Source organism: Leyella lascolaii (assembly GCF_900079775.1).
Classification (GTDB): Bacteria; Bacteroidota; Bacteroidia; order Bacteroidales; family Bacteroidaceae; genus Prevotella; species Prevotella lascolaii.
The window spans coordinates 288358-519043 of record NZ_LT556038.1; the positions used below are offsets into that span (position 1 = coordinate 288358).

Annotated in this window: 180 protein-coding genes, 1 tRNA gene, 1 other RNA gene and 6 pseudogenes (1 of these 188 cut by a window edge); 106 read left to right on the forward strand and 82 right to left on the reverse strand. The window is 51.1% G+C overall.

The genetic code is table 11. The annotated features are described in order from the left end of the window. From BN4609_RS07030 to BN4609_RS07055, 6 genes are all read right to left on the reverse strand, one after another. Window positions 1-597, reverse strand: partial view of a sigma-54-dependent transcriptional regulator gene (locus tag BN4609_RS07030; protein WP_068855841.1) — the start only. It extends 747 nt beyond the left edge of the window; the window shows 597 of its 1344 coding nt (coding positions 1-597); its start codon is at window positions 595-597; its stop codon lies off the left edge, out of view. A 12-nt stretch (window positions 598-609) separates the two neighbouring features. Next, complete coding sequence (locus BN4609_RS07035) at window positions 610-1404, reverse strand: prephenate dehydrogenase/arogenate dehydrogenase family protein (protein WP_021992571.1); 795 nt, start codon at window positions 1402-1404, stop codon at window positions 610-612. A 100-nt stretch (window positions 1405-1504) separates the two neighbouring features. Continuing rightward, the gene (locus BN4609_RS07040) at window positions 1505-2572 is read right to left on the reverse strand and encodes a bifunctional 3-deoxy-7-phosphoheptulonate synthase/chorismate mutase type II (RefSeq protein ID WP_068855842.1); all 1068 of its coding nucleotides are present in this window, start codon (window positions 2570-2572) and stop codon (window positions 1505-1507) included. 104 nt (window positions 2573-2676) lie between these two features. Then, on the reverse strand, window positions 2677-3861 hold the full coding sequence (locus BN4609_RS07045) for a pyridoxal phosphate-dependent aminotransferase (RefSeq protein ID WP_068855844.1): 1185 nt from the start codon (window positions 3859-3861) through the stop codon (window positions 2677-2679). 7 nt (window positions 3862-3868) lie between these two features. After that, complete coding sequence (locus tag BN4609_RS07050; RefSeq protein WP_021992574.1) at window positions 3869-4702, reverse strand: prephenate dehydratase; 834 nt, start codon at window positions 4700-4702, stop codon at window positions 3869-3871. A 268-nt stretch (window positions 4703-4970) separates the two neighbouring features. Then, complete coding sequence (locus tag BN4609_RS07055) at window positions 4971-5855, reverse strand: tetratricopeptide repeat protein (protein ID WP_068855846.1); 885 nt, start codon at window positions 5853-5855, stop codon at window positions 4971-4973. 327 nt (window positions 5856-6182) lie between these two features. On the opposite strand from BN4609_RS07055, the gene BN4609_RS07060 reads away from it, so the two are divergent. Continuing rightward, the gene (locus tag BN4609_RS07060) at window positions 6183-6941 is read left to right on the forward strand and encodes a transporter (protein WP_164071607.1); all 759 of its coding nucleotides are present in this window, start codon (window positions 6183-6185) and stop codon (window positions 6939-6941) included. Between the two features lie 734 nt (window positions 6942-7675). Here BN4609_RS07060 and BN4609_RS07070 read toward each other — a convergent pair. From BN4609_RS07070 to BN4609_RS07105, 8 genes and pseudogenes are all read right to left on the reverse strand, one after another. Beyond that, complete coding sequence (locus BN4609_RS07070; protein WP_068855850.1) at window positions 7676-9022, reverse strand: MATE family efflux transporter; 1347 nt, start codon at window positions 9020-9022, stop codon at window positions 7676-7678. Further along, window positions 9022-9735 (reverse strand): SIMPL domain-containing protein, encoded by a 714-nt coding sequence (locus BN4609_RS07075; RefSeq protein ID WP_068855852.1) that lies wholly within the window; start codon window positions 9733-9735, stop codon window positions 9022-9024. Before BN4609_RS07075 ends, BN4609_RS07070 begins: the two co-directional genes overlap by 1 nt. 116 nt (window positions 9736-9851) lie before the next feature. Further along, complete coding sequence (locus tag BN4609_RS07080; RefSeq protein ID WP_068855854.1) at window positions 9852-10619, reverse strand: SDR family NAD(P)-dependent oxidoreductase; 768 nt, start codon at window positions 10617-10619, stop codon at window positions 9852-9854. Then, the gene (locus tag BN4609_RS07085) at window positions 10616-11725 is read right to left on the reverse strand and encodes a UDP-N-acetyl glucosamine 2-epimerase (protein WP_068855856.1); all 1110 of its coding nucleotides are present in this window, start codon (window positions 11723-11725) and stop codon (window positions 10616-10618) included. Before BN4609_RS07085 ends, BN4609_RS07080 begins: the two co-directional genes overlap by 4 nt. A gap of 86 nt (window positions 11726-11811) precedes the next feature. After that, window positions 11812-12435 (reverse strand): annotated as a pseudogene (locus tag BN4609_RS17315) (SPFH domain-containing protein); the annotation flags it as partial. Then, the gene (locus BN4609_RS17320) at window positions 12404-12901 is read right to left on the reverse strand and encodes an SPFH domain-containing protein (RefSeq protein WP_438501683.1); all 498 of its coding nucleotides are present in this window, start codon (window positions 12899-12901) and stop codon (window positions 12404-12406) included. The gene BN4609_RS17320 and the pseudogene BN4609_RS17315, both read right to left, overlap by 32 nt. A gap of 86 nt (window positions 12902-12987) precedes the next feature. Beyond that, entirely contained in the window at window positions 12988-13434 is a 447-nt protein-coding gene (locus tag BN4609_RS07100; protein ID WP_068855858.1) for an NfeD family protein, read from the reverse strand. Window positions 13435-14253: 819 nt separating this feature from the next. Then, entirely contained in the window at window positions 14254-17688 is a 3435-nt protein-coding gene (locus BN4609_RS07105) for a glycosyl hydrolase (protein ID WP_068855860.1), read from the reverse strand. Between the two features lie 572 nt (window positions 17689-18260). Here BN4609_RS07105 and BN4609_RS15705 point away from each other — a divergent pair. Together BN4609_RS15705 and BN4609_RS07120 are read left to right on the forward strand one after the other, a co-directional pair. Beyond that, window positions 18261-22043: a DUF4922 domain-containing protein gene (locus BN4609_RS15705; RefSeq protein WP_084791406.1), complete on the forward strand. Its 3783-nt coding sequence runs from the start codon at window positions 18261-18263 to the stop codon at window positions 22041-22043. Between the two features lie 12 nt (window positions 22044-22055). After that, entirely contained in the window at window positions 22056-23330 is a 1275-nt protein-coding gene (locus tag BN4609_RS07120) for an MFS transporter (protein ID WP_068855864.1), read from the forward strand. 134 nt (window positions 23331-23464) lie between these two features. On the opposite strand, the gene BN4609_RS07125 is transcribed toward BN4609_RS07120, so the two are convergent. From BN4609_RS07125 to BN4609_RS16485, 3 genes are all read right to left on the reverse strand, one after another. Further along, window positions 23465-24340: a carbon-nitrogen hydrolase gene (locus BN4609_RS07125; protein ID WP_068855866.1), complete on the reverse strand. Its 876-nt coding sequence runs from the start codon at window positions 24338-24340 to the stop codon at window positions 23465-23467. 55 nt (window positions 24341-24395) lie between these two features. After that, a complete protein-coding gene (locus tag BN4609_RS07130; protein ID WP_068855868.1) occupies window positions 24396-25460 on the reverse strand; it encodes an agmatine deiminase family protein in 1065 nt (354 codons plus the stop codon). Window positions 25461-25682: 222 nt separating this feature from the next. Continuing rightward, window positions 25683-26132: a hypothetical protein gene (locus tag BN4609_RS16485; protein ID WP_164071608.1), complete on the reverse strand. Its 450-nt coding sequence runs from the start codon at window positions 26130-26132 to the stop codon at window positions 25683-25685. A 56-nt stretch (window positions 26133-26188) separates the two neighbouring features. Here BN4609_RS16485 and BN4609_RS07140 point away from each other — a divergent pair, with 56 nt between their 5' ends. Together BN4609_RS07140 and BN4609_RS07145 are read left to right on the forward strand one after the other, a co-directional pair. Then, window positions 26189-26965, forward strand: a complete 777-nt coding sequence (locus tag BN4609_RS07140) for a dihydroorotate dehydrogenase electron transfer subunit (RefSeq protein WP_021994102.1) — start codon at window positions 26189-26191, stop codon at window positions 26963-26965. Next, window positions 26953-27864 (forward strand): dihydroorotate dehydrogenase, encoded by a 912-nt coding sequence (locus BN4609_RS07145; protein WP_068855872.1) that lies wholly within the window; start codon window positions 26953-26955, stop codon window positions 27862-27864. The genes BN4609_RS07140 and BN4609_RS07145 overlap by 13 nt, the downstream gene beginning before the upstream one ends. Before the next feature lie 11 nt (window positions 27865-27875). Here BN4609_RS07145 and aroC read toward each other — a convergent pair whose 3' ends face one another. Then, the gene (gene aroC / locus BN4609_RS07150) at window positions 27876-28955 is read right to left on the reverse strand and encodes a chorismate synthase (RefSeq protein ID WP_068855873.1); all 1080 of its coding nucleotides are present in this window, start codon (window positions 28953-28955) and stop codon (window positions 27876-27878) included. Window positions 28956-29002: 47 nt separating this feature from the next. Continuing rightward, window positions 29003-29695: an FKBP-type peptidyl-prolyl cis-trans isomerase gene (locus tag BN4609_RS07155; protein ID WP_068855875.1), complete on the reverse strand. Its 693-nt coding sequence runs from the start codon at window positions 29693-29695 to the stop codon at window positions 29003-29005. A 496-nt stretch (window positions 29696-30191) separates the two neighbouring features. Between BN4609_RS07155 and BN4609_RS07160 the strand changes: the two genes are divergently transcribed. The 11 genes from BN4609_RS07160 to BN4609_RS07210 all read left to right on the forward strand — a co-directional run bounded on the left by BN4609_RS07160 (window position 30192) and on the right by BN4609_RS07210 (window position 45074). Continuing rightward, entirely contained in the window at window positions 30192-32396 is a 2205-nt protein-coding gene (locus BN4609_RS07160) for a S8 family serine peptidase (RefSeq protein ID WP_068855877.1), read from the forward strand. A gap of 571 nt (window positions 32397-32967) precedes the next feature. Further along, complete coding sequence (rlmN, locus tag BN4609_RS07165) at window positions 32968-34065, forward strand: dual-specificity RNA methyltransferase RlmN (RefSeq protein WP_084791412.1); 1098 nt, start codon at window positions 32968-32970, stop codon at window positions 34063-34065. 28 nt (window positions 34066-34093) lie between these two features. Then, the gene (locus BN4609_RS07170) at window positions 34094-35179 is read left to right on the forward strand and encodes a PdxA family dehydrogenase (RefSeq protein ID WP_068855879.1); all 1086 of its coding nucleotides are present in this window, start codon (window positions 34094-34096) and stop codon (window positions 35177-35179) included. Window position 35180: 1 nt separating this feature from the next. Next, window positions 35181-36185, forward strand: coding sequence for a lysylphosphatidylglycerol synthase transmembrane domain-containing protein (locus BN4609_RS07175; protein WP_068855880.1), 1005 nt, complete (start codon window positions 35181-35183; stop codon window positions 36183-36185). Window positions 36186-36482: 297 nt separating this feature from the next. Next, window positions 36483-37715 carry a sigma-54 interaction domain-containing protein gene (locus BN4609_RS07180; protein WP_021993961.1) on the forward strand — a complete coding sequence of 411 codons (1233 nt, stop codon included), beginning with the start codon at window positions 36483-36485 and terminating at the stop codon, window positions 37713-37715. Beyond that, entirely contained in the window at window positions 37699-38283 is a 585-nt protein-coding gene (locus tag BN4609_RS07185) for an LptE family protein (RefSeq protein ID WP_021993960.1), read from the forward strand. Before BN4609_RS07180 ends, BN4609_RS07185 begins: the two co-directional genes overlap by 17 nt. Window positions 38284-38346: 63 nt before the next feature. Continuing rightward, on the forward strand, window positions 38347-39111 hold the full coding sequence (locus tag BN4609_RS07190; RefSeq protein ID WP_021993959.1) for a DUF8458 domain-containing protein: 765 nt from the start codon (window positions 38347-38349) through the stop codon (window positions 39109-39111). 1 nt (window position 39112) lies between these two features. Then, window positions 39113-39496: a preprotein translocase subunit SecG gene (gene secG / locus BN4609_RS07195; protein WP_068855881.1), complete on the forward strand. Its 384-nt coding sequence runs from the start codon at window positions 39113-39115 to the stop codon at window positions 39494-39496. Window positions 39497-39596: 100 nt separating this feature from the next. Beyond that, window positions 39597-39670: transfer RNA gene (locus BN4609_RS07200), tRNA-His, on the forward strand. Between the two features lie 561 nt (window positions 39671-40231). Continuing rightward, window positions 40232-43387: a SusC/RagA family TonB-linked outer membrane protein gene (locus BN4609_RS07205; protein WP_068855882.1), complete on the forward strand. Its 3156-nt coding sequence runs from the start codon at window positions 40232-40234 to the stop codon at window positions 43385-43387. 43 nt (window positions 43388-43430) lie between these two features. After that, a complete protein-coding gene (locus BN4609_RS07210; protein ID WP_068855884.1) occupies window positions 43431-45074 on the forward strand; it encodes a RagB/SusD family nutrient uptake outer membrane protein in 1644 nt (547 codons plus the stop codon). Window positions 45075-45624: 550 nt separating this feature from the next. Here BN4609_RS07210 and BN4609_RS07215 read toward each other — a convergent pair. Further along, window positions 45625-46140 carry a GNAT family N-acetyltransferase gene (locus BN4609_RS07215; RefSeq protein WP_068855887.1) on the reverse strand — a complete coding sequence of 172 codons (516 nt, stop codon included), beginning with the start codon at window positions 46138-46140 and terminating at the stop codon, window positions 45625-45627. Between the two features lie 145 nt (window positions 46141-46285). Between BN4609_RS07215 and BN4609_RS16490 the strand changes: the two genes are divergently transcribed. Continuing rightward, complete coding sequence (locus BN4609_RS16490; protein ID WP_068855889.1) at window positions 46286-46699, forward strand: hypothetical protein; 414 nt, start codon at window positions 46286-46288, stop codon at window positions 46697-46699. Between the two features lie 430 nt (window positions 46700-47129). Here the strand turns inward: BN4609_RS16490 and BN4609_RS07225 are convergent, their stop codons facing one another. Continuing rightward, on the reverse strand, window positions 47130-47330 hold the full coding sequence (locus BN4609_RS07225; protein ID WP_068855891.1) for a hypothetical protein: 201 nt from the start codon (window positions 47328-47330) through the stop codon (window positions 47130-47132). A gap of 410 nt (window positions 47331-47740) precedes the next feature. After that, window positions 47741-48141, reverse strand: a transfer-messenger RNA (tmRNA) gene (ssrA, locus tag BN4609_RS07230). 230 nt (window positions 48142-48371) lie between these two features. Here ssrA and BN4609_RS07235 point away from each other — a divergent pair. The 9 genes from BN4609_RS07235 to BN4609_RS07275 are packed head-to-tail and all read left to right on the forward strand — an operon-like array spanning window position 48372 to window position 58176. Then, window positions 48372-48992, forward strand: coding sequence for a sugar transferase (locus BN4609_RS07235; RefSeq protein WP_068855893.1), 621 nt, complete (start codon window positions 48372-48374; stop codon window positions 48990-48992). Between the two features lie 9 nt (window positions 48993-49001). Continuing rightward, a complete protein-coding gene (locus tag BN4609_RS07240) occupies window positions 49002-51539 on the forward strand; it encodes an SLBB domain-containing protein (RefSeq protein WP_068855897.1) in 2538 nt (845 codons plus the stop codon). A 37-nt stretch (window positions 51540-51576) separates the two neighbouring features. Then, window positions 51577-52605, forward strand: a complete 1029-nt coding sequence (locus BN4609_RS07245; protein WP_068855902.1) for a GumC domain-containing protein — start codon at window positions 51577-51579, stop codon at window positions 52603-52605. Beyond that, the gene (locus BN4609_RS07250) at window positions 52602-53648 is read left to right on the forward strand and encodes an EpsG family protein (protein ID WP_021993949.1); all 1047 of its coding nucleotides are present in this window, start codon (window positions 52602-52604) and stop codon (window positions 53646-53648) included. The genes BN4609_RS07245 and BN4609_RS07250 overlap by 4 nt, the downstream gene beginning before the upstream one ends. Window positions 53649-53654: 6 nt before the next feature. Continuing rightward, window positions 53655-54995, forward strand: a complete 1341-nt coding sequence (locus tag BN4609_RS07255) for a lipopolysaccharide biosynthesis protein (RefSeq protein ID WP_068855904.1) — start codon at window positions 53655-53657, stop codon at window positions 54993-54995. Continuing rightward, window positions 54983-55594, forward strand: a complete 612-nt coding sequence (locus BN4609_RS07260; RefSeq protein WP_084791414.1) for an acyltransferase — start codon at window positions 54983-54985, stop codon at window positions 55592-55594. The genes BN4609_RS07255 and BN4609_RS07260 overlap by 13 nt, the downstream gene beginning before the upstream one ends. Next, a complete protein-coding gene (locus BN4609_RS07265; protein ID WP_068855906.1) occupies window positions 55587-56423 on the forward strand; it encodes a glycosyltransferase family protein in 837 nt (278 codons plus the stop codon). Before BN4609_RS07260 ends, BN4609_RS07265 begins: the two co-directional genes overlap by 8 nt. Window position 56424: 1 nt before the next feature. Beyond that, the gene (locus tag BN4609_RS07270) at window positions 56425-57294 is read left to right on the forward strand and encodes a glycosyltransferase family 2 protein (protein WP_068855909.1); all 870 of its coding nucleotides are present in this window, start codon (window positions 56425-56427) and stop codon (window positions 57292-57294) included. Window positions 57295-57327: 33 nt separating this feature from the next. Beyond that, window positions 57328-58176 (forward strand): glycosyltransferase, encoded by an 849-nt coding sequence (locus BN4609_RS07275; protein WP_021993944.1) that lies wholly within the window; start codon window positions 57328-57330, stop codon window positions 58174-58176. 145 nt (window positions 58177-58321) lie between these two features. Here the strand turns inward: BN4609_RS07275 and BN4609_RS07280 are convergent, their stop codons facing one another. Then, a complete protein-coding gene (locus BN4609_RS07280; protein ID WP_068855910.1) occupies window positions 58322-59356 on the reverse strand; it encodes an NAD-dependent epimerase/dehydratase family protein in 1035 nt (344 codons plus the stop codon). Window positions 59357-59677: 321 nt separating this feature from the next. Here BN4609_RS07280 and BN4609_RS07290 point away from each other — a divergent pair, with 321 nt between their 5' ends. Next, window positions 59678-60802, forward strand: a complete 1125-nt coding sequence (locus BN4609_RS07290; protein WP_021993940.1) for an MraY family glycosyltransferase — start codon at window positions 59678-59680, stop codon at window positions 60800-60802. Window positions 60803-61437: 635 nt separating this feature from the next. Here the strand turns inward: BN4609_RS07290 and BN4609_RS07295 are convergent. Beyond that, window positions 61438-61884, reverse strand: coding sequence for a lipocalin-like domain-containing protein (locus BN4609_RS07295; RefSeq protein ID WP_021993939.1), 447 nt, complete (start codon window positions 61882-61884; stop codon window positions 61438-61440). Between the two features lie 57 nt (window positions 61885-61941). Beyond that, complete coding sequence (locus tag BN4609_RS07300; protein ID WP_068855912.1) at window positions 61942-63498, reverse strand: capsule assembly Wzi family protein; 1557 nt, start codon at window positions 63496-63498, stop codon at window positions 61942-61944. Between the two features lie 252 nt (window positions 63499-63750). Here BN4609_RS07300 and BN4609_RS07305 point away from each other — a divergent pair, with 252 nt between their 5' ends. Beyond that, complete coding sequence (locus BN4609_RS07305) at window positions 63751-64809, forward strand: hypothetical protein (RefSeq protein WP_068855913.1); 1059 nt, start codon at window positions 63751-63753, stop codon at window positions 64807-64809. 136 nt (window positions 64810-64945) lie between these two features. On the opposite strand, the gene BN4609_RS07310 is transcribed toward BN4609_RS07305, so the two are convergent. Then, window positions 64946-65452, reverse strand: coding sequence for a histidine phosphatase family protein (locus tag BN4609_RS07310; protein WP_068855914.1), 507 nt, complete (start codon window positions 65450-65452; stop codon window positions 64946-64948). A 765-nt stretch (window positions 65453-66217) separates the two neighbouring features. On the opposite strand from BN4609_RS07310, the gene BN4609_RS07320 reads away from it, so the two are divergent. Beyond that, window positions 66218-66871: a DUF308 domain-containing protein gene (locus tag BN4609_RS07320; RefSeq protein ID WP_068855917.1), complete on the forward strand. Its 654-nt coding sequence runs from the start codon at window positions 66218-66220 to the stop codon at window positions 66869-66871. Window positions 66872-66905: 34 nt separating this feature from the next. Here the strand turns inward: BN4609_RS07320 and udk are convergent, their stop codons facing one another. From udk to BN4609_RS07335, 3 genes are all read right to left on the reverse strand, one after another. Next, window positions 66906-67532, reverse strand: a complete 627-nt coding sequence (gene udk / locus BN4609_RS07325; RefSeq protein WP_021993757.1) for a uridine kinase — start codon at window positions 67530-67532, stop codon at window positions 66906-66908. 75 nt (window positions 67533-67607) lie between these two features. After that, window positions 67608-68234: a uracil-DNA glycosylase family protein gene (locus tag BN4609_RS07330; RefSeq protein ID WP_068855919.1), complete on the reverse strand. Its 627-nt coding sequence runs from the start codon at window positions 68232-68234 to the stop codon at window positions 67608-67610. Further along, window positions 68231-69283, reverse strand: coding sequence for an endonuclease/exonuclease/phosphatase family protein (locus tag BN4609_RS07335; protein ID WP_068855921.1), 1053 nt, complete (start codon window positions 69281-69283; stop codon window positions 68231-68233). Before BN4609_RS07335 ends, BN4609_RS07330 begins: the two co-directional genes overlap by 4 nt. Window positions 69284-70427: 1144 nt before the next feature. Here BN4609_RS07335 and BN4609_RS07340 point away from each other — a divergent pair. The 5 genes from BN4609_RS07340 (at window position 70428) to BN4609_RS07360 (ending at window position 76908) form a co-directional block, all read left to right on the forward strand. Beyond that, window positions 70428-72977, forward strand: coding sequence for a TonB-dependent receptor (locus tag BN4609_RS07340; protein ID WP_068855922.1), 2550 nt, complete (start codon window positions 70428-70430; stop codon window positions 72975-72977). A gap of 12 nt (window positions 72978-72989) precedes the next feature. After that, a complete protein-coding gene (locus BN4609_RS07345) occupies window positions 72990-73835 on the forward strand; it encodes a DUF5689 domain-containing protein (RefSeq protein WP_068855923.1) in 846 nt (281 codons plus the stop codon). A 38-nt stretch (window positions 73836-73873) separates the two neighbouring features. Further along, the gene (locus BN4609_RS07350) at window positions 73874-75505 is read left to right on the forward strand and encodes a hypothetical protein (RefSeq protein ID WP_068855924.1); all 1632 of its coding nucleotides are present in this window, start codon (window positions 73874-73876) and stop codon (window positions 75503-75505) included. Between the two features lie 96 nt (window positions 75506-75601). Continuing rightward, window positions 75602-75853 carry a type B 50S ribosomal protein L31 gene (locus BN4609_RS07355; RefSeq protein WP_021993763.1) on the forward strand — a complete coding sequence of 84 codons (252 nt, stop codon included), beginning with the start codon at window positions 75602-75604 and terminating at the stop codon, window positions 75851-75853. 128 nt (window positions 75854-75981) lie between these two features. After that, window positions 75982-76908 (forward strand): DNA/RNA non-specific endonuclease, encoded by a 927-nt coding sequence (locus BN4609_RS07360; protein ID WP_068855928.1) that lies wholly within the window; start codon window positions 75982-75984, stop codon window positions 76906-76908. 190 nt (window positions 76909-77098) lie between these two features. Here the strand turns inward: BN4609_RS07360 and BN4609_RS07365 are convergent, their stop codons facing one another. Next, on the reverse strand, window positions 77099-77755 hold the full coding sequence (locus BN4609_RS07365; RefSeq protein ID WP_068855930.1) for a hypothetical protein: 657 nt from the start codon (window positions 77753-77755) through the stop codon (window positions 77099-77101). A gap of 211 nt (window positions 77756-77966) precedes the next feature. On the opposite strand from BN4609_RS07365, the gene BN4609_RS07370 reads away from it, so the two are divergent. Together BN4609_RS07370 and trxB are read left to right on the forward strand one after the other, a co-directional pair. Next, entirely contained in the window at window positions 77967-78515 is a 549-nt protein-coding gene (locus BN4609_RS07370) for a glutathione peroxidase (RefSeq protein ID WP_021993766.1), read from the forward strand. 4 nt (window positions 78516-78519) lie between these two features. Next, window positions 78520-79467 (forward strand): thioredoxin-disulfide reductase, encoded by a 948-nt coding sequence (gene trxB, locus BN4609_RS07375; protein ID WP_068855932.1) that lies wholly within the window; start codon window positions 78520-78522, stop codon window positions 79465-79467. A 204-nt stretch (window positions 79468-79671) separates the two neighbouring features. On the opposite strand, the gene BN4609_RS07380 is transcribed toward trxB, so the two are convergent. After that, window positions 79672-81123, reverse strand: a complete 1452-nt coding sequence (locus BN4609_RS07380; RefSeq protein ID WP_068855934.1) for a sodium:solute symporter — start codon at window positions 81121-81123, stop codon at window positions 79672-79674. Between the two features lie 97 nt (window positions 81124-81220). Between BN4609_RS07380 and BN4609_RS07385 the strand changes: the two genes are divergently transcribed. Beyond that, window positions 81221-82585: a TrpB-like pyridoxal phosphate-dependent enzyme gene (locus BN4609_RS07385; protein WP_068855936.1), complete on the forward strand. Its 1365-nt coding sequence runs from the start codon at window positions 81221-81223 to the stop codon at window positions 82583-82585. Window positions 82586-82985: 400 nt separating this feature from the next. Here the strand turns inward: BN4609_RS07385 and BN4609_RS07390 are convergent, their stop codons facing one another. After that, complete coding sequence (locus BN4609_RS07390) at window positions 82986-83921, reverse strand: hypothetical protein (RefSeq protein WP_068855938.1); 936 nt, start codon at window positions 83919-83921, stop codon at window positions 82986-82988. A gap of 1793 nt (window positions 83922-85714) precedes the next feature. Then, window positions 85715-87211: an ATP-dependent DNA helicase gene (locus tag BN4609_RS07400; protein WP_068855941.1), complete on the reverse strand. Its 1497-nt coding sequence runs from the start codon at window positions 87209-87211 to the stop codon at window positions 85715-85717. Window positions 87212-87427: 216 nt separating this feature from the next. Between BN4609_RS07400 and BN4609_RS07405 the strand changes: the two genes are divergently transcribed. Genes BN4609_RS07405 through BN4609_RS07415 form a run of 3 tightly spaced genes read left to right on the forward strand, consistent with a single transcriptional unit; the run spans window position 87428 to window position 89269 of the window. Continuing rightward, window positions 87428-87946 (forward strand): hypothetical protein, encoded by a 519-nt coding sequence (locus BN4609_RS07405; protein ID WP_241033224.1) that lies wholly within the window; start codon window positions 87428-87430, stop codon window positions 87944-87946. Further along, the gene (locus BN4609_RS07410; RefSeq protein ID WP_068855943.1) at window positions 87927-88742 is read left to right on the forward strand and encodes a DUF3822 family protein; all 816 of its coding nucleotides are present in this window, start codon (window positions 87927-87929) and stop codon (window positions 88740-88742) included. Before BN4609_RS07405 ends, BN4609_RS07410 begins: the two co-directional genes overlap by 20 nt. Further along, complete coding sequence (locus tag BN4609_RS07415; protein ID WP_021992362.1) at window positions 88739-89269, forward strand: RsmD family RNA methyltransferase; 531 nt, start codon at window positions 88739-88741, stop codon at window positions 89267-89269. Before BN4609_RS07410 ends, BN4609_RS07415 begins: the two co-directional genes overlap by 4 nt. A 98-nt stretch (window positions 89270-89367) precedes the next feature. Here BN4609_RS07415 and cls read toward each other — a convergent pair whose 3' ends face one another. From cls to alaS, 6 genes are all read right to left on the reverse strand, one after another. Beyond that, complete coding sequence (gene cls / locus BN4609_RS07420; RefSeq protein WP_021992363.1) at window positions 89368-90795, reverse strand: cardiolipin synthase; 1428 nt, start codon at window positions 90793-90795, stop codon at window positions 89368-89370. Beyond that, on the reverse strand, window positions 90792-91352 hold the full coding sequence (locus BN4609_RS07425) for a 7-carboxy-7-deazaguanine synthase QueE (RefSeq protein WP_068855945.1): 561 nt from the start codon (window positions 91350-91352) through the stop codon (window positions 90792-90794). Before BN4609_RS07425 ends, cls begins: the two co-directional genes overlap by 4 nt. Window positions 91353-91355: 3 nt before the next feature. Then, on the reverse strand, window positions 91356-91688 hold the full coding sequence (locus BN4609_RS07430) for a 6-carboxytetrahydropterin synthase (protein WP_021992365.1): 333 nt from the start codon (window positions 91686-91688) through the stop codon (window positions 91356-91358). Window positions 91689-91724: 36 nt separating this feature from the next. Then, window positions 91725-93695: a DNA primase gene (dnaG, locus tag BN4609_RS07435; RefSeq protein WP_068855946.1), complete on the reverse strand. Its 1971-nt coding sequence runs from the start codon at window positions 93693-93695 to the stop codon at window positions 91725-91727. Window positions 93696-93801: 106 nt separating this feature from the next. Further along, window positions 93802-95046 (reverse strand): MFS transporter, encoded by a 1245-nt coding sequence (locus tag BN4609_RS07440; RefSeq protein ID WP_068855948.1) that lies wholly within the window; start codon window positions 95044-95046, stop codon window positions 93802-93804. A gap of 256 nt (window positions 95047-95302) precedes the next feature. Next, window positions 95303-97924 carry an alanine--tRNA ligase gene (alaS, locus tag BN4609_RS07445; protein WP_068855950.1) on the reverse strand — a complete coding sequence of 874 codons (2622 nt, stop codon included), beginning with the start codon at window positions 97922-97924 and terminating at the stop codon, window positions 95303-95305. A 113-nt stretch (window positions 97925-98037) separates the two neighbouring features. Here alaS and BN4609_RS07450 point away from each other — a divergent pair, with 113 nt between their 5' ends. From BN4609_RS07450 to BN4609_RS07485, 7 genes are all read left to right on the forward strand, one after another. After that, window positions 98038-98385, forward strand: coding sequence for a MerR family transcriptional regulator (locus tag BN4609_RS07450; protein WP_021992368.1), 348 nt, complete (start codon window positions 98038-98040; stop codon window positions 98383-98385). A gap of 258 nt (window positions 98386-98643) precedes the next feature. Beyond that, complete coding sequence (locus BN4609_RS07455; protein WP_068855952.1) at window positions 98644-100116, forward strand: energy transducer TonB; 1473 nt, start codon at window positions 98644-98646, stop codon at window positions 100114-100116. A gap of 949 nt (window positions 100117-101065) precedes the next feature. After that, window positions 101066-101614 (forward strand): peroxiredoxin family protein, encoded by a 549-nt coding sequence (locus BN4609_RS07465; RefSeq protein ID WP_068855956.1) that lies wholly within the window; start codon window positions 101066-101068, stop codon window positions 101612-101614. A 12-nt stretch (window positions 101615-101626) separates the two neighbouring features. Beyond that, window positions 101627-102274, forward strand: coding sequence for a SprT-like domain-containing protein (locus BN4609_RS07470; RefSeq protein WP_068855958.1), 648 nt, complete (start codon window positions 101627-101629; stop codon window positions 102272-102274). A gap of 212 nt (window positions 102275-102486) precedes the next feature. Continuing rightward, a complete protein-coding gene (locus BN4609_RS07475; RefSeq protein ID WP_068855960.1) occupies window positions 102487-103356 on the forward strand; it encodes an electron transfer flavoprotein subunit beta/FixA family protein in 870 nt (289 codons plus the stop codon). A gap of 92 nt (window positions 103357-103448) precedes the next feature. Further along, window positions 103449-104489, forward strand: a complete 1041-nt coding sequence (locus BN4609_RS07480; protein WP_068856362.1) for an electron transfer flavoprotein subunit alpha/FixB family protein — start codon at window positions 103449-103451, stop codon at window positions 104487-104489. Between the two features lie 5 nt (window positions 104490-104494). Further along, window positions 104495-106228, forward strand: coding sequence for an acyl-CoA dehydrogenase family protein (locus BN4609_RS07485; protein ID WP_068855962.1), 1734 nt, complete (start codon window positions 104495-104497; stop codon window positions 106226-106228). Window positions 106229-106372: 144 nt separating this feature from the next. Here BN4609_RS07485 and BN4609_RS07490 read toward each other — a convergent pair whose 3' ends face one another. Then, window positions 106373-107767, reverse strand: a complete 1395-nt coding sequence (locus BN4609_RS07490) for an NAD(P)/FAD-dependent oxidoreductase (RefSeq protein ID WP_068855970.1) — start codon at window positions 107765-107767, stop codon at window positions 106373-106375. A 492-nt stretch (window positions 107768-108259) separates the two neighbouring features. On the opposite strand from BN4609_RS07490, the gene BN4609_RS07500 reads away from it, so the two are divergent. Next, window positions 108260-108739, forward strand: coding sequence for an RNA polymerase sigma factor (locus BN4609_RS07500; RefSeq protein WP_021992763.1), 480 nt, complete (start codon window positions 108260-108262; stop codon window positions 108737-108739). Window positions 108740-108751: 12 nt separating this feature from the next. Continuing rightward, window positions 108752-109339 carry a hypothetical protein gene (locus tag BN4609_RS07505; protein ID WP_068855972.1) on the forward strand — a complete coding sequence of 196 codons (588 nt, stop codon included), beginning with the start codon at window positions 108752-108754 and terminating at the stop codon, window positions 109337-109339. A gap of 113 nt (window positions 109340-109452) precedes the next feature. Here BN4609_RS07505 and BN4609_RS07510 read toward each other — a convergent pair whose 3' ends face one another. The 3 genes from BN4609_RS07510 to BN4609_RS07520 form a co-directional block, all read right to left on the reverse strand. After that, window positions 109453-110610 carry a mechanosensitive ion channel family protein gene (locus tag BN4609_RS07510; protein ID WP_068855974.1) on the reverse strand — a complete coding sequence of 386 codons (1158 nt, stop codon included), beginning with the start codon at window positions 110608-110610 and terminating at the stop codon, window positions 109453-109455. A gap of 46 nt (window positions 110611-110656) precedes the next feature. Further along, window positions 110657-111913 carry a D-alanyl-D-alanine carboxypeptidase/D-alanyl-D-alanine endopeptidase gene (gene dacB / locus BN4609_RS07515; RefSeq protein ID WP_021992766.1) on the reverse strand — a complete coding sequence of 419 codons (1257 nt, stop codon included), beginning with the start codon at window positions 111911-111913 and terminating at the stop codon, window positions 110657-110659. A 90-nt stretch (window positions 111914-112003) separates the two neighbouring features. Then, window positions 112004-112432 carry a PH domain-containing protein gene (locus BN4609_RS07520; protein WP_068855976.1) on the reverse strand — a complete coding sequence of 143 codons (429 nt, stop codon included), beginning with the start codon at window positions 112430-112432 and terminating at the stop codon, window positions 112004-112006. 1049 nt (window positions 112433-113481) lie between these two features. On the opposite strand from BN4609_RS07520, the gene nadB reads away from it, so the two are divergent. Next, on the forward strand, window positions 113482-115071 hold the full coding sequence (nadB, locus tag BN4609_RS07525) for an L-aspartate oxidase (protein WP_068855978.1): 1590 nt from the start codon (window positions 113482-113484) through the stop codon (window positions 115069-115071). 129 nt (window positions 115072-115200) lie between these two features. On the opposite strand, the gene sov is transcribed toward nadB, so the two are convergent. From sov to BN4609_RS07540, 3 genes are all read right to left on the reverse strand, one after another. Beyond that, complete coding sequence (sov, locus tag BN4609_RS07530; protein WP_068855980.1) at window positions 115201-122808, reverse strand: T9SS outer membrane translocon Sov/SprA; 7608 nt, start codon at window positions 122806-122808, stop codon at window positions 115201-115203. Next, window positions 122805-123416 carry a Holliday junction branch migration protein RuvA gene (gene ruvA / locus BN4609_RS07535; protein ID WP_068856363.1) on the reverse strand — a complete coding sequence of 204 codons (612 nt, stop codon included), beginning with the start codon at window positions 123414-123416 and terminating at the stop codon, window positions 122805-122807. The genes sov and ruvA overlap by 4 nt, the downstream gene beginning before the upstream one ends. A 358-nt stretch (window positions 123417-123774) precedes the next feature. Next, complete coding sequence (locus BN4609_RS07540; protein WP_068855982.1) at window positions 123775-126207, reverse strand: FAD-dependent oxidoreductase; 2433 nt, start codon at window positions 126205-126207, stop codon at window positions 123775-123777. Between the two features lie 1005 nt (window positions 126208-127212). Between BN4609_RS07540 and BN4609_RS07545 the strand changes: the two genes are divergently transcribed. From BN4609_RS07545 to BN4609_RS07560, 4 genes are all read left to right on the forward strand, one after another. Continuing rightward, window positions 127213-128112 (forward strand): diaminopimelate dehydrogenase, encoded by a 900-nt coding sequence (locus BN4609_RS07545; protein WP_068855984.1) that lies wholly within the window; start codon window positions 127213-127215, stop codon window positions 128110-128112. Between the two features lie 138 nt (window positions 128113-128250). After that, window positions 128251-128652, forward strand: coding sequence for an FMN-binding protein (locus BN4609_RS07550; RefSeq protein ID WP_021993965.1), 402 nt, complete (start codon window positions 128251-128253; stop codon window positions 128650-128652). Window positions 128653-128782: 130 nt separating this feature from the next. After that, entirely contained in the window at window positions 128783-129472 is a 690-nt protein-coding gene (gene phoB / locus BN4609_RS07555; RefSeq protein WP_021993966.1) for a two-component system response regulator PhoB, read from the forward strand. A gap of 16 nt (window positions 129473-129488) precedes the next feature. Beyond that, window positions 129489-130922, forward strand: coding sequence for a sensor histidine kinase (locus BN4609_RS07560; protein WP_068855986.1), 1434 nt, complete (start codon window positions 129489-129491; stop codon window positions 130920-130922). 142 nt (window positions 130923-131064) lie between these two features. Here the strand turns inward: BN4609_RS07560 and BN4609_RS07565 are convergent, their stop codons facing one another. Next, the gene (locus BN4609_RS07565) at window positions 131065-132465 is read right to left on the reverse strand and encodes a TIGR00341 family protein (RefSeq protein ID WP_068855988.1); all 1401 of its coding nucleotides are present in this window, start codon (window positions 132463-132465) and stop codon (window positions 131065-131067) included. 461 nt (window positions 132466-132926) lie between these two features. Here BN4609_RS07565 and BN4609_RS07570 point away from each other — a divergent pair, with 461 nt between their 5' ends. After that, on the forward strand, window positions 132927-133499 hold the full coding sequence (locus tag BN4609_RS07570; protein WP_068855990.1) for a GNAT family N-acetyltransferase: 573 nt from the start codon (window positions 132927-132929) through the stop codon (window positions 133497-133499). On the opposite strand, the gene BN4609_RS07575 is transcribed toward BN4609_RS07570, so the two are convergent. From BN4609_RS07575 to BN4609_RS07585, 3 genes are all read right to left on the reverse strand, one after another. Continuing rightward, the gene (locus tag BN4609_RS07575) at window positions 133484-136045 is read right to left on the reverse strand and encodes an alpha-2-macroglobulin family protein (RefSeq protein WP_068855992.1); all 2562 of its coding nucleotides are present in this window, start codon (window positions 136043-136045) and stop codon (window positions 133484-133486) included. The two genes, BN4609_RS07570 and BN4609_RS07575, sit on opposite strands and share 16 nt — an antisense overlap. A gap of 29 nt (window positions 136046-136074) precedes the next feature. Continuing rightward, window positions 136075-137418, reverse strand: coding sequence for a sodium:proton antiporter NhaD (nhaD, locus tag BN4609_RS07580; protein ID WP_068855993.1), 1344 nt, complete (start codon window positions 137416-137418; stop codon window positions 136075-136077). A 292-nt stretch (window positions 137419-137710) separates the two neighbouring features. Continuing rightward, a complete protein-coding gene (locus tag BN4609_RS07585; protein ID WP_068855994.1) occupies window positions 137711-138190 on the reverse strand; it encodes a hypothetical protein in 480 nt (159 codons plus the stop codon). 908 nt (window positions 138191-139098) lie between these two features. On the opposite strand from BN4609_RS07585, the gene BN4609_RS07595 reads away from it, so the two are divergent. The 5 genes from BN4609_RS07595 (at window position 139099) to BN4609_RS17240 (ending at window position 144769) form a co-directional block, all read left to right on the forward strand. After that, window positions 139099-139281, forward strand: coding sequence for a hypothetical protein (locus BN4609_RS07595; protein WP_068855996.1), 183 nt, complete (start codon window positions 139099-139101; stop codon window positions 139279-139281). A 159-nt stretch (window positions 139282-139440) separates the two neighbouring features. After that, entirely contained in the window at window positions 139441-142245 is a 2805-nt protein-coding gene (locus BN4609_RS07600) for a TonB-dependent receptor (RefSeq protein WP_068855997.1), read from the forward strand. A 68-nt stretch (window positions 142246-142313) separates the two neighbouring features. Further along, entirely contained in the window at window positions 142314-143840 is a 1527-nt protein-coding gene (locus BN4609_RS07605) for a beta-helix domain-containing protein (RefSeq protein WP_206196542.1), read from the forward strand. 315 nt (window positions 143841-144155) lie between these two features. After that, a complete protein-coding gene (locus BN4609_RS17235; protein ID WP_368407917.1) occupies window positions 144156-144365 on the forward strand; it encodes a CD225/dispanin family protein in 210 nt (69 codons plus the stop codon). Window positions 144366-144442: 77 nt separating this feature from the next. Next, window positions 144443-144769 carry a DUF2752 domain-containing protein gene (locus BN4609_RS17240; RefSeq protein WP_368407916.1) on the forward strand — a complete coding sequence of 109 codons (327 nt, stop codon included), beginning with the start codon at window positions 144443-144445 and terminating at the stop codon, window positions 144767-144769. 81 nt (window positions 144770-144850) lie between these two features. Here the strand turns inward: BN4609_RS17240 and recA are convergent, their stop codons facing one another. The 6 genes from recA to BN4609_RS07640 all read right to left on the reverse strand — a co-directional run bounded on the left by recA (window position 144851) and on the right by BN4609_RS07640 (window position 150464). Further along, a complete protein-coding gene (gene recA, locus BN4609_RS07610) occupies window positions 144851-145879 on the reverse strand; it encodes a recombinase RecA (protein WP_021993175.1) in 1029 nt (342 codons plus the stop codon). A gap of 129 nt (window positions 145880-146008) precedes the next feature. Further along, the gene (locus tag BN4609_RS07615; protein ID WP_068855999.1) at window positions 146009-147202 is read right to left on the reverse strand and encodes a saccharopine dehydrogenase family protein; all 1194 of its coding nucleotides are present in this window, start codon (window positions 147200-147202) and stop codon (window positions 146009-146011) included. A 105-nt stretch (window positions 147203-147307) separates the two neighbouring features. Next, window positions 147308-147907, reverse strand: coding sequence for a DUF6621 family protein (locus BN4609_RS07620; RefSeq protein ID WP_068856001.1), 600 nt, complete (start codon window positions 147905-147907; stop codon window positions 147308-147310). Between the two features lie 366 nt (window positions 147908-148273). After that, the gene (locus BN4609_RS07630) at window positions 148274-149215 is read right to left on the reverse strand and encodes a hypothetical protein (RefSeq protein WP_068856005.1); all 942 of its coding nucleotides are present in this window, start codon (window positions 149213-149215) and stop codon (window positions 148274-148276) included. Between the two features lie 53 nt (window positions 149216-149268). Continuing rightward, window positions 149269-149955, reverse strand: coding sequence for a PG0215 family putative anti-sigma factor (locus BN4609_RS07635; protein WP_068856007.1), 687 nt, complete (start codon window positions 149953-149955; stop codon window positions 149269-149271). After that, window positions 149952-150464 carry a GFO_1088 family ECF-type sigma factor gene (locus BN4609_RS07640; RefSeq protein ID WP_068856009.1) on the reverse strand — a complete coding sequence of 171 codons (513 nt, stop codon included), beginning with the start codon at window positions 150462-150464 and terminating at the stop codon, window positions 149952-149954. The genes BN4609_RS07635 and BN4609_RS07640 overlap by 4 nt, the downstream gene beginning before the upstream one ends. An 837-nt stretch (window positions 150465-151301) precedes the next feature. On the opposite strand from BN4609_RS07640, the gene dnaK reads away from it, so the two are divergent. Both dnaK and BN4609_RS07650 read left to right on the forward strand, forming a co-directional pair. Next, window positions 151302-153203 (forward strand): molecular chaperone DnaK, encoded by a 1902-nt coding sequence (gene dnaK / locus BN4609_RS07645; RefSeq protein ID WP_021992785.1) that lies wholly within the window; start codon window positions 151302-151304, stop codon window positions 153201-153203. Between the two features lie 70 nt (window positions 153204-153273). Continuing rightward, complete coding sequence (locus tag BN4609_RS07650; protein ID WP_068856011.1) at window positions 153274-154380, forward strand: HAD family hydrolase; 1107 nt, start codon at window positions 153274-153276, stop codon at window positions 154378-154380. A gap of 358 nt (window positions 154381-154738) precedes the next feature. Here the strand turns inward: BN4609_RS07650 and BN4609_RS07655 are convergent, their stop codons facing one another. Then, window positions 154739-155266: a very short patch repair endonuclease gene (locus tag BN4609_RS07655; protein ID WP_068856012.1), complete on the reverse strand. Its 528-nt coding sequence runs from the start codon at window positions 155264-155266 to the stop codon at window positions 154739-154741. A gap of 615 nt (window positions 155267-155881) precedes the next feature. On the opposite strand from BN4609_RS07655, the gene BN4609_RS07660 reads away from it, so the two are divergent. Further along, complete coding sequence (locus BN4609_RS07660) at window positions 155882-157117, forward strand: site-specific integrase (protein ID WP_004291422.1); 1236 nt, start codon at window positions 155882-155884, stop codon at window positions 157115-157117. Window positions 157118-157128: 11 nt separating this feature from the next. Then, the gene (locus BN4609_RS07665) at window positions 157129-157491 is read left to right on the forward strand and encodes a hypothetical protein (protein WP_004291423.1); all 363 of its coding nucleotides are present in this window, start codon (window positions 157129-157131) and stop codon (window positions 157489-157491) included. Between the two features lie 77 nt (window positions 157492-157568). Here BN4609_RS07665 and BN4609_RS07670 read toward each other — a convergent pair whose 3' ends face one another. Both BN4609_RS07670 and BN4609_RS07675 read right to left on the reverse strand, forming a co-directional pair. Continuing rightward, window positions 157569-157874 carry a helix-turn-helix domain-containing protein gene (locus BN4609_RS07670; RefSeq protein WP_004291424.1) on the reverse strand — a complete coding sequence of 102 codons (306 nt, stop codon included), beginning with the start codon at window positions 157872-157874 and terminating at the stop codon, window positions 157569-157571. A 31-nt stretch (window positions 157875-157905) separates the two neighbouring features. Continuing rightward, window positions 157906-158205 carry a helix-turn-helix domain-containing protein gene (locus BN4609_RS07675; protein WP_004291426.1) on the reverse strand — a complete coding sequence of 100 codons (300 nt, stop codon included), beginning with the start codon at window positions 158203-158205 and terminating at the stop codon, window positions 157906-157908. Between the two features lie 138 nt (window positions 158206-158343). Here BN4609_RS07675 and BN4609_RS07680 point away from each other — a divergent pair, with 138 nt between their 5' ends. From BN4609_RS07680 to BN4609_RS07750, 15 genes and pseudogenes are all read left to right on the forward strand, one after another. Beyond that, complete coding sequence (locus tag BN4609_RS07680; protein ID WP_004291432.1) at window positions 158344-158769, forward strand: helix-turn-helix domain-containing protein; 426 nt, start codon at window positions 158344-158346, stop codon at window positions 158767-158769. A 3-nt stretch (window positions 158770-158772) separates the two neighbouring features. After that, on the forward strand, window positions 158773-159123 hold the full coding sequence (locus tag BN4609_RS07685; protein WP_004291454.1) for a helix-turn-helix domain-containing protein: 351 nt from the start codon (window positions 158773-158775) through the stop codon (window positions 159121-159123). A gap of 20 nt (window positions 159124-159143) precedes the next feature. Next, the gene (locus BN4609_RS07690) at window positions 159144-160715 is read left to right on the forward strand and encodes a DUF3945 domain-containing protein (protein ID WP_004291455.1); all 1572 of its coding nucleotides are present in this window, start codon (window positions 159144-159146) and stop codon (window positions 160713-160715) included. A gap of 60 nt (window positions 160716-160775) precedes the next feature. Next, entirely contained in the window at window positions 160776-162863 is a 2088-nt protein-coding gene (locus BN4609_RS07695; RefSeq protein ID WP_004291456.1) for a type IA DNA topoisomerase, read from the forward strand. A gap of 162 nt (window positions 162864-163025) precedes the next feature. Beyond that, entirely contained in the window at window positions 163026-163478 is a 453-nt protein-coding gene (locus BN4609_RS07700) for a DUF1896 domain-containing protein (RefSeq protein ID WP_004304266.1), read from the forward strand. Then, complete coding sequence (locus tag BN4609_RS07705; protein WP_004291462.1) at window positions 163468-169284, forward strand: helicase-like domain-containing protein; 5817 nt, start codon at window positions 163468-163470, stop codon at window positions 169282-169284. Before BN4609_RS07700 ends, BN4609_RS07705 begins: the two co-directional genes overlap by 11 nt. 657 nt (window positions 169285-169941) lie before the next feature. Continuing rightward, window positions 169942-170259 (forward strand): annotated as a pseudogene (locus BN4609_RS07710) (GTP-binding protein); the annotation flags it as partial. A gap of 90 nt (window positions 170260-170349) precedes the next feature. Beyond that, window positions 170350-171963, forward strand: a pseudogene (gene tet / locus BN4609_RS07715) (tetracycline resistance ribosomal protection protein); the annotation flags it as partial. Next, window positions 171956-172555, forward strand: a pseudogene (locus tag BN4609_RS07720) (tetracycline resistance ribosomal protection protein); the annotation flags it as partial. The pseudogenes tet and BN4609_RS07720, both read left to right, overlap by 8 nt. Continuing rightward, window positions 172555-174873, forward strand: a complete 2319-nt coding sequence (locus BN4609_RS07725) for a hybrid sensor histidine kinase/response regulator (RefSeq protein WP_004291467.1) — start codon at window positions 172555-172557, stop codon at window positions 174871-174873. The pseudogene BN4609_RS07720 and the gene BN4609_RS07725, both read left to right, overlap by 1 nt. Then, the gene (locus BN4609_RS07730; RefSeq protein ID WP_004291471.1) at window positions 174866-176188 is read left to right on the forward strand and encodes a sigma-54-dependent transcriptional regulator; all 1323 of its coding nucleotides are present in this window, start codon (window positions 174866-174868) and stop codon (window positions 176186-176188) included. Before BN4609_RS07725 ends, BN4609_RS07730 begins: the two co-directional genes overlap by 8 nt. Window positions 176189-176467: 279 nt before the next feature. After that, window positions 176468-176890, forward strand: a complete 423-nt coding sequence (locus tag BN4609_RS07735; protein WP_004291474.1) for a dihydrofolate reductase family protein — start codon at window positions 176468-176470, stop codon at window positions 176888-176890. Window positions 176891-177128: 238 nt separating this feature from the next. Further along, window positions 177129-177734 (forward strand): RteC domain-containing protein, encoded by a 606-nt coding sequence (locus BN4609_RS07740; protein ID WP_004304269.1) that lies wholly within the window; start codon window positions 177129-177131, stop codon window positions 177732-177734. Between the two features lie 301 nt (window positions 177735-178035). Beyond that, window positions 178036-179166: an ATP-binding protein gene (locus BN4609_RS07745; RefSeq protein WP_004291480.1), complete on the forward strand. Its 1131-nt coding sequence runs from the start codon at window positions 178036-178038 to the stop codon at window positions 179164-179166. A 16-nt stretch (window positions 179167-179182) separates the two neighbouring features. Continuing rightward, window positions 179183-182437: a P-loop NTPase fold protein gene (locus BN4609_RS07750; RefSeq protein ID WP_004291481.1), complete on the forward strand. Its 3255-nt coding sequence runs from the start codon at window positions 179183-179185 to the stop codon at window positions 182435-182437. Window positions 182438-182568: 131 nt separating this feature from the next. Here the strand turns inward: BN4609_RS07750 and mobC are convergent, their stop codons facing one another. From mobC to mobA, 4 genes and pseudogenes are all read right to left on the reverse strand, one after another. After that, window positions 182569-184587, reverse strand: a complete 2019-nt coding sequence (mobC, locus tag BN4609_RS07755; protein ID WP_068856018.1) for a conjugal transfer protein MobC — start codon at window positions 184585-184587, stop codon at window positions 182569-182571. Window positions 184588-184704: 117 nt separating this feature from the next. Next, a pseudogene (locus BN4609_RS17325) lies at window positions 184705-184770 on the reverse strand (YWFCY domain-containing protein); the annotation flags it as partial. Between the two features lie 30 nt (window positions 184771-184800). Continuing rightward, window positions 184801-186048, reverse strand: a complete 1248-nt coding sequence (gene mobB / locus BN4609_RS07760; protein ID WP_004291483.1) for a conjugal transfer protein MobB — start codon at window positions 186046-186048, stop codon at window positions 184801-184803. Further along, complete coding sequence (mobA, locus tag BN4609_RS07765; protein ID WP_004291488.1) at window positions 186027-186455, reverse strand: conjugal transfer protein MobA; 429 nt, start codon at window positions 186453-186455, stop codon at window positions 186027-186029. Before mobA ends, mobB begins: the two co-directional genes overlap by 22 nt. 421 nt (window positions 186456-186876) lie before the next feature. Here mobA and BN4609_RS07770 point away from each other — a divergent pair, with 421 nt between their 5' ends. From BN4609_RS07770 to BN4609_RS17165, 19 genes are all read left to right on the forward strand, one after another. Then, window positions 186877-187926, forward strand: a complete 1050-nt coding sequence (locus BN4609_RS07770; RefSeq protein WP_004291492.1) for a ParA family protein — start codon at window positions 186877-186879, stop codon at window positions 187924-187926. Window positions 187927-187928: 2 nt separating this feature from the next. Further along, a complete protein-coding gene (locus BN4609_RS07775; RefSeq protein WP_004291503.1) occupies window positions 187929-188369 on the forward strand; it encodes a DUF3408 domain-containing protein in 441 nt (146 codons plus the stop codon). Between the two features lie 2 nt (window positions 188370-188371). Beyond that, window positions 188372-188725 carry a DUF3408 domain-containing protein gene (locus BN4609_RS07780; protein WP_004291505.1) on the forward strand — a complete coding sequence of 118 codons (354 nt, stop codon included), beginning with the start codon at window positions 188372-188374 and terminating at the stop codon, window positions 188723-188725. 16 nt (window positions 188726-188741) lie between these two features. Beyond that, window positions 188742-189470: a hypothetical protein gene (locus BN4609_RS07785; RefSeq protein WP_004304280.1), complete on the forward strand. Its 729-nt coding sequence runs from the start codon at window positions 188742-188744 to the stop codon at window positions 189468-189470. Window positions 189471-189671: 201 nt separating this feature from the next. Further along, the gene (locus tag BN4609_RS07790; RefSeq protein WP_002560983.1) at window positions 189672-189989 is read left to right on the forward strand and encodes a DUF4134 domain-containing protein; all 318 of its coding nucleotides are present in this window, start codon (window positions 189672-189674) and stop codon (window positions 189987-189989) included. A 10-nt stretch (window positions 189990-189999) separates the two neighbouring features. Beyond that, entirely contained in the window at window positions 190000-190332 is a 333-nt protein-coding gene (locus BN4609_RS07795) for a DUF4133 domain-containing protein (RefSeq protein WP_004291514.1), read from the forward strand. Next, window positions 190329-192833, forward strand: a complete 2505-nt coding sequence (locus BN4609_RS07800; protein ID WP_004291515.1) for a TraG family conjugative transposon ATPase — start codon at window positions 190329-190331, stop codon at window positions 192831-192833. The genes BN4609_RS07795 and BN4609_RS07800 overlap by 4 nt, the downstream gene beginning before the upstream one ends. 40 nt (window positions 192834-192873) lie before the next feature. After that, window positions 192874-193254 (forward strand): DUF3876 domain-containing protein, encoded by a 381-nt coding sequence (locus BN4609_RS07805; RefSeq protein ID WP_004291516.1) that lies wholly within the window; start codon window positions 192874-192876, stop codon window positions 193252-193254. Between the two features lie 23 nt (window positions 193255-193277). Further along, window positions 193278-193907 (forward strand): DUF4141 domain-containing protein, encoded by a 630-nt coding sequence (locus tag BN4609_RS07810; RefSeq protein ID WP_004304283.1) that lies wholly within the window; start codon window positions 193278-193280, stop codon window positions 193905-193907. A 3-nt stretch (window positions 193908-193910) separates the two neighbouring features. Next, window positions 193911-194915: a conjugative transposon protein TraJ gene (gene traJ / locus BN4609_RS07815; protein WP_004291518.1), complete on the forward strand. Its 1005-nt coding sequence runs from the start codon at window positions 193911-193913 to the stop codon at window positions 194913-194915. A gap of 31 nt (window positions 194916-194946) precedes the next feature. Further along, entirely contained in the window at window positions 194947-195570 is a 624-nt protein-coding gene (gene traK, locus BN4609_RS07820) for a conjugative transposon protein TraK (RefSeq protein ID WP_004291519.1), read from the forward strand. 27 nt (window positions 195571-195597) lie between these two features. Then, window positions 195598-195885: a TraL conjugative transposon family protein gene (locus BN4609_RS07825; RefSeq protein ID WP_018697145.1), complete on the forward strand. Its 288-nt coding sequence runs from the start codon at window positions 195598-195600 to the stop codon at window positions 195883-195885. Then, a complete protein-coding gene (traM, locus tag BN4609_RS07830) occupies window positions 195866-197218 on the forward strand; it encodes a conjugative transposon protein TraM (RefSeq protein ID WP_004291521.1) in 1353 nt (450 codons plus the stop codon). Before BN4609_RS07825 ends, traM begins: the two co-directional genes overlap by 20 nt. A 34-nt stretch (window positions 197219-197252) precedes the next feature. Beyond that, window positions 197253-198239, forward strand: a complete 987-nt coding sequence (traN, locus tag BN4609_RS07835; RefSeq protein ID WP_004291522.1) for a conjugative transposon protein TraN — start codon at window positions 197253-197255, stop codon at window positions 198237-198239. Between the two features lie 2 nt (window positions 198240-198241). Further along, window positions 198242-198817 carry a conjugal transfer protein TraO gene (locus tag BN4609_RS07840; RefSeq protein WP_004291523.1) on the forward strand — a complete coding sequence of 192 codons (576 nt, stop codon included), beginning with the start codon at window positions 198242-198244 and terminating at the stop codon, window positions 198815-198817. 7 nt (window positions 198818-198824) lie between these two features. After that, a complete protein-coding gene (locus BN4609_RS07845) occupies window positions 198825-199727 on the forward strand; it encodes a DUF8464 domain-containing protein (RefSeq protein WP_004291524.1) in 903 nt (300 codons plus the stop codon). Then, window positions 199724-200227 (forward strand): DUF3872 domain-containing protein, encoded by a 504-nt coding sequence (locus tag BN4609_RS07850; RefSeq protein ID WP_004291525.1) that lies wholly within the window; start codon window positions 199724-199726, stop codon window positions 200225-200227. The genes BN4609_RS07845 and BN4609_RS07850 overlap by 4 nt, the downstream gene beginning before the upstream one ends. Beyond that, complete coding sequence (locus tag BN4609_RS07855; protein ID WP_004291526.1) at window positions 200224-200751, forward strand: glycoside hydrolase family protein; 528 nt, start codon at window positions 200224-200226, stop codon at window positions 200749-200751. Before BN4609_RS07850 ends, BN4609_RS07855 begins: the two co-directional genes overlap by 4 nt. Before the next feature lie 64 nt (window positions 200752-200815). Then, a complete protein-coding gene (locus BN4609_RS17165; RefSeq protein ID WP_004291527.1) occupies window positions 200816-201205 on the forward strand; it encodes a hypothetical protein in 390 nt (129 codons plus the stop codon). Between the two features lie 33 nt (window positions 201206-201238). Here the strand turns inward: BN4609_RS17165 and BN4609_RS07865 are convergent, their stop codons facing one another. From BN4609_RS07865 to BN4609_RS16755, 9 genes are all read right to left on the reverse strand, one after another. Beyond that, a complete protein-coding gene (locus BN4609_RS07865) occupies window positions 201239-201547 on the reverse strand; it encodes a hypothetical protein (protein WP_004304290.1) in 309 nt (102 codons plus the stop codon). A gap of 53 nt (window positions 201548-201600) precedes the next feature. Next, window positions 201601-201846: a DUF6956 domain-containing protein gene (locus BN4609_RS07870; protein ID WP_004291529.1), complete on the reverse strand. Its 246-nt coding sequence runs from the start codon at window positions 201844-201846 to the stop codon at window positions 201601-201603. Beyond that, the gene (locus BN4609_RS07875; RefSeq protein ID WP_004304291.1) at window positions 201843-202076 is read right to left on the reverse strand and encodes a DUF3873 domain-containing protein; all 234 of its coding nucleotides are present in this window, start codon (window positions 202074-202076) and stop codon (window positions 201843-201845) included. Before BN4609_RS07875 ends, BN4609_RS07870 begins: the two co-directional genes overlap by 4 nt. A 19-nt stretch (window positions 202077-202095) precedes the next feature. Beyond that, window positions 202096-202353, reverse strand: coding sequence for a DUF8466 domain-containing protein (locus BN4609_RS07880; RefSeq protein WP_004291531.1), 258 nt, complete (start codon window positions 202351-202353; stop codon window positions 202096-202098). Between the two features lie 24 nt (window positions 202354-202377). Continuing rightward, the gene (locus tag BN4609_RS07885) at window positions 202378-203709 is read right to left on the reverse strand and encodes a PcfJ domain-containing protein (RefSeq protein WP_004291532.1); all 1332 of its coding nucleotides are present in this window, start codon (window positions 203707-203709) and stop codon (window positions 202378-202380) included. Beyond that, the gene (locus BN4609_RS07890) at window positions 203706-204122 is read right to left on the reverse strand and encodes a PcfK-like family protein (RefSeq protein ID WP_004291533.1); all 417 of its coding nucleotides are present in this window, start codon (window positions 204120-204122) and stop codon (window positions 203706-203708) included. Before BN4609_RS07890 ends, BN4609_RS07885 begins: the two co-directional genes overlap by 4 nt. A gap of 13 nt (window positions 204123-204135) precedes the next feature. Continuing rightward, a complete protein-coding gene (locus BN4609_RS07895; protein WP_004291534.1) occupies window positions 204136-204357 on the reverse strand; it encodes a hypothetical protein in 222 nt (73 codons plus the stop codon). 11 nt (window positions 204358-204368) lie between these two features. Beyond that, complete coding sequence (locus BN4609_RS07900; RefSeq protein WP_004291535.1) at window positions 204369-204584, reverse strand: hypothetical protein; 216 nt, start codon at window positions 204582-204584, stop codon at window positions 204369-204371. Window positions 204585-204745: 161 nt separating this feature from the next. Then, entirely contained in the window at window positions 204746-205132 is a 387-nt protein-coding gene (locus tag BN4609_RS16755) for a hypothetical protein (RefSeq protein ID WP_009126113.1), read from the reverse strand. Between the two features lie 501 nt (window positions 205133-205633). Between BN4609_RS16755 and BN4609_RS15750 the strand changes: the two are divergent. From BN4609_RS15750 to BN4609_RS07930, 5 genes and pseudogenes are all read left to right on the forward strand, one after another. Beyond that, window positions 205634-206067, forward strand: a pseudogene (locus BN4609_RS15750) (transposase); the annotation flags it as partial. 380 nt (window positions 206068-206447) lie between these two features. After that, window positions 206448-207605: a DKNYY domain-containing protein gene (locus tag BN4609_RS07915; protein WP_068856022.1), complete on the forward strand. Its 1158-nt coding sequence runs from the start codon at window positions 206448-206450 to the stop codon at window positions 207603-207605. After that, on the forward strand, window positions 207602-207781 hold the full coding sequence (locus BN4609_RS07920) for a hypothetical protein (RefSeq protein ID WP_068856024.1): 180 nt from the start codon (window positions 207602-207604) through the stop codon (window positions 207779-207781). Before BN4609_RS07915 ends, BN4609_RS07920 begins: the two co-directional genes overlap by 4 nt. Further along, entirely contained in the window at window positions 207778-208161 is a 384-nt protein-coding gene (locus tag BN4609_RS07925) for a hypothetical protein (protein WP_068856025.1), read from the forward strand. The genes BN4609_RS07920 and BN4609_RS07925 overlap by 4 nt, the downstream gene beginning before the upstream one ends. Continuing rightward, on the forward strand, window positions 208158-208550 hold the full coding sequence (locus BN4609_RS07930; protein WP_068856027.1) for a hypothetical protein: 393 nt from the start codon (window positions 208158-208160) through the stop codon (window positions 208548-208550). The genes BN4609_RS07925 and BN4609_RS07930 overlap by 4 nt, the downstream gene beginning before the upstream one ends. Before the next feature lie 993 nt (window positions 208551-209543). Here BN4609_RS07930 and BN4609_RS07935 read toward each other — a convergent pair. Genes BN4609_RS07935 through BN4609_RS16975 form a run of 4 tightly spaced genes read right to left on the reverse strand, consistent with a single transcriptional unit; the run spans window position 209544 to window position 214991 of the window. Further along, complete coding sequence (locus BN4609_RS07935; protein ID WP_068856365.1) at window positions 209544-210836, reverse strand: TolC family protein; 1293 nt, start codon at window positions 210834-210836, stop codon at window positions 209544-209546. Between the two features lie 37 nt (window positions 210837-210873). Beyond that, window positions 210874-213966 (reverse strand): efflux RND transporter permease subunit, encoded by a 3093-nt coding sequence (locus BN4609_RS07940; protein ID WP_068856030.1) that lies wholly within the window; start codon window positions 213964-213966, stop codon window positions 210874-210876. Beyond that, on the reverse strand, window positions 213963-214565 hold the full coding sequence (locus tag BN4609_RS16970) for an efflux RND transporter periplasmic adaptor subunit (RefSeq protein ID WP_241033225.1): 603 nt from the start codon (window positions 214563-214565) through the stop codon (window positions 213963-213965). Before BN4609_RS16970 ends, BN4609_RS07940 begins: the two co-directional genes overlap by 4 nt. A gap of 36 nt (window positions 214566-214601) precedes the next feature. After that, window positions 214602-214991: an efflux RND transporter periplasmic adaptor subunit gene (locus tag BN4609_RS16975; protein ID WP_241033226.1), complete on the reverse strand. Its 390-nt coding sequence runs from the start codon at window positions 214989-214991 to the stop codon at window positions 214602-214604. A 644-nt stretch (window positions 214992-215635) separates the two neighbouring features. Here BN4609_RS16975 and BN4609_RS07950 point away from each other — a divergent pair. Further along, the gene (locus BN4609_RS07950) at window positions 215636-216520 is read left to right on the forward strand and encodes an AraC family transcriptional regulator (protein ID WP_068856032.1); all 885 of its coding nucleotides are present in this window, start codon (window positions 215636-215638) and stop codon (window positions 216518-216520) included. Window positions 216521-216729: 209 nt separating this feature from the next. Here the strand turns inward: BN4609_RS07950 and BN4609_RS07955 are convergent, their stop codons facing one another. The 5 genes from BN4609_RS07955 to BN4609_RS07970 all read right to left on the reverse strand — a co-directional run bounded on the left by BN4609_RS07955 (window position 216730) and on the right by BN4609_RS07970 (window position 223709). Beyond that, window positions 216730-217911, reverse strand: coding sequence for an MFS transporter (locus BN4609_RS07955; protein ID WP_068856366.1), 1182 nt, complete (start codon window positions 217909-217911; stop codon window positions 216730-216732). A 71-nt stretch (window positions 217912-217982) separates the two neighbouring features. Further along, entirely contained in the window at window positions 217983-220370 is a 2388-nt protein-coding gene (locus tag BN4609_RS07960; protein WP_084791430.1) for a GH92 family glycosyl hydrolase, read from the reverse strand. A 199-nt stretch (window positions 220371-220569) separates the two neighbouring features. Then, window positions 220570-220815, reverse strand: a complete 246-nt coding sequence (locus BN4609_RS16505) for a carboxypeptidase-like regulatory domain-containing protein (RefSeq protein ID WP_164071609.1) — start codon at window positions 220813-220815, stop codon at window positions 220570-220572. Between the two features lie 43 nt (window positions 220816-220858). Further along, window positions 220859-221953: an ROK family protein gene (locus BN4609_RS07965; protein ID WP_068856034.1), complete on the reverse strand. Its 1095-nt coding sequence runs from the start codon at window positions 221951-221953 to the stop codon at window positions 220859-220861. A 31-nt stretch (window positions 221954-221984) separates the two neighbouring features. Beyond that, window positions 221985-223709 (reverse strand): class I mannose-6-phosphate isomerase, encoded by a 1725-nt coding sequence (locus BN4609_RS07970; RefSeq protein ID WP_068856368.1) that lies wholly within the window; start codon window positions 223707-223709, stop codon window positions 221985-221987. Window positions 223710-223836: 127 nt separating this feature from the next. On the opposite strand from BN4609_RS07970, the gene BN4609_RS07975 reads away from it, so the two are divergent. Continuing rightward, a complete protein-coding gene (locus BN4609_RS07975; protein ID WP_068856369.1) occupies window positions 223837-224565 on the forward strand; it encodes a GntR family transcriptional regulator in 729 nt (242 codons plus the stop codon). Window positions 224566-224613: 48 nt separating this feature from the next. On the opposite strand, the gene BN4609_RS07980 is transcribed toward BN4609_RS07975, so the two are convergent. Then, window positions 224614-229518 carry a RecQ family ATP-dependent DNA helicase gene (locus BN4609_RS07980; protein ID WP_068856035.1) on the reverse strand — a complete coding sequence of 1635 codons (4905 nt, stop codon included), beginning with the start codon at window positions 229516-229518 and terminating at the stop codon, window positions 224614-224616. 876 nt (window positions 229519-230394) lie between these two features. Here BN4609_RS07980 and BN4609_RS07985 point away from each other — a divergent pair. Next, on the forward strand, window positions 230395-230574 hold the full coding sequence (locus tag BN4609_RS07985; protein ID WP_164071610.1) for a hypothetical protein: 180 nt from the start codon (window positions 230395-230397) through the stop codon (window positions 230572-230574). The last annotated feature ends 112 nt before the right edge of the window (window positions 230575-230686 follow it).

Sequence of the window (230686 nt, forward strand, 5' to 3'; positions counted from 1 at the left end):
AAGAAACCTCTTGCCGGCTCTGCGGCTGAGCTCGTGTATGCGTCTGGCGGCATATTCCTTGCCCGTGCCGCTCGCTCCGAGAATGAGTACGGACATGGGAGTGGGCGCGACGAGCGAGATGTATTCGTAAAGCTGTCGCGAAGCGCGGTCGTTTCCTTCTATGTGGCGCGGCACCGTCTGCGACGCCTTACGGGCAGGCGTGTCCTCAGCCACAGGCTTGGCTGCGGGATGACTCATTGAGAGCGCGTCGTTGATTTTCTGAAGAAGGATGTCGGGCTGAGGCGGTTTGGCAATATAGTCGGCAGCCCCCGACTTCATGGCAAGCACGGCATTCTGCACCTCGGCATAGCTCGTCATGACGATGAACGGCGTGTCCATGCCGTTATGGCGCATCCACTCGAGCAGCACAAGACCGTCGTGGTCGGGCAGACGGAGGTCGGACAGGATAAGGTCGAACGTTCCGGCGGAGTCCTGGAGCCTCGACTTTGCCGCCGCCACCGAGCTTACCTTCTCCGCATCAAAACCTTTTCTGCGAAGCCATGAGCCGATCATCGTGGCAAATGTTATGTCGTCTTCCACAATAAGAATGCTTGCCATGCACTGTGTATGTTATTTTATATTGTCGATATCCGGTCTTACATTGTCGCGTATCTTTGTGAGATAGGCTTTCATTCCCTTGCAGTCACGGCGGTCGATGATGTCGAGAAGCTCCTTGAGCTCGTCGCGTATCTCCGACACCTGGTCGTGGGTGTAGGGGTTGAACAGTATCTCTTGCAGCAGATAGTCGTCCTCGCCAAGCACTCCGCGGGCTATCGACATGTGCCGCTTAAACGTTGTGCCGGGCGCGTCCTGATGCTTCATGACGGCAGCAAAGACGAAAGTGCTGACAAAAGGAATGCTGAGCGAATAGGCAACCGTACGGTCGTGCTCGTCGAAAGTGTATTCGTAGATGTTCAGTCCGAGCGAGGCGTAGAGCTTCCGGAAGAAAGACTGCCCCTCGACACTGCCCTCGCTGATGATTATGGCGTTCTCGTGACTGAGCTGGCTGAGGTTTGCGAACGTGGGACCGAACATGGGATGTGTTGACACATAAGGATGTCCGCAATGCTCATAGAAAGACTGCAGTCCGGTCTTCACTGAGGAAATGTCGCTCAGCATGCACTGTGAGGGAAGATAAGGCATCACCTCCTCGAAAGCGGAAAGGGTGTATTTCACTGTCACGGCGTTGATTACCAGCTCGGGAGAAAAGTCGCGTATCTCCTCCGGAGTGGTGAAACGCCGGCAGTTATAAGTGAAACGCATGCGCAGAGGGTCTTTCTCATAGACCGCCGTCTCATGACTGAAGCTGAGCAGGTCGAGGAAAAAGCTTCCCATCTTTCCTGCTCCCATTACCAATATTCTCATCGTTTTTCAAAATTACTACATAAAAACCATACGCAGGCATGATTTCATTTATTTTATGACAAAAATGTTTAAAGGGGTGTTTTTTCATTCTGCAAGACCGTCAACGGTTGATTATCTCCATCTGCTGTCTTACAGATTCCTCATGCACTTCCTCAAAGACAGAACGGATGAAGTCCGCGCTCATGCCGCAGAGAGCACCCTGCGCGCCTCGCTTGTCGAGAATCTCGTTGTAGCGCGAGGTCTGGAGGACGGTCATGTTATGCTCTTTCTTGTACTGCCCTATCTCACGGCAGACTCTCATCCGCTTTGCAAGGAGCTCGATGAGTTGGTTGTCCAGTTCGTCAATCTGTTTGCGGAGCACGTGTATTCCCTCGGTTGTGACCTTCTCGTCGCGTATGACCAGAAGACTGAGGATGTAGTCGAGCACGTCGGGAGTGACCTGTTGCTTGGCGTCGCTCCACGCACTGTCGGGCGAGCAATGGCTCTCTACGATGAGTCCGTCGAAGCCGAGATCCATCGCCTGCTGGCAAAGAGGAGCCACCAGCTCACGGCTTCCTCCTATATGGCTCGGGTCGCACATTATGGGCAATGACGGGAAACGGCGGCGCAGCTCGATAGGTATCTGCCACATGGGGAGGTTGCGGTATATCTTCTTGTCGTAGCTTGAGAATCCCCGGTGGATTGCCGCGAGACGTGTGACACCTGCCTGATTGATGCGCTCGAGCGCTCCTATCCACAGCTCAAGGTCCGGATTGACAGGATTCTTCACAAGAACCGGCACATCCACTCCTTTAAGACTGTCGGCGAGAGCCTGCATGGCGAACGGGTTGGCAGACGTGCGCGCGCCTATCCAAAGGATGTCTATGCCGTATTTCAATGCCAGTTCAACATGCTCGGGAGTGGCTACCTCTGTGGCTACAAGCATTCCGGTGGACTTCTTCACATTCTGAAGCCACGGCAATGCCGTCTCGCCCTGACCCTCGAATCCGCCCGGTTTGGTACGCGGTTTCCACACTCCGGCGCGGAACATGCGGCAGCCTTTGTCTGCAAGCTGGCATGCGGTGGTCATCACTTGTTCTTCTGTCTCTGCCGAGCAGGGACCTGCTATGACCAAGGGACGTTCGTTGTTGTCGCTCGGCAAGCGTAATGGTTCTAAATTCAATGCCATAGTTATTATGTTTTAAGTTACTTGTTTATGATTAATGCCTGCCTACGTCATTCTCCCGCTTAAACCGTAACGGGCATCCTCTGACGCATGCGGCACTTGGATTATTATAAATTTTCCAGATTCATATCCTTTATCCTACGCAACGCCTCGTTCATCTTCGCATCCTTGGCGCACAGACTTATACGCACATAACGTGAGCCGTTGGAACCGAATATGAATCCGGGAGTGATGAATACACGCGCTTCGTGCAGCACACGTTCGGTGAGCTGTTCGGCGTCCTTGTATTGTCCGGGGATGCGCCCCCATAGGAACATGCCAACCTGTGAGGCGTCGAAAGTGCATCCCAACTCATGCATTATCTGTTCGGCTATGACGCGCCGGCGGCGGTAAGTGGCGACATTGGCTTCGCGGTGCCACTCCGGAGTATTGGTGGAATAGGCTTCCGCCGCCGCAAGCTGTATGCCTCGGAATGTTCCGGAATCGATGTTGCTCTTTATCTTCAGTATCCATGAGATGAACTCAGGGTTTGAGGCACACATCCCCACACGCCATCCCGGCATGTTATGGCTCTTCGACATCGAGTTGAGCTCGATGCAACAGTCTTTTGCTCCGGGAATCTGCAACAGGGACATAGGGCTTTCGTTGAGGATGAGAGAATAGGGATTGTCGTTCACAACCACTATATTGTTGGCACGGGCGAACTCCACAAGCCGCACGTATGTCTCGCGTCTGGCGTTTCCTCCGGTAGGCATGTTGGGATAGTTTGTCCACATCAGCTTCACTCCGGAGAGGTCCATGCGCTCCAGTTCATCAAAATCGGGCTGCCAGGCATTGTCCTCACGCAGATTGTAATTCACTATCTCCGCACCGAGAATCTTGCTCAGTGATGTGTATGTAGGATAACCCGGATTGGGCACAAGCACTTTCTCGCCAGGATTGACAAACGCGAGAGTGATGTGAAGGATTCCTTCTTTCGAGCCGATAAGAGGCAGTATCTCGTCTGAAGCCCTTAGTTCAACACCATACCAGCGTTTATAGAACAACGCCATAGCCTCACGCAGCTCAGGCGTTCCCATCGTGGGCTGATAGCCGTGAGCGTCGGCATCGCGCGCGACAGAGCACAGTCTGTCTATCGTCTGGTCTGAAGGAGGCATGTCAGGCGAACCTATCGCAAGCGAAATGATATCCTTTCCCTCGGCGTTGAGCCTCGCTATCTCTTTCAGTTTACGGCTGAAATAATATTCCTGTACTGCCGACAGCCTGTCGGCGGGAGTAACTGTTGTTGCCATATTGATTCTATTTTACTTCTGTATATTCACCCAATATCTTCAGCGAACGGGTAAGAGGCGTTATCGCGTCAATGCTCTGACGGTAGCGGGTGAGATTGTCAAACGATACATCCACATAGAAAAGATATTCCCACTCATGTCCTATGACCGGTAAAGACTGTATCTTCGTGAGGTTGATATTATAGAAAGAAAGAATTGTGAGAACCTTTGACAGACTGCCTTCTTCATGAGGTACAAGGAAAACAAGGCTCGCCTTGTCGGCTTTTTCCAAAGGTCTGAGGAAATCGGCTTTATTAGGATTGGATACCAAAAGGAATCGGGTGAAATTATGCTTGTTGTCTTCTATATGGTCTTCAAGCACCTTCATGCCATACATTTCAGCCGCAGACGAGTTGCAGATGGCTGCCCATCCGCGGCACTGATGCTTCATTATGTATTCCGCCGAACCTGCGGTGTCCTCGGCTTCAACCATCTTCAGCTTAGGATGATTTGCCAACCACTTGTTGCATTGCATCAATGCCACCGGATGGGAATGCACCTCTGTTATAGTGTCCCAGTCGTCCTGCGGCAGGCAACAGATGGAATGCTGTATATGAAGTTTATGCTCTCCCACCACCGTTGCACCCGAGGCGCGCAACAGCTCGTAGTTATGAAGCAGGCTGCCGGCTATCGTGTTTTCTATCGCAAGCATACCTATGACGGTCGGATCATGCTCCATTTCCGCGAACACTTCTTCAAAGGTGGAACAGCATATCAGCTGTATCTGCTCGTCCTTGAAATACTGATGCACCGCAATGTCATGGAACGAGCCGTGCACTCCTTGTATCGCTACTCTTTTCATCTTTCTTTTCTGTATTAATAAAAAAGCCCCGCTTTCACCTGAGTGAAGCGGGGCTGTATTCTCGTTTATACTTTCTCTTGAAATTTATACGCATCTTCCCGCTTCACAATTCCTTGCAAAGTAAAAGTAAAAGCTATAAAAAGATGCGTAAGACATATTCATATCATTCTGTTGTTTTTATTGTTTGCAAATATATAACAAAAAACTTTCAATTCCAAAACTTTTGCAATAAAATGTTCATTGATACCTCAAAATACCGTCATATTATTCAGTTGCCGCTGAAAATACCATACGGATCATTGTTCTTATATATCTGATTTACCTTCTGTTCCATGTCTTCTTTTTTCTCGTCACCGTCCTTATTCAGGTCCGATTCGAACTCCTCAGCCGTCTTCATGTCTTCTTCGGCTCCGCTCGCGTCACCTGCCGCCATTTTAGCCTTGCCTCTTTCCCTGAAAGCCGTCGCACAGAATGGATTCAGATCTATCACCTTATTATATATGTCTATTGCCTGATCGTAGTTTCCTTTTGCCGTTTCTATCTTAGCCTTCAGCAAAAGTATGTCCTCGTTGTCAGCCACATGCTCACAAAGATAAGCCGCATCCTCATCGGCGTTATCCACCTCACCTGTCTCAAGAAGTATCTCTCCTCTCAGCAGATATGCGTCATAATAGTCGTCCTTTAGCGAGATTGCCTTTGTGAGCATAGCCACGGCATTGTTGTCATCGCCCTGTCCGCGGCATGCCCGCGCATAGAAAAAGTAAGTCAGAGGGTTTTCATTATCTATCATCAGAGCCTTTTCGCATGCGTCTGCCATGACGTTATAATCCTCCATCATATAAGCCACCTCTGCCATACGCATAAGAATTCTGGTGTTGTCAGGCTGTGCCTCCGCCAGTTTTTGCAACTGTTCATAAGCCTTCGGCAGCTCGTTGTTCTGGATAAGAGCCTGAGACAGATAGTCCCTACACTCCAAGTCGTCCTTCAGTTCGAGCGCATGCGTGAGACATTGAACGGCATATGCGGGCTGACGCATCTTCAAAGCCTTCACTCCATCATACTTTAGCACATCAAAGTTGCGTGCCTCCTCTTCCTTCCTTCTTTCTTCCCGGGTTTCCTCTTTTCCCCCGAACAAAGCTTTAAATATATTCATTACAATACTGTTTTCTACTGAGACAATCTATCATGTTTGCAAAGATAATGCAAGGTGAGAACAACAGCAAGACGGAGAAACGGAGTTTCTTCAGGCTTGATATTGCCGAACCGAAGCTTATCTTATGCAAAGATAACTTAAAATAAAGAGACAAAAAAATTATCATTAGTTAAAGTTGGATGAAATACTCAATTCTTTCAGGATAATTGACTATGTTTGCAATAAGATAAGCGGCGGCTCGGCAATGTCAAGAAAGGTAAAACTCCGTTTTCCCATTCTGCCGTTGCGCTCACCTTGCATTATCTCTTCAAATACATATCGAAGTTTATGTCAAGATTCATATCAGCCATAATATTGATTTTTGTCTCATCTTTTCTGAATGCGCAGGAGATAAAAACAGAAGTCGGCAACAGCAATGATGTTACAGCATTTTCTGACGCTGACTCCTTAACAACCATGCAGCAGGGAACAGAGAAACCCTATACTTTCGGATATTCCGCCCCTTCCGTAATGTCAGAAGAACCTTCACTGGCGCAGGACAGCCTGCATCTGCCGGTTCTCGACTCACATGGCCGTGTAGCACCATTCAACCTTTACCCGCTTTATTACGGAGGATGGTACTCATGGGAACTGCATCCCGGACTGAACGTCAGTGCCGGAGCGTCAGTCTTCGCCCAGTTCGGCAAGAACGCACGTCACGGTGCCGGATTCAGTCAGAACCTGTCTGCCATGTATGCGATACCGGTGAACAACAAACTGTCAATTGCCTTAGGAGGTTATCTCAACAACATATATTGGGCTCATGACGCCTATCGTGACGCCGGACTTTCAGCCATAATAGGATACAAGTTTGACGAACATTGGGAAGTATATCTATATGGTCACAAGTCTCTTACAGACAACCGCCGCATGCCATACTGCCTTTACGACATGAGTTCTGCGGGAGACCGCATCGGTGCAGCAGTAAAATACAATTTCAACGAAAGCACAAGCATACAGATATCTGTGGAGAACGTGTCCATGCCAAAGCGCAATCCGATTTTTCTCGAGCCTCCCGTGACACCGGGCTCACGCCTTTTCCCCTGAACGTCCATCAAGCCTTTAACCCGAATCGGTCATCAGAACGCCGATTATGCATTTAAGGTTTATTGTCAGCTCTTCATTCTTCTTCCGCACTGCTGCCGTCATCTTGTATCCTGCTTTTTCCCGGTGTAGCCCGCTACATCTTCAATAAAACAGGATACAATCTGGCTGACAGCAGCACGAAATAAGAATGGAAGTCTAATGATCGATTCGGGTTTATCCGCATAACGTAACAAGAGAAAAGCCCCACTGTCACCGTTCGGGCTTAGCCCGACCTGCGTCCGATGAATCAGCATCGCATCATACATTATTATATAATATAACAAAACTGGGTATATATTACGTCTCCGGCAATATATACCCAGTCATGCTCTTCACACACTATTTCAATTGTACCAAATGGATGAGTCCACTGCAACGTAATAATAACGATCGTCAGTTTCGTTATAAACATTGTCTAATTCATAAGACTCTTCGTCATAAGATCTCTTAACCGACTTCATAGTTCCTCCTCTCTAACAGACCGCCTCAGTCCGTCTTTAATTATATTATTATTAAAGGATGCGAGACACCATCCCTTTTGGTTGAATCATGATTGTTACAGAACTCTTATGCTATAATTGAAATTCCTGGTTCCCGCTATAAAATTATAAATTTTATCTGACAACACAAAACAAAACGATTCTTTTTTATCATTATTTAGCAATAAATTATTATTTTGTTTAATGTTTGAATATTCATGCATCGCTGTCCATTTCCCTAAATGCGCCGATCACGATCGGTATGGCTATACAGAAGCTCAGTACGTCGCTGCACGACTGACATATGATTATCCCCTTCAGACCGAAGAAATATGGAAGTATGACAATGAGCGGAATGAAGAACAGTCCCTGCCTTGCCGCAGACAGGATGTTTGCACGCAACGGCTTGCGGGTGGTCTGGAGCATCATGTTGCCTGCCATGGTGAATGCGTTGAAAGGATAGGTGGCAAGCTGCCAGCACAGTGCCGCCGCGCCTATCCTTATCACCTCAGGGTCGTCGCGGAATATACCGATGGCGCCGCTGCTGAAAAAGAATCCCGCGAAAAAGAACACAAGAAGAAACGCTGTGCCCACTTTCACGATGAAACCGAAGCCTTCACGCAGACGTCCGTAAAGCCCGGCACCATAACAGAAGCCGCAGAACGGCTGGAAACCCTGTCCGAGTCCGAGAACCACCGACATAATGAACATCGTTATGCGGCTCACTATCGACATTGCGGCGATTGCCGCATCACCGTACTCACTCGCCGCTACGTTGAGCATCATCACAGCCACGCAGCCCAGCCCCTGCCTCGAAAGGGAGGGCGACCCGCCGTAAACAATCTCCTTGAGATAAGCAAGACGCGGTGAGAAACGCCTTATGTCCAAGCGTATGTTCTCGCCTCTGCGGCTCATTGCAAGCAGCACAAAGAATCCCACTACCTGCCCCGTGACCGTTGCTACGGCTGCTCCCGCCACCCCCATGTCAAACACAAAGATGAACACAGGGTCGAGAACAACGTTCAGAACAGCCCCGCTTATGATGCCATACATGGCATACGACGCGTTTCCCTGAAGCCGCATCTGGTTGTTGATGGTGAGCGAAGCCGTCATGAAAGGCGCGCCCAGCAGTATTATCGACATGTAGCTTTCGGTATAAGGAAGTATCGTTGGCGTACTGCCGAGCCACACCGCGAGCGGCTTTATCATATAAAGTCCGACAACCATCGCCACTGTTCCCGCAACAAGGGAATACACAAATCCCGTTGAAGCCATCGTCTCGGCATTGCCGTGACGTCTGGCTCCGAGCTCGCGGGATATATAGTTGCCGCTCCCGTGTCCGAAAAAGAACCCGAAAGCCTGTATGAAGAACATCACCGGAAACACCACTCCCACCGCCGCCGTGGACTGTGTGTCGAGCTGTCCGACAAAGAACGTGTCGGCGATATTGTACAGACTCGTCACGAGCATTGTTATTATCGTCGGCACAGCCATTGTCAGAATCACTCTGTGGGCAGGTGCCTGGGTGAGAAAAGTGTAGTTGTCGGTGTGTCTTCGACCCATCAGTCTTTAAGTGAATAAGTCACTGTCGTCACCACACGCACCTTCTTCACGTATGGCGTGTTAGAGTCGCGGTCGACTATCGAGAACTGTCCCTGGTCGGCTGTCAGTATCTTGTCAAGACGGCTGTGGCTGTTGTCGGCAAACTGTTTCGCAGTCTTCTCGGCGTTGGCTATCGCCTCCTGCATCATCTCCGGCTTCATTGCCGTGAACGACACATACTCGTATTTGACAGGATTCTCATATCCTCCGTCCACGATAGCCACACCTTCCCTGAGCAGCTCGCCCTGCCGCGCGATGATACTCCTCACGAGTTTCACATTGCGCGAGGTAACGGTGATTATCGACGTCACGTTATATCTGTACTGGCTCCGGTTGTCGGAATATCTCTCCGCATTCAGGTCTATCACCACCGGAGCGTTCACGTCTATCTCGTTTTCCTTTATGCCGTTGTCCGTAAGAAACCTCTTTATCTTGTCTTGCGTCCGTTCTATCCTGTCGTAAAGGTCAGGCAGACTGTTGCCAAGCTCTTTCGAAAGTATGGGCCATGTCACCTTGTCGGCGTCGACTTCCTTTTCCGCGAGACCCTTTACCGTGACTTTTCTGTCCTTGTTGGCAAAATCGTCGATTCCCCATCTGATGCACAAGCCCAGCACCACGATGCTCAGAGCAAGGAGCGCGGCTTCGGCTATGCGTCCGTTAGTGTTCCATTTCATAACAGCAGTCCTTTCTTTTAATGGTTTATAATATATTATTCTTTTCTGATGAAGCCACATACAGCGCGCCTGCATGAGCGTCTGTGATTGCAACCGCCCATACCACACGCACGCATTCAGTCCTCACCGTCTCTCCGGCTTATGGTATATCCGTTTGCCTGATGCGTCGCGAGCACCAGCACCTCGGCTATCTGCACGTGCTGCGGAGCGTTGGCGGCATAGACAGCCACGTCTGCTATGTCGTCACCGGTGAGCGGCTTGATGCCTTTGTACACATTCTCCGCCCTATCCCTGTCACCGTGAAAGCGCGTCACGCTGAAGTTTGTCTCCACCAGTCCCGGCTTTATGTTGGTCACGCGGACACAAGTATCCACAAGGTCAATGCGAAGACCGTCGGTCAGAGTCTTCACCGCAGCCTTCGTCGCACAATACACGTTGCCTCCGGCATAAGCCTGGTCGCCTGCCACGCTGCCGATGTTTATCACGTGTCCCCGGTTGCGCTCCACCATTCCCGGCACCACAAGGCGTGTCATTGTGAGCAGTCCCTTGATGTTGGTGTCTATCATTGTCCACCAGTCTTCGGTGTCGCCCTCATACTCCTTTTCCAGTCCGAGAGCCAGTCCGGCATTGTTCACGAGCACGTCTATCTCTCTCCATCCGCCCTGCAGCGACCCCACAGCGGCTGCGGCAGCCCCTGCGTCGCGCACGTCAAAAGCCAGCGTGAGCACTTCCGTCCCGTCTCCCATGTCTTTTTTAAGGCTCTCCAGTTTCTCCGTGTTGCGTCCTGTGAGAATCAGGTTGTAACCCGAAGCGGCGAAACGGCGCGCACAAGCCTCCCCTATTCCGCTTGTGGCGCCTGTTATCATTACTGTCTTTCTTTTCATATCACGTTTCCCCTTTCCATCAGTATCTGCACTATGCGCTCAGCCGAGCGTCCGTCCCAACGCTCGGGCACACTGCTTTTCTTCCATTCGCCAGCCGTCATCCGTCCGACCTCAGTGCCGAGTTTCTCCGCGTCCTCGCCCACAAGGACGTTCGAGCCCACGGTGACCGTCTCTATATGTTCGGTATAATTGTTGAGCGTTATGCACGGCACACCGTTGAACGTCGCCTCTTCAGCCACGTTGCCCGAGTCGGTCACCACTCCCATGGCGTTTGCCGTGAGATAGCCGAAAGCCGTATACGGCATAGGCGGCGTGATGTGCATGCGGTCCGCCATGTCGGGATGACTCTTCAGTATGTCGCCCACGACACCGGCGGCAGCCTTTCTCAGCGGTGCCACCACAGGCACACCGCCAGCCTTCGCGAGCATAGCGCATATCATCGTCTCCAGATTTCCCCGGTCTGAAATGAGTGCCTTGCGGTTGAGAGTGAACACTATGTAGGCGCGCTCCTTCAGTCCGAGACTGTCGAACACATCCGGACGCGACAGCCGCGGACGGTTATAGCGCAGCGTATCCATCAGTATGTTGCCCACCATATATATCTTCGACTGCTCCGCGCCCTCGCGTGTCGCCGCGCTGCTTCCGCTGTGTCCGGCGGTGAAAAGCAGGTCGGAGAGTCCGTCGATGACAAGCCTGTTTATCTCCTTCGGCATGTTGATGTCGAACGAGCGTGTGCCTGCCACAAGATGGGCGAGTGTCAGTCCCTGCTTCTTCGCTACTATTGCAGCCGCCATGGTAGACGCAAGATCGTCCACAACAATCACCGCGTCGGTCTTGTGACGGCTCAGATAAGCCTCAAAGCCGGACATCACCTGTCCCGTCAGTTCGTTCAGATTGTCACAGTCCACACCCAGATACACCTCAGGCTCCGGCATCTGCAAGTCGTCGAAAAGCGACTTCTCCAGTGCCGGGTCGTCCTTGCGTCCGGTATATACAAGATGATGACTGACGTCCACTCCCCTTCCGTGCGCGCTGTCTATTGCCCTCACGATAGGGGCGAGTTTTATGAAATTGGGTCTTGCACCCGCTACTATACATATTTCCATTATCTTTTTACCTTATTATAATTTAACTTTGCATATGGCGTGACTCCCGTCCGTGCGGTGTGCCACGCCATAAGCCGTCATGTGTCTCAGTCGGCGCTCTTGAACAGTTCCTTTATTCCTCCGATGCTTCCCATGAGGTTTGTCGCCTCGTAGGGCAGGTATACGGTCTTTGTCTTGTCGCCCTGCGCCAGTTCCTCGAGCATCTGTATGTACTTCTGCGCGAGCAGATAGTTTGCCGGGTTTGTGCTCTTGCCCACAGCCTGCGTTATCTTCTCTATGGCTATCGCCTCAGCCTCAGCCTTGCGTATGCGTGCCTGCGCCTCACCCTCTGCACGCAGTATCTCCTGCTGCTTGGCTGCCTCGGCGCGGTTTATCATACTTGTCTTGTCGCCTTCCGACTGTAGTATGGCAGACTGTTTCTCTCCTTCCGACTGCAATATCGCCGCGCGCTTGTTGCGTTCTGCCTGCATCTGCTTCTCCATTGCCTGAAGCACGCTTGCCGGCGGAGTTATGTCCTGCAGCTCCACGCGGTTCACCTTTATTCCCCACTTGTTTGTAGCGTCGTCGAGCACGGCGCGCAGCTTGGTGTTGATGGTGTCGCGCGAGGTGAGCGTCTGGTCGAGTTCCATCTCTCCTATGATGTTACGCAGGGTTGTCTGCGTGAGTTTCTCTATGGCGTTAGGCAGGTTGTTTATCTCGTATGCCGTCTTCTGCTTGAAAAAAAAAATCGCTCGAGGTGAGCGTCTGGTCGAGTTCCATCTCTCCTATGATGTTACGCAGGGTTGTCTGCGTGAGTTTCTCTATGGCGTTAGGCAGGTTGTTTATCTCGTATGCCGCCTTGAACGGATCCATGATCTGGAAATACAGCAGCGCGTTTATCTGCATCTGGATGTTGTCCTTCGTGATGACGTTCTGCTTGTCGAAGTCGTACACCTGTTCGCGCAGGTCTATCGTGTTGGTGTATACATACCGTCCGCGCACCACGGCTATCACGTTCTTCGCCTTGTCTATGAACGGGATGATGATGTTCACTCCCGGTTGCAGCGTGGCATGATAGCGTCCGAGCCTCTCTACTATTTTAGTCTCACTCTGCGGAATTATGACAACCGCCATCTTGACAAACAATATCGCAAGCACTACCACTGCGATAAGAAACCATGTTGTTATTGGAATCATAGTGTGTTTTGGGTTTGGTTAATATTCTTTTTATTCTTATCCGCCCGCAGCCCGTGTGTGCCGGACTGATGCCGTAAGCCCGGGCATTATGCTCTTCTCACCCTGATGATGATGCTCTCGCGTCCGGTCACCATCACTTTCTCGCCCGTGGCGATGTCCTCCTCACCGTCGGTCTCAGCCTTCCAGTCGTCACCGTCTATCTTCACGCGTCCGTATCCGCCTGCCTTTATGGTCTCGCTCACCTCGCCTATGCGCCCCATCAGAGCGTCGGCATTGCTCACACGACTGTCTGCTCCGCGCCTCAGCAGCTTCATGAGCCGGGGGCGGAGAAGCCTCAGCGACAACACTGAAAAGACGGCGAACGCCAGCACCTGCACCCAGAACGGGGCATCCGCGAGCGACACACCCATGCCGCACAGCGCGCCGACAGCAAAGCATGTTATGAAGAAATCGCCGGAACTTATTTCCAGCACAAGGCATACCACTGCCACGACGGTCCAGAACAACCACAGGTTTTCAGCTATAAATGACATATACGTAATACTCTTTTGTTTTGGTTATAATTATTTCTCAAAGTTAGTATTTTATTTTTATGCGCAGAAATATTTAACATACATAAACATAGCAACGGTATATAAACAAACGCGGAAAGCACGACATCCTACCGTCACCGCATGTGAAGACCATCGGACAATGCACTATGAATAACGGAAAAAGAATTTCGGAACGTATATTTATACAATTCCGACAGTAAAATATCTTGTCTGAATAATTCTGCAAAATAGAAAAAAGAAAACATGGAAAATCGGACAGACCACTGCATCAGAGTCTTTTTCACAACGTACGGAAATTACCGGAAACCTGCTTTATACTCATCCGTATTTCAGAAAAGCCCGTTTCGAGCCATGAAAAAGCTTTTTTCACTGCACGAAACGGCCCATAATACACTACGAAAAAGCCTTTTCTGCACTGCAAAACAGACTGTTCCGCAGTGCAAAAAAGATACATACAACATCGCAGGGAAAGACAAACCGTAATCTGTTAACAATATAACAAAACGCTCTAAGAATCGAGTATTTGCGACCGGCAATACTTTTCTGCGCCAATACGCTACTCTCACGAGAGTACGATATATGAAAATTCAGAATATCACAACAGAAAATGCATAATTATACATAACGCATATTATCCCATGATACTATGCCGTACGACACAAGATATGCCGGTATAACCTGTCAAAACACTATGTTTATACAAACTTACAGCAGTATCATGCGCCATACAAAGAATAAAAAAGGTCCGAATACCACCACGGCATCCGAACCTCAAAAAACTACTTTAAAACTATATTCTTACTTCACGATTACCTTTCTACCATTGCTTATGTATATGCCCGAAGTCATATTCGACTTGTCAACACGAATACCACCAAGAGTATAAACATTGTCATTGTCTGACTTGTTGTCGGCAGTCACGTTGCCAATCCCGGTTGTAGGGCTTTCGTCCTGCATGAGTTTGTAAAGACCGGTGGAGTGCATCCACAGTTTGCGGTTGCCATCCACATCCACTGTCTCGCCCTTGCTGAACCATGTCGGACCACCAGGTTCGAAGTCGTCTTCAAGCACAACCTTTGGAGTTCCGTCCTCGGCATACTGCGTCACTACGACATTGTCGAAATAAGCCTCATCCTTCTGCGGACCACTAGCGTCTATTCTGAAACCCATGTCACCCATCACGAGATTGTCGGAGAAATCCACAAACGTGTCCACAAGAACACCGTCGATGTATGTCTTTATGAGCGAGCCCTTCACTTCTATCTTTACCCGGCGCTCCTGTCCCTCAATATCACTTTTCGAGAACGAGTCGAACTCAGTGTCGCTCCATGTCAGATTACCTCCATTATACACATGTCGGCGTATGCGCGGCAGGTTGCCGTCGAATATGTTTACAGCCCACATGTAGTAGTTATTGTCGTCGATGGAAGAGAACACCAGGCATGCGTCGTCGCGAAGAAGTGTGAGGTCGGCCTCAACGGTGTACCAAAGCTTTCTGAATCCGAGCGGCCAAGCATACACGTCGCGCGCCATCGCACCTGTCACACAGAGCCATCCATCCTCCACGCTGCCTTCCGAAAACGTGTTGTCACCGGAGAAATCTTCGGCAAAAAGTACCTTGCCGTCCTGCGAACTAACCTTTATGTCGTCAAAACGTGCTATCTCCTCGCATCCGGCAGCGTCGCTGTGGGTCTGACGGAAACCTATCAAGCCATATGCGAACTGACCATAACGCTCATCGACAAGCACACCGTTGATGTATGTACGGGCGAGTTTCTCGTCAACAATCTCTATCTTCAAATCGAAAGCAGCATCTGTACCGATTGTCACCTTGTCCTTCAGGTCAACCTCTCCGAGCAGTTCCACACGTCCGTCAAACCAGCGGTGAGGACGAAGTTTTGGTTCCGACGGATTCTCAAGATTAATCTGCCACATATAATAGTTGTTGGTATTGCGGCCTGCAAGACACACACCTGCAGAGAGCTGGTCTATCTTCACCTTCATCTCCACGGTGTAACCCTTTTCCTCAACAGCAGGCGGTTCGGTGGTATCGAGTATCTTATTCTCCACAAGGAATACCGACTGTTCGGGCGCAAGTTTCAGAGTGATCACGGTGTTACCGCCTTCATGACTTATCTCTGCCGCTTCGCTCTTGCCCGTACGCGGGTCGAGCAAAGTGCAGGCTGACAGTTCACCCTTAAGTGTTATCTTGTTTTCGGCAGTCGCATTGTCTATGTTACCGAAGTAATATACGTTGCCGCCCGAAATAACTTTATGTATATAGTTGAACGGTTGCTGCGCGTTACTGAATCTTACGTCGAGTTCTGCTCCGGCAAGTGCCTCACGGAGAGTTTCGTCGGTAGGATTTTCCACAAACACGGCACTACCCTTTTCTTTCTCTGTGACAAGCATATGGTTCACAATCGACGCAATATCGTCGTCCGAGCCGTTCATATCGGCAGTCTGCTGCGGCAGCTGTGTGGTGAAGATTATTCTCACTCCGTTCTCCCAAGCCTTCTCTATCTTCTTCATGTTGCTCAGAGTCATGACCTTGCAGCCCGGCACTATGATAACGGAGAACGACTCGCTGTTGGTTTTGTTGCTCATCACGAAGCGTCCGCCCGTTACGTCACAGCGGTCGTCAATCACTTCTGGATGAACGTATGTGAAGTCAACGCCGAGTTGGTCGGTGAGTATTTCCGACACCACGTTGTAGTCTATGCCCGGTATGTCCACTCCTCCCTGATAGTAACCTTTCGGTCCGTCAAGATAATGTCCGGCCTGCATGGTGGTTATAGGATACACCATCGCCACATCAGCCGCATGACGTCCCGGACGTGCAAGCATGTAGTTGAGACGTGCAAGGAATGTATTGAAGTCAGCAAGACCGTAGTTGTAGAGCGGATTACGGTAAGACAGTTCCGGACGGAAAGTCACATTGCCGTTATCATACCACACGGCATGAGGTATAAGCTGGTTGATACCTTTGGTGTATTGTTCCGTAGCAATGCGATACATTGTCTCCATCGTTATGTTGCCCATGTCTCCGTATGTCTCGGACATTACGTATGTCTTGTCCCAGTTGTTGGCCGACGACGACACGACCTTATAGAAATGTTCGGCCGGACGGTTGCCGCCGATCTTGTCGATACCAGGCATTCCCATATACTTTCCGTCGAGCATGAGGTCACCGGAAACACTCACGGTATTTACAATTTCCTCTTGATCCTGATGTCCGGTAGATATTATGCCATGTGCCTCAGCCCAGTCGCTGATGGTCTTCATGAATCCTTCGGCGTAGAGAGCCGCACGCAGACCAAAAAGACAATTGCGTGCCGCTGCGGTCTTTGGCCCTATGTCATACCACAAAGCCGGATAGATTGTTTCAGGCGAAAAACCAAAACGCTCTGTAAATTTCTCGTTGAAGTCATCAGTCCACATGCGTCCGTTGGCACGATACATTGTAGGTTCGTCAAAGAACGTGGTGGTGATGGTTGTTCCGAATGCCTCCGGGAAACGTTTGTAGTAGGCTTCATGGGTATCCTGCACAAACAGGCTGACTGCCTCCGGAGACAGATAGTTCACGTTAGGATCGCCGTCTTCCACGCACACAAAGGACATAACCTTCCATTTTCCTTCTTCCGGTACATCCCATGTAAGTATGTTTCCATTGACATGATCCCTCAGTGATATTATTTCTTTAGTGTCTGTCTCCATAGCGACAACGGCCATTATTGTGCCGCTGGCATTTATTCTGCGGCGCAGCGACTGTCCGGGCGTTGTGATATATTCCGACTTGTCCAGACGTCTTATAGTCATTCCCGGGTGGTTGTTCTTGAATGTTGTTTCGCCCGAACCGTTTATCGCGCCCATACTTCCGCTCGGGAAACCGTACTCATCGTACAGCGACATCTTGGCACCATGGGCTTTGGCTGTCTCGATAGCCTTGCCGTAAAGCAGGAAATATTCCTCGGAAAGATATCCGGGACGGAATGACTGACCGAACGGTAGTATGGCACAACCGCCATAATTGTCTTTTGTCAGAATGTCATTGAGCTGCGACTGCAGGACGTCTTCCTTCACTTCAGTATTGTTCCAGAACCAAAGCGGGACCGGACGCCACGCCATCGACGGAGCAGAAAATCCGGAAAGACTCATCGGTTCTGACTGAGCCAGTGTCTTAATGACGCATGCCATGAACAGCACAACAAAGGTCAAACACTTTTTTTTCATAACAAGTTAGTATAAATAATTAAGTTTTAATGTAAATTTCAAGTATCGCAGGTAAATATCAAACGGCGTAATGATGTTCCGGCTCAAACCTCTTTATACTATTAAAATTCAGAGAAATATAAGCGGGCATCATAATAACGGCCGAAGACAAAGGTATGCAAATAATCCGTATGGACTGCCGTCAGTGTATGTCCTCATACACAATGATATCAAAATATACATCTAAAAGCGCAAATATCACGGTTGACCGATATACGGACGCTCACAATCGGCTTTGCGTAAAGCATATTTCCTTCATACGTAATGAAAACACCAAAGACAGCCATGCAGGCATGATACATATGAAAAAAGGCATCATGACAAACTACATCCGACGCAACAGACAGTTAATACAAAGGATGCGGCATACGGAATATCGCGACGTCGGCACAACTTCACAGTACGGAAACATGACATGTCCGCCCAACAGACCTTACGGGGAATAAAATCATAGACGGTTTTATTATTTAAGTTCGTTTTTTATATTATATTTGCAAGTCATTTGACTGGAATAAAAATAATACCGCAATACAATGAGAGGAAAAATAGACTGTTTCCTGCCATGCCTTGATCTGGAGGAAATGAGCGGTACGCTCGAGACCCTCCGGCAAAACAAGACTATAAGCAACATCTGTCTGATAGTAAACAGAGACTTCATACACAACGAGGAACTGCCTGCCGACTGCAATGTGATTGTGACAGACAATCCGGCTTCCGGACAGACCATAGCCGACATCGAACGGTGCACGGATGCCGAGTATGTGCTGCTGAGCACAAAGGGCACTCCGTTCATACTGGGACAGAACGCGCCTGAGAGATTCCTGCGCGTGGCGTCGGACACGGATGCCGCACTGGTATACAGCGACCGGTACACCATCACCGAAGGACACACCGTGCCACATCCGGCTACAGACTATCAGGAGGGAAGCGTGAGAGACGACTTCGACTTCGGACAGCTCATGCTCATAAAGTCGGCACTGCTACACGAGTATGCGGCTTCGGCACACACCAACTACACCTGGGCTGGACTCTACGACCTGCGGCTCTTCATCAGCCGCAAGGCTGGAATATTCCACATAAACGAGTTTCTCTACACTGAAAAAGAGACAGACAACAGGAAGAGCGGGGTGAGACAGTTCGACTATGTGGACCCGCGCAACCGCGAGGCGCAGAAGGAAATGGAGCACGCCGTGACCCATCACCTCGAGTGTATAGGCGCGCTCGTGGACACATCCTTATACAACAGTCCCGACTTCAACGAACAGGAGTTCGCCGTGGAGGCTTCTGTCATCATTCCGGTGTTCAACCGCGAGAAGACCATAGCCGACGCCGTAGACTCCGCCCTGAGGCAGGACACGGCGTTCGAGTATAACGTCATCGTGGTGGACAACCACTCCACCGACGGCACCACACGCATTCTGGAAGAGCTTGCACGGAAGGACGGCAGGCTCATACACATCATCCCCCAACGCCGCGACCTCGGTATTGGGGGATGCTGGAACACGGCTGTGGCTGACGACAGGTGCGGACGGTTCGCCGTGCAGCTCGACAGCGACGACCTGTATTCGTCACCTCACACGCTGCAACGCATAGTAGACGCCTTCTACTCTCAGAAAGCGGCGATGATAATAGGCAGCTACCGCATGTGCGACTTTGACCTCAACACACTGCCGCCGGGAATAATTGACCATAAGGAATGGACCGACACAAACGGTCCGAACAACGCCCTGCGCATAAACGGACTGGGTGCGCCGAGGGCGTTCTTCACTCCGCTGGTGCGCCAGACCACATTCCCAAACACAAGCTACGGCGAGGACTATGCCATGGGACTCATCTTCAGCCGCAAGTACCGGATAGGGCGCATATATGACGAACTGTATCTCTGCCGCCGCTGGGGAGGCAACAGCGACGCCTCACTGAGCATAGAGAAGCTCAACGCCAACAACCTCTACAAGGACAGACTGCGCACGATGGAGATTTCGGCAAGGAAACTGCTCGGACAGGGACGCGCCGACATAGCCACGGACAACTCGCTCATGAGATTCTTCAACCGCCAGCTTGAGAAGTGGGACGACGCCAGAGCGCGCTATCACGGACTGCAACAGGTGAGGACAAGGGAGCTGGCGTGCGGAGACAACACCATAATGGTGCAGCACAATCCGGCGCGCATCGTGTCGACAGGAGCCGACATCTCCAAGAAGGCGATAGCCGGACGGCAGTGCTTCCTCTGCAGGGAGAACATGCCGGAGGAGCAGTTCGCAAAGTCGATGGACGACAATTTCCGGATTCTTGTCAATCCGTTCCCCATACTGCCGGTACACTTCACCATACCAAAGAAGCGTCACGAGCCGCAGGACATACGCGGCAACTACGGCGAGATATACAGCATCCTCACCGCCTACCCCACAGTGACGGTGTTCTACAACGGACCGCGCTGCGGAGCGTCCGCGCCCGACCACATGCACTTTCAGGCTGGCTCGGGAGGGCGTCTGCCGCTGACAAACGACTGGCAGAGGCTGAGCCGCGCACTACGCCCGCTGCTCACTTACGACGACAACAACATGCTGGCTCTGATGACTGGCTTCATATGTCCGGCATTCGTCATTAAAACAGACGACGCGGCAAAGGGCACGGCACTTTTTGAGACACTCTATGACGCCATGCCCGACGACAAGGACGGCACCGAACCGATGATGAACATTCTGGCATGGAGCGAAAACGGAGGTTTCATATCGGTTATAATTCCACGCTCCAAACACCGCCCCGACTGCTACTATGCCGCTGAAGGCGACACACGCATGCTCATAAGTCCTGGCGCGCTCGACATGGCAGGACTGCTCATCACACCGCGCCAAGAGGACTTCGAGAGCATAACTCCAGGGCAGGCGGCTGACATAATACGCGAATGCGGGGCTACGGAGGAGATGATAGGGCGCACAGTGGACGCGCTCGAGAAGCTTGACATAAAAGAGAACGGCAGCAACCGGCACTTCGACGGAAGGCAACCAATGGTGTCGGTAGGAATAGTAAGCGGGGCGAAAATACGTTTCTCGCTCAACAAGCCCTACTCCGCCAAGGGCAGACTCATTGAGGGCGAGCAGACAGTGGAGTTCTTCGAGGGCGGCATATTGTGGAACGGCAACCAGTACCGCGAGCTCACATTCCACCCGCAGTCGCCCGACACGTCGTTCTCACTGCACGATGTCACAATAGGCGTGAACTTCCATTGGGAACGAAAGGAGACACAGACGTTCCTCGGAACACTGCGTCTCGTTGTGGAGGCAGACAGCATGTACGCCATAAACGAGCTGCCGGTGGAGAGCTATCTCGAAAGCGTCATATCGAGCGAGATGTGCGCCACCTCAGGCATAGAGCTGCTGAAGGCGCACGCAGTGATATCGCGCAGCTGGCTGCTCGCGCAGATAGAGCGCAGGAACAGGCAGCAGGGACGCAGCGACAACTTCTTCTCGTTCATAAAGAAAGACGATGAGCTCATACGCTGGTACGACAGAGGAGACCACGCTATATTCGATGTCTGCGCCGACGACCATTGCCAACGCTACCAGGGCATAACCAAAGCGTCTGACAGACACGTGGCGCAGGCGGTGAGAGAGACGCGGGGCGAGATACTCATGTCGGGCGACGAGATATGCGACGCGCGCTTCAGCAAATGCTGCGGAGGCGTGAGCGAACAGTACGAATACTGCTGGGAAGACAAGAGCATGGACTATCTCACATCAGTGCGCGACGCTGACGGAAGCGCGGCTGAGACCCTGCCCGACCTCACCTGCGAGGAGAACGCGCGGCAGTGGATAACGTCCTCGCCGGAGGCATTCTGCAATACGGCTGACAACAGGATTCTATCGCAGGTGCTAAACGACTACGACCGCGAGACGACCGACTTCTACCGGTGGCACGTCACATACACGCAGCAGGAGCTGGCTGCACTGATACGTGAGAAACTGAAGACCGACTTCGGCGACATAATAGACCTCATTCCGCTTGAGCGCGGCAAAAGCGGACGCATATGCAGGCTGAGGATAGTGGGCTCGAAGCACACCTTCACCATCGGAAAGGAGCTTGAGATAAGACGCGCGCTCAGCAGTACGCATCTTTACAGCAGCGCTTTCGTGGTGGACAGGAAGGACATCAGGGACGGTGTGCCGCAGACATTCGAGCTCACCGGAGCCGGATGGGGACACGGTGTGGGACTGTGCCAGATAGGCGCGGCGGTGATGGGAGAAAAAGGATACGGCTATGACAAGATACTGCTGCACTACTATCACAACGCCGAAATAAAAAGAATTTACGAATAACATTGTCAGACGATGAAGCAGAAAAGCCCTTGGGCATGGGTGCCCACACTATATTTCGCGGAAGGAATACCTTATGTCACGGTGATGACCATATCGCTCGTGCTCTACAAACAGCTGGGACTGAGCAACGCCGAAATCACCTTCTACACATCATGGCTCTACCTGCCGTGGGTGATAAAGCCTCTGTGGAGCCCTTTCGTGGACCTTATAAAGACTAAAAGATGGTGGATCATCGCCATGCAGCAGCTCATAGGAGCGGCTCTCGGAGGCGTGGCTTTCACCATACCCACCGAGTTCTGGTTGCAGGGAACACTCTTCTTCTTCTGGGTGATGGCTTTCGCGAGCGCGACACACGACATCTCCGCCGACGGATTCTACATGCTCGGACTCGACGAGCACCATCAGGCGCTGTTCGTGGGCATACGCTCCACCTTCTACAGACTGGCTACGATATTCGGTCAGGGAGTGCTCGTCATGATAGCGGGCAACCTTCAGGTGATATTCAGAAACAGCATATCGTTCTCCTGGAGCCTCACGTTCTACGGCATGACCGGACTGTTCATCGCCCTGTGTCTGTGGCACGGATACATCCTTCCGCGCCCTAAGGACGACAGCAGACGCCATGGCATAGACGCAGGAAGCATATGGATAAGCCTCATCCACACCATCAGGACTTTCTTCCAGAAGCCGTATGTCATCACCGGACTGCTTTTCATGATTTTCTACCGCATGCCCGAGGGACTGCTGGCAAAGGTCTCTGCACTGTTCCTCATCGACGCTCCGAGCAACGGCGGCATAGGTCTGTCGCCGCAGGAATACGGTCTTGTGCAAGGCACGGTGGGAATAATAGGTCTTACTCTGGGCGGCATTCTCGGAGGAATAGTCGTTGGCAGGGACGGACTGAAACGCTGGCTGTGGCCCATGGTGTGCGCCATCACCCTGCCCGACATCGTATATGTGTATATGAGCTACGCCCTGCCGTCAAGTCTTATAATAATAAACACATGCGTGTTCGTTGAACAGTTCGGCTACGGATTCGGTTTCACAGCCTACATGCTCTACCTTATTTATTACAGCCAGGGTGAATACAAGACAAGCCACTACGCCATATGCACGGCTTTCATGGCATGCTCGATGATGATTCCCGGACTGTTCGCAGGCGCGCTTCAGGAAGCCGTGGGCTACCGCATGTTCTTCAACATTGTGGTGGCAAGCTGCGCCATAACGTTCGTAGTGGCATGGTTCCTGAAGATTGACTCCGATTTCGGTAAGAAACATGAAGAATGACGGACCGCCGGAATATCACTATCCAACAATAAAACCCGCCATGACGCTTCTGGCATTCCATTGTCCTGCGTCATGGCGGGTTTCGTTTTTCCGTACGGCACATTCAGTTTCTGCCGTATAAAAAGCCGAGGCGGTCAGTCGGCAAACCTTTTCAGAATGTCGCCGTACTCCTCTATGCGGCGGTCGCGGAGGAAAGGCCACCAGCGGCGCACCTGTTCGCAGCGCGACATGTCGATGTCTATCACCACGCTCTCTTCCTCATCGCGTCCGGCACGCCACAGCATCTCACCCTGCGGACCCACAGCCATCGAACTGCCCCAGAAGCTTATTCCCTTTGTCTGACCGCTCGGGTCGGGCTCGAATCCCACCCTGTTGGCTGTCACAACAGGCAGTCCGTTGGCAACGGCATGCCCACGCTGGACTGTCGTCCAAGCCTCTCTCTGCCGCTCCTGTTCGTCGGGTGTGTCGCTGTCGGCATAGCCTATGGCGGTGGGATAAACCAATATCTCAGCCCCCTGGAGAGCCATCAGTCTTGCTGCCTCGGGATACCACTGGTCCCAACACACGAGAACGCCGAGCCTGCCCACGCTTGTGTCTATCGGATGAAAGCCTATGTCGCCTGGCGTGAAATAGAATTTCTCATAATAAGCCGGGTCGTCCGGAATGTGCATCTTGCGGTACTTTCCGGCTATGCTTCCGTCTCGCTCCATCACAACTGCCGTGTTGTGATAAAGCCCGGCGGCGCGTTTCTCGAACAGCGACGTCACTATCACCACACCGAAGCGGCGTGCCAGTCCACCGTAAAACTCAGTGGATGGACCCGGGACAGGCTCCGCCAGATTGAAATTGTCAACATCTTCGGTCTGACAGAAATAAAGGGAATTGTGCAGTTCCTGCAAAACGACGAGCTGCGCGCCATCGTCTGCCAGCCGCTCTATGCCTTCGGCTATGTGCCGCATATTGGCTTTCACGTCTTCAGTGACACGTTGCTGGAGTATTCCTACTTTCATAATATGACTTGTTTCGTTATTGTTTACATTTCCAAATAATCACTTCTGACCGCTCTCAACGCATGCATTCCTTGGGAAACTGCATGGTGAGACAGTGCAGCGAACCGTGCTGGCGCACCACGGCAAGCGCGTTCACGCCTATCGTCTCACGCCCCGGGAAAGCCTCGGCGATTACCCTCCGCGCCTCAGCATCTTTCTCCGGCTGACCGTATTCGGGCACTATCACCGCACCGTTTGTCACAAGGAAGTTGGCGTAAGTGGCAGGGAGACGTTCTCCGTCGTAATAAACGGCGTCGGGCATGGGCAGTCTCAGGAGTCTGTAAGGCTGTCCGTCGGCTGTCCGCAAGCCCCGCAGCTGTTCCTCAAGCTTTCTGAAATCCTCATACTGTCCGTCCCCGCTGTCGTCACATCCGGTGTATACAAGTGTGTCGTCAGGTGCCGTACGCACCGTGGTGTCGATGTGTCCGTCGGTGTCATCGCCCGTGAGACTGCCGTGGTCGAGCCACACCACGCGGTCGGCACACAGCTCGCTCATCAGCCGCTGTTCAATTTCCTCACGTGTCATCGGCTGGTTCCGGTTCGGAGCAAGCAGGCACATGCTTGTCGTGAATATAGTTCCTCTGCCGTCACTTTCCACAGATCCGCCCTCAAGCACGAAGTCGTCATTGTCCACCCTCACGCCGTTGAATGCTCCGGCATCATAGAGCGACGCATTGATACGGTTGTCCTTGTCGGCTGGAAACTTCCGTCCCCATCCGTTGAAGCGGAAATCCAGCAGTCTGAAACTGCCTTCTCCGCCATCCCGCTCGGACACAAGCGTTATGAAAGAATGGTCGCGCGCCCATGTGTCATTGTTCTCACACTGATACACTCTTATGTTTCCGCGCACGTCTTCATCCGTCGACGACTCGATAAGACGCCTCACCTTGTCGGCGTCACGCGCCGCAACGAGCACTTTCTCATGACGTGCCACTATTCTGACAAGGTTCAGGCAGACCTCCGTTATTTCGTAAAGATAGGGACGCCAATCCGTGTCTTCGTGCGGCCATGTGAGCTGTACGCCGCTCTGTTCGTACCATTCGGCGGGGAGAAAATATTTCGTTCTGTTTGTCTCTGTCATAAAACAATGTCTTAGATTCGTTATGCAAATATAGAAAGAAAATTCCGAATACACGTCCGCTCTCCCTTTCATATTGACCTGTACATTATTTAATATCATGCCGCACACATTATTATATACACCAACACATATTATTATATAAGCCGACAGACATTATTACATCAATCAGCACTTCCTATCGCATAAGTCCGCACACATTATAATATAAGTCAACACACATTATTACATAAACCAAAACAACTGTCCTGATTTGCGCGCATGACTTTTCATATCGGTCCGGACGATATTTTCCGCCGGTCCGTAAACGCTTTCCCGGCTGGAAAGTAAGAATGTTTTTTTTAATAAAACAGGCTGCGCCCGGCATTTTGAAAGCAAGCTTTCATTGCCCTCACTGGCACTGTTTTTAAATAAAACAGGCTGCGCTCGGCAATTTGAAAGCAAGCTTTCATTGCCCTCACTGGCACTGTTTTTAAATAAAACAGGCTGCGCTCGGCAATTTGAAAGCAAGCTTTCATTGCGCTCACTGGCACTGTTTTTAAATAAAACAGGCTGCGCTCGGCAATTTGAAAGCAAGCTTTCATTGCGCTCACTGGCACTGTTTTTGTACGAAATCACAGTTTTGTTTTGCACAAAATCATTATTTTGACTACCTTTGCCGATGATATCATACACGTGCCACACTGATATATTTCATCAAGCAAAACAATTTATTCACATAGAATGAGAATATGAAGAAGTATGTTCTTGACCTTCAGGTTTCTGCCGTAGAGCATCCTAACAGCAAATACACGCTCATCAAGCTCACCGACAAGGAACCGTTGCCGCAGATGTTGCCCGGTCAGTTCGTCGAAGTGAGGGTGGACGGTTCACCCACAACATTTCTCAGGCGTCCCATTTCCATCAATTATGTGGACAGGGAACGCAATGAGATGTGGCTTCTCGTAGCCGCCATAGGAGACGGGACGCGCGCTCTCGCAAGACTGAAAACAGGCGACACGCTCAACTGCGTGCTTCCTTTGGGCAACAGTTTCACCATGCCCGCATCTCAGACGGACAAAGTGCTGCTTGTGGGAGGAGGCGTAGGAGTGGCTCCGCTGCTCTTTTTCGGACAGCGGCTCAAGGATTCAGGCATAACGCCTACATTCCTTCTCGGTGTGCGTTCGGCAGCCGACCTACTCGAATACGACATGTTCAGCCAGACAGGACGTGTGCTTGTGACAACCGAAGACGGCTCTTTCGGTGAGAAAGGATTTGTGACCAACCACTCCGCTCTTGCCTCTGAGACGTTCGACAGAATAGCCATGTGCGGTCCCAAGCCCATGATGGTGGCAATGGCACGCTATGCCTACAAGAACGGAATAGAGTGTGAGGCGTCTCTCGAGAACAAGATGGCGTGCGGTCTGGGAGCATGTCTTTGCTGCGTGGAAAAGACGAGTGAGGGCAATGTGTGTGTATGTAAGGAAGGTCCGGTTATCAACATCAAGAAATTGTTATGGCAGATTTAAGTGTAAGAATAAACAGGCTCAGGCTGAAGAATCCTGTGATGACAGCCTCCGGCACGTTCGGTTACGGACTGGAATATGCCGACTTCGTGAGCCTCGACCAGATAGGCGGCATCATCGTAAAAGGCACGACTCTGCAGCCGCGCGAGGGAAACGACTATCCCAGAATGGCTGAGACACCGTCGGGAATGCTCAACTGCGTGGGACTGCAGAACAAGGGAGTGGACTACTTCTGCGACCATATCTATCCGCAGATAAAGGATATCGACACCAACATGATAGTAAACGTGAGCGGCTCCTCACCCGATACCTACGCCGAATGTGCGGCACGCATCGACAGGCTTGACAGGATTCCGGCTATCGAACTCAACATTTCCTGCCCCAACGTGAAGCAGGGCGGCATGGCATTCGGAACGACATGCGCAGGCGCGGCAAGCGTGGTAAGGGCTGTGAGACAGCGTTACAACAAGACTCTCATTGTGAAACTGTCGCCCAACGTCACCGACATCGCCGAGATAGCAAAGGCGTGTGAGGCTGAAGGAGCAGACAGTGTGTCGCTCATCAACACCCTCATGGGAATGGCGATAGACATAGAGAAGCGTCAGCCAATGCTCAGCATAGCCACCGGCGGACTAAGCGGACCGGCGGTGAAACCCATAGCCGTGAGAATGGTATGGCAGGTGGCAAAAGCCGTGAAAATACCGGTGATAGGTCTGGGCGGCATATGCAACGCCGCCGACGCGATAGAATTCCTTATGGCAGGAGCCACAGCCATACAGATAGGAACAGCCAACTTCATCGACCCTACAGTGACGTTGAAGGTGAGAGACGGCATAAACGAATGGCTCGACCGTCACGGCTGCACATCGGTAAGCGAGATAATAGGCGCGCTCAACGTGTGAGCCGCCTTACGCTACAGTCTCACCGTCCTGTTCAGCAGGCAGCAGTCGAGTATCACCATAGCCGCCATTGCCTCAACCACAGGCACCGCACGCGGCACGACACAGGCGTCGTGGCGTCCGCGGGCAGTCACTTCCACACGTCTGCCGTTGACGTCCACCGTGCGCTGCGGCTGCAAGATGGTCGCCACAGGCTTGAAGGCGACACGGAAGAAGATGTCGTTGCCGTTGCTGATGCCTCCCTGTATGCCTCCGCTATGGTTGGTGAGGGTCACCACCCTACCGTCCTCACCGATGTCGAACACGTCGTTCTGCTCACTGCCATGACCCGTAACACAGTCGAACCCGTCGCCATACTCAAAGCCCTTCACGGCGTTTATGCCGAGCATGGCACCTCCAAGCATGGCGTGCAGCTTGCCGAACTCCGGTTCGCCGAGCCCCGGCGGACAGCCTTTTATCACACAAGTGATGATGCCACCCACGGTGTCGCCCGCACCCTTCATGCGTCTTATAAGCTCTATCATACGCTCAGCCGCCCCGGCGTCCGGACATCTCACAGCGTTGTTCTCGGCTCCGGCAAGGTCGTACTTGCGATAGTCGCGGTCGATGGCAATATTGCCCACCTGCGAGGTATATGCCGTAACGCTGATGCCCATCTGCCGGAGCACGGTCTTGGCAAGTGCTCCTCCTACGCAGCGCGCTATGGTTATGCGCGCCGACGAGCGTCCTCCGCCCCTGTGGTCGCGCACTCCGTATTTCTCATAATAAGTATAGTCAGCATGCGACGGACGGAACACGTCGCGCAGATTGTCGTAATCGTTGGAGTGCTGGTTGGTGTTGCGCACGATGAAACCGATGGGAGCGCCGGTAGAGCGACCCTCAAACACGCCGCTTAACAGTTCCACCTCGTCAGGCTCTTTGCGCGCTGTGGTTATGAGGCTCTGTCCCGGACGCCTGCGCCGCAGCTCGCTGCGGATGAACTCCACGTCTATTTCCACTCCGGCAGGCATGCCGTCCACCACTCCACCAACCGCCTCACCGTGGCTTTCTCCGAAAGAGGTGAGCCTGAATATGTTGCCGAATGTATTTCCCATTTCCTTGTATTGTATATGCCGGCGGGCACAAACTCCGCCTTTAATTCTCAATGTCTGTGATGGCAGCAACCGCCCTCGCCGTCGTGACCATGACCGTGTCCGCCGTGGCAACCGCCATGTCCGTGGTCATGCTCACCGTGACAGCCGCCGTCTCCATGACCGCAGCACTCATGCCCGCCGTCCTTATCATGGTCGTGACCGCAGCCTCCGCCACAGCCTCCACCGCATCCGCAGCTGCACCCTTCGCCGCTCAGACGGTTCACCATGCCCTCTATCTCACGGTTGGTAGCCTCCCTGCTCTCCACAATCTTGCCCTTGAAGTTGAGCTCCATGCCTGCGAGCGGGTGGTTGAGATCCATTGTCACCTTGTCGTCGGTAACCTCGAGGACATGTCCGAAGAACCGGTTGCCGTCCTCGTTCTGTAATGGTACGATGGCGTCTTTGTATATATTGTCGTGGTCGAAGTGCCCGTTTATGCTGAACATGCTTTTGTCCAGATTCAGCACACGTTCCTGCTCAAAGTCGCCGTAAGCCTGTTCCTTCGTCAGAATGAAGTCGAACGCCTCGCCCTGCTCAAGCCCGTAGACTTGTTTCTCAAACTCGTCGAGCGTTATTCCGAAGCCAGTTATGAACTGGAAAGGCTTTTCCTCGGTAGCTTCCTCCACAAGTTCTGTCTTTCCGTCGGCTGTAGCATAGAGCTTATAAGCGACTGCCACATATTTGTTTATTGTCTTGTCCATTTGTCTGTATTGAATTTTGATTATAGGCGCAAAGATAATAATTTTAATTCATTCCGCATGTCCGGACGTCATACAATTTATCTTTCAGCAAGTTGTATAATATAGGATGCCGTCCGGCAATGCGAAAGATGAAAAACAGAGTTTTCAATATTACACACCGCACTCGCCTTTCACCTATATTTGAATAATATAGGAGGCGGCTCGGCAATGCGTGAGATGAAAAACAGAGTTTTCCATCTTTCGCACTGCACTCGCCTTTCACTATATTTGAAATAATATAGGAGGCGGCTCGGCAATGCGTGAGATGAAAAACAGGGTTTTCAATCTTTCGCACTGCACTCGCCTTTCACTATATTTGAAATAATATAGGAGGCGGCTCGGCAACATCAATCCCGGTAAAACGTTGTTTTCCCGTCTTGCTGCTGCACTCGCCTTTCACTATATTTGTATATATAGAATATTTTCTGTTATTTTGTACTTATAAAATCATCATATCATGTTTAAGACAATCTTCATAATGGCGTTGGCTGTGCTGACATCGATACCGGCGGGAGCCATGGCAGACAATCTTTCGAAAATGTCTCCGCTTGTGAGGCGTCTTGCCTTAGCACACGCGAAAGGCAAGGCGGCACGGGGCGCGTCAGCCGCACACACCGGAGAGGGAGCCAGCGTATGCGCCTTCGTGCGTGCGGCAGGCAACGCTGACAGTCTGCTTACCGCCAACGGATGCCGCCTGCTGGCACAGGAGGGCGACATATGCATAGCCGACATACCGCTCGACAGGCTCAACATGCTTGCCGAAGCAAAAGAGGTGAGACGCATAGAGGCAAACCGGGGCAACACGGTGAGCATGGACTCGATGGCGATACAGCTCAACGCCACGCCCGTGTATGAGGGACGCAACCTGCCGCAGGCTTACACCGGACGCGGTGTGGTGACGGGCATACAGGACGTGGGGTTCGACCTGACACACCCCAACTTCTACGACACCGGCGCGGCAGAATACAGAATAAAACGCTTCTGGGACCAGCTTGCCACAGGAGACGGCGGCAACGGGATGTATGTAGGCAGGGCATACGAGACGCAGGACGACATTCTCGCCCACTCACACTCGCGCGACGGACTGAAGCTGCTGCACGGCACGCTCACTGCAGGCATAGCCGCCGGAAGCGGATATGACACAAAATACAGGGGTATGGCATACGAGAGCGACATCTGTCTGGTGAGCAACGCCGTGACGGACGACCTTGAGTTCATTGCCGAGGATGACCTGTACAAATATACCTACGCCACCGACGCGCTCGGATTCAAATATATCATGGACTACGCGGAGTCAACAGGACAGCCGTGCGTGATATCGTTCAGCGAGGGCTCGGGGCAGGACTTCCACGGCGACGACATACTTTACTACGAGATGCTCGGACGTCTTACGGGTCCGGGACGCATCATCGTGTCGTCGGCAGGCAACACCGGACACGTGCGCAACTACATAAGAAAGCCTGCGGGGAGGGCGTCCGCCGGAGCGTTCCTGCGCATATGGGGACAGTCTGTGCTGCATTTCACGATGAAGTCGGCAGATGATTTCGGCATACGGGTGGTGATATACGGAAACACGAACGACACCCTGAGCGTGAACACCGCCGACATCAAGGCGGCTGCCGACTCCACAATGATAATAGAGACAAGCCCGGGCGGACAGAAATACACGCTCGACCTGCTCGCCTACACGTCGTGCTACGACAACACGGAGACGGCTTACGACATTTATCTGTCGGGACCTGACCACATAGGAATGGCTGTACCCGTATCGGTGGAGATGACCGGCACGGAGGCGGATACCGAATTCTACCGGGGCAACGGAGAGATGTACGACAGCGACAAAAACCCTGCCCTGCGCGACGGGGACAACACACACGGCATAAACTCCCCCTCGAGCGCGCCCGATGTGATTTGCGCCGGAGCGACATCCTACCGCACCCGATACCTCAACACGAAAGGCGAGCTGCAGACATACGACTGCGGCACGGACGGCGAATGGGCGTTCTATTCGTCGGTAGGTCCTACATACGACGGCAGGACAAAGCCCGACGTACTGGCACCGGGCACGAACATACTCACCTCGATGAGCAGTTTCTACATGGAGAACAATCCTGAAGACGACACGGAGATGGTGGCTGAATCGACATTCAAGGGCAGACGCTACGGATGGATGAGCTGCTCGGGCACGTCGATGTCGTCGCCAGCCGTAGCAGGAACAATAGCCCTGTGGCTTCAGGCGCGCCCCGACCTCACGCCGGAGGACGTAATGGGCGTGATAAGACGCACGAGCCGCCGGTACGGTGACATGGAGGGCGAGAAGGACAACAGGTACGGATACGGACAGATAGACGCCTACCGGGGACTGCTCGACATACTCGGCATCGACGCGATAGAGGGCATATCCACACACAGGGCTGAACTGCTGAGAATAAGTCCGGGCGAAGCCATGACGCTCAACATAGAGACCGACACCCCGCTGGAGCGGCGGCTGGAGGTGAGCATATACACCACGGACGGACGGCTGGCGGCAAAGACCGTAATGGAACGGGGCGCTACGCGCATGAGCAAGCGCATGGACCTGCCCGGCAAAGGTGTGTATGTGGTGCAGACAAACGGCGGAGGAAAGGGCACGACAGGCTCGGCACTCGTAAGGATGAGATGACGGGAGAGGCATGGACATGCTTTCCTGTCTTGACTTTATTTTGACAAAAGAAAATCGCAAAATAGAAAGCGCGGCGGCACGGAAACCGTATAATAACCGCATAAGGATGCGGAAAGACAACAGAAGAACACCGCCATGACTACCGGAAACGCCGTTCCGCATCGCCGGAAAGCACGTCTTGCATCATAAAAAGGGCTCAATGACATGGCGAAACGGGCTTTTCCGCATCACAGGAAAGCCCGTATGGCACAGCAGGAAAGCCTTAACGCGACGACAGAAAAGCATAACGCACTGAAAGACAAACGATTAACAAAAAGCCTCAAAAAGCGCGTATTCGCACCGGATGAGCCTGCGGCATGCTAACAAACGGTTCTCGCGGAGTTGACGTTGTGCTCCTAAGGGTGCATAATGGACGAATGTGCGGAAATGAGGGCGCACGCTACGGCAGCGCGTCACAGTCTCCGCAGGGAGCCGCAGACGGCACGGCAAGGGTACGGCATACCGCATTTATATGTTTTTTTTCGTTTGTTACGCTGATTTTCCTTAACTTTGCCATCAAAAAACAAACAAAATGGCAGACATCAGAAAACCCTTGCTGGGCATGTCGCTCTACGAGCTGAAGGAGGTGGCAAAAGCCGCAGGACTGCCGGCATTCGCCGGAGGACAGATGGCAAAATGGATATACACGCAGCACGTCGGCAGCATCGACGACATGACGAACATATCGAAAGTCGGACGCGAGAAGCTGAAGGAGGACTACGTCATAGGCTGCATGCCGCATCTGGAAAGGCTGGAATCGAAGGACGGGACAGTGAAATATCTCTTCCCCACCACCTCCGGAAAGAGCGTGGAGACGGTTTTCATACCCGACAACGACAGGGCGACGCTATGCGTCTCGTCACAGGTGGGATGCAAGATGAACTGTCTTTTCTGCCAGACAGGCAAACAGGGATTTGAGGGAAACCTGCCCGCGAGCGACATACTGAACCAGATATACTCCCTGCCGGAGCGCGGGAAGCTCACCAACATAGTGTTCATGGGACAGGGAGAACCGATGGACAACCTCGACAATGTGCTGCGTTCCACAGAGGCGCTCACGGCTTCCTACGGCTACGCATGGAGCCCCAAGCGCGTCACGGTGAGCAGTGTGGGCGTGAAGACAAAGCTGAGACGCTTTCTCGACGAGAGCGACTGCCACGTGGCTATAAGCATGCACTCGCCCTTCCACGAACAGCGCATGCAGCTCATGCCTGCCGAACGCGCCATGCCGATAGAGAGCATCGTGGAACTGCTGCGCGGATATGACTTCAGCCACCAGCGTCGGCTGTCGTTCGAGTACATCATGTTCGGAGGCGTGAACGACTCAATGGAGCACGCGAAGGAGATAATAAGGCTCACGCGCGGACTGAGTTGCAGGGTGAACCTGATAAGATATCACAAGATACCTGACGTGGAACTGAGAGGATGCGACGAGCGGAAGATGGAGTCGTTCCGCGACTATCTCACCGCGCACGGAGTGTTCACCACAATCAGGGCAAGCCGGGGGCAGGACATATTCGCGGCTTGCGGACTGCTGAACACCGCACACGGAAAAGGCACGGACAGGAAGATGACAGGCGGAAACGACGGCGGTGGAGACGCGGACAACGGACGGAAGCCTACTGAATGACTCACTTTTTACACACAACTATACATATATGGAACACAGAAAAATACGCGTTGCCATAACGCACGGTGACACTAACGGCATAGGGTATGAACTTATTTTCAAGGCATTCGCCGAGCCTCAGATGTTCGACCTGTGCATTCCGATAATCTACGGCTCGCCAAAGATAGCCGCATATCACCGGAAGGCTCTCGACATACAGGCTAACTTCAGCATCATAAACAGTGCGGAGGAGGCTTGCGAGGGACGGATAAACATGCTGGCTTGCTTCGACGAGGAGGTGAAGGTGGACATGGGGACCGGGACGGAAGACTCGCGCAGGGCTGCCGAAAAGGCTACGGAAAGGGCTCTGGAGGACTTCGGCAAAGGACTGTTCGACGTGCTCGTGGCTGGTCCGGAGGGACAGGAGGACGGGTGCTACGCACAACTGAGAGAACGGCTCGCCGCACACTTCGGGCATGAGCACACTCCGTTCTGCGTCCTTACAAACGACTCCATGCGCCTGACCACCACAACATCGGGGCTGCCCATAAAGAATGTGGCTGACGGAATAACGGCAGAGGGACTGGAGAAACTGACGCGCGACTTCTTCACAAGCCTGAAACGCGACTTCAGGATATACAACCCGCGCATAGCCGTACTGGCTCTCAACCCCGGCACAGACGGACACGAGGAAAGCGAGGTGATTGCTCCGGTGACCGGAAAACTGTATGACGAGGGTGTGTATGCGTTCGGTCCTTATCAGGCAAACACGTTTTTCGGCGACGGGATGTACGAGTCGTTCGACGGCGTAGTGGCGATGTATGACGACCAGGGACTCATTCCCTTCAAGACACTTGCCACGGAATGCGGCACATGCTACGTGGCAGGACTGCCTCTTGTGTGCACAACGACGGCGCACGGGGCACGGCACGACATAGCCGGAACATGGCAGGCGGACGTCAGCCCGTTCAGACACGCCATATATGAGGCGGCTGACATACTGCGCAACCGAGCCACTTACGACGAGCCGCCGGCTAATCCTCTGAAGAAGCTTTACCACGAAAAGCGCGACGACAGCGACAAGGTGCGCTTCGCGGTTTCCAAAAACGAGGAAACGGAAAAGGGCGACAAGTAGGATGAGCCGGAAGTGGAACAACATCTTCTTCGGCTTCGGACTGGCGGCACTCATACTCATGGCTGCCGGCATAGACATGGACGAGGCGCGTGACGCACTGAAAAGCGCAAGCTACAGGTTTCCGCTCATCGTCATGCTCTGGGCTCTGCTGTACATCCTCAACACCGCAGCGTGGTATCTGATAATAAACGCCGGAGGACGGAGCGGCATAAAGTTCGGATGGCTGTACAAGGTGACTGTGAGCGGATTCGCCCTCAACTACGCCACTCCGGGCGGACTGATGGGAGGAGAGCCCTACAGGGTGATGGAACTGAAGCCGCACATAGGCGTGGAGAGAGCGTCGTCGTCGGTCATACTGTATGTGATGACGCACATCTTCAGCCACCTGTTGTTCTGGCTCATGTCGGTGTTCATATGCCTCCTGACACAGCCTGCCGACGCGCTCACGGCATCGGTGATGGCTGCCACGACAGTGTTCTGCGCGCTCGGAGTGTGGTTCTTCATATCATGCTACCGCACAGGTCTGGCATCAAGACTGATAAACCTCACACGCCACATGCCGATGCTGAAAAAGAGAATGGAAGCCTTCGCCGCGCGCAACCGTGAGAAAATAGAAAACATAGACCGCCAGACGGCGGCGCTGCACACACAAAGCAAAAGCCGGTTCGCAGCCGCTGTGATGCTGGAACTGGCGTGCCGCTTCTGCTCGGTGGCTGAGATTTACATCATCATCACACTGATGTCGCCCGGCGTGAGCTTTGTGCAGTGCATACTGATACTGGCGTTCACAAGTCTGTTTGCCAACCTGCTGTTCTTCATGCCGCTGCAGATAGGCGGACGCGAAGGCGGGTTCCTCATGTCGGCGGCAAGTCTCGGAGCGGGAGCGGGAGCCGGAATATTCACCGCACTGATAGTAAGGCTGCGCGAGCTTGTGTGGACAGGGATAGGTCTGTTGCTTATGAAGGCAGACCGGAAATGTCATAACAGTAATACGGCACGAGACTGAAAGATATATTAAAAAACAGTGCCAGCGAGCGCAATGAGAGCTTGCTATCAAATTGCCGGGCGCAGCCTGTTTTATTTAAAAACAGTGCCAGCGAGCGCAATGAGAGCTTGCTATCAAATTGCCGGGCGCAGCCTGNCAAATTGCCGGGCGCAGCCTGTTTTATTTAAAAACAGTGCCAGCGAGCGCAATGAGAGCTTGCTATCAAATTGCCGGGCGCAGCCTGCTTTATATAAAAATCAATTAAAAACAAGTAAGTATTGCACTTATTTCGAAGAAATTGCCTAACTTTGTCATCCAATGAACACGTCTGAACTCCAGAAGATAAAGCAACGCTATAACATCGTGGGCAACTGCGACGCGCTGAACCACGCCCTTGATGTCGCCCTGCAGGTGGCACCGACCGACCTGTCGGTGCTCATTATCGGAGAAAGCGGTGTAGGAAAGGAAATCATTCCGCGGCTGATACACGACAACTCACCGCGCAAAAGGGAGAAATATTTCGCAATAAACTGCGGCTCAATACCTGAAGGGACAATTGACAGCGAACTCTTCGGACACGAGAAAGGCTCGTTCACGGGTGCCATAGGCGAAAGCGAGGGTTACTTCGGAACAGCAGACAAGGGAACGATATTCCTTGACGAGGTGGGCGAACTGCCCATGGCGACACAGGCAAGACTGCTGAGAGTGCTGGAGACGGGCGAATACATACGTGTGGGCGGTCAGAAGATAATGAAGACAAACGTGAGAATCGTAGCCGCTACCAACGTGAACATGCGCAAGGCAATAAGCGAGGGACGGTTCCGCGAAGACCTGTACTACAGGCTGAACACTATTCCGGTGCAGATTCCACCGTTGCGGGACAGGGGCGAGGACATACTCCTGCTGTTCAGGCTGTTCACAATGCAGATGGCAGAGAAGTACAGAATACCGAAGATAACTCTCACGGACGAGGCAAAAGCCCTTATGCTGAAATACAAATGGCCGGGCAATGTGAGGCAGCTGAAGAACATAACCGAGCAGATGTCAATACTCTGCAAGACGCGCGAGGTGGACGCCGTGACACTGCAGCAGTTCATACCGCAAGACCCGGAAAGCACACAGCTTGCAAAAATAAACGGACAAGGCTCGCACTCATACGAAAGCGAAAGAGACATACTCTACAAGATACTGTATGAGCTGAGAGGCAACATCAGCGACCTGAGAAGGGAGATGAACAGCCTGCGCAAACAGATAGACGACAACAGGAAGATAGACAGCATGACAACATACGGCAGCAATCTGCCGGCACTTGCGGGAAACGCGCGCTACGACGCGACCGACACGCAGACACAGAGACAGACGCCGATAGAAGAAGTGGAGGCGGAAGAGATAAACGACAACGAAAGCCTCAACCTTAGCGACATAGGAAGGCTGACGGTGGAGAAGGCTCTCGAGCGAAACGGCGGAAACAGAAAGAAAGCCGCACAGGAGCTGGGCATATCAGACAGAACGCTCTACCGAAGAATAAAACAATATGGGCTTGAAAAGTAAAAAAGACAACGGCATAACCGGAAAAAGCCTGCGCAGACGGGCAAGACACGCTTCAAGACAGAGACACACTGTACTTGCGTTCATCCTGTGTATTGTCGCGCTGTGCGTCTCATGCTCTGTATCATACAAATTCAACGGCGCAAGCATAGACTACTCCAAGACAAAGACAATACAGATATCCGACTTCCCCATCCGCTCAAGCTATGTATGGGGACCTATGGGACCGATGTTCAACAACAAGCTTAAAGACGAGTTTGCCAACAACACCCGCCTGATACAGGTGAGACGCAACGGCGACATGAAGATTGAAGGCGAGATAACGCAATACTCGCAGCGCAACAAGTCGGTATCAAGCGACGGACACTCGGCGCAGACAGAGCTGTCGATAACGGTGAACGTGAGATTCACCAACAACGCGAACCACGACGAGGACTTCGAAAGACAGTTCACCTCAACAGCTTCATACGAGACCACACAGAGCCTGACAGCCGTACAGGAGGAACTCGTGACACAAATGATAGAGGACATCGTGGACCAGATATTCAACGCAACAGTGGCAAACTGGTAAGCCACGGGAACAGAAAACAGCACACCGGAACAATTGTAACAACATATAATATAAATAAGGTATATGGATCTGACGCGTCTTATAGGACATCCGGAACAAATGAACAAGGAAACTCTTTACGAGCTACGGAGTCTCACCGCACTGTATCCATACTACCAGACAGCACGGTTGCTGATGCTGCAGAACATGTATCTGCTGCATGACTCTTCCTTCGACGAGGAACTGAGGCGCGCGGCTATATACATAACCGACAGAAAGAAGATATTCGACCTTGTGGAGGCTGCACACTACAGACTGAAAAGCCAGCATAAGAAAGAGCCTGTAGAGCGAGAAGAAAAGAAAGAGGACAAGGGCGAGAACCGCACTATTTCGCTCATCAACTCATTCCTCGACTCAATACCGGACGATAAGGAAGAGAAGAAACAAAAGAGAAAGCCCACACCCGCCGACGCGGCTATAGACTATGTGTCGTATCTTCTCGAAACGGAAGGAGAGGAAGATAAGAACAAGGAAGAGGACAAGCCGCAGCTGCGCGGACAAAATCTTATCGACGACTTCATAAACAACGAAGGCGGCAAAATACAGCTCAAGGACGAACCGGAATATCTCCCCCACCTCGACAGTCTGGACGATGACAAAAAAGAAATGGACGAGGGCTACTTCACGGAGACACTGGCTAAAATATACATCAAACAGGGACGATATTCCAAGGCTCTTGAAATAATTCAACGATTAAATTTGAATTATCCAAAAAAAAATGCTTACTTTGCAGACCAAATACGATTTTTGAAGAAACTGATAATAAATAACAAAAACAATAATAAATAAAATGGTTTACACATTATTCGTAATCTTAATCGTCATAGCATCGCTGCTGATGATCGGCATCGTGCTTATTCAGGAATCCAAAGGCGGCGGTCTGGCATCCAATTTTTCATCGTCAAACGCAATAATGGGTGTACGCAAGACAACCGATGTCGTAGAAAAGGCTACATGGACTCTTGCCGCAGCAATGGTAGTATTCAGTGTTGTATGCTCTCACACAGCTCCTGTTTCAAAGAGCGAACAGAGCGTTCTTGAGCGGACTGCTACAGAGACACAGACAACAAACCCGACAAACACCCAGGGATTCGGAGCAAGCCAGCAGCAGACTCCAGCCGTTAACGGTGCACAGAAAGAAGCTCCCAAAGCACCGGCAACACCAGCAAAATAACATTAAGAGATAAAAAAATACAGCATTTATTTGTTCATATAAAATAAATGCTGTATCTTTGCACTCGCTTTTAAAGGCAAAAGGTCAAATGATAAAAATGGTGGCCGTAGTTCAGTTGGTTAGAGCGTCAGATTGTGGTTCTGAATGTCGTGGGTTCGAATCCCACCGGCCACCCAACAAGGAGGTTTTGTTTTAGACAAAATCTCCATTTTTTATGCAATCAATCCACACGGTGAGAGAAAGCTGGCAAGCCGAATGAATGTAATAAAATACGTATTTATTCACACAAATTACACCCAACTTTTAGTCACGTTAACGTTTTTTATCTAAAAAGATTACACTTATATACATCCTTTTAACTAAATTTGCGAATAGATAAATAAACAATCTCAGACAATGAAAAAACTGTTTAAATTTGACACACACGGCAGCTAAGTGACGCTGCCGTCCTGAAAGACGACAGCACGGGCACGCCATGTACTCTTTAAAACGAAGTTTTTCAAAAAACTTAAACGCTACTACAATAACATAACCATCACCTATTTAAATATATGAAAAGACAATTTTCGTTTAAAAAACAGTGCCAGCGAGCGCAATGAAACCTTGTTTTCAAATTGCCGGGCGCAGCCTGTTTCATACGCAAAAACGTAAATCAAGACTTATAACAGACCAAAACAACAAACAAACAAACAATATTTTAATTAAAACTCAATTATTAACTAACTTTCTAAGACTATGCAGAAATCTGGTAGAGTAAGCATTGTTACCCTCATTGGCTTAATGCTATGCCTTCTTATAGGGGGGGGTGGGCAAGTCAAAGCCCAAAATGCAAAGGAAATCTCCGGAACGGTTACTGATTCCAGAGGAGAGGTTGTAATTAGCGGAACCGTAAAGGTGAAAGACTCAATGACAGCGACAATGACCGATATCAACGGTAAATACAAGATATCGGCACCTGCAAACGGCGTATTGGTATTCTCCTATCTTGGATACACGACACAGGAAATACCGGTATCATCCATTTCAGGCAACACACTTGACGTTGTGCTGCAAGAAGAGAGCAATGTCCTTGACGAGCTCGTGGTGGTAGGTTACGGAACCATGCGCAAGTCAGACCTGACAGGCTCGGTGTCCACCACGAAAGGTAAGGACATCATCAAGCAGCAGTCGTTCAACGCTCTTGAAGGTCTGAAAGGTAAGGCGGCAGGTGTGAACATCTTCACCAACACCGGACAGCCCGGAGGTGAGGTGAGAGTGATCATCCGTGGTATATCCACCATCAACGCATCAGCAAGCCCGCTATACATCGTCGACGGTGTGGCTATGTCTGACTTCAACCTTCTCAACCCGAACGACATCGAGTCGATAGAAGTGCTGAAAGACGCTTCAGCAGCAGCCATTTACGGAGCGCGCGGTGCCAACGGCGTTGTCATGGTAACGACAAAACGCGGTAATGCAGGCGAGGGAGTGCACGTCTCTTATGACGGTTCGCTGTCAATAAGCACGATGGCAAGAAAGATGGACGTAATGGACTCATACGAATGGATGGCAGCATTCAAGCAGGGACTCGAGAACGCCAACGCATGGCAGGGTAAGAACTTCGACACCGACCTGTCGCACATCTTCACCGACCCGCGTTTCTTCAATTCTGACGGCACACCTATCTACAATACCGACTGGCAGGACGAGGCTTCACGCACAGCCATCTCCCACAACCACCAGATCAGTATACAGCGCGGCGGCAAGGACTATTCTGTAGGCGCATTCCTCAACTACACCGACCAGCAGGGTATAATGAAGAACTCCTACTACAAACGTGTGAACGCAAAGCTGTCATATGACGACAAACCTACAAAATGGCTGTCTACAGCTGTTAACCTCCTCGTGAACCACACATGGGGTAACAGAACCTCAGACAACCCGTACGGACAAGGCGCGCTGCGTACCATGATTGAGCAGCTGCCATGGCTTCCTGTCAAGATGGACGGTGTATACACACAGAACAACATGGTGAACACCACTGCCATACTCAACGACAAGAACAACCCCAACAGCGGTTACCAGAGCTTCTCACCCGAGGGCGTGGGCAACCCGGTGGAGCTTCTCGAGAGAATACAGAACATGTCATACAACACGCAGATATTCGGAAATGCGGCTCTGACATTCCACATCATTGACGGACTCGACCTGAAGACACAGTTCGGTGTAGACTACCACAACAACCGCGTTGCAGGATACACTCCGTTCAAACCGCGTCCAATGATCAACCAGAACAGCGAGGGAACGGCTAACGCAAGCAACTCCAACACACTGTACTGGCAGGAAGAGACTTACCTCACCTACATCAAGAACTTCAACAAACATCATCTGAACGCAATGGCTGGTATGTCATGGCAGGCACGCGAGTACACTTACTTCAGCGCATCAGACAGCCATTACATCGACGACTTCTTCGGATACTACAACCTCGGTTCCGGAACAAACCGTCCGTCTGTAGGCAACGACTACGACAAATGGGCGATGAACTCATACTTCCTGCGCGTGGCATACAACTACGACGACACATATCTCGCCACAGTAACGGCACGTTACGACGGTTCTTCCAAGTTCGGAGAGAACAACAAGTACGCCTTCTTCCCGTCTGTGGGTCTCGGATGGCTTGCCTCAAACGAACCGTTCCTCAGAGACAACAAGACGATAAGCAAACTGAAACTGCACACGTCGTTCGGTATGACAGGTAACTCAGAAATCGGTACATACCGTTCGCTTGCCACAGTAAGCCAGAGCACGATAATACTCGGCAACGGACTGCACACCGTGTCTTACCTCGACAACATGCCGAACCCAGACCTTAAATGGGAGAAGACGGCTCAGTGGGACTTCGGTTTCGAACTCGGACTGTTCAACAACCGCCTCAACTTCGACATCTCGTACTATTATAAGTATACATCAGACCTTCTTCTGGACCGTCCGGTGCCCGAGTCTACAGGTTATTCATCAATCATGGACAACATCGGTGCAGTGTCAAACCAGGGTCTCGATTTCCTTATAACAGCCTATCCGATACAGACAAACGACTTCCAGTGGACATCAACACTCAACATGTCGTTCAACAAGAACAAAGTGGAGAAACTTGACGAGGCTGCGTCTGTAGACCCGATATCCGGCAAACGCCAGATTCTTGTAGACGGATTCGTAGGCTACGACATGGTGATACGTGAGGGAGAGCCGCTTTCATCGTTCTACGGATACAAGCGCGCAGGCATATACGACGGTCACCCGGAGAACTGGGATGCGAACACAATGAACATTCCTTCGGTAATCGGAGAGAAAGTTACGTACAAAGACCGTCAGATTATCGGTAACGGTCTGCCTGACTGGACCGGATCGTTCATCAACACATTCAACTACAAAGGCTTCGACCTCACACTCGACTTCCAGTTCTCTTGGGGAGCTGACATCATGCAGGAGTACTACCACTCTACAGTGGCACGTTTCCTTACAAACGGTCTCGACCGTCTCTATCAGGAGGCTTGGCATCCGGATCTCAACCCCAACGGTGTGGAGCAGGCTATCCGTCTGAACAACTTCGGACAGGGAGCGAACAACAATGCTGACGACGACTGGGTGTGCGACGGTTCATATCTCCGCTGCAACCTTATACAGCTGGGCTACACATTCGACAAGAAGCTCATAAAGAAAGCCGGTCTTTCCGCCCTGCGCGTATACGCAAACCTCAGCAACCTGTTCATCATCACCGCAAGCGACTATCTGGGCTACGATCCTGACAACTCCACACGCCTCGGCGACAACAACTGGGGAGCAAACCGTCAGTTCTTCTCATATCCGCGTCCACGTACATTCACTCTCGGTGTGAACCTTACGTTCTGATAAACAAAAATAAAAAGTGAAACAATAAACGAAAACAAAAGATATGAAAACTCATAAATATTTATGCATTATCGGAGTGCTTTTGGGAGCGATGTCTCTGACATCATGCGACGATTTTCTTGAGGAGGACCCGAAAGACATGAAAGGCTCCGGTCAGTTCTGGAAAACTGCTGAGGATGCGGAATCAGCTGTCGACGCCCTTTACTTCGGCGGAGTGCCCTATCTACACAACACCGACCTCGGCGGCGGATGGACACCGAAAGCCACTATGTGGCCCGGTATAATGTCGGGACTTTACGTAGACAAGCGCAAAGACCGCCAGTTCACAACCGCCTCTGAAGGATGTACGTTCACATGCGAGGCATTCGACGATGCAGCCTTCTCCATGTGGCACGAGTTCTACAAAGGCATATCACGCGCCAACTTCGTCATAGCCAACGTGACAAAGATGACCGATGTGCTCGACCAGGCTACAATAGACAACTATCTGGCTGAGGCAAAGTTCTTCCGCGCACTGGGCTATTTCTATCTGGTGAAGGAATTCAACAACGTGCCTTACATCGACAAACCGTACACCTCAACTGAAGGAATGTACGTAAAACCTTCACCGGCAGCGGATGTATACGGACACATCGAGACCGACCTCCTTGAGGCTATCAACAGCAACTCACTGCCTGAAAAGACATTCTACAACAACGGCGGACACATAACAAAAGGCACCGCACAGATGCTCCTCGCGCAGGTTTATCTGCAGTGGGCAGGCGCTCCGGTGAACGGTGGAGCCGAATATTACGACAAGGCAGCCAAGACGGCACTTCAGGTAATCAACTCCGGCGTATACTCGCTCGAGCAGGCTCAGGGCAGCAGCGACGACCTCAACTCGGCATACAACGTGATAAAGACATCAAAGACATCCGGTGAGATACTCATGGCAAAGGAATATGACTACACCAACTTCAACGTGGGCAACTCATACGCATGCCGCTCCATCGGTACTGACGCATTCCAGTGGGCTGACGCCAACGGTGACCAGATATTCCATCCGGGCGGAGACGTGATGTACAACGCATACCTCCCCTGCAAGATGATACTCGACAGCTACGCTCCTGACGACATCCGCGGACATGAGAAGCAGTTCTTCTTCTGGCACTACACAGACGCCACAGGAGTGACACACGACCTGAACGAAGCAGGCAACTGGATGTGGTTTGACGAGAACGCGCTCATGTCCGGACACGACGGCGACTACAACGTGCCGATGATGCGCTATTCGGAAGTGCTGCTCATAGCAGCAGAGGGTCTGGCACGCACCGGACATGAAGGCAACGCAGAGGGACAGGCACACTACTATCTCAACCAAGTGCGCAAACGTGCGGGTCTTGCCGACGAGACAGCCACAGGCGACGCACTCATACAGGCAATACTCACAGAACGTCTGCACGAGCTTCCGCTCGAGTTCCGTGTATGGGACGACATACGCCGCACACGCCTCTATCCTGAGGCAGACGGCACACAGTCAGGCACTCTGAAATGGGTAGCCCTTGCCTCAGCAGACATCCAGAACAAGCCGGACGGACAGATACGCGAGGGTGCAATACCTGAATTCGCACTGCTCTTCCCCATCCCGCTGGACGAGATGCAGAGGAACCCGGCACTGAACGGCCATCAGAATCCGGGCTGGAGATAAGCTCCGCACTACACGTAAAACATCATGCGGGTTCGCCCGCATGATGCCAATACATAGTCTGAATAAAACCGAAACGCCGGCACAGCTCATGCCGGACATCCTGAAAAAGTCCCCGGAACCGCACCAGATGGTTCCGGGGACTTCTGCATTTTTGCGGAGCGCACACTCAGGACAATGTTTGCCAACGAAACAGAAGGCTCATTATCATAAACCGAAGCGTTCATCAGACTTCCATTCTTATTCCGTACTGCTATCAGCCGGATTGCATGCTGCTTTATCGAAGATGTAGCTGGCTACACCTGGAAAAAGCGGAAGGCAAGATGATGACGGCAGTGCGGAAGAAGGAAAAAGAGCTGACAAGAAATCTTAAATGCACAACCGTCGTTCTAATCACCGATTGGTGTTAAACCACAGGCTTGGATGTTGTGTGAGCAATGTCGTTGTTCATCTGATCATGAAACAACGTAGTCTGCATCCGTATATGACATATGCACCGACACTTGACGCACAGGTAATATTTATCCCGAATCATCGCCACTCACCACACCTCTCATCCACGGTCGTGACGCTGGAACGCTATGCGCGGCGTACCGTCGCGACAGTATATTGTGCCACACCTGACGAATCCCGCCTTGCGCAGAAAAGCGAGCATGGGAGCATTGTCGGCATGGGTGTCTGTGCGCAGGTTGGGGCAACGCCGCACACTCCATTCCACCGCCGCACGAGCCACACCGCGGCAGACTCCGTTTGAGGCAAGACGGTGGATTGTGGCGTAGGCATCATCGTCGAGCCATCTGCCGTCCTCTATAACGGCATATGTGGGGTCGTCGCCCTCAACAAGGCAGAACGTGCCCACTATGCCCATGACACCGTGCTCCACCACGTAGCAGTGGCGGGCTGCCACGTCGGCGTTCACCTGCGCGGCATCAGGATAGCCTCCACCCCACTGTGTAGGGTTGCCGTTCGCTGCCATGAAACGCCTGGCACAGGCGAAGATGTCAATCAGCCCGGGCACATCGGCAGCCACTGCCTGCCTGATGCTCAAAAAAGAAAAATCCTCATCCATACAATAATCATAATGAAAACACATCACATCCACCGTAGTCACACCAAAGGGCATCCCGTATGTCCGGTGGTAGCGACAACGGTTCCCCAAGTTCTGTAACGCCTATGCGGCGCAGCGGTACAGCAATCCATTCCCGTGCCTCGCCGTGAAAGACAATATCCCAAAAGCACTGCCGAACCGCAGCTTGCTTTATGCAAAGGCAATGCAAGGTGAGTGCAACAGCAAGACGGGAAAACTTTGTTTTACCGGACTTGATACTGCCGAACCGCAGCTTGCCTTATACAAAGACAATGCAAACGAGCGGAAAGAGAGCTTGCTCTTTATTTCCCGAGTGCAGCTTGCCTTATACAAAGGCAATGCAAACGAGAGGAAAGAGAGCTTGCTCTTTATTTCCCGAGTGCAGCTTGCCTTATGCAAAGGCAATGCAAACGAGAGGAAAGAGAGCTTGCTCTTTATTTCCCGAGTGCAGCTTGCCTTATGCAAAGATAAGAAAAATGGTTTGCAACGTCAATACAATCACATTATTCTTTCGCAATCAAGAATATATAAAAAAGCATAAAATCACAGTCCTAAATGTTAAATTATCACTGTTACAAACCGAAAATTACGCTGTAGAAATAAGAAAGACGGAAAGCGAGTCGAAAAACGGCAGTATCAGGCACATCGCGCAACATCCTGTCACACAACGGATTATACAAAACAATATGCCAACAACGCTTTTCCCTGTTCACGACAAAGGCTTTTCCGCAAAGCCAAAGAGGCTCTTCCGTCATGCAGGAAAGACTCTCCGACACCCCCAAACGCACTTTCCTGCCGCCCCAAAAAGCCCGTTTGACCGGAACAAGGCACGCTGAACACTATCTCACGGAGCGGAACACGCACTTTAAACCGCCAAAAACAAGGAGACGGAAGCCTGAAAGAGGGAAAACAGAATGTTAAATCCGAACCATCAAAAGTAAACCAATGTTAAACCGAATTATATCTTCATATTACATTCTTATCACCACCTTTATGCCGTGCATAACGATTCCCCTGCCCCATTCCCGCATAAACGCGTCGGCTGACCAGTACACCCCGGCATCCGCCACACCTTTAACGTTAAGCCCGAATATGTCATTATACTTCCATTCTCGTTTCGTGCTGTTGTCAGCCGGATTGCATTCTGCTTTATCGAAAATGCAGCGAATCACATCGGGAAACGGCTGAACACAAGATGACGTCAGCAGTGCGGAAGAGGGATGAAGAGCCGACAATAAACCTTAAAGCCAAATAGCATTAAAACGCATATATTCGAACAAATCCTTATTTCACATATTCTCCAGCCTGCTTACGCGCTTCCATAGGCGTCTTGCTTGCCGTTCCGCCCCGGCGTAGCCCGATATGCCTTCGTCGAAACGGCAAGCAAGACACCAGACAATAACGCATAATCAAAACCGGAGACTGATGACCGATTGGGGTTAAATGCACTATCGGCGTTCTAATGACATATATGTATTAAGTTCCAACACTCGATACCCCATCCCCTCTCCGCATCCCCTGAAGCACATATAATAAAAAAGAGCCCGCGAACCTCAACGGTCAGCGGACTCTTCTTGCGAAACTGTGGAGCTGGAGGGAGTTGAACCCTCGTCCAAACAGGGAAACCATACGCTTTCTACACGCTTATTCCGGACTTCGGTTTTCGTGCTGCGGCAAGACCCGGACCACCAACCACAACCTTATCCCCTTAAATTTCACCGCAGCGGCGGGGCACACCACGGCTATTCCCGATTTTACCGCACCGCCTGTTCGGAACGCTTCGGGACAAGAGCTTCCGGGCGATGTCTCGTCCTGTCACCTTGTGACGGGATAAAGCCAGTAACCTACTGTACTTCGATTAGGCAGCGAGAGCGTAATTGTTTTCGCCAGATAAATTTTCGACTGCTGATATTATGGAGCCGGCAGACGAGGCTCCGCGTGCTTACATACCATTTCTGCCCGCTGTCAAATCCGGTCAGCCCCGGCATGCCATGCACGGTCTTGACGGCCGCGCACGTTCACGGCAATGGCTTTAAGCCAATGTCCGACGTGTGCAAAGATAACAAATATTTTGTTCACGGCAATGATTTTCCGTCTTTTTCGCGTCATTATGGCACACAGGATAACATTTCTTAATAAAATTTACTTACCTTTGCAACAAAATCGCGCAAACGGAGTTATATTATCAGAACAGAAAACAAAACAGGAAACCAATGATTGAAGAAACACCGCAGGACGGAATGGGACGCACCCAACGCGCCATAAAGAGAGCGACCGACATAGTGTGCTCTGCCGTAGGTCTGGTGGTGCTGTCACCGGTATTTCTGCTTATCATGATTCTGATGAAATGTCAGAAAAACGGTCCGGTGTTCTTCCGGCAGATAAGGATAGGATACGGAGCGAAGCCGTTCGTGATATTCAAATTCCGTACAATGAGCAGCGTGATAGAGGAGAACGGACCCCAGCTCGTGGCACGGTGCGACAACACCAACTCCACACGCCTCGAGCAGTTTCTCCGCGGGCACCATCTCGACGAGCTGCCGCAGATGTGGAACGTGCTCAGGGGCGACATGTCGCTCGTCGGTCCGCGCCCCGAGCGCAAGTATTTCATCGACCAGATAATGGCGGTAGACAGCAGCTACAGCATAATATACCGCATGCGGCCCGGTCTGACGTCGGAAGCCACCCTGTACAACGGCTACACCGACACGATGGAGAAAATGATACGGCGCCTGCACATGGACATCGACTACTACCGGCGCCGCTCCCTATGGCTCGACTTCAAGATTGCGGCGAAGACCGTGATATGCATCGTCACAGGAAAAAAATTCTGATATAAACATATGAAGAAACTTATCGCATTAGTATTCCTCATCATGCTCATCCCCGTATGTGCGTCGGCACAGTCGTCAATGACCGACGACCAGGTGCTCGAGTTTGTGGTTGAGGAACATGAGAAAGGTACATCCCAACAGCAGATTGTCACAAAACTGATACAGCGAGGCGTGAACATCCAGCAGATAAGGCGCGTCAGAAGCAAATACGAGAAACAGATAAGCAGTCAGGGACTGGGCCACGTTGCCGACAAGGCAATGGACGACGCGGAGAACAGAATGCGCACAAACAACGGAAAGAACAAAAAAGACGACGACGGAAGCCGTACATCACTCACCACCCGCGACAACTACTCCAACTACAGGATATACGACGACATGGCGCCCGTGCAGCAGTATGACAAGAGCGACCCTACGTTCCTGCAGTTCCAGAACGAGCTGGGACTCATCCTGCCCACCGACACGGCGACAATGCTGAAGCAGCTCATCGCCGAACGCGAGAAGATGAAACGCAGGGTGTTCGGACGCGACATATTCAACAACAAGAACCTCACATTCGAACCGAACATGAACATCGCCACACCGCAGAACTACATTCTCGGACCGGGCGACGCCGTCATCATAGACATATACGGGGCATCACAGAAAGTGATAAACTCAACAGTGTCTCCCGACGGCGACGTTACCATCGAGGGGTTCGGACCAATACAGGTGAGCGGGCTCACCGTGCAGCAGGCAAACGCCCGCATAAAATCGCAGCTCGGAGCACGCTACAGCAGCAGCAAGGTGAGACTTACGCTCGGGCAGACACGCACGATAACCGTAAACGTGATGGGTGAGGTGGCTCTCCCCGGCACTTACACGCTGTCGGCTTTCGCCTCCGTGTTCCACGCTCTGTACATGGCAGGAGGGACGAACGACATCGGTACGCTCCGCAACATCAAGGTATACCGCAACAACAAGCTCGTGAGCAAGGTCGACATATACGACTATATACTCAACGGCAAGCTCACCGGCAACATCAGGCTTGCCGACGGCGACGTCATAACCGTGGAGCCATACGACTGTCTTGTGAACATCACCGGAAAGGTGAAACGCCCGATGTACTATGAGATGAAGAAGGACGAGAGCGTCGGCACACTGCTGAAGTATGCCGGAGGATTCGCCGGTGACGCCTACCGCAAGGCTGTGCGGCTGGTGCGCAAGACCGGACGCGACTACTCGGTTTACAACATCACTGAATTCGACATGAACACATTCCATGTAGCCGACGGCGACTCTGTGAGCGTGGACTCCATACTCAACCGCTTCTCAAACATGGTTGAGGTGAAAGGAGCCGTGTTCCGCCCTGGCATGTATCAGGTGGGAGGCGACATAACAAGCGTGAGGTCGCTCGTCGAACACGCCGAAGGAGTGAAAGAGGATGCGTTCACTGCGCGTGCCGTGATGCACCGCATGAAGGAAGACCGCACGCTGGAGGTGCTGAGCATCGACCTGGACGGCATAATGAAAGGCACCGTGCCGGACGTTCCGCTCAAAGAGAACGACGTGCTCTTCATACCTACAAAGTCGGAAAGACAGATGCAGCGCACCATCACCATACACGGTGAGGTGAACTATCCGGGCATATACCAGTATGCCGACAACGAGACGATAGAGGACTTCATCCTGCAGGCAGGAGGACTGAAGGACGCGGCATCCACGGTGAAGGTGGATGTGGCGCGCCGCATAAACAACCCCAAGGCCCTGCGCCCCGACAGCGTCATATCGCAGACATTCACTCTGGCTCTGAAGGAAGGATTCGTCATCGACGGACAGCCGGGCTTCACGCTCATGCCGTTCGACGAGGTTTACGTCCGCAAGAGTCCCGGATATAACGAACAGCAGAACGTGGAGGTGGAAGGCAACGTGATGTTCGCCGGCACCTATACGCTCACATCCAAGAACGAACGGCTGTCTGACATCATCAGAAAAGCGGGCGGACTGAACGACCGCGCATACGCCGAAGGAGCGCGCATAGAGCGCAAACGCACACCGGAGGAGCAGATGAGAGACGAGACTCTGCTCAAACTGGCGAAGGCGCAGAGCGGCGACACCATCGACGTGAAGAAGCTCGACATCGGCACCACATACCCCGTGGGAATAGAACTTGACAAAGCTCTCAAGGAACCGGGAGGCGACGCGGACCTCGTACTGCGCGAGGGCGACCGCATCATCATACCCGAATACAACGGAACGGTGAAGATAAGCGGCGACGTGCTCTTCCCCAACACCGTGTCGTATGAGAAAGGCAAGAAAGTGTCCTACTACATCGACCAGGCTGGAGGATGGGGCAACAGAGCAAAGAAGAGCCAGACATACATTATATATATGAACGGAACGGTGGCAAAGGTGGGCCATGGCACGAAGGTGCGCCCCGGTTGCGAGATTGTGGTTCCGAGCAAGCCCAAGAGCGACGGCAAGTCTCTCGCACAATGGCTCGCCATAGGCACATCCACGGCATCTATAGCAACGATGATTGCCACATTGGTCAATCTGTTGAAATAAAACCAGCAAGCATCCACTCAAAAGACATTGCAACAAGATGGAAGATATTAAACAAATAGATTTTGTCAAGATTGTCAAGACCATACGTAAGCATCCTAAAGCCTACGCCATATCACTGCCGGTAGCCTTCATACTGTCATGCCTGCTGATAATATGCGTTCCCCGCTACTACCGCTGCACGGTAACTCTTGCACCAGAGATGTCAAATCTTAGTTCAAGCTCGCTGAATCAGATAGCCTCATCTTTCGATTTCGATCTCTCGTCAGCCACAGGCGCAAGCAGCGACGCCATTCTGCCAGAACTCTATCCCGACCTTGTAAACTCCGTAGATTTCAGAACAAGCCTGTTCCCCATACAGGTTGTGACGGCAGACGGCACTCTGCGGACCGACTATTATGACTATCTTCTGAAACACCAGTCTGCTCCATGGTGGACCGTAGCAATGAACAGGGTGAAGGACATGTTCAAGGAAAAGACCTCCGCTGCCGGAAACGGGAAGATAAACCCGTTCAGACTGACAAAGCAACAGAACGGCATCATGAAGTCATTGGAAAAGAAAATAGAGTGCAGTGTCGACAAGAAGAACTACGTGATATCAATAACCGTCACCGACCAGGACCCTCTTATATGTGCCACAATGGCTGATTCTGTGAAAAGCCGGCTGCAAGAGTTCATCACAGACTACCGCACAAGGAAAGCCCGCAACGACCTTGAATATACAGAGAAGCTGTATAACGAGGCTAAGAAAAAATACACACAGTCAAGACAGCAGTACGCATCGTTCGCCGATGCAAACAACGAGCTCATGCTCGAAAGCTACAAATCGAAGATGGAGGACCTTGAAAACGAGATGCAACTCAACTTCAATGCCTACAGCATGATGTCCAACCAGCTCAACGCGGCAAGGGCTAAGGTGCAGGAACGCACTCCGGCATTCACCACACTACAGTCGGCATCAGTGCCCCTCAGACCCGCCGGTCCAAAACGGATGATATTTGTCGCCGTCGTAACATTCCTCACATTCATAGGCACATCAATAAAGATTCTATATAAAGAAAGAGCATGATATATATATTGCTTTCGGTCTTTTTCCTGACATTCATCGCTTCTCTTTTTGAGGAAAGGACGAAACGGTATAATAAAGCCATATATATATCAATAGGTGTCATACTGTTCCTGTGCGCAGGATTCAAGGAGATAGGATTCGACAACGACTCCGAGAACTACGAGTTTTTCTACAACCACTATGACGATCCGTATGTTCAGATGGCTGTTGAATACTCGTATCTGTTTCTGTCACAGCTGTTCAACAGCTTCACCGACGACGCTCACATAATGTTCATACTCTATTCAGGAGCTGGAATCTTGCTGAAGATGACAGCCATGAAGAGGCTTTCCGAACTGTGGTTCCTTCCTTTGCTCGTATATATGGGCAACTACTACATACTGCACGACATGACCCAGATAAGGGCATGTGTTGTTTCCGGTATATTCATGATGGCTATAATACCGCTGGCAGAGAACAGAAAAGGACTCACGGCACTGCTTCTTCTCCTTGGCTGCGTGTTCCACTACTCCACCCTGGCGTTGTTTCCTGTGCTGTTTCTCAGCAACAAAGACATGAGCAAGAGAACAAGACTCATGTGGTCATTGCTTGTTCCTCTCGGCTATCTTCTGTGTTTCGCCAACATCAATCTTCTCACCGAGATACCCATACCATATATAGGCGACAAGCTCGCAGCCTATCAGGAACTTAGTGAACGAGGCATAAAAGGCAGTGATATAAATATCTTCAACGCCGTGTTTGTCGTGACATGGTTCACCTATCTTTATATACTCTACTTCTATGATACAGTAATAAAGCACAACAAATATCTGCCTTTGATGCTCCGACTTACCGGACTCTCTGTATTTTCATTCCTCGCACTGTCGTTCCTCCCGGTGCTTTCGTTCAGGATAAGTGAACTTTATGGCATTGCCGAAATATTCATTTTCGCCAATATATATTACACCATAAAGCCCGGATGGCTCGCAAAGTCGGTGGTAGCAATAGTCGGTATCGCTCTCTTCTGCATAAACGCGTTCTACGCGGAATTCCTACATCCATAGACAGACATGAACATAAGAAACATATTCAAAGGCGACAGACGCACCGCACTGGTAAAGAAAAACATTGCCGGTTCGCTGGTCATAAAGGGATGGAGCTGCATCATCCAGTTCCTCATCGTGCCTCTGTCACTTCAATGTCTTTCTGGATATGAGTACGGACTATGGCTCACCATAAACTCCATATTCGTAGGAATAGATGCGATAGATGTCGGTCTGGGCAACGGACTAAGAAACAGACTGGCAGAAGCTATGGCGAAAAACGACAAACAAACAGCCCGTATGCTTGTCAGTAGTACATTTGGCATGCTTATCATAACCATCATACCAATAGTGATAATCCTGTCATTCATTATATCAATGACCGACTGCTACAAGATAATGAATGTAGACCCTCAGCTCGTTCCACACCTTAATACAATCCTCATAGCGTCACTCTCAATAATGGGTACCACATTCATATTCAAGTGTATTGGCAATATATATCTCGGAATGCAGCTTCCCGCTATAAACAACCTGCTTGTTGTGTCCGGACAGACAGTGTCGTTACTTCTGCTGTTTGTAATATCATTGTTCGGGAAAAGCACCTTGCTGAATGTCGTCATTGCATTTACATTATCTCCGCTGATAGTATATATTATATCCTATCCGATAACATTCTGTAAGAAATACAAGTTTCTTGCACCCTCAATAAGGTTCTTCAACACGGCTACATGCAAAGACCTGCTGACGCTGGGGCTGTCCTTTTTCATCATACAACTCTCAGGTCTGCTGCTGTTCATGTCATCCAACTTCATCATATCAAAAGTCCTGACTCCTGCAGAAGTTTCCCCTTACCAGATTTCTTACAGGTATTTCAACATACTCTACCTGTTTTTCACCATCATAGTGTCTCCATTATGGTCTGCAACTACGGACGCATATACAAAAGGAGACTGGACATGGATAAACAAAATTGTAAAAAACATAAACAGACTGCTGCTCGCATGTATCCTGCTCACAGTTATTATGTATTTCGTCTCACCGATATTCTATAAGATATGGATTGGTGACAAGATAAGTATAAGCACGCAACTGTCTGCTTTGATGGCTGTTTACAGTTATGTCATGGTAGTAAGTAACTGTTACTCTTACCTGCTTTTCGGAATAGGGAAAATACGAGTCATGACCATAATGGCAGTATGTGAGACAGTATTGTTCGTTCCGATAGAATTCATTACATGCCGTTATTATGGAACAACAGGATTGGTTGTGACACTCATATCGGCTACATTAATATGTGCGTCAATCAATATTATCCAATTCAAAAGAATATCTCAAGGTAAAGCAAAAGGATTATGGAACAAATGACAAAATACTTTGTAAGTGCAATTCGATTCCTATTGAGAGCGATATGCTACATATATCGCTCTATATACGGATGGTTCATACATTACAGCATACAATCCTGCGGCAAAAACATAACAGTATGGCCAAGAATAAAGATATATGGAGGTAACAATATTAATATAGGAAAGAACGTCATAATAAGAAAAAATACAACCATAGCAGCACAAGTCAGATACCACAATCAGCAATTCAGCCCAACCATAACTATAGAAGACAATGTTGATCTTGGCGAACATTGCTTTATTACCGCCATCAATGAAATAATTATAGGTGAAGGTACAACAACCGGAAGGATGGTAACCATAACCGATAATTCACACGGTGACACAACAATTGAGAATATGAAAAAAAACATTCCAGAAAGAATACTGTTCTCAAAAGGGCGTGTTTGCATTGGAAAGAAAGTATGGATTGGCGACAAAGCCACCATTTTACCTAATGTGACAATAGGTGACGGAGCAATTATAGGTGCGAATGCGGTTGTAAGCAAAGACATTCCTCCATATTGTATAGCGGCAGGTAATCCTGCAAGAATAATAAAGAACTTGAATAATGGATGACGGGACAGCAGTAATAATAATTCTTTACAATCCTTCAGAAGAAGATATAGGCAATGCAGAATCTGTTGCCAAAACATATCGCGGAGTTATTGTTGACAACTCAGACCTGCCATTTACAAAAGATTCAAAAATAGGCAGGATGCATTACGTATGCAACAAGGCAAACAAGGGAATAGCCGAAGCGCAGAACATCGGTATGAGAATTATGTTGAGAGAGTGCGTAAGCCATCTTGTATTTTTCGATCAGGACAGCCGCTTCGGGCATGATTACCCGTCACTGATTGCCAATGAGTTTAAATCAATAAAGAAGGACATACCCAACCTCGCGATGCTCGGCCCCACAGTGAAACGCAAGGACAGCGGTGAGGAATACAGGTCTGCAATACATAAGGACAGATATGCAAGCTCGGATTTAATACTCCGCCGCGACGTCATATCATCCGGGAGCTGCATATCCGCAGATGCCATCAGGACGGTAGGCATGAACGATGAGCGACTGTTTATAGACTATGTGGACTACGACTGGTGCTGGCGTGCGGCGTCAAAGGGTATGGTTTGCGGAATAACTCCAAATGTAAGCATCGCGCACAAAGTAGGACAAAGGGAAATAAGGATAGGCAGACAGGTTGTCATAATATCCAAACCGTTCCGCTATTTTTACCAATACCGCAACTACCTTTGGCTTTTACGCAGGAAATATGTACCTTTGCAATGGAAAATAGCAACAGGTATAAAGTTTTCCATGAGGCTCATTTACTTCCCGTTATTTGTCAAAGGAGGATGCGAATGCTGGAAGAACATGGTTAAAGGCATCATGAAAGGAATATGAAATGAATATCGGAGCTATCATAATATTATATAATCCGGACATTGAGCAGACGCTCCACTCCTTGAACGTCTTATTACCTCAGGTAGATAAAGTTTATCTGATAGACAATTCCCGTAAATCGAATGAAGACCGGATTCCACAGAATGCAAAAATAAAATATATACCATTATATAATAATACAGGTATTGCCGCAGCGCAAAACACCGGCATCCGATGTCTTGTTGGCGACCGTTGCGACTTCGTACTGTTCAGCGACCAAGACAGCATAGCCGAACCAGACACCGTAGGCAAACTTCTTGACACATACACATTCCTGAAATCTGAAGGCATAAAGACAGGAGGCGTAGGCACAAGAGCCGTCAATATAAAGACAGGCATGCCTTATCCCTCAAAATCCAAAGAATATGACAAGGTAACAATAAAAAAGAACGGACGCCAGTACACAACCGCGACAAGATGCAGCTACATACGCTCATCCATATCGTTGATTGAGACCGGGAACTTCCAACATGCAGGAATGTTCGACGAAAAACTTTTCATAGACGGTGTGGATAACGAATGGTGCTGGAGAGCCGCTACAAAAGGTTACCGCTTCTATATAGCGGAGAATGCAAGAATAAGGCACATGTTGGGCAAGGAATCAAGGAAAATAGGTAACAAGGACATTTCAATCTCATCCGAGTTCCGCATTTACTACCAGTTCAGGAACTATATCTGGCTTTTCAGGAGAAACTATGTCCCGTTCTGGTGGAAATTCAGACATTTCTTCAAATACGCAGTCAAAGCCGTTTACTTCCCTTTATTCGTAAAGCCAAGGATCGTATATGCCAAACAGATTGCAAGAGGGATAAAGGACGGTTTAATCAAATAATAAAAAGAATATTCTTATATAGAGATACAGACAATGACCATCTCAGTTATAATGTCGGTTTACAGAAACGAGCGTCCCGAGTATCTGGACGAGTCGATAAGGAGCATTTGGACCGACCAGACAGTAAAGCCTGCGGAGATAATACTGATAAAGGACGGTCCGCTGACGGATGCGCTGGAGCGGACCATAAGCACATGGAAAGAGCGCATCGGCGACAGGCTGATAACACACAGTAACGGGACAAACCTCGGACTGACAAAGTCGCTCAACATAGCCCTGCGTCTGGCGTCTTCCGACCTCATAGCCCGCATGGACAGCGACGACCTGTCCGACCCCAGACGATTCGAACGGCAGACCGCCTTTCTTGAGGCAAACCCGGACGTGGCGATAGTGGGCGGAGCCATGCAGGAGTTCAACAGCAGCAATCCGAAGCTCAACGTGCGCCACTATCCGAGGAACAACGACGAGGTGATGCGCACCATATACAAGGCGAGTCCGCTCGCCCACCCCACGGTGATGATGCGCAGCGCGATATTCAGAAACGGACTGAAGTATGACGAACGCTACCGCACGAGCCAGGACATAGCCCTGTGGTTCGACGCCATATGCGCCGGATACAAGATAGGCAACATCGACGACATAACGCTCTACTTCCGCCGTGACGACGAGATGTTCCGCCGACGCAGCCGCGCAAAGGCATGGAACGAGTTCCGCATCTACATGAACGGCGTAAGGAGAGTATACGGTCTGCTCACTCCAAAATACGTGTTTCCCATAAGCCGTCTTGTTTTCAGACTGATGCCTCTGCGCGTGGTGAAGTTCATCTACGGCAGCAGGATAAGGCATTACGTGGTGGACAAGAACACGAAAGGCGCGCAATAATACATTCCTATTGCGCGCCTTTCGCATGCAGTACGCACCGTCTGTCATGACCTCCCGCCGTGTTCTGACATGTTTCTCACAATCCTCTCACACCGGTTCCTCCACGGCTGTCCGCCCGGACACTCATCCCGATTCATCCGGACACTCATCTCAACGGGTTCTTTTCAGACACAAACCACTCCGCGAACCGGCTTATTCCCTCGTGCAGCGACACGTGCGGCTTGTAGCCAATCTCGTTCTCCAGCCTCGACGTGTCCGCATTGGTGCTGTAGACGTCGCCCGGCTGCATGGGCAGATAAATCTTCTCAGCCTCCCTGCCGAGCGCGGTCTCTATCTCGCTGATAAAGTCCATCAGTCTCACCGGATGCGAGCAGCCTATGTTGTATATGCGGTAAGGCACCCCGTTGTCGCGCCTTATGCTGTCCTCAGGTGTGTCGATGACAGATATTGTGCCGTCCACGATGTCGTCTATATATGTGAAGTCGCGCATCATGTCGCCGTTGTTGAACACCTTTATCGGCTCTCCTCTCAATATGGCTCCGGCAAACAGCGAAGGCGACATGTCCGGGCGTCCCCACGGTCCGTATACAGTGAAATAGCGCAGACCCGTGGTTGTGAATCCGTAAAGCTTGCTGTAGCAGTGCGCCATCAGCTCGTCGGCTTTCTTTGTAGCCGCATACAGGCTCACCGGTGTGTCCACCTTGTCGTCCTCCTTATACGGTGCGTCCGTGTTAAGACCGTATATAGAACTTGACGAAGCGAATATGAGATGCCTCACACCATAGTTGCGGCACGCCTCCAGAATGTTGAGAAAGCCAGCCATGTTACTCTGAAGATAGGAGTAAGGATTGGTTATCGAATAGCGCACACCTGCCTGCGCAGCCAGATTCATCACCTTGTCGAATCGGTATTCCTCGAATATCCGGTCGGTCATCTCCTTGTCATCAATAGACATCCGGATGAAAAGCGCGTTGTCGTACACAGGATTCCTTACCACGCTGCCGCTCTGTATGGCTTCCGGTTGTGAAAAACCGCACTCAGCGAGACGTCCGTACTTCAGTCTCACATCATAATAATCGTTCATGTTGTCTATCCCGACTACGAAATCGCCGCGTCTTGCCAGCTCCTTAAATACCTTAGAGCCGATGAATCCGGCTGCCCCCGTGACCAATATTCTCATATCAAGTGTATGTTGCTTTTTACTGAAATTGTGACAAAGATAATGCAAACGAGAGGAAAGAAAGCTTGCTTTCTATTTCCCGAGTGCAGCTTATCTTCTGCAAAGGTAAGATATTTTTCCGTTACTTGCACCATAAAAACGGTAAAACTGTAACGGCACGTCCGGCGGCTGATACCGTAGGAAAGCCATGCAGGCACACACGCGCGGCATCTCCGCATAGCCATTTGCAGAGATGCCGTCAAGGCTTCATGACAGCTAATATATGCCTCTCCATGCAATAATACCGTAATATATGAGTTATAATATAAACTGAATTCATTAATGGAGAACAGCATCATTCTGATATTGTCTGCTTTTGTCATAAGCACCGCGTGCGGTTTCATCATCATACCGCACATTGTCAACTTCTGCATTAAAAAGAACCTTTACGACATTCCCAACGCGCGCAAAGTGCACAAGAACGCCATTCCCCGCCTTGGAGGAATATGCTTCCTGCCGTGCACGCTCATAGCCTTCATCTTCGGAATAGCCATTCTCAACCAGCTCACCGGACAACGGCAGATAACCATAGGCACATGGTCTGTGATGTTCCTCATAAGCCTTTCGCTCATATACATCATAGGTATAGTGGACGACATTGTGGGAGTGAGACCGAGAACCAAGTTCGCCGTGCAGATAATAGCCGCATCGCTGCTGCCTCTCTCCGGTCTTTACATCAACAACATGTACGGCATGTTCGGCATACACGAGCTCCCGTTCTGGGTGGGTGCGCCGCTCACGGTGTTCGTGCTCGTGTTCATCGACAACGCCATGAACCTCATCGACGGCATCGACGGGCTCTCCGGCGGACTCGCCCTGCTCTCGCTCACAGGCTTCCTGCTGTGCTTCATGCATGAGGGCATCTACACTTACGCCATCCTCATAGCCGGACTCATGGGCGTGCTCACGGCATATCTCTTCTTCAACATATGGGGGAAGCCGGAGAAGGGACACAAGATTTTCATGGGCGACTCGGGAAGTCTCACCCTGGGTTTCATTCTCGGGTTCCTTCTCATCAAGTTCGCCATGCACAATCCGAACGTCATGCCCTACCGCAACAACAGTCTGCTGATAACCTACACACTGCTCATTGTGCCCTGCTTCGATGTGGTGAGGGTCATCATAACGCGGCTGAAGAACCGCCACCCGATATTCAAGGCTGACAAGAACCACATACACCACAAGCTGATGCGTGCCGGAATGTCGCAGCATCAGGCTCTTGTCACCATACTTCTTCTTGCCGCCACGTTCATCGTTCTCAACAAGGCTCTGCGCCCGGTAATGAAGAGCGACCTCATCGTTCTGACCGACATACTCGTCTACACCGGCTTCCAGCTCGTCACAGACATATTCATAAGGAAGAACGAGCGCAGGCTGACGGCAGACAACGGCACCACCGCCGCATAACGTCAGACTTTCCCCCGCCACGCACCCTGCGCGCAATGGCACGCCGCCATGCATCCTGCATATTTATACGGAAACCGCCTTTGTAATATGCATATCCATACACCGTAACCTCAAAATACCGATGTTTTCCGACGCTAATGCTCATCCGCGCGCAAATACGCCACTCTCGCACACTTCACGCAAGCCGCTGTAGTCCAGCGCATTAGCCTATAACATGATTCAAGACACATTTTCCAGCCCTGCCAAAGAGGCTCTTCCGCACCGCCGAAGAGGCTCTTCCGTCTCGCAAGACATGCTTTTCCGCGCCATGGAAAAGCCTCTTCTGCGCATCATCATACCTTAAATTTCCTCTCCAAAAACGATTTTTTGAGCCGTAAAGGGGTAAATATACGTATCAATCTGATGCCATTTCGTATGTAAAAACGGTTTTTCATGATTACGCGCCACTTCCGTGACGGTCCGCGTTTTCTGTTTTGACAATTTCTGATGTCAAAATTCTTTACTTTCAGAAACGCATAATTATTCATTTCCTGAAGTGTCCGCCATGACTCCACACACGCCCATCGGAGGCGCATAAGTCCGCATCAGCCGGTGTCCGGCATACCCCATCCGGCAACACAGGCAGCCTCCGCGCGTCACAGTTTTGTGAAACTCAGTCTCAATTCTTCAGTAGACAGCACCATCTTCGAGCCTGTCAGCCGCTCCACGCCGAACGTCTCGTCGAGCGCGTTCACCCCGAACGGGCGCAGCATTCCGGCGTCGTCCACAGCCGGGTCGCCGTTCATCCTGTCGTTCACGTGCGGGTCGTACAGTCTGAGAGTCTTGCCCTTGTGCTCGAAGCGGAACAGGAAGTCACCCCTGTCTCCGTGCCTGTCGCATGCGTTGAGCAGGTCTTTCTGCACCGCCCAGAACACATACTCGTCCTTCAGGTCGAGCCTGCCGCCTGTCCGGATGGTGTCCACCCGCTCGAGATGCCAGAATCCGTCGAGGTCGCCATTGTCCGATGTCTCTATCTCGCACGACGCTGACAGGACGGCTGTAAGCCATGCCGCGATGATTGTATATATGTCTTTCCTCTTCATATCAGTTGTATGTATTCCTTTATTCCATGTTTTTTCCGCTGCCGCATCATCCGTGTGTCAGAACCATCCGCTCTTCGACACCGTGAGCTGGAACCCCGCGTTGTTGCCCAGAATGCGTCCGAAGTCCATCGCATAGGCGCCCCTCACCTTCCAGTCGTGCGCGAAACTGTATGTAGCCTCAGCCATGAAGCTCACGTTGTGACGCTTTCCGGTGTAAGGCATGGCATATGTTCCCAGTCCCTCCTGCCACGTGCCGAGCAGCCGGTAGGTGAGGTTCTCCGCCGGACGTCCGTCTATTCCCATATGGAAAGCCATGAAGCGGGAGTTCTTCACCGATATTGTCCCGTCATCGTTGTATATCGGCGAGCGGTAGAGAGGATTGCCTATCACCTGCCCCCAGTGCTGCCATCCGGTATAAATGTAATGGTTGTAATAATTGTCTATGCCTCCTATGTGGTCGGCGAACGACGGAGTGTGGTCGTGATACACCGGTCCGCTCTGATACTTTGTGTATATATACTCGAACACTATGTCGCGTATCCACGTGCCATATTTGAGGTTCACCTCCACGCCGAGCATCATGTCCTTCAGGTCGTAGAGCAGAAACTTGCTCTTTTTCTTCTTCTTCCACTCGTCGCCGCTGCCGTAGCCGTCGTAGTCGATGAGGAACATGGCGGAGTGGTCTTCAAAATATTTGTCGGCGTATATGCCCAGACGCCAGCGGTCACCGTCGTAGTTCACGCGCATGAGCCATGACCCCACCTGGTTGCCGGATATGTTCTTGTAGAGCGTCTCGCCCGCATCCGCGCCGCTGGGGACAAGAGCCTGCCACATGCCTTTCAGTCCGCCCTCGCCCTTCAACGCCAGCATCGTGCCGTCAGACTGCGGGCGGTAGGCTGTTCCGCCGAACATAGCCGCCATCTCCAGACCCAGTTCGAGCGACCAGGGAAGAAACCGGTCCTCATTGCCTATCTTTATATAGCCTGCCTTACTGTGGTAGAGCACGTCGTCGGCATACTTCGACTTGCGTCCCGTCACCTCATGCTGCCAGTTGTCGTCGGTCATCTTGCCGTAGGCGATGTGTCCCTTCAGCCTCAGCCATCCGTGCGAGAAAGGCAGCACCCAGTAGTCTGCCAGAGCCAGACGCACCTGCGGCACGGGGCGCGCATTGATGCCCAGCGTCTGCGATCCGCTGCTCAGCGCGTTGTTCTTCAGCTCCATCGGCTGCTGCTTGCTGCCCACGGTGAGCACTCCGTAGAGCCATCTCAGCTCGCCGTATGCCTGCTGCACCACCACGCTGCTCGTATAGTTCACCGGCACCGCCACGTCTGCGCCGTAGCCTATTCCCCACCGTCTCGTGGAGTCGACGCTAAGGTCGCGCGCCACCATGGCTCTCACATATCCGTTGTACTTATCGAGCGAGCTCAGACCATACTTGTTGGCGTTGAGCCACAACGGTGTCCTGCCCTTCGAGAACGAGCCCTGCATCTCCACTCCATACCTCAGCCCTCGTGCCGGACTGAGTTTCCCGGCATCACCGGCTTCCTCCCACGCCTGCGCCCTCACAGCCATACTGACAGCAAGAAGCAGGCACGCGGCATATAAACCCTTCATATTCACATCTGTGTCTTTTACCCTGCAAATTTACATTATTTATCCAATAAACTGTCATTTTCCGCACAATCATTACTTATTCCCCGCTTTTTCATCCGGCATGAAAGCCAATGACTACCTGCGGCATATATTCCGCATTTTAGGGAAATCCCCCGATTTTATAGGAAAATTCCCTCTTTCCGTTACGCAAAACAGTCCTATCTTTGCATCAGAGATAAGAACAACGGATGTGTAACATTAAAATATACGATTATGAAAAAGTTTGTATCAGCCCTTATATTACTGTTCACGGTGACAGTATCGGCAAATGCCATGAGCTATGAGCAGGCACGCGAACAGGCTCTTTTCCTTACAGATAAGATGGCGTATGAACTTAATCTGAGTGAAGCACAGTATGAGGCGGCATACGAGATAAACCTCGACTACCTGATGAGCATACGCACACAGGACGACCTCTTCGGCATATACTGGAGACAACGCAATCTGGATCTGAGCTATGTTCTGTTCGACTGGCAGTACAGCACATTCTGCGACGCACTCTATTTCTACCGCCCGCTCTACTGGAACGCAGGCTACTGGAGGTTCAGAATATACGCCCGCTACCCCCACAGAGACTACTTCTACTTCGGTTGTCCGCACTTTGTCACCGTCTATTGCGGCGGTCACAGCTGGAGACACAACGGCGGACGGTCGTGGTATAGGGCAAACAACTTCAGACCGGAACCCGACAGACGCCACTTCGGAATGCGCGACGGATTCAGGCGCGGAGACTACGGTGAGGGACACAGAGGCGTGTTCGGCAACAGAAACGGCAGCCGCACACCCATCGTGACAAGCAGACCGGGCAACGGCGGAGGCAGCTTCGGCAGACGGCAGGCAACCGTGACAGACAAGAAAGGTATAACAACAGTGAAGGCTTCAAGCTTCGGAGGCATGCGCGGAGGAAGCGTATCGAAGACCCCGCAAAAGCCCCGCGACACCTTCGCACCGAAAAACGGCGGCTCGTCAGACAACAGAACAGTAAGGAGCAATCCGGTGTTCTCGGGCAGCGGACGCTTCGGAGGCTCTGCCACAAACAACCGCGACCTCATAAACAACATGCGCGACAGGTCGTCAGGAAGCGTGAACCGCAGCACAGGCTCGTTCGGAAGCAAACGCTCTACAAGCACTCCGAGCATATCGCGAGGCAGCAGCCGTTCCTCATTCTCGGGCAACAGAGGCTCATTCGGGACAAACCGGAGTTCCTCCGGAGCAAGCCGCAGCTCGTCATCATCAAGCCGTGGCGGAAGCAAGTTCGGCGGACGCCGCTAAGAGAGGCACTCTCTGAGAACATGAAAAAGTGTAAGTCAACATAATTTAAAATCAAAACCAAACGGTATCTGTCTCTTCCATTAAGTAAAGGTACATATTAAATGATTAAAGGATGACAAACCGCAGAGGCGCGACACTATAAGTCAAGGATGCGCACCTCTGCGTTTGTCATCTTTTCTATTTCGTTCATCGGCACGTCACGGTAAACGCTCTGCACCGCCTTGTTTATTATTCCGTGACCCACGGCAAGCACTGTCTTGCCGGCATACGTCCCACGTATGAAGTCGAGAAAGCGTGCGGCGCGCTCCCTCAATGCCTCAAGCGTCTCCACATCATCGGGCCACGCCACGCCCTTAAGGTCGGGAATATACATCCCGGTGAACCCTCCCCAGTCGCGCTCCCGCAGCAACGGAGTCGTCACAACCTTCATACCGTGCGGAGCGGCGATGATGGCGCATGTGTCGTAAGAGCGTTTCAGGTCGCTCGACACAAACGCGTCAATCCTCTCACCAGCCATTCTGTCTCTCACACTTTCAGCCTGTCTTATGCCTTCAGGCGTCAGACAGCCCTGCGTCTGTCCCTGTAATATGCAGTTGACATTGTCCACCGTCTCACCGTGGCGCACCAGATAAAGTCTTGTCATAGTTCTTTTCTTTAAATAGTTCTGTCTGTATAGATAATGCAAACGAGTGGAAAGAAAGCTTGCTTTCTATTTCCCGAGTGCAGATTATCTTATACAAAGATATTGCAAACGAGTGCAATGAGAGCTTGCTCTTGCATTGCCGAGTGCAGCTTATCTTATACAAAGATAATGCAAACGAGCGTAATGAGAGCTTGCTCTTGTATTGCCGAGTGCAGATTATCTTATACAAAGATAATGCAAACGAGCGCAATGAGAGCTTGCTCTTGCATTGCCGAGTGCAGCTTATCTTATACAAAGATATTGCAAACGAGCGCAATGAGAGCTTGCTCTTGTATTGCCGAGTGCAGATTATCTTATACAAAGATAATGCAAACGAGCGCAATGAGAGCTTGCTCTTGCATTGCCGAGTGCAGATTATCTTATACAAAGATAATGCAAACGAGCGCAATGAGAGCTTGCTCTTGCATTGCCGAGTGCAGATTATCTTATACAAAGGTAAGTAAAGAGCACTGTTCCGCAAAATAAAAAACACATTTCTGACTTTGTGATGTGCCATACTTTCATTATCTTTGCATAAGATAAGCGTCGGCTCAGCAGTATCAAGACCGGTAAAACTTAGTTTCCCCGTCTTGCTGTTGCACTCGCCTCGCATTATCTTTGCAAACATATAAACGGATATTGAGACACAGTCGGAAACCGTACTTACCGGATTTCCGTACGTTATAAAAACCGCATCACACAAAGAAACTATAAAAACTTGAATCCATGCAGATAATACAAAGCTCGCTGGCACGCGCCCTCAGCGCAATAATAATGGGCGTACTGCTGATAAAATACAGGGAAGAGACCGTAACGTGGCTTACCATTGTCATCGGCATACTGTTTTTCCTGTCGGGAGTAATCTCGTGCGTGGCATACTTCGTGGCACGCCGCCGCGATAACGACGTGCAGCTGTTCGACGCCGACGGCAGGCAACTGAGCGGCTTCAAGCCCTCGTTTCCGCTTACAGGTCTGGGAAGCATAGTGCTCGGTCTGATACTCGCGCTCATGCCGGGAGCATTCATCTCGTGGCTGATGTTCATCCTCGCCGCCATCCTCATTCTCGGAGCCATTGGTCAGTTTGTGAGCCTCGCCGCCATCTCGCGCACGTTCCGCGTGGGCTTTTACTTCTGGATAATGCCGTCGGTGATACTTCTTGTCGGACTCATCGCGCTCATGAAGCCGTCTGCCATCGCCTCCGCACCGCTGTTTGTCATAGGATGGTGCATGCTGCTCTACGGTGTGTCGGAGAGCGTCAACTCCATCAAGATATACCTGATACGCAAGAAGATGAAGGCTGCCGACATGAAGGCGGCTGCCGAAGCAGAAAAAAACGGTGAGAAAGACGAGAGCCTTCCCACCGCTATAGAAAACGACTGACACCGCGCGCACGGCTCACCTGAGCTCCGCGCCGTCAGTCCTCATGGGGCACTATGCCCTCAATGTACTTGCAGATGATGCCTATGCCCTTCAGATTGTCGCCTCCCTGAGGTATTATTACGTCCGCGTATCGCTTGGTAGGTTCTATGAACTGCTCGTGCATAGGCTTGAGAACCTTCAGATATCTTTCAACAACCATCGACACGGTACGCCCGCGGTCTATTATGTCGCGCTGTATGTTGCGTATCAGACGTTCGTCGCTGTCGCAGTCGACGAATATCTTCAGATCCATCATATCCCTCAGTTTCTTGTTCAGAAGAGTCATTATGCCCTCGACTATAATCACCGGCTTTGGCTCCACATGCACCGTCTCGGGCAGACGGTTGCACTTCAGATAGGAGTAAGTGGGCTGTTCGACGGCACGTCCCTCGCGCAGTTCGTTGACATGCCTTACAAGGAGTTTCCAGTCGAAAGCGTCGGGATGGTCGAAGTTGATGGCGTGTCTCTCCTCCTCGGTCATGTGTGACGTGTCGTTGTAATAAGAGTCGAGCGGCACGACGGCGACATGATGCGGAGGCAGCGACTCCACAATCTTCCTCACTACTGTGGTCTTGCCGGAACCGGTTCCTCCGGCTATTCCTATAATCGTTACTTTATTCATAAGATTTGATTTATGCTTCGTGGTCGTTCGTTGGCCTGTCCTACGCCAGCCGGAAGAGCCGGCATGCGGAGACGGTCAGAGTGATGTCTCGCGGCTGAACATGGGTCTGTAGAACTCAGCCTTACGCTCCACCTTCATCGGATAGGCGCGCGAGCTGCTGGGCATGCGGTAGAGCCGCAGCGTGCGCCCCTCGAAACGGAAGTCGGCGCATGCGCCCACGGCAGGCTGACGCTCTATGCCGAAGCATTCGGAAAGTACGTCGCACGCCTTCTGTCCGGTAACGGCTACAGCCCGGCATTCGGGCAGTGAGCGCAGCATTGACTTCAGGTCTGTCGCCTCCACCACCTCAAGGTCCTTGTCGGAGGCAGTGTTTTTGAGGCGGCGCACGGCACATGCGGTGTCGTAAAGTCCTATGCGACGCTCGCGCAGGAGCCGCTCTATGAGTTGCAGACGGAACGTCTTGTGCTCCTCATCGACAAAGAACATCTTGTCGTCGTGGAAGCACAAGCCGAAGATGCGCCACATGTCGTTGGTGAAGTTGGGGTAATAGAACCGCATCGCCCAACGCTTCTCCGCAGGCGGAAAGCTGCCGAGCATGAGCAGGCGGCACCCTTCCGGCAGAAACGGCTCGAACGGATGCCGCTCCACAGGGGGCTGTCCGTCAGACGGCAAGCTGTGTGTCGGCTGCGCGCGGGTGCTCATTTCTGCTCCTTAACAAGGTATACGACCACCGGAAGATGGTCTGAGAATCCGTCGAGCCATATTCCTCCCGCCGTGGTACGCTTGGGCTGACCCTTGTATTTGCCCTCGGTCTGGAAGAGATACGGGCGCGAGAAAATCTGGTTTTTCCAATATTTGAGCGTGGAGTAGTCCTTGCTGCCTTTCTTGTTTACCATGTTAGGCGTCATCACAATCTGGTCGAACAGATTCCACGAACCGCTGTACATGAGCGTGCCACGCCCCTCTTTCTTCAGTATGTTATACCAAGGGTTGTACATGTCGCCCTCTCCTGTCTTGTCTGGATCAGCCTTTGCCGAGAGCATCTCGCTCATGCTCTTGTTCATGGGGTCGTCGTTCATGTCGCCCATCACCATCACCTTGCACTCGGGATCGTCCCTGAGGAGAGAGTCCTTGAGAGCCCTCACCTGGCGTCCTGCCACCTCGCGGTAGTAAGAACCGGCGAAACGGCTGGGCCAGTGGCACACGACGATGGCGACATGCTCGCCCGCAAGGGTGCCGCTGACGGTGAGGAAGCCGCGCGTGATGTAGTCTTCCGGCATAGAGCCTTCAGGAACATATGGCACCAGCTTTACGTCGCGCACAGTGAAGAGAGCCGGATTGTAGAGCAGCGCACAGTCTATTCCGCGCTTGTCGGGACCCTCGACATGAGCGAAACGGAATCCTCTCTCGGCGAGAGGTTTCTGCGACACGAAGTCGGTGAGCACCTTGGCGTTCTCCACCTCGCTCACTCCGATGGCAGCGCATCCCACCCCTGGCAGCACGTCGGTGCCCATGTCGGCAAGCACACGTGCCATGTTGCGCAGCTTGTGGGAGTATTTCAGACCGTTCCAGTGATACGACCCCGTAGGCAGGAACTCGTGGTCGTTCTTGCCCACATCATGACATGTGTCGAACAGGTTTTCCTGATTGTAGAACCCCACGGCGTAAGCCGAGTATTTCTTCTGTGCCGTTATCCCGGTACTGACCGAGAGCAGCAGCAACACCAAAATCAAATAACAGAATTTTCTCATATCTTTATATACAATATATATTTCGCTTTTTTACATTATATCTTTCATTTTCACACAAACCCGAACAGGCTTGGCGGCATACCGCGCCGGCAGCAGTGAATTTCTGCAAATATCGGTAATAAATTTGAATAAAATGTATTTTTCATGAAATTTTAATCGCAATGGCATACGATTTTTTCATCTGCGCGCAGACAGATGACGCTCGTGGAGCTGGTGGCAGGCACGATGACGCGGCACGGCACAGATTGACTATAATCACACACAGGCATTGCAGGCACTCCGCAATTTAACATTCAGGCACACGTAAAAACGCTTTTCGCATAAAGAGACGCACGGAAACGCGGAAAAACACCGAAAACAGCACAACACGACAACCCACTGACACACAACCAGATACATCCCCACCTCCCCACCCTCTCACCTTCCCACCTCCCCCAAAGAGCCTTTCCTGCATTGCGGAAGAGCCTTTTCTGTCACACCGTAAAGCCTCTCCGAGGGCATGACAGAGGCTTTACGGAAACGCGGAAGAGGCTTTTCCGGACAGCAAGAACGGTTTCCGGACGGTGAGAACAAGCAGGAATCGGCTCACAGGACAGTGAAAACAGGTCGCGAAGACACAAAATGCGGCGGAACGGAATGTTAAAAAACGAAGGACAGGAGATTAACATTGTTAAACCCGGACAGACCATCCGACTTCCATTCTTATTTCGTGCTGTTGTCAGCCGGATTGTATTCTGCCTAATCGAAGATGTGGCGTACTAAACAGGTAAAAAGCGGGTGGCAGTGTGGCGGCGGCAATGAGAAGGAATGACAGGAGAATGGCAGACACATAAATATATATATGTATGGCGGCATGACGGATTTTAAGGATTTGACAAGAAGACGGGAATGTAACCCGGAGCATATACGGAACCGGTGCGGCAAACAACGCAATACGCCCCTGAGACTTTACAATATAAAAGCCACAACCGCTCTCCGGGCTTGAGGCAATGAATGTCTTGGGGTAAAAACATCACAATATACACCAATAATAGGGCACCTGCTGTGTTAAAACCATCAAATCATAAAAATTTAATAAAAAAGTCTTTCGCCATTAAAAATAATTTTCTTACTTTGCAAGACAAACTACATAATTTCTATACACATGCAAAAGAAGCTCAAATTAGCAGTGATAGCCCTTTGCTGTTCGTCCGTTGCGAACGCGCAGCAAGACTCCATAGGGCTGAAGTCCGCGGCGCTAAGCGAAACGGCATTCACATTCACAGAAGCGCAGTTGGGCGAAGACGACGACATGTCGCAGAACGTGACAATCGTCAACTCGAACTCCAACATCTTCGCAAGCGAGGTGGGATATCTTTTCTCTCCGGTACGCTTCCGCTACCGCGCGTTCGACCAGAAGTTCAATGATGTCTATATCAACGGTGTACCGATGAACGACATGGAGAGCGGACAGTTCCGCTACTCGCTCGTGGGAGGACTCAACCAGCAGACACGCAACATGGAGTCGTCACTCCCGTTCGAGTACAACACATTCTCCGTACCGGGCATGGGAGGAGCCAACAACTACAACTTCAGACCGGCAAACATGCCCACAGGACACAGAATAACACTCAGCGGAGCCAACCGGAGCTACACCCTGCGCGGCATGTACACATTCAACACCGGACTGAGCGACAAGGGTTGGGCTTTCTCCGGAAACGTAACCTACCGATGGGCAAACGAGGGTTATGTGGAAGGAACGTTCTACAACTCGCTCTCTTACTTCCTCGGAGTGCAGAAGGTGTTCGGAGACGGACGCCACTCTCTGGCTCTCTCGACATGGGGCAACCCCACGGAGCGCGCGTCGCAGGGAGCAGGTACGGACGAGATGTACTGGCTGGCGAACGACAAGTTCTACAACCCTTACTGGGGATATCACAACGGCAAGAAGCGCAACTCGCGCATAGTGAACGACTTCGCGCCCACAGCTCTCCTCACATGGGACTGGAACATCAGCGACAACGCGAAGCTCACGACGTCTATCATGGGGAAATACAGCATGTACAAGAACACAAAGCTCAACTACAACAACACTGACAACCCCCACCCCAACTACTGGAAGAACATGCCGAGCAGCTACTACGACGTGTGGGACGAGACCGACTACAACAACCGCACGGAACAGAACCTTGCCGACTGGAATACGGCTTATCAGTTCTGGACAGCATCAAAAGCCAACAGACAGATAAACTGGGACCGCCTGTACTACTCCAACGCACAGATATCAAAGCTGGGGCAGGACGCCATGTACTACATACAGGCAAAGCACAACAACGCGCTCACCGTGTCGCTGGCATCCACACTCAACAAGCAGATAGACAAGGACAAGTCGTGGAACATAGGCATCATAGCCGCCACAAACAAAGGCATGCACTACCAGACAATGGAGGATATGCTCGGAGCAACCACATACCACAACATCAACACCTATGCGCTGGGCACATACTCACGCGACGCTGACGAGATACAGTACGACCTCAACAACCGCGACGCGCTCGTGAAGACCGGCGACAGGTTCGGTTACGACTACAACCTGCTCGTGAACAACGGCAAGCTTTGGACAAGCTACAGCGAGAACTTCGGACCGCTGCACTACACGATAGGCGCGAAAATGGGATACACCACAATGCAGCGCGACGGCAAGATGCGCAACGGTATGGCGGCAAACAACTCATACGGCAAGAGCAAGACGGCTGAGTTTCTCGACGGAGGCGTGAAGTTCGGCTCCACTCTCAACCTCGGACGGGGCAACACACTCACATTCGGAATAGGCTACGAGCACCGCGCTCCGCAGGCACGCACGGCATTCGCCTCACCTGAAATAAACAACGACTTCGTTGTAAACCTCAAGAACGAGCGCGTGTTCAGCACCGAACTCGGATACCAGTTGCAGAACTCGTGGCTCCACGCCAACATAAACGCTTACTACAGCCGCCTTACCAACGTCACCGACTGGCAGAACTACTACTTCGACGACATCAACTCCTTCTCCTACGTGTCGCTCACCGGCATCAAGAAAGAATACTACGGAGTGGAGGCAGGACTGAAATTCAAGGTGACAAGCGCACTCGACGTGAAACTCATCGGAACGATAAGCGAGGCTAAGATACTGGAGAACTCGAAGGTGAGATACATGAACTCCACAAGCGCACAGTACGTGGACGACATCGTCTACAACAAGGACATGCGCGACTCCGGCACCCCGCTCACCGCGGCAAGCCTCGGAGTGAGCTACCATCAGGGCGGATGGTACATCGACCTTAACTGCAACTACTACGATAGAATATACCTGTCTTACGCTCCGAGCTACCGATACAAGGAGACTCTCGACAGAAGACAGGAGATATACGGCACCGTATACGACAACGACGGCAACCTCCGTCCGGGAGCGGTGGCACAGGCCAAAGGCAAAGGCGGATTCATGCTCGACGGCTCAATAGGACGAAGCATATACCTCAAACACGGATCGCTGTCCATCAACCTCATGGTGACAAACATTCTCAACAACCAGAACATATGCACCGGAGGATACGAACAGAGCCGCAGCGACTACACCAACTCCGGAAACATCAGGGCATACCGCTTCTCAAGAAACCCGATGAAATTCTATGCCTACGGAACAAACGGAATGCTGAACATCGCCTACAAATTCTAAAACACGACAATTATGAAAAATATGAAATATCTTAAACTCATAATGCTCGCACTCATTTGCGGCATGACTCTCACGTCGTGTATGGACGACGACTGGGATGACCCCAACGGGACAAGCATACCCTACGGCAACAACTCAATAAAGGAAACCAACCTGAAGACCATCGCCGAAGTGAGGGAGATGTTCAAGGACAAGATAAACACGTCCTACGCATACGAGCAAGTGACCGAGCCGATTCAGATAAAAGGCTATGTCACAGGAAACGACGTGCAGGGCAACATCTACAACGAGATAGCGTTGCAGGACGAGACGGGAGCCATCATCATCGCGATAGCGCAGGGTGGCATAAACGGATACCTGCCTGTGGGAACCGAAATACTCGTTGAACTGAAGGACCTATACGTGGGCAACTACGGCAAACAGGCTGAAATAGGCACTCTCTACACCAATAAGAACGGCAACACATACGTGAGCCGGATGAACAGATTCCTGTGGCAGGACCACTTCATGATAACCGGAGGATATAAGGTGATTGAACCTGAGGTGTTCGCCGACGGAAACGAGAAGACCAAATGGACCTTCGACAAGGACAGCGGGAAGCTCGGAGTGATAAAGAACGTCACGATAAAGGGTGCTTCGGAGACCACAACCTTCTCCGACCCGAACGGAAGCCAGTCCGTAAGCCTCAACTTCAACGAGCAGCCGAACAGCGTGATGATATACACATCGCCATACTGCGACTTCGCCGGACGTACCGTACCGCAAGGCAAATGCAACATTACCGGCATATTCAAACGCTACAACGACTCCTGGGAGATAATAATTCGCTCGATAGACGACGTTGAGGAAGTGAAATAACAAAAACAACATTATAACATAAACAAAAAGATAACATTATGAAAAAGATATTATATTCGGTGATTGCTCTCACAATGGCGGCATTCACATTCACAAGTTGCGAAGACGTTCCGGCGCCTTATGACGACCCTAACAACAACGGAGGAGGTCAGGAACTGCCCGAAGGCGTGCTCCTCGACCAGAACTTCACATCGTCGCTCGGCGACTTCACATCAAAAGCTGCGAGCGGAAACCTGAACTGGTATAACGACTTCTCAAGTGCCATGGTGACAGGATATCAGGACTTCAACGGCGACGGCGTGAAAGAATATCAGGCGGGCGTGACATTCCTCGTAGGTCCGGAAATAGATTTCACAGACGTTACCGAGGCCCACATCACCATCAACCACGCACTGAACTATACATATGGAGACATAAACGCCAACAACTCCATCGTGATAAGCAAGGACTATACAGGCGACGTGACAACCGCCACATGGGAGGTGCTGAACTACAACACTGACGGACTCGGCAACAGTTTTACTTTCGTGGAGAACAACGTGAATATCCCGGCCGAATATATGGGAGGCAAAGCAGTCATCGCACTGCGCCACACATGCAGCGAGACAAGAACCTCTACATGGGAGGTGAAAAGTCTGAAAGTGCAGGAAGGCAAGGTGGATGAGACTCCCGAAACTCCCAGTGAAGGCGATGCCTACATAGACGAGCCATTCTCAAGCAGCTTCGGTTCTTTCTCTGTCAAGACAATAAAAGGCACACCTTGGATTATCGACTACAGCACGGCAAAAGCTACCGGATACGACAACGCTACCAAAGAGACAACACCTTCTGAAAGCTACATCATATCCTCACCTGTGAATCTGAGCGCGTCTAAAGGTGCATACATCACATTTGAGTATATCCTGAGATATGTCACAAACTACGGTACACCTGTTGAAGGTATAAACAACAAGGTTCTTATAACAGACAACTACACCGGTGACCCGACAACAACAAACTGGACCGACATCACAGGAACACTGACTGAAGGCAGAGACTGGACAACATGGTATACATACTCAGCCAATGTACCCGAAACATTTGTAGGAAAGAACAATGTAGTTATGGCACTCTACTATTCTTGCGAAACCAGTTCAGGAACATGGGAGGTTAAGAACCTGAAGATGAAAGAAGGCAAAGCTGAAGAGGGAGAGAATCCTGGTGAGGATCCAGACAAGCCTGGAACAGGCGGTGAAGGCAAGGCTACCGTGACAAAATCAGAAAATATCATTACAATGATTGACCCTGATGCTACAGCTTCCGCAAACACAATCACATGCGATCTTAACACATACGGTTGGGCAAACAACTCAGACCCTACACTCGTAACACTCAGCGATGGCACGACAATCGCCTTCGCAAAGGAAGGTGGATACAACGCACCGAAATTCTATGAGTTGACTAAGGGCGTCCGTATGTACGCACTCAATTCCATGACAGTAACCGGATCAAAGAAGATTGCAAAGATTGTTGTGACATGCGATAGCTATAATGGAACTATTTATGTGGGTAATGACAAACTTTATACCGACATAACAGAAAACGTATGGAAGATGGTTAATGACCACACAGATATCAAAGGAGGAGTTCAGGTTCGTGTTCAGAAACTGGAAATAACTTACGCTGAATAAATAAATTATCATAAAACGTTTGGCAGGCTGCAGAATTATTCGTAATTTTGCAGCCTGTTACGTAGAATCATAATTAACAATTATATTTAAGATAAAATGAAAAAAGGTATTCATCCAGAAAACTATCGCCCCGTCGTATTCAAGGATATGTCCAACGGCGATATGTTCCTTACACGTTCTACATGCAAGACTACAGAGACAGTAGAATTTGAAGGTGAGACTTATCCGGTAGTTAAAGTCGAAATTTCCAGTTCATCACACCCCTTCTACACAGGCAAGAACAAGCTCGTTGACACTGCCGGTCGTGTGGATAAGTTCATGAGCCGTTACGGAAAGACACGTAAATAAATATATCATTTTATATTTAAACATATACGGAAAGTGTATTCATGTGTAGTTGCATATACGCATGAATGCACTTTTTTAATTCTCCATATTTAAGGAAAACATTTATTTTACTACATAAAAACAGACATATGAAACATCTGAAATATCTTATTTGTCTGCTTGGCATCGCATTCACGCTGTATTCATGCAGCAGCGACGATGACAATAATGGTGGCAACGGCAACGGCACGACAACCGAAGAGGCAAACGCCAACAGGAATGTGGTAACGACAGACGCTGCTGTCGAAAGACTCGAATTCCCCAAGCTTAAAGGCGGAAACAGCATTGTGCTGGTGCACAGGACTACCGGAGACAGGCAGTACGACCGCGATGAGGTGAACTATTGCGTTGAATGGGACTGTGACAAAAAGGCTCAGCGATGGTCGTGCTATCAGATGCACAGGGGATATACCGGCAGTTACAGCCGCGTGGTTGACGGTTACCTGTTCGACCCGAACCTTACAACCTCACAATATCTCGACAAAGATTACTTCTACGGTTCGGGCTTCGACCACGGTCACATATGCCCAAACGCCGACCGGAAATACTCATACAAGGCAAACGAACAGACATTCTATCTTACCAACATGCAGCCGCAATACAGGCGGTTCAACGGCTACAGCTCGTCCGGAAACGACAAGGGCGAGGGTCTTTGGGTGAGAATGGAGGAAAAGGTAAGAAGCTGGTCGCCAGCCGCAACGACCGACACGCTCTACGTCTGCAAGGGTGGCACGATAGACAAGGAAAGCAACATCATCAGGAGAATACAGGGAAAGCTCATCGTTCCAAGGTATTTCTTCATGGCATGTCTGCTCAAAAACAGCATGGGATACCGTGCTATAGCTTTCTGGGCAGAGCAGAAGGATGAATGGAAAACATATGACGACCTTGCCGACTACGCCATCACAATAGATGAACTGGAACGTAAGACGGGCATAGATTTCTTCTGCAATCTTCCGGATAAGACCGAAAACGAGGTTGAAAAAAAGATTGTGCTGAATGTGTGGGGGCTTTAGCCGCCTTAGACAAAGGCATGACAAAGTCTTCGGAACACCAGCATTAAAAAATAAAAAGCGACAGGCAGGAATCATGTAAGTTCCTGCCTGTCGCTTTTTCAATGCACTCCGGCATTATCCGGAAGATTCATCTGTATGAATTTCTGAATATTCCAATGCGTCAAACGAGTCTCGCGCACTTTCCGAAACCCTACTTTCTGCTTCTGAACTTCAGGTTTTCAGTATATTTGAGTTTTGCGCTGTCCGTGGCGGAAGCGGCTTTCCTCTGCGTTGTCCACGGCTGTGACGGCTTTGCCAATGTAGTGCGCACGCAGTCGAAGAAGATGAGCTCATCGTTGTTGACACCCTCCATGACACCGTTGAAATAATCGTCTGTAAGACTGAATCCGGACGTCTGACTGTTGCCGCGGGAATCAAGCACGAACGTATATCCGCTGTCGTCATATCTTATATGTATATCCCCGGAACGCGGATCAATATACCATGAGAACCTCAACTCCTGACTCTCGTCGCCGACAGTGTCTATCTCACGTCCCCGTCCGTTAAGAGAGCGGCTGTTATACTGGTCGAACTCAAAATAAACATACATGTCCACATACACGCGATGCCCCGTATTGTCAGTATATTCGTTCCTCATCGTGCCCTCCCAATGGCCTCTCAGAGTGTTTGCTATGAGCCTCAGCTCATCCGTACCATAATCGAACGCGTCGTCATACCAGTTGTAGTCATAATACCAATCACCGTAATAATCGTAATAATCCCAGTCCCATGGATCATCACAACTCGTGAAAGAGAACGGCAGGACTCCGAAAACGATAGCTGTCCAAAGTAATTTCAAGTGTTTCATATCCGTATATTTTTTATTCATTATATTCTATTGGCAAAGTTACCGAAATAAACATTATTACGCAAAGGTATATTTCATATTTTAAGATAGGAAATTCCCTATGCTTCATATAGAATTTCCTACCATTTAGATTAATTTATGCCAAAAGCTTCATTCATACTCATTTAAATTACTTATCTTTGTCTCCACAACATTAAAAAAATAAAAAAAGATGAAAACCGTTTACGATTTCACAGTTAAAGACAGAAAAGGTAAAGACGTGTCACTTAAAGAGTACGCCAACGAAGTGCTGCTCATTGTAAACACCGCAACCAAATGCGGCTTCACACCACAATACGAAGAGCTTGAGAAACTATATGAGAAATACCATTCAAAAGGTTTCGAGATACTCGATTTCCCGTGCAACCAGTTCGGCCAGCAGGCACCCGGCACAGACGAATCGATACACAACTTCTGCAAGCTCACATACGGAACAGAGTTCCCGAGGTTCAAGAAGCTGAAGGTAAACGGCGAAGACGCCGACCCGCTCTACAAGTTCCTGCAAGAGCAGAAAGGCTTTGCCGGATGGGACGAGAGCCATCCCCTCACTCCCGTTCTCGAGAAAATGCTGTCTGAAGCCGACCCCGACTACAAGCAGAAAGCCGACATCAAATGGAATTTCACCAAATTCCTCATCAACAAGAAAGGCATGGTCGTGGCACGTTTCGAGCCTACAGAAAGCATAGAAAACATATCAAAACAAATAGAAGAACTTCTTTAGGATAATGGCAAACAGAGAACACACACGCTGTCTCATCATCGGCAGCGGTCCGGCAGGATACACCGGAGCCATCTACGCCGGACGTGCCAACCTGCACCCGATGGTGTACTGCGGTCTGCAGAGTGGAGGACAGCTCACGCAGACCACCATGGTCGACAACTTTCCCGGTTATCCGCAGGGCGTCGACGGCAACCAAATGATGCAGGACCTACGCAGTCAGGCAGAACGTTTCGACGCGGACGTGCGCGACGGAATAATCGTCAAGGCTGACTTCTCCAAAGCTCCTTACCTGCTTACAACCGACCGCGGTGACGAGATTGAGGCAGACACGGTGATTATCGCCACCGGAGCAAGCGCGAAATACCTCGGTCTTGACGACGAGAAAAAATACAACGGACTGGGCGTGAGCGCATGTGCCACATGCGACGGATTCTTCTATCGCAAGAAGACAGTGGCTGTAGTGGGAGGCGGCGACACTGCCTGCGAGGAGGCTGACTATCTCTCCCACTTGTGCAACAAGGTGTATATGATTGTGCGCAAACCGTATCTCCGCGCTTCCGAAGCGATGAAACGCCGCGTGGAGAACAACGCCAAGATTGAGATACTCTATGAGCACAACACCGTAGGACTTTACGGTGAGGGCGGTGTGGAAGGCGCTCACGTGGTGAAACGCAAAGGCGAACCCGACGAGCAGCGGTACGACCTGCCCATTGACGGATTCTTCCTCGCCATAGGACACAAGCCCAACACCGACGTGTTCCGTGAATGGCTCGACCTCGACGAAGCCGGATACATACAGACCGTCAACGGCACTCCGCGCACAAAAATACCCGGAGTGTTCGCCGCAGGCGACTGTGCAGACTCCGTGTACCGGCAAGCCATCGTTGCCGCAGGTAGCGGATGCATGGCTGCACTCGAGGCTGAACGCTATCTGTCTGCTGAAGGCAAGTGAGCCGCAGACACTTACGCACGCCTCCGAGGCAGTATTCATGAACGACAGAGCCGTACGGTCAAGACTCGTATAATAATAAAACATAAACCTGAAAAAGCCATGCCCGCGCGTCGGACATGGCTTTTTTTATATCCCATAAAAACCTTTTTCCGTAAATAAAATCATCACCGGCAGTCACACAACGGTCCGCTACGCAAGTTCACGTCACATCTCCGCCCTGCTCCGGCTGCCTCTGCCTGCATGTCTCTTGCCCGTCATCCACAGTCCGGCAAAAGTAAGCAGACCGTTGAGCATAAGCAACTCATAACCGAAGACATAACCAGTCAGCTGTTTCGAAAGACTGTCCGCCACGAAGCAAACCAACGGTGACGCGACCGCTATCACAGGCACCATGCGTCCGGAGACACCGCGCCGCGTCAGCAGTCCATAGGCGAAAAGTCCCAGCAGCGGACCGTATGTGTAAGAGCAAAGCACATATATGGCGTCGATGACACTTGTGCTGTTGAGCGAGTGGAACAGAAGTATGAACACGACAAACGCCACCGACATGCCGAGATGCACCTTACGGCGCAACTGTTCGTCGTCCGGACGCGACCATATGTCCACACAGCAGCTTGTGGTGAGAGCCGTCAGAGCAGAGTCGGCGCTCGAGAACGACGACGCCACCACGCCCACCGTGAACAGCACAACCACTGTCATGCCCATCCGTCCGGTAGCCGCGAACATCGGCAACAGTTCGTCGCCCGCCGCAGGCAACGCCACACCCTCCTTCGAGGCAAGCGCGACGAGCAGCACACCGAGCGAAAGAAACAGCAGATTGGCAGGCACGAAGGCGAACCCGTAAGTACACATGTCCTTCTGAGCCTCACGCAGCGACTTGCACGTAAGGTTCTTCTGCATCATGTCCTGGTCAAGTCCTGTCATCACGATGACGATGAATATGCCGCTGAGAAACTGCTTCCAGAAATTCTGTCTGGTCATCCAGTCGTCGAAAACGAACACCCGGCTGCGGCTGTCAGACGCCACCAAGTCAGCCGCCTCACCCATAGTCATGCCGAGATGCCGCGCCACATTATATATAATAAGTATCAGCGCGGCAAACATGCAAAGCGTCTGGAACGTGTCTGTCCACACCAGTGTCCTTATGCCTCCGCGCCGCGTGTACAGCCATATCAGCCCTACCATCGCCACGACAGTAAAGGCGAACGGCACGCCGAAAGCGTCGAGCACGAACCGTTGCAGTATGGCGCACACCACATAGAAGCGCACCGCCGAGCCCGTAAGTTTTGAGAGGATGAAGAAAGACGCACCCGTCCTGTATGCGGAACGTCCCAACCGGTAGTCAAGATAGGTGTATATGGAGGTGAGCCTGAGCCTGTAATACACAGGCAACAGCACGAACGCCACCGCGAAATAGCCAAGGATGAAACCCAGACACGTCTGTATATAGCTCATGTCGGCAGTGAGCACCATGCCGGGAACGCTTACGAACGTGACGCCCGATATCGACGCGCCCACCATACCGAACGCCACTACATACCACGGCGACCGTCTGTTGCCATTGAAAAACGTCCTGTTGTCGGCTTTGCCGCCCGTCACATGGCTTATGAGCAGCAGAACCAGAAAATATGCGAATAAAGTATACAATATTATCATAACTGTTCACAAAGTTAACTATTTTATTATCAATTTGTCGTTTAGTATGAATAAAATCATTACATTTGCAATTACATTCACCAAAAAAAGTAAGAGAATGAACAAGCAGAAACGTTTTCTATTACAAGAATCGGAGATTCCGACACAGTGGTACAACATTCAGGCAGACATGCCAAACAAGCCGATGCGACCGCTGAACCCTGCGACGAAGCAGCCGCTCACGGCTGAGGACCTCGCGCACATATTCAGTCTGGAGTGCAGCAAACAGGAACTTGACACCGAGCATGCATGGATTGACATACCTGAAGAGGTGCTCGACATGTACAAGTACTACCGTTCCACTCCGCTCGTGCGCGCCTATGCGCTGGAGAAGGCACTCGACACTCCGGCACACATATACTTCAAGAACGAAAGCGTGAACCCTCTCGGCTCACACAAGATAAACTCCGCCCTGCCGCAGTGCTACTACTGCCGCAAGGAGGGAGTCACCAATGTCACCACCGAGACGGGCGCCGGACAGTGGGGAGCGGCTCTGAGCTACGCCGCCAAGGTGTTCGGACTCGAGGCTGCCGTCTATCAGGTGAAGATTACACTCCAGCAGAAGCCCTACCGGGGAATACTCATGCGCACGTTCGGAGCCAACGTCACCGGCTCACCGTCCATGTCGACACGCGCCGGAAAGGACATCATCACACGCGACCCGAACAACTCCGGCTCGCTCGGAACAGCCATATCCGAAGCCATAGAGCTTGCCACCACTACGCCCAACTGCAAGTATGCGCTCGGCTCGGTGCTCAACCATGTGGCTCTCCATCAGACCATCATAGGTCTTGAGGCGGAGAAACAGATGGAGATGGCGGGCGAATATCCCGACATGGTGATAGCATGCTTCGGAGGCGGAAGCAACTTCGGAGGCATCGCCTTCCCATTCATGCGCCACACCATCCTCGAAGGACGCAAGACAGAATACATCGCAGCCGAACCTTCGAGCTGTCCCAAGCTCACGCGCGGAGAGTTCCGCTACGACTACGGCGACGAGGCTGGCTACACTCCGCTGCTGCCAATGTTCACACTCGGACACGACTTCAAGCCTGCCAACATACACGCGGGCGGTCTGCGCTACCACGGTGCGGGCGTCATCATCTCGCAACTCATCAAGGACGGCATGATGCACGGTGTTGACATTCCGCAGCTCGAATCGTTCAAGGCAGGGCTTCTCTTCTCGCGCACCGAGGGCATCGTGCCCGCACCGGAGAGCTGCCACGCCATTGCAGCCACCATACGCGAGGCTTACAAATGCAAGGAAAGCGGCGAGCAGAAGGTGATACTCTTCAACCTCAGCGGACACGGACTCATCGACATGCCGTCCTACGACAGCTATCTCAACGGAGACCTTTCCGACTACAACATAAGCGACGAGGAGATAAGAAAATATCTGGCTGGAGTGCCGAAATTAGATTGAACCCTGACCGGTAATCATACAGCCAAAGCCGGTTTTCCGAATGGTTGCCGGCTCTTCATTCACATGTCATAAAGCTGCCTTCATGTCCGTTTCCTGCTGTTCGAGGTGTGTCAATCCACATCTTCCACCGAACAGGAAACCGGCATGAAGGCTGTTGCGTTTCATTCGGATGAATCATTATGACCAGTTCTGATTAAACCCGAATCGGTTATTAGACTTCCATTCTTATTTCGTGCTGCTGTCAGCCGGATTGTATTCTGCTTTATCGAAGATGTAGCGGGCTACATCGAGAAAAAGCAGGATACAAGATGACGGCAGCAGTGCGGAAAAAGGATGAAGAGCTGACAATAAACATTAAATGTTATAATCGGCGTTCTAATGACCGATTCGGGTTAAACGCCTAATCAACGCTTGTCCCGTTGTCGTCCCGACAGCGATTGTCGCGGTGCGTGTGCTGTGCCGCCCGCCTCAGCTCTTCCCTCACATCATCCATCGGACGGAACGGGACGACAACCTCCATATCAGTGTTTATGATGCAATAGACGTTCTCCTCCCCGTTGTCGTCCGCCCCGAATCCGCCGTCATCGGAAAAATACCGTCCGTCGGGATATATCGTCCACGACAGCGCGCACAGACCGTCCTCAAAGCCGCAGTACAGTCCGAACCTGTATCTTGCGTGCTTTTCGTCCGCACACCAGCAATGCTCAAACCGCCGGTGTATGCTCTCAAGGTCTATCTCACTGTCGTCCATAAGCACCTGTCCGTTCTCCGACACAAACTCACGCCTCTTCCCCGTTGTCCTGTTTATTAACGTAAACGATTTTCCGGAAGTCATCACGGCAATCCCGCAACCTATGTCACGCCCTTCGCCACCGTCTGCGGCATGCGCCGTGGCGGACGGCGGTGTCGTCCTGTCAATCGTTTTTTCCACACCGCCAGCCGCATGTCCGTCAGTCTGTTCCACGTCAGTCTCCTTCCGGCACGCCTCTTCCCTCACATCGCTTTCGTCACTCCTCCTGTTCTCCTTCATTGCCTCAGTCGCGGCATCATCAAGCCTCTCCAGCCACGCCACCACCAACGGCGAGTCCATCGGATAGAGTTTCGGAGTGTACGCCGTAGTCTCTTCGCTCACTCCATAGACCGTAACCTCACCTGTCCTGACGTCCCTTGCCTTCCATGTGTAATATCTGTAACCGTCAGACCGCACACTCACGTCAGGCTCGGAAAGTGCCTCCATGACGCACATACCCAGAAAAGGACACCCGGCGATTGCCATCTCCGCAAACCGCGCGCCCTCATATATGTCCACCGTTCCCGTTCTTGTCCTTACCTCCATATCATATCCTTGTTTTCTTAACGTTTTTCTCACACAAAAATCATCATATTACGGCTCATCCAAACGTCCGTCATCAATATAGTGAAAGACCATAACAGCGACAAAGCGGAAAGGCTATGACTTTCTCACTTTGGCATTGCCGAGTCACATCCTATTTTTGACAAAAATAGCGAAAGGCGAGTGCAGCGACAAGACGGGAAAACTTTGTTTTACCGGRATTGATGTTGCCGAGCCGCATCCTATTTTATACAAAAATAGCGAAAGGCGAGTGCAGCAGCAAGACGGGAAAACTTTGTTTTACCGGAATTGATGTTGCCGAGCCGCATCCTATTTTATACAAAAATAGCGAAAGGCGAGTGCAGCAGCAAGACGGGAAAACTTTGTTTTACCAGGATTGATGTTGCCGAGCCGAATCCTATTTTATACAAATATACAAAATATCCCATTACCCCACGCCATATCTCCTGTATTTTATCATCATCCGATGCCGCGCGTTCCCCCACTCCACCTCCTACAAACCGCATGGCGCGATGCGCGGCAACACGTGAAAGCGGCAGTAAGGACGCAGTGATGTAAAATAAATTTACCAAAAAAACACACTTCCAATTATGACAAACCGGAAAACAGAAATCAACCGACACACTGATGAGACATTGAAAAGTATCGCTCAATGACGCAGAAAACGTTATCCTGACAACAAAATACCCGGTCCCGAACCGTCATAGACACTTCCCTACCCGGCAACAAAGCATGTCAAACGCAGCCGCAAGGACACACCCGACCTACAGGAAAGGCTTTGTCACACCACAGGAAAGGCTTTATCACACTGCCAAAGAGCCTTTTCCGACGTACAAAAAAGCCCCTTTGACGAAGCGAAAAAGTGCCCAACGCATTGCGAAAAACATAATCCACTGACATTCAACGATATACGCAAAAGCCCGAAAACAAGCGTTTTTCAGAACAGACCAGCCTGCGACGGAGAATAACGAGCCTGTGAGAAGCACATTGTCAATATTTTTTACTGTCCGGATAAAACATCAACTGTCAGCTCAACACATTGCTCGGGAGACGCAAAATTTTGCGTCTCTACAGGCTAACGCCACCACTATAATTTGAGAAAAACCATATTTTCCCGTCGCAAACCAACAAAGTAGAGACGCAAAATCTTGCGTCTCACAAGCAAGAATGCGCAACATATACACGGTGTAACACACTGACTGCCAGCCCGCCACATTGCTCGGGAGACGCAAAATTTTGCGTCTCTACAGGCTAACGCCATCGTTATAAATTGAGAAAAAACATATTTTCCCGTCACAAACCAACAAAGTAGAGACGCAAAATCTTGCGTCTCACAAGCAAAGATGCGCAATATACAAACGGCGTAACACACTGACAGCCAGCCCGCCACATTGCTCGGGAGACGCAAAATTTTGCGTCTCTACAGGCGGACGCCACCGCTATAATTTGAGAAAAACCATATTTTTCCGTCACAAACTAACTAAGTAGAGACGCAAAATTTTGCGTCTCACAAGCAAAAATGCGCAACATATAAACTGGATAACACACTGACTGTCAGCCCGCCACATTGCACGGGAGACGCAAAAATCTTGCGTCTCACAAGCAAGTATGCGCAACATATACACGGTATAAAAAACAAACTGTCACCTCGCCACATTGCACGGGAGACGCAAAATTTTGCGTCTCTACAGGCGGACGCCATCGTTATAACCGGCGGACACTACCCTTACGTCACCAATAAAAACCCATATTTCACAGCGTCCGCCACACGGTCGTCAGTCCGCGGCAGTCTGCTTCTCGGGCCAGTTTACAAGAAACAGCTTCTCGGTGGCGCGGGTGAAAGCCGTGTAAAGCCAGTGGATGTACTCCGGAGTGAGCATCTCGTCGGTCATGTATCCCTGATCCAGATACACGTGAGCCCACTGTCCGCCCTGCGCCTTATGGCATGTCACGGCGTAGGCGAACTTTATCTGCAACGCGTTGAAGTAAGGGTCCTGCTTCAGTTTCTTTATACGGTCAGCCTTAAGGCGTATGTCCGCGTAGTCCTCCATGACGCTTTCGAACAGCCTGTTGTTCTGCTCGCGCGTCAGAGCAGGTGCCTCTGTGGTCAGACTGTCGGTTATGACGGTTGCCTGCAGCTCATAGTTGTCGTAGTCGGGCAGTTGCATCCACAGGTCGGCAAAGGTGAACCCATACAGCTCCCGCACGTTTCTCACACGCTGCACCACAGCCCTGTCGCCGTTGGCAAGGAACGATATGCCCGCCGTCGCTGTGTCCGCGGTGTCGTCCTCCCCACGGTCTGCCCCTTTGGTCGCGTCCTTCTTTATGCCCGCATCGGCAGGCGCGTCCTTCTCAGCCCAGTAATAGTTGTTGCGCACCACCATTATCATGTCGCCCGTGGTGAGCATGTCCTCACGCCCCAGCACGGTGTTGCGTATGCCCTGGTTGTAGATGTTGGCACGCTTGTTGGAGCGCGTCACCACCATCGTCTCGTCCATGCCCACCGCCGAATAGCTCGAGGCGAGCGTCTCGATGAGCTCGCTGCCGTTCACCCTCACCACGTCGGCGAACGCCCCGAGCCTCACCTTTGGCATGAGCGTGCGCCCGTCGTGCGTTATCATGCGGCGTATGGCGGTGGCGTTGAAGAGTATGCCCGACATGCTGTCCTGCCTCACCACCTCGTTGAGGTCGCTCTCATACACCCGCAGTCCGTAGCCCTCCATGAACCCCGCGCTCAGTGCCGGCGACTCCGCCTCGCCCACCGGAGGCAGCTGCGCGCGGTCTCCGATGAGTATCATTCGGCAGTTGCGTCCGCCATATACAAACGATGTGAGGTCGTCAAGCAACCGTCCGCCAGCGAAAAGGGCGTCCGTGGAACCGGCGTTGGCTATCATCGACGCCTCGTCTATCATGAACAGCGTGTCCGAAAGCATGTTGGGCGCAAGACTGAATCCTCCGCCAAGCGATTTCTGGCGGTATATGCGGCGGTGTATGGTGCATGCCGCATGACCTGCGTTGAGCGCGAACACCTTCGCCGCACGTCCGGTAGGAGCCATCAGCACCACCTTGCAGCCCAGCCGTCTCATGGTGCGCACCATCGCTCCGGCAACCGATGTCTTGCCCGTTCCGGCAGAACCGCGCATTATCATCAGCACCCGGTCGGAGCGGTCGGTCATAAAACCGGCAAACGTGCGCATCGCAGCCAGCTGCTCGTCTGTGGGTCTGAAGCCGAGACTGTCGGCTATCATGTATGTCAGTTCGTCGGCTATCATTATTTCTTTCCTTCCTTTATATATGCCAGCCGCGCATTGTCAGAAGCCTGCCACGCTGCGTACGCAAGTATGTGACATGGCATCCGTCCTTTCCGCACGGCACATGCAAAATTAGTCTTTTTACATGACATAAGACCGCGCCAGCCCATTAAATTAGGCGAAAAAGAGCCTCGCGCTGCCGTATTTACGAAAATTCTTCGTAAGTTTGCATAATCATTGACAGACATTAAAGGCAAAGGCATCATGCGCATGCAGCTATCCACAAGAACCATAAACATCGTGCTGACGGTGTGCGTCGCGGCTCTGACCGCGGTGTGTGCCATGAGCATCAGCACGCCGGTGAACTTCGAGAAAGAGCGGACGGAGCGTGAGACAGCCGTGAAGATGCGGCTCGTCACCATAAGGGCTGCGCAGGAACGCTACCGCAACGCCACAGGGAGCTATGCCGGAAGCTTCGCCCAGCTCACAGAAGGCGGTTTCCTCGCCGACTCCCTTCAGTATGTGCCGTTTGCCGGAGCGCAGCGTTTCAGCCTCTCAGCCACCGTCCTGACCACCAAGAGCGGACGCAAAGTGCCGCTCATGGAGTGCGGAGCCGAATACAAGACCTATCTGCAGGGACTCGACCCGGGGCTTACGGACGGTCTGACACAACAGGCGGAGGCTGAAGGACGATATCCGGGACTGAAAATAGGAGACCTCACAACACCAAACGACAATGACGGAAACTGGGAATAACAACTCTTTTAACAGCCGCCTCACAATAAGAGTGAGCACCAACGCCTTATCGTTCGCCACCGACAAAAGGGCTGAAGGAGGGGGCATCGACTATGAGCCGTATGATGTGAATCCCGGCATGTCGGTGGCGGCAAACCTCAGACTGGCGTTCGCCGAGAGCAGACTGCTCAGACGGAAGTATGCCTCTGCCACGGTGATGACAGACACTCCGGTGCTCATGATACCGATAGAGGAATATGAGGACAACAACACCGACATGCTCTATTCGCACATATTCACCACCGGAAAGAGCGAGCGCATACTCACAGCCGTACTGCCCGGACAGAACGCAGTGGCTGCGTTCACCATGAACAGCGACCTGAAGCTGGTGGTGGACGACAACTTTCCCGAGTCGACCGTGATGCCGCTGATGCAGCCCGTGTGGAACTACATGCACCGGAGGAGCTTCACCGGAGCACACCGAAAGCTCTTCGCATACTTCCACGACAAACGGGTGGAGCTGATGAGCTTCAGACAGAACCGATTCGTATACTGCAACTCGTTTGAGGCAACACACGCCAACGATGTGCTGTATTATATAATGTATGTGTGGAAACAGCTCGGACTGGACGCCACAGAGGCTGAACTGCACATGGCAGGAGACATGACCTACCGCGACACACTTACCGCACTGCTCAGGCAGTACATAGCCAACGTTTACACGATAAACCCTGCGGCGGACTTCGGATTCCCTGCGGCAGCCGAGATGAAAGGGCTGCCGTTCGACCTGCAGGTGTATTACGCAAAAGGAAGATGAGGATAATAACAGGACTGTACAAGGGACGTCACTTCGACATTCCGCGCTCGTTCAAGGCGCGGCCTACCACCGATTTTGCCAAAGAAAACATATTCAACGTGGTGAACGGATACATGGAGCTGGACGGCACGACGGCTCTCGACCTCTTCGCAGGTACGGGCAGCATATCGCTCGAACTGCTCTCGCGCGGGTGCAGCCGCGTGGTGAGCGTGGAGGCAGACCGCGACCATGCGGCTTTCATACGCCAGTGCATGACAAAGATAGGCACCGACGCATGCATGCTCATACGAGGCGACGCCTTCAGATTCATGAAGAGCTGCAGGCAGCAGTTCGACTTCATCTTCGCCGACCCGCCATACGCGCTGAAAGAACTGCCCGGCATACCGTCGCTCATATTTGAGAAAGGACTGCTGAAGGAGGGCGGACTGCTGGTGTTCGAACACGGAAAGGACAACGACTTCTCCTCGCACGAACGGTTTGTGGAGCACCGCAGCTACGGCAGCGTGAACTTCTCGCTCTTCAGATGACACACAAGGCGGCATGAGTGCTGCGCAGACAAGGGCATGCGCCTGCCTATGACGCATACCGGCATGAAAAACAAGGATATACGGAAAATACTTTTCTGTCACAACAAAGGCGACAGAAGACGCACGAGCGACTCACCGAGCCTGCGCAGGAACGGACGCTTCTTCTTCCTGAAAGCCGACTCGAAGGTGACGCACTGCTCCTGATCGGCAAGGAATATACGCTTTGCACGCATAGCCGTCTCCTTGCCGTAAAGGAATATGTTTGCCTCGAAATTGTTCTCGAAACTGCGGAAATCGATGTTCGTAGAGCCGCATGTGCACAGATAGTCGTCGCTCACGAGAAGCTTGCTGTGATTGAATCCGGAGGTGTACAGATACACCTTAACGCCCGCTCTCAGCGTATTGAGTACGTAGGTCATGCTCGCCCACTCCAGCAGTCGCGAGTCGCCGTGCATCGGCAGCATCAGTCTCACGTCCACACCCGACAGCGCAGCCGTGCGCATGGCGAAGAGTATGGGCTCCGTCGGAAGGAAGTAGGGAGTCTCCATATACACATACTGTTTTGCCTCAAGGAGTATGCGGACATATCCCTGCATGATGTCGGGCCACGGAGCGATGGGACTGCTCGTCACGACCTGTGCCAGACAGCCGCCCGCGATGCCCGTGCCCGGAGCGGGATAATACTTGCGGTTGGAGATGAGCGTGCGGTCCACGAAATACCAGTCTATCAGAAACGCACACTGCACGGCATACACCGCCCCGCCACGCACGCGCAGATGGGTGTCGCGCCATTGCTGTCCGGAGGCGGTGCCGCTGACATACCGGCGGGCAATGTTCATTCCGCCGAGAAACGCCACGGTGCCGTCGATGACGCAGAGCTTGCGGTGATTGCGGTAGTTTATCTTGCTCGTGAACGCCGGAAACTTCACCGGCATGAAGGCATGAACGTCGATTCCCGCGTCGCGCATGCGTTCGAAGAAGGCGTTGGGAACATGCCAGCAACCCACATCATCGTATATCAGCCTCACCTCCACGCCTTGGCGGGCTTTGTCTATCAGCGCGTCGGAGACAAGACGTCCCAACGGGTCGTCGTCGATGATGTACACATCAATGTGTATATGGTTGCGGGCGAGACCTATCTCCCGCAGGAGTGACAGGAAATAAGAGTGTCCGTCGGTATAGAACTCCACCTCGTTGTCCTTGAAAGGGAATGACAGGCTCTGGTTCTTGAAGAGTTGTATGAGAGGCTTGTAACGCTCCGGCAGCTGCAGATCGGTCTGCTCCGTGAAACCGAACATGGAGCGTCGGGTGAGCTGGTCGAGGCTGCGCTGGCTGATGAAACGCATCTTCCGCGTGTTCTGTCCGAAGAAGATGTAGAGCAGAATACCTATTACAGGGATGAAAATAAGCACCAGTATCCACGTCACTGTCTTCACCGGCTGGCGGTTGTCAAGCAAAACAGTGACTACAGTTGCTATGACCAGAAGGACATAAAGCAACACGGGAATCCAGTGGATGTATATCATTTGAAGCCTGCGAGTTTATGTGTCTGAAGCGAAAGACGCCATTCGGGATGTTCCTTAACGTATTCCGTGCAGGCGGTGGTTATGCGGCGGTTGCGCTCCTCGTCACCTGTGTCGCACGGCTGGAGGTAATGATAGTCGGCTTCTATGCCGAAGCTGTCGGCTGGACCGTTCTCGTCGAACAGACATTTAAGCTCGTTGCAGCGTCGCAGCCTCACTCCCGTCTTGGGCGAACAGGTTATCCAGTCGACGTTGCCGGGCGGAATGTTGGTGCCGTTTGTCTCCATCGCCACCTCAAAACCGGCTTCGTGAAGCTTGTCGACGAACGGAGCGTCGGTCTGGAGCGTTGGCTCGCCCCCGGTGAGAATCACCAGACGGGCGCGCCAACGGCTTATCTCGGATATGATTTCCTCATCGCTCATGAGGCGGAAAGAGTCGAAGTCGGTGTCGCAAAACGCACATCTCAGGTTGCAGCCAGCGAATCTCACGAACGCAGCGGCACGTCCGGCGTTGCGTCCCTCGCCCTGAATGGAGTAGAAAATGTCGTTTATCCGTTTCATCGCTCAGTCCTTTTCGTATATCGCGACGTTGCCCTCGCTCTCCTGAACGACAGCCTTGTAGCACTTGGGTATCTGTGAGACAATCCAGAAAGCGATGTTCTCTGCAGTGGGATTGAACGGCAGCACGCTGTTGATGTCCTTATGGTCGAGCATGTCCATTATCCTGTTCTTCACATGGGTAAAGTCTGCCACCATGCCGTCGGCATTGAGTTCGCGCGACTTGCACATCACCGTTATCTTCCAGTTGTGGCCATGCACGGCAGTACACTTGCTCTCATAAGAAAGCGTAAGATGGTGACTTGCCGACACTTCGAATGTTTTCTCTATGTAATACATTTTATTTCTGATTTATTGTTTTATATGTTCATCGGCTCACACAACGATGTTCTTACCGAGCACCTTGGCAAGCTGACCGCGCAGTTTGTGCACGTTCTTGTATTCTTCCATAAGCTCCCGCATGCGACCGGCGTCGTTCACGGCAGCCGTTATGTCGGTCTGCAGACGGCGCAGGCGTTTGTCCAGATAGTCCATGCGGAAGTCGTTGAGCAGATGTTCCACCTGTCCGCGCAGACGGGCGATACGCTCTTCCTCCTCCACCTGCAGCTCTTTCTCCGACTTCGGCTCCTCTCCGCCATTGTCCTTTGCAAGAAACTGCAGCTCGTCAATGCTCAGTCTGGTGGCTGTCCTGCTTATCTCTATATCGTCATTATGAATGAAATACTGTTCGGCTACGAATCCCTTGTCAGACGAGTGCGCCACAGCCTCGGAGAGAATGCGCGCGAATAGCGGATTGCTGAAGCCGAGTCCGTCGACGCCGAGATTGTAGTCTACATACTGGGCGACGTTCAGACTGATGACCGAACCGTCCTCGCTCTCCACGTTGTCGTATATTATCTCCTCTCCATGACGTATCACCGCACCTATGAGAAGTTCCTCCACACCCGACACCTGTTGCGCCGTGACGCTCACCATCTGCTGCTTGCGAGCCTCATCCGAGAGGCTTTCATTGCGCAGAAGAGCCGGTTTGTCCTCCCTGCCGCTTCTGATGAACTTGTTCATAGTGTTGATGAGCGTCGTCTCATTGATGCCGAGCGTCACGGAACAGTCGTGTATGTAAGTGTCGCGGAGTATCTGGTTGGGCACGAGCGATATGCTTTTCACCACCGAGTTGATGGCTTCCGAGCGTTTGAGAGGGTCGGTCTCGCCGTCGAGCATAAGCTTCGTCTTGAAGCGGATGAAGTCTGTCTGGTTCTCCTCGATGTAGTTTCTGAAGTCTGATGCGGTGTGTTTGCGCGCGAAACTGTCGGGATCATCGCCGTCGGGAAGGAGCAGAACCTTCAGGTTCATGCCCTCTGAGAGGAGCATGTCAGTACCGCGCAAAGCCGCGTGTATGCCAGCCTCATCACCGTCGTAAAGCAATGTGATGTTGGAAGTGAAGCGGTGGAGCATGTGTATCTGGTGCATGCTGAGCGCCGTTCCCGAGTTTGCCACGACGTTCTCTATGCCGCACTGATGCATGGAAATGACGTCGGTGTAGCCCTCCACCATATATACACGGTCTTCCTTCGCTATTGATTTCTTCGCCTGATAGATGCCGTAGAGTTCCCGGTCCTTATGATAGATGTCGCTGTCGGGCGAATTCACGTACTTCTGATTGACTCCCTTGGTGCGCGAATCGAGCAGTCTGCCGCCGAAACCGACGGTCTTTCCGCTTATGCCGACCCACGGAAAGATGACGCGACCGGCAAAACGGTCGATCAGTTCACCCCGTTCGGTCTTGTAGCAAAGACCCGTCTTTACAAGAAAATCCTGATTGTAGCCTTTTGAGATAGCCGCAGACGCCAGGGCGGAACGGTTGTTCAGGTCGAAACCGAGGCGGAACTTCTTTATTATATCGTCCCTGAATCCACGGCTGCGGAAGTACTGCATGCCCACGGCCACACCGTCGACATTGTTGTGAAGGATGTCCTCGAAGTAGCCTGAAGCCCACTCGTTGATGATGAACATACTCTCGCGCTCGCTCTGTTCCTTCTTCTCCTCATCGCTGAGCTCGCGTTCCTGTATCTCGATATGATATTTTGCGGCGAGCCATCTCAGTGCCTCGGGATAGGTCATCTGTTCGTGTTCCATGATGAAACCCACCGCGTTTCCCCCCTTTCCGCATCCGAAACAATGGCATATTCCGCGCGACGGAGACACGTGGAAAGACGGAGTCTTCTCGTCATGGAACGGGCAGAGCCCCTTGTAGTTGGCTCCGCTCTTGCGCAACGTGACAAACTCCGAAACCACGTCCACTATGTTCGCGGCTTCCATTATTCTTTCGACTGTAGCCCTGTCTATCATTATGATGCGAAGTTACATATTTTTTTTCATTATACAACGGTTGCCGCGAATAAAAAACAGGACGCCTCCCAATACGCATCATAACCGCTCCGGACGAGCGATGCGGTCACCTGAGCCGGTTGCGGTAGTAATGAGGAGTGACCCGCATTGTGAAAAAGAGCAGCGATATGAGGCAAAGCACCGAGCCGATGAGATATACCATGTAGAACGTGAAGTGCTGAGCTATCACGCCGCTGCCTGCGATTCCGATGCCTATGCCCACGTCCCAGGCGGTGAGATAGGTGCTTGTGGCGGTGGCTCGCTGGTTGTTCGGCGCAAGATTGATGTACAGGGAGTTCATCGCCGGGAACATTATGCCGAAGCCTGCGCCGAGCAACAGAGGCACCGTATAGAACATTGCCGTCGCAACGATGATGTCGGCTGGAGCCACGAACCGGCACATGCTGAGCATGAAAAAGGCTGTTATGACAGGATAATAGCCCACGTGTATGCACTGTGTGATGTATCCGCGGTCCACCTTCTTGCCTGCCACGATGCGCGACGCTCCCATTCCGAGCGCCATGAACGTGAAGAACAGTCCGGCAGGAGCGGTGATATGAATCTCGCGGGCGTACATTGCGACGAAGTTGGTTGTAGCTCCGTATGGTATGGAAAGAAGAAACAGCGACACACTTACGGGGATGCCCTTGAGCAGAATGAACCGGTCGAGCGACAGCTTGCGCGTCACCTGTGGTGCGGGAGTGTCTCCCGCAGCCTCCATCTGGCGGCGTGCGCGCAGCGACTCCGGCATCCGCGCCTTCACCGCAACGGCACAGACGAAGCCTGCCACACTCACGAGCATGCCGCTGATGAATATCTGTATGTAAGTGAAATGGTCGTGCATGAACAGTCCGGTCATAGGACCGAGTGCCATGGCGATGTTGTTTGTCAGTCCGTAATAGCCCAGTCCCTCACCCCGGCGGCTGCTCGGCATTATATCGACACACAGAGTGTTGCCTCCGACGGTCACTCCTCCGAACGCCACACCGTGCAATGCCCTGAGAGCGATGAACCACGATATTGCCGCGGCTGCGGTGTAGGCGGGAAACATCATCACGCACACGAAGTAGCAGAGGATGTATATCGGCTTGCGCGGAAAGCGGTCCATGAGAAATCCGGAGAACGGTCTGACGCAAAGACAGCTCACCGTATAGCAGCTGAGTACGGCTCCGATAATCATCTCCTCACACCCGTATGTCTCCTTGAGATAGAACGGCAGCACAGGCACAAGAAGCCAGAAGCCGAAGAACAGGAGGAAGTTGGCAGCAAGGATACATACATAACTCCGTGTGAACAGTTTGTCTTTTGCCATAGTCTTTTATTTTATCAATGCGGTAAGTGTACTGACTGACGACGCACCGTCGCCATCCGTACATTAACGGCACGTACCGTCGGTGGCAGTGCGTAGGCTTACCAGAACGTTATCCGGGTGCAAAGTTAAGCAAAAATCGCCACAGGCAAAAGAACAGGACGAATAATATGAAAAGATAAGGGACGCCTTCACATGTAATGAAGACGTCCCGTAGTATCATACATATATATAATAATGTGAGTCGGAACACAAAGTGTCAGAGCGCGGCAAGCTCTATCACCTTGTCTACGGCAGCCGAAAGCATGTCGGCGTTCTTTCCTCCCGCCGTGGCGAAATGCGGCTGACCGCCACCTCCACCGTTGATTAGCCTGGCTGCCTCACGCACCATCTGTCCTGCGTTCAGCTTGTGTTCGCTCACCATGTCGTCGCTAAGCATGACGCTGAGCATGGGTTTGCCGTCGTCTACAGAGCCGATGACACACAGCAGGTTCTGCGGAATGTCCTGACGTATTCTGAACACCAGATCCTTGACGGCAGCCGCCTTAATGGGCAGCACCGCGCTCACCACCTTCACGCCACCCACGACGCGCGCGTTGTCTACAAGCTTCTTTCTGGCAGCATCCACCGCTTCGGCTATGTAGCGTTCTATGTCTTTCTTCATGGAGTCGTGCTCCTCGATGTATTTACCGATGACTCCCTTCAGGTCCTTTGCGTTGTTGAACAGCGCGCGTATAGCCCTTACGCTGTCCTCCATGGCGTAAATGAGGTTCTCACACTCTATTCCCGTCTTTGCCTCCACGCGCCTTATGCCGGCTGCCACACTGCTCTCGCTTATTATCTTGAACATGCCTATGCGTCCGGTTGACGAGGCGTGGATGCCTCCGCAGAACTCGCAGCTCGGTCCGAAACGCACCACGCGCACCCTGTCGCCGTATTTCTCGCCGAAGAGAGCTATGGCTCCGAGTTTCTTCGCCTCCTCAAACGGAGTGTCGCGGTGCTCGTCGAGCGGAATGTCCTGGCGTATCATGTCGTTCACCATACGCTCAACCTTGCGCAGTTCCTCGTCAGTCACCTTCTGGAAATGGGAGAAGTCGAAACGCAGGGTGGTGTCAGACACAAACGAGCCCTTCTGCTCCACGTGGTCGCCGAGCACTTGCTTGAGGGCGTAGTCGAGCAAGTGTGTGGCGGTGTGGTTGGCTGCGCTGGCGTCGCGCTTGTCGGTGTCGACACACGCCATGAAGTCAGCCGACACGTCGGCAGGCAATTCCTTCACTATGTGGACGCTCTGTCCGTTCTCGCGTTTGGTGTCTACAATCTCCACAGTCTCGTTCTCGCTCACGATGACACCACGGTCTCCCACCTGTCCGCCCATCTCTCCGTAGAACGGAGTATAGTCGAGCACGAGTTCGTAGAAGGTGTTCTTCTTCTGCGTCACCTTACGGTAGCGGAGTATGTGGCACTCATATTCGGTATAGTCATAGCCCACAAACTGCTGCTCTCCTTCGCCCAGCACCACCCAGTCGCTGTTCTCCACCGCAGCGGCGTTGCGTGCGCGGGCTTTCTGTTTCTGCATTTCCTCGTCAAACTGCCGTTCGTCCACGGTGTAGCCATTCTCACGGCAGATGAGCTCTGTGAGGTCGAGCGGGAAGCCGTAGGTGTCGAACAGGCGGAAAGCCTGCACACCGTCGAGCTGCGTCCTGCCCTGAGCCTTCAGCTCGTCCATCGCTCCGTTGAGCATGCTGATGCCCTTCTCGAGAGTGCGCAGGAACGAGTCCTCCTCCTCCTTCATCACCCTTCCGATGAGCTCACGCTGTGCGGGGAGCTCCGGATAAGCCTCTCCCATCTCGTTGATGAACACCGGCATGAGTCTGTAGAGGAACGCGTCTTTCTGTCCGAGGAACGTGTAGGCGTAGCGTACGGCGCGGCGCAGTATGCGGCGGATGACGTATCCAGCCTTCGCATTGCCCGGCAGCTGACCGTCGGCAATGGAGAACGCCACGGCGCGCAGGTGGTCGGCGCATACGCGCATAGCCACGTCGGTATCCTCCTTATCGCCGTATCTCAGTCCGGTGATGCGCTCTATCTCCTTTATAATGGGCTGGAACACGTCAGTGTCGTAGTTGGAGTGCTTGCCCTGAAGCGCGCGCACGAGTCTCTCAAAACCCATTCCCGTGTCTATGACATGCATGGGCAGCGGCTCGAGCGAGCCGTCAGCCTTGCGGTTGAACTGCATGAAGACGATGTTCCATATCTCTATCACCTGCGGATTGTCCTTGTTCACGAGCTCTCGTCCGGGCACTTTTGCCTTCTCCTCGGGCGTGCGCGAGTCGAGATGAATCTCCGAGCACGGTCCGCACGGACCTGTGTCGCCCATCTCCCAGAAGTTGTCGTGCCTGTTGCCGTTTATGATATGGTCTGCCGGCACGTGCTTCGCCCAGAAGCTGGCAGCCTCCTCGTCACGTGCGATGCCCTCCTCCGGCGAGCCCTCGAACACCGTCACGTAGAGGTCTTCGGGCGAAATATGCAGCACGTCGACGAGATATTCCCACGCGAAGTCGATGGCTTCTTCCTTGAAGTAGTCGCCGAAGCTCCAGTTGCCGAGCATCTCGAACATGGTGTGATGGTATGTGTCGTGTCCCACCTCCTCAAGGTCGTTGTGCTTTCCGCTCACACGCAGGCACTTCTGCGAGTCTGCGCGGCGGCGCGGTTCGGGGTCGCGGGTGCCGAGGATGATATCCTTCCATTGGTTCATTCCGGCGTTTGTGAACATCAGCGTAGGGTCGTCTTTTATCACCATCGGCGCGGACGGCACGATGGTATGTCCCTTCGACTCGAAAAACTTCTTGAACGAGTCGCGGATTTCGTTAGCTGTCATCATGTTATATATATTGTTTTAATTTTCCAATTCCTTACAAAAAGTTTTGCAAAGATACTTCCTTTTGATTATTTTTGCAAATAAATTAATCATTGTTTAATAAAAACACGCCGTCAATGGTATTAAATCCGAACAAGAATCTGAAGCTGTATTATTCAATAAAGGAGGTGGCGCAGATGATAGGTGTAAGGGAATGCACCCTGCGTTACTGGCAAACGGAGTTTCCGCACCTCAATCCCAAGATAAAAGGACAGAAAGGGAGGCAGTACACCGACAAGGACATCGAGCAGATAAAACTGATTTACAATCTGGTGAAGGTGCGGGGATTCAAGATTGCCGCAGCCCGGAAGATGATAAACCAGAACCGCAGCGGAGTGGACAAGAGTGCCGACGTGCTCGACACGCTCATATCTGTGCGCGACCAGCTGATGGAAATAAAGAAACAGATAGACGGACTTGTGTGACGCGGGGCGTCATGTCCGACAACCCATAAGGCGGCGGGACATCCTGCCGCCTTTTTGCTTCCATCACACACAGAAGCCCCATCAGGCGCGAGGGCATGCGGCAGCCGCTGCCGAAGAAAGCCATGACCGCACGGCGGAGGAATGCCGCAAATAGGGATAACCCTAACCGATGATAGGGATTTTCCCTTTATGATACAGACTTATATGCGTAAATTCGTGACGTAAACACCAGTTGTCTGACAATAAAACAAAACCATTATGAAGAAATACATACTGCCTTTGCTCATGCTGATGTCTTTCTTCCGCACCGCCGCATCAGCACACAACCCGACCGACACGATAGCGCCGGGCGACATATACAGGCATGTGGACATAGCTCCGGTGTTTCCGGGAAGCGTGGATGAAGGGCTGCCGATGTATGTGGCAGAAAACTTCAGATATCCAGCAGCGGCGTGGCGCACCGACTTCGAGCCCGAAGTGCCGGTGAGCTTCGTCATACGCGCCGACGGCACAACGTCCGACGTGAAGATAATGAAGGACGTGCACCCGCTGCTGGCAAGGGAGATTGAGAGGCTCATACTGAACATGCCGAGGTGGTATCCAGCCTATCTGAACAACAGACCGGTGAACACGGAGTTCAGATACACCCTGCTGCTGTTCGACCCTTACCTCAACCTGCCATACCACGTGGCGCCTCTGATAGAAAAGACAAGAAAATACTCAGACTTCGGAAAAAGGTATTCGTCGGGAATGAAAGCCGCGACACTGAGGGAGGCTATCAAGGATATCGGGCAGATAACGGTGCTGACACCGCTGCACGCGGCAAGCACCATCGCCATGACAAGGCTGTGGCTATCCGACAAGAACTATCATCAGGCTACCATTCTCGCAAAGACAGCACTGAAGGAATACGGCAAGCTCAACCTGTACAGGCACGACGGGAAGAAGACGGGACACGACTATCCGAGACCGGGATACAACGGGAAGAACGAGATTGCGCTCGCCCTGCAGAAGGCTCTGGCGTTCGACGAGGCGGGACTGCCGCGTATGGCGCGCGCCGCATACGACGGACTGACCGACCTGCTCGACGAGAAGATAAGGACGAAGGACATAGCCGTGCCGCTCATCGGGACCGACAGACAGTATCAGACGGAGCAACTCATCAAGCGGCTCACGCTCCGACAGATGGACGAGCTTCTCTCCGACGGGGAGCAGATGAGGCAGCTCTCGACCGAGGACCGCAAGGTGCTGAGAAACGCCGTGGACTATACCGACGTGAACAAGGCTATGGACTATCTCATAGCAAAGAATGTGATAATAAGCGCAAGGGTGCTGGGCACACACAGCAAGATAAAGGAACTCAGACGGGAGATAGTGATGGGACGTCCCGACATGGCTGACACGCTCAACCTCTACGCGCTCAAAGCCATGGCGATAGGACTGCGCGACGGACGCCGGGCGGAGACCGGCTATCTGGAAAAGACGGCTGCCGGAGCAAGCAGCCAGCTCAGGAGGATGGCTGAAAGGATGATGAAGGCATTGGCTGAAATGCCGGAAGGAGAGGAGCAACGGCGCAAGGCGGTGCACAGCATGGCATGCATGGCTCCGCTGAAAGACCCTTCGCTCAGCGGAAAGGAGAACAGGCGCGCGGCGGCGGAGTTCTATGAATACAGGGACAGAATGCGCGACACTTATCCTCTCGACTGGCTTTTCAGCGACACGGGCTACTAATACTGCGGCATGGCGGAGCCGGAGCACGTGCATGGCGTGGCTGCTACACATTGTATAAATATACGGAAACGGAAGTAAAAAATATTGACAAAGAAAAACCGCGAAACAGAAACGGAAACGCCGCAAAACCGCATCTGCATTGCATGAAAATACATATCCGTGACCGTTTTTGTCGCCGACGGTCTGCCAAACGGGCTTTCCTGCACTGTGGGGAAGCCCGTTACGCATTGCCGAAGAGTGCTCTTCATGCCACGAAAGAGCCTCTTTCGCAGTGCGGAAAAGCCTCTTTCGCAGCGTCATTTTTACCGTTACGGATGTCGGAACAGTATAAGTCACAAACAGTCAGAGCATTACGCACAACGCCTCAAAACCCGCGTTTTCGCGTCAGAAACGCTTTCCGTCAATTCCATTGGCACTCTCGCGGAGTTCAGCACGTACGCCTTGCATAAATATACGGTGCCGGATGAATATTCATGCATAACAAGGCTGACTTTGTATCTTTTAATTGTTATTCCTTTGGAGTATGAATCCTATGTCGTATCTTTGCATAAGATAAGCTGCACTCGGGAAATAAAGAGCAAGCTCTCTTTCCTCTCATTTGCATTATCTTTGCATAAGATAAGCTGCACTCGGGAAATAAAGAGCAAGCTCTCTTTCCTCTCATTTGCATTATCTTTGCATAAGATAAGCTGCACTCGGGAAATAAAGAGCAAGCTCTCTTTCCTCTCATTTGCATTATCTTTGCATAAGACAAGCATCGGTTCGGCAGTATCAAGTCTGAAGAAACTCCGTTTCTCCGCCTTGCTGTTGCACTCACCTTGCATTATCTTTGCATAAGACAAGCCGCACCAGGCAATATAATGCAAGATATTATCGCACCCGCCTTGCCGCATCTCAAAACAATCGCGCAGGGCGTATAATGATTATCAGAAAATAAAAAGAAGAAAAAATGAAAAGGATGTTTATAACTCTGGCGTTTGCCGCGGCAATGGCGGCGATGCCTTACGGCACAACAGGCGCGCAGAATCTTGCCATACAGGACGATGACGCGAAGTATGCCACCGAACTGCTCGTAACAGGTACGAAGGCGCCCGAATTCAGTCTGAAGACTCCAGAGGGCAAGACCGTGAGCCTGAGCGACTTCCGCGGCAAGTATGTGGTGCTCGACTTCTGGGCTTCATGGTGCCCCGACTGCATAAAGGACATACCGAACATGAAACGGATGTACGAGAAATACAAGGACCGCGGCATCGTTTTCCTGGGCGTATCGTTCGACGACAACAAGGACAACTGGACCGCCATGCTGAAGAAACAAGGCATAAAGTACACACAGGTGAGCGAACTGAAGAAGTGGAAAACCACTGAGGTGTCGAAAGCCTACAAGGTGAACTGGATACCGACACTGTATCTCATCGACAAGGAAGGTAAGGTTGTGCTGGGCACGGTGATGTCTGAGAAGATAGAGAAAGCACTCGGACAGCTCTCGCCTGCCGAATGACGGACGTCAGGCATGACACCTACAAGAGAACATATGAGAGCGTGGTTCGACACGTTCAACCGCCAATACTTCAACGGAGAGCTGCCTCTGCCACGGCTGGCATTGGGCAACTCGCGCACAAGACTCGGCTCGATGTCGTGCAGGCGCAGGCGTACGCTCACGGGATGGAGGCTATCCGACTTTGCGATACGTCTGAGCACATACTACGACTGCACCGAACGTGAGATGCAGACAGTGCTCCTGCACGAGATGATACATTATTATATAGCATGGAAAGGCATACGCGACGATGCGCCGCACGGCAGCGTGTTCCGCAGCATCATGAACAGACTGAACACGCGCCACGGATGGGACATCAGCGTGTCAGCATCCATGCGCGGCAGGAAAACAGCCGCACCACACAACGACAGACGCCCGCGACTGGTTCTCGCATTGGAGAACAGCCGCGGCGAATGTTTTCTCACGGTGGTCAACCCGCGCTATGCCGCACAATTGAAATCACGGCTAAAAAACGCCGCAGACGCCACACAACGCGCATGGTTTGTCTCCACCGACCCGTTCTTCTCCGATTTCACCACCGTAAGGTCGCTCCGCGCGCGCAAGGTAAAGCGCGAAGTGTTTGATGAAAAGATTGCATGTGGAACAATGGTTGACATATAACGAATAAACGAAGAACGGAAAACCTGTCAGACAGACAGGGCATACACAGACATAATCCACGCTCCGCCGACACCGCCCCACGCCCTTACACACCCCGCCACAACCCGGAGAAGCCTGCCGATTACACATTTTTTAAATGTGTTAATTTGGTTGGCTATCAAAAAGTTATTACTTTTGCGAGTTGAAATCATACAATTTATTATCACTATACTATGAGTTTGAAAATTGTTGTACTTGCCAAGCAAGTACCCGACACGAGAAACGTGGGCAAGGACGCCATGACTGCCGAAGGAACAGTCAACCGCTCGGCGCTGCCCGCAATCTTCAATCCGGAGGATCTGAACGCACTTGAGCAGGCTCTGCGTCTGAAAGAGCAGAACCCGGGTTCTACCGTAGGAATACTGACCATGGGTCCTCCCCGCGCTGCCGAAATCATACGACAGGGACTCTATCGCGGAGCTGACACAGGCTGGCTGCTGACCGACCGTCTGTTCGCAGGAGCCGACACACTCGCCACATCTTATGCCCTCGCGACGGCAATAAAGAAAATCGGCGGTGTGGACATCGTCATCGGAGGACGCCAAGCCATCGACGGCGACACCGCACAAGTGGGTCCGCAGGTGGCACAGAAGCTGGGACTCTCGCAGGTGACATACGCTGAGGAAATACTGAAATGCGAGAACGGAACACTCACCATACGCCGCCACATAGACGGAGGCGTGGAGACAGTGGAGGCTCCGATGCCCCTCGTCGTCACCGTTACGGGAAGCGCAGACCCTTGCCGTCCGTGCAACGCGAGACTGATGATGAAATACAAGCGCGCCACAGCACCCATGGAACGTACAGCCGACAACAAGTACAACTATCTGTATGACGAACGGCCTTATCTCACTCTGAACCAATGGTCGGTCGCCGACGTAGACGGCGACCCCGCACAATGCGGACTCAGCGGCTCGCCTACAAAGGTGAAGGCAGTGAAGAACATTGTGTTCCAGGCTAAGGAAAGCAAGACACTGAGCAGCAGCGACACTGACATCGAAGGACTGGTGAAGGAACTGCTGGAAGAGAAAATCATTGGATAACATTCATCCTAAGCAGTAAAAAACAAACGCTGTAAGGCATACGGCAAGACGGAAGACACCGTATGCCCGGCTCAAAAGACAAACAAGAATATATGAACAACGTATTTGTATATTGCGAGATAGAAGGCACTACAGTAGCCGAAGTATCTCAGGAATTGCTCACAAAAGGCCGCAAGCTGGCTGACAGACTCGGTGTGGAGCTTCACGCCGTAGTCGCCGGAACCGGCATAAAGGGCGAAGTGGAGCAGCAGATTCTGCCCTACGGTGTTGACAAACTCTTTGTGTTCGACGCCGAAGGTCTGTTCCCATACACATCAGCACCTCATACAGACATTCTGGTGAACCTCTTCAAGGAGGAGAAACCGCAAATCGCACTCATGGGAGCTACCGTGATAGGCCGCGACCTCGGTCCGAGAGTGTCGTCATCTCTCACAAGCGGACTCACAGCAGACTGCACACAGCTTGAGATAGGCGACTACGACACGAAGGTGAAAGTGAACGGCGGGATGGTCAGCAAGCACTACGACAACCTTCTCTATCAGATTCGTCCGGCATTCGGAGGCAACATCGTGGCTACGATTGTAAACCCTGACCACCGCCCGCAAATGGCTACCGTGCGCAGCGGAGTGATGCAGAAGGCTCTCTACGAAGGCAAGGCAAAGGGCGAGACGGTTTATCCTGAAGTGGCAAAATATGTCTCAGCCGAGGCGTTCGTGGTGAAAGTGCTCGACCGCCACGTTGAAGCCGCCAAGCACAACCTCAAAGGCGCGCCCATCGTTGTGGCTGGAGGCTACGGTGTGGGAAGCAAAGAGAACTTCGACATGCTGTTCAAACTGGCAAAGGAACTGCACGGTGAGGTAGGCGCAAGCCGCGCAGCCGTGGACGCAGGATGGATAGACCACGACCGCCAGATAGGACAGACGGGCGTGACGGTACACCCGAAAGTGTACATAGCATGCGGCATATCCGGACAGATACAGCACATTGCCGGCATGCAGGACTCCGGAATCATCATCTCGATAAACAGCGATCCCGACGCTCCCATCAACAAGATTGCAGACTATGTAATCAACGGTACGGTGGAGGAAGTGGTTCCCAAATTAATCAAATATTACAAACAGAACAGCAAGTAAACAAAATGGCTAATTATTATACAGATCATCCGGAGTTCGACTTCTATCTCAATCATCCGGAGATGAAGCGCGTCGTAGAGCTCAAGGAGCGCAACTTCGAAGACAAGGACAAGTATGAGGACGCGCCGGTAGACCACGACGACGCCATCGAGAACTACAAGAACGTGCTCGAGATAACAGGTGACATCGCAGCGAACATCATCGAACCAAACAGCGAGGACGTCGACCTTGAGGGACCGCACCTCGTGGACGGACGCATGCACTACGCATCCAAGACATACGAGAACCTCGACGCCACACGCAAGGCAGGACTGTGGGGCATCTCGATGCCGCGCCGTTACGGCGGACTGAACATGCCTATAACGCCATACTCCATGGCTTCCGAGATCATTTCAGCTGCTGACGCAGGCTTCCAGAACATCTGGTCGCTGCAGGATTGCATAGAGACTCTCTATGAGTTCGGCAGTGAGGAGCAACGCCAGAAATACATTCCGAGGGTATGCGCAGGCGAGACCATGAGTATGGACCTTACCGAACCGGACGCCGGTTCCGACCTCCAGCGCGTGATGCTCAAGGCTACATACAGCGAGAAAGACGGCTGCTGGCTGCTCAACGGAGTGAAACGATTCATCACCAACGGCGACTCTGACATACATCTCGTGCTCGCACGCTCCGAGGAGGGCACTCATGACGGTCGCGGACTGTCCATGTTCATATACGACAAGAACCAGGGCGGTGTGACCGTACGCCACATAGAGCACAAGCTGGGAATACATGGCTCGCCCACATGTGAGCTTGTATACAAGAACGCGAAGGCTGAGCTGTGCGGCAGCACACGCATGGGTCTCATCAAATATGTCATGGCTCTGATGAACGGAGCGCGTCTGGGCATAGCCGCACAGTCGGTAGGTGTGAGCCAGGCTGCATACAACGAGGCTCTCTCTTACGCAAAAGACCGCAAGCAGTTCGACACAGCCATCATCCGGTTCCCTGCCGTATACGACATGCTCTCGCGTATGAAGGCCAAGCTCGACGCCGGTCGCAGCATACTGTATCAGACTGCAAGATACGTCGACATATACAAAGCTCTCGACGACATAGCACGCGAGCGCAAACTGACAGCCGAAGAGCGTCAGGAGCAAAAGAAGTACGCACGGCTTGCCGACGCCTTCACTCCGTTGGCAAAAGGCATGAACTCCGAGTACGCCAACCAGAACGCATACGACGCGATACAGGTTCACGGAGGCTCGGGATTCATCATGGAGTACAAGTGCCAGCGTCTTTACCGCGACGCGCGCATCTTCTCCATCTATGAAGGAACGACACAGCTGCAGGTGGTTGCCGCCATACGCTACATCACCAACGGCACTTACATGGGCATGATAAAGGACATGCTGGAGCGCGAGGTAGCCGACAGCATGAAGGCTCTGAAGGTGCGCGTGGCTCTCATGGCAGAGAAACTGGAGGACGCCGTGAACGCTGTGAAGGAGGCAGGAAGCCAGGAACTGCAGGACTTCGTGGCACGCAGGCTGTACGAGATGACGGCAGACACCATCATGTCACTGCTCATCCTCGACGACGCAACACGCTCACCGCAGCTCTTCGAGAAGAGTGCCAACGTGTATGTACGCTATGCCGAGGCTGAGGTCAACGCTCACCACTCTTTCATAAAGAGTCTGCGCGCAGAGGACCTTGAATACTACCGTCAGGCGGAAAAGGAAGCTGAGACGGAAGAATAATAACGTTAAGATACAAAAGAACGAGCCGCTTTCCTGTCATAAAAAGGAAAGCGGCTCATTTGTTTTATATATCATGCGAACCGTAGTACATTCCGCTATTGTGCGGAACGGGCGGTTCCGCGCAATGCCAAATGCCGTCACTGCCTACGACTGCGACTCTTCCTCAGCCTTCTGCTTTCTCAGCATCTCAGCCTCAGCGAGCATATCGGTACCCAGATGGGTGACACGCTCACGCTCAAGACGCTCCCTCACCTCCTTCGGTTTGGTGGCATAGACTATCATTCTTATCGAGTCGTCATAGGTGACATAGTTCCACAGCCAGTTGAGAAACACCATAAGCTTGTTGCGTATGCCGAGAATGGAGCGCAGATGAACCACGAGCCACAGCACCCAGGCAAGGAAACCCTGCGAGTGGAACTTGCCTATCTCAGCCACAGCCTTATTCCTTCCGATGGTAGCCATCGAACCGAGATTGTTGTATATGAACGGTGTGAGACCCTCATTGTCGCCTGCCGTTATCTTCCTTATGTTGCGCGCAAGGTTCTTCGCCTGCTGTATGGCAACCTGCGCGAGCTGTGGATGACCGCCGGGATATGCCGGGTCTGACGTCTGCAGACACTGGTCGCCGATGGCGAACACGTCCTTCATGCCCTTCACACGGTTGTACTCGTCCACGATGATGCGCTGTCCTCGTCCGAGATACTCGCCGTCCACGCCCGTGATGGTGTTCGCCCTGACACCCGACACCCATATGAACGTACGGGTGGGAATCTCCATTCCGTCCTTCATTACAACCTTGCGGTCGCGGTAGTCGGTCACCATCTTTCCGAGACACACCTCCACTCCCATGCTCTCAAGGAACTCCTTCGCCTTCTCCGAGGAGTCTTTCGACATGCCGGCAAGCAGCCGGTCGCCTGCCTCGATGAGATAGATATGCATCAGCGAAGCGTCCATGTCAGGATAATCGTAAGGCAACACGTAGCGTTTCATCTGCGAGAGAGCACCCGCAATCTCCACTCCCGTGGCGCCGCCGCCCACAATCACCACATTGAGCAGCTCCTGACGCTCCTCCTCCGTGGCACATGTCAGCGCGCGTTCAAGATTGCTCAGCAGCGCGTTACGCAGTCCCATAGCCTCCGCGACGGTCTTCATAGGCATTGCCTCATCGGCTATATTGCTGTTTCCGAAAAAGTTGCTTGTAGTGCCGGCGGCAAAGACAAGATAGTCATACTCCATCTTTCCGATAGACGTCTGTATGATTTTCTTCTCCGGAAAGACGGCACGCACCTCTGCCATACGGAAATAGAAGTCGTCCTTACCACGGAATATCTTTCTGAAAGGAAACGATATCTGCCCGGGCTCGATGCCCGCCGAGGCAACCTGATATATCAGAGGCGGGAACTGATGATAGTTGTTTCTGTCCACCAGAACCACCTGCATGCCTGAATTGCGGAGCTCTGTAGCGAGGCGAAGACCGCCGAATCCTCCTCCGACAATCACAATACGCTTTTTCTCATTTCTCTGAATATTGACACTCATAGCACTTAACGTTTAAATTTCCTATGCCCCGACATACCCGTCGGAGTTCCATTCTATATGTTTAATACGATGCAAAGATGATGCAAGGCGAGGGCAACGGCAAGACGGGAAAACGCAGTTTTACCGGACTTGACACTGCCGAGCCGAAGCATTTCTTATGCAAAGAAATTGCAAACGAGAGGAAAGAGAGCTTGCTCTCTGTTTCCCGAGTGCAGCATTTCTTATGCAAAGAAATTGCAAGGCGAGGGCAACGGCAAGACGGGAAAACGCAGTTTTACCGGACTTGACACTGCCGAGCCGAAGCATTTCTTATGCAAAGATACTGATAAAATATGGTTCGTAACAGTTCAGAGACAAAAAATAAGAGTTTTAAAACAATAATGTGGTCCGGAAACATAAACTTTTCAGATATTACAAAAATATTCTCCCGACGGTGTAGTTTTTCTTAATAACTTTGCGTCTAACTTGCAGTAACGTTCAAACATAGACAAAATGGAAGTATCAGAAAAAGAATTCGAACGTATCGTCAGCCGCAACAAGAGCGTCATATACACCGTGTGCTACATGTTCGCAGACAACGCCGAAGACGCCGACGACCTGTTTCAGGAAGTGCTTCTGAACATATGGAACGGACTCGGACAGTTCCGCCAGTCGAGCGACATGTCCACATGGATATGGCGGATAAGCCTTAACACCTGCATAAGCAGCGGCAGGAAACGCAAGCGCAGACCCACCGTGAGGCTTACGATGGAGGCAAACCTGTATGAGGACAACGACGACGACACACGGCAGATACGCATGCTGCGCGAACGCATCCACCGCCTGAAACCCTTCGACCGCGCCATTGTGCTGCTGTGGCTCGAGGACCTTAGCTACGAGGAAATAGGCGACATAGTGGGCATAACGGCAAAGAACGTGTCGGTGAGGCTGTACCGCATACGTCAGGAACTTAAACAAATGTCTAACAACTGAAACTGCAAGAAGATGGAAAACAACAACGAACTGGAGATGATGCGCGCCCAGGTGGCGTTGCTCAAAGAGAAACTTGACAAGGAACAGATGGTGAGCGAGAGAATGATGCGCACAGTGATAAAGAAAGAAATGGGAAGTTTCTTACGCGACAGGATGCTGCTCATACTGTTCGCGGCGGCTGTGATGCCGTTCATGCTGTGGATGCTCATCTGTCACGACAGGATATCCGTAGCCCTCGCAGCAGCAATGGAACTGTACATGATAGCCGCCGTGGCATACACATTCTATTCGCACCGCGGACTGGACTCAGCTACCATGGGCAGCGAGAAGCTTGTCACCGTAGGCAGAAGACTTGTCCGTGTGACACGCCTCAACGCTCTCTGGCTGCGCGTGAGCATACCTGTGCTGTGTGTCATCGTGGCGTGGATGTTCATAGAGTTCGGCATTCTGGAGATGCCTCCCAACTCTTTTGCCGTAGGAGGAATCACAGGATTCTGCGTCGGACTGTGCCTTGGAATAATAATGTACAGGAAAAAGAAGCGCGCGCTGAACGAACTTATACAGCAGATAGAGGAGCTTACCGACGGGCAGCCGGAATGATACGTCACCCCAAGCGCACATGAATTCCTCTCACTCCACCGGCATGCGGCACAACAGACAAGCGGCTGCATGCCGGTGTCATGTCATGGTTTGCAGGGTGCGGCAGCCTCAATTCACACGCGCTGGTATATCTTCAGTCCGAAATCCTCCACAATGGCGTATACATATTCCATTATCGCTGCGAGATGATGCTCGTAAGGTTTCCACTCCTTCTGCTTGAGAAAGAAGTAGAACTCCAACGGAAGTCCGGTGTTGGTAGCCTCAAGCTGCCTTACGAAGAAAGTCATTCCGGTGTTCACATCGTCGCGCGAGCCCATCCAGCGTTCAACATACCGTCGGAAGAGAGTCATGTTCACTACGTCTCCCTTCATCTCTTCCTCCTTCATGCCATACTTCTCCGAGAGTCTGCGCTTCATACCGTCGTCAGCCATGCGTATGCTGTGGAAGTCGAAAAACACCATGCGCTTCACCCTTCGTCCGCCTCCCTCGCTCATCGACATCCAGTTCTGGAACGAGCCGTCGACAAGAGTCAGCGGCGAGACAGTGAGCGTTGTGTTGTCGAAGTTGCGCACTTTCACCGTGGTGAGCGTCATGTCCTCCACTATGCCGTTCACCTCAGTGCCCGGCACAGTTATCCAGTCGCCCTTGTGAAGCATGTCGTTGCTCGTAAGCCGTACGCCCGCAACGAGTCCTGTGATGGTGTCCTTGAACACGAGCATGAGTATCGCCGACGTGGCTCCCAGACCGGCAAGGAGCGTCAGCGGACTGCGTCCTATCACCACGGCAAGCATCACTATGACAGAGATGAAGATGATTGCTATCTTCAGCACACCGCAGAAGGTGTGGAAATACTGTTGCTTCGCCGTGCGCCGCTCGCCCTCGAAACCCTTGAACGAGTCGATGAACGCTATGCAGAGGCGCATGGACATGAGCACCACATAGAAGGCTGTGGCACGCGAGAGAATCTCAGGCACGGAACGGTAGGAGGCGAACACGTCGGGCAGAAACATCCACACGAAGAGTCCGGGCACTATATGTGAGGCTGCGCGGAGCGTTTTCTCGTTGAGCAGAATGTCGTCCCACTCCATCACTGTCTTCTCCGCCATGCGCACCATGAGCGGAACGATGAGCCTGTGGCACAGGAGATAGATGACGCACGCGGCTCCGAGAACAACCAGAGCCACAGCCATGCGGCTTGCGAGCATGAGTGTCTGTCCTGTCATTCCGGCATGTGCGAAGAGCTGTTCGGTCTGGATTACAATGTCGTACATATATTATTATATGATGTTATGGTTTCACATATAGGATATCATAGGCTTACGGACTGCACAATATACGGCAAACGGTGTCCTGAAAGGAGCGCGCGTCGCGCCACCGTCTCACTCCCTGGTTCATTATGGCGAAGGCAAGCCTGTGCCCGTTAGGTGCGGTGCAGTAGCCCGCAAGGCTGCTCACGCCCTCGAGAGTGCCCGTCTTGGCATACACATTTCCGCGCGTGAAAGGTCCGTGCATGCGGTTCTTCAGAGTGCCGTCGAAGCCTGCCTGCGGCAGCGACGGGTGCAGATGCAGATATATGTTGCTGTTCATGAAGGCATAGCGCAGCAGTTTTATCTCCAGCTCAGCCGTGAGATAGTTGTACAGCGACAGTCCTGAGCCGTCGGCTATGGAATACTGCGAGGCGTCAAGCCCCACCTTCTCGATGAGTCTGTCTATCACCGTGCGCGCGCTGCGTGCCGTAGCCGGACGGCTGCCTGTGGTCGCCGCGAGCTGGTAGAACATAGACTCCGCGTAGAGGTTGTCGCTCTCCTTCATCATGTTCATGAGTATCTGGTCCATCGTGTGGAACCGTCGGCAGATGCAGAAGGCGTCGCCCGGCTTCATAGCCTCGCCCACCGTGCCTTCCACCACTATGCCCACCTCGCGCAGCTCTTCAGCAAAGCGCGTCATGAAGCTGTCCTTGCGGCTTATGAGCAGGGGCGAGAGCACGGGGTTGTCGTCATCCCAGCACCATCCCTTTCCGAATCGGGTGCTGTCCTTCATGGTCTTATCGGCATAGAGATTGCCGCGTATTGTGTCCACGCCCATCTTGTGGATGCTCTCCACGAAAGCGCGGAGGTCGTCGGAATTGAACCTCGGGTCGAATCCTCCCACGCAGTAGACGTCACCCCGGAGCACTCCGTCGGCGACACTGCCCGTATAGCACAGCTCGGTCTTGAACTGATAGCCGCCGCCCAGCTTGTCGATGGCTGCGATGGCGGTGACAAGCTTCATGGTGGACGCGGGGCGCAAACGCTGGCGTTCGTTGTGGCGGAATATAGCCGAATCGGCATCAAGGTCGTATACCATAATGCCCACCTGAGACGTCCTGAACATAGGAGCGTCGAGCAGAGACGTCAGCGACTCTTGCACAGACTGGGGCCATGGGAGTGACTGCCATTCGTCGGGCAGGGAGTCGACACATATAGTGTCGGCGTCGTCCGAGACATACACGTCACCGTCTTCTATGTTTTCCTGGGCATGAGCCGGCACGAACATCAGCACCGGAATGAGAAGCAGATATAACAGTCGTTTCATTTTCTTTTTCAGGTAAATATTTTTCAGCGCATTGCCGCAGTGCCTTTGAGCGACAGACTGTGCCGCCTCCATGCGCGCCGCCCGCCTCTCTCAGCAGCCGTCGTCACAACCGTCGGACGGCTGTACGGCGGAAGCCATACGCCTGCGAAGCTCTTTCACAAACCCCGTCTCGTTCTCGGGCTGCAAGGCGAGCACACGTCCGGAGGCACACTCAACAGCCACATACGACCGCATGAGCAGCCGTCCCTCCACGCGCCTCACGCCGCGTATGCCTGAAAGAGGCTCCTCGCGGCGGCGCGAGAACCGTCCGTTGTCTATCAGAAGCCTGCCGTCGGAGGTGAGCGTATACACTGTGTGCACGGTGCGCTCCACGGTTATGGCGGCAAGCATCATCATCGCCAGACCTACAAGACCTGACGGTATGTTGTGGTGCATGAGCGCCCAGAGACCGGCAAGGGCAAACACCGTCACAACGGCAAAGTCGCGCACACCGGCGCGTCTGTGAAAGATTCTGTCCATATGATTGTGATAAAGCGGCTGCACAACGGGCGCGCGACAGTCCCGCCGCGCGTGTCACAGCTTGCGGCAGACGCACGGGCACATCACGGCAGCACGTGCGAATGCGTGTGATTATTGTCCGGATGCAAAGTTATAAATAATTCTTCAGACTGACGAAAAAGCCTGTCGGTCCGTCCTCTGAGGCGTTACGGCATAACGTGAGACACTCGGGTGGAGTTTTTGTTTTTTATATCTTATTAACACAACAAACCGTCATGAATGTTAAAATAATACATATTCTCATCCTCAAAACTGCGGTATTTCCGGACGGCAGCGTGTTTTGCCTCAGAAACGGCGGTTTTTWTCATATAGAGGCAAAGCGCTGTCGTCCAACCGTTTATGTTTTTTCTGGCTTGCATCCTCACTGTTCAGGTCCTGCCAAACGGGCTTTCCCGCATCACGGAAAAGCCTTTCCGGCAATACTGAAGAGGCTTTATCACAACCCGAAACAGGCTTTCCGGTAACCCGAAACGGGCTTTTCCGCAATCCGTCAGCCGCAAAAACGCATTACGGGAAGCGGTTTCCGGCATTTCAGGACGGTTAATATCGCTTTGTGAAAGCCGGTTTGCCGTTTTCTGAATGTTAAATTACGAATTCATAAAAGATAAACTTTGTTAATGTAATATTAAATTTATCTTACTGTATAAAAGCGGCGGAAGGATGAACATTGGTCAATTTATGGACTGGAATACACTAATTTATACATATAAGAATGTGTACACATCAATTATTTTATGTACTTTTGCATATATTAAGATGCGGTTCGGCGGTATCAAGTCCTGTGAAAACAAGTTTCACAGACTTGCTGTCGCACTCACCTTTCATTAATATTGCATATATTAAGATGCGGTTCGGCGGTATCAAGTACGGTAAAACTTTGTTTTCCCTCCTTGTCATTGCACTCACCTTTCATCAACATTGCAAACGTCAAGATGCGGTCGGGAGACTGGAGAAAAAATCCATTTCAACCCTCCGGCATTAATTTCATATAAGACTTAAAACAAAAAGACATGGTTTTCAAGTATGATTTTCTCATTATCGGTTCGGGAGTGGCAGGCATGAGCTATGCCCTCAAAGTGGCGCGCGCAAGGAAAGGCAAGGTCTGCATGATATGCAAGACAACGCTCGACGAAGCCAACACTTCGTTCGCACAAGGAGGCGTGGCGTCGGTCACAAACATTGAAGTGGACAACTTCGACAAACACATTGAGGACACGATGATTGCCGGCGACTACATAAGCTACCGCGCGGCGGTGGAACAGGTGGTGAGAAACGCACCGGAACAGATAAAGGAACTCGTGGGATGGGGCGTGAACTTCGACCGCACAAAAGACGGAACGTTCGATCTGCACCGTGAGGGCGGACACTCGGAGTTCAGAATACTGCACCACTCGGACGACACCGGAGCCGAGATACAACGCGGACTGATGGCTGCCGTGAGGGCTAATCCCGACATAGAGATAAAGGAAAACCATTTCGCAGTGGAGATAATAACACAGCACCACCTCGGAGCGCGAGTGACGCGGCGGACACCTTACATCAACTGCTACGGTGCTTACGTGCTCAATCCCGACACACAAAAGGTGGACACGTATCTTAGTAAGGTGACCGTGATGTGCACCGGAGGATGCGGCGCGGTGTACCAGACCACCACCAACCCGATAATAGCCACGGGCGACGGAGAGGCTATGGTGTACAGGGCAAAAGGCACTGTGAAGGACATGGAGTTCGTGCAGTTCCACCCCACAGCGCTCTATCATCAGGGCGAGACTCACCCTGCCTTCCTCATAACAGAGGCTATGCGCGGATACGGAGGCATACTGCGGCTGCCCGACGGGTCGTCGTTCATGGAGAAATATGACAAGCGTCTGTCGCTTGCTCCGCGCGACATAGTGGCAAGAGCCATCGACAAGGAGATGAAGATACACGGTCTTGACCATGTGTGTCTGGACGTTACGCACAAGAACGCGGAAGAGACAAAACGCCACTTCCCCAACATCTACATGAAGTGCAAGTCCATAGGAATAGACATAACGACCGACTACATACCGGTGAGACCTGCCGCCCACTATATGTGCGGAGGCATAAAGGTCGACCTTAACGGCCAGTCGAGCATCGACCGGCTATATGCCATAGGCGAGTGTTCGTGCACAGGACTGCACGGAGGCAACCGTCTCGCAAGCAATTCTCTTATAGAAGCCGTGGTCTACGCTGACGCGGCGGCACGCCACTCCATTGCTCACGTGGACGAATATGACTTCAACGACAAGATACCGGAATGGAACGACGAGGGCACAATGACCAATGAGGAGAAGGTGCTCATAACGCAGAGCGTAAAGGAAGTGGGCGAGATAATGAGCAACTACGTCGGAATAGTGCGCAGCGACCTGCGTCTCAAGAGGGCGTGGGACCGTCTTGACCTGCTCTACGAAGAGACGGAGGCTCTCTTCAAGCGTGTGAAGGCGAGCCGCGACATATGTGAGCTGCGCAACATGATAAACGTGGGCTACCTCATAACAAGGCAGGCTATAGAGCGCAAAGAGTGCCGCGGACTGCACTTCACCACCGACTATCCGCTGCATGCATACGACAGGAAATAAACAACAAGACATATATCGTAAACGGAAAACGGCAGCCGGACACACCCATTGAGGTGCTGTCCGGCTGCCGTTTTCTATAGATGATGTCGCGAGCAGCGCATCCGTATGCCGCGTCCGCACGCCTTCGGGCTATCGGGTGAGCGAGAATTTAAGGCTCAGACCGAAGTCCTGAGTGGTCGTAGGATAGCTGCTGCTGGCGAGCAGGGGCTTGTTTGTCTGGCAGTCATAGTAGAAACTCATTGACATAAGCTTCGATAATGTGTACTCGGCGGAGAACGACAGCTTGAAGGCACTGTTGCCGCTGCTCGCCGCACTGGTCATCGACGCGATGTCGCGGCTTATGGATGCCTGCTTGCGATAGCTCATGTCGAGCCGCAGACGCAGGTCGTGGTTCACTCCCGAAGTGGCACGTGTGGCTGTGCGTGTGGTGTTGTTCTGCTCGTCGTCGTTCTTCTTTCCCTTGTTCTTCACAAGTCTGTGGTTGCGTCCTCCGAAGATGTTGAAGTTGTTGATGGTATATCCCATGCCGAGCACCCAGTCGTGGCTGGTAGCCTCGTTTATCTGTACGCTGGTCATGCTGAGGCTGAGCACGCGCGTCGTGCGGTACTCGAGCTTTGCCGTGAGGTTGTTCTCAAACGTGAGGTCGATGCCGAGCAGCGGCGAGAACGACTCGTTGATGCTTACCGTCGATACGTTGTACATGGAGCTTGGGATGGGGTTTCCTGTGGTGGCGTCGTTCACGAAGCCAAGCCCGTTCATATATTCCATGAAGGTGCTGTACGAACTGTACGAGCCAACGGCGTAGATGCTCTTGTACGCATGGTTGATGTTGACGCTCTTGAACACATCGCGGAACCACGGCAGCCGTGTCAGTCCGCTGTAGCGCACCGACCAGTTGGGCAGCAGACGGGCAAGCGACGGGAATATGTCGAGCGACGAACCGCCCATGCTTGTGTACGCTGAGAGGAAGGCGGGAATCATCACATCCGAGCCGTACTTGTTCACTCCGCCGTTCGCCGGGTCGAATTTCTTTCCGGCAAGAAGCGTTCCCTCCGGATAGACGGCGTTGGCATAACGCGCCTCGACACGCTGTCGGAAACCGTCGAGCGACTTGCAGAACTTCTCGAAGGTAGCCGAGTGGTAGCCGTTGCCCGCGTTGCCCGACCCTTCGAACGCGCTTCCCAGCGACAGCGTTGTCATGGAGAAGGTTCCGCTCTGGGTTGTCGGATTGCCCTCATACATATATTGTATGCTCTTCGCCGTGGTCATGGTGCGGTTGGCGTTGAGGTCTATCTTGAGGTTCTTTATGGGTTCGAGCGTCGCCCTTATCTGCAAATCCTCGGTCTTGTTGGTGGTGGCAGGCGTGGCTACAGAGTCGTTCATGAGCAGCCATCCGTTGTCGCGCGCCTTGTCGATGTAGGAGTCGCCAATCATTCCGAAGGCGAAGTCAAGACCCGGCGACATCGCTCCCACACTGCGTGTCTGACCGAACGCGTCGCCTATCATAGGCATGAAGCCCGGCAGCGACATCGAATACTGGTTGCGGTAGGATATGCCCACACTGCGCACCATCATCATCACGCGCGCCACACTCTGCATTGTGCGGTACCAGCCTTTATTCTCGAGCGGCTCCTTAGGCGTGACGGTGACTTTCACCTTGGTCACGGAGTCGACCTTGCTCGTTATGTTTATGCTGTTCTCGTCGATGCGTTTGTATTTCAGGTTGAACACCTTGCCGTCGGCGGTCTTTGCCGACACAATGATGCGTTTGGTCTTCTTGCCGTGCGTGAGCTTCGTGACGGTGTCTGGACGAAGCACCACCTCGCTCTCAAAACTGCGCTTGTTCTTAGGCAACTGCTTCGCAAGCTGCGCCGCCTTGCCGTCTGTTGCGCCCGCACCTTTGCCGTCGGCGGCTTTCTTAGCCTTGTCGTCAGCTTTCTTCTTAGGCTTGTTGCGCGTGTTGTTTGCTGCCCGCGCCGGTTCCTTGTTGAACCTTTCGTTTGCCTTCTTCAGGAAAGGTATGTGGTTGTAGAGCTTCTCCAGATTGAACGTTCCGTTGATGTTGAGCGTCCTGTTGTTTGAGATGGTGTTGCCGAGCGATGTCCCGTCCTCAAGCTCGGTGCCTCTCACCCAGTTGTATGTGGCGTTGTAGCTGGCGTCGGAGTTCACCCAGTCGAAGACAGGAATGAGGTTGAGCGGCAGCTGGTATGACATGGCGAACGACTGGTTGTAGTCCAGCGGCGTTCCGAGATTCTTGATGCTCGTCCATACGGAGTCCTTCCATGCGGAGTAACGGTCGGGATACAAGTCCTTGTTCACGGGTGTGTAAGGCTCTTCTATCTCCGCGTGCGTGGCGCTCTGGAAGTTCATGTGCAGGTTCTTCGTGAGGTCCCAGCGCAACGAGAAGTCCCTGTTCCACAGGAATTGCTGGCTGAACGTGACCGGAAGTTCGGACTCTCCCATGCTCTCCATGTCGCGTTCCTGCAGTTCATAGTAGCTTCGCGTTATCTCCGTATTGAATCCGACGTTCTGCGGCAGCCAGTTAAGTCCGAAGCGGCGGAGTATATCCAGCCACTTGCTTTTGTTCTTCAGCTTCCTGAAAGGCTCAAAAGGCTTGTACACAGGAGTCCATGAATAGTTCATCGCTCCGCGCCAGTTGTCCTCCTTCTCATACACCGTCGTCTCGCCGCTCGAGAAGTTGTGGCTGTGACTATAGGTCAAAGAGAAGTTCGCCGGGTCGTAAGGCATGGGGTGACGCTTGTTCTGTATGCCCACTCTTACGTTGGAAAGAGAGAAGTTTGTGGTCGTAGTCTTGGTCACGGCGATGCTTTCCACCGAGTCGCGTTCGTTCTTGCCGAGCGACTCGAGCGCGTCGTCGAGCTCCATATCCGTATCGAGCGGATTGTATCTTGGGCGTGTGAACTCCTTCGTTATAGAGTAGTACAGAGGCGCGCTTACCTTTGCTTTCTGCGGGAAAAACTTTCCGAGCTCTATGTTCGCGGTAATACTGTAGGTCTTGTAATCATCGGTCGAGCGTTGCGCCACGCCGTCCTCGAGACCTCCGAAACCGTCGGATATATAGCGTCCCTGCACGTTCACCGAACCAAGATCGGAGAGCTGCACATTCAGGTTGCCCTGTGCCGCCCATCCGCCTTCATTATTATATTCGCGCAGACGCAGCTCGTTGACCCAGATTTCTCCGCTCTTTATCTCTCCGGAGTTGTTGCGCACACCTATTATCATGGTCTTCACCTCACCCAAGGTGGGGTTTCCCATGACACTGATCTTGTTTGCAGGCTTGTCGTCATCGTACGCACTGAACACGCGGTTGTATGATGCCCGCCCCTCAGACTTGGCTTTGTTGCGCGCCTTCTTCAGCGCAGTGAACACGTTGAGGGGAATGTCAAGCATGTTCTCCTCGGGCCATACCATCTCGCAATCGGCACGCGAATACTTGTCGTAATTGTTGCCGTTGGGGGTCAGCTTCAGCGGTATCTCGTATTCATAGTAATTGCTTTTGTAGTCGCTTCCGAGTCTTATGAACACTGCAAGCTGGTTGTCCTGCAGGTTGGTGACGTTAGGTTCCATCATGTTTGCGTGCACAAACATCTGCAATCTCTTGTATTGGCGGAGGTCGAGTGTGGTGTTCTTATACACGGCTTTCGACTCGCCGCTGCCCAGATCGGTCACTGTGAGGGCGAGCGACTGCTCGTTGTCCTCCACAAGTTGCGGCTGCTGCGGGTCCTGTCCGCGCCTTATTCCCGGCGGAAGGACATAGTTCACCGGTGTCTTGTCGTTGTTTTCCTCAATGTTGACGGCACTCACCGCAAGCTTGCCCTGCTGAGTAGCCGAGTTGTCGAGATTCTGGTCGTACACCCTCCAGTCGCCTCTCACAAGGTCGAGCGAGCCGAACCGCAGTATGATAGGATGCTTGAAGCCCGTCATGAACATACGCATGAACCGGATACTCGTGAAATCCGATATCGAGCCGACCTTGTCCTCATAGTCCGAAAGGGGTATACGGAACAGATACCACGTCACTTCCTCCGTCTTGCCGTTGCGCAGTTTGGGCGACGCGATACGCTTGTCCACAATGAAGTTGCGTCCCACCACGAGGTCTTCAGGGCGTATGGAGACACGGTACTGGAAGTATTTCTCATACTCGTTGAGCGTATAGTCCTGATTGATATCCTCCACATCAGGCATCGTCTTGTATGATGTGTCGTAGCTCTCATCGCGCGACTCGCTGTCAGGAGAGTTGCCTTGAGGATTGTTTATGTACTTGTAGCGGCGGAGGATAGACGCCCTCATCTGGTCGTAGTCGCGTCCGCGGAAGTAGTGGTAGTTGTCGTTGGCAGGGTCGTTCCATATCGAATCGAACACAGCAGGGTTCACCTTGCCCTGTATGGAAGTGAGAAACTCCTGATAAGACTCGAAGTTACGCTCCTCCTCATCGTTAAGACCGTTGAATCCGACATCCTGAAGCGCACGCGCACCCGACGTTGTCGCGAAGGCGTAAGTGACCGTCGCCTGCGTCGGAACCTTACCCCACTGGGTGGTGATGAAGCTGTTCGAGCCGTCGACAGGCATTCCGCTCTCATAGAACTTCTTACCGTCGCGGAGTATATCCTCGCTCACCTCGCCGAGATTAATGTAGAAATCGCCCCCGTAATCGGACGCCGTTCCCTCGCGGGAGGTATATATGAACGGGTCGAGCATCCAGAACTCGATGTACTCCACGTTGGCTGTCTCGAAGTCGTTGTTGTCGAGTTTGCGCATCATACCGCCCCAATGCTGCGTCGGGTTGTTCAATGTTCCGTCGTAAGCGAGGTCGGTGCTGAAGTTGTAAGGACCGCGCTCGTTAGGGTAATATGCCAGATTGAGGATGCTGAGTGTGGACGTCGCGCCGCTGTAAGAGCTTTGGTCGCGGTTCGGATAAAGCTCTCTCACCGGCACCTCACGCACATAATGGTTGGACAACTGTTCCAGATCGCCCTTGATATGGCTCGGTGTGAGCGACGAACTGCGCCTTGTGAACAGCGGGTCGATGGTATACCAAGCCAGAAGAGAACGATTGAAGCCGCTCCGGAGAGTAGACTTGTCGCTGTGTTCGGGGAACATCGTCGGCACGCTTGATATTATCCAAGACGTCGGTGTGCTCACGTCTATGGCACTCTTCGTATTCTCAAAGTCGTCGAGATATGACGCATTGTCCTGCGTTCCACGGCTTTGTCCTGCGATGAGCTGTGCGAACTCGCCCGTAAAAGAGATGTTGGAAGGCTGCGTGAGCTGTAGGAACGGAATCTTGTCGAGCAGGTTTGTCAGCCACTGACTTTCCTTTTTCCAGTTCAGGTTCAGTCCCCATATAGTGTTGTTGAGCGGTTCCGACCCCATCGCAACCTTCGTTGTGAGTGCCTGTTCGGACAGATGCTGGAGCGTACCGCTTATCTGGAAGTCCTTCGAAAAGTCGTATTCCCAGTTCACTCCGAACATTGTCTTGCGCTGCTGGGCATACTCCGTGTTGCTCTCAAGCGACACGTTGACAGCCGTTCCGGCGTCTATGATGCTCTGATTTAGGATGGTCACCTCACCAAGGTTGTAGTCCACGGTGTAGTCGGAGCCCTCTGTCAGCACCACTCCACCCGCAGTCACTACAACCGAACCTTGCGGAATGTTCACCGACCCGAGCGAGATGACGTTGGCGAGCGTTCCGCGGAACTGTCCCATAAGCACATACTTGTTCTTCTCGGCTATCTGTTTCGCGACAGTCTTCGTGGAGTCATACAGCTCGGTAAAGGAATATTTGGAAGCCTGCGCCGCCGGTACGCCCTTTCCGGTAAGATAATTGTAGATGTAGCTTCCGAACGGTTCGGCTTTCGGGAAGAACACCCGTCCGTCGCTGACGGTGTATCCGTCCACGTAGTCGAAGTATCCGTTGGGGTTTGTCTTCATGTTGTTGTCGAGCCGGTCGGCACCGAGCACCTTTATAATAGTCTGGTCCTTGACCTGCGGTTCGGGTATATAAGTAAGGTAGACACCTGTCGTATCGCTCTGGAACTTGACGTCGAGGCGGAACTTGTCCTTCTCAACCGATGAGGCGAGATAGTACACATTCTTCATCATAAGGTCCCAGTTGCCCTGCTGCGGGTTGTTGCTCGTGTTCTTCAACGACTTCACGAAGAGAGCCTGACTGACATCCGTGATGTCTGAGGCGAACTCTCCCACCTGATAGGTCACTCCACCGTAAGTGTACTCATAAGCCACGGCGAGCACCTGGTCGGTCTGTATGGACGTCTTGAGCGACACATATCCGAGCGCGGAATTCACCGTATACTCCGACGAACTGAGCAGTCTTGCGCTCTCAAGCTTCTCATAATCGACGCCGCCGACAAATCCCGCGATGCCGTCGAGCACCGTAGAGGTCTGGTCTATGTCACGTGCTGCGGCGTATTGGTTCACCATTGACGAATACTCCGAGTTGGCGCTGTTTGACGGAACGTTCTGTCCTGTCGTCGCCCATAGCGGGTTAGACACCCTGGCATTCTCTCCGAGGTCGGTCAGAGCGATGATGTTTCTGGTGTTGTTGGTGTTTCCCGTCTTGTTCGTAACCCATATTTCCACACGGTTGATGTTTATACCCGTAGCCACGGTGGGCAGCGTCTGCATGCCCGCGTCATACTTCTCGCGGAAATACTGCGACAGAAAGAAGTGGCGGTTTTYCTCATAGTTTGCCACGTCTATCTCAAAAGGCGTGAGCTGCGCGCCTCCTTTCGACGACACGCTTGTTGTGGACGACTTCTTCTGCGAGCCCACGAGCTGCAGCTTCAGTTTGCCGAACTGCAGGTCGGTACGTATACCGAAGAGCGAGGACGCGCCTTTCACGAGCGACGAGTTGGACGGGAACGAGATGTTGCCTGCCTCCACAAGCTTTATTATCTCGTCTTCCTTGCCGTCGTATTTGAGCTTTAAGTTCTGCGAGTCGAAGTCGAATGTGGCGTCGGTATTATAGTTAAGGTTCATGTTGACCTTGTCTCCCACCTTACCGTTTACGTTGAGATTGATCTTCTCGTCGAAGTCTATTGTGGTGGTCTTACGGTTGCGTATGGGCAGCGAAGGGTTGTCGATGCTCTTCAGTGTGGCACCGAACTTCAGCTCGGCTGTACCCTGCGTCTTTATGCGCACGCCTCCCGGACCGAATATCTTCTCCGCCGGACCGAGCTCGAAGTGCATGTCCGTGAAGTCGAACTTCTCCTTTCCCTTCGCCTCATAAATCTCGCTGTTCTTCTCGCGGAAGTATCTCTGCATCGCCTTTTTCTCGCTCCACTTGCGGTATTCAGCCGGAGTCATGTATATGGGCGTATTGATGTATGAGTCGCTCATCTTCGAACCGATGACGTAAAGGTCGAGCGAGTCGTTGTATTCCACCTCCTGTTTCAGGTTATCGGGGCTTTTAAGGTCAGCCGCGTTACGGTCAAGGTCGTCGAGAGTGAGGGGCAACGTGCGCTGTATTTTCCATCTGGCGTTGAGCAGCGAGTCTGGGATGGAGTCCTCGTTCTCTATCACCGGCTGCGCCTTGACTGCCAGAGTGTCCTTCAGCGCGGTCTCCCCCGCAGGCTGACGGTTGTTTCTCCGCCTCGGGTTCTGGTCCTGCTGGTAAGGCACTGAGAGAGCGTAGCTTGCCAGACTTGCGGCAAACAACGCGAAGAACAGTCCGTATATGGTTTTTCTTATTTTCACTTTATCTGTTTCAAGGCAAGCTTTACAACCTGTTCAACGGGCATGTCGGGATGCTCCTCGAGTATGGTCACGACCACCTTTGCCGACGGTGCGGGCGAGAAACCGAGCATGGTGAGTGCCGACACAGCCTCGTCTCTCACCTCCACGTTCACCACCGCAGCCGCGGCGTCGTTCTTCTCCTCCGTCGCCATTCCCAGAGACAGTATCTTGTCTCTAAGATCCACGATTATCCTCTGCGCCGTTTTCAGTCCTATTCCCTTCACGCTCTTTATCAGCCTTTCGTTGCCTGTGGATATGGCGGAGCCGAGTTCAGCCGGCGACATTGTGGAAAGTATCATGCGGGCGGTGTTCGCCCCCACTCCCGACACGGTGATGAGCAGGCGGTATACCTCCCGTTCCTGTTTCGACGCGAACCCGTAGAGCGTGAACGAGTCGTCGCGCCCGCCTGCCACGAGAGCCTCGTGCACATAGAGACGCACATCTTTCTTTCCCTGTATTGCCGTAAAGGTGTTGAGCGAAATGTTAAGGGCGTAGCCCACACCTGCCGCCTCCACCACCGCCAGAGCGGGTGTCAGATCGGTCAGTTCGCCTTTTATGTATTCTATCATTGTCCTGTATTTTGTTATGCCTGATTCGTGTCCGACAGCCACATTCATGCGCCTTGCAAACCGTGAACGGCGCGCGGTGCGGACAGAAATAAACATTGATTCAAATATATTAACGTCTTCCACGGTGTTTTATTGTTACAAAGGCGCACAAAATAAGCTTTTAACATATGACCGGAGCCCACACTTACACGCGCTGACACATGAACGCGGCGCGGCACCTCACGCGGAAAGCCACGTGGAGAAAACGTCTGTCCCGACGGCAGACAAGCTTGTCGGGACATATATATAATAAGGTGTGCGGCTCAGCCGCATGCCGTTGACCCTACGGAAGACACGCGCGTGAGCCGCACAATGACGGTCAGATGAAGAGGTTCACGCCGGAGTTGCCAGCCCGTTCCATATATGTAGCCACTCCGCCAACGGTCACTCCGTCGATGAGTTCGTCACGGCTGATGTCCATCATGTCCATCGTCATCTGGCAGGCTATCAGTTCCACACCGTTGTATACAGCCTCCCGCATAAGCTCCTCGAGCTGTGATATGTTCTTCCTGCGCATGATGTGGCGCATCAGACGGTCGCCCAAGCCCAGCATGCTCATCTTGGAGAGGTGCAGGCACGTTGAGTCTGACGGCAGCATCCATGCGAACATGCGCCCGAAGATGTCCTTCTCCACGTGCGGCTTGCGGCGTTTCTTTATGACGTTAAGCCCCCAGAAGGTGAAGAATATGGTGACCTTACCGCCTGTCGCCGCCGCTCCGTTGGCGAGCACGAATGTGGCTATGGCGCGGTCGAGACTGTCGCTGAACATTATGAATGTCTTGTCGCGGCTTCCTCCCGCCGCCGGTGTGACGGCACTGCCGCATGCCTCCCGTTTCTCTATCACCACCGTGTGATAGCCTCCTTCAGAGGTTTTCGATACAAACTTGTTGCCCGTTGAGCGGCACCACGACTCGGCGTCGCGCGCAAACCCGGGGTCGGTGGCTCTCACCTCTATTCTCTGTCCGGCTTTCATTCCGTCTACGGCGTTCTTCACCTGCATTATCGGACCGGGACACTGAAGCCCGCATGCGTCGAGCCTCAGCATGTCACCGTTCTCCGCTCCGCTGTCTTCCGCCTGACCGCATGGCTGTCCTTCAACCGGCTCCACCTTCTGCGTGGCAAGCGAGTAGGTCTTATATCCGCCCGCAAGGTTTCTCACCCTCCTGTAGCCTCTGCCGAGAAGAATGCGCTGGGCAAGATAACCGCGCAGTCCGACAGCGCAGAACACTATGACGTCGCTGTCCCTGCCAATCTCTCCGAGACGTCCGCGCAGGTCGTCGAGCGGAATGTTCACTGCACCGTCTATAGTGCCCAGGGAGTATTCCTCCGGCGTGCGCACGTCCACCAGACACACCTCCGACCTGTCGGCAGCCGCAAGCTCGCGCCACGTCACCACCGGCATCACCCCGTCGAGCGTGTTGCATGCCACGTAGCCCGCTATCGCCACGGGGTCCTTCGCCGACGAGAACGGCGGGGCATATGCCTGCTCCGTCCTCACAAGGTCGCGCACGGTGCCGCCCCGTTTTATGAGCATGGCTATCTCGTCTATGCGTTTGTCCACCCCGTCAACGCCCACACACTGCGCTCCATATATGCGTCCGGTGTCGGGGGCGAACGTGAGTTTCAGCGTCAGGTTGAACGCTCCGGGATAATATCCTGCGTGCGACGACGAGGTGGTGACCGATGTCAGATAAGGCACACCCATGCGTTTGAGGTGCTTGGCGGCAAGTCCGGTTGCGCCGACAGTGATGTCGAACACCTTTGCGACAGACGTTCCTATGGAGCCTTCATACTCCTCGCGGTTGCCATACACCATGTTGTCGGCGGCAATGCGTGCCTGACGGTTGGCAGGACCGGCAAGATAGTTGAGCCACGGTCCTCCCGCTATGGGGTGCTCATACTCTATCGCGTCGCCCACGGCATACACATCGGGCGACGATGTCTGTAACCACCGGTTCACCTTTATGCCCCGCGCGCCCAGCTCTATGCCTGCCTCGCGCGCCAGCCTCACCGACGGGCGCACTCCGATGGAGAGCAGCACGAGGTCGGCAGAGAGCGTCTCGCCCGTGTTCAGCCACACTTTTATGGAGCCGTTCTCACTCGTGAACCTCTCCACTCCCCTGCCGAGCCAAAGCCCCACGCCCTTGTCCATGAGATGACGGTGCACGTGTGAGGCTATGGAGAAGTCGACAGGAGCCATCACCTGGTCTGCCATCTCCACTATCGACACGCCCGCACCGGCATGATGAAGGTTCTCAGCCATCTCCAGACCTATGAAGCCTCCGCCCACAACCACGGCATGCCTCACTCGGTGAGTGCCGAGATAGCTGTGTATGCGGTCGGTGTCGTCCACGTTGCGCAGCGTGAATATGCCCTCGGTGTCTATTCCCTCGAGCGGCGGACGCACAGGCTCGGCTCCCGGCGAGAGCAGCAGGCGGTCGTAGGTCTCGGTGTATGTGGTGCCGTCGGCGCGCCTTATGCTCACCTCATGCCTCTCCGTGTCGATGGAGAGAGCCTCGTGCCGCGTGCGCACATCGACATTGAACCGTCGCGAGAAAGCCTCCGGTGTCTGCACGAACAGCTTGTCGCGGCTCTTTATCACACCGCCTATATAATAAGGAAGACCGCAGTTGGCATACGATATATACTTACCCTTTTCCACGAGAACAATCTCCGCGTTCTCGTCGGCTCTTCTTATGCGTGCCGCAGCGGTGGCTCCGCCTGCGACTCCGCCAATGATGATATGTTTCATAATATGATAGAATTAGAGTTGTAAAGATAGTGATTTATTCTGTAACGGCAATGACATTGCCACATAATATACAAATATGTGAGGCGGCATACATACCGCGACGCGCTACAGTAACATACCGGCGGAAATGCATAAATATACACTCCGTAAGTAAAAAAACACGACAAAGCAAATCCGCAAAACAGAAACGCGCAAGCGGGAAAAACGCATCAATCGCGCATAAACATGCATATACCGATACGTAATTTGCCCCTTTTTCTTGCCGAAAAGGCTCTTCCGCACCGCCGCAAAGCCTTTTCAGCAACTCCGCAAAGGCTTTTCCGGCACACAGAACGGGCTTTTCCGCAAGCCCGAAAAGCCTCTTTGGCGGAAGGGGAAAAACGGTTTTGCGGTGTAATATGATATAAATAACTGTGTGTCAGCGCATTAACAAACCGGCGCAAAACTCGTGTTTTTACAGCCGTAAACTGTCACGCGCGCAAAAAACGGAGTATTACGGAGTTGTCACCGCATAAATATGCATATGCAGGACGCATATAGCGCATATTTATGCAGGCAGAGGGAAAGGCGGCGGTGCGGCATCACGGCATTGTCTTACCATTGCCACACGCACATGGCAGTGAGGTTGACATGTGATAAAGAAGACATAAACAAACTAAAAAAATATTTTCTCCGGCATGGCTTTTTCAATATTTTTGTAAATTTGCGAAGCAAAACAGGCACATTATCCCGAATCGGTCATTAGACTTACATTCTTGTTTTGTGCTGCTGTCAGCCAGATTGTATCCTGCTTTATCGAAGATGTAGCGGGCTACATCGAGAAAAAGCAGGATACAAGATGACGGCAGCAGTGCGGAAGAAGGATGAAGAGCTGACAATAAACATTAAATGTACAATCGGCGTTCTAATGACTGATTCGGGATTATGCCACACCGACGGCAAAGCCGTGAGGACGGTAATGATGCACATACAGGATACAACAAATAATCATAAACAAAAGAAAAGATGAAGAAAATAAGAGCAGCCGTAGTGGGATACGGCAACATCGGACACTACACGGTGCAGGCGCTTGAGGCAGCATCAGACTTCGAGATAGCGGGAATAGTAAGGCGCAACGGGGCTGAGAACAAGCCGGCGGAACTCGCTCCCTACAGTGTGGTGAAGGACATAAGCGAGCTGAAGGACGTCGACGTGGCTATTCTCGCCACACCGACACGCAGCTGCGAGGAGTACGCCAAGAAGATACTGGCAATGGGCATCAACACCGTTGACAGCTTCGACATACACACTTCCATCCTCAACTACCGCAACACGCTCATGCCTATATGCAAGGAGCACGGCACGGTTGCCGTGATTGCCGCAGGCTGGGACCCGGGTTCTGACTCCATTGTGCGCTCTCTCATGCAGAGCCTCGCACCGAAAGGACTCAGCTACACCAACTTCGGACCGGGCATGTCGATGGGTCACAGCGTATGCGTGAGAAGCAAGGAGGGTGTGAAGAACGCCCTGTCGATGACCATACCCAAGGGCGAGGGACTCCACAGGCGTATGGTTTACGTTGAGCTGGAGAACGGAGCGAGCATCGAGGAGGTGGCAAAGGCTGTCAAGGCTGACCCCTACTTCGCAAGCGACGAGACTCATGTGTTCGCCGTTCCGTCGGTCGACGACGTGCGCGACATGGGTCATGGAGTGAACCTCGTGCGCAAAGGCGTGAGCGGAAAGACGCAGAACCAGCGCATGGAATTCAACATGAGCATCAACAACCCGGCACTCACCGGACAGGTGCTCGTCAATGTTGCGCGTGCCTCAATGCGCCAGCAGCCCGCATGCTACACCATGATTGAGATTCCGGTGATAGACATGCTGGAGGGCGAACGCGAGGATCTCATCGCACACCTTGTATAAAAACATACTGACGAACAGACAAAGCCGGCAGGCGGACAGTGACGTTGCTGCCGCCTGCCGGCTCGTTTTCACATACTTCCTAAAACATAACACCCTGACCGCAACCTGCACGCAATGACACAAGAAAACCGTAACAGAATGAAGAGAACCGTCAATACAGCGGCTGCCATGCTGATATGTCTGGCGTCGGCAGTATGTCTCACAGCCGCCACACAGCACAAGGGAGCAATCAGCAAGAAGAACGGCACGACCGTAGTGAACACAACATCCATAGCCGCAAAGGTGAGGGGATACGGAGGAACGACACCGCTGAAGATATACATCAGCAAGAACAAGATAACAAGAATAGAGACATTGCCCAACAACGAGTCGCCCGGGATATTCTCCAAAGCAAAGAGACTGCTGTCAGCCTATATAGGGAAAGACCCTGAGACAGCGGCAAAAATGAAGGTGGACGCAATGAGCGGAGCCACATACTCATCGGAAGCTCTCATAGGAAACATGAGAAAAGGACTGGAATACTACAATTCACGCAAATAGCCCGCCACGGAAACTCACGGCGTGAACCTACAGTCTCACCACCAAAGCCGCACATGTAACACAATTGTAATCTTATTGCAACAGATGTGAACAGTCTTATGAATAATTTTGCAGCAAACAAACGGCATACATGGAACATAAAAACAGAATTCTTGTTGTGGACGACGAGCAGGACCTGCTCGAGATTCTTAAATTCAATTTGGAGACAGAAGGCTATGAGGTATCGACCGCATGCTCTGCCGAGGAAGCCCTCACGCTCAACGTGGGGGAGTTCGACCTGCTGCTGCTCGACGTGATGATGGGAGGCATGTCGGGCTTCGCAATGGCGAAGAAGCTGAAGTCAGACCCTGCCACCGAGCACATCCCCATAGTCTTTCTCACAGCCCGCGACACGGAGAACGACACCGTGACGGGATTCAATCTCGGCGCCGACGACTACATATCGAAGCCGTTCTCCATACGCGAGGTGCTCGTGCGGGTGCGCGCCGTGCTCAGACGCACAGCCTCGCCTGCCGAACAGCAGGCTCCGCAAGTGATATACTATCAGGGCATAGAGATGAATCTCGGCAAGAAAACCGTGAGCATCGACGGTGAGGAGATACCTTTCACAAAGACCGAGTTCGAACTTCTCCACCTGCTGCTCGAGGAACGCGGACGGGTGTTCTCGCGGCAGGAACTGATTGACCGCATATGGCCGAAGGACGTGCTTGTGCTCGACCGCACCGTCGACGTGAACATCACACGCCTGCGAAAGAAGATAGGGCGTTTCTCGAAATGCATAGTCACACGTCTCGGATTCGGCTATTACTTCGACGCTTAGACCATTCCGACGCGACATGATAATACAGAGGTGCATAAGAAACATCAGTGTAGGCAACAGGATTTACTTCAGCGTGCTGTCAGTATTCCTGCTTTTCGCCATAGCGTTCATCGTTTTCCAGCAGTCGCATGAGAACAGATATAAGACTGACATGCTCGACATAAGGCTGCAGGACTACAACGAGCGCATGAGCGAATGGATGAACTACACCGACAGCATCAACGAGAACACGCTCAATATCTATGTGAAGAGCCATGGCTTCACAGGGCTTAGGGTGACGCTGATAAAGCGTGACGGGACTGTGATATACGACAGCCAGCTCAGCTCTTATGCCAATGTGGTGAACCACTCAGACCGCCCGGAAGTGATTGACGCGCTGAAAAACGGGCACGGAACGTCCGTGGACAGAAGCAGCAGGACGGTGGATGGCAACTTCTTCTACTCAGCCTCATACTTCAAGGACAAGGACATCATCATACGGAGCGCGCTGCCCTACGACGACAATCTGTCCAAATCGCTGCAGGCGGACCAGCATTACATATGGTTCGCGATAACAGCCATGGTGCTGCTCACGCTCGTTCTGTATCACTTCATCAGCCGTCTGGGCGACAACATAACCAAACTGAAGATATTCGCAAGCCGTGCCGACAACAACGAATCGCTCGACACGGAAGACCTCGCCGACTTTCCCGACGACGAACTGGGGGAGATTGCCGAGCGGATAATAAAGATATACAAACGCCTGCAGAGCACCCGCGAGGAACAGACCATACTTAAACGGCAGCTCACGCAGAACATAGCGCACGAGCTGAAAACTCCCGTGGCAAGCATACAGGGCTATCTGGAGACCATACTCAGCAATCCTGACATGGACGCCAAGGTGAAACAGCAGTTCATGGAGCGCAGCTACGCGCAGAGCAGAAGGCTCACCTCGCTGCTGCACGACATATCGACGCTCAACAGGATGGACGACGCGCACGAGCTGATAGAATTCTCCGAGGTGAACGTTTCAAACATCATAGGCGACATAGAGAGGGATACGTCGATGCAGCTCGAACAGAAGCACATGTCGTTCGTGTGCGACGTGAGACCCAACATCTTGATAGAGGGCAACTACAGCCTTGTATACAGCATCTTCAGAAACCTCACCGACAACGCCATAGCGTATGCCGGAGAGCACACGACGATAAGTGTAAGTGCCAGAGAGACGGCAGACCGATGGGTGTTCTCGTTCTGCGACAATGGCGTGGGAGTGCCTGCCGAGCACCTGCCGAGGCTCTTCGAACGCTTCTACCGCGTGGACAAAGGACGCAGCCGCAAGATGGGCGGCACAGGACTTGGGCTTGCCATAGTGAAGAATGCCGTACTGCTGCACGGCGGAACAATAAAGGCGCACAACCGGCTGAGCGGAGGTCTGTGCTTCGATTTTTCACTCAAAAAACGCAAATAGGCCTCTTCCATAAGGCATATTTTCCGCTCACGCACCACGGAAGGCACCTTTACGCCACTCCGCTGAGAGGCATATGAATGACCCGGGGCAGGTTTCAGCAATCTGAGAACCTGCCCCGGGCATATTGTAAATGTGTCTGCCGTCACTTGCCTGCCGTATGGGTGACAAGCTCAATGTTGTCCGCGCCGACACGCTTGGCAAGCCATTTCTTCATCTTACCGTGCTCGGCGGAGCTCAGCCTTGCTCCGGCTCCGATGCCGACAAGGGCTATCGGGCGGCGCACTGCACCCGTCGTGTCTGCCGTGACGGTTGACGAGAGCGACAGACTGACGTCACGCACAGCGGGGAAAAGGGTCCTCATCTCTGCCGCAACGGCTGGAGCGAGCTCGTCATAACGTGTGTACTCGTTCAGCCGGTCCTGAAGAGAGGATGCCTTCAGAGCCTCTTCGCGCAGCATGGCGGCATAGTTGTCGCTCGTTGTACGCACACTGGAAAGGCGGTTGTTGAGCAGCATCACCGAATCAGACTGCGACCCTTGTATCACATTAAGCGTGTAATGAGCCATCTTGTAGTCAGACATGCTGCGCTCGGCACGCTTTATCATGCTGTCCGAAATCTCCTTTCCTACGGCTACAACGCGCAGAGTAAGACTGTCCTTGTTGACGTCATACGATATGATGCGCGTACCGTTGTTCTCCAGACGGTCTTTCACGAAGCGGCTCACATTGGTCTTGAAGATGCTCGAACGCACTATGCCGTAGGTCATGAACGCCGCCGGCACCATGGTGACGACAACCGCTATGACGATGTAACGCTTCACCTTGGCATACTGTTCGTGGTTGATGAACTGCTTTTGCCTGAACTTCATCATCCTCACTCCGAGATAAGTGGCAAGGCTTATGAACACCGTGTTGATGAAAAACAGATAGAACGCGCCGAGAAAATAATATATGTTGCCCGTCGCAATGCCGAATCCCGCCGTGCAGAGAGGCGGCATGAGCGCGGTGGCGATGGCTACTCCGGGAAACACGTTGCCCTTTCCCTTGCAGCTGAGCGCAACTATTCCCGCCGCACCTCCGCACAGGGCGATGAGCACATCGTAAAGAGTTGGCGACGTGCGGGCAAGGAGTTCCGACTGCGCCTCGTTGAGAGGAGTAAGCAGAAAATACACTGTCGCCGTGACAACGCTTATGAGTGTCGCGACAAGATAGTTCTTCACGGAACGCTTCAACAGCTCGAAGTCGTTGATGCCGACGGCAAGTCCCATGCCGATAATAGGTCCCATGAGCGGAGAGATGAGCATCGCTCCGATGATGACTGCCGTGGAATTGACGTTCAGACCGAGCGAGGCGATGAATATGGCGAACACAAGTATCCACAAGTTTGAGCCGTGAAACGACACGCCCTTGCGTATGGCGTCCACCGTGTCTTCCTCTTTCTCCCTGTCGGTTGATACGTTGAAATACCTGTTCAGCTCCTCCACGAAGAGCGACAAAGCCTTTTTGAACCCGTCACCGGTAAGTTTATGTTCTTTCCCTTCCATATTTTTATTATTTGATGTGTGTTCTTTCCAATGCCTGGTATATGTCTTTGACAGTATGGCGGTTATGATATACAGAAGCCTGCACCTATATATAATATGTGGCGACAGCCTGCATGGCGGCATGCTGACTATGAGGCAGACAGTCTGAAAACGGCTTTCACCGCCATGATGCAGCCACGCCGCATGCTTCATTCCGCAAAAATAGTAAATTAATTGATTCAAGGCAATAAATCAGGCACATTGTTTTCGCAGCACAGACAAACCGTGCGTGTCGCGCCGATTTGGCTTTCTTGCATATTTGTATTACCTTTGCATAAGGTATAGCTGCACTCGGGAAATAAAGAGCAAGCTCTCTTTATGACCACTGAAAATATCTTCACATTTGATATAAGCATCAATCCTAACGTACAAGACTACATCCGAACCAACACGGCGGAAGCCGTATAACAAACAGAAAGAATATGAAAATAGAACAGGCTAAGAAGGAACATGCGCACGACATAGCACTGCTCATCATGCAGGCTATGTCTGACGAGTGCTGCATGAACCTTGTCGGACCGGGCAAGACGCTCTCCGACTTCGAACAGGTGATGACAAGACTCGCGGCATCGGAGTGCTCGCAGTACAGTTATCTGAACACTCTCGTCGCGCTAAACGACGACAGCCGCGTGGCAGGAGCCGTGGTGGCATACCGTGGCGCAGACCTTCACACACTGCGCGAGGCATTCCTCCGCGCCGCGAAAGAGGAGCTGGCACGCGATCTCGACAACATTGCCGACGAGACAGAACCGGACGAATACTACATTGACAGTGTAGCCGTGTACCCTGAATTCAGGCGTATGGGTATAGCGTCATCGCTGCTCCGTGCCGCCATAGAGCGCGCCCACTCCGCCGGACTGCCCGCCGGGCTGCTGGTGGACAAGCAGAATCCCAATGCCGAACGGTTGTACACGGCACTGGGATTCAGATATGTGAAGGACAAGATGTGGGGCGGCCATGAGATGAGACACATGCGCTGCTACCGTCCCGAATAGGTATTGAAGCTGACCGAAGCCGGTTTTCCGCCGGCGACGGTCTCCGCACTGACATTCATGTAAGTGGTGTTTCTGCTGTTGAAACACTCTATCACCGCCTCGCCGTTCTCATCTGTGACCACCTCAGGGTTCCAGTAAAGAGTGCGGCGGCGGTCGTCTATACCGTCGTTAAGCATCTTCTCGCTGTACTGCGGTGAATAGAACTCAGCCGGAACGCTGTATCCCTGTATCTCGGTTTTCCTTATTCCGTGTGTCGGCTTGTAGCTTTTCCCGGCATTCCAACGCTCCTGCATCTGGAAGGCACACCTCACAAAGAGCTTCCGCAAGCCCGCCATGCTGACCGTGTCCATCCTCACCTGCCCCGTGTAAATGTCGCGCAGCTCGTCCACATCGACCCTGAAATCCTTGTCGCTGAACTTGAACGCCCTCATTCCGGTGTGGTCCATATAGAGCATCGCGGTCTCTATCATGTCAATGCATCCCACGAGATGCACCTGATCTATCTCCTTTCCGTTTGCGCTGTATCTCAGTTCGTTCACTCCATAGAGCGTTCCCTCGCGGTTTATCCTGTCGTTTATGGTGTGCATGAGATAGCCTATGTCGTCCACGACGAGCTTTCCGTTGTCGCGCAGTCTGTCCACATACTGCCTTATGTTATAGAATCCCAGTATGTCGCGCTCAAACTTCTCCGTGTCCTGCAAGAGTCTTTTGTTCCTGTATTTAGCCTTTACCACCACCTCACCGAGCCTCAATATCTTCTCGTCTCCGGCAAGCGAGTCCTCAAAAGCGTCTATATCAGCATCCAGCCTTACCGTATCGGCGGGCTGGCTCCACTCCGGATTGAGCTCATACCAGTCAAGCGGGCGCAGCGGAGGCTCGAAGTTGCGGTACAGACTGACCAAAGCGTTGCGGTTGTATTTCTTTCCGTCGCGCCGGGTCTGTATGAGTGCCTCCATCTTTCCGTAGAAATCGTCGAGCGGAATGACGAAGTTGCCGAGCGAGTCGGCGCGCGTAGAGCCCATGACAGTCACCGAGTCGTTGTGCGCCATGACCGTTATGCCGATGTCAGCCTGCGCCTTTCCGTACCACGAATCGATGTGTCCGTAAAGGTTGAGGTTAGGTTCGGGCAGATACTTCGGCTCAGCCGGTTTCAGACCGAAGCACTCCTGCACGTCGTAGCGTCGCCATCCGCGTATGAGCATGAGGTTGTCGAGCATCTTGCGGCGTGCAGGCGACCTGTCGGCGAAATAGAATCCGGGCTGGTGTATGTATCCTTTCAGTTCAGAGGTGAGCAGAAGGTCGGTGAAGATATTGTTGTCGTACTGCATGTAGTCCATGTCGAGCGCGTCTCTCACAGCTACAGACAGACGCGCGCCAGCCACCGGTTTGTCAGCCGCGTCGGTGAGTCTTAGTCTGCACTCCGCCTTCCCGAACGGTGCGTAAAGGTCGTTGTCAGCCGTCGCGCTGAGTCTGAGCGTGTCCTTGGGATAGACATAGCAGAAGCGGTCGAGCAGCGGTTCGCCCGACGAGTTGACCAGAGCCAGCCGCACTACACCTCCCGGCAGGTCAGCCGTAAGAATCTTTATACGTCTTACGTCAGACCCGCTGAAGTCGACAGGCACGTATGTGCGCGGTGTCAGACCTGAGAAGAGGAACAGCGCGACATCGCCTCCCGTCATTCCGGCGGAGCGCGACACGGTGACGTCGAGCGACTCCTCGCGCACGTTCACCGTGATGCCGTAGCCCGCAGGCTGCGCCTTCGGAAGCTTGAACCGGCGTGTCTTGCCGTTGTAGGAAATCTCCACCGAGGCAGGTTTTTCGCCCGGCGTGTATGTGAAACTGCCCATTCCGTCGTGCGTGGTTGACACCGGCAGGATGCGCTCCCCGCTCTCCGACAGCAGATATCCGTTCACATTGACCCATCCGCTGTCCTCGCTCAGTGTCTCAAATCCCACCACCGACGGTATGCCCTCCACCAGATGGCCGCCTTCGGGGAAGAATCTCACGTTGAGATTCTTAAGGTCCTCCACCGGCCTTTGCTTCATACTCTTGTCCATTCGGTATGTAGCGATGCTGCGTCTCTGCTCCTCATTGTTTATCCGTTTGCGGTAAACGGGGAGCGTGCGCGAGAAATACTGCGGGTCGTCTCCGAAGGCGAGCATCCACTTAGTGTACGCCCTCACCTCGTAATAGCCCGTGAAGAATGTGTTCGCCAACGAAATCTGACCGTGCCCCTCACCGTTCTCGAGCTTCACAATCTGGCGGTCCATCACGTTGCCGAGCTGGTCTACGAACTCCACATAGAGCGGTTTGCTTATCTTGCTCGGCATGTTGTCAGCCGCAGTGAGCACATAAGCCTTGAACCATATGGTGTCTCCCTGATAGTAGCTTGTGTTGTCGAAGTGCAGATATACTTTCTCCCTGGGGAACGCGCGGGCATAAGCCTGAGCCTGCGCGAAATAGTTGTCGAAGACCGTAGGCGTCTGCGCGAAGACCGCGAGACATCCCACTGCGGCAATGGCAATCGTCAGCAAACGTTTTGACATATACTATACTATATTTTCATTCAGTTGTTTCAAATCATCTGTACAAGCCAGTATGCCACCATTCCGGCAAGATATCCCACAAGTGCTACCCACGAGACATGCTTCAGATACCATCCGAAGGTGATCTTCTCCAGTCCCATCACCACCACTCCGGCAGCCGAACCGATGATGAGCATGGAGCCTCCCACACCAGCGCAGTAGGCAAGCAGCAGCCAGAAAAGCCCGTCGACGCCCATGTCACCGGCAGGAGCGATGGGATACATGCCCATACATCCCGCCACGAGAGGCACGTTGTCGACAATGCTCGAGATGACACCGATGGCACCGGTGACAAGATAGTGGTTGCCGCCCGACACATCGTTGAGCGCAGCACCGAGCGCGGTGAGCACGCCGATTTCCGAAAGGCATGCCACAGCCATGAGTATTCCGAGGAAGAAAAGGATGGTCGACATGTCTATGCGCGCCAGAAGCTGGCTCACGCGACGTGCCATCGTGTCGTCCTCAGAGGTGGAGCGGTGGAAGCACTCGGTGACTGTCCAGAGCAGTCCGAGCACGAGCAGTATGCCCATGAACGGCGGCAGGTCTGTCAGATAGCGGAATATGGGCACGAAGATGAGTCCGCCCACGCCGAGGAAGAACACCGTGCGCCGCTGCCGTCGGGTGAATACCGCCACATTGTCCTTAGGCAGGTTCTGTTCCACATCGAGCTTTCCCTTCAGCGCGAATTGCAGTATGAATACCGGCACCACCATCGACACGAGCGACGGCAGGAACAGTTCTGCCAGCACTCCGCCCGTTGTTATCATGCCCTTTATCCACAGCATGATGGTCGTAACGTCTCCTATGGGCGAGAACGCGCCTCCCGAGTTGGCGGCGATTATCACTATCGAGGCGAATATCATGCGCTCCTTGTTGTCGCGTATGAGCTTGCGCAGCACCATAATCATCACGATGGACGTGGTGAGATTGTCGAGTATGGCAGAGAGGAAGAACGTCATGAAGGCGATGCGCCACAGCAGTTTGCGCTTGCCACGGGTCTTCATGATGTCGCGCACGAAGTTGAATCCGCCATAAGTGTCCACAATCTCCACGATGGTCATCGCTCCCATGAGGAAGAACAGAGTCTCGGCAGTGTCGCCGAGGTGCATTTTCAGAATCTCGCCCACATGCGCGGCTACCGACCGCACGCCTTCCGCCGCACCGCCGATGGCTGCGGAGAGATACTGTCCGGGGTCTGTCATGTATGCCGTCCAGCACAATACGCACATGAGAAGCGCCACTGCCGCCTTGTTCACTTTGGTGAAACTCTCTGCCGCTATGCACACATATCCGGCAACGAAGATAAGGACTATCGTCAACGTTAAGGTTGTCATTGTCTGTAAAAAATAAGTTGTTGTATATTATTGTTTTTTATGTCACACACACATTGCGCCATCCGTGCGGCATGAAAGGCACGCAGCCCGCTCCACACAAGGGCAGACACGCATCGCCTAATCATCACCGGCTCGCGGCACAAAGTACTGGCAAAGATAATGCAAACGAGCGCAATGAGAGTTTACTCTCAAATTGCCGAGTGCAGCTTATCTTATGCAAAGATAATGAATAAAATGTAAACGCGCCACTACACGGTGACTAACATTGGGATAATATGCGAAAAACGTACGGTCAGTAGTTGTCGAGTATGCGTTTCTGGCGTTCGCGCTCCTTCTTCGACACGCGTCTCTTGCTCTTGTCGAAGATGCCGAAGAAGTCGAAACTGTTGCCGCTCTTCGGCTTCACGGGCACTGCCTTGCTCTCCTGTCCGAGGCTCTTCTTGAGCGCGCCCAGCCCGTCGCCCGGCAACACAATCTCCACGCCGCTGAGCGTTTTCACCTCGGGGATGAGGAAAATGGTGTCGCGCCTCATCTCGTCAGCGGTCATGTTGCGCCGCAGATAGCCCTTGCATATGACAGACGCCCCACGGTATGAGCCGCTCAGGGCGAACCTTCCCCGGTAGTCGGTGACTACCTTCTCGCCTCCGTCAGTCACTACCAAGGCGTCGCGCAGCGGTTTGCGCGACGACATGTCCGCCACAACCGCGCCGCTCTGCGCTGCCACACGCACCGCGGTGAAGACTGATAAGATTATGAGAAAACGTCTTGTCATGCCTGTAAATGCTGTTTCCCTACGTCAGGCATGTCCGTGTCCGGCTGGTGCGCACGCCGTCTTTAGCGTGGCGTACGTACGTTGCCGACGCACACATGTCTTATGTCTATCGAAGCGTAAATATACGATTATAAACTCAGACACACCTGTCCGCGCCACGGCTTTTTCGTTTTTTTCAGCATATATCATAATTGTTTGCACACCTCCCCACCATTTACAGTCCTCAGCCTACGGCATGCGCGCAACCGGAACACCTCGGGAATACAGGAAAGGAAGACTCTTTTATGAATAATTATGCACTCACGGAAGTAAAAAATCTTTACATTCCGGATTCGCGAAACAGAACGCCGGAAAACCGGTGACGCGCCTTCCGCACACCCGTCCGGCACACACCGGCGCGGGTCTACCTCCCTTTCTCCCCTCCATACACCCCGAATGAGCGGCACAAAAATGCTCCGCCGACGCACCGGACAGCCTCTTCCATCATTCGGGAAAGCCTCATCCGTGCCGCCGAAGAGGCTCTTCGGGCATGCAGGAAAGGCTCTTCCGCAAGCAGGGAAAGTGCATGCGGAGACGTAGGAAAGCGTAATCTGCTGACTGGCAACGTGTTCCGCAAAACGCCCATAATCCGCGTATACGCCGCAGGAAAATCTTTTGCGCATTGCAAGGGCACTCTCGCGGAGTTGACGGTGAATAATTATGCAAAAACCGGGAAGCATCACGCATATTCATGCAAAACGCACGTGACACCGACAGAGACGGATGGCGGATGGGGCGGAGCATATATGATATCATACAGGAAGACATGTCATATGCCATAAAAGAACACATAATATCATATAAGAAAAATATATATTATCGCATAAAGGCATATATTGTACAGCATAAAAGAGTATACAATATTATATATGTATACTGACATCATACACCTGTCAGGCATGATGCCGCTGCCTCACTGCACCATCCGCGAACGCAGCCTGGCTCTTTTCCATGTCAGGCATCAGTCCCTATGCACCATTACCGACGCGCAGGCTTACCGCCACACGGCGTGTCCGCACTTACGGAAAGCACCGCTGTGGAGAAAGACATGACGCCTCGCATAACATCGCCATGCGTATGCCGGAGAACGGCTGGGGGAAAGAAACATCCGTGAAATGTCATTGTAAAACATTTATAATTGCTGAGAAACGCGGGCGCAACATGTCTCCTTTAATTTTGCAGCCGGAAAATAAGACATAACATATTAGGAAATGACAAGAGTAAAAAGATTTGTCGCCGCAACGGCACTGGCTCTCATATCGGCTGTCGCGGCATACGCAGAAGGGATAACAGGCACAGTGCTCGACAAGAAAGACCGTCAGCCGCTCATCGGAGCCACGGTGCAGGTGGCGGGAACAGGCGTGAAGGCAATAACCGACATAGACGGGAAGTTCAGCCTCAACGGTCTGAAGGCAGGAAAATACAGCATCACCGTAAACTATATTTCATACAAGACAGTGACCCTTGACGGCGTCGAGGCTATGAAAGACACCGAAGGACACGCTCTCACCATTGAGATGGAGACCGACGAGCAGACGCTCGGCGAGGTGTCAGTGGTGGGCATAATGAAGCAGAACACCGACGTGGCTATGCTCCAGGCGGCACGCAAAAGCCAGTTGGTGGTGAGCAACGTGTCGGCTCAGGAGATAAAGCGCACGCAGGACTCGAACGCGGGTGAGGTGATAAGACGTGTGCCGGGCGTGAGCATAATAGACGAGAAGTTTGTCATGGTGCGCGGTCTGTCGCAGCGATACAACAACGTATGGATAAACGGCGGAGCCGTGCCGAGCAGCGAGGCTGACTCGCGCGCCTTCTCCTTCGACATCATCCCGAGCGCGCAGATAGACAACATGCAGATAATAAAGACCCCGGCAGCTGAGTTCCCGGCAGACTACAGCGGCGGCTTCATCACCATAAACACGAAGGACATACCCACGGAGAACATAGCCGAGATACAGGTGGGAGGCAACTGGAACGACGCCACCGCCTTCTCGTCATTCAGACATGCCAAAGGCTCGGGCACCGACTTCCTCGGCTTTGACAACGGGCTGAGAGGACTGTCGGGCGGCATCAACGCCACGCTCAACCCCATCGCAGGCAACGGCACAGACCTGCTGAACAACGGTCTGAACAACGACTGGCGCATAAGGGAGAGCCATCCGCTCGGCGACCTGAAGCTGTCGGCTAACATCGGACGCCGCTGGAGATGGGCGGGAAGGCAGATGGGACTCATCGCCGCGCTGAACTACAGCAACGAGTACAGGAAGTATGAGGACATGACCAACAACCTGTTCGGCGTGTACAACACCGAGGACGACAGGTCCAACTATCTCAGACGCTCCACCGACGACCAGTACAACCGCAACGTGAGACTGGGAGCTATGCTCAACATGACGCTCCTCTCAGCCGACGGCAACAGCAAATACCAGTTCAAGAACATATTCAACCAGCTGGGAAACGACCGCTACACATGGCGCGAGGGCGTGAGCGCACAGTCTGACACGGAGCACTCCGCAGAATACTACTACCGCAGCCGCACCACATACAACGGACAGCTGACCGGCAAACACACTTTCCGAAACGACGAACTGGACTGGAGCGCAAGCTATTCATACGCCAACCGCAACGTGCCGGACAGACGGCGGTATCAGGTGAACGACGCTCTGGAGACCGGAGTGATACAGCTCACCAACTCGAACGACATCTCGCGCGAATGGACAAAGCTCGACGAGCACATCGCCTCAGCCGCCGTGAACAACAGGCACAGCTTCAAGTTCGGCTCATGGGAGCCGGTGCTGAAGTTCGGAGCCTACGGAGAGTACCGCACAAGAAAATACACCACGCGCGACTTCATATACAACTGGAACGCCGCAGACAACACTCTTCCGGACGGATTCAGGCAGAACGACCTCTCCGAGATGCTCAGCGACGAGAGCTACTTCGGTGCGGACCGCCTCTATCTGATGGAGGAACAGCACATGCGCAACAACTATAAAGGCAACAACACTCAGGGTGCGGGATACATCGCGGCTACCATCCCGGCTGGCAGACTGAGCATACTTGCGGGACTGCGCTACGAATACAACCACATGGAACTCATCACCAACACCCGCGACTATGAGGAAAGCCCGTTCAGCCACAACTATGAATACAGCGACCTTTTCCCTTCGCTGAACACCACCTACAAGATAAACGACAAGCATCAGGTGAGGTTCTCGTACGGAAAGACGGTGAACAGACCTGAGTTCAGAGAGGTGTCGCCGTCGGTGTTCTACGACTTCGACCTTGCATCCAACGTGGAGGGAAACACCGAACTCAAGCCCTGCTACATACAGAACGTGGACCTGCGCTATGAGTTCTACCCCTCGAAAGGCGAGGTGATATCGCTGGCGGCATTCTACAAGCACTTCGACTCGCCCATAGAATGGACCTACACCGTGGCTGGCGGAACAAACCTGATATACTCATACATGAACGCCAAATCGGCAAAGAGCTACGGACTGGAGCTCGACATACGCAAGGACCTGTCGTTCATCGGGCTGCCCGGCTTCAGCTGGTCGTTCAACGGAGCGCTCATCAAGAGCCGCGTGAACTTCGAGAAAGGGTCGAGAGAGGAAGACAGACCTATGCAGGGACAGTCGCCCTATCTCATAAACACAGGAATATTCTACAACAACGACAAGCTACAACTGAGCGTGGCGGCTCTCTACAACCGCATAGGCAAACGCATAATAGGCGTGGGACGCAGCGAGGGAACGACGAGCGACAACGAGGCTCTGCGCGTGCCCGACAGCTACGAGATGCCGCGCGACGTGATAGACCTGTCCGTCTCGAAGATGTTCGGCAGCCACTGGGAGGTGAAGTTCAACGTGCGCGACCTGCTCGCACAGACTGTATACTACAAGCAGTTTGCCGACGTGCACTACCAGGACGGCAGCCGCAAGGAAGTGCAGCAGATAACAAGGGCGTTCAAGCCCGGACGTAACTTCGGACTGAGTGCCGTATACAAGTTCTGAAAAAGCATCATAAAACAACATGACAACCATTCATACAATTAATAATTATGTTTAACCAAACAAGCATTATGAACAAATTCAAATTCTACGGATGCCTCGGCATCCTTGCCGCATCGTTCACATTCTGTGCCTGCGGCGACGATGATGACAACGGGAAAGAAACCGAAAAGAACGACGTGACATGGTCTACCGACGGCGGATTAAAGGCTTGCGACCACATCCTTTTCACTGCCGACGGCGACGCCAACGTAAGCGACAACGGCAGGCAGATAGGCAACGGCGACCAGGAGTTTGTCTTCACAGGCAAGCAGACCATAAAGAAAGGCACCTACATCCTCAAAGGCTGGGTGTACATAGCCGACGGTGCGGAACTCACAATAGAGCCGGGCACGATAATAAAGGGTGACAAGCAGACAAAGGCTTCGCTCATAGCAGAGCGCGGCGGCAAGCTCATCGCACAGGGAACAGCGCAGGAGCCCATCGTCTTCACATCAGAGGAGGCTAAAGGCAACCGCCGTCCGGGTGACTGGGGAGGCGTGATTCTCTGCGGAAGAGCGGTGAACAACAACACCGAGATGCAGATAGAGGGCGGTCCGCGCACCAAGCACGGCGGATCGGACAACAGCGACAACTCCGGCGTTCTGAGCTATGTGCGCATAGAGTTCGCAGGATATCCCTTCCAGACCGACCAGGAGATAAACGGCCTTACACTCGGTTCGATAGGAAGCGGAACGAAAATAGACCACGTGCAGGTGTCTTACTCTAACGACGACTCTTACGAGTGGTTCGGCGGAACGGTGGACTGCAAGTATCTCGTGGCATACAGAGGATGGGACGACGACTTCGACACGGACAACGGATTCAGCGGCAACGTGCAGTTCGCACTGTCAGTACGCGACTCCAAGATAGCCGACACGTCGCAGAGCAACGGCTTCGAGAGCGACAACAACGCAAGCGGCTCGACAAGCTCGCCGTTCACTTCGGCAGTGTTCTCCAACGTGACTTTCATCGGTCCGAAGGCTGTAGACGCATCGTTCCAGAACAATTCCGACTACATCAACGGCGGCTCTGTGTATCCCAACAACGGCTCAAGCCTCGGACGTTTTCAGGCAGCCATGCACATACGACGCAACTCTCACCTGAACTGCTTCAACTCTGTGGCAGTGGGATGGCCCATCGGTCTGATACTCGACAACGAGAAGGGCGACACCCAGGGAGCAGCGACCGCAGGCACACTGAAGCTTAACAACATATGGTTCGCAGGCATGGACGTGCTCGGAACAGACTTCAACAAGATATACGAGGACGGTCTCTACGACTATGAGACAGGCACCGTTGACAACACAAAGAACTCCTTCGCCCACACGTTCTTCGAACTGGCTGCGAACAACAACAGGCATTTCGACTCGGCTGACGGATGGTTCGACCGGACAGGATATATCCCCGCAGCAGGCAGCCCGCTCATCGGTGCGGCATCGTTCACAGAAGCCATACTCAACGGATGCACAGCAGTGGACTACATCGGTGCTTTCGCTGCCGGCGACACATGGCTCGACGGATGGACAAACTTCGACCCGCAGAACGCCGACTATTGAAAAAAGCTGAAAGCTTACTGTACATAATAAATGTGTCTGACAACGTTTCACGAAGTTGTCGGACACATTTATTGTATTCCGGAACACACAGAATAAAGATTATCAGCCTGCAAACAGGCTGATATAATCAAATTACATAAATCACAAATACAGAATTATAAGCCGACATTCATATTCATATAAATTAACAGAACAAGAATTGCCATTACCTATAAATTGTATATTTTTGTAAAAACAATCTGACAACTTTACATATATAAGCAATCTATTAAAATAAAAACGATGATGGGACAAAACACTTTTCCTAAGACATGGATGACAGAAGCGATACTTGTCACTCTCTTCTGTTGCTTTCCATGTGGCGTCATCAGCATTATATATGCATCTAAGGTAAGCACAAGACTGTCGCGTGGAGATGAAGAAGGTGCTTACGAAGCAAGCAGAAAAGCCGAGATGTGGGTGAAAATCAGCTTCTGGAGTATAGCCGGATTATGTATATTAAGTGCAGTTCTTAGTGTATTATAAGGAATTCTTCTAATTCCATACTTATGACAACAGATTATTAAATGGGAAAAACGACCATTCTGATAATTGCGGCAGGCATGACTGTCGTATATTTTTTTATAGACCCGACAGCAAGTCCGCTATTTCCAAAATGTCCGTTTTGGTATGTCACAAACATAAAATGTCCCGGCTGCGGCTCACAAAGAGCCATCCACGACCTGCTGCATCTTGACATAACTGCGGCATGCAGCCACAATCTGTTAATGACACTGTCCATTCCATATTTACTGTTACTTATTTATTCTCAGCAGAATCAAAAACGTCATCCGAGACTTTACAAAACATTGTATGGTAGAGTTGCCATATACGCAACATTAATAATAATTGTCATTTGGACTGTATTGCGAAATCTTTTCAATATATAAGACAAAAGCGGCAGGCATGTCCGACGTTACAGTCTGAACCATGCCTGCCGCTTGTATTGCGTTTCCGGTCTCGCCGCCGCATTATTGTTTCTCGGCGAGAGCCTGCATTATCTTGCCTTCAAGCTCCTCGCAGAGTTCGGGATTGTCCTTGAGCAGTGACTTGGTGGCGTCACGTCCCTGTCCCAGACGGGAGCTTCCGTAAGAATACCACGAGCCGCTCTTCTGGATGATGCCGCACTCCACGCCAAGGTCGACAATCTCTCCTACCTTTGAGATGCCCTCTCCGAACATTATCTCAAACTCCGCCTTGCGGAACGGAGGAGCCACTTTGTTCTTCACAACCTTTACCCTTACGAGGTTGCCGATAATCTGGTCGCCGTCCTTAATGCCCGTAACCTTGCGGATGTCGAGGCGTACGCTGGCATAGAACTTGAGCGCGTTGCCGCCCGTTGTGGTCTCCGGATTGCCGAACATCATGCCTATCTTCTCACGCAACTGGTTGATGAAGATGCACGTTGTGTTGGTCTTGCTGATGGTGGATGTGAGCTTACGCAACGCCTGACTCATCAGACGAGCCTGCAATCCGACGTTGTTGTCACCCATGTCGCCCTCTATCTCCTTCTTCGGAGTGAGCGCGGCAACGGAGTCGATGACTATGATGTCGATAGCCGAAGAGCGTATGAGCTGGTCGGCTATTTCGAGAGCCTGCTCGCCGTTGTCGGGCTGCGATATCCACAGATTGTCCACATCCACGCCCAGCTTAGCCGCATAGAAGCGGTCGAAAGCATGCTCCGCGTCGATGAAAGCCGCTATTCCGCCAGCCTTCTGCGCCTCGGCAATGGCATGGATGGCAAGCGTTGTCTTACCGGAGCTCTCCGGTCCGTATATCTCAATGATTCGTCCGCGCGGATAGCCCCCCACCCCAAGAGCCGAGTCAAGGGCTATGCTTCCTGTCGGGATGACCTCGACGTTCTCTATATGTTCGTCACCAAGTTTCATGATAGACCCCTTACCGAAGTCTTTCTCTATCTTCGACATTGCCGCCTGAAGAGCTTTCAGCTTGCCCTCATTTGAGGCGGCAGCGCCCGTATTTTCCTTTTCCTTTGCCATTTAGGTTCTGTTTTCAATTATGAATGAATGTGGCGCACGCCGCGATCCGGCGACAGTCTGCCGTCAGAAGAGGCTGTCCGGGGCAGGCGTGCGTTGGGTTGTGCGATGAAAAATGCAGGCTGAGGAGTGTCAGAGTTCAAGATCCGCGTTGAAGATCTCATGCCATGGAAGTCCCTGTTTGTTGAGTTGCTCCATGAAAGGATCGGGATCGAACTCCTCGACATTCCACACACCGGGACGGCGCCACAGCCCTTTGAAGAACATCATGGCACCTATCATTGCCGGCACACCTGTGGTATAGCTCACTCCCTGCATGCCTGTCTCGTTGAAGGCAGCCTGATGCGAGCAGTTGTTATATATATAATAGGTGAGCTCCTTGCCGTCTTTCAGTCCGCGTATGCGGCATCCTATGCTTGTCTGTCCCTCGTAGTTCTGACCGAGATCCTGCGGGTTTGGCAGCACAGCCTTGAGGAACTGCAGCGGCACTATCTTCTTTCCCTCATAGTCGATGGGCACGATGCTTGCCATGCCGATGTTCTGAATGACGCGCAGGTGTGTGAGATACTCCTGTCCGAAAGTCATCCAGAAGCGCGCGCGGCGTATCGTGGGATAGTTCTTCACGAGGCTCTCTATCTCCTCATGATGGAGCAGATAGCTCTCCTTCGGACCGATTTCCGGATAGGTGAGCGGCTTGTGTATCTCGAGAGGCTCGGTCTCCACCCACTTGCCATCCTCCCAGTAAAGTCCTTTCTGGGTTATCTCGCGGATGTTGATTTCCGGATTGAAGTTGGTGGCGAAAGCCTTATGGTGGTCGCCGGCGTTGCAGTCGACGATGTCAAGATACTGTATCTCGTCGAAATGATGCTTTGCGGCATAAGCCGTGAAGATGCTTGTCACGCCCGGGTCGAAGCCACATCCCAGTATGGCAGTGAGTCCGGCGTCCTCGAAGCGTTTCTTGTAAGCCCACTGCCACGAGTATTCGAAGTGAGCCTCATCCTTCGGTTCGTAGTTCGCCGTGTCCAGATAGCTGCATCCGCAAGCAAGGCACGCCTCCATGATGGTGAGGTCCTGATAAGGCAGCGCGAGGTTTATGACCAGCTCAGGCTTGTAGTCGTTCATGAGAGCCTTGAGCTGTTCGACGTCGTCGGCGTCCACCTGAGCTGTCTTGATATTAGGATTTCCTATTGCCTCGACAATCTTGTCGCACTTCGACTTAGTGCGGCTGGCAATCATGAAATCTGTAAACACATCGGCGTTCTGAGCTATCTTGAACGCAGCTACGGTGGCAACGCCTCCCGCGCCAATCATTAACACTTTTCCCATATTTTCTCAGATATTAGTTGTTTTCAAGCAATTTATGAATAATGAACATCCATGCCGGACATTGCAGGAATCCGCAAACTGACTCCGGAAGGAACGTCCGGCATGTCACTTCAGTTCGTCCGACCTTATGCCAAGGGCACTCATGAGCGAGTAGCCGAGTATTTCCTGTCTGAAATTGCCGCCGGGCATGGGCTGCATGGCGAACATTGTGACGCGCTTCTCGTCGTCCACGCGGCGGAGGATGTGGCACAGACAGTCGTAGAGTGCGGCGCGACTGTCATCCGGGACAATCATTATGCGCCTTGTCTCCTTACCGGCACACACTGCCTCGACCACATCGGCGAAGAAGTCGTCGCGGCTTACGATGTCCTCCACTGGCAATGCCGAGATGGAGAACTCGCCGAGATTGTCCTTGAAAGCCTTGCCGCTGAGCTCGCCGGCAAGATTGCCCGGAGCGAAATTTTCCAGTACGGCATGCTCACGGTCGTGTATGAGCACCACCTGCACGTGGTTGTCTCCCTCGCGCACTCCGCCGTCGAGAGCCACGCAGTCTATCCATCTCGCCATGTCAGCCTTAGGTATGCGCCTGCCTATCATGCGCTCAAAATTGACTATAAGATTGAATGCCACGCGGTCGATATAGCCTGCATCGGCTATGATGACGTTCTCGCTCCACTTCACACTGTTGTCTGTCATGTTGTTCATATTAGCAAAGATAATGCAAGGCGAGTGCATAAGCAAGGCTGCGAAACAGAGTTTTGCCCGGCTTGATGCTGCCGAATATCATCTTATCTTATGCAAAGATAAGACAAATCGGGCGCAGAACAAAATAAATAAAAGGAATAGTTCCATTTATTTTTCATACGTAGACAGAGCCGTGTCCATGCCGGGGCGGTACGGAGAGGACGCACCGTAGGACTGGAAAAGCCGTTTACATCTGTCACCGTACGGCGAATGCTGCGACCCACACGAGAACGCCCCGCCATGCCACACAGCAGACAAAAGAAAAAGGAGCCTGCCTCACGGCAGCCCCTTTCTGTTGATGAAGAAACATTTTTATGAAAATATTGATTATCTCAGCGCGTCCGCTGCCATTTTGAGCAGGCTTTTCACGTATTTGTCATACGTTTCTGACGACATGTCGGTGAGCGTTGTACGGCACAGCGCACGTTCGTCCTTCGACAGCAGACTACCCTTGCTCTTGCACAGACTGAGCATCCTGTTGGCTATGGTTGTCTCCATGGCAATTCCTGAATGTTCGCGCACGGCGTCCATGAACACAGAGCGCAGATTGCCGAAAAGGTCGAGGAACTTGGACTGGCTGTTCACATCGCCCAGCTCGTCTGAACCGTCATCCACGATGTTTCCGTTCTTGTATATCACCGTTTTGGTGTCGTTCTCGTTGTTGTATGTCACCACCGTCCCGTCAGGCAATATTGTTGTGCGCACCGCAACGTTCTCTTTCTTTTCTTTGTTCGCCTTCGGGTCGCGGCTGTATATGATGTGTATGGAGCCCGAGTAATAGTTGTGCTCGCCCTTGCCGTCCCTCACCTTCTCTTCATACCACACCAAGGCATAGCTCCAACGCCATGTGGTGTCGGAATCGTCCCTGAAGTTTAGCACTATGTAGTTGCGGTCGTAGTGTGTCCCGAATGTATATGATTTGGAGATATCGGCACCAAATGCTATATTACAAGTCTCACCGCTGCCGCTTCCGGCATCCTTCATCATTATGAAATATGCCTTGCCGCTGTCGGTGAGGAACGCCTTGCGAAGACGTTCCAGCTTGTCTATGTCAGCGCGTATGAGCCTGAAGCGTATTTCGTGGAACATGGCGTTCTTCCCCGCTTCGGGCACATATTCATTATTTTTATTATTGGATATGATGTATTCGTGACTTTTCTTGTCCTGCAGGAATTTGTCTATTGCCTTGCCGATGTGCTGTTGCGCAAAGACCGACATCGCAAGAACCGCCATCGTCAGCGTGGCTGACAGTCTGTATATTGCATTCATATATGTATGTTTTTTTATTGTTTGACAGATTATTGTTCGTTTTATCAATAGCGTCAGTACATCTCGCCGGCGTCTGACGCACCGTCTCCACCGTCCTGTCCGTCGTTATAGTTCACTCCAGCCATCTCAAGAGCCTTCACCTTGTTGAGCGTCCCGACATCGCGCAGGAGTGCCTCGCTCACCGCCTCTATGGCGCGCAGCTTCTCGGCAAGCAGCCTTTCGGCGGCAGCGATGGAGTCGGCAGGCACCCGTGTCTCAGGCACAACGTTCTCCGTCAGATAGACTTTGGGCGGCGCGGGCTTGTAGCGATAGCGTGAGACGCGGCGTCGTTCGGGCTTGCGCACAGGGCGTGCAGGAGGCAGGTCTGACGTGTCAGCCTCGGCAGACTCCGCACTGTCGGCAGGCACAGGCTCCACGCTCATCGCGACGGGCTGCCTGACAGGAGCCTCCGGAGCCTCTCCCCGTGGCAGCACCATGACCATCAGCAAGGCTACGGCAGCCGCAGCCGCCACGGCAAGCCACACACGGCGGGCACGGCGCGAGAGGCAGGCGGCAACCTTATCCTGCCCCAGCGGCATGCCTGCATCGAAATATGCGAACATCTCCTTATACACTCTCCACTCACGGGGCACGTCGTGCGTGCGGTAGTAAGAGGCAAGGCGCGCTTCCTCCTCAATGGTGGTCTGTCCGTCCATGAAGCGTCGCGTGAGCTGTTTTATGTGTTCAAATTCGTTTGTCATAAGTGTCGTCCGTTTATTATTTTTCTTTTTCTGATGTCTTCCAATAGTCTCTGGCGCGCCCTGCATAGGAGTGTCGCCACAGACGAAACAGCTATTCCCATTATGGCTGCTATCTCACCGTTGGTCTTGCATTCCACCTGACGCAGATGCAGCACCTGATATTCTGACGACGGCAGTCTTGCGAGCTTCCGGCTCAGCCACTGCTCGTTCTCAGCCATCTCGAGCCTTGTGTCGGGTCCCGGAGAGCCGTCGGTGATGAGCGGTCTGCCATCGAGCGGAACTGGACGCTGCCTCCTCAGCACCGAAACACTGAGATGCGCGGCAATGCTTACGGCAAGAGCCTCAACCGAGCGGTAACGGTCGAGCTCGTCGCGCATCGCCCAAAGCTTGAGCATTGTGTCCTGCGCAGCGTCCTCAGCCTCCTCTTCGGAGAGTCCGTAGTGACGGGCTACGCCAAGCACCTTCGCCCTTATTGCGGCGGCGATATTTTCAAAATCGTTCTGCTCCACTCTGGTATGGCTGTGTTTATTCGTTCTTATTCATCTCTACACCCGACTTTCGTATATATCAGGAGAAAGGCAGCGGCATGACGTCACACCGGACATGGCACCGTTCTTATGCCTCTCTTTATATGAGACGTATGAGGAATCGATTTCTAAACATGATTAACACACATTAACACCAATCGCATCCGATATCATCCCGTCACCGCTTTCACGGGAGCGGACGACGCACACGGAAGAACGGCGGAAAGCCTCCTGACGGTAAAAAATATTGACAGCAGAAAATAGCAAACCGGAAAGTGCGGACGCCTAAAAACGCATCTGAAGCGCATAAATATACATACGGCGACGCCTGTTAATGCTGTCAGACTTGCAGAAGAGCCTTTTCCGCACCGCTGATACAGCTTTTCCGCACACCGATAAAGGCTCCGCCACCACATGAAAGAGGCTCTTCCGCATGCCGGAACGGGCTTTTTGGCGCGGCAGAAAAGGGCATATCGCAAGCACAGATGACATAAACCACACATTATCAACATCTTACACAAACTGCAAAATACGCGCGCAGAGCCAGACAGAGAATTTATTTTTTCGTACAGCCGAATCTCAGCGAGTTGGGCGGCAACAGTAAGGCGGCGTGGCAAGCCAGCAACACAGGGCTCTCATCAAATGAAATCCGCGCGCACGGACGGTACGAATACCATCTCAAAACATGTCATTTTGTCATATAATCTGCCAACAACCGCAGCGTTTCCGACATTTGGCATGCCATTTGTTATTATGACAGCGGACGACTGTCCAAAGATAACATTAAATTGGAATAATAACAAGAAAAAGATAAATATTATGGGAAAGATTATTGGAATCGACTTAGGTACTACGAACTCTTGCGTTGCCGTGTTTGAAGGCAACGAACCTGTAGTGATAACAAACAGCGAAGGCAAGCGCACCACTCCTTCGGTTGTGGGATTCGTGAAAGACGGTGAGCGCAAGGTGGGCGACCCTGCCAAGAGACAGGCTATCACCAACCCTAAGAACACCGTGTACTCTATAAAACGCTTCATGGGCGAGACCTACGCACAGAGCCAGAAAGAGGCAGAGCGCGTTCCGTTCAGCGTTGTGAACGAAGGCGGTTATCCGCGTGTGGACATTGAGGGACGTAAGTATACTCCGCAGGAGATTTCGGCGATGATACTCCAGAAGATGAAGAAGACCGCAGAGGACTATCTGGGACAGGAAGTGACGGATGCGGTCATCACAGTGCCGGCATACTTCTCCGACTCTCAGCGTCAGGCTACAAAGGAGGCAGGACAGATTGCGGGTCTCAACGTTCGCCGTATAGTGAACGAACCTACTGCGGCAGCCCTTGCCTACGGTGTGGACAAGGCAAACAAAGACATGAAGATAGCCGTGTTCGACCTTGGTGGAGGTACGTTCGATATATCTATCCTCGAGTTCGGAGGCGGTGTGTTCGAGGTTCTTTCAACAAACGGTGACACCCATCTGGGCGGTGACGACTTCGACCAGGTGATAATAGACTGGCTCGTAAACGGCTTCAAGGCAGACGAGGGCATCGACCTGAGCAAGGACCCGATGGCAATGCAGCGTCTGAAAGAGGCTGCCGAGAAAGCCAAGATAGAGCTTTCGAGCACAACATCTACGGAAATCAACCTGCCGTACATATCTGCCGAAGGCGGTGTGCCGAAACATCTCGTGAAGACTCTTACACGTTCGCAGTTCGAACAATTGGCTCATGACCTCATACAGGCATGCCTCGTTCCGTGCCAGAACGCCATGAGAGACGCCAAGCTCTCAACATCGCAGATAGACGAAGTGATACTCGTCGGCGGCTCAAGCCGTATACCTGCCGTCCAGACACTCGTGAAGAACTACTTCGGCAAAGAGCCTTCAAAGGGTGTGAACCCGGATGAGGTGGTTGCAGTGGGCGCATCCATACAGGGCGCAATCCTCAACAAGGAAGGCGGTGTGGGCGACATCGTGCTGCTCGACGTCACTCCGCTGACACTGGGTATAGAGACAATGGGCGGCGTGATGACAAAACTCATCGACGCCAACACAACAATACCTTGCAAGAAGAGCGAGACATTCTCCACCGCAGTGGACAACCAGACGGCAGTGACAATACACGTACTGCAGGGTGAGCGTCCGATGGCGTCGCAGAACAAGAGCATCGGTCAGTTCAACCTTGAGGGCATAGCTCCGGCACGTCGCGGTGTTCCGCAGATTGAGGTGACGTTCGACATCGACGCCAACGGTATTCTGAACGTTAGCGCAAAGGACAAAGCCACCGGCAAGGAGCAGGCAATACGCATCGAGGCATCGTCCGGTCTGAGCAAGGAGGAGATTGACCGCATGAAGGCAGAGGCTGAACAGAATGCCGAGGCTGACAAGAAGGAGCGCGAGCGCGTGGACAAGATGAATCAGGCAGACTCGATGATATTCACCACCGAGAACTTCCTGAAGGACAACGGCGACAAGATTCCGGCAGACCAGAAACCGGCAATTGAGTCCGCTCTCCAGCAACTGAAAGACGCTCACAAGAACGGTGACGTGGCAGCAATAGACAACGCCATAAACAACCTGAACACCGTTATGCAGAACGCAAGCGCACAGATGTATCAGGGCGCACAGCCTAACCAGAACGCACAGGCTGACCAGCAGACCCAGAACAACAGCGCGAAAAACGATGACAACATTCAGGATGCGGACTTTGAGGAAGTGAAATAAATATCGTAATTAATAATAAGGAATGGGGCATGATTGCAAAATTGTGCCTCATTTTTTTAGTTTCATCTATATGGGCAAACAATTTATAAGAAAGAATAAGGAAGACAAGCCTGTTGTGGCAATTTGCTACGACTTTGACAAGACATTGTCTCCTGATGACATGCAGGCACAGGGATATATCCAATCTGTAGGTTACGAGATTGAATCTTTCTGGAAGGAGTCTAACGGTTTAGCAGAAGAAAACGAGATGGACCAGAATCTTGCCTATATGTTTACTATGATTCAGAAAGCACATGGGAGATTCATATTCAACAAAAAGACTTTGATGGACTACGGAGGACAAGTGAAATTGTTCCCCGGTGTTGAGAGCTGGTTTGACCGTATCAAGGAGTATGGAAAACAGAAAGGTGTCATTGTAGAGCATTACATTATTTCATCAGGCTTGAAAGAAATGATTGAAGGGACAAAAGTGGCATCGAAGTTTGAGAAGATTTACGCCAGTTCGTTTTATTATGATAAGGACGGAGTTGCTCAATGGCCGGCGCAAGTAATCAATTACACAAGCAAGACACAATTCCTTTTCAGAATAGAAAAAGGGACATTAGACGTCAACGATTTTGGTGTGAACGATTACTTTGCACCTGAAGATATACGGATTCCCTTCCGTAACATGATTTATATAGGAGACAGCGATACGGATATTCCGTGTATGAAACTTGTAAACACGAATTGCGGGCATTCCATCGGAGTATACAATCCTGAGACCAAGGATAAAAGGAAAGTGTATAAAATGATGGAAGACAAGAGAATTAAATATTTTGCACCGGCTGATTATACGTATGGTTCTGAGTTAGACTGTTTGGTGAAAGCCATTATAGACCAGACGGTGTCAAACGAAAAACTGATGTCCATACATTATAAAAATAAAAGAGAACAGACGAGCCAGGATGTCGGTACAGTGAACATAGAGAATAAAGAAAAAGAGAAACTGATACTGGATTTGGAAAACAGTAATAGTTTTAAACAGACTCATTCAATAATTGCACAGTTAAAGAATTATGCGTCTTGGACTGTGAAAGAAATAGAACAGCTTGAGAAAATAGCACAGAAGAATATTCAGGTGTCATACATCATCAACGATGAAGATATAAAAGAGTTCTACGACTCTATAAAGTGATGTTCATTTTAAAGATTCGTTTAAGCAACTGTACAAAATCAAGCGATATTATAAAATTACCCATATGTTATATATCTCTTTGTCATCATCCTATGCGCTGTTCAGGGTTTCATTCCAAAGTCTCATCGGTAGTGTAGCAAGCCACACTCACACTTCGGACTTTTAAATTCAGATACAGAACAGTAAACAATATGATGGCAATTTATTTTGAGTGTATACTTATTATAATATCCGACTCTGACATTATTCGTCCAATATTGTTATGATACTATGACAGAGACACATCAGTAAGACAACAACGAGAAAAATAACTCATCATTTTGGCTTATAACGAACATGTTTCAGTTGATGTTTCACGCTATTGTTTCTTCGCTTTCTCCTCCTTTCCATATAAAGGTTCCGGTTCTGCCACCATAAGATTATTATCACTTTCCTGCATTTCATACTTTTTCACCTTACGGTCTTCAAGAAAAATATGATTCAATGTGTATGCCAATGACTCCAATGTCTGCATCCGGATTTTAGGTTTTAACTGACATTCCCATACAGTGATGCAGTGCCAGCCCATCGCAGCGAGCTGACATTGCTCCTTTTTATCACGCTCCCTATTCCGCTCGATTTTCTTTTGCCAAAACTCTATGTTGGTCTTAGGCAGACGGAAGTATTTGCAATTTTCATGACCATGCCAGAAGCAGCCGTTCACAAAGACGACCGTGCGGTATTTACGCAGCACCAAATCCGGGTGACCCGGCAGACGTGGATGGTTGAGCCGATAGCGGAAGCCCCGGCTGAAAAGGAATTTCCGCACCAATATTTCAGGCTTGGTATCCTTTCCACGTATAGCAGCCATGCAGTGGTGGCGCTGTTCACCGGTCAGTCTGTCCATTTATCAGTTCCATGTTAAACGTAAAGTCTTTACAATATTGCTTTATTATATGTATACAATTTATTTCGTATAACAGAAATATTATCACTTTTGCATTTTGTGACATGCTCGCAATCTATTCTATAAGAAGAAGTGAATTCCTAATCATATCTGTATCATTCAATTACACAAAAAGAAGTTGTTACGCACTGCATACACACTTTCACGCCTTACCTTAACGTGAGTTCTACGAATTGTAAGTGTCTGTAAATTTGGCGATTAGCGAAAACTGTTGTAACTTTATAGTGCAAAGTTACTACAAAAAAGTGAAATGCGGAAAGATATAGTGATAGAATTGAGTTACAAGGGTTTTGGTTGAAGTGGCGATAATCCGTGAAGCCATTACAATCCCTGCCGAAGCCAAATCCTGACGCCGCTACGTTACTTGTTCGTAACCATGCCCGAAAATGCGACAAACGGGTACGAATAGCGAAACAAGGCTCTAAGGAATAGTGAGTTATCCATAACTCATGCGAAAAATCAGGTTACGGAAAAAGATTGCGCCGTTCCTCCCCGTTTTGCGTACCAACACCGGACTCTTCACCAACTAATTTTGAAACCCAAAAATTAAGGACAATGAAGAGTACATTTTCAGTAATCTACTACCTCAAGCGTCAGGTAGTGAAAAAGGACGGGACAGTTCCCGTCATGGGACGCATCACGGTGGACGGCAGCCAGACACAGTTCAGCTGCAAACTGACTGTCGATCCGAAACTGTGGGACACCAAAGGTGGACGTGTCACGGGCAGAAGCACGGCGGCACTCGAAACGAACCGTATGCTTGACAAGATGCGGGTACGCATCAACAGGCATTATCAGGAAATCATGGAGCGTGACAACTTCGTCACGGCGGAGAAGGTGAAGAACGCCTTTCTCGGACTGGAACACCGCTACCACACGCTGATGCAGGTGTTCCGCCAGCACAACGAGGACTACGAGAAGCAGGTGGAGGCAGGCATGAAAGCCAAAGGCACGCTGCTGAAGTACCGCACCGTTTACAAGCACATGCAAGAGTTCCTCGACATCCGCTACCATGTGAAGGACATCGCCCTAAAAGAGCTTACCCCGGCTTTCATCTCCGACTTCGAGATGTTCCTGCGCACGGACAAGCACTGCTGCACCAATACCGTGTGGCTGTACGTCTGCCCGTTACGGACGATGGTATTCATCGCCATCAACAACGAGTGGCTGACGCGCGACCCGTTCCGCGAGTATGAAATCAAGAAGGAGGAAACAACACGCAGTTTCCTGACCAAAGATGAGATCCGCCTGCTGATGGAGGGGAAACTGAAAAACGCCAAACAGGAATTGTACCGCGACCTCTACCTGTTCTGCGCCTTCACGGGGCTGTCGTTCGCGGATATGCGCAACCTTACGGAAGAGAATATCCGCACCTACTTCGACGAACACGAGTGGATAAACATCAACCGCCAGAAAACGGGCGTGGTGTCCAACATCCGCCTGCTCGACATCGCCAACCGCATAATCGGCAAATACCGGGGACTGTGCGGGGACGGCAGGATATTTCCCGTTCCGCATTATAACACGTGCCTTGCCGGTATCCGTGCCGTCGCCAAGCGTTGCGGCATCACCAAGCATATCACGTGGCATCAGAGCCGCCACACGGCAGCCACGACGATATTCCTCTCCAACGGTGTTCCCATCGAAACGGTCAGCTCCATGCTCGGACACAAGAGCATAAAGACGACGCAGATTTACGCAAAGATAACCAAAGAGAAGCTCAATCAGGACATGGAGAACCTTGCCGCAAGATTGAACGGCGTCGAGGAATTTGCAGGTTGCACCATCTAAAAAGAAAAGCCATGAAACGTGACACAATCATCATCGAGGACAAGGCAGTCAGCGTAACCGGTAACGACGTGTGGATGACCGCCACCGAAATAGCCGGATTGTTCCATACGACCGTCCCGGCAGTGAACGCCGCCATCAGAGCCGTCCGCAAGTCGGACGTGCTGAACGACTACGAGGTGTGCCGCTACATGCAGCTTGAAAACGGGCTGCACGCGGACGTGTACGCCCTTGAAATCATCATCCCGGTCGCTTTCAGGGTGAATACCTACAACACCCACCTGTTCCGCACATGGCTGGTGGGAAAGGCACTCTCACAAGAGAAACGGCAGACATACGTGATGTTCATACAGAACGGAAAAGCCGGGTATTGCTGATTGCACATACCCCATAAGACAAGTAAACGGGTAGCACCACAAAAGGTGTCACCCGTTTACTTTTTCATGAAACCGCCTCACTCCAGCGGCTTGCGGTAGTTCGCTTCCAGTACCCCGCGCAGCCCCGTTTCCGGGTAAAGCACCTTCCCTCCCAAAAGTATGAAGGGCAACACGCGGTTGTTGCGGTATTCCTGCAAGGTGCGCCGGCTCACACGGAGCAGTTCCGACACCTCGCCGTCCGTCAGGTAACGTTCCCCGTCCAGCGGAGGACGGTAGCTTTCCAGAAATGCGGACAGCCATTTCGAGCCTTTGCGCATATCCTGCACCACAGAGGCTATCGGCTCGTCTTCCATCGTAAAAACATCGTTGTTCTCGTTCATCATAACTTCGGATTCAGTGGGTGAATAAATCAAATCATCTGCCGTGCGGATAGAGCGTGCCGACAAGCGGTATCAGCCGCTTCACCTCCTCTGGCTTGTAATAGAACCTGCGGTTTATCTGCGAGTAGCCGATAAGCCGCCTGTCACGCAGCGTCTGCAACGTGCGCGGGCTTATTCTCAACTGCCCGCAGACCTCCTCGCCCGTGAGCCATCTTTCCATGCGCCCCGTGTCGCTTTTGCGCCTCAGGGCGGCGACCTTCTCCGAGAGTGCGCCGAATGCCGCCACCATCATCTCGAAAGTCTTTTTCTCGATAGATACTATTTCCATATTCATGTCATTTAGAGTTTGCCGCAAAGGTAACGAAACGGCATACAAGACGTATCGTTTTCCGCTGAAAGGCTGCCTGTTGCGCCGTTTGACCGGGTTACGGAGCCATCTTCCGCAAAAATCTTACGTGAGTCACGTAGTGAGTTGTTAAAGCCCCTTTTGTTTATTGCCGAATTTTGTCGCAGAAACAAAAAGAAAGGACTGAACATGAAAGTGATAACAATGGAAAGTTCCGCCTACAAGGAGATGATGGCGCAGATTGCGAACATCGCAGGGTACATCCGCGAGGCAAGGGACGAGAAGAAACGGAAGCGGGAAACCGAAGACAAGCTGCTTGACACGGCACAGGCGGCGAAGATGCTCAACGTGAGCAAGCGCACCATGCAGCGTATGCGCACCGACCACCGTATCGAGTATGTGGTGGTACGCGGAAGCTGCCGCTACCGCCTTTCCGAGATACTGCGGCTATTGGAGGACAACACAGTAAGGAACGAGGAAGGGACAATAGACACCCTGTTCCACAACCACACGCTGCGCACGGGCGGCAAACCAAAAGGAAGGAGGACATAGGTCATGGAACTGCTCACACGAAACAACTTCGAGGGCTGGATGCAGAAGCTGATGGAACGGCTCGACCGTCAGGACGAACTGCTGCTGGCGATGAAGGCTGAGGGGAAACAGCCCACTATCACGGAAAGCATCCGCCTTTTCGACAATCAGGATTTGTGCATGTTGCTCCAGATAAGCAAACGCACCCTCCAACGCTACCGCAGCGTAGGCGCATTGCCCTACAAGACGCTGGGCAAGAAGACCTATTACAGCGAGGAGGACGTGCTGACATTCCTTTCCAACCATATCAAGGACTTCAAAAAGGAAGATATAGCCTTCTACAAGGCTCGTATCCATAATTTCTTTCATAAATAACCCATTAAAACATTTTTCAGATGGCAAAGAAAAAAGACGAAAAGGACGTGCTGGTAGTCCGTGACGAGAAGACAGGCGAGATCAGCGTGGTAGCCGGGCTGAACGCGGACGGCACACCCAAGCGCACCCCCGCAAAAGCGGAGAACGCGCAGAGTTTCCTGCAATTCGACCGACATGGCGACGTGCTGGACAACTTCTTCAAGAACTTCTTCCGGCAGTGCAAGGAACCCAGCCGCTTCGGTTTCTACCGCATTGCGGCAGACCAAGCTGAAAATCTCTTAGAGGTGATGAAGCAACTGCTGAAAGACCCCGAAGCGAACAAGGAGCTGCTCGCCCCTCACAAGGTGGACACCTCCGACTATGAGAAGAAGGTGCAGGAAGAGATGGCAGCACAACAGACAGAGAAACAAGAACCTCAAAAACAGGAGAACATGGAACAACGGAAAGAACAGCAACAGGACAAATCCGAACAGATGCAGGGCAAACGTGGCTACCAGCCCATCGACGAGAGTAAAATCAACTGGCAGGAGCTGGAGGACAGATGGGGCGTAAAGCGGGACAACCTTGAAAAGTCCGGCGACCTTACGAAGATGCTCAACTATGGCAAGTCCGACTTGGTAAAGGTCAAACCGACCTTCGGCGGCGAATCATTCGAGCTGGACGCCCGCCTCTCCTTCAAGAAGGACGGTGAGGGAAACATCAGCCTCGTGCCGCACTTCATCCGCAAGGAGCAGAAGCTGGATGAGTACAAGGAACACAAATTCTCCGACAATGACCGGAAGAACCTCCGCGAAACGGGCAATCTCGGTAGGGTCGTGGACATTGTGGACAGGGAAACGGGCGAGATCATCCCCTCCTACATCAGCATCGACCGCAAGACGAATGAAATCACGGACATTCCGGCAAGCAGGGTGCGCATCCCGGAGCGCATCGGCAAGACGGAAATCACCACGCAGGAGCGGGACATGCTCCGCGCCGGACTGCCCGTACGCGACAAGCTCATCGAGCGCAACGACGGCAGAAAGTTCGTCACCACCCTGCAAGTGAACGTGGAGCAGCGCGGCGTGGAGTTCGTGCCGGGAACCGGCAAGTCGCCCCGTACCGCACAGACACAGGAAACCAAAGGCGACACATCGAAAAGTCAGGCGCAGGGCGGGGAAAATGCCGCACAGACCAAGAAGGAGCAACGCCGCAACACGTGGACGAACGAGGACGGCAGCATCCGCCCCATCAGCAAATGGAGCGGCGTGAGCTTCACCGACCAGCAGAAAGCCGACTATGTGGCGGGTAAAGCCGTGAAGCTGGAGAACGTGACCGACAAGCAGGGCTTCCATGCCACGATGTATATCAAGTTCAACCCGGAGAAGGGACGCCCGTACCGCTACGACACGAACCCTGACAATGCACAGCAGGTTGCTCCGTCCAACGAGAGCCGCACGCAGGTGGCGGTGAACAACGATGGCAAGACCAACGAGGCTACAAAGAATCTGAGAGAGCCGTTGCAGAAAGGTCAGACCAACCCGAAGGACGCCCGCCAGCAACAGCAGCAGGAGAAGCCGCAGAAGAAAACGGGCAAGGGCATGAAAATGTAATCCCGTGTCCGCCACTGAATCCAAAATAAAATCCAAAGTATCAACAAAAAAGAAGAAGACATGAAGACAATCATTGCAGAAAAGCCCTCCGTGGCACGTGAAATCGCCCGCATCGTGGGCGCGACAAAGAGAGAGGAAGGATATTTCGAGGGAGGCGGTTATGCCGTGACATGGGCATTCGGACACCTCGTTCAGCTTGCCATGCCCGACGGCTACGGCGTGCGCGGATTTGTCCGTGACAACCTCCCGATTATTCCCGACACATTCACGCTCGTCCCCCGTCAGGTCAGGACGGAGAAAGGTTACAAGCCCGACAGCGGCGTGGTGTCGCAGATAAAAGTCATCAAAAGACTGTTCGACACAAGCGAACATATCATCGTGGCGACCGATGCCGGACGCGAGGGAGAGCTTATCTTCCGCTACCTCTACCACTATACGGGTTGCACCACTCCTTTCGTGCGCCTGTGGATCAGCTCTCTCACCGACAAAGCTATCCGCGAGGGACTGCGGAAACTCGAAGACGGCAGCAAATACGACAACCTCTACCTCGCCGCCAAAGCGCGGAGCGAATCCGACTGGCTCGTGGGCATCAACGGCACACAGGCGTTATCCATCGCCGCCGGACACGGCACGTATTCCGTGGGGCGGGTGCAGACACCAACGTTGGCTATGGTATGTGAACGCTACTGGGAGAACCGCCGCTTTACGTCCGAAGCATTCTGGCAGCTCCATATCGCAACGGACGGTTGCGACGGCGAAGTCGTGAAATTCTCATCCTCCGAGAAATGGAAAGAGAAAGAACCGGCGATGGAACTATATAATAAGGTAAAGGCGGCAGGTTGCGCCACTGTCACGAAAGCCGAGCGCAAGGAGAAGACGGAGGAAACTCCCTTGCTCTACGACCTGACCACGCTCCAGAAAGAAGCCAACGCCAAGCACGGCTTCACGGCGGAACAGACGCTTGAAATCGCGCAGAAACTCTACGAAAAGAAGTTGATAACCTATCCGAGAACGGGAAGCCGCTACATCCCCGAAGACGTGTTTGCCGAAATTCCCAAACTGCTCGCTTTCATCGGCACACAGCCCGAATGGAAAGACAAGGTGCGGGCAAAAGCCGCCCCGACACGCCGCAGCGTGGACGACGGCAAGGTGACAGACCACCATGCCCTGCTCGTCACGGGTGAGAAACCGCTCTTCCTCTCCAAAGAGGACAATACCATCTATCAGATGATTGCCGGGCGCATGGTCGAGGCATTCTCTGAGAAATGCGTCAAGGATGTGACCACTGTCACGGCGGAATGTGCCGGAGTGGAGTTTACCGTAAAAGGCAGCGTCGTGAAGCAAACCGGATGGCGTGCCGTCTATGGCGAGGAAAAAGAGGAAATTACCATCCCCGGCTGGCAGGAAGGCGACACGCTGACACCGAAAGGCTCGTCCATTACCGAAGGAAAGACCAAACCCAAGCCGCTGCATACCGAAGCCACCCTGCTCTCGGCAATGGAAACGGCGGGCAAGGAAATTGAGGACGACGCACTGCGGCAGGCGATGAAGGACTGTGGCATCGGTACTCCCGCCACACGCGCCTCCATCATCGAAACGCTTTTCAAGCGCGGTTACATGGAACGCTGCAAGAAGTCGCTTGTTCCCACCGAAAAAGGACTTGCCCTCAATTCCGTCGTCAAGACGATGCGCATCGCCGATGTTGCCATGACGGGCGAATGGGAAAAGGAGCTGGCGCGTATCGAGCGCGGGGAACTGTCCGACGACACCTTCCGCAAGGAGATAGAGGCGTACACACGTGAGATAACCTCCGAACTGATCTCGTGCGACAAGCTCTTCGGCAGCCGTGACTCCGGCTGCGCGTGTCCCAAGTGTGGCACGGGCAGGATGCGGTTCTACGGCAAGGTGGTACGCTGCGACAACACGGAGTGCGGACTGCCCGTGTTCCGGCTGAAAGCGGGACGCACCCTGTCCGACGATGAAATCAAAGACCTGCTCACCGAAGGGCATACCAAGCTGCTCAAAGGGTTCAAGAGCAAACAGGGCAAGAGTTTCGATGCTGTTGTCGCCTTTGACGGGGAATATAACACGACTTTTGTGTTCCCGGAGGCTAAAAAGGACAAGAAATTTTCAGGACGGAAGAAATAGTATTAACTTTGCCACTTGTTCAGAGTAATGAATTGTTCTTCGATACCGGATTACACTCATACTTTGGATTTAGTGGTGGCACTCGGAGGGATACCGAGTGCCTTTTTCTTCCTTTTTCCAACCGATTATCCCGTTAATTATCAATCCGCTAAATCCAAAGTAATGAACAACAAGAAGAAAAACGAGGGTCAGACCGACTTTTCCTATTACGGTCTGTACCTGCTGGACTATCTCCGCACGAACAAGTTTGAACAGGCTGACGACACCGCTTTCATACGGGAACGGGCCGACCGTGCCGCCGAAACGTATGAGAGGGCACGGCTTGAAGGCTATCCCGCCGATGGTGCGCAGGAACTGGCGATGGACACGCTGCTGCGCGGGCTGCATTATTCCCGTTACGCCATCCTCCGCGAAGTCGTGGAAAACGAGTTTGCCGATGAAGTGCCGGAAGAGAAGCGTGAAGCCTTTGTCCTGAAACTGCTGCCGCTTGTCGGCAACGTGTTCTCCGTCTATGACCTCTCGGATGACAATTTCGCCCTGTCTTCCGATTACGACCTGCTCTACACGGAGCTGACGGGAGCAACCGTCCTTTACTTAGACGAATATGGCGTTTAACCGCAAACAGAAACTGCGGGACAACATCGAGGCGATACGGACGGCATTCATCCTTGACAGGGAAAATAGGACAGCGACAACCGAAGAGCGTGCCATACTTCAAAGGTACTGCGGTTTCGGCGGTCTGAAATGTATCCTCAACCCTGCAAAGGAACTGACGGATGCCGTCCGGTGGGCGAAATCCGACCTCGAACTGTTCGCCCCGACGGTGGAGCTGCACAGGCTTATCCGTGAGAACAGCAAGGACGAAACAGAGTACAAGCGGTTTGTGGATTCGCTGAAAGCGTCCGTGCTGACCGCTTTCTACACCCCCAAAGAGATAACCGACACCATCGCGGACGTGCTGGCAGATTACAGCGTCCGCCCCGCCCGTATGCTCGAACCGTCGGCAGGTGTCGGCGTGTTCGTGGATTCCATGCTGCGGCACAGCCCCAATGCGGATGTGATGGCTTTCGAGAAGGATCTGCTCACGGGTACAATCTTGAGGCATCTCTATCCCGACCAGAAAATGCGCACCTGCGGTTTTGAGAAAATCGAAAGACCGTTCAACAATTATTTCGACTTGGCGGTGTCCAACATTCCGTTCGGTGACATTGCCGTGTTCGACGCGGAGTTTCAGCGGAGCGACTCTTTCGGCAGACGCTCCGCCCAGAAAACCATCCACAACTATTTCTTTCTCAAAGGACTGGATGCCGTGCGTGACGGCGGTATCGTGGCGTTCATCACCTCGCAAGGGGTATTGAATAGCACCAAGACCTCCGTGCGTAACGAGCTGTTCAGTCAGGCCAATCTGGTATCCGCGATACGCCTGCCCAACAACCTGTTCACGGACAACGCGGGCACGGAGGTGGGCAGTGACCTGATTGTCCTGCAAAAGAACCTCAGCAAGAAGGAAATGTCGCAGGACGAGCGGCTGATGACCGTGATACAGACGGACACGAAAACCGCCCTGACCGACAACGCCTATTTCATCCACCACCCGGAACGCATCGTGCATACGATGGCGAAACTTGACACAGACCCCTACGGGAAGCCCGCTATGGTTTATCTGCACGAGGGCAAGGCAGCAGGCATCGCCGGGGATTTGCGCCGTATGCTCGACGAGGATTTCCATTACAGGCTTGCCATGCGCTTGTATTCGGGTTCAATCCGGCAGGCAGGAACGGAAGAAAAAGTTGCCGTTCAAAATAAAGTAGAGCGTCCTGCCATAAAATTGGAAACAGTATCCTCGGCGCAGACGGTGGAAACTCCGACAGAAAAGCCGCAACCCGCAGATGAAAAGCCGGAGATAGAACCGCGCCCGCAATATTCCGCAGGCGTGCAGCTCACCCTGCTTGACCTCTGGGGGATGACGGAAGAGGTCAGCCAACCGAAAACCTCCAAAAAGAAAAAGACGGTGAAAAAGGCAGTTACGGCAAAGTCCACTCCGCCCAAACCGAAAGTCACGGTTACACCGACAGCTCCAACTGCAAAACCCGCAATGGAGAATAAGGAGGTGAAAGCGGAGAACACCGCCAAGCCTGCCGACCCGGACGACATCTATGCCACACTGGACTGGGATACCAATCCTCCCATCAACGGTTTCTATGAAATGATGATGGGTTTGACGCCGGAGCGTAGGAAAGAACTTCGGGAACTGGCAAGGCAGCATAACGAGAAACAAGTGGCGGAAAAGACGGAAGTGAAAGCCGTGCCGGAAACTTCCCGTGAGCAGCCACGACAGGAGGAAACACAGCCGGAGGCAGTCGCCGCACCTGCCGTTACAGATACCCCATCGGAAGCGGTGGGGACTTTCCTTTTCCCCGACATCGAAGCGGAAAAGCCGAAGGAGGAAGTCGTGGACCTTTCTCCGCGTGCCTACCACCGCACGCCGGAGATGCACCTGCGCGAAGGGTCGCTGGTGGCTGACCGGGGGCGTCATAACATCGGCTACCTGAAAGACATCACGCCATACGGGGCGACATTCCAGCCGCTCGACCTGAAAGGATACCAGAAGGAAAAGGCGTTGTTGTATGTGTCGCTGCGTGACGCCTACGAGCGTCTGTACCGTTATGAATCGCTCCGGCGCGAGGCAAATGTTCCGTGGCGAGAGCATCTGAATACCTGTTACGATGAGTTTGTCATGCGCTACGGCAACCTCAACGCCAAGCAGAACGTGAAGTTAGTGATGATGGATGCGGGCGGGCGCGACATCCTTTCGCTGGAACGGATGGAAAACGGAAAGTTCGTCAAGGCGGACATCTTCGAGCATCCTGTTTCCTTCGCGGTGGAGAGCCATGCCAACGTAGGCTCTCCCGAAGAAGCCCTGTCTGCGTCGCTCAACAAATATGGTACGGTCAATCTCGACTATATGCGGGAGATAACCGACAGCACGGCGGAGGATTTGCTCACTGCCCTGCAAGGGCGCATCTACTACAATCCGCTCGTGACCGGTTACGAAATCAAAGACCGTTTCATCGCCGGAAATGTCATAGAGAAAGCGGAACGCATAGAGGCATGGATGGGTGACAATCCCGAAAATGAGCGTATGCCGGAGGTGAAGCAGGCGTTGGAGGCTCTGAAAGATGCCGAGCCGCAGCGCATCGCCTTCGAGGATCTGGACTTCAATTTCGGGGAACGCTGGATTCCGACGGGTGTCTATGCCGCCTACATGAGCCGGCTGTTCGACACGGAGGTGAAAATCGCCTATTCCGCAAGCATGGACGAGTTTTCGGTGGTGTGCGGCTACCGCACCATGAAAATCACGGACGAGTTTCTGGTGAAGGGGTATTACCGGAACTATGACGGTATGCACCTCCTAAAACACGCCCTGCACAACACCTGCCCTGACATGATGAAGTCCATCGGCAAGGACGAGCATGGCAACGACATCAAGATGCGCGACAGCGAGGGAATACAACTCGCCAACGCCAAGATTGACGAGATACGAAACGGCTTCTCCGAATGGCTCGAAGAGCAGTCGCCGCAGTTCAAGGAGCGGCTTGTGACGATGTATAACCGCAAGTTCAACTGTTTCGTGCGCCCGCGCTACGACGGCTCCCATCAGACCTTTCCCGACCTCAACCTGAAAGGGCTGGCAAGCCGGGGTATCAAGAGCGTCTATCCCTCACAGATGGATTGCGTCTGGATGTTGAAACAGAACGGCGGCGGAATTTGCGACCACGAGGTGGGAACCGGTAAGACGCTGATAATGTGCATCGCCGCGCATGAGATGAAGCGTCTGAATTTGGCACACAAGCCGATGATTATCGGGCTGAAAGCCAACGTTGCGGAGATTGCAGCCACCTATCAGGCGGCATATCCCAACGCACGTATTCTGTACGCTTCGGAGAAGGACTTTTCGACCGCCAACCGTGTGCGCTTCTTCAATAATATAAAGAACAACGACTACGATTGCGTCATCATGTCGCACGACCAGTTCGGCAAGATACCGCAGTCGCCGGAATTGCAGCAGCGCATCCTGCAAGCAGAGCTTGACACGGTGGAGGAAAACCTCGAAGTGCTACGGCAGCAGGGAAAGAACGTGTCGCGGGCGATGCTGAAAGGATTGGAGAAGCGCAAGCACAACCTTGAAGCGAAGCTGGAGAAGGTGGAACACGCCATAAAGTCACGCACGGACGACGTGGTGGATTTCAAGCAGATGGGCATCGACCACATCTTCATAGATGAGAGCCACCAGTTCAAGAATCTGACTTTCAACACGCGCCACGACCGTGTGGCGGGATTGGGAAACAGCGAGGGAAGCCAGAAGGCACTTAACATGCTCTTTGCCATACGCACCATACAGGAGCGCACAGGAAAAGACTTGGGTGCGACCTTCCTCTCCGGCACGACTATCAGCAACTCACTGACTGAATTGTACCTGCTGTTCAAGTACCTGCGCCCGAAGGAGCTGGAACGGCAGGACATAAGGTGTTTCGACGCTTGGGCGGCGATATTTGCCAAGAAGACGACGGATTTTGAATTTAACGTGACGAACAATGTGGTCCAGAAGGAGCGTTTCCGCTACTTCATCAAAGTGCCGGAGCTTGCCGCCTTCTATAATGAAATCACGGACTACCGCACGGCGGAGGATGTGGGCGTTGACCGTCCTGCCAAGAACGAGATACTGCACCATATACCGCCCACGCCGGAACAGGAGGACTTCATACAGAAACTGATGCAGTTCGCCAAGACGGGCGATGCCACCTTGTTGGGCAGGCTGCCGCTTTCGGAAACGGAAGAAAAGGCGAAGATGCTCATCGCCACGGACTATGCCCGGAAAATGGCACTCGACATGCGCATGATAGACCCGAATTACGAAGATCATCCCGACAACAAAGCGAGTCACTGTGCCAAGATGATCGCGGAGTATTATCAAAAATACGACGCCCAGAAAGGCACGCAGTTCGTTTTCTCTGATTTGGGGACATACCAGCCGGGCGACGGGTGGAACGTCTATTCGGAAATCAAGCGCAAACTGACGGAGGACTACGGTATACCGCCAAGCGAGGTGCGCTTCATTCAGGAGTGCAAGACCGACAAGGCGCGGAAGGCGGTGATAGACGCCATGAACGCCGGGACGGTGCGTGTGCTGTTCGGCTCTACCTCTATGCTCGGAACGGGTGTGAACGCCCAGAAACGGTGTGTGGCTATCCATCATCTCGATACGCCGTGGCGACCGTCCGACTTGCAACAGCGTGACGGACGCGGAGTTAGGGCAGGTAATGAGATTGCCAAACATTTCGCCGGGAACAACGTGGATGTAATCATCTACGCGGTGGAGAAGTCACTGGACAGCTACAAGTTCAACCTCCTGCACTGCAAGCAGACTTTCATAAGCCAGCTCAAAAGCGGTGCGATGGGTGCGCGTACCATCGACGAGGGGGCAATGGACGAAAAATCGGGCATGAATTTCTCGGAATACATGGCGTTGCTCTCCGGCAATACCGACCTGTTGGACAAGGCGAAACTGGAAAAGCGGATCGCATCGCTCGAAGGGGAACGCAAGTCGTTCAACAAGGGCAAGCGTGATTCGGAGTTCAAGCTGGAGTCAAAGACCGGCGAGTTGCGCAACAACACGGCTTTCATAGATGCCATGACGGAGGACTGGAACCGCTTCCTGTCGGTGGTGCAGACCGACAAGGAGGGCAACCGCCTTAATATAATAAAGGTGGACGGAGTGGATTCCGCCGATGAGAAGGTCATCGGAAAGCGTTTGCAGGAGATAGCCAAGAATGCCACGACCGGAGGGTTGTACACGCAGGTCGGTGAACTTTACGGTTTTCCGATAAAGGTGGTGAGCGAAAGGATACTCAAAGAGGGATTGGAGTTCACCGACAACCGCTTCGTGGTCGAGGGGAACTACAAGTACACCTACAACAACGGGCATCTGGCGATGGCTGACCCGTTGGCCGCCGCCCGCAACTTCCTCAACGCGATGGAGAGGATACCCTCCATCATCGACCAGTACAAGGCGAAGAACGAGGTGCTGGAGATGGAGATACCGCAGTTACAGGAGATAGCGGGTAAGGTGTGGAAGAAGGAGGACGAGCTGAAGCAGTTGAAGTCCGAACTTGCCGCCCTTGACCGAAAAATTCAGCTGGAGCTTGCGCCACCCACGCCCGAAGTCGCAGAAAAGGAGAATGAAGGGCAACAGCTCAAGCCGGAAGCGGAAGATGTGAGGAACAGGCAGGCGCAATATCCCGAAAATGCACCGCCGCAGATACGCAGTCCGGCGGATAGTATCGTTGCCAACCATGTCATAATCGGGCGTCCGGGACTGTATGCCAAGGAGGAAACCCGGTCCAAAGGATTGAAAATATAACCTAAGGAATTTTATCTGAAGTATTAATAAGGGCTATCCCAAAAGGTCTAAAAGTAAATTTTATCCTTTCTGCAAGTATCTATAGGATGGCAACTGCATTTTTTTCTTTTTGGGCAGCCCTTATTAAAATTTATTCTTATTTTAGGTTATATACATTCATGTCCATTTATGTAAAAAATTCCTGCTGACCTTGTTTATGTCTTGTCAGTCACCATTTGCAAAACCATATTTGACCCTCAAAGAGGCTGAATTTGATAAGTAACTTGCTACATACTCATAATAAGGAGCTAAATAGAACACGAATGGGAAATACACAAATGCTAAACTAAAGAAGATATTGGCCAAAATAAACGCTATACCGAGAGAGAAACTTGATTTTTCAACTTCCTAAAACGGTGTTGTTCAAACATTTCTACTTATTTGTACTTGCCAGTTGAACCTACGCTTCCCTAATAAAATGTCTATGGTAAAAAGTTAAAAAATCCTCCCACTTTTGTTAGATATATTTTTTTGTGTAATTTTGTAATCGTTATGCGGCAGTAATAATATACATATTAATACGAGTTAGTAATCCTGTAGTTCTCATATGCTACGAGGAGGTATTAAAAGGTGCGTTTCGACAATGCATCTACTGTAGTATATTATTGCTTAATCCAAATGAATATTATAAATTTAGGAATTCTTGCTCACATTGATGCAGGAAAAACTTCCGTAACCGAGAATCTGCTGTTTGCCAGTGGAGCAACGGAAAAGTGCGGCCGTGTGGATAATGGTGACACCATAACGGACTCTATGGATATAGAGAAACGTAGAGGAATTACTGTCCGGGCTTCTACGACATCTATTATCTGGAATGGAGTGAAATGCAATATCATTGACACTCCGGGACACATGGATTTTATTGCGGAAGTGGAGCGGACATTCAAAATGCTTGATGGAGCAGTCCTCATCTTATCCGCAAAGGAAGGCATACAAGNAATCCTGTAGTTTTCTACATGCTACGAGGAGGTATTAAAAGGTGCGTTTCGGCAATGCATCTATTGTAGTATATTATTGCTTAATCAAATGAACATTATAAATTTAGGAATTCTTGCTCACATTGATGCAGGAAAAACTTCCGTAACCGAAAATCTGCTATTTGCCTGCGGAGCAACGGAAAAGCGCGGCAGTGTTGATAAAGGTGACACCATAACGGACTCTATGGATATAGAGAAACGTAGAGGAATTACTGTCCGGGCTTCTACGACATCTATTATCTGGAATGGAGTGAAATGCAATATCATTGACACTCCGGGACACATGGATTTTATTGCGGAAGTGGAGCGGACATTCAAAATGCTTGATGGAGCAGTCCTCATCTTATCCGCAAAGGAAGGCATACAAGCGCAGACAAAGTTGCTGTTCAGTACTTTACAAAAGCTGCAAATCCCGACAATTATATTTATCAATAAGATTGACCGTGCCGGTGTGAATTTGGAGCGTTTGTATATGGATATAAAAACAAATCTGTCGCAAGATGTCCTGTTTATGCAAACTGTTGTCGATGGATCGGTTTATCCGGTTTGCTCCCAAACATATATAAAGGAAGAATACAAAGAATTTGTATGCAACCATGACGACGATATATTAGAACGATATTTGGCGGATAGCGAAATTTCACCGGCTGATTATTGGAATACGATAATCGCTCTTGTGGCAAAAGCCAAAGTCTATCCGGTGCTACATGGATCAGCAATGTTCAATATCGGTATCAATGAGTTGTTGGACGCCATTTCTTCTTTTATACTTCCTCCGGCATCAGTCTCAAACAGACTTTCAGCTTATCTCTATAAGATAGAGCATGACCCCAAAGGGCATAAAAGAAGTTTTCTTAAAATAATTGACGGAAGTCTGAGACTTCGAGACGTTGTAAGAATCAACGATTCGGAAAAATTCATCAAGATTAAAAATCTAAAGACTATTTATCAGGGCAGAGAGATAAATGTTGATGAAGTGGGTGCCAATGATATCGCGATTGTAGAAGATATAGAAGATTTTCGAATCGGAGATTATTTAGGTGCTAAACCTTGTTTGATTCAAGGATTATCTCATCAGCATCCCGCTCTCAAATCCTCCGTCCGGCCAAATAAGCCCGAAGAGAGAAGCAAGGTGATATCCGCTCTGAATACATTGTGGATTGAAGACCCGTCTTTGTCCTTTTCCATAAACTCATATAGTGATGAATTGGAAATCTCGTTATATGGTTTGACCCAAAAGGAAATCATACAGACATTGCTGGAAGAACGATTTTCCGTAAAGGTCCATTTTGATGAGATCAAGACTATCTACAAAGAACGACCTATAAAAAAGGTCAATAAGATTATTCAGATCGAAGTACCACCCAACCCTTACTGGGCCACAATAGGGCTGACTCTTGAACCCTTACCGTTAGGGGCAGGGTTGCAAATCGAAAGTGACATCTCCTATGGTTATCTGAACCATTCTTTTCAAAATGCCGTTTTTGAAGGGATTCGTATGTCTTGCCAATCTGGTTTACATGGATGGGAAGTGACAGATCTGAAAGTAACTTTTACTCAAGCCGAGTATTATAGCCCGGTAAGTACACCTGCTGATTTCAGACAATTGTCTCCTTATGTCTTCAGGTTGGCTTTGCAACAATCAGGAGTGGATATTCTCGACAATAGGGCTGACTCTTGAACCCTTACCGTTAGGGGCAGGGTTGCAAATCGAAAGTGACATCTCCTATGGTTATCTGAACCATTCTTTTCAAAATGCCGTTTTTGAAGGGATTCGTATGTCTTGCCAATCTGGTTTACATGGATGGGAAGTGACAGATCTGAAAGTAACTTTTACTCAAGCCGAGTATTATAGCCCGGTAAGTACACCTGCTGATTTCAGACAGCTGACCCCTTATGTCTTCAGGCTGGCTTTGCAACAGTCAGGTGTGGACATTCTCGAACCGATGCTCTGTTTTGAGTTGCAGATACCCCAAGTAGCGAGTTCCAAAGCTATTACAGATTTGCAAAAACTGATGTCTGAGATTGAAGACATCAGTTGTAATAATGAGTGGTGTCATATTAAAGGGAAAGTTCCATTAAATACAAGTAAAGACTATGCCTCAGAAGTAAGTTCGTACACTAAGGGCTTAGGCATTTTTATGGTTAAGCCATGTGGGTATCAAATAACAAAAGACGGTTATTCTGATAATATCCGCATGAACGAAAAAGATAAACTTTTATTCATGTTCCAAAAATCAATGTCATTAAAATAATGGAGCGGTCAGGAAATTTCTATAAGGCAATACGGTTGGGATATATACTTATCTCCATTCTTATCGGATGTATGGCATATAATAGCCTCTATGAATGGCAGGAGATAGAAGCATTAGAACTTGGCAATAAAAAAATAGACGAGCTCCGAAAAGAAATAAACAATATCAATATTCAAATGATAAAATTTTCTCTATTGGGTGAAACAATACTGGAATGGAACGATAAAGATATCGAGCATTACCATGCACGGCGTATGGCAATGGACAGTATGCTCTGCCGTTTCAAGGCCACCTATCCAGCAGAGCGCATCGATAGTGTGCGCAGTCTTTTAGAGGATAAGGAACGACAGATGTTCCAGATAGTCCGGTTAATGGATGAACAACAATCTATTAACAAGAAGATAGCCAATCAAATTCCGGTTATTGTACAGAAAAGTGTGCAGGAACAGTCCAAAAAGCCAAAACGAAAAGGTTTCTTAGGCATATTCGGCAAAAAAAAGGAAGTAACTCCAGCAGTATCAACCACTATCCTTCATTCGGTCAATAGAAACGTAATCAGCGAACAGAAAGTGCAGGATCGCCAATTGTCGGAACAAGCCGACAGCCTTGCAGCTCGTAATGCAGAACTTAACAGACAACTGCAAGAATTGATTTGCCAAATAGAAGAAAAGGTACAAACCGAACTGCAAAGCCGGGAAAACGAAATAGTTGCCATGCGTGAAAAGTCATTTATGCAAGTAGGCGGTTTAATGGGATTCGTTCTTCTATTGTTGTTAATTTCCTACATCATCATACATCGTGATGCAAAAAGCATTAAACAATACAAGCACAAGACAACTGATTTGATAAGGCAACTGGAACAATCCGTACAACGGAACGAGGCACTGATAACGTCAAGGAAGAAGGCGGTACATACTATCACCCATGAACTGCGCACACCGCTGACAGCAATAACAGGCTATGCCGGACTGATACGGAAAGAACAGTGTGAGGATAAGTCCGGGCAGTATATCCAAAACATACTGCAATCCTCCGACCGTATGCGGGATATGCTTAACACTTTGCTTGACTTCTTCCGCCTGGACAACGGCAAGGAACAGCCCCGTCTGTCACCCTGCCGGATTTCAGCAATCACGCACACACTTGAAACGGAGTTCATGCCTGTTGCCGTGAACAAAGGGCTGTCCTTGTCCGTGAAGACTGGACACGATGCCATTGTATTGACCGACAAAGAGCGAATAATACAAATCGGGAATAACCTGCTGTCAAACGCTGTCAAGTTCACAGAAGAAGGCGGTGTTTCTTTGATTACTGAATATGATAATGGAGTTCTGACACTGGTCGTTGAAGATACAGGTACAGGCATGACAGAAGAGGAACAGAAACAAGCGTTCGGTGCGTTTGAACGTCTATCAAATGCCGCCGCAAAGGAGGGTTTCGGGCTTGGGCTTGCCATAATGCGTAATATTGTGTCGATGCTTGGCGGAACAATCCGTTTAGACAGCAAGAAAGGGAAAGGCAGTCGTTTCACAGTTGAAATTTCTATGCAGGAAGCTGAAGAACAGCTTGGATATACAAGCAATACACCTGTTTATCATAACAATAAATTCCATGATGTTGTCGCCATTGACAATGATGAGGTATTACTTCTGATGCTGAAAGAGATGTATTCCCAAGAAGGAATACACTGCGACACTTGCACCGATGCTGCGGCACTGATGGAAATGATACGCCAGAAAGAATACAGCCTGTTGCTGACAGACTTGAATATGCCCGATATAAACGGTTTCGAATTGCTGGAACTGTTGCGTTCGTCCAACGTGGGCAATTCACCAACAATCCCGGTGGTTGTGGCAACCGCTTCGGGCAGTTGTAACAAAGGGGAACTATTGGCAAAAGGCTTTGCCGGATGCCTGTTCAAACCGTTCTCCATATCGGAACTGATGGAGGTTTCCGACAGGTGTGCCATAAAAGCGACACCGGACGGGAAACCGGACTTTTCCGCCTTATTGTCCTATGGCAATGAAGCCGTCATGCTGGAAAAGTTGATAACTGAAACAGAAAAGGAAATGCAGGCGGTACGGGATGCAGCAAAAGAAAAAGACCTGCAAAAGCTGGATTCCCTGATCCACCACCTGCGCAGTTCGTGGGAGGTGCTCCGTGCCGACCAACCGCTGAATGTACTTTACGGATTGCTTCGTGGCGATGCTCTCCCGGATGGTGAAGCGTTAAGCCATGCCGTGACTGCCGTGCTGGATAAGGGAGTGGAAATAATACGGTTGGCAGAAGAGGAAAGGAGAAAATACGAAGATGAATAAGACAAAAATAATTGTGGTGGAAGACAACATCGTGTATTGCGAATATGTCTGCAATATGCTGTCACGGGAGGGCTACCGCAATATGAAGGCTTACCACCTCTCAACCGCGAAGAAACATCTGCAACAGGCAACAGATAATGATATCGTGGTTGCCGACCTGCGTCTGCCTGACGGCAGTGGCATAGACCTTTTGTGCTGGATGCGAAAGGAGGGAAAGATGCAGCCCTTCATCATTATGACCGACTACGCCGAAGTTAATACCGCCGTGGAAAGCATGAAACTCGGCTCGATAGACTATATTCCCAAACAGCTTGTGGAGGATAAACTTGTCCCCCTGATCCGTTCCATACTGAAAGAACGTCAGGCAGGACAACGCCGTATGCCTATATTCGCCCGTGAAGGTTCCGCCTTTCAGAAAATCATGCACCGCATAAGGCTGGTAGCCGCCACCGATATGAGCGTGATGATATTTGGTGAGAACGGCACGGGCAAGGAGCATATTGCCCACCTGTTGCATGACAAGAGCAAACGTGCAGGCAAGCCATTTGTGGCGGTGGACTGCGGTTCACTCTCCAAAGAGCTTGCACCGTCGGCTTTCTTCGGACACGTCAAAGGTGCATTTACAGGTGCGGACAATGCCAAGAAAGGATATTTCCATGAGGCGGAAGGCGGCACGTTGTTTCTGGACGAGGTAGGAAACCTCGCGTTGGAAACCCAACAGATGTTGCTCCGTGCCATACAGGAGAGGCGGTATCGCCCGGTCGGAGACAAGGCAGACCGGAATTTCAATGTCCGCATCATCGCTGCTACCAATGAAGATTTGGAGGTATCGGTGAATGAAAAGCGTTTTCGGCAGGATCTTCTGTACCGCCTGCACGACTTCGGGATAACCGTTCCTCCGTTGCGTGACTGTCAAGAAGACATTATGCCGCTGGCAGAGTTCTTCCGTGATATGGCAAACAGAGAGCTGGAGTGTAGCGTGAGCGGGTTCAGTTCCGAAGCACGTAAAGCGTTGCTGACACACGCATGGCCGGGCAACGTGCGGGAACTTCGGCAGAAAGTTATGGGTGCTGTATTGCAGGCGCAGGAAGGTGTTGTCATGAAAGAGCATCTGGAACTTGCCGTGACGAAACCGACCTCTACTGTCAGCTTCGCCTTGCGCAATGACGCGGAGGATAAGGAGCGGATATTGCGTGCGTTGAAACAGGCAAACGGCAACCGGAGTGTCGCCGCAGAACTGCTCGGCATAGGCAGGACAACACTATACAGCAAACTTGAAGAGTATGGACTTAAATATAAATTCAAGCAATCATAGCCCGTAATTCACTGAATTTGGCTATCTTTGCATAACATTTGAGAAAAACGGCGATTGGCAGGAGCTTTTCGCCGCCAACATATAGGATAAGACCGCAAGGCGTTTCAAGCGAAAATCTGGTAAATTGGAACTACGGAGACGATTGCGTGATGCTTATGCTATGCTTACGCATAGCGTGCATTCACGTACTCTCCGTAAAGGCTTTACCAGAGCCATCGCTTGAAGGTAGTGTGAATTGCACGCTACTTTTTTACCCTTGCCTAACGAAAGGAAACGATTATGGGTAAAGTTCAGATTCTCGCCGTACTGACGATGGACGGATGTCTTTCTTCAGAGTTATATGATAAAGCACATCAGGATTTGTGCCTTGACCGTTGCGGTCTTGATGAAATCAGGAAGAAAGCCTTTTACCGTGTGACACCGGACTATTCCATTTCAATGCTGCACGAATGGAGAAAAGACTGCACAAACATCCGTTACCTCGCGGAAGCCACACCGGACACGGCAGACTATATAAACGGACTGCTGCGGATGCACGCTGTGGATGAAATCATACTATACACCGTTCCTTTCATATCCGGAAGCGGACGACATTTTTTTAAGTCGGCTCTGCCAGAGCAACACTGGACGCTTTCCTCTTTGAAAAGCTATCCCAACGGTGTATGTCGCATTATCTATATCCTTGATAAAAAAGCAAGATAGCCAAAATGTGCGGCAAGCATACATTTCTATTTTCAGGAATAGAATAAATGTTCCGATTACAAACAATTTAAGTCGGAGATAATTTGTCCTTGTGAAAAAATACTGAATTTTATACCTCTGAAATCCAGCACTTTGTAAAATTGAGTGTTGGATTTTTTATTTTCTGCCGCGTTTTTTGCCAATTATATTCATGTGCGCACGCAGAAAACAAAGTGTAATTTTCAAAATTGACAGAACCATGAATTATTTCTTGCTGGCGGAAACCGACTTTTTCCGCCTGATAAACGAAGCCGGCGACTGCAATATGGAAACGGCATACACGGCTTTCGCCACCCAAGTGATCGAACTGTGCAACGGCGGCATGGACATGAACCTTACCGTCATCGCGCTTGCCTACATCGAAATCGAGTTGCAGCACCATCCCGTACGTAATCTGTCAGAAGAAAAAAGAGAGATTGCCGCCTACGTCAGCAAGGCTCTGTCTTTCGTAAGAAAGATGCAGAAATTCCTTGCCACGCCCCAAGTGCCACCACTAATATCCGCCAACAACGCAACAGAAACCACCGCCAGCCTTCTTCAATGGACGGGCAATGCCATCGACCTCGTGGAACTTATCTACGGCATAGACGTGATGGGCTGCATCAACAACGGCAATATGCCGCTCAAACAGCTCGCCCCACTTCTCTATAAGATATTCGGGGTTGATTCTAAAGACTGCTACCGCTTCTACACTGATATCAAACGCCGGAAGAACGAAAGCCGCACCTATTTCATTGACAGGATGCAGGAAAAACTGAACGAGAGAATGTTGCGTGATGAGGAGTTGGAGCGGATGAGAAAATAAAAAAATATCCATTACATATGAGAAGACAGGAATACTCGTATCCTGTCTTTTTATTTTCATTTAATTATATATTAATTAGCACAATATATGTGAGTTTTTCATTCCTATAAGGACAAATTTCAGAAACGTATGTCTGGTAAATTATTGAGTCATCATAGTATGAACATATATCATTACTAAAAACAATGAAACAACTTCCATAAGATTGTGGTTGTAAAAATCGCCATTTAATAGCCCGTTTTTTTTGTAAAATTCGCCAATTAAAAAAATATGATTATCTTTGCATTATATTTTATAAGGTATGGAAACAGTAAATAGAATACTTCAAGAGAAGATTACAGCACGAATCGCGCCCAATAAAGCAGTACTGATTTTTGGTGCTCGCCGTGTTGGTAAAACGGTAATGATGCGTAAAATTGTGGACAACTATTCAGGTAGGACGATGATGCTCAACGGCGAAGACTACGACACATTAGCACTATTGGAGAATCGCTCAATAGCCAATTATCGGCATTTATTGGATGGTATTGATTTGCTGGCTATTGATGAGGCACAGAACATACCACAAATCGGTAGTATTCTGAAGTTGATAGTTGATGAAATACCGGGAATAAGTGTCTTGGCAAGTGGTTCTTCGTCATTCGATTTGCTGAATAAGACTGGTGAACCGTTGGTCGGCCGCAGTACGCAATTTCTCCTTACACCATTCTCGCAACGGGAAATCGCACAGACGGAAACGGCACTTGAAACCCGCCAGAACCTCGAAGCGCGCTTGATTTACGGTTCCTATCCCGAAGTAGTAATGATGGAGAACTATGAACGTAAAACAGACTACCTACGTGATATTGTCGGTGCATACCTGCTTAAAGATATCTTAGCAATTGACGGCTTAAAAAATTCGAGCAAGATGCGCGATCTACTGCGATTGATAGCTTTTCAGTTGGGCAGCGAAGTTTCTTACGAAGAGTTAGGTAAACAACTCGGCATGAGCAAGACGACCGTTGAAAAATACCTCGACCTATTGGAAAAGGTCTTCGTTATCTATCGTCTGGGGGCTTATTCGCGTAACCTACGCAAGGAGGTTACAAAAGCTGGCAAGTGGTACTTCTACGACAACGGCATTCGCAATGCCATTATCGGGGCTTTCTCACCGCTGGCCATTCGGCAGGATGTCGGTGCGCTGTGGGAGAACTACATCATCGGAGAGCGGCGCAAAGCGAACTTCAATGAGGGACTGCACAGGGAGTTCTATTTCTGGCGCACCTACGACAAACAGGAAATCGACCTGATTGAGGAGAGTGCCGACAGTCTTACCGCCTTGGAGTTCAAGTGGGGAAATAAAATGCCGGCCGCACCGAAAGCCTTCCAAGAAGCCTATCCCTATGCCGAGTTTCATGTGGTAAATCGGGAGAATTATTTGGAGTTCGTATAATCAATAAATTACGTATATGGAAACAAAACTACAATCCAAACAGCAATATCCGCGGTTTATCCAAAATAAACCGTGTGGTATTGACAAATTCGATGGAGGTTCGCAAGAAAGGTTGGCAAAAACTATTGCTCGCCATTTTTGTCAGAATGATTCATTGGATGAGGAATGTACTTTACCTCGAATTATCGGCATCGAAGGTATTTGGGGATCTGGAAAATCCAACGTGGTTAAAATGTTGGAACGTGAATTATCAGACGACTATTACTTTTTTGAGTATGACGCATGGGGACATCAAGAGGACTTGCAACGCCGCTCTATATTGGAATTGCTTACAAGCAAACTTATTGATGATGGTATCCTATCTGGAAATGCAACAATAAAAGTCAAAGGTGGAGGTACGAAAACCGTATCATGGTCTGAAAAGCTGAAATATTTATTAGCCCGTAAAACGGAGACCGTAACCGAAAAATATCCCCTTATCAGTAATGGTATGGTTGCGGCATTTTTGGTTGCAGTTTTAACTCCGATATTTACATTTATTGCGTATGCAGTAAAACCTACACCCACAACATGGTGGTTTTCTTTATTGTCTATTATCATAGCTGCACTGCCAGTTCTTATTGCATTGTGCGTTTGGAAATGGGCATATAGCAAAGATCATAAATATGGATGGAGTTATATGTTAGCTATTTATCAAGATAAAGTCGAAAAGGACGTTTGCTATGAGACTTTGAGCGAAGACGAACCAACGGTTTACGAGTTCAAAACATGGATGCAAGACATTTCTGATTTTATCAAGGAAAAAGGACAACGTAAATTAGTCCTTGTTTTTGACAACATGGATCGTCTCCCCGCTGAAAAAGTAAAAGAATTATGGTCTTCTATCCATACGTTCTTCGCCGATAGCGGTTTTGAAAATGTTTGGGCTGTTATTCCTTTCGATGAAACACATTTAGCTTGTGCATTCGGAGATGAGACCGACGAACAAACGAAACAACTGACCAAGTATTTTATCAATAAAACTTTCCCTATTGTTTATCGTGTTGCTCCTCCTGTTATTACCGACTATCGAAGTATATTCAACAAACTGTTTGTTGAAGCATTTGGAGAAACAGAAAATGAAGCGAAAGAAACTATAAATCGGATATTCAGATTGGTAAATCCTAATGCCAATGTTAGGGAAATTATATCATATATCAATGAGATGGTCGCTCTTAAACAAGAGTGGTGTAACGAAATTTTGATGATAAACATAGCATTGTTCTGTTTGAAGAAGACGGATATTCTGGCAAATCCAGTAGAACAAATATTGTCCGGCGACTATCTGAATGGCATTCAAACAATAATTAACAATGATCTGCAAACACAACGCGAAATTGCAGCTTTGGTATATGGTGTCGATGTTGAAGATGCTCGACAAATTCCATTGAAAAAATATATTGAAGGCTGCATCAACGGAGAAGAAGACCACGACATAAATCAATATGCAGAGACTAATAAACAATTTGACACTGTATTAGAAGAAGTTATACAATGTATGGACAATGCGCTTATCGATAAGATTATACATTGTTTGCATAAATTAACTCGAAAGAGCGATGTTATTCTGCGTGTATGGCAAAGAATAGCACAATTGAAATTAAAAGAATCCATAGAGAAGCAGGTGTTCCCTGTCGAATACCAAGAACTGCTGTTGCATTTAGACACGGAAAGCCAAAACCATGTGATTGCTCAATTATATAAGAAGATAGTTCGGTTCAATGACTTCAATGGCGGCGACTATTTCAAAACGTTAGATGCAATAGACAGGTTTATTGCGCAAAATAAGTTGGCGTGCGATTTTACGTCATTGATTGAAGCAAAAACAGTCAAGCCAAATACATTTATCGATTATATTCAAGCTGCAAATGCAACAGATGCTGCCTATCGGGATAACGCGACAACTAAAGCATATAAATATTATCAAGTAGCAACAAATTCGGAGGCGCTCGATAATTATTTGGCAAACTTACTACCCGATAATTTCGACCATGCAGATATTGTAAAAACGTTAAAAGATAATTCTACCTATACGTTTCCAACGCTTTTGCAAGCGATCACGAATTGCATTGATGAACAGAATGTAAATAAAGATAATATAGGGGCTATATTTACAACCTATCGTTTATTGGCATCTGACGAAGAAAGACCTTTACCTGTAACGTTAGATTCAACCTACATAAATCAGTTGCATTCTGAATTAGAAACTGATGGCCGAAACATTAAAGAGTCTGGATATTACGATTTAGTCGCCATGCAATTGGCACATGGTCATTCCGTTTCCTTAATAGAGGGTGGAGATATAAAATATGTTGCAGAACTCATGGACTATTATGTGGATCATGGAGACTTATTAGTAAATAGTGTGGGATGGAATATACCGCTATTAAATGAAACACTACAATACATGGTAAATCATAAACTTGGCTATAAATTATTGCTCTCAGACATATTGCCCCAATTTGAAGATATTAAGAACAGAATAGGTGTAACGGATGAGGTATTTATCGAGCATTTAGCAGAGTGGAATACCGATTTGGATAAGTATATCACTAAGAACAATATTAAAGATGTAATTCCTGACGCATCTTTTTACGATTTGACCACTAAAATAAGCAATGTCCTGACCGATCATATCAATAAAATAGCGTTCGAAGCGTTGTCTGAAATAAGTGTTGATACATTATACGCCCAAAGAACAGCACATACATCATATTATTGGTTTGTCGCAATAAAACATTTACTGGCTAAAATCAAATCCTTGCCAGATAACTTGACTGAATTTGGCAAAAAGATTCTGATGGATATTGCTTCTGGAACTCAAAGTTTGAATCCTTTCCCTAATTGTTTCAAGAATATAGTTGAAAGATTGGATAAACGAAAAATTAAATCGACAGTTACCGATATAAGAAATGATTTCTGCATCGGTAAAAAGACTATCAATGCAATAAAGTTTCAATTTTTCGAAACATGGCTTAGATCGCATGGTAATTTGAAAAGTCAAGCTGGAGACGTTATTGATAAAATAGTGAAACCTGTAATTTCCGATGGGGCATGCCGTTCATTGATTCTGCAAAACAAAGATTTTTATATGGATTTAATAAATACAGCAGGGGATGATGCTTATGAATTGAAAAAGAGTCTCCGAAACCTCATACAAAAAGATTCAGATCCGCAATTGGTTAAATTTGTCAATTCGATAGATTCAGTACCTGAGGTTGAAACCGCGTAAGTATTTGTCTAACAAGTCCGAATTTTACGATTTTACCCGTCAGAACTGAAGTGCCCCCCAAAAAAATTGTATCCAACTTTTGGGGGTCACTTCAAACTTCGATAGGGATAATTTTCAATTTTGGGGACTTGTTAGACAGTCTCATTATCTGGTAGCAGTTTACACAGCACCGGATCGTTTTTGATACGCTCCAGTTCCTCCTGCACAATCTGCTTCACCTCTTCCTTGATGCGCCGGTAGTTCGCCTGCACCGTTTCCTTCATGCGGTCGTTGCCGTCCTCGTCCGTGAAGTTTGTAATGACGGGAATTTTCTTGTAGGCACTTTCTTCCCGTTTCACCTTTTCGGCATCCACCACAATCTCGCAATGAAAAATCTTCTGCTCGATACGCTCGTTGAAGTTGTCGGATACAGAACCGACAAACATTCCCTGCGTAAGCCCGGAAATCTTACTCGGTGGAATGAGCGCGTCCATCTGCGTGTTGATGGAGGTGGAAACATCCTGCCGGTTGATGGAGATGGACTGCCGTTTCTGCAACACCTTACCGAACCGCTCGGAGAGCGTCTTGGCTGTTTCCCCCACCACCTGACCGGAGAAAATATTGCCGACAGTGTTCATCACCACTTTCGCCTCTTTGTCCCCGTAGTCACGCACTAACTGGCTGAAATCCTGAAAGCCCAGACACACGGCAACCTTGTTGCTTCGGGCGGTAGCTATAAGATTGTCCAACCCTTTGAAGTATATTGTGGGCAACTCGTCGATGATGACCGATGACTTCAGCATCCCCTTCTTGTTGATGAGCTTCACGATACGGGAATTATACAGACCGAGTGCCGCACCGTAGATATTCTGACGGTCGGGATTGTTACCCACGCAGAGGATTTTCGGCTCTTCGGGATTGTTGATGTCCAGCGTAAACTCGCTGTCTGACATCACCCAGTAGAGCTGCGGTGAAATCATCCTCGAAAGCGGGATTTTTGCCGACGCTATCTGACCCATGAGCTGCTCCGCAGCCCCTCCAAGCCACGCATCCATGAACGGCGAAAGGTAGTTCTCCAGCTCCGGATAAGAGGTCAGTATCGGAAATATATCCTCGTAACGGCGGTTCAGAAAMTCGATAGCATGGGGAAACGTGCAAAACTTCCCGTTCTGATAGATTTTGAGATACCAGATAATACTGGCAAACAGAATGATAGGTGACTCCACGAAGAAGTCGCCCTGCTTTTGCACCCACGTTTTATTGAGGTTGAGCATTATTGTGTAGGCACTCTCATAGGCATCCGTAATATCTTCCATAAAATCCGGGTGAATGGGATTGCACCGATGAGAGCGTCGCGGGTCGTCGAAGTTGATCACATAGAACTTCGGCTTTACCTTGTAGCCGTCCGGGTGGTTCAGCAAATGGTTGTAGGCAATAGTAGATAGGTCGGGATACTTGAAATCGTAGATGTATTGACTAAAGCCCTTTTCAATCTGTTGCTTGATAAAATTGTTTACCACGGCATAGGACTTGCCGCTGCCCGGCGTACCCAACACGATGGACGCACGGAAGGGATTAACTACATTGATCCAACCGTTGTTCCAGCGTTTCCTGTAATAGAAACGTGTCGGCAGATTGACCGAATACTCGCTTTCGATAAGCCTCGTTTCCTGCATGAAACTCTCGTTCTCGTTGTTGAAAACATCCTCCATCAAATTGTGTTTCAACAGGCGGCTCATCCACAGACCACCCATCAACAGGCAGACATAGCCCGTTCCAATGGTAAGGACATACAGTCCCGTCACCGCTTCAAGCGGCAGCGGCAGGGGCAGCAACCACCAGTTCAGGAAAAACAGCACGAACCCGACGGCAAATGCTGTCCAGATTCTCCCCCAAGTGATTTTCTCACCCTTGACACCCTTCGTACCCAGACAGGACAAGGCAAGCAAAAGGACGGAAAACAGCTTCGTGTAGAGAATGGAATGGAACAGCCCCGCCGTGCGGTCGAAGTTCAGAAGGATTTTGTCCACCACGCCGATGTTCACGCCCCACAGCCGGATGGCTTCGTAGCAGAACCAGTACACGTTCATGACCACTAAAATGATACTCACGGCACGCAGAAAATCCATGATTTTCGCCAATGCCCTCAAATCGTCTTCTTGTTGTGACATACATTGATTTTTTAATTGTTGATACTCTGATTACATACCCAAGCCCTTGCGTTTTTTCTTCTTTTTGCGCTTCATCGCCCGGATGAAAGCCTCTTCCTCGGCATCTACCGCCGGNATACTCACGGCACGCAGAAAATCCATGATTTTCGCCAATGCCCTCAAATCGTCTTCTTGTTGTGACATACATTGATTTTTTAATTGTTGATACTCTGATTACATACCCAAGCCCTTGCGTTTTTTCTTCTTTTTGCGCTTCATCGCCCGGATGAAAGCCTCTTCCTCGGCATCTACCGCCGGACCTTCGGGAGTGAGCAAGCCCATACCGCCCGATATATCTTCACTGTCGTAGGCGGTCTGCCCGTGTGCCTTGTCCGCAGCATCCACAGGGATGGATAGCGGTATCGGCGGTTGTCCGGCGTATGGCAGGGTGAAGTGTTCCTGCAAGGCATTCGCCGAAAGCTCCTTACCCATGCGCGAACCGTTCAGCACGCATCCCGTGCGGTGGTCGATGAAGGTAGCCCCATAGATGCGCCCTTCCTCTGTGTAGCGCAGTACGGTGTCGATGCCCTTCTCTTTGAGTTGGGATACAAATTTGTCCTTGTCATAAGTGCCTTGCAGCACGGAAAGGACGGTGCGTTTCGTCATGTCTGCCAGTTTCCTATCCTTGATTTCCGATTTGGAACGGACAAACTTCTTCTGTACGGCTTCATAGCCTGCGGACTTCCCGAAAAGCGAGGATTTGAACGGGTTGCCCACCTTGTTACCCTTGTCGTCCGTGACGGAATAGACCAGCCCGTGATACTCCCGTCCGCGCACGTTGCCCCTCGCTTCCTCCACCGTCATATTATATAAGGAAAGGAGCGCACGGTATTCGCCCATCGTCTGGAAACGGTACTGCCCATTCAGAGCCTTCACGGTGTTGCCTACCTGCTTCTTCACATCACCTGCCGATGCGGCCACCTTGCGCAACGGATTATCCAATCTCTGATTTTTACGTTCTGCCGGATGCAATCCGTACTTCTGTTCCAGTTCCCTGCGGATACGGTCGCTGCGGCGGTAGAGAAAATCCCGGTTGAGCCTTTTCCCGTTCTCGTCCACGTTGACCGTCACGATGTGCAGGTGGTGGCGGTCGATGTCCTCGTGCTTGAATACAAGATAAGGCTGGTTTCCGAAACCGAGTTTTTCCAGATACTCGCGGGCGATATTCTGCAACTCAATATCGGTCAGCACATCCTCCGGGTGCGGGTTGAGAGAGATATGCACCACCGGCTTCTCGATCTTCATCTGCGGTGGCAGGAAGGTGAGAAAACCCTCCATCGCCTTGCCTATGTCCACCGTTCCCGAACCGTCATTGTAGATGCGGTTGGTGGTGAGAAGCCGCCCCTGCGCCTCGTTAATCTTCTCCCCGTTGTAGGCAATCGCGCCGTACAACGAACTTCCTACACTGATTTTTGCGACCATTTTGCCTCCATTTCCCTTGAAAGTTCCACAATCCGGCGGCTCAGTTTCACGAGTTCGACGGTGTGTTGCTCTAATTTGTAGAGCAACGCCATCGCCTTTTTCTCTGAAAAATGCAGCCTCAGTTCCTTCACGACTTGGTTGTAATTCGTACCCACGGCACGGAATTGTGCATGAAAATCCGACAGTTTGGTGTAATAGTCCACCAACGTCTTGTCCACCTTCAGCACCTTGAACGGTTGCCCGAAGAAGTGCGCTTTGAGGAAAACAGACCGTGCATAGACACCCGATTTTCCGAACATGGCGAGGAAACGGTTGTGTTCCTCCTCGTTGAAACGGACGGTGTACCGGTACACCGCCGGATCAAGTTTGGGATTTCTCCCTGATTTGCTTTTCCTTTTCTCTTTCATATTACTTTGGATTTAGCGGATTGACGGCATAAGCCGCCGCTTCGGATTACAGCACCGCAGTTCTGAAAGGCTTCCCGACTTCGGAGGGAAAGCCCGCCCCCTGCAAGGGCAAGTGCTTTTCGTGGCTGCTCAAAATATTTTGAGCGGCTGAAAAGACATCTTGCTATGTTCAGGTGAACATAAAAATCCGTCAGGGGACGGATTGGGAAAATACCTTTCAGGACTCCGGGCCGCGCGTCATCGGCGAACCCTGCTGTCCGGGTGCAAAGTTACGCCCTTAAAGCGGTATCGGACAGATGCTTGACCCGGTCAATGACTGCCAACCGGCGCAACGTGCCGCCACTTGCCGGAGAAGTGATACAGGTTCCAAAATATACTTGTTTATTTGCAGCATGATTCAAGAAACGAACGATTTGAAGATATGATAAACGGAACATTCAAATACCCGGAAATCCGCTTCTTCGGATACTTGCCGAAACGGATACCCGAACCGTCGGAAACCCGGTTCTCCGACAATTCGGTGACGTATGGATTCAATGACTTCATGACGCAATGTCGTCAATCACCATTTGTCCGACGCACCGCTTCACCACAGAACCGGATACGCGACGACCCGCCTGCGTGTGTAGTCACGGAAGCGGATGGTGCGACAGCCAAATCCGTATGGAAACAGAAAAACAAATCATCAACAATTAAAATAAATGGAACTATGAGTAAGGAAATCTTCGTTGCATTCGCAACACAGAAAGGTGGCATCGGCAAATCCACTGTCACGGCACTTGCCGCCAGCTACCTGCACAACGTGAAAGGCTACAATGTCGCCGTCGTGGACTGCGACGACCCGCAGCACAGCATCCACGGGCTGCGCGAACACGAAATGGGGCTTATCGACAGCAGCACCTACTTCAAGGCTCTCGCTTGCGACCATTTCCGCCGGATCAAAAAGAACGCCTACACCATCGTCAAAAGCAATGCGGTGAACGCCCTCGACGATGCCGAGAGGATGATTGCCACTGAGGACGTGAAACCCGACGTGGTGTTCTTCGACATGCCCGGCACACTCCGAAGCAACGGCGTGATAAAGACGCTCTCGCAGATGGACTACATTTTCACTCCGCTGAGTGCCGACCGCTTTGTCGTGGAGAGTACCCTGAAATTCGTCACGATGTTCCGCGACAGGCTGATGACTACCGGACAGGCGAAAACAAAGGGGCTGCATCTGTTCTGGACGATGGTGGACGGCAGGGAGAGGAACGACTTGTACGGCATCTACGAGGAAGTGATAGCCGAAATGGGCTTTCCGGTACTTTCCACCCGCTTGCCCGACAGCAAGAAGTTCCGCCGTGACCTTTCGGAAGAGCGCAAGAGCGTTTTCCGCTCCACCATCTTCCCGATGGACACGGCACTGCTGAAAGGGAGTGGCATCCGGGAGTTTTCCGAAGAGATAAGCGACATCATCAGACCGCAGTGAGCATGGGCAGCAGGAAAGTGAACACGGAAGGCATCGACGAGGAACTGCTGTTAGCCTCCATCGGGCGGCGCACACAGGACGGGACACTGCGCCCCGCACAGGAAGTACCCGCAGCTGCACCGACCGAAGAGGACACCGCCGCACCGGAACCATCTCCTGTGCAACCCGTAACACGGGAAAAAGCGCAGAGGGAAAGTGGACGCCGGAAAAGGCAGGACGAGGACTACAACGAGCTATTCCTGCGCCGCAACGAGATAAAGACCCGCCAATGTGTCTATATCAGCCGTGACGTCCACGGCAAGATCCTCAGAATCGTGAACGACATCGCCGGAGGGGAAATCTCAGTAGGCGGATATGTGGATACCGTGCTGCGCCAGCATCTGGAACAGCACAAGGAGAGAATCAACGAACTGTACAAGAAACAACGTGAAGATCTGATTTGAAAATGGAAAAAGAAATGACACCGAATGAAAAAAGACCACAGCAAGACTGCGGAGGTATGTTTACCCAAGTGCAGGCGAGTGTGGAAATACTGTCGCCTGTCCCGGTAAGCGGCAAATGCAGTGAGAAGGACTATGAACGCCTGTTCATCCGCGACCCGGAAGTAAAGGCACGTGAGGGGAAGATGGCGTATGTGCGCCCGGAGTACCACGAGCGTATCATGCGTATCACCCGTGTAATCGGGCATGACCGGCTTACGCTGTCCGCTTACATCGACCATGTGCTGACGCACCACTTCAACCAGTGCGAAGATGCGATAAAGAGCCTTTATGCCCGAAATTACAATTCAGTATTCTAACCAAAAACGGAAGGATATGAATTACACAATCAGCATGACAGACATTCTGCTGGCGGTATCGGTCGGCTGCAACCTCTGGTTCCTGTTCCTGCTCCTTTACGAGCGCATCATGGACACGCGGATTGTCCGCTTCTTCAAGGGCATTGTCGGATTATGGCGGTCACTGGACGGGAATGAGGCTAAACGCATAGCGGCACACGAGGAAGTCCCTGCGGAAAAGGCGGACATCATCGGCAAGAGCCGTTTCAGGATGGCATCCACCCGGACAACCGCTGCCATACCGACGCAAGAAGCCGCCACTATTGAAAAAGGCATTGAGCTGTCGGAGGAAGAGGCTACTTTTGACGACGGAAAAACGGGAAACGCATCCCGCCCGGCACAAGTCCCGGAGGAAAAACTCGATGAGACCTTCACGAGCATACCGCCGGAGGAACTGGGATACGGGGACGACGAACCGGAAGAGGACGCCTCGGACACGCCACGGGCTTCGGGCAGCAGCTTTGACGAGATTGACGACGCCTGCAAGACCGCCAAAAACCCGGACGCGACACAGGCGGAACGTGAAAAGGCGGCTAAGGTGTTCACCGACATGGAGGGCACGGAGTTGTACGAGAAAATGATGGAAGGCTCTTCGGAGATAGGCATCCGCATCAAGGGGCTTATCGAGATTCGGCTGAAGAAATCTGAAAAGGAGTTCGTCGTGCCGGACAACATCGAGGAGTTCGACATTCGCAACTATGTATGACAACAATAAAAGAAATGAACATGAAAGAATGACATCAACCCACGCGGCGAGGAAACGCAAGGCGCATCCCCATCCGCAACGGACACGCCCACGTCCGTGGAAACAAACGGGCATCCACTAAAACCAAAGTAAAGAAACAAAGTATCAACCGCCCGACAAAGGACCATCCACCCTTTTGACGGCAAAAAACAAGAACAGTTTATGAACAAGAACATCTTGAAAAACAGAAAAGCAATCCTCTCCGCGGCACTTGTCATCGCCGCAACCGCCTCCGCTTTCGCGCAGGGAAACGGCATCGCGGGCATCAACGAAGCCACCTCTATGGTGAGTTCTTATTTCGACCCCGGAACTAAACTGATATACGCCATCGGTGCAGTCGTCGGGCTTATCGGGGGCGTAAAAGTGTACGGCAAGTTTTCATCGGGCGACCCCGACACCAGCAAGACAGCCGCCTCGTGGTTCGGCGCGTGCATCTTCCTGATTGTTGCCGCCACCATCCTGCGCTCATTCTTCCTTTAATAAATAATGTATGGCTGAATACCCAATCAACAAGGGTATCGGCCGTCCGGTAGAGTTCAAGGGCTTGAAGGCACAGTACCTCTTCATCTTCTGCGGAGGTCTGCTGGCTCTCTTCGTCCTGTTCGTCATCCTCTACATGGTCGGTATCGACCAGTGGATATGTATCGGCTTCGGCGCGGCATCGTCCTCCCTCCTTGTATGGCAGACCTTCGCGCTGAACGCCCGGTACGGTGAACACGGGCTGATGAAATTAGGAGCGGCACGGAGCCATCCCCGATACCTTATCAACCGGCGGCGGATAACCCGTCTGTTCAAACGACAACGAAAGGAAGAAAGACAATGAGGAATACATCGAAAATGACAACACTGGAAAACAGGTTCCCACTTTTAGCGGTGGAGCATGGCTGCATCATCTCAAAGGACGCCGACATCACGGTGGCTTTCGAGGTGGAACTACCGGAACTTTACACCGTGACGGGTGCGGAGTACGAGGCGATACACAGTTGCTGGTGCAAGGCTATCAAGGTGCTGCCGGACTACTCCGTCGTCCACAAACAGGACTGGTTCATCAAGGAACGCTACAAACCGGAGCTTCAGAAGGACGACATGAGCTTTTTAAGCCGCTCTTTCGAGCGTCACTTCAACGAGCGTCCGTACCTGAAACACACCTGCTACCTCTACCTGACCAAGACAACAAAGGAGCGTAACCGGATGCAGAGCAATTTCAGCACGCTGTGCCGGGGACATATCATCCCGAAGGAGCTGGACAGGGAAACCACGACCAAGTTCTTGGAAGCCTGCGAACAGTTCGAGCGCATCATGAACGACAGCGGGCTTGTCAGGCTGCGCCGCCTCTCCACCGATGAGATTGTGGGTACTGAGGGAAAGACGGGACTTATTGAACGCTACTTCTCGCTCATGCCGGAAGGTGACACCACCTTGCAGGACATCGAGCTTTCGGCAAGGGAGATGCGCATCGGCGACAACCGCCTGTGTCTGCACACCCTCTCCGACGCGGAAGACCTGCCGGGCAAGGTGGCTACCGACACCCGTTACGAGAAGCTCTCCACCGACCGGAGTGACTGCCGACTGTCATTCGCCTCCCCGGTGGGGCTTCTGCTCTCCTGCAACCATATCTACAACCAGTATGTGCTGATAGACAACAGTGAGGAAACCTTGCAGAAGTTCGAGAAGTCCGCCCGTAACATGCAGTCGCTATCTCGCTATTCAAGGAGCAACAGCATCAACCGCGAGTGGATAGACCAATACCTGAACGAAGCCCATTCCTACGGACTGACCTCGGTACGGGCACACTTCAACGTCATGGCGTGGAGCGACGATGCGGAGGAACTGAAGCATATCAAGAACGACGTGGGCAGCCAGTTGGCAAGCATGGAATGCGTGCCGCGCCACAACACCATCGACTGCCCGACACTCTACTGGGCGGCGATACCCGGCAATGCGGCGGACTTCCCGGCGGAAGAGAGTTTCCACACCTTCATCGAACAGGCGGTGTGCCTGTTCACAGAGGAAACCAACTACCGCAGCTCGCTCTCGCCCTTCGGCATCAAGATGGTGGACAGGCTCACGGGAAAACCGCTGCACCTTGACATCTCCGACCTGCCCATGAAGCGAGGTATCACGACCAACCGCAACAAGTTCGTGCTGGGTCCTTCGGGCAGCGGCAAGTCTTTCTTCATGAACCACCTCGTGCGCCAATATTATGAGCAAGGCGCACATGTGGTATTGGTGGACACGGGAAACTCCTATCAGGGCTTGTGCGGCATGATCCGACGCAAGACAGGCGGAGCGGACGGTGTGTATTTCACCTACACGGAAGATAAGCCCATCAGCTTCAACCCGTTCTACACCGACGATTACATCTTCGACGTGGAGAAGAAGGACAGCATCAAGACCCTGTTGCTGACGCTCTGGAAGTCGGAGGACGACAAGGTGACAAAGACGGAGAGCGGCGAGCTGGGCAGTGCCGTGAGTGCCTATATTGAGCGCATCCAATCCGACCGTAGCATCGTGCCGTCGTTCAACACCTTCTACGAGTATATGCGTGACGACTACCGCAAGGAACTGGCACAGCGTGACATCAAGGTGGAGAAGTCCGACTTCAACATCGACAACATGCTCACCACCATGCGGCAGTATTACCGGGGCGGGCGTTACGATTTCCTGCTCAACTCCACGGAGAACATCGACCTGCTCGGCAAGCGGTTCATCGTCTTCGAGATAGATTCGATTAAAGAAAACCGCGAACTGTTCCCCGTCGTGACCATCATCATCATGGAAGCCTTCATCAACAAGATGCGGCGGCTGAAAGGCGTGCGGAAACAGCTTATCGTGGAAGAGGCTTGGAAGGCCCTCTCATCGGCGAACATGGCTGAATATCTGCGCTATATGTATAAGACGGTCAGAAAATATTACGGCGAGGCAATCGTGGTGACGCAGGAGGTGGACGACATTATCAGTTCTCCGGTGGTCAAAGAGAGCATTATCAACAACTCGGATTGTAAAATCCTGCTTGACCAAAGGAAATATATGAACAAGTTCGACCAGATACAGGCGTTGCTCGGACTGACGGAAAAGGAGAAGTCGCAGATACTCTCCATCAACATGGCGAACAACCCTTCACGGCTCTACAAGGAGGTGTGGATAGGCTTGGGCGGCACGCAGTCGGCGGTCTATGCCACGGAGGTCAGCGCGGAAGAGTATCTGGCGTACACCACCGAGGAAACGGAAAAAGTGGAGGTTTACCGTCTGGCGGAGAAGCTGGGCGACGACATCGAAGCCGCCATCCGGCAGCTTGCCGAAAGGCGGAGAAACAAGGAATAACTAAAAAACAGAATGTATCAACCAAAAAAGAAAAACGCGTATGAATTTACCAAAAGTGAAAATGCTGCAAGTCAGCAAGTGCCTTATCGGATTGGCGGTCATGATGCTGCAATCCTGCGACGTGGCCGACAACCGCCGCGACATGCTGTGCGGGAACTGGGAGAGCGTGGAGGGAAAACCTGACGTGCTTATCTACAAGGAGGGCGAAGCCTACAAAGTGACGGTGTTCCGTCGTAGCGGTCTGCGCCGCAAGCTCAAGCCGGAAACCTATCTCTTGCAGGAGGAGAACGGCAACCTGTTCATGAACACCGGCTTCCGCATCGACGTGTCCTACAACGAGGCCACGGATGTGCTGACTTTCTCGCCAAACGGGGACTATGTGCGGGTGAAGCCGCAGCCGGGACATCCGACCGAAGAATAACAACCACTAAAATCCAAAGTAACATGAGAACAAGAATAACAATGATTATCTGCCTGTGCCTGCTTTTCGCGGGCAGGGCAAGCGCACAGTGGGTCGTAAGCGATCCGGGCAATCTAGCGCAGGGCATCATCAATGCCTCCAAAAACATCATCCATACCTCCAAGACCGCCACGAACATGGTGAGCAACTTTCAGGAGACGGTGAAAATCTATCAGCAGGGCAAGAAGTATTACGATGCCCTCAAATCGGTGAACAATCTGGTCAAGGACGCCCGCAAGGTGCAGCAGACCATCCTGATGGTGGGCGACATCACAGACATCTATGTGAACAGTTTCCAACGGATGCTCCGTGACGGGAATTTCAGACCCGAAGAGCTTTCCGCAATCGCTTTCGGCTACACGAAACTGCTGGAGGAAAGCAACGAAGTGTTGACGGAACTCAGGAACGTGGTGAACATCACCACGCTCTCCATGACCGACAAGGAGCGCATGGACGTGGTGGAACGCTGCCACTCGAAGATGAAGCGTTACCGCAACCTCGTGAGCTACTACACGAACAAGAACATCTCCGTGAGTTACCTGCGTGCGAAAAAGAAGAACGACCTCGACCGCATCATGGGGCTGTACGGGAACATGAACGAAAGATACTGGTAGCCTATGAAGTTCGACAACCTTCATCAGATTTTACGTTCACTTTATGAGCAGATGATGCCGCTGTGTGGGGACATGGCTGGTGTGGCGAAAGGCATCGCCGGGCTGGGTGCGCTGTTCTACGTCGCCTACCGGGTATGGCAGTCGCTGGCGAGAGCTGAACCGATAGACGTATTCCCGATGCTCCGTCCTTTTGCCATCGGTCTGTGCATCATGTTCTTCCCGACTGTGGTGCTGGGCACGATAAACAGCATCCTCTCACCCGTCGTACAGGGCACGGCAAAGATGCTGGAGGCGGAAACGCTGGACATGAACCGATACCGGGAGCAGAAGGACAAACTGGAATACGAGGCGATGGTACGCAACCCCGAAACCGCCTACCTCGTGTCCAACGAGGAATTTGACAAGCAACTGGAGGAACTCGGCTGGTCGCCCTCCGACATGGTGACGATGGCGGGAATGTATATCGACCGGGGAATGTACAACATGAAGAAGAGCATCCGCGACTTCTTCCGCGAGATACTCGAACTGCTGTTCCAAGCCGCCGCCCTCGTGATAGACACCGTCCGCACCTTCTTTCTCGTGGTGCTGGCGATTCTCGGTCCGATAGCCTTCGCCCTGTCGGTATGGGACGGTTTCCAAAACACGCTCACGCAGTGGATATGCCGCTATATACAGGTCTATCTGTGGCTACCGGTATCGGACATGTTCAGCACCATACTGGCGAAGATACAGGTTCTGATGCTGCAAAACGACATCGAGCGGATGCAGGCAGACCCGAACTTCTCGCTGGATTCGAGCGACGGGGTGTATATCGTATTCCTCTGCATCGGCATCATCGGCTACTTTACCATTCCCACCGTTGCGGGCTGGATTATCCAAGCCGGAGGCATGGGCGGTTACGGTCGCAACGTGAACCAGATGGCGGGACGAGCCGGAAGCATGGCGGGCAGCGTGGCGGGTGCAGCCGCAGGAAACGCAGTCGGACGTGTCGGCAAATTGCTGAAATAATCAATGTGCAATCATAAATTGGAAAATATAAATGGAATTCAAATCACTTAGAAACATCGAATCGTCGTTCAGGCAGATACGCCTGTTCGGTATCGTCTTCCTCTCGCTGTGCGCCGTGGTGACGGTGTGGAGCGTGTGGAACTCCTACCGTTTCGCAGAGAAGCAACGGGAGAAAATCTATGTGCTGGACAACGGCAAGAGCCTGATGCTCGCCTTGTCTCAGGATTTGTCGCAGAACCGCCCGGCGGAGGCACGGGAACATGTGCGCCGTTTCCACGAGATGTTCTTCACGCTATCACCTGAAAAAAGCGCGATTGAACACAACGTGAAACGTGCCTTGCTGCTGGCGGACAAGAGCGTGTACCACTATTATTCGGACTTCGCGGAGAAGGGGTACTACAACCGCATCATCGCCGGGAACATCAACCAAGTGCTGAAGGTGGACAGCGTGGTGTGCGACTTCAACGCCTATCCCTACCGTGCCGTGACCTACGCCACACAGAAAATCATCCGGCAGAGCAACGTCACCGAGCGCAGCCTCGTGACCACCTGCCGCCTGCTGAACGCATCGCGGTCGGATGACAACCCGAACGGTTTTACCATCGAGGGTTTCACCATCATTGAGAACAAGGATTTACAGACTATCAAACGGTAACAGGACATGAAAAGTATCAGAAAATCAATGTGGGGCATGTATTGGAAACTCCACGACAAACGGAAACGCTTGGCGGCAAGTCTCAAAGGGTATCTGGACGGCTTGCCGCCGGAAACACGCCGCCGCATCGTGCTGGGGATGTTCGCCGCCTTCGCGGTGCTTGCCCTTTACACCTTCGGCAGAGCCGTCTATGACATCGGCAGGAACGACGGCTCACATATGGAAACGGGACACGCCGGACGGGTGGAACTGCCGACCCCGGCGGAAACAGGCAATCACTTAACACCTTATTTATATGGAACAGACAAAGAATGAACCGACGAAAGAGAACAAAGCTGCTCCCGAAACGGGGAAACCGAAAAAGGAGCGCGAACCGCTGACAGAGGCGCAACGGCTGAAACGGCAGAAGATGATCGTGCTGCCCGCTATGGTGTTGGTGTTCATCGGGGCGATGTGGCTGATATTCGCCCCGTCCTCCGGCAAGGAGCAACCGCCGGGAACGGACGGATACAACACCGAGATGCCCGACGCTGACAAGGCGAACCGGCAGATTATCGGCGACAAGCTGAAAGCCTACGAGCATGGGGAGATGGAAGAGCGTCAGGAGAGCCGCAACCGTGCCATCGGGCAGCTGGGCGACATGTTCGACCGCGAGATAGCGGGAACGGAGAACGGAGTGGACTTCGACCTCGCCAATCCGGGCGGCAAGGAAGAAAGGGCAAAGCCAGCCACGCCGCAGACCATCCAGTCCTCCGCAGCCGCCTACCGTGACCTGAACGCCACGCTCGGAAACTTCTACGACCAGCCGAAAAACGACAATGCGGAGATGGACGAATTGTTGGAGCGCATCGCATCGCTGGAGTCGGAACTGGAAAGCGAGAGGGGCAAGGCTTCCTCTATGGACGAGCAGGTGGCTCTTATGGAGAAGTCCTACGAGCTGGCGGCAAAGTACATGGGCGGTCAGAACGGAGGACAGCCATCGGCGGAACAGAGGGCAGAGCCAACTACCGTGCAGAAAGGGAAGAAGAACAAGGCAATGCCTATCAGACAGGTGGAGCATCAAGTAGTTTCTTCACTCTCACAGCCTATGAGTAACGCGGAGTTTGTCGCCGCCTTATCGCAGGAACGCAACCGGGGTTTCAACACGGCTGTCGGCACGGCGGAGGTATTGGACAGGAACACCATACCGGCGTGCGTGCATGGGGCGCAGAGCGTGACGGACGGGCAGACGGTAAGGCTGCGCCTGCTGGAGCCTATGGCGGTGGCAGGCAGGACAATACCCCGGGGTGCGGTGGTGGTCGGCACGGGCAAGATACAGGGTGAGCGGCTCGACATCGAGATTACCTCGCTGGAATACGACGGCACGATTATCCCCGTGGAGCTTGCGGTCTATGACACGGACGGACAGCCCGGCATCTTCATCCCGAACTCGATGGAGATGAACGCCGTCCGGGAGGTCGCCGCCAACATGGGCGGCTCGCTGGGAAGCAGCATCAACATCTCCACCAATGCCGGGGCGCAGCTCGCCTCCGACTTGGGCAAGGGGCTGATACAAGGCACGAGCCAGTACATCGCCAAAAAGATGCGAACCGTCAAGGTGCATCTGAAAGCCGGGTACAGGGTCATGCTTTACCAAGAAAAATATTGAAAACAATAAAAATTACCACTAAAATCCAAAAGTAATGAGAAAAGTAATCATCATGTTTGCCCTCGCTATGGGCATCATAACTGCCAACGCGCAGGAGAATGTAACCGTTGAAACGACCAACGGAAGTGAACAACCGACCTTGACGAAGGAGGTCTATCCGCAGAAGGAGGCGGACGGCGACCTATATCACGGGCTGTCACGCAAGCTGACCTTCGACCGCATGATACCGCCGCACGGTCTGGAAGTGACCTACGACAAGACCGTCCACGTCATTTTTCCGGCGGAGGTGCGCTATGTCGATTTAGGCTCGCCCGACCTGATTGCCGGGAAAGCCGACGGAGCGGAGAACATCATCCGTGTGAAGGCTACCGTAAGGAATTTTCCCAACGAAACGAATATGTCCGTCATCACGGAGGACGGCAGTTTCTACACCTTCAACGTGAAGTACGCCGCCGAACCGCTGTTGCTCAACGTGGAGATGTGCGACTTCATCCATGACGGCAGCACGGTGAACCGCCCGAACAACGCGCAGGAAATCTATCTGAAAGAGCTGGGCAGCGAAAGCCCGATGCTGGTGCGCCTTATCATGAAGTCCATCCACAAACAGAACAAGCGCGAGGTGAAGCATATCGGCTGCAAGCGTTTCGGCATCCAATACCTGTTGAAAGGCATCTACACGCACAACGGCTTGCTTTATTTCCACACGGAGATAAAGAACCAGAGCAACGTGCCTTTCGATGTGGACTACATCACTTGGAAAATCGTGGACAAGAAGGTTGCGAAGCGTACTGCCGTGCAGGAGCAGATTATTCTGCCGCTCCGCGCGCAGAACTACGCCACCCTCGTGCCGGGCAAAAAGAGCGAGCGCACGGTCTTCACGATGGCGAAGTTCACCATCCCCGATGACAAGTGCCTCGTGGTGGAATTGAACGAGAAGAACGGCGGCCGTCACCAGTCCTTCGTGATTGAGAACGAGGATTTGGTACGCGCGGGTACCATCAACGAACTTCAAGTACGCTGACCATGAGAAAGTACATCGCAATAATCATCGCGTCGCTTGCCCTTTTTACAGGGCAGGCGCACGCCCAGCGGTGTCTGCCGAAGATGCAGGGCATCGAGGTGAGGGCGGACATGGCGGACGGCTTCAATCTCGGCGGCAAGGACGGCGGGTACAGCTTCGGGGCGGCTCTCTCCACCTACACGAAGAAGGGGAACAAGTGGGTGTTCGGTGGCGAATACCTGTTGAAGAACAATCCCTACAAGGACACCAAGATACCCGTGGCGCAGTTCACGGCGGAGGGCGGCTATTACTTCAAGATACTGTCGGACGCCCGAAAGATTGTTTTCGTCTATGCCGGGGCTTCGGCTCTCGCCGGATATGAGGCGGTAAATTGGGGGAAGAAGGTGCTGCATGACGGCTCCACGCTGCACGACCGGGACGCCTTCATCTACGGCGGTGCGCTGACGCTCGATGTGGAGTGTTACGTGGCAGACCGTATCGCCCTGCTTGCCAACCTGCGGGAGCGTTGCCTTTGGGGTGGCGACACACGGAAGTTCCACACGCAGTTCGGGGTCGGTATCAAGTTCATCATCAACTGACACGGGCATGGAAAGGACGGAAATAGATGCTGTCAGAAGGATGCCGCTTGCGGATTTTCTCGCACGGCTGGGGCATGAGCCTGTCAGAAGGAGCGGTAACGAGCTGTGGTATCTTGCCCCGTACAGGGGCGAGCGCACATCCTCTTTCCGTGTGAACGTGGCGAAACAGCTCTGGTACGACTTCGGTTTGGGCAAGGGCGGCGACATCTTCACGCTTGCCGGGGAGTTTCTGCAAAGCGATGACTTCATGAAGCAAGCGAAGTTCATAGCGGAAGCCGCCAATATGACGGTTGCCGGATGGGAAAAGCCCGTCTATCTCTCGAAGCCGACCGAATCCGTTTTTGAGGATGTGGAGGTCGCTCCGCTGCTCCGCTCACTGCTGACGGAGTATTTAGAGGAACGGGGCATCCCTTACGCCATCGCATCCCGTCACTGCTGCCGCTTGAACTACGGTGTGCGTGGGAAACGGTATTTTGCCGTTGGCTTTCCGAACATGGCAGGTGGCTATGAAGTCAGAAGCCGATATTTCAAGGGTTGCATACCTCCGAAGTCTGTATCACTGGTAAAGGCGAATGACATCCCGGCTGACGAGTGCCTCGTGTTCGAGGGCTTCATGGACTTTCTCTCTGCCGTGACGCTTGGTGTAACCGGTAACGCTGACTGTCTTGTGCTGAACTCAGTCGCCAACGTGGAGAAGGCGGCGGGATTGCTGGACGGATACGGGCGCATCGGCTGCTTCCTCGACCGTGACGAAGCCGGACGGCGGACGCTTGCCGCACTTACCATGCGATACGGGGAACGTGTCACCGACCGTTCCTCCCTCTATGACGGTTGCAAGGACTTGAACGAGTACCTGCAACTGACAACGAAAAAACAGAAAAACAACCATCTAAAAATCGAAGAACAATGAACATACTGAACAACAGAAACAAGAGAACATCAATATTCAAGGCAGTGGCGTTATGCCTGATAGCCGCCATGTCATTCACCCTCGTGTCATGTGACGATGACATGGACATCCAGCAGTCCTATCCCTTCACGGTGGAGGTCATGCCCGTGCCGAACAAGGTAGTAAAGGGGCAGACAGTGGAAATCCGCTGTGAACTGAAAAAGGAGGGCGACTTTTCGGGTACGCTCTATACCATCCGCTATTTCCAGTTCGAGGGGGAAGGCTCGCTCAAAATGGATAACGGCATCACCTTCCTGCCTAACGACCGCTACCTGCTGGAGAACGAAAAATTCCGCCTGTACTACACGGCGGCGGGTGATGAGGCGCATAATTTCATCGTGGTGGTGGAGGATAACTTTAGCAACTCCTACGAACTGGAATTTGACTTCAACAACAGGAATGTAAAGGACGACGATCTTACCATCGTTCCCATCGGCAACTTCAGCCCCTTGTTGAAATGATGCGTGTATTCATGACAATGCTCTGTTCACTTCTGACGGTCTGTTCTGTGTCCGCGCAGATCAGCCGCCAAGAGGGAACGGACGGGCAGGCGGCAATCTACCGACTGCCGCTTATGGAACGTGCTTTTTTATGCTGCCGCTACTTTGAAGGCTGGCACTCAGAAAAACACTACCCATACGTCGGTTGGGGTCACAAACTTTTGCCAAACGAGAAGTATTCGGCACGAACCATGACAAAACGGGATGCGGATGAACTTTTGCGGAAAGACCTGCGCAAATTTGTCGCCATGTTCCGTAAATTCGGGGTTGATTCGATTTTGCTTGGCACGTTAGCTTACAATGTGGGACCGGCGAAGCTGTTAGGCAGCAAAACAATCCCCAAAAGCACCTTAATCAAGAAGCTGGAAGCTGGTGACAGGAACATCTACCGTGAGTATATAGCCTTCTGCAACTACAAAGGAAAACGCCACGCCATGCTGCTCAAACGGAGAAAGGCGGAGTTTGCGCTGTTGTATATCCCATAAAAGGACTGACAAAACTGGCAAAAGACGTGCCATATTTAACTTGGCACGTCTTTTGCTCTATCACTTGATAGATTATCGTAGGATTTTCTCGTTAATTGACATCGTTGAGCCATTTTTGCCTATCGGTTTCCAAATAACACTTCAAGTTGTAAGTGTTGTGAGAGCAATACAAAACATAGTTATTAACCATAAAAAGTATAGCGAAATTATGAAGAAAGTATTTAGGAAAATTCAGAAAGGAACAACAAAAATGATTGAACGTATCAAATCGTTGGGGGAAATGGAGACGAAGCAGAAATGTGTAGTTCAACGGTTCGAGATTATCATTCCCCTCCACCAAAAAATAACGACCCAATATATAGCCTCCGCAAGTTTTACTTGCGGATTTTTTAGTTATCGCAGATTGGACAAAGGTTTCTTTGCTACTTTCTTTGTCCGCCATCATGCTCACTGAAAGAAAGTAGGGCGGCTCTCGCCGCCCCGCCACTCAAAAGCGTGTGTAAAGTCCCGTCACCATCGTGAACATTTCCTCCAGCATATCAAAATAGATACCCTCGTGTACGGCAATGTCCTTTGTCTTGCACTCAAAGGTCTTTTTGCTGAACGTCCTGCGGTAGAAGCGCATATTGTAGAGGTCTGCCCCTTCGTCATAGATGATGTCAAGGCGGTTGGCACTTGTTTTGTTCCTTGCAAGGCTCATCCGTAAGCCGTTGCCCATATCTATGAAATCACGGCTACCTGTCATGGCGGTGAAGCGTTTTCCGCCTATCTGCTGTAATATCGTCTTGGCTATCATATCTTTTGTTTTTAGGGTTTTAAGTATTGGCGGTGCGGACACCGCCATCCCGTTCAAAATTCTCGCATTTCGGAAATGGGGGTCTGCCGTTGTAGCCACTCTTTCACACATTCCATATTGTACTCGCTCGTGATGACTGCCGTATGGCTGTCGGTGGCGGTGAAACGTGTGCTTTCGTAATCATCTATCCACCCCTTGAGGGTGTCCGTTCCCCACGCTCCGGTATCGTCAAAGATACCGTCCAATGCCGTGATAGGTTCGCTGAACTTGACTATCAGCGTTTGATAGGTCGTGTTCATAGTCTGTCCTCCTTTCCCTTCTTTGCGTTCAGCCACTTGTCCCGTGCGGCTCGGCACTCGTCCAACGTGGGTTTGACACAAGAGAACAATTCTCTGTCTATGGGGTGGCGGTAGTCGTACTGCACAAGTGTCCGCCTGCGTCTTCCGATACCCGATTGGAAACGCTCGTATTTCTCCGTACCTGCTTCCGCGCAGGTGCTTACTCCGTTGATGGTCATTCGTGTTGTCATAATGTTGCTTTTTAGATGGTTAAAAATGTACTGACAGAACTCTGTTCTTCATCACCATTTCGGGGTTGCTTGTGTAGCGTTGGTGCAGGTAGAAATGGTGTGAGCCGAAGCCGTAAAGGAAAAACTTGTCAAGTTCGTGCTTCTCGGCAAACTCCTTTACGCTCTTTCTCAATTCCCCCTCACTCGTTGTGAGAGTGAGGAGGTTCACAAATTCAAGGAACATCGTGGGGATTGCATCATCCCACACACAAATCATACTTTCAATTCTTACTTCCATATCAATGTTGTTTTAGGGGTTATGCTATGCCGCTTTCATCCGCTCACGGATAAGGTTGGCGTTCTTGTTCACAAGGTCTATGATGCGCTCGTGATATTCGGTGTCCTGGTTGTGCTTGCCGTGGCACTGCACCACTTCGAGGGTTCGCAAGTCCACCTCTACGGTTTCAATAATCTCATCGCCAATCCTTGCCGATAGTATGAGGGTGTCGGCTTTCTTGTAGTATCCACTGCCAAACACGCAGATGCCCTGCGTCTTGCCCTCGTTGTAATACTCGTCTATGCTTTCAAGCACCTTGACGATTATTTCCTCGTCCGTGATTACCAAGCCGAAGAATTTGGATTTGTTGGCGATGAAATCCTCCGCATCTTTCTTTCGTTGGAGTTGTCGCTGTTGCTCACGCTCACGCCTTTCAATCTCCCAACGGCGTTGCTCTGCGGCTCTTTCCTTCTCGTGTATGGCTTCAATTTTTCGGGTTGCGTTGTCGTGTGCCGCCATGAAATCTTCGGGACAGATGTTCTTCGGGTTACGGAGGTCTTGACCGAGTTTTTTGAGCATACGCAGATAGTCGCACCACATTGAGAGGTTGTCTATCTGATACTTGTGACGCTTGGCAATCAGATATGATGCCCAACATTCATCGGCAGTACGGGTATTGAAAAGAAAGTGTTTCATGACCTCAATCTCACCGCCTTTCATAAGGGTTTCAATTCTTGGGTCTGAAAGCAAGGCTTTGAAAAGACGCACGGGGGAGATGCCGTGGAAATCGCCCTTGAAGCCGTTACGTCTGAGTTGGGGCAATATCCTCATCTTTGGATATGCACAGCTTCTTGCCACCACATCATCGTATAGGCTGTTGTGCGGTCTTACCTCCATATCGCTGCCTAATGCCCACACATCGCAATAGCAGAAAAGGAAGCCACGGAGCAACGCCATGTCCGTAACCTTGCCGTCGGGTGAAATCCAACGCTGCACGACCTCGTGGCAGTAGAAACGCATCGGTTCGCCTTTCCTGCTCTCGCATCTGACCTGCGCCACGCGGATTACCTGATACCCTTTGCAGGTGGTTATCACGCTGAAATTCTGCGTTTCCTTGTAGATGCGTCTGCGTGTGTCCTGCACTTTGAGTTCGGCATGGCATTTGGGGCAGGTGCAGCCTTCAAGGGTGTCGCATAGTCCGCTGTCGCTGTGCCACTCGTGACCGCAGTCGGAACAGGTGATGTTCCCTTTCTTGGTGCGGTAGCCGATATGCTCAACGCAGTGGCGGTATGCCCAATCTATTTGTGTCGCTGATATGGGGCGAAGGTTGGCGGAAAGTCTTGCCACCTCTTTCTGTATCTTGGTCTTCGGTTTCATAAGCCTAAATCAAATAATGAGGGTTGGGGTTGGTTTTCTTTTCTCGCTGACGGTCTGTGGCGGTTCTGCAACTTGCGGAGTTCCTCCTCTTGGTATTTGCGGACAGCGTTCTGACGTGCCTCCGCCTTTTCCTCTGCCGTGAGTTTCACAACGTGGTTCACAACCACTTGGCAGTCCATCGGTTTGCCCACCTCTATCTCGTTTTCCTCATAGTAGTGGATGGCTTGCCCGAATATCTCTCCGTCCGTGAAACCGTTGCAACCGCTTTTCTGCACATAGTTCAGAATGTGGGTCACGCACTCGTCCATGTTCTTGGCAGGGTTGCGGTACTTCTTTGCAAATAGCGCATCTTCCTCCGCACGCTGTTCCAAGTACATATATATCGTTCTCTTGAAATGGTCTGTTCCTTTCATATCGCTGTCATTTTTAGATTATCTGTTTCAGTATCTCTCTCCAATAGGTCGGCTCTACCTCGCTGAGAAGGAAGTCCATGAAATCCCTCCGTGCGTCCTTGTTCAGTTCGTGGTACAATCTTCGGAAAGTTTCAAAATTGCCGTTGATGTACGTTTCCACCATATACACGAAGATGTTGTCCACCTCGTAATATCTGCACTGCTGCGCTGCCGTCTTGCTGTTTCTTTTTGCCATGTCGGTAAGGGTTAAAGGGTGAATAACCAAAGGATGAAGCCAAAGAAGGCAATGGTGGAAAGGATAGCCACGATTACACCTATCGCCACTCGGAACACTCCGTTTACAATCTCTCTGATGATGCCCCAAAGGATGCCGAACACCCCGAAGGCGGTGCGCATCATCAAGCCGCATATCGCCAACCCGATGTGTTGCGCCATTTGTCTGAAATTTGCCGTTGCCGTCATATCTTCGCTGTTTTTGATTTTTTTGTTTTTAATGCGGATTCAAGAGCTGAGGGAGTTGAGTTTCAAACTATCTTATCTGCCTCTCGTTTATCCGACATTTTTTTTATGCGTCTTTCTGTCGCATCGGTCGTTTTCGTTTCGGGTGCTTGAAAAGGTAGGGATTAGGGAATGCAAGGTTTTTCGGTCAAAATACTACCCGCAGGGCTGGAGATTTTTACCGAAAACAGGAGGCTTGACCTTGCTTTCCCGTCCAATCCCGGAATTACCTTTGCGCCCAGAACGAAAATGACTGACTGATGCGGCTTACTGAAAGGCGCAAAATGGAGGTAAACGAAAACAGAGGCAGATTGTGTAGAAAAAAACTTCAGGGGAAAATCCGTAAAAAAAAGAATCACCAAAAGGAAAAAGACATCACCGGAAGCGTGAAAAGGGCAAACCACAACAAAGGAAGTATGATTGTTTCCGATCCGACGGAACTTGTTCAGCCGGGTGGCAACAATCATTCTTCCCGGTTTGTCCGGCTGTGTGTGGGCGCCTGTTTCATTCATGGGGCAGGCTGACACACTCTGCATTCACTTTCCGCTTCCGGCAAAAGAGACAGCGAAAAAAGAAAAATCATTTGAAAACCCGTAAAAGCATCTCTTGGCATAGGCGCAAAAGAAAGGGGCATTGCTTCATCTGTCTAAACATCGTTTAGGCGTGAGGCAATGCCCTTTTCTCCAGCTATGCGGTAGTCGGCACACGTTTGTTCCAAACTCGTTTTGGGCAATGGTGTGCCGACGGACAATACCGCTTTTACGGAAAATTCTTATGAATGAGGGGATAAAAAACGGGAGTTTATATCAAAATCTCGAATTAAATAGCTACTTTTGCATACGAAGAGTTCTTTGAAGGTTACGCAACGCGCAGAAGGATAATGCAGTAGATAACTAACTAAATCGTAACCTATTACTATCAAGAGCAATTAACCTACGCTCATTTCCAATAAATTACACTCTTTTCGTAACTTCGATTTGCTAAAATACAAAGAATTACAAACAATAATCGCTATGATCACCAAGGACAAAGTTACGGAAATATTCTGTATGGCAGACGACTTCTGCAAGTTTTTTTTGATGCAATGATGGCAAAATATATGCTCAAAACACTCAAAAAGCGGAAATATCACCGTTCTTCTACCATGTCAAGGGAGGAAGTTATAATGATTATCATCCTTTTTCATGATTCGGGCTATCGTTGTCTCAAACACTTTTATCTTGAACGGGTCTGCAAGCATATGAGTCATCTTTTTCCACAAGTTGTCTATTACAACCGTTTCGTAGAGATAAAACATGAGGTAGCAATCCCTCTTGCCTTGTTCATCGAGAAGGTACTTTGGGGCAAATGTACCGGCATCAGCTTTGTAGACAGTACTCCTTTGCGTGTTTGTAAGAATCAAATAATACATATCCATAAGGTGTTTAAGGGAATAGCCCAAGGGGGACTCAAATCTCCAGTTTAGGTTTATGTCGCATGAAATATCCTTGCAAAGCTACAGGCAGTCCACCGTCCCGAGGAGCCCAAACCACCTCATACCTAACACATAATGTAAATGCCTATAAATCGAAAAGATACAAAATGGCATAGGAAAAGTGACGAAAACAGGAAACAGCAGAGCCATGCCAATGAAGGATAATATATTATTTTTGTTCGGCTAAGCAATTTGTGCATAGTATCATAATGGTTTTAAAGAGATTTGTATTTTCTCTGTGGCACGGACAAGAATCTCGTTTTGACCATTCATGCTCTAATCTCATGGGATATATATCACATCGAATGTAGATTATCAGTTTTGACTTTCTTAATTACAAATAATGGACGCACATGAAACAGATAAAGTCATGTAAGACACACTTTCCAATATCAGTCTTCGTTCTGGGTATACTGATACTCACGTCATGTACAACCGGTTATAAAAATGACGGCAAGAAAGTGACATGGCACACATGGAACGAGGGGAGCGGGCATCATTCAATGAAGGTGAATGCCGACCCCGAGACATTTGAAATTCTGAATGATGATTATGGCAAAGATAAGACGCATGCTTTCTATCTGGGAGACATAATAACAGGAGCGGACGGACATACATTTCGAGTACTTGAAAAAGGTTTTGCTGCTGACAAATCTAACGTATATGATAAAGGTGAATTAATGAAGGGAGTGGAGCCTGCCTCTTTCAAGATTCATTCCTATGAATTGACGGAAGATAAGAATGATTTTTATTATAATGGTAAGGCTCTAAATGTAAGAGATAAATCTTCATTTGAGATTCTGAAAGACAACTCAGGTGAAAATACAAATTGGGGGAAAGACAAGTATAATGGATATTACCTGAACGGCACGGTAATTCCTAACATCGATTACGCCACATTTCATCCCATAGACGCGCAGCGACTGATTCAATCAGGATATTATGCCGCTGATAAATATAAAGTATTTTTCAAGGGGGAGGAGATTCCAGGTGCAGATCCGGCAACATTCAGGGAGGTAGATTTCTCTATAGGACAAGATAAGTATAGAGTCTATCAAAAAGGAATACCGACACAGATAAAAGATTACAATAAACTTACTCGATTCGGAAGTTTGATGTATTCTGACGGGACGCATATTTACGATTTGGATTTTAATATTCTTCAAGGCGCTGATGTCGCAACCTTCGAGCATATTTCCGACAACTGGTATAAAGATGCGTCGCATGTATGGTGGATTAATAAATTAGTTAGAGGCGCAAATCCAAAAACATTTAGTCCTGTCAAAGTCACATCCTTCGCGGGAGGAACGTCTCTGGACTTTAATTATGGAAAAGATGACAAACACGTGTTTTATCAGGATTCCATAATCCCGGCTGCCGATGCCGCCAGCTTTGAAAAGATTGATTTCCCGGATGGTGAGAGTTGGACAGTCTTCGACCGCAATCATGTGTATCAAGGCAAAGATTCCCCCAAACTCCGAGAATACCTGAAAAAGAAATACGGCAAATGATGGTTCAGATTGGTAAATTCATAGGTTCGGCGGTTGTCATGTTCTTATTCATGCTCTGTCTGATATTCTGCTTCGACTCTCCCGACACGTTGACCAATATTCTGCTTGTCAGCGAGAACGTGCTTTTTTGGGGTTGTATACTTTGGCTCATTAACAGGAATGGAGGCAAACGATGAAACTGACTGATAAACGATTCTGGATATTTGAGGCATTATCTCTTGTATGTGGAGAGTTAACCTTCTGCTTAGCTGCGGTAATTTGGTTTGCGTTGGCTCAAGTTAACTGGTTTTCATTATGGACAATTCAGCTGACCTTTTTGCTTTGCTGGGCATTAGGGGTTTTCCTTTCATGGCTCACATCCCCAAATACAAAGTATATTGCATTCAGAACATACATATGGACCAATTGCGTGTACCTGGCTTTGACAATTTACAATGTCAGTAATGGAGATCCATCGATAAACGGTTGGTATGTATTGTTCTGCTTCGGATTTGCCATCGTTTCTTTACCCGCATTTGCCTTGATGACAATTGTTAACAATAAGATAGCCAAATGATTAACAGAACAAAGGCATTTGGATTCATTTTACTGGTAGCATTACCTCTTTTGGTCGTGAATCTTATGGGAAGGAACTTAGGAATTGGTAAAGAGGATATGATAAAGGAAGTAGCAAATGAAGTTATCGGGATGGTAGATGATTTCAAAGACAAGAACGGACGGTTACCTATCGGACTTCATGAGATAGGAGCTCCTTTCGAGGGAATTGATGAGACCTATGAGTACAAGGATTATATTTTCTATTACGAACAGAGAAAAGACGGTTTTTATTGGCTGACCATCACATTTGGTCCGGATAAGAATTACTGTTACAATTCTAAAGATAAGTCTTGGATATGGGATTGTGATTCTGAGCAATTAGAAATGTACAAGAAACATTCCAATTAAAGGCTTTTGTTGAGTATCATAAATCATCTTTTCTACTCAAGATTAGAATCATTAAAAGCCACATATCACTCAATATAATTTTTTATGTTTATCGGTCTCGTTTTCATAAACCATAATCGACCATTAGACTTCCATTATTATTTCGTGCTGCTGTCAGCCGGATTTAGCACTAATGCGTTCTCAGGCTGTTAGTGAAAAACACGGAACAGGACGCGGGCATTGCGACAATACTGACAAAGAAAAAGCGTATCCTCATGTGTCGCGGACTAACGGCGTGTACACGAGATATGTGTTAATGAGGAGGACTATACGGACAACGACAAGTCTCTGAGAATCGCGCAGAGGCAAACAGACCGCCGTTTGTCTGCGTATGCGCTGTTTTTGGCGCATAGACATAAAACATTAAGTATCAACACATTGCAAGTACAGCGTACATAGAGACAACTTTCCGCGTGTCAGGAAAGGCTTTATGGGCATGCGATATGGGCTTTATGAGCGCGCCACAAAGCCCATATAGCATGATGACACAGGCTCTTCCGCACCGCCTTATCTCATCCTAAGCGGAAAGAAGGCAACCCGACGCCTCGCAAAAAGGACAGTATAGGTGATGTCGGGATGACCGCAATGGAGCGTGATGCGTTTTTTCCGAAGTCAGTGAAAGAAAATAGCGAAAGACGGGAGCTTTCGCAACATCACGGCATATCTGTTTCATCAAAATATTCTGTCAATATTTTTTACTTCATACAGAGCCGTGACATCCGATGACCATCAAACCCTAACCAGGCGTCAGACTGCCCCTGTCCCGGTGACGGCGCAGCCCGCTGCGGCAAGACGCGAAGGGAATCAATCAGGCGGAACGGGCGCACAGGCATGCCCGGAGCACGATGCCGTCTGTGATTATATGAGTTTGTCTCTGTCAATCACGTCTCATCTCTTTTACCACTTACATGTCTCATACATGATTGTCTGTCAAGAATTAACCTTTCCAACCCCTCATCTGCCGGTAGCCTGAAGATATTCCCTCTTCTTTATTTCATACATAGAGTAGCTTTCCACATATTTGTCGCGGCTTTGCTGGTAGAGCGTCTGCGCTTCGAGCAAGTCGCTCATGGTGCATGTGCCAGCCTTATAATAGTCTGACTGCAGGCGCAGGTTCTCCTCAGCCTGCCCTATGCTCTCTATGGCAATCTCCACTTGCTTATATGCATCGTTCACTCCGTTCCATGCATTTCGCATACGTATGACAAGCAGTTCGCATTGGTCCGCCATCCGGTTTTCCGCATTTCGCACCTGAAGTTTCTTCTGTCTCATTTCATGCGAGCCGCCCCACCATTTGCTTATCGGAACACTCACGGTGATCCCTCTTATCCAGAACGAGTGTCTGCGGTCCATCAGGTTCTCATAGACATAACCTCCTCCCACAGACACGACAGGCATATTTTTTCCTATACTCATCTTATGCTGTAGCCTGCCGGCATCCACCTGTTTGTCCAGCAGACTGTATTCCACAGTGAGCGGAAGCGATGATTCTGGCGAGCGGTAAAGCTCATCGGGACGCGGGGGAAGCGCGCCGTCCATTTCCCAATCCACATCGAAATGTCCGGCACCGTCCTTCGGACAACCTATGTATTGAGCCAGCAGATGCAGAGACACGTCAAGAGTATTAGACACGGAGATATGCCGGCTCCGCATCCCGTTATTGCGCAGCTCCACCTGCAGGAGGTCATTGCGGTCGGTCACTCCCGCTGTCACAGCCGCCTCCACATCACGGCTTATCTGTTCGAGCTGCGATTGCAGCATACTTATGGTGCGCAGCTTCTCTTTCAGTGTCACAACCTGCCAGAAATACTGCTCCACCGTCAGTCTCACTTCATTTTCAGACTGTCTGCGCAGCAGACGGCTTACCTCCACATTTACATCAGCCAGTCTGTTGGCGTTGACTATCTGTCCTCCTGCAAAGAGCGGCAAGGTGGCGGTGACGCCACCCACAATGCCGTCATCCACCAGCGACAGCCTGCCCGACTCCGTATCCATCTCCAGCAGTCCCTTGTCCGCTAAGAAGCCTCCTCCGGAAGCGCTGACCGTCGGGAAATAATTTGTAAAAGCCGCTTTCTTCTGCAATTTCGCGGCGTTAAGGTCGTTATCGGCGTTCCTGATGCGTACGTTGTTCTTCAACGCCAGTTCCAGGCATTCGTCCAAAGTATACGCATGCTGTGCGTAAGCCAGAAGCGGACATAGGCTGACAACAAGCGCAATTAACCGCCGACAGGGTCTGTTTATTTTCATATTCATGATTTCCCAAGTTTTTATTGATACATTTTTTCTATCGTTGTCCTATTGACAGTGCTTTTGTCCTGTGCCTTGTAGAACCGCGGAAGCAAAGCCTGTAAGCGCACGGCAGTACGGTGAGCAGGAACACCATAGTTATCAGTGTGCCATAACAGATGACCGTCCCCATGGGCATCCACAACCCGGAACCGCCCAATATCATCGGGATTACACCCATTGACGCGGCTGCCGAGGTGAGAAATATGGGGCGCATACGCCGTCTGGCGGAATGGTAGATGGCATCGGCGGAACTCATTCTCTCTGTAGTCCTCAACTCCTCGGCATAATCAATCATGATAATGCCGTTGCGGACAATTATGCCCATCAGAGCCACAATGCCCAAAAAGCACGTAACACCGAAATCAATGCCTTGGATGATGACACCGGCTGCCGTTCCGAACAGACATAGAGACATGGAGACAAATATGAGCAATGCCAGCCCCACTTTGCGGAAATGGGCGATGAGCACAAACAGAATGACCAAGGCTGCCAACGCCAGACCGGACAGTATCGGAGGTATTTTCTCGTTTGTGTCTTCTATATCACCGCCAGGAGTAACGGTTGTGTCCGGAGAAAGATGCGACGCAGGCAACATGGCGGCGATGCGCCTCATCTGCTCCGTACCGTTCTCCCCACGACGCACGTCCGCGCCCACTGTGACAGAATAGATGCCGTTGCGCCGCACAATCTGTCCGTCCTGCCACATCGGCACAGCATCCGCCACCTGACGTAAAGGCACGCTTGTAACACCGCCCATAACCGGAATCATCTCATCCTCAAGAACTTCCGGCACAGCACTGTCGGCATGCTCACCCTTCAAAACCACACTCATCCTGTAGTCGCCGTCCCAGACAGAAGAGACCGGCAACCCGGAACCGTAACGCATGGCGAGCGTACTTTCAATCACGGTGTTGGTGATGCCAAGGCGCGACGCCTCATCCTCTTTCAGTGCTATCCTGCAAGTAGGGAGCGGTTCGTTAAAGTCTGTGTGCACGGAAGTGAGTTCCGGAATGCCGCGCATCAGCTCCGACAGCTTTCCGGCATCACGACGCAACGTATCAAGATTCTCACCCGTAAGACGGAATTCGACAGGATAGACCGCCTCGCTATACGACAGCTGCTTGAAGCGTACACGGGCGTCTGGAAAAGCGTCAGACCAAACCGGGGCATATTCGTCGAGCAACTGTTCGGTCTCTTTTATGCCTGCGGTGTTGACTATGAACTGGGCGTAGTCCGTTCCACCCACCTGCGGCGCATAACTGTTCTGAAAACGCGGTGACGAACAGCCTTTGAACGAGGCTATGCCAACCACGCGCGGGTCTTTACGTAGAATGCGCTCCAGACTATCAGCCACCAGCGAGGTACGTTCCAGCGCGCTTCCCGACGGCAGATATATTTCTACGGCAAACTGGTTGCGGTCAGCCATCGGCATCATCTGCTGGGGTAGCGATCCGATAAGCAACATTCCGACAACTACAGACAGCACTCCCACCGCCAATGTGGATTTCGGCTGGTGGAAACAAAAGTCAATCAGCCGGTTGTAATAACGTTGCAGCCAATCGAGAAAAGAGAACGTCTTGCCATTTGTCCGCATAGGCTTGCGGATGAACCAGAACTGCATGAAAGGCACAAGCATGGTGGCGACCAGCAAAGACACGCCCAATATCAGCGTGATAGCCCAAGGGAATGTCTGCAGGAAATCGTGCAGCATGCCTGTCGTGGTGAGCAGGAAAGGGAAGAACGTGATGCTGATTGCCAGCGTCGCTGAAAGTATGGACTTGAAGAAGTGGGTGGCACTCTCAATGGAAGCGTGCCATCGCGACATGCCTTCGCCTAATTTCTCAAGATAGCTGTCGATGATGACGATGGAGTTGTCAACTATCATGCCCAAGGTGACGATAAGCGCAGCCAAGGATACCGTGTTCAGTTCCACACCGAAGCCATAAAGCAGTCCTAAAGAGATGAATATCGTTACAGGAATGGTGGAAGCCGCCACCAGTGCCACGCGCAGCGGAAGCAACAGCACCACCACTATGACGACGGCTGCTATGGCGATGACAAGTTCTTTCAGAAAGTTATATACGCTGTCGCCCACCACTTCGCTCTGGTCGGTTATGCGGAATATGCCGACCTCCCCGGGAAGCTCTTCCTCTCTGAACGTGTCCAGCGTCCTGTTCACCTCATCGCCCATTGCCACGATGTCCTGTCCCTTTTTCATCTCGACAGACAGCAGCAGACATTTCTTTCCGTTATATGTTATGTAACTGTCGCGATCAGGATACTCGCGTACCACGCGAGCCACATCCTTCAGCCGCACGACATTGCCCTGCGGGTCTGTATAAACGATTTGCTGCCGCACATCGTTCACCGTATTGAGCGAGCGGCTTACATAAACAGGCGTCACCTGCCTGTCGGTCTTCAGTCTTCCGCCGCTTGTGGCGAATCCCTTTTGCATCAAAGCCAATGCAAGCGTCCTTTCGCTGATGCCGTAGTGGGACAGACGGCCGTTGTCTATATATACCGAAATCTGCTCGTGCCGCATTCCGCTTACCGACATGCGTCCTACAGACGGGATGCGGCGCAAACGCTCCTGCAAAGCATCCATGTAGTCATCAAGCTCGCGATAGGTCTTTTCCTCGCTTTCCATCGCGATGAGCAACGCGGACGTGTCACCGAAATCGTCCATCACCTGTACCGCCAGCACATTGGACGGCAACCGAGACTTGAAGTCGGATATGCCATGCTTGAACTTGCTCCAGAACTCGTCCTTATTGTTAAGCTCATCGTTCAGTTGCACCTGTATATAGACAATACCGTCACGGCTGCGGGAGAACGTCTTTTCTTTTTTCACCTCCTTATAGCTGAAAATATAATTTTCCAAAGGTTTCGCCACCTGTTCCACCATTTCCCGCGCCGTGTTGCCAGGTGCCACCGCGACTACCACGCCCTGCCGGATGGTGAAGTCGGGAAATTCGTTTTTGCGCATCTGCGGCAGACTGTAGACGCCGAATGCAACGAGGCAAGCCACGCACAGGATGACAATCTGCCGGTAGTGCATTGCCCATTCCACAAAATTGCTTTTCCTCATAACTCCACCTCCGTTCCTTCGCACACTTTCTGCTGACCCTCTACAATAATGCTGTCGTTAGCAGACAGTCCGGACGTGACTATCACGCCACCCGCTGAGTATTCGTCGCAAACAATGAAGCGTCTGCGGGCTTTGCCGTCTTTCACGCACCATACAAAAGACCTGTTGTGCTCGTCTATCTGTACAACATGCGCAGGTATGACATAATGTATTCCCGAAGCAGTCTTATAAGGATGCAGGAACACCTCCGTAACCATACCCGGCAGAACCTCCTTGTCAGTATTCTCCAATTTCAGCCTCACCTCATAAGTGCGCGAAAGCGGATTAGCCACAACCCCTTTTTCCACCACTCTGGCGGCAATCTTCTCTCCTCCAATGGCAGTGACTGCCACGTCAGCCTTCTGACCTGTCCTGACGGAACGCATTTCGGCTTCAGGTACCGATATTCTCACCACAAGCGAGGAGGCTGTCACCAGACGTGCGACAGGCATTCCCGGTGCGACGTTCTCGCCAGTCTCCATACTCTTTTCAGCTATTATGCCTGAAAAAGGCGCACGGAGCCGGCAATCGTCCAAATTCCTCCTCGCAATCTGTTCCATTGAGCGTGCCTGCTCCAACTTGCTCTGCACCTCCACTCATTTCATATCAGGCAGGCTGCCTTTGTCGTGCAGTTCTTTCATGCGTCGGCTGGCGTCTTCCGCCTGTTCGAGCGCGGCATGCGCTACTTTATGGCTGTTTTGCATGGACGTCGGGTCAAGTGTAGCTATGAGTTGCCCGGCACTCACATGCTGTCCCAAACGTACGTTCATGGTCTTTATCGTACCTGCAACAGCGAAGCTGAGCGATGTTCCGTTTTCCTCCTCCACCGTACCTGAATACCGCATCAGATTCACATAAGCATCGTCCTTCACCACCACAGCCTTCACCTTTACAGGTTCATTGGCTTTAGGTTTCTCCACATCACCCTGACATCCCGTCAAAAACGGGATAAACCATAATGAGGCTATTACAAATTCTTTTTTCATTATACTCGATTTTAATTTATATCTTTGTGAAACAAGCGCGCCCGGCAATCTGAAAGCAGGCTTTCATTGCCATCACCGGCACTGTCCAATACATGCAAATAACGCGCTATTACACTTGGGCAATCCTAAGTAGAGACGCAAAATATTGCGTCTCATGAGCAATGATGCCCAATAAGCTGAGGCAAATAATACCTGTCTTTGCCGCGATTTTTTAATCGGGAGACGCAAGATTTTGCGTCTCTACAGGGCTGATGCCATCATTATTTCAATAAAACAGGCTGCGCTCGGCAATCTGAAAGCAAGCTTTCATTGCGCTCGCTGACACTGTTTTTCCAATAAAACAGGCTGCGCTCGGCAATCTGAAAGCAAGCTTTCATTGCACTCGCTGGCACTGTTTTTCCAATAAAACAGGCTGCGCCCGGCAATCTGAAAGCAAACTTTCATTGCACTCACTGGCACTGTTTTTCATGCAAAAGAATGGGATTTTGCGTAAAAACAGTCCTGTTACGTGTCTCCAAAAATGTTCTGTTTTCACCGCAAACAATCAAATAAGGTTTTTGGAATAGTATATAATCCTTTTGGAACAATGGAATGAAACAATTTTTATTTTACTTTGCAGCTGTAAAAGGTAAAGCGTCTGATAAATGGAAAAGAGCAATCTGAAAAACATGGAAGGCTTGGACGGCATAGCTTATAATGACGGTGAGCTTGCCTTTTTCGACAATATGCGCGACATGCCCACATTCGCATTTCCCATTCAATTGGAAATGTGTGTCATCGTACTTGTAACGAACGGAAGGGCAACCGTGAAAATCAACGGTACGACATATGAGGCGAAGAAAGACGACCTGTTCATATGTCCGCCAAACAACATTGTGGACAGCGGTATGATGAGCATAGACTTTCAAGGGCATTGCATATGCATATCATGTTCTTATATACAGCACGCTATTCCGCTGGCAGTAAATTCGTGGGACATAAAAGTTCTTTTCGAGAACAATCCCGTATGCACATTGCAGCCGGAAGAAGCAAAGATTTTCTGCCAATACTATAACCTTCTCAGCACCAAGACGCAGTATTCCTCAGTCAGGCAGAAAAGAGTGATAGGGACTATTATGCTTGCCCTGATTTATGATATGCATATTGTGTTGGAGCGTGTCGTACAGCATAATCTCCGTCCGTTCACATCACGAGAGACACTGTTCAAACGTTTTATAGACCTGATAGAATCAACTTATCCCAAACCGCGCTCTGTATCATACTATGCAGAACGCCTGAATGTAACCCCGAAATATTTCTCTTATGTGTGTAAGCAGGCAGGAGGACAGAAGGCGACAGACATCATAGACCAATATGTGGTGAAAGACATCGTCTATATGATGAACCATACTCAGAAAAGCATTAAGGAGATAGCGTGCGAACTGGATTTTCCCAATCTTTCGTTTTTCGGGAAATATGTAAAGAAACATTTGGGCGTATCACCAAAGAACTACCGGGAACAAGCCATAAAGAGAAATGCAAATAATTGAATTACTCATCATATAGGTTAAAAGCGAATCAGCCGTCAGACCGTCAAGACTTTGTTTTATCTGATTGTCACCAACCCTTTCCTCTTACGCACTGCCGCCGGCAGACAGTTTTCTTCGAGTTTTGCCAAGACATGACAGCCATCGTCTGGCAAACCGGAAATGAGGTCTGTATGCCGGCAGCACGTAATGCGGATTAATGACAATGCGGCTCAGGATATAAATTTCTGACTGTTGCGGCAATTCGTCTTCATGGAAAAGGCACAATACACCAGGTATAAAATGCACAACAAAATGACAGACAGCCCTGCCTCTATTCCCGACACATCAATAGAGAAGCCCAAAACGGGCGTTACGATGCCTCCACCTGCCACAGCTGTAATCATCAGTCCTGAGACCTGATTCATCTTTGAGGGATATTCGTGAAATGCAAACGAGTAAATGATGGAAAAGACAGAAGACGCGAAAAAGCCGATACAACCGATACAGACCAAGTCAGGTACAGCGCCAAAGCCTGCCATCAGAAGCAGGCAGGAAAAACCGCACAGGACAATATTCACACGAAAATAACGGATGCCGGAGATGCGGGTCAATAAGAATGTTCCCAGCAAAGCGCCTACTGTCCTGCTGAAGAAATAGACCTGAGGGGCATACTTCACCTGCACCGCACTCCAATCATAACGCATAGCCATGAGTTTTGAACCGATGTAATTGGTCGCCACATCAACGCCTACGACAAAAAATATACCCATGAACAAAACCATAATGGCTCTGTTCTTCAATAAGGCAAAAGAACCGCTCATCGAAACCGGCTCTGTCGTGTCCGGCTCCCGTCTGATGGGCGTAGCCGCAAGCCATAGCCCCAGAAGCAATGTGATTGTTCCAAAAACAGGGAAACAATAATACCAATGGTCTTCACCGAAATGCAAAATGACAAACAGCACTATTTCTGGTCCTAAAAGCGAGGACACCGCCTTTATTACCTGCCCGGCTGTCATACTGCTTGTCAGCAAACGCCGGTTATGAATGACATTGCTCAGCAACGGATTCAATGATATCTGCAGAATGGCATTCCCCACTCCCAACAAGATGTAGGCAATGACACACGTCACGCTACTATAAATACAGAGAGGCAGAAACATTCCTATTACCGTAACAGCCATACTGACAAGCACTGTGTTCTTTCGACCCAACCGGTTCATTTTATTGCCGACCGGAATGCCTAAAAAGAAAAACCATACAAACACCATTGAAGGTACAAAACCTGTCATGGTGGGCGACCACCCGAAACCCGACTGCATATAGTCTGACGATATTCCAACAATATCACAAAATCCCATGACAAAAAACGTTGCCATAACGGGAAGTATTTTTATTAATGGACATGATTTCATAATGCCTGATTCAGAAATAAACATATCACCCATTGATGAAACGGCTATTCATAATGTTATCTACATAAACATTATTTGCCGTAATACGGAACATCACTTATTCCCCATGTATAATTGGGAGCCTTACCCATTTTTAATTTAAGCACCCCTCCTTTAAATAAATCTCGCCTATAAAGCCAACAATTATCCAATGGTTTTCCATTCAATTCCGCTGATTGGACATAATAAGAATCCTTGCCATTATTCTCCGTCTCAATAACAAAAGTCTTACCTTTGGCATACTTTGAATTAAGTTTTATCTCTATCCTGTCAAACATCGGGCTGCCAATCTGGAACGTAGGGTTATCGCATGCCCCTCCTTGCACATCAAACAGTCCCATTGACGACAATACAAACCATGCTCCAAGCTGTCCTTGATCCTCATCTTGTCCGTAACCATATCCGTGCTCTCCAGTCACGCCATAGAACTCGTCACAAATCAGGCGGGTCCATTTTTGAGTCAGATAAGGTTTTCCCGAATAGTTAAACAGCCATGAAATATGTAGATTAGGCTGGTTTCCATGATTATAAGGACTCTGCAACCCAGAAAAAGCATAAGCTACTTTTCCTCCACCAAAAACAGATTTACGAGCTTCCACAAAAATAGAATCCAGGCGTTGATTAAACAAATCTTTACCAACTTTCCCAATCAGTCCTACAGGATCTTGAGGCACAAAAAATGTATATTGGATTGCATTTCCCTCCTGAAATCCTCTCCATGGTTCCAACGGATTAAAATTTTCGATGAATCTTCCGTCTGCCATACGTGGACGTATAACTTTCATTGTATCATCGAAGAGTTTTGTCCAACCGGTTGACAAATCCATCAGTTTTTTATAATCGTCAGTCTTACCCAATGCTTTTGCCCATTGTGCGACGGCATAAGAACTAAAACTATACTCCAAAGTATGTGAAGCGCTAAAAGCGGAGCCTTTGTCCGATGTACCGAAATATATTTCATCATTATAAGGAACATAACCTTTTTCAACAAATTGCCGGACATCCATTTTACCGGCACCTTCTAAACGTCCTTGCCATTCCAACTCATTTTTCAGAGCAGCCTTATATGCCGACGCGACATCAAAGTCGCGAATGCCACTGCAATAAGCCCCAGAAAAGGCAATGCTCACCATATTGGTTCCTACACCAGACACATATCTGCTTGCAGCTATTCCATCACCCAACCATCCGGCATCTCTATATACTAACATTTGGCTCTGTATCCAATCGTTATAATATTCAGGATAAGCCATAGCCCATAAATTTGTAAGATTCCAATATCCTCCCCAAATGGCATCTGTATTATAATGATTATACTTAGGTGTGCCATCTGAATTCAATTCTATCTGTCCGACCTCACCACTGTTTGTCGGATAAGAACCATTCACATCACTTGCAAGTCCTCTTCCCAGCAATACATGATATAGACCTGTATAGAATTTAATTTTACTTTCCTGAGTTCCACCGGACACTTCAATACGGCTTAATGCTTCATTCCATTTTTTCTTTGCCAACGTCCTCGCTTTTTCAAAAGTCACACCGGAAGCTTCTTTTTCCAAATTATGTCTTGCATTCTCAATAGAAGTATATGACAAACCAATCTTAAAATCAACTTTCTCCCTATCATGCGTTTTATAGTCCAGAACCATCATCGCTCCAGGTCCCTTTATTTCTGTTCCGTCAGAAGTTCTTCCACCACGATATAACACAGACACAGATAAAGGTGACCTATTTACTTTCGCATAAAAGAACATGGAGACGGTTGCTCCAGTCTGATACTTCTTGACATATTCAGGTTCTGTTACGACATATCCTTCCAGTGTATGTTCATCTACCTGCCTGATATATGCATCACGCACGTTTCCACTTTCACCCAAACGGTTTCCGATATCAAAAATGACGTGTGCGCTATCAGACTCCGGAAAAGTGTATCGTTGAAATCCAACCCTTTCCGTAGCCGTCAGCTCCACTTTAATACGATAGTCTTTCAATACAACAGAATAATATCCTGCTGTAGCGTGCTCGTCCTTTTTATCAAAACGGGAACGCCATCCTTTATCCGGAGAGTCTAACTTACCGGGAATATTTTTTATCGAGCCCGTAACAGGCATCAACAGAATTCCACCAATCTGAAATTCATGCAAACAAGGAAATCCGTCAATTGAAGTGTGAGCATCATCATATCCCACAGCCTCCCATCCCTGCTCATTTCCATAAGTTCCGTTTGTCGACGCTCCCAATTTTGCCATACCAAAAGGAAGTGCAGCAGGAGTATAAAAGAACCAACGGCTATGTACAGTCCCTATATTTGGACGAACATATTGTGTAAGGTCTGAATTTCCTGCCATCAGAGGTTGTGACAAGCATACCGACAATGCCACTGTGAAAAATTTAATATAGTTGATTTTTATCTTATTCATAGTTCTCTATTTTTTTATTTACATCCTTCATTAACGCAATACGTGCATACAGTTCTACCATACAAGCCTCATTCAACAGCCATTTTGGTTTGTCATATTCTTGTGCCCTACCAGTCCAGTCACCATAAATCAGCCCGGATTTATCTCTGGCATGAGTCCATGCCCAATCGGCAGAAGCTATAATAACCTATTGGTAGAATTAAGTACGCACTAAATTAATTCCGCCAACGGGTTCAGAAGTTATTTTTAATGCGAACTTACCATCTGCATCTGCTACTGCTCCGTTTTTGGATGTTATGTCAAAAATACGGGCACCTGTCAAAGGCTCACCGGATTCATCTGTTACAATTCCTGAGATTAACCGCAACTGCTGTTGCGCCATTATGGGCATACATGCCAAAAACAATAGGCAACAAGTTACGCACAATTTAGTTACATGTTTCATAATTTAGGTTTATAAAATTAAAATTAGCATCGCTTAAACTTGTCTACAGCTGAGATAACGCATACGCATACGCCCCACGCATTATTGAGACGCTTGCCCCATCATGACTGCACATTACTGCTATACGTTTTGATTTGTTATACGATACTTTGACTGTAGTGTCGGGAATAACCGTCTCATCATCTTGCAATGACAAGAAATGCTTTCTGTCTGATTCATCTTCCCAATTGTAGACATCCATCTGGACACATGGGAAGCGTTCTCCTGAAAACATGGATAATGACGTACGCAATTCCTTTATCATGGCGGGCAATATGTAGCGTGACGCGCCGGCAAGTCCGCCGCCTATCACCACCAGACCGTCAACTATGTTCAAAGCCGAGGCTACAGCGTGACCGGCAATCTCTCCCAATTCGCTGAAGCTTGCTACGGCGGCATCCCGGTTTCCGTCTCTTGTTCCTTCGGCTATATCGTAAATGTCCTTTGGGGTCAGACTGCTGTCACTTTGCCCCGAACGTTCACGATATACCCTTTTTACGGCACGTATACTTACGCTTTCCTCACAGATCATCAACGGATATTTCTTGTTGTGCATCAGCCACACATCTCCCCCACATCCGTTATCACCTGTCAGCAACCTGCCGTCAATCACCACGCCTGCTCCGAATCCGGTTCCCAACGTGATACCCAGCAGATTCTTGTAACGGCGTCTGCTGCCAGCCTCTTCCAGCATGGCGTTCACTTTAGGCAGCATTCCTGACAACGCCTCTCCATAAGCGAACAAGTTCCCGTCATTTTCCATAAATACCGGAACATGATAGTGGTGTTGCAAGAATGGACCGAGAGCCACTCCGTTACGGAAAGACGGAAAATTTGGGATATTCCCACCTATCACTCCGTTCTTATAATCAGCCGGACCCGGAAAAGCGAAGCTGATGGCGACTGGCGACACATCCAACTGGCTTACTACGCCGTCAAAGCCAGCTATCAATGTGTCCAGACATCTCTTCAGGTCATCCGACACCGACGGCATGCAAACAGGTTCCACTATTTGCTCATTTCCCCGTATGGCGGAAAACACAAAATTAGTGCCTCCCGCATCCAGGGTCAATACTGTGCGTTTTTCGTTCTCATACATATTTTTTATTTTTTCAAAAGGTTACAATATCTTAAAAGCGGACATACGCCTTTATCGTCACACATTCTTTTCCTTCCGACTGTCCGTAAGGACGTATAATATATTCACCCACACAAGCCGGAATGATAAAAGTCTCGGCATAATGCACAACAAACGGTTCAAACGAACGGTCCGGACTTTCTATAATGGCTTCCTCGCCTTCCACTAAGTTAAAGACATTTACACTGCCGTTCGTGTGATGTAACACGGGAACTCTGAAGCGGTGGCGGCGTGTCTCTATGAATTCATTTTCGTGCAATCCGGTGCGCTCCTCTGTCCACCCCTCTCCTTCTTCTATCACAGTCACGCAGTTACGCAAATTTCTGTAGACATAGTCCGTATCACGCCTCCAGTCTATAACGCATTTTCCACGTTCCACATTTATAGGGCGCGGTTTTCCGTCAAGTCCCATACGCTGCCAGTCCCACAATTTAAATGTGAACAGGTTTGGTGTAGAACTTATTTCCAGAACCATGCTGTTAGCGCCGGAGCAATGAACCGTACCGCCGGGAATCAGGAAATGGTCATGTTTTTTTGCCGGAATCTTATTTACGTATTTCTCCGCGTCAAACACTGTCTCACCCCGCTGTGCCTTACGCAACTCCTCTATCATCTCCTTACTGTCCGTTCCGTTCCTCACTCCCAGATAGACAACAGCGTCTTCCTCCGCATCCAACAGATAATAACTTTCGTCCTGTGTGTAGAACATCCCGAAATTCTCATGTATAAACTGGGTTGTGGGGTGTACCTGCAAACTCAGATTCCCTCCGCCCATTGTGTCCAGAAAGTCGAAACGGATAGGAAACTCCTTTCCGAACCGTGCCTCAACAGGCTCGCCCAGCAGCTCCTTACTTTTCAACAGCACCAAATCCACCGACGGCAATTCAAAACGAACTCCGTTCACTTCAAGATAAAGACTGTTTTCTTCAGGCACACAATCAAAACACCATCCGTAATTCGGCACGTCCGGATCCAGGTCGCAGACCGCCTTCATCCATTGTCCGCCCCACGGAGCCTGGTCAAAATACGGAACTACACGGAAAGGCTTTGAGGCTGTTTTGTCTATACCTTTATAGAAGGTTTCGCGGTCTATCATCTTGGGAGAGCCGGGAATATGACTGTCCAGCCAGTAGTCCACATGTTCGAACAATGTTGATTTATAACGGTCACAAATTCTCCAGTCATTAAAATATCCTCTTTTATATTGCAGAGATACCGCATCCTCACGATTGTCTATACCCAAAGCCTTCACCTCATGACGACGGCAACGCTGCTGAATCTCCCAACGCGCCATATCCACATACACCAGCGTTGCGCCAGGAGCGACCATCCCAGCACCTGTACCTATAATAATAAGAGGTGTAGACACTCCACATGCGCAACGGCGCGCATCCTCCAGCTTTTCCACATCAAAATAGTCTGATATACAGAGGTTTGTAACATATCCGAACAACACATCCTCTGTCATAAAACGCTCTGTCATACACCTCAACTCACTTTCCTCCTTATACAGGTCGCGTACGAGAACCAACCGTGCGGACAACTTCGAAAGTTCTCTCACCAGCTCCTCTTCATACACTCCCGTATAACAGTCGACAGCAAGCACATTGTTACTGTTCAAGCAGTCGGAAAGGACGCCGCGTATTTCATCCCATCCTTGAAATATAGTGCCGGCAATGACCGTTGAGGGAAATTTGTCATAATTAGGTTTTCTCATAAACTGCTTTATTTGTTCATACATATTATTGTTTGTGCAAATATATAAATTAATTATTAATCTCCAAAAATATTTCAATAAAAAATTTATTTATATTATATTTGCAATGAGAAAAATACGTTACGGCATGAACATAGACCACAACAGCAACACCCCTTTACACATACAGGCTGAGGAAATATTGCGCAATCTTATTGATTCCGAGGAATATAAGGACGGCAAATATCTCCCTAACGAAATAGAACTGTCACAAAAGCTGAATATTTCGAGGAACACCCTGCGTCAGGCAATCAACAAATTAGTATTCGAGGGTTTGTTGGTACGTAAGAAAGGTGTTGGTACAAAGATTGCCCACAAGAGCATCATCGGAGGTGTGAAAAACTGGCTCAGTTTCTCACAGGAGATGAAAATGCTCGGAATTGAGATACGCAATTTCGAGCTGCACATCTGTTGGAAGAAGCCGAACGAGGAAATCTGTAACTTCTTCGGTATAGACCCGAAGCAGCAGGTCAAGTGCATAGTCCTGGAACGTGTCCGCGGAAAAAAGGAATATCCGTTCGTTTATTTCATATCCTATTTCAATCCGAAGATTCCGCTCACAGGAGAAGAGGACTTCACACGGCCATTATATGAGTTGCTGGAAAAAGACTACAACATCATAGTAAAGACCAGCAAAGAAAAAATATCGGCAAGTCTGGCGGGAGAGCGCATCGCGGAAAAATTGGACATCAAGGCGTCCGACCCCATTCTAATCAGACAACGGCATGTCTATGACATAAATCAGATACCCATCGAGTACAACATCGGCTATTACCGCGCAGACAGTTTCACATATACGATAGAAGCGGAGAGATAGTCTGCCGTTATATATAATAAGGTATGGCGCAGGCATGTGCCGTGCCGGTCAGACACCATCATGTGCCCGAACATATCTTTCCAGCACAATGTCAGGCAGCAGGACAGCCGTCTCAGGGGTGTCCTTGGGGGCGTCCTTGGCTTTCCATGCCACCACAAACCTCMCCCTGCCGTATCTGACAATATAGCCTTTTCCATTCCACTCCGCCACTTTTGAGCGCATGTCTTTCGACAGCTTTGCCACCGCTGCTCCTGTTTTTGCGTTGTAAAGCACCGAATTGTCATAATTGAGCCGGTCTCCGCCTCGCATCGAAAGGACTTCATGTTTGAGCTTTTCAAAATATCCGAGGTTCACATCTTTGTATGACAGTTGCAGCACTATCTCTTCCGGCAGAGCATAACGCTGCGTGTCTGTCTTATGTACGGCTGCCGGCAGACCTGCAAACAAGATATCGTTGGTGTGCACAAAGAGCCTGTTTCTGGCGCGCGTGATGCCTACATAATAACGTCTCAGGAGTTCGTTCGTCATGTAAGACTGTCCCGATATAAGCATGTAAACATCGTCAAACTCACGTCCCTTCGCCTTGTGTATTGTGGAAATGACTACCTCTGACTCCGCTGCGTCACAAAAATCCTCGACTGACGATTCATACACGAACTCCTTGAAATCTGTTATGTATTTTGCCTTATTGGTCTCTTCAAACAACTGTATGCAACGTCTGACATACGTAAGACTCGTACTTCCGTCATACCGTGCGAAGGTAGCCTGCTTCGCTTTTTCCCAATGACCGTCAGACACCAAAGGCACACCGGTGTCCTGTCTGGTGTCTATGCAACGCATGAAATATCTCATCTCCGCCATGTTGCGGAACTTCAGACCGTCCATCGACTGGATGAGCTTGCATTTCACTCCGTGCCTGCGAAGCAGAGCCATCATTATCGCAGCCTCTTCGTTTGTCTGCGTGAGTACACACGCCGTACCGCCATTGCCGTTTCTCAGCAACGACTCCATGACGGGCTGGTACAGATATCCAGACATGTGAAACGTCACTTCCACCACGCCGTCATCCTTTCTCACCGGCACTATCGGAGTGGATTTCATCCTGGATGTGATTTTCCTCACAAAACCATTGGCGAATCCCACCACACTACGGGCACAACGGAAGTTCTCCGTCATCTCCACGAAACTGGCGTCCGGCATGTTCCTCAGTGTGTTCATATACATGGAGCTGGAGCCTCTGAATTCGAATATGTTCTGGTCGTCATCACCGACTGCGATGACACGCATATCCTCATTATTGCCCATCATTGCCTCCACAAGCTCATATTCGTCATTCCCCATGTCTTGAGCCTCGTCTATTACAAGCACGGTCTTGCCTGTCTTGTTCGGTTCCACATCCCCGTTTCTTATCATTTCCGCCGCCTGATGCACCACGTTCACCACGTTGTCCCTGTTTCCTATTCTCCCCAACAGGTCAAAACAATAAGAGTGGAATGTCTTTATCTCCACAAAGTGTGCCGCATTTCCTATAAGTTCCATGAGCCGCTGCTTGAATTCTGTGGCTGCCGCACGCGAGAAAGTGAGCATGAGCAACTGCTCGTGCTTCACGTCCTCAAGCAACAGAAGCGATGCGAGTTTGTGCACCAGCACGCGCGTCTTTCCGCTTCCGGGTCCCGCCGCTACCACTATGCATCTCGAACTCTTGTCTGAGATGATCTTCCTCTGGCAGTCAGACAGCTGTCCGAACAGTTGCCTGTATTTCTCAGGCGTCAGGTTGCGTTGTATCTCTTCCTGTCGCCCGCCTTTGAAATATTTGGATATGAACTTCCTGTAGTCCATGTTGAAATAGTCTTGCACATATTGCAGGGCAGCGTCATAATCCCTCACCATCAGATTGGCATACTCGCCCACAATGTGTATCTGCTGTATCTTCTGCCTGTAGAACTCGTCGAGCATCCGGTAGTCTTCCTTTTTATATCTGAACTTGGCGTCCTTTATCCTCCTTATCTGCATGGCATTGTATATGACGAGGAATCCTCCTTCCAGCTTCAGCGCCCCTATCTTCGTGAGAAAGAGCAGTGCCTCCTCCACATCTTCAAGCTGTATGTCGTCCGTCCTCTCAAAGAAGTCATGTCCGCACGACTTTATATGATTGAGAAGCTCCACCACCGAGAACCGTATGGGCTGTCCCTCCGCCGACTCCTTCTCGTTGGCTGCGGCTATGCCGTACAGCCACTCCACCGCCATACGGCATATCCTCTGCCTTTTCTCCGCACGTCTTACGGTTGTGTCCATGTCCAGCCTCCGGCTCAGAAGCATATTGTGCGCGGCATTCTCATGTTTGCGCATGTATCCCTTTATCGTGAGAAAATAAATCAGTGTGCGTATGTCTTTTTCCTTCGACGTCGCTATACCTTCGTTTATGGCTTTGTCGTTGAGCTGTCTGCACGATATGCGCAGCGACTCGTCTGGTATCAGTTTCAGAATGTATCGCTCAAGCTTCCCGAAACGCTCGAGAAGCGTCTGCGCACGGCGTTCCGTGCTTCCAGCCTCCTGCAGATACGCCGAGATGTCCTTGCTGTCAGACAGTATGCCGTCCTGACGCATGCGTTCCACCACAGACACCACCTCTTTCTTGCTCATCCCCAGTATGTCTGCCAGATAATCCACGCGCGACTCCGCCTCCGACTCCTGTGCCTTCGAGATGTATTTGCTCGATATGAGCGACTTTATCACTCTCACCGCAGCCTCCGTCTCGTCACTGCCGAACAACGGCGACTCGGATATGCGCCGTCTCGCCTCGTCCATGTTCTTCACCGTGATGCCCGTGGCATATACATGCGGCACATTGTTGCCTCTTTCTATATATCCGCTCTGCTCAAGCGTCGACAGAGCCGTACGCACACGGGTCTCTATGTCCGACACAGAGTCGTCCCATCCCGCCTGACGCGCTATCTCCAGTGCCGAGCAGCTCACGCGCATGTGCTGCCTCGTCATATCTTTCACTGCCTTCCACACCTGCTGTATCTCGCTTATGCTCAACTTTGTCTGATTCAGCAGGACGAAATGCTTGTCAAGGTCGTTGTCGCCATAAAGCACGTAGCAGCGCGCGCTGAGCTGCGGGTCTCTGCCGGCGCGTCCGGCTTCCTGCACATAGTTCTCCAACGAGTCGGATATGTCGTAATGCACCACGAGTCCCACATCCTTCTTGTCAACACCCATACCGAACGCCGATGTAGCCACAATCACGCTCACCTCGTCTTTCATGAAAGCGTCCTGATTGGCGGTCTTCGTCTCCGCGTCCATCTTACCGTTGAACGGCAACGCCCTGTATCCGTCGCGCGTCAGTCTGGCTGCAATGTCCCATGTGCGTCTTGTCCGCGACACATACACTATCGTCGGACAGCCGCCCTCCGCCACCAGTTCCCTGAGCATGGAGTATTTCTCTTCGTCGGTCTCCGTGTGTATTACGGAATAGCGCAGGTTCGTACGCGATGCCGTGGAGGCGAACAGTTCCATATTCAGACCGAGCGTATTCCTGAAGTAGTCGCATATGTCCTGCACCACCTTCTGCTTCGCCGTAGCCGTGAAACACGACACCGGAACAGGCTCCTTCAGCCTTTTCTTCTTCTGATACTCACGTATGAACTTGCCTATATACAGATAGTCTACTCTGAAATCCTGTCCCCATGACGAGAAGCAGTGTGCCTCGTCTATGACAAACCTCACCACATGGCGCGACATGAGGATACGCTCCACCGTCTTCGAACGCAGCATTTCCGGTGATATATACAGCAACGAGGCGTCTCCGTCCTGCACGCGCTGTATGGACGAAGCCCGTGTTATCGGGTCCAGCATGCCGTTTATGGTGACCGCGTCGGTTATGCCACGCTCGTCAAGATTGTCCACCTGGTCTTTCATAAGCGACTGCAAAGGTGATATCACCACCGTCAGTCCGTGCACAGAGTGTCCCTCCATAAGTGCGGGCAACTGGAATGTGAGCGACTTGCCGCCGCCTGTGGGGAAGATGGCGAGCAGCGACTTTCCATCCACAGCAGCCCTCACGGCTTTCTCCTGCAAAGGTTCGCCTCCGTAGGTACGGAAACGGTCATAGCCGAAAAATCTCTTCAGGTTATATGATGCGTCCAGCTGCGTGCGGCAATATCCGCACCCTTCCTCACAGCGCGTGTGACGCAAGAGCCTCACCACATGCTCCACCTCCGGCCAGTTGCATGTCACCCATCCCGGTGTCACCGAGCGGTGGTCTGTCGTGTCTGTCAGAGCCAGCGCATACGCCAGTTCGCACGGATACTGCCTTACGAGCGTTTCCAGATCGGCATGTCCGCATATCTTCCCTTCATAAAGTCTTCTTATCAGTCCCGTCACATCTGCATGGCGCGCATGCGCACCGGCAATTCTGAGAAACCCCTCAAACTCCCGTCTTCCCATCAGCAACGTGGCGTACATCAGGCGTTTCTCTTCAGGGAGCGCGTTCCACCGTGCCATCTCGTCAAACATCAGGTCGCGCGCCTTCTTACAGTCGTTCACCGGATTGTTCATCTGGTCGCTCAGCAGCTTGTCGTTCTTCACAAGCCGGTGATAAGGACGTTCGGGAAACATCAAAGGCGACATGTAAAGCGTGTCCACAAGAGCCTGACGCGGCTCGTCATCACCGAACAGGTATCTGGCGTCATGGTTTATTATGTTGTGCCCGCATATATAGTCTGTGCCGTCGATGAATTCATACAGTTCCTTCTTCGACGCCTTGTGAAACGTCGCACCGTCATGGCGCAAGGCTCCTATATCGTGTATCTTACGGTCATTAAGCCCCGTCTCCACATCCACGAACACATAACGCACATCCTCACCGGTATGCGCCTTACCGCTTCTGCCGACAATATCATCCGCACCGTCGGCACCCATCATTTCCTTTATCTTGCTCCAGACAGACATTCCTTCAGTTACTCTTCTTCAGACATTAATCATATTCTCTCTCTCATCACGGCTGGAAAAACGCGGTATGTGCCCTCGTCTCATCGTTGACATTCAGACACACGGACGGCTCATCATACCTGTAATTCCATTCTTCAGAAACGTTTGAATAGCATACTGTTTGCTTAGGTAAAGCTTATCTTTGACAAAGATAATCATAAAATGGAATATAGTAAAGTCCTTACGCAATTCTTTCCCCTTTTTCCAGTATATTTACCCGAATTACCGTTGCGGCATTTCAACATGGTCGTACAGAGGCGGCAGCAACATGGATAAAGGGTTTACTTAAACCTGAATCGATTTCTATATTTGGATATGAACATAAAAAGCGATAATATCAAACACACCAATAAACCGTGAGACGCAAGATTTTGCGTCTCTACTTTTTTCCACCAACAATTTCAATCAACATTCCTCATCCTTAAATCACAATGCGCCAGCCTTGTAGAGACGCAAAATCTTGCGTCTCACGAGCAACCCATTGCAAACCCAATCCACCCTAAAAACACCAATATCAAACACGCAAATAAAATCGGGAGACGCAAAATTTTGCGTCTATACTTTCCTCCAGCACCAATTTCAACCAATACTCCTCACCCCATCATAACAGTGCTCCAGACATACTACTAAAACGGCAGTGATTGGCAGCCGACATCGTCCTCCATGTTGTACATATTTCCTTTTCTTTATAACATAACTCCGATGAATATCAAATAGTTACACAAAAAGCAAGCTGTTTCACATTTTCTGTGTACATTTGCAATGTGTTTAGACAGTCAGTACGACAATATCACAACTGACACACCATTTATTCATATATATAAAAAAACACACATCATGACTAAAAAAGACTACAAAAAACCGGAATCAAAAACAGTGATGTTATCTGGAACAACCATTTTAGCAGGCTCGGAAGGGGGTTTTAATGCCGGAATAGGCGAACAGCCGGGTTCTGAAGACCCATTAGGGCCAGGCGATAACACAGGCTCCGAATTGATAGAAGATCCGAAGCCATAAGCACCGTCTTACTTATCAGGTTAAACAACAAACGGCAGTCAGCCTTCATCCGTGCGTTCCGCGCTGATGTCAGGCACACCTGCCTCCACCTTAAAACCGCTGTCGGCTAAAG

Bases quoted from the DNA above. Each gene is read 5' to 3' on its own strand.
- BN4609_RS07670 (WP_004291424.1), bottom strand. From the start codon at position 157,874: ATGATGAACGAGAACAACGATGTTTTTACGATGGAAGACGAGCCGATA.
- BN4609_RS07385 (WP_068855936.1), top strand. From the start codon at position 81,221: ATGAACAAGCAGAAACGTTTTCTATTACAAGAATCGGAGATTCCGACA.
- BN4609_RS07045 (WP_068855844.1), bottom strand. From the start codon at position 3,861: ATGGCAACAACAGTTACTCCCGCCGACAGGCTGTCGGCAGTACAGGAA.
- BN4609_RS07730 (WP_004291471.1), top strand. From the start codon at position 174,866: ATGAATAAGACAAAAATAATTGTGGTGGAAGACAACATCGTGTATTGC.
- cls (WP_021992363.1), bottom strand. From the start codon at position 90,795: ATGATATACATCCACTGGATTCCCGTGTTGCTTTATGTCCTTCTGGTC.
- BN4609_RS07250 (WP_021993949.1), top strand. From the start codon at position 52,602: ATGATATATATATTGCTTTCGGTCTTTTTCCTGACATTCATCGCTTCT.
- dacB (WP_021992766.1), bottom strand. From the start codon at position 111,913: ATGAAACGACTGTTATATCTGCTTCTCATTCCGGTGCTGATGTTCGTG.
- BN4609_RS07255 (WP_068855904.1), top strand. From the start codon at position 53,655: ATGAACATAAGAAACATATTCAAAGGCGACAGACGCACCGCACTGGTA.
- BN4609_RS07805 (WP_004291516.1), top strand. From the start codon at position 192,874: ATGAATTTACCAAAAGTGAAAATGCTGCAAGTCAGCAAGTGCCTTATC.
- traJ (WP_004291518.1), top strand. From the start codon at position 193,911: ATGAAGTTCGACAACCTTCATCAGATTTTACGTTCACTTTATGAGCAG.
- BN4609_RS07265 (WP_068855906.1), top strand. From the start codon at position 55,587: ATGGATGACGGGACAGCAGTAATAATAATTCTTTACAATCCTTCAGAA.
- BN4609_RS07160 (WP_068855877.1), top strand. From the start codon at position 30,192: ATGTTTAAGACAATCTTCATAATGGCGTTGGCTGTGCTGACATCGATA.
- BN4609_RS07260 (WP_084791414.1), top strand. From the start codon at position 54,983: ATGGAACAAATGACAAAATACTTTGTAAGTGCAATTCGATTCCTATTG.
- BN4609_RS07560 (WP_068855986.1), top strand. From the start codon at position 129,489: ATGATAATACAGAGGTGCATAAGAAACATCAGTGTAGGCAACAGGATT.
- BN4609_RS07810 (WP_004304283.1), top strand. From the start codon at position 193,278: ATGAGAACAAGAATAACAATGATTATCTGCCTGTGCCTGCTTTTCGCG.
- BN4609_RS07650 (WP_068856011.1), top strand. From the start codon at position 153,274: ATGGGCAAACAATTTATAAGAAAGAATAAGGAAGACAAGCCTGTTGTG.
- BN4609_RS07170 (WP_068855879.1), top strand. From the start codon at position 34,094: ATGGAACACAGAAAAATACGCGTTGCCATAACGCACGGTGACACTAAC.
- BN4609_RS16755 (WP_009126113.1), bottom strand. From the start codon at position 205,132: ATGAATGAAACAGGCGCCCACACACAGCCGGACAAACCGGGAAGAATG.
- nadB (WP_068855978.1), top strand. From the start codon at position 113,482: ATGGTTTTCAAGTATGATTTTCTCATTATCGGTTCGGGAGTGGCAGGC.
- BN4609_RS07430 (WP_021992365.1), bottom strand. From the start codon at position 91,688: ATGTATTACATAGAGAAAACATTCGAAGTGTCGGCAAGTCACCATCTT.
- BN4609_RS07155 (WP_068855875.1), bottom strand. From the start codon at position 29,695: ATGGACAAGACAATAAACAAATATGTGGCAGTCGCTTATAAGCTCTAT.
- BN4609_RS07870 (WP_004291529.1), bottom strand. From the start codon at position 201,846: ATGAACACGACCTATCAAACGCTGATAGTCAAGTTCAGCGAACCTATC.
- BN4609_RS07565 (WP_068855988.1), bottom strand. From the start codon at position 132,465: ATGGAAGGGAAAGAACATAAACTTACCGGTGACGGGTTCAAAAAGGCT.
- BN4609_RS07795 (WP_004291514.1), top strand. From the start codon at position 190,000: ATGGCTGAATACCCAATCAACAAGGGTATCGGCCGTCCGGTAGAGTTC.
- BN4609_RS07185 (WP_021993960.1), top strand. From the start codon at position 37,699: ATGGGCTTGAAAAGTAAAAAAGACAACGGCATAACCGGAAAAAGCCTG.
- BN4609_RS07660 (WP_004291422.1), top strand. From the start codon at position 155,882: ATGAAGAGTACATTTTCAGTAATCTACTACCTCAAGCGTCAGGTAGTG.
- BN4609_RS07085 (WP_068855856.1), bottom strand. From the start codon at position 11,725: ATGGAAATATGTATAGTAGCGGGTGCAAGACCCAATTTCATAAAACTC.
- BN4609_RS07480 (WP_068856362.1), top strand. From the start codon at position 103,449: ATGAACAACGTATTTGTATATTGCGAGATAGAAGGCACTACAGTAGCC.
- BN4609_RS07210 (WP_068855884.1), top strand. From the start codon at position 43,431: ATGAAAACTCATAAATATTTATGCATTATCGGAGTGCTTTTGGGAGCG.
- BN4609_RS07425 (WP_068855945.1), bottom strand. From the start codon at position 91,352: ATGAAACGGATAAACGACATTTTCTACTCCATTCAGGGCGAGGGACGC.
- BN4609_RS07825 (WP_018697145.1), top strand. From the start codon at position 195,598: ATGTGGGGCATGTATTGGAAACTCCACGACAAACGGAAACGCTTGGCG.
- nhaD (WP_068855993.1), bottom strand. From the start codon at position 137,418: ATGACAACCTTAACGTTGACGATAGTCCTTATCTTCGTTGCCGGATAT.
- BN4609_RS07140 (WP_021994102.1), top strand. From the start codon at position 26,189: ATGAAGAAGTATGTTCTTGACCTTCAGGTTTCTGCCGTAGAGCATCCT.
- BN4609_RS07105 (WP_068855860.1), bottom strand. From the start codon at position 17,688: ATGAAAAAAAAGTGTTTGACCTTTGTTGTGCTGTTCATGGCATGCGTC.
- BN4609_RS07340 (WP_068855922.1), top strand. From the start codon at position 70,428: ATGCAAAAGAAGCTCAAATTAGCAGTGATAGCCCTTTGCTGTTCGTCC.
- udk (WP_021993757.1), bottom strand. From the start codon at position 67,532: ATGAATAAAGTAACGATTATAGGAATAGCCGGAGGAACCGGTTCCGGC.
- BN4609_RS07175 (WP_068855880.1), top strand. From the start codon at position 35,181: ATGAGCCGGAAGTGGAACAACATCTTCTTCGGCTTCGGACTGGCGGCA.
- recA (WP_021993175.1), bottom strand. From the start codon at position 145,879: ATGGCAAAGGAAAAGGAAAATACGGGCGCTGCCGCCTCAAATGAGGGC.
- BN4609_RS07415 (WP_021992362.1), top strand. From the start codon at position 88,739: ATGAGGATAATAACAGGACTGTACAAGGGACGTCACTTCGACATTCCG.
- BN4609_RS07595 (WP_068855996.1), top strand. From the start codon at position 139,099: ATGTATACTGACATCATACACCTGTCAGGCATGATGCCGCTGCCTCAC.
- BN4609_RS07440 (WP_068855948.1), bottom strand. From the start codon at position 95,046: ATGGCAAAAGACAAACTGTTCACACGGAGTTATGTATGTATCCTTGCT.
- BN4609_RS07685 (WP_004291454.1), top strand. From the start codon at position 158,773: ATGGAACTGCTCACACGAAACAACTTCGAGGGCTGGATGCAGAAGCTG.
- BN4609_RS07705 (WP_004291462.1), top strand. From the start codon at position 163,468: ATGGCGTTTAACCGCAAACAGAAACTGCGGGACAACATCGAGGCGATA.
- BN4609_RS07725 (WP_004291467.1), top strand. From the start codon at position 172,555: ATGGAGCGGTCAGGAAATTTCTATAAGGCAATACGGTTGGGATATATA.
- BN4609_RS07675 (WP_004291426.1), bottom strand. From the start codon at position 158,205: ATGAATATGGAAATAGTATCTATCGAGAAAAAGACTTTCGAGATGATG.
- BN4609_RS07665 (WP_004291423.1), top strand. From the start codon at position 157,129: ATGAAACGTGACACAATCATCATCGAGGACAAGGCAGTCAGCGTAACC.
- BN4609_RS07410 (WP_068855943.1), top strand. From the start codon at position 87,927: ATGACGGAAACTGGGAATAACAACTCTTTTAACAGCCGCCTCACAATA.
- BN4609_RS07745 (WP_004291480.1), top strand. From the start codon at position 178,036: ATGGAAACAGTAAATAGAATACTTCAAGAGAAGATTACAGCACGAATC.
- BN4609_RS07895 (WP_004291534.1), bottom strand. From the start codon at position 204,357: ATGGCAAAAAGAAACAGCAAGACGGCAGCGCAGCAGTGCAGATATTAC.
- BN4609_RS07950 (WP_068856032.1), top strand. From the start codon at position 215,636: ATGGAAAAGAGCAATCTGAAAAACATGGAAGGCTTGGACGGCATAGCT.
- BN4609_RS07620 (WP_068856001.1), bottom strand. From the start codon at position 147,907: ATGAACAACATGACAGACAACAGTGTGAAGTGGAGCGAGAACGTCATC.
- BN4609_RS07925 (WP_068856025.1), top strand. From the start codon at position 207,778: ATGAAACTGACTGATAAACGATTCTGGATATTTGAGGCATTATCTCTT.
- BN4609_RS07050 (WP_021992574.1), bottom strand. From the start codon at position 4,702: ATGAAAAGAGTAGCGATACAAGGAGTGCACGGCTCGTTCCATGACATT.
- phoB (WP_021993966.1), top strand. From the start codon at position 128,783: ATGGAACATAAAAACAGAATTCTTGTTGTGGACGACGAGCAGGACCTG.
- BN4609_RS07275 (WP_021993944.1), top strand. From the start codon at position 57,328: ATGACCATCTCAGTTATAATGTCGGTTTACAGAAACGAGCGTCCCGAG.
- BN4609_RS07190 (WP_021993959.1), top strand. From the start codon at position 38,347: ATGGATCTGACGCGTCTTATAGGACATCCGGAACAAATGAACAAGGAA.
- BN4609_RS17320 (WP_438501683.1), bottom strand. From the start codon at position 12,901: ATGATTCCAATAACAACATGGTTTCTTATCGCAGTGGTAGTGCTTGCG.
- BN4609_RS07380 (WP_068855934.1), bottom strand. From the start codon at position 81,123: ATGATAATATTGTATACTTTATTCGCATATTTTCTGGTTCTGCTGCTC.
- BN4609_RS07845 (WP_004291524.1), top strand. From the start codon at position 198,825: ATGGAAAGGACGGAAATAGATGCTGTCAGAAGGATGCCGCTTGCGGAT.
- BN4609_RS07310 (WP_068855914.1), bottom strand. From the start codon at position 65,452: ATGACAAGACTTTATCTGGTGCGCCACGGTGAGACGGTGGACAATGTC.
- BN4609_RS07345 (WP_068855923.1), top strand. From the start codon at position 72,990: ATGAAAAATATGAAATATCTTAAACTCATAATGCTCGCACTCATTTGC.
- BN4609_RS15705 (WP_084791406.1), top strand. From the start codon at position 18,261: ATGAGAGGAAAAATAGACTGTTTCCTGCCATGCCTTGATCTGGAGGAA.
- BN4609_RS07915 (WP_068856022.1), top strand. From the start codon at position 206,448: ATGAAACAGATAAAGTCATGTAAGACACACTTTCCAATATCAGTCTTC.
- BN4609_RS07235 (WP_068855893.1), top strand. From the start codon at position 48,372: ATGATTGAAGAAACACCGCAGGACGGAATGGGACGCACCCAACGCGCC.
- BN4609_RS07930 (WP_068856027.1), top strand. From the start codon at position 208,158: ATGATTAACAGAACAAAGGCATTTGGATTCATTTTACTGGTAGCATTA.
- BN4609_RS07775 (WP_004291503.1), top strand. From the start codon at position 187,929: ATGGGCAGCAGGAAAGTGAACACGGAAGGCATCGACGAGGAACTGCTG.
- BN4609_RS07585 (WP_068855994.1), bottom strand. From the start codon at position 138,190: ATGACAAGACGTTTTCTCATAATCTTATCAGTCTTCACCGCGGTGCGT.
- traM (WP_004291521.1), top strand. From the start codon at position 195,866: ATGGAACAGACAAAGAATGAACCGACGAAAGAGAACAAAGCTGCTCCC.
- BN4609_RS07485 (WP_068855962.1), top strand. From the start codon at position 104,495: ATGGCTAATTATTATACAGATCATCCGGAGTTCGACTTCTATCTCAAT.
- BN4609_RS07545 (WP_068855984.1), top strand. From the start codon at position 127,213: ATGAAGAAAATAAGAGCAGCCGTAGTGGGATACGGCAACATCGGACAC.
- BN4609_RS07145 (WP_068855872.1), top strand. From the start codon at position 26,953: ATGGCAGATTTAAGTGTAAGAATAAACAGGCTCAGGCTGAAGAATCCT.
- BN4609_RS07295 (WP_021993939.1), bottom strand. From the start codon at position 61,884: ATGAAGAGGAAAGACATATATACAATCATCGCGGCATGGCTTACAGCC.
- mobA (WP_004291488.1), bottom strand. From the start codon at position 186,455: ATGAAAGAGAAAAGGAAAAGCAAATCAGGGAGAAATCCCAAACTTGAT.
- traK (WP_004291519.1), top strand. From the start codon at position 194,947: ATGGAATTCAAATCACTTAGAAACATCGAATCGTCGTTCAGGCAGATA.
- BN4609_RS07320 (WP_068855917.1), top strand. From the start codon at position 66,218: ATGCAGATAATACAAAGCTCGCTGGCACGCGCCCTCAGCGCAATAATA.
- BN4609_RS07970 (WP_068856368.1), bottom strand. From the start codon at position 223,709: ATGAGAAAACCTAATTATGACAAATTTCCCTCAACGGTCATTGCCGGC.
- BN4609_RS16505 (WP_164071609.1), bottom strand. From the start codon at position 220,815: ATGAAACATGTAACTAAATTGTGCGTAACTTGTTGCCTATTGTTTTTG.
- BN4609_RS07955 (WP_068856366.1), bottom strand. From the start codon at position 217,911: ATGAAATCATGTCCATTAATAAAAATACTTCCCGTTATGGCAACGTTT.
- BN4609_RS07060 (WP_164071607.1), top strand. From the start codon at position 6,183: ATGTCAAGATTCATATCAGCCATAATATTGATTTTTGTCTCATCTTTT.
- BN4609_RS07695 (WP_004291456.1), top strand. From the start codon at position 160,776: ATGAAGACAATCATTGCAGAAAAGCCCTCCGTGGCACGTGAAATCGCC.
- BN4609_RS07790 (WP_002560983.1), top strand. From the start codon at position 189,672: ATGAACAAGAACATCTTGAAAAACAGAAAAGCAATCCTCTCCGCGGCA.
- BN4609_RS16975 (WP_241033226.1), bottom strand. From the start codon at position 214,991: ATGAAAAAAGAATTTGTAATAGCCTCATTATGGTTTATCCCGTTTTTG.
- BN4609_RS07550 (WP_021993965.1), top strand. From the start codon at position 128,251: ATGAAGAGAACCGTCAATACAGCGGCTGCCATGCTGATATGTCTGGCG.
- BN4609_RS07205 (WP_068855882.1), top strand. From the start codon at position 40,232: ATGCAGAAATCTGGTAGAGTAAGCATTGTTACCCTCATTGGCTTAATG.
- mobB (WP_004291483.1), bottom strand. From the start codon at position 186,048: ATGGTCGCAAAAATCAGTGTAGGAAGTTCGTTGTACGGCGCGATTGCC.
- BN4609_RS07985 (WP_164071610.1), top strand. From the start codon at position 230,395: ATGACTAAAAAAGACTACAAAAAACCGGAATCAAAAACAGTGATGTTA.
- BN4609_RS07490 (WP_068855970.1), bottom strand. From the start codon at position 107,767: ATGAGTGTCAATATTCAGAGAAATGAGAAAAAGCGTATTGTGATTGTC.
- BN4609_RS07700 (WP_004304266.1), top strand. From the start codon at position 163,026: ATGAACAACAAGAAGAAAAACGAGGGTCAGACCGACTTTTCCTATTAC.
- BN4609_RS07975 (WP_068856369.1), top strand. From the start codon at position 223,837: ATGAACATAGACCACAACAGCAACACCCCTTTACACATACAGGCTGAG.
- ruvA (WP_068856363.1), bottom strand. From the start codon at position 123,416: ATGATAGAATACATAAAAGGCGAACTGACCGATCTGACACCCGCTCTG.
- BN4609_RS07465 (WP_068855956.1), top strand. From the start codon at position 101,066: ATGAAAAGGATGTTTATAACTCTGGCGTTTGCCGCGGCAATGGCGGCG.
- rlmN (WP_084791412.1), top strand. From the start codon at position 32,968: ATGGCAGACATCAGAAAACCCTTGCTGGGCATGTCGCTCTACGAGCTG.
- BN4609_RS07750 (WP_004291481.1), top strand. From the start codon at position 179,183: ATGGAAACAAAACTACAATCCAAACAGCAATATCCGCGGTTTATCCAA.
- BN4609_RS07505 (WP_068855972.1), top strand. From the start codon at position 108,752: ATGGAAAACAACAACGAACTGGAGATGATGCGCGCCCAGGTGGCGTTG.
- BN4609_RS07350 (WP_068855924.1), top strand. From the start codon at position 73,874: ATGAAAAAGATATTATATTCGGTGATTGCTCTCACAATGGCGGCATTC.
- BN4609_RS07570 (WP_068855990.1), top strand. From the start codon at position 132,927: ATGAAAATAGAACAGGCTAAGAAGGAACATGCGCACGACATAGCACTG.
- BN4609_RS07040 (WP_068855842.1), bottom strand. From the start codon at position 2,572: ATGGCATTGAATTTAGAACCATTACGCTTGCCGAGCGACAACAACGAA.
- BN4609_RS07740 (WP_004304269.1), top strand. From the start codon at position 177,129: ATGAATTATTTCTTGCTGGCGGAAACCGACTTTTTCCGCCTGATAAAC.
- BN4609_RS07850 (WP_004291525.1), top strand. From the start codon at position 199,724: ATGAACATACTGAACAACAGAAACAAGAGAACATCAATATTCAAGGCA.
- BN4609_RS07885 (WP_004291532.1), bottom strand. From the start codon at position 203,709: ATGAAACCGAAGACCAAGATACAGAAAGAGGTGGCAAGACTTTCCGCC.
- traN (WP_004291522.1), top strand. From the start codon at position 197,253: ATGAGAAAAGTAATCATCATGTTTGCCCTCGCTATGGGCATCATAACT.
- dnaK (WP_021992785.1), top strand. From the start codon at position 151,302: ATGGGAAAGATTATTGGAATCGACTTAGGTACTACGAACTCTTGCGTT.
- BN4609_RS07735 (WP_004291474.1), top strand. From the start codon at position 176,468: ATGGGTAAAGTTCAGATTCTCGCCGTACTGACGATGGACGGATGTCTT.
- BN4609_RS07280 (WP_068855910.1), bottom strand. From the start codon at position 59,356: ATGAGAATATTGGTCACGGGGGCAGCCGGATTCATCGGCTCTAAGGTA.
- BN4609_RS07900 (WP_004291535.1), bottom strand. From the start codon at position 204,584: ATGACGGCAACGGCAAATTTCAGACAAATGGCGCAACACATCGGGTTG.
- BN4609_RS07655 (WP_068856012.1), bottom strand. From the start codon at position 155,266: ATGGACAGACTGACCGGTGAACAGCGCCACCACTGCATGGCTGCTATA.
- BN4609_RS07335 (WP_068855921.1), bottom strand. From the start codon at position 69,283: ATGAGAAAATTCTGTTATTTGATTTTGGTGTTGCTGCTGCTCTCGGTC.
- BN4609_RS07840 (WP_004291523.1), top strand. From the start codon at position 198,242: ATGAGAAAGTACATCGCAATAATCATCGCGTCGCTTGCCCTTTTTACA.
- BN4609_RS07575 (WP_068855992.1), bottom strand. From the start codon at position 136,045: ATGTCAAAACGTTTGCTGACGATTGCCATTGCCGCAGTGGGATGTCTC.
- BN4609_RS07960 (WP_084791430.1), bottom strand. From the start codon at position 220,370: ATGAATAAGATAAAAATCAACTATATTAAATTTTTCACAGTGGCATTG.
- BN4609_RS07615 (WP_068855999.1), bottom strand. From the start codon at position 147,202: ATGGGAAAAGTGTTAATGATTGGCGCGGGAGGCGTTGCCACCGTAGCT.
- dnaG (WP_068855946.1), bottom strand. From the start codon at position 93,695: ATGATAGACAGGGCTACAGTCGAAAGAATAATGGAAGCCGCGAACATA.
- BN4609_RS07075 (WP_068855852.1), bottom strand. From the start codon at position 9,735: ATGAAATGGAACACTAACGGACGCATAGCCGAAGCCGCGCTCCTTGCT.
- alaS (WP_068855950.1), bottom strand. From the start codon at position 97,924: ATGATGACAGCTAACGAAATCCGCGACTCGTTCAAGAAGTTTTTCGAG.
- BN4609_RS07780 (WP_004291505.1), top strand. From the start codon at position 188,372: ATGGAAAAAGAAATGACACCGAATGAAAAAAGACCACAGCAAGACTGC.
- BN4609_RS07690 (WP_004291455.1), top strand. From the start codon at position 159,144: ATGGCAAAGAAAAAAGACGAAAAGGACGTGCTGGTAGTCCGTGACGAG.
- BN4609_RS07475 (WP_068855960.1), top strand. From the start codon at position 102,487: ATGAGTTTGAAAATTGTTGTACTTGCCAAGCAAGTACCCGACACGAGA.
- BN4609_RS07855 (WP_004291526.1), top strand. From the start codon at position 200,224: ATGATGCGTGTATTCATGACAATGCTCTGTTCACTTCTGACGGTCTGT.
- BN4609_RS07125 (WP_068855866.1), bottom strand. From the start codon at position 24,340: ATGAAAGTAGGAATACTCCAGCAACGTGTCACTGAAGACGTGAAAGCC.
- BN4609_RS07605 (WP_206196542.1), top strand. From the start codon at position 142,314: ATGAACAAATTCAAATTCTACGGATGCCTCGGCATCCTTGCCGCATCG.
- BN4609_RS07100 (WP_068855858.1), bottom strand. From the start codon at position 13,434: ATGTCATTTATAGCTGAAAACCTGTGGTTGTTCTGGACCGTCGTGGCA.
- BN4609_RS07965 (WP_068856034.1), bottom strand. From the start codon at position 221,953: ATGTATGAGAACGAAAAACGCACAGTATTGACCCTGGATGCGGGAGGC.
- BN4609_RS07470 (WP_068855958.1), top strand. From the start codon at position 101,627: ATGACACCTACAAGAGAACATATGAGAGCGTGGTTCGACACGTTCAAC.
- BN4609_RS07785 (WP_004304280.1), top strand. From the start codon at position 188,742: ATGAATTACACAATCAGCATGACAGACATTCTGCTGGCGGTATCGGTC.
- secG (WP_068855881.1), top strand. From the start codon at position 39,113: ATGGTTTACACATTATTCGTAATCTTAATCGTCATAGCATCGCTGCTG.
- trxB (WP_068855932.1), top strand. From the start codon at position 78,520: ATGGCAAACAGAGAACACACACGCTGTCTCATCATCGGCAGCGGTCCG.
- BN4609_RS07770 (WP_004291492.1), top strand. From the start codon at position 186,877: ATGATAAACGGAACATTCAAATACCCGGAAATCCGCTTCTTCGGATAC.
- BN4609_RS07890 (WP_004291533.1), bottom strand. From the start codon at position 204,122: ATGAAAGGAACAGACCATTTCAAGAGAACGATATATATGTACTTGGAA.
- BN4609_RS07305 (WP_068855913.1), top strand. From the start codon at position 63,751: ATGAAAAAGTTTGTATCAGCCCTTATATTACTGTTCACGGTGACAGTA.
- BN4609_RS07120 (WP_068855864.1), top strand. From the start codon at position 22,056: ATGAAGCAGAAAAGCCCTTGGGCATGGGTGCCCACACTATATTTCGCG.
- BN4609_RS07330 (WP_068855919.1), bottom strand. From the start codon at position 68,234: ATGAGCACCCGCGCGCAGCCGACACACAGCTTGCCGTCTGACGGACAG.
- BN4609_RS16970 (WP_241033225.1), bottom strand. From the start codon at position 214,565: ATGGAACAGATTGCGAGGAGGAATTTGGACGATTGCCGGCTCCGTGCG.
- BN4609_RS07540 (WP_068855982.1), bottom strand. From the start codon at position 126,207: ATGAAACATATCATCATTGGCGGAGTCGCAGGCGGAGCCACCGCTGCG.
- BN4609_RS07290 (WP_021993940.1), top strand. From the start codon at position 59,678: ATGGAGAACAGCATCATTCTGATATTGTCTGCTTTTGTCATAAGCACC.
- BN4609_RS07370 (WP_021993766.1), top strand. From the start codon at position 77,967: ATGAAAACCGTTTACGATTTCACAGTTAAAGACAGAAAAGGTAAAGAC.
- BN4609_RS07240 (WP_068855897.1), top strand. From the start codon at position 49,002: ATGAAGAAACTTATCGCATTAGTATTCCTCATCATGCTCATCCCCGTA.
- BN4609_RS07130 (WP_068855868.1), bottom strand. From the start codon at position 25,460: ATGACAGAGACAAACAGAACGAAATATTTTCTCCCCGCCGAATGGTAC.
- BN4609_RS07450 (WP_021992368.1), top strand. From the start codon at position 98,038: ATGGTATTAAATCCGAACAAGAATCTGAAGCTGTATTATTCAATAAAG.
- BN4609_RS07035 (WP_021992571.1), bottom strand. From the start codon at position 1,404: ATGAGAATATTGGTAATGGGAGCAGGAAAGATGGGAAGCTTTTTCCTC.
- BN4609_RS17240 (WP_368407916.1), top strand. From the start codon at position 144,443: ATGACTGTCGTATATTTTTTTATAGACCCGACAGCAAGTCCGCTATTT.
- BN4609_RS07920 (WP_068856024.1), top strand. From the start codon at position 207,602: ATGATGGTTCAGATTGGTAAATTCATAGGTTCGGCGGTTGTCATGTTC.
- BN4609_RS07940 (WP_068856030.1), bottom strand. From the start codon at position 213,966: ATGAGGAAAAGCAATTTTGTGGAATGGGCAATGCACTACCGGCAGATT.
- BN4609_RS07875 (WP_004304291.1), bottom strand. From the start codon at position 202,076: ATGACAACACGAATGACCATCAACGGAGTAAGCACCTGCGCGGAAGCA.
- BN4609_RS07070 (WP_068855850.1), bottom strand. From the start codon at position 9,022: ATGGGTCGAAGACACACCGACAACTACACTTTTCTCACCCAGGCACCT.
- BN4609_RS07270 (WP_068855909.1), top strand. From the start codon at position 56,425: ATGAATATCGGAGCTATCATAATATTATATAATCCGGACATTGAGCAG.
- BN4609_RS07880 (WP_004291531.1), bottom strand. From the start codon at position 202,353: ATGGAAGTAAGAATTGAAAGTATGATTTGTGTGTGGGATGATGCAATC.
- BN4609_RS07300 (WP_068855912.1), bottom strand. From the start codon at position 63,498: ATGAAGGGTTTATATGCCGCGTGCCTGCTTCTTGCTGTCAGTATGGCT.
- BN4609_RS07400 (WP_068855941.1), bottom strand. From the start codon at position 87,211: ATGATAGCCGACGAACTGACATACATGATAGCCGACAGTCTCGGCTTC.
- BN4609_RS07180 (WP_021993961.1), top strand. From the start codon at position 36,483: ATGAACACGTCTGAACTCCAGAAGATAAAGCAACGCTATAACATCGTG.
- BN4609_RS17235 (WP_368407917.1), top strand. From the start codon at position 144,156: ATGACAGAAGCGATACTTGTCACTCTCTTCTGTTGCTTTCCATGTGGC.
- BN4609_RS07055 (WP_068855846.1), bottom strand. From the start codon at position 5,855: ATGAATATATTTAAAGCTTTGTTCGGGGGAAAAGAGGAAACCCGGGAA.
- BN4609_RS07630 (WP_068856005.1), bottom strand. From the start codon at position 149,215: ATGAATGCAATATACAGACTGTCAGCCACGCTGACGATGGCGGTTCTT.
- BN4609_RS07600 (WP_068855997.1), top strand. From the start codon at position 139,441: ATGACAAGAGTAAAAAGATTTGTCGCCGCAACGGCACTGGCTCTCATA.
- aroC (WP_068855873.1), bottom strand. From the start codon at position 28,955: ATGGGAAATACATTCGGCAACATATTCAGGCTCACCTCTTTCGGAGAA.
- BN4609_RS07935 (WP_068856365.1), bottom strand. From the start codon at position 210,836: ATGAAAATAAACAGACCCTGTCGGCGGTTAATTGCGCTTGTTGTCAGC.
- BN4609_RS07080 (WP_068855854.1), bottom strand. From the start codon at position 10,619: ATGAAAAGAAAGACAGTAATGATAACAGGCGCCACAAGCGGAATAGGG.
- BN4609_RS07455 (WP_068855952.1), top strand. From the start codon at position 98,644: ATGAAGAAATACATACTGCCTTTGCTCATGCTGATGTCTTTCTTCCGC.
- BN4609_RS07355 (WP_021993763.1), top strand. From the start codon at position 75,602: ATGAAAAAAGGTATTCATCCAGAAAACTATCGCCCCGTCGTATTCAAG.
- BN4609_RS07390 (WP_068855938.1), bottom strand. From the start codon at position 83,921: ATGGAGGTAAGGACAAGAACGGGAACGGTGGACATATATGAGGGCGCG.
- BN4609_RS07865 (WP_004304290.1), bottom strand. From the start codon at position 201,547: ATGATAGCCAAGACGATATTACAGCAGATAGGCGGAAAACGCTTCACC.
- BN4609_RS07635 (WP_068856007.1), bottom strand. From the start codon at position 149,955: ATGACAAACGAATTTGAACACATAAAACAGCTCACGCGACGCTTCATG.
- BN4609_RS07215 (WP_068855887.1), bottom strand. From the start codon at position 46,140: ATGGATGAGGATTTTTCTTTTTTGAGCATCAGGCAGGCAGTGGCTGCC.
- BN4609_RS07245 (WP_068855902.1), top strand. From the start codon at position 51,577: ATGGAAGATATTAAACAAATAGATTTTGTCAAGATTGTCAAGACCATA.
- BN4609_RS07365 (WP_068855930.1), bottom strand. From the start codon at position 77,755: ATGAAACACTTGAAATTACTTTGGACAGCTATCGTTTTCGGAGTCCTG.
- BN4609_RS07520 (WP_068855976.1), bottom strand. From the start codon at position 112,432: ATGGACAGAATCTTTCACAGACGCGCCGGTGTGCGCGACTTTGCCGTT.
- BN4609_RS07510 (WP_068855974.1), bottom strand. From the start codon at position 110,610: ATGTACGACATTGTAATCCAGACCGAACAGCTCTTCGCACATGCCGGA.
- BN4609_RS07500 (WP_021992763.1), top strand. From the start codon at position 108,260: ATGGAAGTATCAGAAAAAGAATTCGAACGTATCGTCAGCCGCAACAAG.
- BN4609_RS07800 (WP_004291515.1), top strand. From the start codon at position 190,329: ATGAGGAATACATCGAAAATGACAACACTGGAAAACAGGTTCCCACTT.
- BN4609_RS07360 (WP_068855928.1), top strand. From the start codon at position 75,982: ATGAAACATCTGAAATATCTTATTTGTCTGCTTGGCATCGCATTCACG.